Annotated in this window: 221 protein-coding genes, 4 tRNA genes and 5 pseudogenes (2 of these 230 running past the window's edge); 118 read left to right on the top strand and 112 right to left on the bottom strand. The window is 63.3% G+C overall.

What is annotated here, in order from left to right; genetic code table 11:
• The 3 genes from sppA to AArc1_RS15510 form a co-directional block, all read left to right on the top strand.
• Positions 1-660, top strand: the 3' portion of a protein-coding gene (sppA, locus tag AArc1_RS15520; protein WP_117365223.1) for a signal peptide peptidase SppA. 336 nt of this gene lie to the left of the window's left edge; 660 of the gene's 996 nt are visible here — the last part of the coding sequence; its start codon lies off the left edge, out of view; its stop codon occupies positions 658-660.
• A gap of 105 nt (positions 661-765) precedes the next feature.
• A complete protein-coding gene (locus tag AArc1_RS15515) occupies positions 766-2,058 on the top strand; it encodes a DUF373 family protein (protein ID WP_117365222.1) in 1,293 nt (430 codons plus the stop codon).
• A gap of 136 nt (positions 2,059-2,194) precedes the next feature.
• Entirely contained in the window at positions 2,195-2,920 is a 726-nt protein-coding gene (locus AArc1_RS15510) for a diphthine--ammonia ligase (protein WP_117365221.1), read from the top strand.
• Between the two features lie 96 nt (positions 2,921-3,016).
• On the opposite strand, the gene AArc1_RS15505 is transcribed toward AArc1_RS15510, so the two are convergent.
• Positions 3,017-3,199 (bottom strand): HVO_A0556 family zinc finger protein, encoded by a 183-nt coding sequence (locus AArc1_RS15505; RefSeq protein WP_117365220.1) that lies wholly within the window; start codon positions 3,197-3,199, stop codon positions 3,017-3,019.
• 146 nt (positions 3,200-3,345) lie between these two features.
• Here AArc1_RS15505 and trmY point away from each other — a divergent pair, with 146 nt between their 5' ends.
• The 6 genes and pseudogenes from trmY (at position 3,346) to AArc1_RS15480 (ending at position 6,193) form a co-directional block, all read left to right on the top strand.
• On the top strand, positions 3,346-3,942 hold the full coding sequence (trmY, locus tag AArc1_RS15500) for a tRNA (pseudouridine(54)-N(1))-methyltransferase TrmY (RefSeq protein ID WP_117365219.1): 597 nt from the start codon (positions 3,346-3,348) through the stop codon (positions 3,940-3,942).
• 92 nt (positions 3,943-4,034) lie between these two features.
• Positions 4,035-4,107: transfer RNA gene (locus AArc1_RS15495), tRNA-Pro, on the top strand.
• 55 nt (positions 4,108-4,162) lie between these two features.
• Positions 4,163-4,402 carry a DUF7563 family protein gene (locus AArc1_RS15490; protein WP_117365218.1) on the top strand — a complete coding sequence of 80 codons (240 nt, stop codon included), beginning with the start codon at positions 4,163-4,165 and terminating at the stop codon, positions 4,400-4,402.
• Positions 4,395-4,526 carry a hypothetical protein gene (locus AArc1_RS19555; protein ID WP_267130074.1) on the top strand — a complete coding sequence of 44 codons (132 nt, stop codon included), beginning with the start codon at positions 4,395-4,397 and terminating at the stop codon, positions 4,524-4,526. The genes AArc1_RS15490 and AArc1_RS19555 overlap by 8 nt, the downstream gene beginning before the upstream one ends.
• A 380-nt stretch (positions 4,527-4,906) precedes the next feature.
• Positions 4,907-5,449 (top strand): annotated as a pseudogene (locus AArc1_RS15485) (DUF7845 domain-containing protein); the annotation flags it as partial.
• A 285-nt stretch (positions 5,450-5,734) separates the two neighbouring features.
• Entirely contained in the window at positions 5,735-6,193 is a 459-nt protein-coding gene (locus AArc1_RS15480; protein WP_117365927.1) for a type IV pilin, read from the top strand.
• Between the two features lie 54 nt (positions 6,194-6,247).
• Here the strand turns inward: AArc1_RS15480 and AArc1_RS19705 are convergent, their stop codons facing one another.
• Both AArc1_RS19705 and AArc1_RS15475 read right to left on the bottom strand, forming a co-directional pair.
• Positions 6,248-6,520, bottom strand: coding sequence for a hypothetical protein (locus AArc1_RS19705; protein ID WP_394341267.1), 273 nt, complete (start codon positions 6,518-6,520; stop codon positions 6,248-6,250).
• Positions 6,501-7,079: a hypothetical protein gene (locus AArc1_RS15475; protein WP_394341266.1), complete on the bottom strand. Its 579-nt coding sequence runs from the start codon at positions 7,077-7,079 to the stop codon at positions 6,501-6,503. The genes AArc1_RS19705 and AArc1_RS15475 overlap by 20 nt, the downstream gene beginning before the upstream one ends.
• Before the next feature lie 338 nt (positions 7,080-7,417).
• Between AArc1_RS15475 and AArc1_RS15470 the strand changes: the two genes are divergently transcribed.
• Both AArc1_RS15470 and AArc1_RS15465 read left to right on the top strand, forming a co-directional pair.
• On the top strand, positions 7,418-7,864 hold the full coding sequence (locus tag AArc1_RS15470; RefSeq protein WP_117365217.1) for a type IV pilin: 447 nt from the start codon (positions 7,418-7,420) through the stop codon (positions 7,862-7,864).
• 9 nt (positions 7,865-7,873) lie between these two features.
• Positions 7,874-8,344 carry a type IV pilin gene (locus AArc1_RS15465; protein WP_117365216.1) on the top strand — a complete coding sequence of 157 codons (471 nt, stop codon included), beginning with the start codon at positions 7,874-7,876 and terminating at the stop codon, positions 8,342-8,344.
• A 175-nt stretch (positions 8,345-8,519) separates the two neighbouring features.
• Here AArc1_RS15465 and AArc1_RS15460 read toward each other — a convergent pair whose 3' ends face one another.
• Entirely contained in the window at positions 8,520-8,723 is a 204-nt protein-coding gene (locus AArc1_RS15460) for a MarR family transcriptional regulator (RefSeq protein WP_117365215.1), read from the bottom strand.
• A gap of 437 nt (positions 8,724-9,160) precedes the next feature.
• On the opposite strand from AArc1_RS15460, the gene AArc1_RS15455 reads away from it, so the two are divergent.
• Positions 9,161-10,138 carry a Cdc6/Cdc18 family protein gene (locus AArc1_RS15455; protein WP_117365214.1) on the top strand — a complete coding sequence of 326 codons (978 nt, stop codon included), beginning with the start codon at positions 9,161-9,163 and terminating at the stop codon, positions 10,136-10,138.
• Between the two features lie 307 nt (positions 10,139-10,445).
• Here the strand turns inward: AArc1_RS15455 and AArc1_RS15450 are convergent, their stop codons facing one another.
• Positions 10,446-10,955, bottom strand: coding sequence for a hypothetical protein (locus AArc1_RS15450; protein ID WP_133412215.1), 510 nt, complete (start codon positions 10,953-10,955; stop codon positions 10,446-10,448).
• A 71-nt stretch (positions 10,956-11,026) separates the two neighbouring features.
• The gene (locus AArc1_RS15445) at positions 11,027-11,758 is read right to left on the bottom strand and encodes a hypothetical protein (protein WP_117365212.1); all 732 of its coding nucleotides are present in this window, start codon (positions 11,756-11,758) and stop codon (positions 11,027-11,029) included.
• Positions 11,759-11,907: 149 nt separating this feature from the next.
• On the opposite strand from AArc1_RS15445, the gene AArc1_RS15440 reads away from it, so the two are divergent.
• Positions 11,908-12,780, top strand: coding sequence for a DMT family transporter (locus AArc1_RS15440; protein ID WP_117365211.1), 873 nt, complete (start codon positions 11,908-11,910; stop codon positions 12,778-12,780).
• A 126-nt stretch (positions 12,781-12,906) separates the two neighbouring features.
• Here the strand turns inward: AArc1_RS15440 and AArc1_RS15435 are convergent, their stop codons facing one another.
• Both AArc1_RS15435 and AArc1_RS15430 read right to left on the bottom strand, forming a co-directional pair.
• Complete coding sequence (locus tag AArc1_RS15435) at positions 12,907-13,545, bottom strand: hypothetical protein (RefSeq protein ID WP_117365210.1); 639 nt, start codon at positions 13,543-13,545, stop codon at positions 12,907-12,909.
• Positions 13,546-13,819: 274 nt separating this feature from the next.
• Positions 13,820-14,206, bottom strand: a complete 387-nt coding sequence (locus AArc1_RS15430) for a hypothetical protein (RefSeq protein ID WP_117365209.1) — start codon at positions 14,204-14,206, stop codon at positions 13,820-13,822.
• Between the two features lie 1,393 nt (positions 14,207-15,599).
• Here AArc1_RS15430 and AArc1_RS15425 point away from each other — a divergent pair.
• Entirely contained in the window at positions 15,600-16,052 is a 453-nt protein-coding gene (locus AArc1_RS15425) for a response regulator (RefSeq protein ID WP_117365208.1), read from the top strand.
• Positions 16,052-17,734 (top strand): bacterio-opsin activator domain-containing protein, encoded by a 1,683-nt coding sequence (locus AArc1_RS15420; protein ID WP_117365207.1) that lies wholly within the window; start codon positions 16,052-16,054, stop codon positions 17,732-17,734. The genes AArc1_RS15425 and AArc1_RS15420 overlap by 1 nt, the downstream gene beginning before the upstream one ends.
• A 34-nt stretch (positions 17,735-17,768) precedes the next feature.
• Here the strand turns inward: AArc1_RS15420 and AArc1_RS15415 are convergent, their stop codons facing one another.
• The 4 genes from AArc1_RS15415 to tgtA all read right to left on the bottom strand — a co-directional run bounded on the left by AArc1_RS15415 (position 17,769) and on the right by tgtA (position 22,270).
• Positions 17,769-18,374 carry an HdeD family acid-resistance protein gene (locus tag AArc1_RS15415; RefSeq protein WP_117365926.1) on the bottom strand — a complete coding sequence of 202 codons (606 nt, stop codon included), beginning with the start codon at positions 18,372-18,374 and terminating at the stop codon, positions 17,769-17,771.
• Between the two features lie 170 nt (positions 18,375-18,544).
• A complete protein-coding gene (arcS, locus tag AArc1_RS15410; RefSeq protein ID WP_117365206.1) occupies positions 18,545-20,320 on the bottom strand; it encodes an archaeosine synthase subunit alpha in 1,776 nt (591 codons plus the stop codon).
• A 60-nt stretch (positions 20,321-20,380) separates the two neighbouring features.
• Positions 20,381-20,737 carry an RNA-binding protein gene (locus AArc1_RS15405; protein WP_117365205.1) on the bottom strand — a complete coding sequence of 119 codons (357 nt, stop codon included), beginning with the start codon at positions 20,735-20,737 and terminating at the stop codon, positions 20,381-20,383.
• Positions 20,738-20,794: 57 nt separating this feature from the next.
• The gene (gene tgtA / locus AArc1_RS15400) at positions 20,795-22,270 is read right to left on the bottom strand and encodes a tRNA guanosine(15) transglycosylase TgtA (RefSeq protein WP_117365204.1); all 1,476 of its coding nucleotides are present in this window, start codon (positions 22,268-22,270) and stop codon (positions 20,795-20,797) included.
• 326 nt (positions 22,271-22,596) lie between these two features.
• Between tgtA and AArc1_RS15395 the strand changes: the two genes are divergently transcribed.
• Positions 22,597-23,955, top strand: coding sequence for a hypothetical protein (locus AArc1_RS15395; RefSeq protein ID WP_117365203.1), 1,359 nt, complete (start codon positions 22,597-22,599; stop codon positions 23,953-23,955).
• Between the two features lie 57 nt (positions 23,956-24,012).
• Here the strand turns inward: AArc1_RS15395 and AArc1_RS15390 are convergent, their stop codons facing one another.
• Positions 24,013-24,570, bottom strand: a complete 558-nt coding sequence (locus tag AArc1_RS15390; RefSeq protein WP_117365202.1) for an NUDIX hydrolase — start codon at positions 24,568-24,570, stop codon at positions 24,013-24,015.
• A 181-nt stretch (positions 24,571-24,751) separates the two neighbouring features.
• On the opposite strand from AArc1_RS15390, the gene AArc1_RS15385 reads away from it, so the two are divergent.
• On the top strand, positions 24,752-25,027 hold the full coding sequence (locus AArc1_RS15385) for a PadR family transcriptional regulator (RefSeq protein WP_117365201.1): 276 nt from the start codon (positions 24,752-24,754) through the stop codon (positions 25,025-25,027).
• A 560-nt stretch (positions 25,028-25,587) separates the two neighbouring features.
• Here AArc1_RS15385 and AArc1_RS15380 read toward each other — a convergent pair.
• Complete coding sequence (locus AArc1_RS15380) at positions 25,588-26,811, bottom strand: DUF4397 domain-containing protein (RefSeq protein WP_117365200.1); 1,224 nt, start codon at positions 26,809-26,811, stop codon at positions 25,588-25,590.
• 142 nt (positions 26,812-26,953) lie between these two features.
• Complete coding sequence (locus AArc1_RS15375; RefSeq protein WP_161958301.1) at positions 26,954-28,180, bottom strand: polysaccharide deacetylase family protein; 1,227 nt, start codon at positions 28,178-28,180, stop codon at positions 26,954-26,956.
• Positions 28,181-28,537: 357 nt separating this feature from the next.
• Here AArc1_RS15375 and AArc1_RS15370 point away from each other — a divergent pair, with 357 nt between their 5' ends.
• From AArc1_RS15370 to AArc1_RS15340, 7 genes are all read left to right on the top strand, one after another.
• Entirely contained in the window at positions 28,538-28,888 is a 351-nt protein-coding gene (locus tag AArc1_RS15370; RefSeq protein WP_117365198.1) for a hypothetical protein, read from the top strand.
• Positions 28,889-28,951: 63 nt separating this feature from the next.
• Entirely contained in the window at positions 28,952-29,230 is a 279-nt protein-coding gene (locus AArc1_RS15365) for a ubiquitin-like small modifier protein 1 (protein ID WP_117365197.1), read from the top strand.
• Between the two features lie 164 nt (positions 29,231-29,394).
• Positions 29,395-30,153, top strand: a complete 759-nt coding sequence (locus AArc1_RS15360) for an AzlC family ABC transporter permease (RefSeq protein WP_117365196.1) — start codon at positions 29,395-29,397, stop codon at positions 30,151-30,153.
• Positions 30,143-30,496: an AzlD family protein gene (locus AArc1_RS15355; protein ID WP_117365195.1), complete on the top strand. Its 354-nt coding sequence runs from the start codon at positions 30,143-30,145 to the stop codon at positions 30,494-30,496. The genes AArc1_RS15360 and AArc1_RS15355 overlap by 11 nt, the downstream gene beginning before the upstream one ends.
• Positions 30,497-30,560: 64 nt before the next feature.
• A complete protein-coding gene (locus AArc1_RS15350; RefSeq protein WP_117365194.1) occupies positions 30,561-30,821 on the top strand; it encodes a hypothetical protein in 261 nt (86 codons plus the stop codon).
• Entirely contained in the window at positions 30,822-31,202 is a 381-nt protein-coding gene (locus AArc1_RS15345) for a hypothetical protein (RefSeq protein WP_117365193.1), read from the top strand.
• A gap of 51 nt (positions 31,203-31,253) precedes the next feature.
• Positions 31,254-31,706 carry a pyridoxamine 5'-phosphate oxidase family protein gene (locus AArc1_RS15340; protein ID WP_117365192.1) on the top strand — a complete coding sequence of 151 codons (453 nt, stop codon included), beginning with the start codon at positions 31,254-31,256 and terminating at the stop codon, positions 31,704-31,706.
• A 37-nt stretch (positions 31,707-31,743) separates the two neighbouring features.
• On the opposite strand, the gene AArc1_RS15335 is transcribed toward AArc1_RS15340, so the two are convergent.
• A complete protein-coding gene (locus tag AArc1_RS15335; protein WP_117365191.1) occupies positions 31,744-31,890 on the bottom strand; it encodes a DUF7560 family zinc ribbon protein in 147 nt (48 codons plus the stop codon).
• Positions 31,891-31,999: 109 nt separating this feature from the next.
• Complete coding sequence (locus AArc1_RS15330; protein ID WP_117365190.1) at positions 32,000-32,659, bottom strand: helix-turn-helix domain-containing protein; 660 nt, start codon at positions 32,657-32,659, stop codon at positions 32,000-32,002.
• A gap of 148 nt (positions 32,660-32,807) precedes the next feature.
• On the opposite strand from AArc1_RS15330, the gene AArc1_RS15325 reads away from it, so the two are divergent.
• On the top strand, positions 32,808-33,197 hold the full coding sequence (locus AArc1_RS15325; RefSeq protein ID WP_117365189.1) for an ArsR/SmtB family transcription factor: 390 nt from the start codon (positions 32,808-32,810) through the stop codon (positions 33,195-33,197).
• Between the two features lie 298 nt (positions 33,198-33,495).
• Here AArc1_RS15325 and AArc1_RS15320 read toward each other — a convergent pair whose 3' ends face one another.
• From AArc1_RS15320 to AArc1_RS15305, 4 genes are all read right to left on the bottom strand, one after another.
• The gene (locus AArc1_RS15320) at positions 33,496-34,098 is read right to left on the bottom strand and encodes a metal-dependent hydrolase (protein ID WP_228442342.1); all 603 of its coding nucleotides are present in this window, start codon (positions 34,096-34,098) and stop codon (positions 33,496-33,498) included.
• A gap of 145 nt (positions 34,099-34,243) precedes the next feature.
• Positions 34,244-36,172 carry an aldehyde ferredoxin oxidoreductase family protein gene (locus AArc1_RS15315; protein ID WP_117365187.1) on the bottom strand — a complete coding sequence of 643 codons (1,929 nt, stop codon included), beginning with the start codon at positions 36,170-36,172 and terminating at the stop codon, positions 34,244-34,246.
• A 192-nt stretch (positions 36,173-36,364) separates the two neighbouring features.
• Entirely contained in the window at positions 36,365-36,562 is a 198-nt protein-coding gene (locus AArc1_RS15310) for a DUF1328 family protein (RefSeq protein ID WP_117365186.1), read from the bottom strand.
• Between the two features lie 255 nt (positions 36,563-36,817).
• The gene (locus AArc1_RS15305; protein WP_117365185.1) at positions 36,818-38,689 is read right to left on the bottom strand and encodes a bacterio-opsin activator domain-containing protein; all 1,872 of its coding nucleotides are present in this window, start codon (positions 38,687-38,689) and stop codon (positions 36,818-36,820) included.
• A 190-nt stretch (positions 38,690-38,879) separates the two neighbouring features.
• Here AArc1_RS15305 and AArc1_RS15300 point away from each other — a divergent pair, with 190 nt between their 5' ends.
• The 13 genes from AArc1_RS15300 to AArc1_RS15240 all read left to right on the top strand — a co-directional run bounded on the left by AArc1_RS15300 (position 38,880) and on the right by AArc1_RS15240 (position 51,946).
• Positions 38,880-39,071, top strand: coding sequence for an HVO_0649 family zinc finger protein (locus AArc1_RS15300; protein ID WP_117365184.1), 192 nt, complete (start codon positions 38,880-38,882; stop codon positions 39,069-39,071).
• 65 nt (positions 39,072-39,136) lie between these two features.
• Positions 39,137-39,493: a hypothetical protein gene (locus tag AArc1_RS18545; protein WP_133412216.1), complete on the top strand. Its 357-nt coding sequence runs from the start codon at positions 39,137-39,139 to the stop codon at positions 39,491-39,493.
• A gap of 168 nt (positions 39,494-39,661) precedes the next feature.
• Complete coding sequence (tnpA, locus tag AArc1_RS15290) at positions 39,662-40,051, top strand: IS200/IS605 family transposase (RefSeq protein ID WP_117365182.1); 390 nt, start codon at positions 39,662-39,664, stop codon at positions 40,049-40,051.
• Positions 40,048-41,283 carry an RNA-guided endonuclease InsQ/TnpB family protein gene (locus AArc1_RS15285; protein WP_117365181.1) on the top strand — a complete coding sequence of 412 codons (1,236 nt, stop codon included), beginning with the start codon at positions 40,048-40,050 and terminating at the stop codon, positions 41,281-41,283. The genes tnpA and AArc1_RS15285 overlap by 4 nt, the downstream gene beginning before the upstream one ends.
• 184 nt (positions 41,284-41,467) lie before the next feature.
• Entirely contained in the window at positions 41,468-43,249 is a 1,782-nt protein-coding gene (locus tag AArc1_RS15280; protein WP_117367541.1) for an ABC transporter substrate-binding protein, read from the top strand.
• A 73-nt stretch (positions 43,250-43,322) separates the two neighbouring features.
• Positions 43,323-44,297, top strand: a complete 975-nt coding sequence (locus AArc1_RS15275) for an ABC transporter permease (protein WP_117365179.1) — start codon at positions 43,323-43,325, stop codon at positions 44,295-44,297.
• Complete coding sequence (locus tag AArc1_RS15270; RefSeq protein ID WP_117365178.1) at positions 44,297-45,457, top strand: ABC transporter permease; 1,161 nt, start codon at positions 44,297-44,299, stop codon at positions 45,455-45,457. Before AArc1_RS15275 ends, AArc1_RS15270 begins: the two co-directional genes overlap by 1 nt.
• Before the next feature lie 2 nt (positions 45,458-45,459).
• Positions 45,460-46,491 carry an ABC transporter ATP-binding protein gene (locus tag AArc1_RS15265; protein ID WP_117365177.1) on the top strand — a complete coding sequence of 344 codons (1,032 nt, stop codon included), beginning with the start codon at positions 45,460-45,462 and terminating at the stop codon, positions 46,489-46,491.
• On the top strand, positions 46,488-47,843 hold the full coding sequence (locus AArc1_RS15260) for an ABC transporter ATP-binding protein (protein WP_117365176.1): 1,356 nt from the start codon (positions 46,488-46,490) through the stop codon (positions 47,841-47,843). The genes AArc1_RS15265 and AArc1_RS15260 overlap by 4 nt, the downstream gene beginning before the upstream one ends.
• Before the next feature lie 56 nt (positions 47,844-47,899).
• Entirely contained in the window at positions 47,900-49,000 is a 1,101-nt protein-coding gene (locus AArc1_RS15255) for an archaeosine biosynthesis radical SAM protein RaSEA (RefSeq protein ID WP_117365175.1), read from the top strand.
• 111 nt (positions 49,001-49,111) lie between these two features.
• A complete protein-coding gene (locus AArc1_RS15250) occupies positions 49,112-49,663 on the top strand; it encodes a class I SAM-dependent methyltransferase (protein ID WP_117365174.1) in 552 nt (183 codons plus the stop codon).
• Positions 49,664-49,754: 91 nt separating this feature from the next.
• Entirely contained in the window at positions 49,755-50,273 is a 519-nt protein-coding gene (locus AArc1_RS15245; RefSeq protein ID WP_117365173.1) for a GNAT family N-acetyltransferase, read from the top strand.
• Positions 50,274-50,440: 167 nt separating this feature from the next.
• Complete coding sequence (locus AArc1_RS15240; RefSeq protein WP_117365172.1) at positions 50,441-51,946, top strand: amidase; 1,506 nt, start codon at positions 50,441-50,443, stop codon at positions 51,944-51,946.
• A gap of 6 nt (positions 51,947-51,952) precedes the next feature.
• On the opposite strand, the gene AArc1_RS15235 is transcribed toward AArc1_RS15240, so the two are convergent.
• Entirely contained in the window at positions 51,953-52,573 is a 621-nt protein-coding gene (locus tag AArc1_RS15235) for a class I SAM-dependent methyltransferase (RefSeq protein ID WP_117365171.1), read from the bottom strand.
• A 260-nt stretch (positions 52,574-52,833) separates the two neighbouring features.
• Here AArc1_RS15235 and AArc1_RS15230 point away from each other — a divergent pair, with 260 nt between their 5' ends.
• Complete coding sequence (locus tag AArc1_RS15230; protein ID WP_117365170.1) at positions 52,834-53,028, top strand: cold-shock protein; 195 nt, start codon at positions 52,834-52,836, stop codon at positions 53,026-53,028.
• Positions 53,029-53,275: 247 nt separating this feature from the next.
• Here AArc1_RS15230 and AArc1_RS15225 read toward each other — a convergent pair whose 3' ends face one another.
• Complete coding sequence (locus AArc1_RS15225; protein ID WP_117365169.1) at positions 53,276-53,887, bottom strand: TetR/AcrR family transcriptional regulator; 612 nt, start codon at positions 53,885-53,887, stop codon at positions 53,276-53,278.
• 339 nt (positions 53,888-54,226) lie between these two features.
• Between AArc1_RS15225 and AArc1_RS15220 the strand changes: the two genes are divergently transcribed.
• The 4 genes from AArc1_RS15220 (at position 54,227) to AArc1_RS15205 (ending at position 63,559) form a co-directional block, all read left to right on the top strand.
• The gene (locus tag AArc1_RS15220; protein WP_117365168.1) at positions 54,227-55,915 is read left to right on the top strand and encodes a COG1361 S-layer family protein; all 1,689 of its coding nucleotides are present in this window, start codon (positions 54,227-54,229) and stop codon (positions 55,913-55,915) included.
• A 3-nt stretch (positions 55,916-55,918) separates the two neighbouring features.
• Positions 55,919-58,396 (top strand): efflux RND transporter permease subunit, encoded by a 2,478-nt coding sequence (locus tag AArc1_RS15215; RefSeq protein ID WP_117365167.1) that lies wholly within the window; start codon positions 55,919-55,921, stop codon positions 58,394-58,396.
• Between the two features lie 516 nt (positions 58,397-58,912).
• Positions 58,913-59,410 (top strand): hypothetical protein, encoded by a 498-nt coding sequence (locus AArc1_RS15210; protein ID WP_117365166.1) that lies wholly within the window; start codon positions 58,913-58,915, stop codon positions 59,408-59,410.
• A 576-nt stretch (positions 59,411-59,986) separates the two neighbouring features.
• A complete protein-coding gene (locus AArc1_RS15205) occupies positions 59,987-63,559 on the top strand; it encodes a BGTF surface domain-containing protein (protein ID WP_117365165.1) in 3,573 nt (1,190 codons plus the stop codon).
• Positions 63,560-63,757: 198 nt separating this feature from the next.
• Here AArc1_RS15205 and AArc1_RS15200 read toward each other — a convergent pair whose 3' ends face one another.
• The 3 genes from AArc1_RS15200 to AArc1_RS15190 form a co-directional block, all read right to left on the bottom strand.
• Positions 63,758-64,072, bottom strand: coding sequence for a hypothetical protein (locus tag AArc1_RS15200; protein WP_117365164.1), 315 nt, complete (start codon positions 64,070-64,072; stop codon positions 63,758-63,760).
• A 356-nt stretch (positions 64,073-64,428) separates the two neighbouring features.
• Positions 64,429-64,500 (bottom strand) — tRNA-Thr (locus AArc1_RS15195).
• Positions 64,501-64,590: 90 nt separating this feature from the next.
• Positions 64,591-65,319 (bottom strand): DUF7114 family protein, encoded by a 729-nt coding sequence (locus tag AArc1_RS15190; protein WP_117365163.1) that lies wholly within the window; start codon positions 65,317-65,319, stop codon positions 64,591-64,593.
• Positions 65,320-65,379: 60 nt separating this feature from the next.
• Between AArc1_RS15190 and AArc1_RS15185 the strand changes: the two genes are divergently transcribed.
• The 3 genes from AArc1_RS15185 (at position 65,380) to AArc1_RS15175 (ending at position 67,549) form a co-directional block, all read left to right on the top strand.
• Positions 65,380-66,090 carry an enoyl-CoA hydratase/isomerase family protein gene (locus AArc1_RS15185; RefSeq protein ID WP_117365162.1) on the top strand — a complete coding sequence of 237 codons (711 nt, stop codon included), beginning with the start codon at positions 65,380-65,382 and terminating at the stop codon, positions 66,088-66,090.
• A 46-nt stretch (positions 66,091-66,136) separates the two neighbouring features.
• Positions 66,137-66,916 carry a class I SAM-dependent methyltransferase gene (locus tag AArc1_RS15180; protein ID WP_117365161.1) on the top strand — a complete coding sequence of 260 codons (780 nt, stop codon included), beginning with the start codon at positions 66,137-66,139 and terminating at the stop codon, positions 66,914-66,916.
• Positions 66,917-66,988: 72 nt separating this feature from the next.
• Positions 66,989-67,549, top strand: a complete 561-nt coding sequence (locus AArc1_RS15175) for a GNAT family N-acetyltransferase (RefSeq protein WP_117365160.1) — start codon at positions 66,989-66,991, stop codon at positions 67,547-67,549.
• Positions 67,550-67,554: 5 nt separating this feature from the next.
• Here AArc1_RS15175 and AArc1_RS15170 read toward each other — a convergent pair whose 3' ends face one another.
• A complete protein-coding gene (locus AArc1_RS15170; protein WP_117365159.1) occupies positions 67,555-68,349 on the bottom strand; it encodes an NAD+ synthase in 795 nt (264 codons plus the stop codon).
• A 263-nt stretch (positions 68,350-68,612) separates the two neighbouring features.
• On the opposite strand from AArc1_RS15170, the gene AArc1_RS15165 reads away from it, so the two are divergent.
• Both AArc1_RS15165 and AArc1_RS15160 read left to right on the top strand, forming a co-directional pair.
• A tRNA-Gly gene (locus tag AArc1_RS15165) sits at positions 68,613-68,683 on the top strand.
• 77 nt (positions 68,684-68,760) lie between these two features.
• Positions 68,761-68,826: transfer RNA gene (locus AArc1_RS15160), tRNA-Glu, on the top strand.
• A 23-nt stretch (positions 68,827-68,849) separates the two neighbouring features.
• Here the strand turns inward: AArc1_RS15160 and AArc1_RS19700 are convergent.
• The 11 genes from AArc1_RS19700 to AArc1_RS15105 form a co-directional block, all read right to left on the bottom strand.
• Complete coding sequence (locus tag AArc1_RS19700) at positions 68,850-69,077, bottom strand: HalOD1 output domain-containing protein (RefSeq protein ID WP_117365158.1); 228 nt, start codon at positions 69,075-69,077, stop codon at positions 68,850-68,852.
• Between the two features lie 441 nt (positions 69,078-69,518).
• A complete protein-coding gene (locus AArc1_RS15150) occupies positions 69,519-70,766 on the bottom strand; it encodes an RNA-guided endonuclease InsQ/TnpB family protein (RefSeq protein WP_117365157.1) in 1,248 nt (415 codons plus the stop codon).
• Positions 70,767-71,218: 452 nt separating this feature from the next.
• Positions 71,219-72,517, bottom strand: a complete 1,299-nt coding sequence (locus AArc1_RS15145; RefSeq protein WP_117365156.1) for an ABC transporter ATP-binding protein — start codon at positions 72,515-72,517, stop codon at positions 71,219-71,221.
• Complete coding sequence (locus AArc1_RS15140) at positions 72,517-73,569, bottom strand: ABC transporter ATP-binding protein (protein WP_117365155.1); 1,053 nt, start codon at positions 73,567-73,569, stop codon at positions 72,517-72,519. The genes AArc1_RS15145 and AArc1_RS15140 overlap by 1 nt, the downstream gene beginning before the upstream one ends.
• 4 nt (positions 73,570-73,573) lie before the next feature.
• Complete coding sequence (locus tag AArc1_RS15135; RefSeq protein WP_117365154.1) at positions 73,574-74,539, bottom strand: ABC transporter permease; 966 nt, start codon at positions 74,537-74,539, stop codon at positions 73,574-73,576.
• Positions 74,536-75,516, bottom strand: coding sequence for an ABC transporter permease (locus AArc1_RS15130; protein WP_117365153.1), 981 nt, complete (start codon positions 75,514-75,516; stop codon positions 74,536-74,538). Before AArc1_RS15130 ends, AArc1_RS15135 begins: the two co-directional genes overlap by 4 nt.
• A gap of 260 nt (positions 75,517-75,776) precedes the next feature.
• Positions 75,777-77,411: an ABC transporter substrate-binding protein gene (locus AArc1_RS15125; RefSeq protein ID WP_117365152.1), complete on the bottom strand. Its 1,635-nt coding sequence runs from the start codon at positions 77,409-77,411 to the stop codon at positions 75,777-75,779.
• Positions 77,412-77,583: 172 nt separating this feature from the next.
• A complete protein-coding gene (locus tag AArc1_RS15120; protein WP_117365151.1) occupies positions 77,584-78,981 on the bottom strand; it encodes a hypothetical protein in 1,398 nt (465 codons plus the stop codon).
• A gap of 109 nt (positions 78,982-79,090) precedes the next feature.
• Positions 79,091-79,519 (bottom strand): universal stress protein, encoded by a 429-nt coding sequence (locus AArc1_RS15115; RefSeq protein WP_117365150.1) that lies wholly within the window; start codon positions 79,517-79,519, stop codon positions 79,091-79,093.
• Between the two features lie 87 nt (positions 79,520-79,606).
• A complete protein-coding gene (locus AArc1_RS15110; protein ID WP_117365149.1) occupies positions 79,607-79,852 on the bottom strand; it encodes an amphi-Trp domain-containing protein in 246 nt (81 codons plus the stop codon).
• Between the two features lie 180 nt (positions 79,853-80,032).
• The gene (locus tag AArc1_RS15105; protein ID WP_117365925.1) at positions 80,033-81,130 is read right to left on the bottom strand and encodes a KaiC domain-containing protein; all 1,098 of its coding nucleotides are present in this window, start codon (positions 81,128-81,130) and stop codon (positions 80,033-80,035) included.
• 247 nt (positions 81,131-81,377) lie between these two features.
• Between AArc1_RS15105 and AArc1_RS15100 the strand changes: the two genes are divergently transcribed.
• A complete protein-coding gene (locus AArc1_RS15100; RefSeq protein WP_117365148.1) occupies positions 81,378-82,214 on the top strand; it encodes an NAD(+)/NADH kinase in 837 nt (278 codons plus the stop codon).
• Between the two features lie 143 nt (positions 82,215-82,357).
• Here the strand turns inward: AArc1_RS15100 and AArc1_RS15095 are convergent, their stop codons facing one another.
• The 5 genes from AArc1_RS15095 to AArc1_RS15075 all read right to left on the bottom strand — a co-directional run bounded on the left by AArc1_RS15095 (position 82,358) and on the right by AArc1_RS15075 (position 86,500).
• The gene (locus AArc1_RS15095) at positions 82,358-83,125 is read right to left on the bottom strand and encodes a DNA-directed RNA polymerase subunit epsilon (RefSeq protein WP_117365147.1); all 768 of its coding nucleotides are present in this window, start codon (positions 83,123-83,125) and stop codon (positions 82,358-82,360) included.
• A 249-nt stretch (positions 83,126-83,374) separates the two neighbouring features.
• Complete coding sequence (locus AArc1_RS15090) at positions 83,375-84,319, bottom strand: nucleotidyltransferase domain-containing protein (protein ID WP_117365146.1); 945 nt, start codon at positions 84,317-84,319, stop codon at positions 83,375-83,377.
• Positions 84,320-84,753: 434 nt separating this feature from the next.
• Positions 84,754-84,948 (bottom strand): hypothetical protein, encoded by a 195-nt coding sequence (locus tag AArc1_RS15085; RefSeq protein ID WP_117365145.1) that lies wholly within the window; start codon positions 84,946-84,948, stop codon positions 84,754-84,756.
• A 7-nt stretch (positions 84,949-84,955) separates the two neighbouring features.
• Complete coding sequence (locus AArc1_RS15080; RefSeq protein ID WP_117365144.1) at positions 84,956-85,150, bottom strand: DUF7511 domain-containing protein; 195 nt, start codon at positions 85,148-85,150, stop codon at positions 84,956-84,958.
• Between the two features lie 240 nt (positions 85,151-85,390).
• A complete protein-coding gene (locus tag AArc1_RS15075; RefSeq protein ID WP_117365143.1) occupies positions 85,391-86,500 on the bottom strand; it encodes a S1C family serine protease in 1,110 nt (369 codons plus the stop codon).
• Between the two features lie 245 nt (positions 86,501-86,745).
• Between AArc1_RS15075 and AArc1_RS15065 the strand changes: the two genes are divergently transcribed.
• From AArc1_RS15065 to AArc1_RS15055, 3 genes are all read left to right on the top strand, one after another.
• A complete protein-coding gene (locus AArc1_RS15065; RefSeq protein ID WP_117365141.1) occupies positions 86,746-87,525 on the top strand; it encodes a DUF7388 family protein in 780 nt (259 codons plus the stop codon).
• A gap of 85 nt (positions 87,526-87,610) precedes the next feature.
• Positions 87,611-88,375: a creatininase family protein gene (locus AArc1_RS15060; protein ID WP_117365140.1), complete on the top strand. Its 765-nt coding sequence runs from the start codon at positions 87,611-87,613 to the stop codon at positions 88,373-88,375.
• Positions 88,372-89,559, top strand: coding sequence for an NAD(P)/FAD-dependent oxidoreductase (locus AArc1_RS15055; RefSeq protein ID WP_117365139.1), 1,188 nt, complete (start codon positions 88,372-88,374; stop codon positions 89,557-89,559). Before AArc1_RS15060 ends, AArc1_RS15055 begins: the two co-directional genes overlap by 4 nt.
• Before the next feature lie 55 nt (positions 89,560-89,614).
• Here the strand turns inward: AArc1_RS15055 and AArc1_RS15050 are convergent, their stop codons facing one another.
• The 3 genes from AArc1_RS15050 to AArc1_RS15035 form a co-directional block, all read right to left on the bottom strand.
• On the bottom strand, positions 89,615-90,127 hold the full coding sequence (locus AArc1_RS15050) for an Hsp20/alpha crystallin family protein (RefSeq protein ID WP_117365138.1): 513 nt from the start codon (positions 90,125-90,127) through the stop codon (positions 89,615-89,617).
• Positions 90,128-90,357: 230 nt separating this feature from the next.
• Entirely contained in the window at positions 90,358-90,516 is a 159-nt protein-coding gene (locus AArc1_RS19145; protein ID WP_186336610.1) for a DUF7559 family protein, read from the bottom strand.
• A 71-nt stretch (positions 90,517-90,587) separates the two neighbouring features.
• On the bottom strand, positions 90,588-91,319 hold the full coding sequence (locus AArc1_RS15035; protein ID WP_117365135.1) for a bacteriorhodopsin: 732 nt from the start codon (positions 91,317-91,319) through the stop codon (positions 90,588-90,590).
• 348 nt (positions 91,320-91,667) lie between these two features.
• Here AArc1_RS15035 and AArc1_RS15030 point away from each other — a divergent pair, with 348 nt between their 5' ends.
• Positions 91,668-93,395, top strand: coding sequence for a radical SAM protein (locus AArc1_RS15030; RefSeq protein WP_117365134.1), 1,728 nt, complete (start codon positions 91,668-91,670; stop codon positions 93,393-93,395).
• 144 nt (positions 93,396-93,539) lie between these two features.
• Positions 93,540-93,944: a TRAM domain-containing protein gene (locus AArc1_RS15025; protein ID WP_117365133.1), complete on the top strand. Its 405-nt coding sequence runs from the start codon at positions 93,540-93,542 to the stop codon at positions 93,942-93,944.
• 119 nt (positions 93,945-94,063) lie between these two features.
• Here the strand turns inward: AArc1_RS15025 and AArc1_RS15020 are convergent, their stop codons facing one another.
• From AArc1_RS15020 to AArc1_RS14990, 7 genes are all read right to left on the bottom strand, one after another.
• Positions 94,064-94,585 (bottom strand): hypothetical protein, encoded by a 522-nt coding sequence (locus AArc1_RS15020; protein WP_133412363.1) that lies wholly within the window; start codon positions 94,583-94,585, stop codon positions 94,064-94,066.
• A 72-nt stretch (positions 94,586-94,657) separates the two neighbouring features.
• Entirely contained in the window at positions 94,658-95,422 is a 765-nt protein-coding gene (locus AArc1_RS15015) for a heptaprenylglyceryl phosphate synthase (protein WP_117365924.1), read from the bottom strand.
• Between the two features lie 63 nt (positions 95,423-95,485).
• Positions 95,486-96,232 carry a YkgJ family cysteine cluster protein gene (locus tag AArc1_RS15010; RefSeq protein WP_117365131.1) on the bottom strand — a complete coding sequence of 249 codons (747 nt, stop codon included), beginning with the start codon at positions 96,230-96,232 and terminating at the stop codon, positions 95,486-95,488.
• Positions 96,233-96,342: 110 nt separating this feature from the next.
• On the bottom strand, positions 96,343-96,618 hold the full coding sequence (locus AArc1_RS19140; protein WP_117365130.1) for a hypothetical protein: 276 nt from the start codon (positions 96,616-96,618) through the stop codon (positions 96,343-96,345).
• A 1-nt stretch (position 96,619) separates the two neighbouring features.
• A complete protein-coding gene (locus tag AArc1_RS15000) occupies positions 96,620-97,411 on the bottom strand; it encodes an Lrp/AsnC family transcriptional regulator (RefSeq protein ID WP_117365129.1) in 792 nt (263 codons plus the stop codon).
• A gap of 101 nt (positions 97,412-97,512) precedes the next feature.
• Complete coding sequence (locus AArc1_RS14995; protein WP_117365128.1) at positions 97,513-98,295, bottom strand: MBL fold metallo-hydrolase; 783 nt, start codon at positions 98,293-98,295, stop codon at positions 97,513-97,515.
• Between the two features lie 126 nt (positions 98,296-98,421).
• On the bottom strand, positions 98,422-98,703 hold the full coding sequence (locus AArc1_RS14990; RefSeq protein WP_117365923.1) for a MarR family transcriptional regulator: 282 nt from the start codon (positions 98,701-98,703) through the stop codon (positions 98,422-98,424).
• Between the two features lie 215 nt (positions 98,704-98,918).
• Between AArc1_RS14990 and AArc1_RS14985 the strand changes: the two genes are divergently transcribed.
• Together AArc1_RS14985 and AArc1_RS14980 are read left to right on the top strand one after the other, a co-directional pair.
• A complete protein-coding gene (locus AArc1_RS14985; protein WP_117365127.1) occupies positions 98,919-99,626 on the top strand; it encodes a class I SAM-dependent methyltransferase in 708 nt (235 codons plus the stop codon).
• 80 nt (positions 99,627-99,706) lie between these two features.
• Positions 99,707-100,609, top strand: a complete 903-nt coding sequence (locus tag AArc1_RS14980; protein ID WP_117365126.1) for a glycosyltransferase family 2 protein — start codon at positions 99,707-99,709, stop codon at positions 100,607-100,609.
• A 155-nt stretch (positions 100,610-100,764) separates the two neighbouring features.
• Here the strand turns inward: AArc1_RS14980 and AArc1_RS14975 are convergent, their stop codons facing one another.
• Together AArc1_RS14975 and AArc1_RS14970 are read right to left on the bottom strand one after the other, a co-directional pair.
• On the bottom strand, positions 100,765-101,727 hold the full coding sequence (locus tag AArc1_RS14975) for a DUF368 domain-containing protein (protein WP_117365125.1): 963 nt from the start codon (positions 101,725-101,727) through the stop codon (positions 100,765-100,767).
• A gap of 290 nt (positions 101,728-102,017) precedes the next feature.
• Entirely contained in the window at positions 102,018-102,860 is an 843-nt protein-coding gene (locus AArc1_RS14970) for an amidohydrolase family protein (protein ID WP_117365124.1), read from the bottom strand.
• A gap of 191 nt (positions 102,861-103,051) precedes the next feature.
• Here AArc1_RS14970 and thsA point away from each other — a divergent pair, with 191 nt between their 5' ends.
• Complete coding sequence (gene thsA / locus AArc1_RS14965) at positions 103,052-104,596, top strand: thermosome subunit alpha (RefSeq protein ID WP_117365922.1); 1,545 nt, start codon at positions 103,052-103,054, stop codon at positions 104,594-104,596.
• Positions 104,597-104,715: 119 nt separating this feature from the next.
• Positions 104,716-105,075 (top strand): HalOD1 output domain-containing protein, encoded by a 360-nt coding sequence (locus AArc1_RS14960; RefSeq protein WP_117365123.1) that lies wholly within the window; start codon positions 104,716-104,718, stop codon positions 105,073-105,075.
• On the opposite strand, the gene AArc1_RS14955 is transcribed toward AArc1_RS14960, so the two are convergent.
• Positions 105,076-105,909 (bottom strand): SAM hydrolase/SAM-dependent halogenase family protein, encoded by an 834-nt coding sequence (locus AArc1_RS14955; RefSeq protein ID WP_117365122.1) that lies wholly within the window; start codon positions 105,907-105,909, stop codon positions 105,076-105,078.
• A 103-nt stretch (positions 105,910-106,012) separates the two neighbouring features.
• Positions 106,013-106,540, bottom strand: coding sequence for a nicotinamide-nucleotide adenylyltransferase (locus AArc1_RS14950; protein WP_117365121.1), 528 nt, complete (start codon positions 106,538-106,540; stop codon positions 106,013-106,015).
• Positions 106,541-106,756: 216 nt separating this feature from the next.
• Between AArc1_RS14950 and lonB the strand changes: the two genes are divergently transcribed.
• Genes lonB through AArc1_RS14935 form a run of 3 tightly spaced genes read left to right on the top strand, consistent with a single transcriptional unit; the run spans position 106,757 to position 110,345 of the window.
• A complete protein-coding gene (gene lonB, locus AArc1_RS14945) occupies positions 106,757-108,949 on the top strand; it encodes an ATP-dependent protease LonB (RefSeq protein WP_117365120.1) in 2,193 nt (730 codons plus the stop codon).
• The gene (locus AArc1_RS14940; protein ID WP_117365119.1) at positions 108,950-109,978 is read left to right on the top strand and encodes a CPBP family intramembrane glutamic endopeptidase; all 1,029 of its coding nucleotides are present in this window, start codon (positions 108,950-108,952) and stop codon (positions 109,976-109,978) included.
• Between the two features lie 25 nt (positions 109,979-110,003).
• Positions 110,004-110,345: a hypothetical protein gene (locus AArc1_RS14935; RefSeq protein WP_117365118.1), complete on the top strand. Its 342-nt coding sequence runs from the start codon at positions 110,004-110,006 to the stop codon at positions 110,343-110,345.
• A 14-nt stretch (positions 110,346-110,359) separates the two neighbouring features.
• On the opposite strand, the gene AArc1_RS14930 is transcribed toward AArc1_RS14935, so the two are convergent.
• Positions 110,360-111,031, bottom strand: a complete 672-nt coding sequence (locus AArc1_RS14930) for an HAD family hydrolase (RefSeq protein ID WP_117365117.1) — start codon at positions 111,029-111,031, stop codon at positions 110,360-110,362.
• 122 nt (positions 111,032-111,153) lie between these two features.
• Here AArc1_RS14930 and AArc1_RS14925 point away from each other — a divergent pair, with 122 nt between their 5' ends.
• The gene (locus AArc1_RS14925; RefSeq protein ID WP_117365116.1) at positions 111,154-112,335 is read left to right on the top strand and encodes a 3-dehydroquinate synthase II; all 1,182 of its coding nucleotides are present in this window, start codon (positions 111,154-111,156) and stop codon (positions 112,333-112,335) included.
• Between the two features lie 71 nt (positions 112,336-112,406).
• Here AArc1_RS14925 and AArc1_RS14920 read toward each other — a convergent pair whose 3' ends face one another.
• The 4 genes from AArc1_RS14920 to AArc1_RS14905 form a co-directional block, all read right to left on the bottom strand.
• Positions 112,407-112,844 (bottom strand): zinc ribbon domain-containing protein, encoded by a 438-nt coding sequence (locus AArc1_RS14920; protein WP_117365115.1) that lies wholly within the window; start codon positions 112,842-112,844, stop codon positions 112,407-112,409.
• Positions 112,845-112,920: 76 nt separating this feature from the next.
• Positions 112,921-113,748: a hypothetical protein gene (locus AArc1_RS14915; RefSeq protein WP_117365114.1), complete on the bottom strand. Its 828-nt coding sequence runs from the start codon at positions 113,746-113,748 to the stop codon at positions 112,921-112,923.
• 90 nt (positions 113,749-113,838) lie between these two features.
• Positions 113,839-114,519, bottom strand: a complete 681-nt coding sequence (locus tag AArc1_RS14910) for a type I 3-dehydroquinate dehydratase (protein ID WP_117365113.1) — start codon at positions 114,517-114,519, stop codon at positions 113,839-113,841.
• A gap of 61 nt (positions 114,520-114,580) precedes the next feature.
• Positions 114,581-115,558: a transcription initiation factor IIB gene (locus tag AArc1_RS14905; protein ID WP_117365112.1), complete on the bottom strand. Its 978-nt coding sequence runs from the start codon at positions 115,556-115,558 to the stop codon at positions 114,581-114,583.
• Between the two features lie 219 nt (positions 115,559-115,777).
• Here AArc1_RS14905 and yjjX point away from each other — a divergent pair, with 219 nt between their 5' ends.
• The 3 genes from yjjX (at position 115,778) to AArc1_RS14890 (ending at position 117,565) form a co-directional block, all read left to right on the top strand.
• A complete protein-coding gene (gene yjjX / locus AArc1_RS14900; RefSeq protein ID WP_117365111.1) occupies positions 115,778-116,293 on the top strand; it encodes an inosine/xanthosine triphosphatase in 516 nt (171 codons plus the stop codon).
• 218 nt (positions 116,294-116,511) lie between these two features.
• Positions 116,512-116,745, top strand: a complete 234-nt coding sequence (locus AArc1_RS14895; protein WP_117365110.1) for a DUF7123 family protein — start codon at positions 116,512-116,514, stop codon at positions 116,743-116,745.
• A gap of 169 nt (positions 116,746-116,914) precedes the next feature.
• On the top strand, positions 116,915-117,565 hold the full coding sequence (locus AArc1_RS14890; protein ID WP_228442341.1) for an HAD family hydrolase: 651 nt from the start codon (positions 116,915-116,917) through the stop codon (positions 117,563-117,565).
• A 213-nt stretch (positions 117,566-117,778) separates the two neighbouring features.
• Here the strand turns inward: AArc1_RS14890 and AArc1_RS14885 are convergent, their stop codons facing one another.
• The 4 genes from AArc1_RS14885 to AArc1_RS14870 form a co-directional block, all read right to left on the bottom strand.
• Complete coding sequence (locus AArc1_RS14885; RefSeq protein ID WP_117365108.1) at positions 117,779-118,396, bottom strand: winged helix-turn-helix transcriptional regulator; 618 nt, start codon at positions 118,394-118,396, stop codon at positions 117,779-117,781.
• Positions 118,397-118,525: 129 nt separating this feature from the next.
• Positions 118,526-119,695 (bottom strand): SPFH domain-containing protein, encoded by a 1,170-nt coding sequence (locus AArc1_RS14880; RefSeq protein WP_117365107.1) that lies wholly within the window; start codon positions 119,693-119,695, stop codon positions 118,526-118,528.
• A gap of 98 nt (positions 119,696-119,793) precedes the next feature.
• The gene (locus tag AArc1_RS14875) at positions 119,794-120,375 is read right to left on the bottom strand and encodes an NfeD family protein (protein ID WP_117365106.1); all 582 of its coding nucleotides are present in this window, start codon (positions 120,373-120,375) and stop codon (positions 119,794-119,796) included.
• A 98-nt stretch (positions 120,376-120,473) separates the two neighbouring features.
• On the bottom strand, positions 120,474-121,445 hold the full coding sequence (locus AArc1_RS14870) for a sugar phosphate nucleotidyltransferase (RefSeq protein WP_117365105.1): 972 nt from the start codon (positions 121,443-121,445) through the stop codon (positions 120,474-120,476).
• A gap of 124 nt (positions 121,446-121,569) precedes the next feature.
• On the opposite strand from AArc1_RS14870, the gene AArc1_RS14865 reads away from it, so the two are divergent.
• The 3 genes from AArc1_RS14865 to AArc1_RS14855 all read left to right on the top strand — a co-directional run bounded on the left by AArc1_RS14865 (position 121,570) and on the right by AArc1_RS14855 (position 123,651).
• Positions 121,570-121,860, top strand: coding sequence for a transcriptional regulator (locus AArc1_RS14865; protein WP_117365104.1), 291 nt, complete (start codon positions 121,570-121,572; stop codon positions 121,858-121,860).
• A gap of 240 nt (positions 121,861-122,100) precedes the next feature.
• Positions 122,101-122,460, top strand: coding sequence for a DUF7344 domain-containing protein (locus AArc1_RS14860; RefSeq protein ID WP_117365103.1), 360 nt, complete (start codon positions 122,101-122,103; stop codon positions 122,458-122,460).
• Positions 122,461-122,550: 90 nt separating this feature from the next.
• Positions 122,551-123,651 (top strand): saccharopine dehydrogenase family protein, encoded by a 1,101-nt coding sequence (locus AArc1_RS14855; protein WP_117365102.1) that lies wholly within the window; start codon positions 122,551-122,553, stop codon positions 123,649-123,651.
• Between the two features lie 97 nt (positions 123,652-123,748).
• Here the strand turns inward: AArc1_RS14855 and AArc1_RS14850 are convergent, their stop codons facing one another.
• From AArc1_RS14850 to AArc1_RS14825, 6 genes are all read right to left on the bottom strand, one after another.
• Positions 123,749-124,627 (bottom strand): aminotransferase class IV, encoded by an 879-nt coding sequence (locus tag AArc1_RS14850; RefSeq protein ID WP_117365101.1) that lies wholly within the window; start codon positions 124,625-124,627, stop codon positions 123,749-123,751.
• A 2-nt stretch (positions 124,628-124,629) separates the two neighbouring features.
• A complete protein-coding gene (locus AArc1_RS14845; RefSeq protein WP_117365100.1) occupies positions 124,630-125,301 on the bottom strand; it encodes an anthranilate synthase component II in 672 nt (223 codons plus the stop codon).
• Positions 125,294-126,940: an aminodeoxychorismate synthase, component I gene (gene pabB, locus AArc1_RS14840; RefSeq protein ID WP_117365099.1), complete on the bottom strand. Its 1,647-nt coding sequence runs from the start codon at positions 126,938-126,940 to the stop codon at positions 125,294-125,296. The genes AArc1_RS14845 and pabB overlap by 8 nt, the downstream gene beginning before the upstream one ends.
• 114 nt (positions 126,941-127,054) lie before the next feature.
• Positions 127,055-127,774, bottom strand: a complete 720-nt coding sequence (locus AArc1_RS14835) for a helix-hairpin-helix domain-containing protein (protein WP_117365098.1) — start codon at positions 127,772-127,774, stop codon at positions 127,055-127,057.
• A 72-nt stretch (positions 127,775-127,846) separates the two neighbouring features.
• Entirely contained in the window at positions 127,847-128,647 is an 801-nt protein-coding gene (locus AArc1_RS14830) for a shikimate dehydrogenase (RefSeq protein WP_117365097.1), read from the bottom strand.
• A 119-nt stretch (positions 128,648-128,766) separates the two neighbouring features.
• Entirely contained in the window at positions 128,767-129,480 is a 714-nt protein-coding gene (locus tag AArc1_RS14825; RefSeq protein ID WP_117365096.1) for a hypothetical protein, read from the bottom strand.
• 240 nt (positions 129,481-129,720) lie between these two features.
• Between AArc1_RS14825 and AArc1_RS14820 the strand changes: the two genes are divergently transcribed.
• Positions 129,721-130,995, top strand: a complete 1,275-nt coding sequence (locus AArc1_RS14820) for an RNA-guided endonuclease InsQ/TnpB family protein (RefSeq protein WP_117365095.1) — start codon at positions 129,721-129,723, stop codon at positions 130,993-130,995.
• 59 nt (positions 130,996-131,054) lie between these two features.
• On the opposite strand, the gene AArc1_RS14815 is transcribed toward AArc1_RS14820, so the two are convergent.
• The gene (locus AArc1_RS14815; RefSeq protein ID WP_117365921.1) at positions 131,055-131,504 is read right to left on the bottom strand and encodes a DUF7312 domain-containing protein; all 450 of its coding nucleotides are present in this window, start codon (positions 131,502-131,504) and stop codon (positions 131,055-131,057) included.
• A gap of 55 nt (positions 131,505-131,559) precedes the next feature.
• On the bottom strand, positions 131,560-133,317 hold the full coding sequence (pyk, locus tag AArc1_RS14810) for a pyruvate kinase (RefSeq protein WP_117365094.1): 1,758 nt from the start codon (positions 133,315-133,317) through the stop codon (positions 131,560-131,562).
• A 133-nt stretch (positions 133,318-133,450) separates the two neighbouring features.
• On the opposite strand from pyk, the gene AArc1_RS14805 reads away from it, so the two are divergent.
• From AArc1_RS14805 to AArc1_RS14795, 3 genes are all read left to right on the top strand, one after another.
• Entirely contained in the window at positions 133,451-133,738 is a 288-nt protein-coding gene (locus tag AArc1_RS14805) for a GYD domain-containing protein (RefSeq protein WP_117365093.1), read from the top strand.
• Between the two features lie 101 nt (positions 133,739-133,839).
• Positions 133,840-135,558 (top strand): formate--tetrahydrofolate ligase, encoded by a 1,719-nt coding sequence (locus AArc1_RS14800; protein WP_117365092.1) that lies wholly within the window; start codon positions 133,840-133,842, stop codon positions 135,556-135,558.
• An 84-nt stretch (positions 135,559-135,642) separates the two neighbouring features.
• Entirely contained in the window at positions 135,643-137,646 is a 2,004-nt protein-coding gene (locus tag AArc1_RS14795) for a serine hydrolase domain-containing protein (protein WP_117365091.1), read from the top strand.
• A 71-nt stretch (positions 137,647-137,717) separates the two neighbouring features.
• Here AArc1_RS14795 and metG read toward each other — a convergent pair whose 3' ends face one another.
• From metG to AArc1_RS14755, 8 genes are all read right to left on the bottom strand, one after another.
• On the bottom strand, positions 137,718-139,823 hold the full coding sequence (metG, locus tag AArc1_RS14790; RefSeq protein ID WP_117365920.1) for a methionine--tRNA ligase: 2,106 nt from the start codon (positions 139,821-139,823) through the stop codon (positions 137,718-137,720).
• 144 nt (positions 139,824-139,967) lie between these two features.
• Entirely contained in the window at positions 139,968-140,294 is a 327-nt protein-coding gene (locus AArc1_RS14785; protein WP_117365090.1) for a hypothetical protein, read from the bottom strand.
• Between the two features lie 73 nt (positions 140,295-140,367).
• On the bottom strand, positions 140,368-140,586 hold the full coding sequence (locus AArc1_RS14780) for a YgaP-like transmembrane domain (RefSeq protein ID WP_117365089.1): 219 nt from the start codon (positions 140,584-140,586) through the stop codon (positions 140,368-140,370).
• A 60-nt stretch (positions 140,587-140,646) separates the two neighbouring features.
• Positions 140,647-141,732, bottom strand: a complete 1,086-nt coding sequence (gene mfnA, locus AArc1_RS14775) for a tyrosine decarboxylase MfnA (RefSeq protein WP_117365088.1) — start codon at positions 141,730-141,732, stop codon at positions 140,647-140,649.
• 113 nt (positions 141,733-141,845) lie between these two features.
• Positions 141,846-144,203 (bottom strand): phosphoenolpyruvate synthase, encoded by a 2,358-nt coding sequence (gene ppsA, locus AArc1_RS14770; RefSeq protein ID WP_117365087.1) that lies wholly within the window; start codon positions 144,201-144,203, stop codon positions 141,846-141,848.
• A 291-nt stretch (positions 144,204-144,494) separates the two neighbouring features.
• Positions 144,495-145,397, bottom strand: a complete 903-nt coding sequence (locus AArc1_RS14765) for a PhzF family phenazine biosynthesis protein (protein ID WP_117365086.1) — start codon at positions 145,395-145,397, stop codon at positions 144,495-144,497.
• A gap of 135 nt (positions 145,398-145,532) precedes the next feature.
• A complete protein-coding gene (locus tag AArc1_RS14760) occupies positions 145,533-147,083 on the bottom strand; it encodes an MATE family efflux transporter (RefSeq protein WP_117365085.1) in 1,551 nt (516 codons plus the stop codon).
• A 57-nt stretch (positions 147,084-147,140) separates the two neighbouring features.
• Entirely contained in the window at positions 147,141-147,791 is a 651-nt protein-coding gene (locus AArc1_RS14755; RefSeq protein WP_117365084.1) for a helix-turn-helix domain-containing protein, read from the bottom strand.
• A 171-nt stretch (positions 147,792-147,962) separates the two neighbouring features.
• Here AArc1_RS14755 and AArc1_RS14750 point away from each other — a divergent pair, with 171 nt between their 5' ends.
• Entirely contained in the window at positions 147,963-148,661 is a 699-nt protein-coding gene (locus AArc1_RS14750; RefSeq protein WP_117365919.1) for a phosphoribosyltransferase, read from the top strand.
• A 121-nt stretch (positions 148,662-148,782) separates the two neighbouring features.
• Here AArc1_RS14750 and AArc1_RS14745 read toward each other — a convergent pair whose 3' ends face one another.
• Positions 148,783-151,257 carry a heavy metal translocating P-type ATPase gene (locus tag AArc1_RS14745; protein WP_117365083.1) on the bottom strand — a complete coding sequence of 825 codons (2,475 nt, stop codon included), beginning with the start codon at positions 151,255-151,257 and terminating at the stop codon, positions 148,783-148,785.
• 112 nt (positions 151,258-151,369) lie between these two features.
• Entirely contained in the window at positions 151,370-152,812 is a 1,443-nt protein-coding gene (locus AArc1_RS14740) for an MATE family efflux transporter (protein WP_117365082.1), read from the bottom strand.
• A gap of 154 nt (positions 152,813-152,966) precedes the next feature.
• On the opposite strand from AArc1_RS14740, the gene mtnP reads away from it, so the two are divergent.
• Positions 152,967-153,827 (top strand): S-methyl-5'-thioadenosine phosphorylase, encoded by an 861-nt coding sequence (gene mtnP, locus AArc1_RS14735; protein ID WP_117365081.1) that lies wholly within the window; start codon positions 152,967-152,969, stop codon positions 153,825-153,827.
• A gap of 4 nt (positions 153,828-153,831) precedes the next feature.
• Here the strand turns inward: mtnP and AArc1_RS14730 are convergent, their stop codons facing one another.
• Positions 153,832-154,323, bottom strand: a complete 492-nt coding sequence (locus AArc1_RS14730; RefSeq protein WP_133412219.1) for a hypothetical protein — start codon at positions 154,321-154,323, stop codon at positions 153,832-153,834.
• Between the two features lie 136 nt (positions 154,324-154,459).
• Between AArc1_RS14730 and AArc1_RS14725 the strand changes: the two genes are divergently transcribed.
• Positions 154,460-155,473, top strand: a complete 1,014-nt coding sequence (locus tag AArc1_RS14725) for a hypothetical protein (RefSeq protein WP_117365079.1) — start codon at positions 154,460-154,462, stop codon at positions 155,471-155,473.
• A gap of 31 nt (positions 155,474-155,504) precedes the next feature.
• On the opposite strand, the gene AArc1_RS14720 is transcribed toward AArc1_RS14725, so the two are convergent.
• From AArc1_RS14720 to AArc1_RS14710, 3 genes are all read right to left on the bottom strand, one after another.
• Positions 155,505-156,503: a segregation and condensation protein A gene (locus AArc1_RS14720; RefSeq protein WP_117365078.1), complete on the bottom strand. Its 999-nt coding sequence runs from the start codon at positions 156,501-156,503 to the stop codon at positions 155,505-155,507.
• A 24-nt stretch (positions 156,504-156,527) separates the two neighbouring features.
• Entirely contained in the window at positions 156,528-160,100 is a 3,573-nt protein-coding gene (gene smc, locus AArc1_RS14715; protein ID WP_117365077.1) for a chromosome segregation protein SMC, read from the bottom strand.
• 91 nt (positions 160,101-160,191) lie between these two features.
• On the bottom strand, positions 160,192-160,482 hold the full coding sequence (locus AArc1_RS14710) for a DUF7518 family protein (protein ID WP_117365076.1): 291 nt from the start codon (positions 160,480-160,482) through the stop codon (positions 160,192-160,194).
• Positions 160,483-160,544: 62 nt separating this feature from the next.
• On the opposite strand from AArc1_RS14710, the pseudogene AArc1_RS14705 reads away from it, so the two are divergent.
• From AArc1_RS14705 to AArc1_RS19410, 3 genes and pseudogenes are all read left to right on the top strand, one after another.
• A pseudogene (locus AArc1_RS14705) lies at positions 160,545-160,847 on the top strand (ATP-binding cassette domain-containing protein); the annotation flags it as partial.
• A 115-nt stretch (positions 160,848-160,962) separates the two neighbouring features.
• On the top strand, positions 160,963-161,517 hold the full coding sequence (locus AArc1_RS14700) for a DedA family protein (RefSeq protein ID WP_117365075.1): 555 nt from the start codon (positions 160,963-160,965) through the stop codon (positions 161,515-161,517).
• Positions 161,518-161,756: 239 nt separating this feature from the next.
• Positions 161,757-161,939 (top strand): annotated as a pseudogene (locus tag AArc1_RS19410) (D-beta-hydroxybutyrate dehydrogenase); the annotation flags it as partial.
• A gap of 69 nt (positions 161,940-162,008) precedes the next feature.
• Here AArc1_RS19410 and AArc1_RS14685 read toward each other — a convergent pair.
• Entirely contained in the window at positions 162,009-163,241 is a 1,233-nt protein-coding gene (locus tag AArc1_RS14685; RefSeq protein WP_117365074.1) for an RNA-guided endonuclease TnpB family protein, read from the bottom strand.
• 254 nt (positions 163,242-163,495) lie between these two features.
• Between AArc1_RS14685 and AArc1_RS14680 the strand changes: the two are divergent.
• Both AArc1_RS14680 and AArc1_RS14675 read left to right on the top strand, forming a co-directional pair.
• Positions 163,496-163,621 (top strand): annotated as a pseudogene (locus AArc1_RS14680) (D-beta-hydroxybutyrate dehydrogenase); the annotation flags it as partial.
• 4 nt (positions 163,622-163,625) lie between these two features.
• On the top strand, positions 163,626-165,698 hold the full coding sequence (locus AArc1_RS14675) for an AMP-binding protein (RefSeq protein ID WP_117365073.1): 2,073 nt from the start codon (positions 163,626-163,628) through the stop codon (positions 165,696-165,698).
• Between the two features lie 216 nt (positions 165,699-165,914).
• Here AArc1_RS14675 and AArc1_RS14670 read toward each other — a convergent pair whose 3' ends face one another.
• Together AArc1_RS14670 and AArc1_RS14665 are read right to left on the bottom strand one after the other, a co-directional pair.
• The gene (locus AArc1_RS14670; protein WP_117365072.1) at positions 165,915-168,137 is read right to left on the bottom strand and encodes an LUD domain-containing protein; all 2,223 of its coding nucleotides are present in this window, start codon (positions 168,135-168,137) and stop codon (positions 165,915-165,917) included.
• Positions 168,130-168,663, bottom strand: coding sequence for a LutC/YkgG family protein (locus AArc1_RS14665; protein ID WP_117365071.1), 534 nt, complete (start codon positions 168,661-168,663; stop codon positions 168,130-168,132). The genes AArc1_RS14670 and AArc1_RS14665 overlap by 8 nt, the downstream gene beginning before the upstream one ends.
• A 233-nt stretch (positions 168,664-168,896) precedes the next feature.
• Between AArc1_RS14665 and AArc1_RS14660 the strand changes: the two genes are divergently transcribed.
• The 9 genes from AArc1_RS14660 to AArc1_RS14620 all read left to right on the top strand — a co-directional run bounded on the left by AArc1_RS14660 (position 168,897) and on the right by AArc1_RS14620 (position 181,575).
• Positions 168,897-170,666, top strand: a complete 1,770-nt coding sequence (locus AArc1_RS14660; RefSeq protein WP_117365070.1) for an L-lactate permease — start codon at positions 168,897-168,899, stop codon at positions 170,664-170,666.
• Positions 170,667-170,760: 94 nt separating this feature from the next.
• On the top strand, positions 170,761-173,829 hold the full coding sequence (locus AArc1_RS14655) for an FAD-binding and (Fe-S)-binding domain-containing protein (protein WP_117365069.1): 3,069 nt from the start codon (positions 170,761-170,763) through the stop codon (positions 173,827-173,829).
• 104 nt (positions 173,830-173,933) lie between these two features.
• A complete protein-coding gene (gene gatB, locus AArc1_RS14650) occupies positions 173,934-175,424 on the top strand; it encodes an Asp-tRNA(Asn)/Glu-tRNA(Gln) amidotransferase subunit GatB (protein WP_117365068.1) in 1,491 nt (496 codons plus the stop codon).
• A 150-nt stretch (positions 175,425-175,574) separates the two neighbouring features.
• On the top strand, positions 175,575-176,585 hold the full coding sequence (locus AArc1_RS14645) for an MBL fold metallo-hydrolase (RefSeq protein WP_117365067.1): 1,011 nt from the start codon (positions 175,575-175,577) through the stop codon (positions 176,583-176,585).
• Between the two features lie 253 nt (positions 176,586-176,838).
• Positions 176,839-178,161, top strand: coding sequence for an ABC transporter substrate-binding protein (locus AArc1_RS14640; RefSeq protein WP_117365066.1), 1,323 nt, complete (start codon positions 176,839-176,841; stop codon positions 178,159-178,161).
• A 3-nt stretch (positions 178,162-178,164) separates the two neighbouring features.
• The gene (locus AArc1_RS14635; RefSeq protein WP_186336609.1) at positions 178,165-179,052 is read left to right on the top strand and encodes a branched-chain amino acid ABC transporter permease; all 888 of its coding nucleotides are present in this window, start codon (positions 178,165-178,167) and stop codon (positions 179,050-179,052) included.
• A complete protein-coding gene (locus AArc1_RS14630; protein WP_117365065.1) occupies positions 179,045-180,121 on the top strand; it encodes a branched-chain amino acid ABC transporter permease in 1,077 nt (358 codons plus the stop codon). The genes AArc1_RS14635 and AArc1_RS14630 overlap by 8 nt, the downstream gene beginning before the upstream one ends.
• Positions 180,118-180,849, top strand: a complete 732-nt coding sequence (locus AArc1_RS14625; RefSeq protein WP_117365064.1) for an ABC transporter ATP-binding protein — start codon at positions 180,118-180,120, stop codon at positions 180,847-180,849. The genes AArc1_RS14630 and AArc1_RS14625 overlap by 4 nt, the downstream gene beginning before the upstream one ends.
• Positions 180,850-181,575: an ABC transporter ATP-binding protein gene (locus tag AArc1_RS14620; protein ID WP_117365063.1), complete on the top strand. Its 726-nt coding sequence runs from the start codon at positions 180,850-180,852 to the stop codon at positions 181,573-181,575. It begins immediately after the preceding gene.
• 508 nt (positions 181,576-182,083) lie between these two features.
• On the opposite strand, the gene AArc1_RS14615 is transcribed toward AArc1_RS14620, so the two are convergent.
• From AArc1_RS14615 to AArc1_RS14605, 3 genes are all read right to left on the bottom strand, one after another.
• Positions 182,084-182,815, bottom strand: coding sequence for an SDR family NAD(P)-dependent oxidoreductase (locus AArc1_RS14615; RefSeq protein ID WP_117365062.1), 732 nt, complete (start codon positions 182,813-182,815; stop codon positions 182,084-182,086).
• Between the two features lie 119 nt (positions 182,816-182,934).
• A complete protein-coding gene (locus AArc1_RS14610; protein WP_117365061.1) occupies positions 182,935-183,390 on the bottom strand; it encodes an acyl-CoA thioesterase in 456 nt (151 codons plus the stop codon).
• Between the two features lie 72 nt (positions 183,391-183,462).
• Positions 183,463-184,254, bottom strand: a complete 792-nt coding sequence (locus tag AArc1_RS14605; protein ID WP_117365060.1) for an N-acyl homoserine lactonase family protein — start codon at positions 184,252-184,254, stop codon at positions 183,463-183,465.
• 125 nt (positions 184,255-184,379) lie between these two features.
• On the opposite strand from AArc1_RS14605, the gene AArc1_RS14600 reads away from it, so the two are divergent.
• From AArc1_RS14600 to AArc1_RS14585, 4 genes are all read left to right on the top strand, one after another.
• On the top strand, positions 184,380-184,514 hold the full coding sequence (locus AArc1_RS14600; protein ID WP_117365059.1) for a transporter: 135 nt from the start codon (positions 184,380-184,382) through the stop codon (positions 184,512-184,514).
• A gap of 632 nt (positions 184,515-185,146) precedes the next feature.
• Positions 185,147-186,319 (top strand): poly-gamma-glutamate biosynthesis protein PgsC/CapC, encoded by a 1,173-nt coding sequence (locus AArc1_RS14595; RefSeq protein WP_117365058.1) that lies wholly within the window; start codon positions 185,147-185,149, stop codon positions 186,317-186,319.
• Between the two features lie 111 nt (positions 186,320-186,430).
• Entirely contained in the window at positions 186,431-187,663 is a 1,233-nt protein-coding gene (locus AArc1_RS14590; protein WP_117365057.1) for a Mur ligase family protein, read from the top strand.
• Positions 187,664-187,751: 88 nt separating this feature from the next.
• On the top strand, positions 187,752-188,963 hold the full coding sequence (locus AArc1_RS14585) for a poly-gamma-glutamate hydrolase family protein (protein ID WP_117365056.1): 1,212 nt from the start codon (positions 187,752-187,754) through the stop codon (positions 188,961-188,963).
• Between the two features lie 184 nt (positions 188,964-189,147).
• On the opposite strand, the gene AArc1_RS14580 is transcribed toward AArc1_RS14585, so the two are convergent.
• A complete protein-coding gene (locus tag AArc1_RS14580) occupies positions 189,148-190,224 on the bottom strand; it encodes a poly-gamma-glutamate hydrolase family protein (protein WP_117365055.1) in 1,077 nt (358 codons plus the stop codon).
• 122 nt (positions 190,225-190,346) lie between these two features.
• On the opposite strand from AArc1_RS14580, the gene AArc1_RS14575 reads away from it, so the two are divergent.
• Positions 190,347-191,642, top strand: coding sequence for an NAD(P)/FAD-dependent oxidoreductase (locus tag AArc1_RS14575; protein WP_117365054.1), 1,296 nt, complete (start codon positions 190,347-190,349; stop codon positions 191,640-191,642).
• Positions 191,643-191,723: 81 nt separating this feature from the next.
• On the opposite strand, the gene AArc1_RS14570 is transcribed toward AArc1_RS14575, so the two are convergent.
• Together AArc1_RS14570 and artA are read right to left on the bottom strand one after the other, a co-directional pair.
• A complete protein-coding gene (locus AArc1_RS14570) occupies positions 191,724-192,434 on the bottom strand; it encodes a metallophosphoesterase (RefSeq protein WP_117365053.1) in 711 nt (236 codons plus the stop codon).
• The gene (gene artA, locus AArc1_RS14565) at positions 192,431-193,444 is read right to left on the bottom strand and encodes an archaeosortase A (RefSeq protein ID WP_117365052.1); all 1,014 of its coding nucleotides are present in this window, start codon (positions 193,442-193,444) and stop codon (positions 192,431-192,433) included. The genes AArc1_RS14570 and artA overlap by 4 nt, the downstream gene beginning before the upstream one ends.
• A gap of 135 nt (positions 193,445-193,579) precedes the next feature.
• Here artA and AArc1_RS14560 point away from each other — a divergent pair, with 135 nt between their 5' ends.
• The 5 genes from AArc1_RS14560 to AArc1_RS14540 all read left to right on the top strand — a co-directional run bounded on the left by AArc1_RS14560 (position 193,580) and on the right by AArc1_RS14540 (position 197,863).
• On the top strand, positions 193,580-193,816 hold the full coding sequence (locus AArc1_RS14560) for a hypothetical protein (RefSeq protein WP_117365051.1): 237 nt from the start codon (positions 193,580-193,582) through the stop codon (positions 193,814-193,816).
• A 54-nt stretch (positions 193,817-193,870) separates the two neighbouring features.
• On the top strand, positions 193,871-194,281 hold the full coding sequence (locus AArc1_RS14555) for a DUF7124 domain-containing protein (protein ID WP_117365050.1): 411 nt from the start codon (positions 193,871-193,873) through the stop codon (positions 194,279-194,281).
• Between the two features lie 86 nt (positions 194,282-194,367).
• Positions 194,368-194,904 carry a DUF5815 family protein gene (locus AArc1_RS14550; RefSeq protein WP_117365049.1) on the top strand — a complete coding sequence of 179 codons (537 nt, stop codon included), beginning with the start codon at positions 194,368-194,370 and terminating at the stop codon, positions 194,902-194,904.
• A 95-nt stretch (positions 194,905-194,999) separates the two neighbouring features.
• Positions 195,000-195,506 carry an LUD domain-containing protein gene (locus AArc1_RS14545; RefSeq protein WP_117365048.1) on the top strand — a complete coding sequence of 169 codons (507 nt, stop codon included), beginning with the start codon at positions 195,000-195,002 and terminating at the stop codon, positions 195,504-195,506.
• A gap of 2 nt (positions 195,507-195,508) precedes the next feature.
• The gene (locus tag AArc1_RS14540) at positions 195,509-197,863 is read left to right on the top strand and encodes an LUD domain-containing protein (protein ID WP_117365047.1); all 2,355 of its coding nucleotides are present in this window, start codon (positions 195,509-195,511) and stop codon (positions 197,861-197,863) included.
• A 93-nt stretch (positions 197,864-197,956) separates the two neighbouring features.
• On the opposite strand, the gene AArc1_RS14535 is transcribed toward AArc1_RS14540, so the two are convergent.
• The 7 genes from AArc1_RS14535 to AArc1_RS14505 all read right to left on the bottom strand — a co-directional run bounded on the left by AArc1_RS14535 (position 197,957) and on the right by AArc1_RS14505 (position 200,465).
• Positions 197,957-198,211, bottom strand: a complete 255-nt coding sequence (locus AArc1_RS14535; RefSeq protein ID WP_117365046.1) for a DUF3194 domain-containing protein — start codon at positions 198,209-198,211, stop codon at positions 197,957-197,959.
• On the bottom strand, positions 198,212-198,604 hold the full coding sequence (locus AArc1_RS14530) for a prefoldin subunit beta (RefSeq protein ID WP_117365045.1): 393 nt from the start codon (positions 198,602-198,604) through the stop codon (positions 198,212-198,214).
• 64 nt (positions 198,605-198,668) lie between these two features.
• Positions 198,669-198,935 (bottom strand): KEOPS complex subunit Pcc1, encoded by a 267-nt coding sequence (locus AArc1_RS14525; RefSeq protein WP_117365044.1) that lies wholly within the window; start codon positions 198,933-198,935, stop codon positions 198,669-198,671.
• Positions 198,936-198,940: 5 nt separating this feature from the next.
• Complete coding sequence (locus AArc1_RS14520) at positions 198,941-199,075, bottom strand: DNA-directed RNA polymerase subunit P (RefSeq protein ID WP_117365043.1); 135 nt, start codon at positions 199,073-199,075, stop codon at positions 198,941-198,943.
• A gap of 21 nt (positions 199,076-199,096) precedes the next feature.
• Complete coding sequence (locus tag AArc1_RS14515) at positions 199,097-199,360, bottom strand: eL43 family ribosomal protein (RefSeq protein ID WP_117365042.1); 264 nt, start codon at positions 199,358-199,360, stop codon at positions 199,097-199,099.
• A 51-nt stretch (positions 199,361-199,411) separates the two neighbouring features.
• Positions 199,412-199,621, bottom strand: a complete 210-nt coding sequence (locus AArc1_RS14510; protein WP_117365041.1) for a hypothetical protein — start codon at positions 199,619-199,621, stop codon at positions 199,412-199,414.
• A gap of 103 nt (positions 199,622-199,724) precedes the next feature.
• The gene (locus tag AArc1_RS14505; protein WP_117365040.1) at positions 199,725-200,465 is read right to left on the bottom strand and encodes a DUF2103 domain-containing protein; all 741 of its coding nucleotides are present in this window, start codon (positions 200,463-200,465) and stop codon (positions 199,725-199,727) included.
• Positions 200,466-200,798: 333 nt separating this feature from the next.
• Between AArc1_RS14505 and AArc1_RS14495 the strand changes: the two genes are divergently transcribed.
• Positions 200,799-201,710: a formyltransferase family protein gene (locus AArc1_RS14495; protein ID WP_117365038.1), complete on the top strand. Its 912-nt coding sequence runs from the start codon at positions 200,799-200,801 to the stop codon at positions 201,708-201,710.
• A gap of 20 nt (positions 201,711-201,730) precedes the next feature.
• On the opposite strand, the gene surE is transcribed toward AArc1_RS14495, so the two are convergent.
• Positions 201,731-202,579, bottom strand: a complete 849-nt coding sequence (gene surE / locus AArc1_RS14490) for a 5'/3'-nucleotidase SurE (protein ID WP_117365037.1) — start codon at positions 202,577-202,579, stop codon at positions 201,731-201,733.
• A gap of 134 nt (positions 202,580-202,713) precedes the next feature.
• Between surE and AArc1_RS14485 the strand changes: the two genes are divergently transcribed.
• A complete protein-coding gene (locus AArc1_RS14485) occupies positions 202,714-203,106 on the top strand; it encodes an FxLYD domain-containing protein (protein WP_117365917.1) in 393 nt (130 codons plus the stop codon).
• Between the two features lie 39 nt (positions 203,107-203,145).
• The gene (locus tag AArc1_RS14480) at positions 203,146-204,666 is read left to right on the top strand and encodes a flippase (RefSeq protein ID WP_117365036.1); all 1,521 of its coding nucleotides are present in this window, start codon (positions 203,146-203,148) and stop codon (positions 204,664-204,666) included.
• A gap of 400 nt (positions 204,667-205,066) precedes the next feature.
• Here AArc1_RS14480 and AArc1_RS14475 read toward each other — a convergent pair whose 3' ends face one another.
• Entirely contained in the window at positions 205,067-205,489 is a 423-nt protein-coding gene (locus AArc1_RS14475; protein ID WP_117365035.1) for an MPN domain-containing protein, read from the bottom strand.
• Positions 205,490-205,557: 68 nt separating this feature from the next.
• Positions 205,558-206,241: a hypothetical protein gene (locus tag AArc1_RS14470; protein ID WP_117365034.1), complete on the bottom strand. Its 684-nt coding sequence runs from the start codon at positions 206,239-206,241 to the stop codon at positions 205,558-205,560.
• Positions 206,242-206,370: 129 nt separating this feature from the next.
• On the opposite strand from AArc1_RS14470, the gene AArc1_RS14465 reads away from it, so the two are divergent.
• Positions 206,371-207,054 (top strand): VOC family protein, encoded by a 684-nt coding sequence (locus tag AArc1_RS14465; protein ID WP_117365033.1) that lies wholly within the window; start codon positions 206,371-206,373, stop codon positions 207,052-207,054.
• A 655-nt stretch (positions 207,055-207,709) separates the two neighbouring features.
• Positions 207,710-207,832: pseudogene (locus tag AArc1_RS19405) on the top strand (DUF892 family protein); the annotation flags it as partial.
• 136 nt (positions 207,833-207,968) lie between these two features.
• On the opposite strand, the gene AArc1_RS14455 reads toward AArc1_RS19405, so the two are convergent.
• A complete protein-coding gene (locus tag AArc1_RS14455) occupies positions 207,969-208,259 on the bottom strand; it encodes a DUF5779 family protein (RefSeq protein ID WP_117365032.1) in 291 nt (96 codons plus the stop codon).
• A gap of 1,317 nt (positions 208,260-209,576) precedes the next feature.
• On the opposite strand from AArc1_RS14455, the gene AArc1_RS14445 reads away from it, so the two are divergent.
• The 7 genes from AArc1_RS14445 to leuD all read left to right on the top strand — a co-directional run bounded on the left by AArc1_RS14445 (position 209,577) and on the right by leuD (position 217,009).
• Positions 209,577-210,818: a LeuA family protein gene (locus tag AArc1_RS14445; RefSeq protein WP_449289250.1), complete on the top strand. Its 1,242-nt coding sequence runs from the start codon at positions 209,577-209,579 to the stop codon at positions 210,816-210,818.
• Positions 210,819-211,135: 317 nt separating this feature from the next.
• A complete protein-coding gene (gene ilvB / locus AArc1_RS14440) occupies positions 211,136-212,953 on the top strand; it encodes a biosynthetic-type acetolactate synthase large subunit (protein WP_117365031.1) in 1,818 nt (605 codons plus the stop codon).
• Positions 212,950-213,621: an acetolactate synthase small subunit gene (gene ilvN / locus AArc1_RS14435; protein WP_117365030.1), complete on the top strand. Its 672-nt coding sequence runs from the start codon at positions 212,950-212,952 to the stop codon at positions 213,619-213,621. Before ilvB ends, ilvN begins: the two co-directional genes overlap by 4 nt.
• A complete protein-coding gene (ilvC, locus tag AArc1_RS14430; RefSeq protein WP_117365029.1) occupies positions 213,614-214,666 on the top strand; it encodes a ketol-acid reductoisomerase in 1,053 nt (350 codons plus the stop codon). The genes ilvN and ilvC overlap by 8 nt, the downstream gene beginning before the upstream one ends.
• A gap of 23 nt (positions 214,667-214,689) precedes the next feature.
• Positions 214,690-214,953, top strand: a complete 264-nt coding sequence (locus AArc1_RS14425; protein WP_117365028.1) for a hypothetical protein — start codon at positions 214,690-214,692, stop codon at positions 214,951-214,953.
• Complete coding sequence (leuC, locus tag AArc1_RS14420; RefSeq protein WP_117365027.1) at positions 214,950-216,371, top strand: 3-isopropylmalate dehydratase large subunit; 1,422 nt, start codon at positions 214,950-214,952, stop codon at positions 216,369-216,371. Before AArc1_RS14425 ends, leuC begins: the two co-directional genes overlap by 4 nt.
• Complete coding sequence (gene leuD / locus AArc1_RS14415) at positions 216,368-217,009, top strand: 3-isopropylmalate dehydratase small subunit (protein ID WP_117365026.1); 642 nt, start codon at positions 216,368-216,370, stop codon at positions 217,007-217,009. The genes leuC and leuD overlap by 4 nt, the downstream gene beginning before the upstream one ends.
• A gap of 33 nt (positions 217,010-217,042) precedes the next feature.
• On the opposite strand, the gene AArc1_RS14410 is transcribed toward leuD, so the two are convergent.
• Positions 217,043-217,423, bottom strand: a complete 381-nt coding sequence (locus AArc1_RS14410) for a CBS domain-containing protein (RefSeq protein WP_228442340.1) — start codon at positions 217,421-217,423, stop codon at positions 217,043-217,045.
• A gap of 127 nt (positions 217,424-217,550) precedes the next feature.
• Between AArc1_RS14410 and leuB the strand changes: the two genes are divergently transcribed.
• Both leuB and AArc1_RS14400 read left to right on the top strand, forming a co-directional pair.
• Positions 217,551-218,528 carry a 3-isopropylmalate dehydrogenase gene (gene leuB, locus AArc1_RS14405; RefSeq protein ID WP_117365025.1) on the top strand — a complete coding sequence of 326 codons (978 nt, stop codon included), beginning with the start codon at positions 217,551-217,553 and terminating at the stop codon, positions 218,526-218,528.
• Positions 218,529-218,647: 119 nt separating this feature from the next.
• Entirely contained in the window at positions 218,648-219,718 is a 1,071-nt protein-coding gene (locus AArc1_RS14400; RefSeq protein WP_117365024.1) for an alpha/beta hydrolase, read from the top strand.
• A gap of 31 nt (positions 219,719-219,749) precedes the next feature.
• On the opposite strand, the gene dph5 is transcribed toward AArc1_RS14400, so the two are convergent.
• Positions 219,750-220,538, bottom strand: a complete 789-nt coding sequence (gene dph5 / locus AArc1_RS14395) for a diphthine synthase (protein ID WP_117365023.1) — start codon at positions 220,536-220,538, stop codon at positions 219,750-219,752.
• Between the two features lie 477 nt (positions 220,539-221,015).
• Here dph5 and AArc1_RS14390 point away from each other — a divergent pair, with 477 nt between their 5' ends.
• The 4 genes from AArc1_RS14390 to AArc1_RS14375 all read left to right on the top strand — a co-directional run bounded on the left by AArc1_RS14390 (position 221,016) and on the right by AArc1_RS14375 (position 224,548).
• A complete protein-coding gene (locus AArc1_RS14390) occupies positions 221,016-221,696 on the top strand; it encodes a metal-dependent transcriptional regulator (RefSeq protein ID WP_117365022.1) in 681 nt (226 codons plus the stop codon).
• Between the two features lie 64 nt (positions 221,697-221,760).
• On the top strand, positions 221,761-222,765 hold the full coding sequence (locus AArc1_RS14385) for a metal ABC transporter substrate-binding protein (protein ID WP_117365021.1): 1,005 nt from the start codon (positions 221,761-221,763) through the stop codon (positions 222,763-222,765).
• A gap of 63 nt (positions 222,766-222,828) precedes the next feature.
• Entirely contained in the window at positions 222,829-223,581 is a 753-nt protein-coding gene (locus tag AArc1_RS14380; RefSeq protein ID WP_117365020.1) for a metal ABC transporter ATP-binding protein, read from the top strand.
• Between the two features lies 1 nt (position 223,582).
• Positions 223,583-224,548 carry a metal ABC transporter permease gene (locus AArc1_RS14375; RefSeq protein ID WP_117365914.1) on the top strand — a complete coding sequence of 322 codons (966 nt, stop codon included), beginning with the start codon at positions 223,583-223,585 and terminating at the stop codon, positions 224,546-224,548.
• 319 nt (positions 224,549-224,867) lie between these two features.
• Here the strand turns inward: AArc1_RS14375 and AArc1_RS14370 are convergent, their stop codons facing one another.
• Together AArc1_RS14370 and AArc1_RS14365 are read right to left on the bottom strand one after the other, a co-directional pair.
• Positions 224,868-225,602, bottom strand: coding sequence for a YIP1 family protein (locus AArc1_RS14370; protein WP_117365019.1), 735 nt, complete (start codon positions 225,600-225,602; stop codon positions 224,868-224,870).
• Between the two features lie 86 nt (positions 225,603-225,688).
• Positions 225,689-226,108, bottom strand: coding sequence for a Rieske (2Fe-2S) protein (locus AArc1_RS14365; protein ID WP_117365018.1), 420 nt, complete (start codon positions 226,106-226,108; stop codon positions 225,689-225,691).
• A gap of 147 nt (positions 226,109-226,255) precedes the next feature.
• On the opposite strand from AArc1_RS14365, the gene AArc1_RS14360 reads away from it, so the two are divergent.
• Positions 226,256-226,790, top strand: the 5' portion of a protein-coding gene (locus AArc1_RS14360) for a class I SAM-dependent methyltransferase (RefSeq protein WP_117365017.1). The gene runs 497 nt beyond the window's last position; the window shows 535 of its 1,032 coding nt (coding positions 1-535); the start codon lies at positions 226,256-226,258; the stop codon falls past the right edge of the window.

The following is a 226,790-nucleotide window of genomic DNA, read 5'->3' as shown; positions in this document are numbered from 1 at the left end:
GCATTGCTGATGAAACTGAACACGCCCGGCGGCGAAGTCGTCCCCAGCGACGACATCCGGCTCGCAGCCGAGCGTTTCGACGGACTGACGGTCGCGTACACGACTGACGTCTGTGCCAGCGGCGGCTACTGGATCGCCAGCGGCTGTGACGAACTCTGGGCGCGTGAGGGGTCGATCGTCGGCTCGATCGGCGTCATCGGTTCCCGAGTGAACGCGAGCGCCCTCGCCGAGAAGGTCGGCCTCTCTTATGAGCGGTTCGCCGCCGGTGAGTACAAAGACGCCGGCACCCCGCTGAAAGAACTCGAGGAGGACGAACGCGAGTACCTCCAGGGACTGATCGACGACTACTACGAGACGTTCGTCGATCGCGTCAGCGACGGTCGCGACCTCGAAACGGAGTTCGTCCGCGACACCGAAGCTCGGATCTACCTCGGCGAGGAGGCCCACGACCTCGGGCTGGTCGACGAACTCGGCACCAGACGCGAGCTCGAGGAGGCGGTTGCCGATCGCCTGGAACGGGATGCGGTCAGCGTCGAGGAGTTCGAACCCGAACGACCCCTGATGGCCCGCCTCGGTGGCGGTGCCCAGCAGGTCGCCTACGCGTTCGGTGCCGGCGTCGCGAGCATCGTGGGTGACCGGGAGTTTCGACTTCGTACCTGAACGGACGCCGGCCACTCGGTCACACCGACCGAATCGTCGTATCGGGATCAAAATCGCGTCGAACGAGTAAGTGGTTTTATCGTCACACAGAATGCATCGCCTACCGTGACAACGCTGGTCGTCTGTCTCGACCGGACCGACGACGTCGGTCGCAAGACCGGCCTTCGATCACCGATCGTCGGCTGGGAGGCAGTTCGCGCGCTCGTGACCGACGTCGGCCTCGCAGATCCGGAGGACTCGGGAGTCAACAGCTTACTCGAGTCACTACGCGTCGCCCAGGACCTTCGCGACGGCGATGAAGAAGCCGTCGTCGCGGTCGTTTCGGGAGACCGCGAGTCGATGGTGTCGGCGGACAGAGCCGTTGCTCGCCAGCTCGACGACCTCATCGCGAAGTATGATCCTGACTCGGCCGTCGTCGTCATCGACAGCGCCGAAGACGAGCGGCTGGTACCGATCGTCGAGAGCCGCGTCCGGGTCGACTCCGTCGACCGCGTCGTGGTCAGGCAGGCCAGGGACATCGAGTCGACGTACTACCTTCTGAAACAGTTTCTCGCCGACGAGGAGCTGCGCCAGACGATCCTCGTCCCGACCGGGCTGACCCTGCTCGTCTTCCCGATGCTTGCGACCGTCGTCGGCCCGGCCGAGGGAGCGGCCGCGATCACGACCGTTATCGGTCTCTTTCTCCTCTACAAGGGCTTCAGCGTCGACGAGATCGTGACCGGGCTTGCCCACCAGCTTCGCGAGGCGCTGTACTCCGGGCAGGTGTCGGTCGTCACCTACGTCGTCGCCGCCGGTCTCACGCTCGTGGGAGTGTTCGCCGGCGCACTCGGCGTTTCGAGCCTCGAGGATCCGCCAGGAATTCTCGTCCCCGCGATGCAGTTCGCCTTCGACGCCGTTCCGTGGCTCGCGATGGCCGCCGTCACCGCCAGTGCTGGCCGCCTGCTCGACGAAATGATCAGCGATCGCCCCATCCGGAGTTCGTATCTCAACTTGCCGTTTCTCGTCCTCGCTATCGGCCTCGTCGTCCGAGGCTTTTCGACGTACTTCCTCGAGCGACAGGGTGTGATCGACCCGATCACCGTCCCACCGATCGAATCGGGCATTCTCAGCGTCGAGAGCTTCGTCGTGTCGGCCGGCGAGCGCCTGACGCTGTACGTCGTCACTGCGATCGTCGTCAGTCTCGTCGGTGCCCGCATCGCCGCGTACGTCAGCACCACGACCGACGACGCCGACCTCGCCGACGACGAATCAGATCGTGGCCAACAGACGTCCGCCGAGCTCACTGATGGCGGTCCCGACGCCGAGCCCGACGGTTCGAGTTCACGCGTCGACGTCGGGCCGGCCGCCGACGGCGTCGACGAAGTTCCTCGGTCGGATTCGGGTGACTCGAGTCAGTGAGCGGTCGCTGATTCGGTGATACCTTTGCTCGTCGTGCCCGTCCGCGCGTCTCAGACGGAGAACGACAGCCTGTACTGCAGAGGAGACGAGCGACTGGACTCGTCACGCATATAGGCGCCTCGCTCCTGACTCGAGTATGAGCGACGCAGACGGCGCGTGGGTGAGCCTCTTTTCGGGCGGCAAGGACTCCTCGTGGGCGCTGTACCGGGCACTCGAGACGGGACGTGACGTTCGTCGGCTCGTCACCGTCCATCCGACCGACGACTCGTACATGTACCACGTCCCTGCGACTGATCTGGCTAGCCTGGCCGCCGAGAGTATCGGAATCGACCTCGTCGACGTCGAACCGGACGACCTCGCGGCCCCCTCGGCGACCGACTCGAGCGCCCAGGGTGACGACGAACTCGAACCCCTGGAGGCTGCTCTCGAGGCCCTCACCGGCGACCTAGAGGGTGGCATCGCCGGCGTCACGGCAGGTGCCGTCGAAAGTGAGTATCAGACGAGCCGAATTCAGGGGATGTGCGACCGGCTAGACTGTGAGCTGTTCGCTCCGCTGTGGCAGGAAGATCCCCGTTCGCTGGCCGACGCGATGCTCGATGCCGGCTTCGAGATCGTCATCGTCCAGGTCGCCGCCCACGGCCTCGACGAGTCCTGGCTCGGGCGAACGCTTGACCACGAGACACTGGCTGAAATCGAGGGCCTCAACGAGGAATACGGCGTACACGTTCTGGGTGAAGGTGGCGAATTCGAGACGCTCGTGGTCGACGGGCCACACATGGATCGGCGCATCGAACTCGAGTCCGAGACCGTCTGGGAGGGGACGCGGGGACGATTACGGATTACGGACGCTCGGCTCGAGTAGCTACAGTCGGTGACGTGCGACGGTCGGCCTCATCGGGTCTCGCGATTCGACTGGTCTGTCTTCGGTATCGTCCGCCTCGAGCCAACCCGACCGCGGTCACGATACCGACCAGACCTGTGCCTGAGGCGTTCCACACCCGTCGCAGACGACTGCCCTGTTGTCCTTGTAGATACTGCGCTCGAGTTCGCCGTCCGAACAGAGCGGACAGGACCGTCCCTCGAGAATCGCGAGCAGGGTCCCGTTCTGGTCGTTCGCTCGAGTCCGCTGTGAATGTGCCATGTACTAACTCCACTGCCGATTCCGGTGAAACGGTTGACCCTGGATATGCCGGTCGATAGTCACTGTTCCGTCGACGTCGGACGGTCACGACGGAACGGTGGCCCGAAATCGTGGGGGCTATCCCCGCCGGCGTCCGTCGTGTAAGTATGCGCCAGTTCGTACTCATCGGTCACGAGGTCCCGACCGATTCTGACTTCTCGCTCGACGACCTCGCGGGTGGGGCCGGCCGACTCGATGCCCTCTGTCGGTCGATCACCGCCTCCTTCGTCACCTCCCACGGCATCCGCGAGGCCGTCCGCGTCCATCTCGTCGTCCAGGACGAACTCACTATCACCTTCGACGGTCGTGAACTCCGGCGGCTCAACCCCGACGAACGCTCGACGGCCGCGCTGATCCGAAACGCACTCGATCACCGCGACGAAGCCATCGGTGCACTGCCCGCCGAACCCAGCCCCGGCGTCGAAGTGTATCGCCGCGGCCTCGAGGGGACGCTCGAGACGATCACCGACGACGGCCCCGTGGTCCAGCTTCACGAGGACGGCGACAGCGTCGTCGACGTCGATGACCTCACAGACCCGATCTTCGTCCTCTCGGATCATCGTGACTTTACTGCCGACGAAGAGACCTCCTTGGGCGAGTACGTCGACCGGCAGGTTCGACTCGGGCCCGAACTGTTACACGCCGATCAGGCGATTACGGTCGCCCATCACTTTCTGGATACCGACGGCTACGAGACGTTCTAGGGCGGCCGGCTCGAGTGGACAAATCGCACGCGAGCGCCGATGCACTCGGGTTTCGGAAGCGTTAAACTACCCGGCCCACTTACTCAGAGTGCGGGCCGGTGGGGTAGCTTGGTATCCTTCGGCCTTCGGGTGGCCGTAACCGCAGTTCGAATCTGCGCCGGCCCACTGGATATAAATCCCCTTCCCCGCATTTTCTGACACGTAGCCGCCGCTTTTCGGGGTGGTCTGCGTGAGTTCCACACTGCGGTTCAGTGTCGGAAACTCGGCCTGTCTCCACTGTGGTGCCCACGTTACCAACCAGTTCGCACGCGTCTTCGGTGACGATCGCGACCGCGCTCACCGCTGCGGAGAGTGTGACACCTACTGCCGACTGAGCCGCGGCTCCGCTGCTGGCCTCGAGGTGTCGATCCCCGATCCGGAGACGTCGAACGGGCGTCACGGAGGTGAGCCCGATGCGTAAGCCGCTGTTCGTGCCCGCGAGTCGACTCTACGACGTCGAGAGTCGGACGTCGATCGCCCATCCAGCTCACCAGGCGACAGACAGCGAGGTTCGTCAGGCGCTCGAGGACGGTGGTTCTCGATGAGTCGTCTCGTCGAGTCCGACGAGTGCGAGCGGTGTGACGAATCGGTTCCTGCGACCCAGCGGCTCTGTGCGAGCTGCGCTCGAGAGATCCGCCGCGCTCGAGGTGGTCCGCTGTGAGTTCTCGAGCATCGGAACTCGGGAGTCCGAAAGCTAGCGGGGATGCCCTCGAGGCCGACGTCGTCCAGACGGTCGACGCCCTGGAGTACGTCGGTGATCGGACGGCCACCTGGCACGACGCGAAGACGACGACCTCGAGGACGAGTCGGGCCCGGTTTGGTCGGCGCGCGTCGGCTGTTCGTACGTCGGCTACGATGTCAAATGCCGTCGACAGAGTGAGATTCCCCTCTGTTCGGACTGCTTCGCCGAACGGGAGGGGTTGCGATGAGCCAGGCCGCGACGACGCCCTACGAGATCGAAGGCCGCTTGAAGTGGCCCGACTGGGGCCGCGGTCCCTACGTCGCGCTCTCGTCGATCATGTTGGGGCCGCCGTTCGAGGGATACGTAGAGCTGAGCACCGAGGTCGACGGCGAGCCCTGGCGACTCGAGGTGCGGTACAGTAAGTCGGGAATCGCGCCGCGGCTGTCAGACGGCATCAACGCCGAGCGGCTGTACGAGTGGGACATCGTCGGCCGTGGGCGCTGCGAAAAGAAGGCGTCGTTCAACGTCTCGCCGCGGTTCCCCGGAATGTGCCACTACGAGAGCGGTGAGCCGCTACGGCTGCCGTGGGAAAATCAGGCCGGCGAAGTCGACGGCGTCGACGTCGAATACCACACCAGCAACATCGAACCCGGCCGCGCCCTCGAGCTGCTGCCGGAGTTCTACGCTGCGATATTCGAGCACGCTGGCGAAGGGATTCACCCCGACTATTTCCGCTCGAGACCGCACGAGGCAAGCACGATGTGGGCGTACGAACGGTACGTCCGATGGGGAACTGGTCAATGAACAGCACCTCCACATCCAGCGGACCGACGATGGGGAATAGACGCTCGAGCGCGTCGAACATCTAGAGTTGTCATAGCAACGCTACGTCTTTTCGTGCAGAAAATGTCGATACTTTATATTCCGTCGTCGCCTATAACTGTTATAGCATCTGAAGCGGTGACGGAGGGGGAACTCGGGAATGACAGTTCGAGTAATTAACCCGTGTATAGAACCGTTTCATACTAACCGCCTTTCTGGCCGTTTTGGGTGCTGCTGGGGGAGGATGCCATGCTAGATGGAAAACAGATACAACAGAAGTTGATCGGATCAGAAGGCGAGCGTGCGGTATCTCCAGTAATTGGAGTTATTTTGATGGTCGCAATAACTGTGATTCTCGCAGCCGTTATTGCGGCCTTTGTGCTCGATCTCGGTGGAAGTGTCGGCCAAGAAGCGCAGGCTGGCGTTTCGATGGAATTCGACGAATCACAAAAGAACTTGAGCATTCAGGTTACGTCGATGGGTAACGCTGATTACGTTACATTTGGAGGTGCAGCGTCTGATCTAAATGTCTCAGACTCGGGTCCTACGCTCGATGAGGAAACCATGACCGTTGGTGATTCAATTACAGTTAGCAATACGACTGAGAATAATGATGGGGTGAGCGGAACGGTCACTGCTATTGCTGTGATCGAATCGGACGATACGCGGACAGTGGTTGGAAGTGTCGAGATAGACATGACTGACTAGATCACTTCGCTACTCGACCTTCTCTTTTGAGCTATCCGCACATCGGCTGATTGATCAGGAATCAGCTTCGGGAACGAAATAGCGCGGCTGGAGGTTAAGCGATTGAGTAGCTGCAGAAGAGATCGTAATGTAGGTTTCATTGGACGTGACGCGCTCACCGGAGACGTCCTCGAAAAACGCAGCCAGCTCGTCACGATAGGATCGAGGTCGATCCTCGAGAATCTGGACGGTCCGTTTCTCGCGTTGGTGGATGGCTCGGTTCGCAAGATACGCGAGCGCGAACGTCTCGTAAATCTCACGAGGTGCGTCACCGAGATACTCGGACAACTGCAGGTTCTGAAGTCCTGGTTTCGGGCCGACTGGAGCACCGAGAACGCTTAGAACACGGCCAAGCACCGTTCCGTGTTCGGTCGGTCGGTCGAACTTGGGTGCTTCGGTCTTCGTCTTCTTCGTGGTAGAAGTCGTACTCGACACCCGCCGCCTCGAGCGCGTCGACAACGTGTGACTTGTGATCCAAGTGATTCAGTGCGAACGACGGCTGGTAGTGTTGCTCGGCGATCGAGCCGCCGGAGAACACGTTCGCAACGAGCATATTGAGTGCTGTGAACTCCAAGTCATCGTACTCAACGTCGAGCCATCCGTGTTCGCGAGCAACTTCGATCCCTCGGATTGCATCCGGCTGTCCACCGTCGTCGATCCACGTCCGGAGCCGGCCTCGAGGGAGATCTAAAGCGCGGGCGGTTGCACTCGATTTGACTCCCTTTCGGAATGCGTAGCTGGTCGCTTTCCGGTACTGCTCGACGGCTTCCCACGCGTCGACATATGCACCGCCATCATATGTGGCCGCAAGACCGCGTTCATCGACGAGCGGCCTCGGATTGCTCATGGTGCTACTTCGGATTGTGAAATCGCTTCTGTGTTCCGGTCTGGCAGTGTAGTCAGCAAACCGCCAGACAGCGTCGACTCAAGCTCCTGCTGTAACCGTTCTATGACCTGCTAATTATCAAAACTGAAAGTCTTTCAAGACTGTGTTTACTTCCGAAAGACACACAATCAACTAATTATATATAGGTGGGGTATCCATCGGTAATCAAGCACCAAAAACGGGAGACAGAAAGGTGACGCGCAAGGGACGGTTATACCCCCAATCCCTTCGCACCGGCATGGTTTCATGCCAGACGGTATAACCTTTCTGACCGTTTGGGTGCTGGCAATGGGACAACCATGTTAGATGGAAAACAGATTTCGAAGAAGCTGATCGGATCGGAGGACGAACGTGCAGTATCACCAGTGATCGGGGTTATCCTGATGGTCGCGATAACAGTCATTCTCGCGGCTGTGATCGCGGCGTTCGTGCTTGACCTCGGTGGGAGCGTCGGCGAAGAGGCACAGGCCGGCGTGTCAATTGATGTCGACGAAACTGCACAAGGGAATATCACAGTTGAAGTCACATCATCTGGAAACGCTGATCATGTTGACTTCCGCTCCAGTGCGTTTGATTCCGATGAAGAAGATCGGGTCGAGAACATGACTGTTGGAGATAGTGAAACCATGAGTAATGCTGACGGTAATTTTGAACATGACAATGGGACAGTCACCGCTGTTGCAGTGATTGAGGCAGATGGAACTGAAACGCAGGTCGGGAGTGAGTCTTTCGACTTTGACAACTAAGTTAGACCTATGGATCTAAGCAAATATCAATCAAAGCTGGTCGGCACGGAAGATGAGCGGGCAGTCTCTCCAGTAATTGGGGTTATCTTGATGGTCGCGATAACAGTCATTCTCGCGGCTGTGATCGCGGCATTCGTACTGGATCTCGGAGGGAGTGTCGGTCAAGAGGCTCAGGCGGGTGTATCGATGGACTTTGATGAAGACGAGGAAGAACTCGCCATTGAGGTGACCTCGCTTGGGAATTCCGATTATGTGACTTTCGGAGGAGTTGCAGGTAATTTCAGCGATGACACTTATGGCCCTGATGATGCTGAAGACCTTTCCGAGGCTGAACTTACAGTTGGCGATACAGAGACGCTCAATTCTGATGATATTGACGACGGTGACGTTAACGGCACTGTGACTGCGATTGCAGTAATCTCAGAAGACGATACACAAACGCAGGTTGGAAGTATCGAAGTCAATATAGCTGACGAATAGGGCTAATACCCTTTCTATATCGCCAACCAATCACCTCGTGAATATATTTCTATTATAGTGTAGATCGTTGATTTACCGGACGTATCTTGAAATAATGTACCGCTCAATACACTTGGCTATTCACCCTATTCTCTAATTCTTTGGCGTCAACCTCGCCATTGAGATACGCTCGTCTTCAACCGGTGATTCGGTAGTAACTCCCGTCGACCTTTTTAATCAGTTCGCCATCCTTGAACTTACTCATTCGCTGCGAGAGCCAGTTCCGAGAGTAGTTGAGGTTGCTCGCAGCGACTGCAGGGGAGAGAATCAGCTCGGATTCGTCAAGTAACTCGAAAATCTGGTTGTCCTTTTGGTCCATCCACTCAACCCGCGGGTGCATACCCACAACTCATAGTCTTGCACTTATCGAATAACGAAACTTGTTCGTACAAACGCCATTCAGTGTTTGGTAAAGCACGGATTAGTTGGTTATCGCTAAGTAATGTCTGTTCCTGTATTCGGTTGACGGCAGACTGACGGACCCACCGATGCCCAGTTGGGCCCTCGTAAGAAATGCGGACCCGGCGATTCATCACCGGCCCGCTGGCCTCCGCACCTACGCTACGCACGCATGATAGAATGCACCTGCGGGGAATTTAGTGCCACACTTGAGCGCACGCATAGATACTGAACAAGAATTAGGAACCGTTCGATAACGGCTACGATCAGTTCTATCTCTGCAGTTCTCTTTCGTTTTTGACTGAGAAGAGAGGTCAACAGGCAACCATATCCAGTTCAGCCGTCAGCAATTAATACAATGTCTGATTGCTATAGCGTATGATAACCGACGCTCGAGCCCTCCAGCGGTCGTTCGTCCCGCAGGAACTCCAACATCGGGACGGGCAAATTTCCTACCTCTCGGCGGCGCTCAAGCCGATTACACAGAACTCGCCGGGCGAACACGTGTTCATCCACGGCCCGAGCGGCGCGGGAAAGACGACACTCGCCAGGCACGTCGCCGAACGGCTCGAGGCGACTGCGTTCGGGTTTCGCTGGGGGTACGTCAACTGCATGTCGGACTCGTCGACCAACGCTGTCCTGCAACGGCTGGTCCGTGACACTGGCCTGGCGGCCCACCTGTCGACCGACGGGACACCTGCGAGCGAGTTCTACGACCAGTTTCGGACGTACGACGGCCAGTTGCTCGTGATCCTCGACGAGGTCGACTGCCTCGAGGACGAGTCGGTCCTTCATGCACTCTACGATATGCCAAACGTGACGATGGTCGTGATTACGATCGGCGAGGACAACATGCTCGCACGCTGTGACAGCCGCGTTCGGAGTCGTCTGCAGTCGATGACGACAGTCGCCCTCGAGAAGTACACTCTCGCCCAGCTGGTCGACATTCTCCGAGCGCGTATTCGGGCGGGGCTGGCCCCCGGCGTGATCACCTCCGCCGCGATCGCGGAGATCGCCGACCGCGCTGCTGGTGATGCCCGCGAAGCGATCGCGATGCTCCGCCAGGCCGTGATGGTGGTCGACTCGAGCCCGGAACCGAAGATCACCGTCGGCGTTGTCCACCGCGTCGAAGACGACGCTCGCGAAGAGATCCGATGCGACCGCGTCGACGACCTGGGGACCCACAAGCGGTTGCTCTACGATATTATCGACGCGGCCGGCAAGATCGGCGTGACGGAACTCCGTGAGACCTACGAGCAACGCTGTTCCGTGCCCAAAGCTGGAAGCACGCGACGGCGGTATCTGGCGTCGCTCGAGGAGAAATACGAGCTGATCGCCTCGAGCGGAAACGGTTGAGGGAAGACCTATCGCGTGACCGAGCCGTGACCTCGAGCCGGCCCACTTTCTCCCGCATCGCAACACCCACGAGCGAAGGGCGCAGTCTGCGATGTGGAACAGTGGAACACGCAGAATCGAATCAGGGAAGTCGCAGCGCTCGAACAAAGCGAGAGTGACCGTCTTTCTGTGTTCGACATTCGCGCTGGCCCAACTTCATCCACATTGTCGCTCGTGAGCGATACCGAATAGCTCGTGGCTCGTCCATGCCGACCGATCGAGCCTCGAGTCATGACCGGCTGGAACACGTCTACAGCGTCGCGGCCGGTCACCGCCTCGAGGCGTCGACGATCCCTGCGGTCTGTCCAACTGCGACGAGCGCAATCCCGGAAAGTGCGCCGACGTTGGTCTCGAAGACGCCGATAGCGAGGCTGAAAACTATCGCGCCGACGAGACAGCAGGCGGCACCGCCGAGGTAGGTTACGGCTGCAGTGGGGAGTTCGCGGCCGGTGTAGGCCAGCCCGACAGCGGGCAGGATCATCCAGCCAACGAGACTCACCCCCAGTAGCGCCGTCGCTGCGCTCGAGACGAGAAAGCCAGCGATGCCACAGAGGGTGAGTCCAAAACCGACGACGAGGACGGCTCGCCACGCACGAAGCGCGCCGTCGCCCATCAGCCGCCAGCCTGTGACGGTGAAAAACGCGATGAACGCGGCCATGACCAGCAGTGCGACGAACACGCTCTGCTCGCTCACGAGATCGACCTGTGTCGCTCCGACCGTCGTCCACGCGGCGGGGATCAACACCACCGGCGCACCATCACGGATCCTCGAGAGCACGTTGGTGCATACGCCGTAGCCTGCAAAAAGGCTCCTGGCTCGGCTCACACGGTGTGACTCGCTTCGAGCCGTCACCGGCAGTGACGGTACTCGACCGAACCGCGGTCGACGGATGCAAGGAGAGTCGCACGCGCTAGCCGACCGTTCCGAGGGACGTGGTGTTCGGGCACGAGCGGGGCCGAGACAGGACGAAATCCGGCCGTCCGCATCGCGTCGAAGCTCGGATATCGGCCGACTGTCCCCTCGTTTCCGAAAACAGACAGCCGTCCGTCGTCGTCGCGAGCGTAGCGGTACTGGAACGCCCTCGGCTCGGGGCCGGGACAGGCCAGTTCATCGGAGTCGACCGCCGCGACAGGCTCGCCACTGGCCTCGAGGAGCAGTTCGGGTTGATCCGAGTCGGTCACGACCTCGTGCCACGTCAGCTCCCCTCGGTGACCGACGCAGGCGAAGCTTCCGTCGGTCAGCCTGATGCGATCCTCGAGGGCGTAGAACCGGCGGGCACCGTCGCGTTCGCCAGCGAGCAGGAACGGTGCTGTCACCACCTCCGTGACGGCCTCGCGAGACCACTGGTCGGTGACGAGCACCGGCACCCGTCCCTCGTTGGCGGCGTTCGCGATCGCTGAGACGACCGTTAGAGGGTTGCCGTCAGCGAGGTGGACGACCTCGAGCGGGGCGTCGACGCCGGCCAGACCAGCGGGTCCGTTCCTGGCAGTCGTCGCATACTCACTCGCCTCGAGTGTGAACCCTCGGTCCTGCAAATCTCGCTCGACTGCCGCCCTTCGACGCGATACTGGACGATCCATCACCGAAGATAGGGAGAGCGCAATGTAAACAGCCGTCCCTCACTGGTTGGGGGTGGCGACTGTGATCTGGGATGCCGAGCCGTGTTCACAGCTCGTTCGGTCCCCTGCCGACCGAACGACTCTTGATGCCAACATTCGTTCGAGCGGCTATGGACCCTGGACTCGGCTTTGCAATTTCAGCCGCCTTCGTCTGGGGATTCTACATCTACGTCCTCAAGCGCTCGTTCTCGAACTATCCGCCCGCGGCGCTCACCGTGTTGATCAACGCCTTCGCGGTCGCGTGGTATCTGCCGGTGACGATCACGCAGACGGGGTTCTCGAGTGACCTGTTTGCTGGCTTCGGGCTTTCCGAACTGGGTGTTGTCGCGCTGACGGTGCTCTCGACTGCCGTCGCGTTCGTGCTGTTCTTGCATGCGATTTCGATCGGTGACGTTTCCTACGTCACGCCGATCAACAAGATCGTCCCGATGTTCGTTTTGCCGCTCGAGGTCCTGTTGCTCGGACAGTTTCTCACGCCGATTCAGGTCGTCGGCGTCGTGGTCGCGACGCTCGCGGTCTACGTGGCCAACTACGATCCTGGTGGATTCTTCAAACCGTTCGTCAAGGCCGCACGGTCGCGACCCGCCCAGCTCGCACTCGTGAGTGCGATGTGTTATGCGATTAGCGACGTCGGCAAGCGTGTCTCGCTGCAAGAGCTTGCGATTCCGGAGACGCTCTGGGTTCCGTTGCTCCTGTTCGGTGTCCTCCTGGTGCTCCTTCCGAGTGCGATCCGCAACCCACCCACGGCGGTCCGCGGGGATCTCCCGAAACTCGCTCTCGGTGGTGCGATCGTCGCCCTTGGAGAACACGCCACGACTCTCGCGTTTGCGCTTCTCCCGGCGAGCATCGCCTCTCCAGTGATCAACACGCAGGCGATCGTCGCGGTCGTCCTTGGTGGGCTCCTCCTGGGCGAACGGTACTTCCGCCTCCGACTCGTCGCCGCGGTCCTGGCGGTCGTCGGCGTGACGCTCATCGCGATGTGAGTTCCCGTCGACGCCCGATGACTCGAATGTCTTTCTGGCCCGTCTCTACTCCCATGATGAACACGGGTTGGCTGCCGGCGGCGATGGTGTGACGGTCAGGCCGACGGAGCGCTGGCACACGATTCGTTACTCGTCGTCGAACAGCCCGTTGTCGAAGATTCCGGCGTCGTCGTCAGTCTCATCATCGTCACCGAAAGGACCGTCGTCGTCACCGAAAGGACCGTCGTCATCGCCGAAGATACCGTCGTCGAAGATATCGTCGTCCGCCTCGCCACCGTCGGGCTCCGTTACATCGTCTCCATCCGGCGCCGTCGTTTCGTCGGGACCGTCGGTCTCGAGTTCGTCTTCTTCGCCTGCATCGTCTGTCGGTTCGTCTTCGTCCGACTCCTCGCTCCCGTCGCCGTCGCCTTCATCCGTCTCATTGTCGCTCTCATCTGTCTCGCTGTCGTCGGCATCCTCGCTTACATCGTCTTCGTCATCCGATTCGACTTCGTCGCCGCTCTCGTCCGACGCTTCAGCCTCGAGTTCGTCGTCGGTGCCGTCGTCGAACCCGTTCTCGCTTTCGGCTGATTCGAATCCGGATTCCTCGTCGTCGCTGACGCTTTCGAGTGCGTCGTCCCCGCTCGAGACGTCACCAACGAGACCAGGGCCGGCGAGCGCGACAGTCACGCCGAACGCGAGGAGGACAAGCCCGATCGTAGCGACGAGCATCCAGCTCGAACCGGCCGCGTCGCCGTCGGATCCGCTCTCGTGATCGTCTGCCATCGATTCGACCTACGTGGTTCGAGGGGCTTTGTTAAGCACGTCAATTGGGGCGGTCGTGTCGACTGCTCGGGGCCCGCTCGAGCATCCCCTACCGAGAGCGCAGGGGTCGAACGTCGTCATCTGTCCCTGTACGGTCCGATTATCAGGTCTCGTGGCCGCCCGTTCCGATCTGTGGGGACGTTCATTGGTCCCGCTCTGTCCCGTAGTCGGGAAGGTGCCCTTGACTCGCTACGGTGATCGAAGACGTTGATCAGCCCTGTTCTCGACCGAACGGCTACAGGTCCTGCAGCCGGATGCCGTCTTCGACGAGTCGCATGTTCCGCTCGCGGTCTAAGTGCTCCCCCAGGTCATCGTGTGCGTACAGCTGAGCGATCACGTCGGCGTAGAGTGTTCGCCAGGCGATCGCGTAGATCGGTGATTGTCCCCACGCGCGGAGCTCGGGGACTAGTTCGTCGTATCTCTCGTATCGTTGCTCGAACCGATCGACCGCCTCGAGGATCCGTACGGCGGCGTCGCGGTCGTCGTCGGCCTCCTCGATCGCCCGGTTGAGTTTTGTCTCCCAGCCTGCGACGGCCTGTTGCATGTCCGTTGCGGCCGTCTCGTCGTCGGCCGGTAGTCGCTCGAGGATCGGTTCCGGAACGCCCAGTGAAATCGCGTCCATGACTCCTGGTATGTCATCGACCGGTATGAAACTGTGTTCGACGGATCTCGGCGCTTTTGCCTTGCTCGATTTCCTATTGCAAGATGTGATTTATAGCGTTGGTTTCCGGTGGTGACAGCCCCTCTCGAGTCGGTTGCCCAGTGGATATGCTGTCCGTTCGACGACGAGTGGTTCGCTCGAGGGGAGGTCGAAATCCTGGTCGGTCCGACTGTAACGGCGATGGTGGGCCGAGTTGTCTCCCCGATGCCGGCCTCTGGTTCTTCGGTGGACGAGCCATACGGATCGTTCTGGATCGGCAACTCATATCCTGTCTACTGGTGCCGAACGGTCGCCGTGTTCTGTCGCAGCTATTTCCCCGCGGGTTCCGTACATACGGAGGCGCGTCTGCGAGTGAGCCGCCGTTGAACTCGATTCGATCGCGGTGGTCGGTCCGTTCGTCCCCCGAATCGGAACGGGGTTCCGTCGTAGCTCGGCTCACGAGTTCGCCACTCGGTTGCTACATTGAACTCCTGATACTGTTAGCCCGGGCCAGCCAGCGGTTGGGGTCGCGAGCGTCGTGCAGCAGGCTTTGACCGACTCGAGTCGCTGGGAGTCCGATCTAACTATGACTCGACACGGAGGAAGAGGTTCCCGGCGGTTCGAACCAATGGGTCAGGGTGGTCGATCAGGTCTCCTCGATTCGAGCCGTCCGGAGGCCAACTGACGGTGGAACAGCGTGGCCGAGCTGTGACAGATCAGGTTGTTCGCCGGTGCGTGAGTCTACCGAACCGACCCGAGTGCTCGAGTCAACACCTGTTTCCGGGTGATTGTTGCTGTTGCTCGCCTGGTTCGCGCAGTTTAGGGCTATCCCGGGACGCATAGTCGAACGCCGATGCCAGTTGCGCCATCGATGGGACGGATGGGGGTGCTGTGGGTGTTGTCGACCGTCTCACTCGATACATGAACCTCATTTCGGTATACAGAATTTTGTTTGACCGCTCAGCACAGAAACAGGAAGCCCCACCCTCTACAACCGAGGGGCGAGTAGCCCCGAGCGCGGTAGGGTGGGGTAGTTCACCGTACGCTTATCTCCGCCAGTCTACTTAGCTGCGTCAATCCACCATGTCCCTCTCGAACCGTTCGACCATACACCTGGTTCCCGGAGCCGTGAGCGAGCAACCGACGTCGAGCCGAGCAACTCCTCGAGCGAGGACTGACCCTCCGACGGCTCGACGAGCCCCTATGTATATCCGGCTTCACGGTGAACGATGGGTAACAGTGTCACACCGCCATTTCCGGGTGGGAGGGAGAATCGGTCCCGACCACGTGGTTCGCACCGTCTCGCTGGTCGATCACAGTCGTGGCATCGATGGGAGAACCGAGGGCGACGAACTCGAGAGTGCCCGTGTAATCGATGAGTAACGCTCACCCTACATCCGCACAGCTGTTACTGGTCGAGGACAACCCCGGCGACGTCAGGCTGACCAGAGAGGCGTTCGAGGCGGGACGGATCGAGAACGAACTCCACGTCGTCCCCGACGGGGCCCAGGCGCTCGACTTTCTCCACCGGCGCGGCGAGTACGCAGACGCACCGCGGCCGGATCTCATCTTGCTGGATCTCAACCTGCCCCGGACTGGCGGCGAGGCGGTCCTCGAAGAGCTCAAAGCCGATCCCGAGTTGCGCCCGATCCCGGTAATCGTCCTGACGAGTTCTCGAGCCGAAGAGGACGTCGTCAAGTCGTACGACTTGCACGCAAACGCCTACCTCACGAAGCCGGTCGACCCCGACGAGTTCATCGACACTGTTCGTGCCTTCGAGAAGTTCTGGTTTTCCGTCGTGCGACTCCCGCCGGAGCGTGATCGGTGATGAGCGAAACCGAACCCAACGAGACGACGGCTCCCGACTCAGCGAGCCTCCTTCGCATCCTTCTGATCGAAGACAACCCCGGCGACGCTCGGCTGATCGAGGAGATGCTTCGCGATACCGCCGAACTCGCCCGGCGGGTCAGCGCCGACGAGCACGAGGACCGAAGACCAGAGCTAACCCACGCGAACCGCCTCGAGGACGGCCTCGAGCGGCTCCGTTCCGAGTCCGCAGACGTGGTGTTACTCGATTTGAACTTACCCGACAGCACGGGACTGGAGACACTCGAGCGAGTCGACGGCGAGAGCGACGTGCCGATCGTCGTTCTCACTGGAGTCCGCGACCAGCGTATCGGCGTCGACGCGATCCAGCGTGGGGCGCAGGACTTTCTCGTCAAAGACGAGGTGACAAGCGAGTTGCTCGTCCGGACGATCTATCACGCGATCGAGCGCGCCCGACAGGAACGAATTCGACACCGTCAGCGCGACCAACTCGAGGCGTTCAACCGGCTCAACCGGATCGGCCACGACGTGACTCACGCGGTGATCACGACAGAGACGCGAGACGAACTCGAGCAACGGGTCTGTGACCGGCTCGTCAAGTCCGACGCGTATCGGTTCGCCTGGATCGGCGAGGTCAACCCTGGCAGCGACCAGGTCATCCCGAAAGTCGCCGCCGGCGTTGGCGAAGACTACCTCGAGGAGATCGAGGTGAGCGCCGACGCGGACGATCCGACCGGACAGGGGCCAACCGGACGGGCTATTCGGACCGGGAGCGTACAGATCACGACGGACGTTCAAACCGATCCTGCGTTCGAGCCCTGGCGCGAACAGGCCACTGAGCGGGACTACCGCTCGTCAGCGGCGGTCCCGATCGTCCACGAAGACCTCGTCTATGGCGTCCTGAACCTTTATTCGGCCCGACCACGAGCGTTCACCGAACCCGAGATTCCGATCCTTGCTCGCATCGGCGACGTTATCGCCCACGCGATTACGGCGATCGAGCGCAGGGACGCCCTCGTCAGCGACACCGTCGTCGAACTCGAGTTCCGACTCGACGAGATGGCCGAGCCGCTGGTCGACCTTTCGGCGACCGAAGCGTGTTCGATCGAGATCGACCAACTCGTCAGCGGTGACGAGGCACTGCTCGCCTACGGCTCGGCCAACGACGTCTCACAGGAGACGTTTCTCGAGGCCGTCGACCGAACACCGGGGATCACCGACGCACGGGTGCTTGCGGCCAGACGTGAGACGTTCGAGTTCGAACTCGTTGCCCCTGCGGCCGTCTCGCTGTTCGAGACGATCGCTACCCACGGCGGGCGCGTCGAGTCAGCGACGATCGCCGACGGGGAGTTCCGATTCGTCGTCGAACTTCCGCGCGGGCGAGACACTCGCCAGATGGTCGAACTCATCCAGAACGAACGCGACGACATCACTCATCTCGCCCAGCGGACGACCGACCGCAGCGACCACGCCGAGTCGGGTGCACAGTCGGTCCTCGAAGACGAACTCACCGAAAAACAGCGAGTCGCACTCGAGACGGCGTACTACGCGGGCTACTTCGATTGGCCCCGTGGGAGTACGGGCGAAGAGATCGCCGACCGACTTGGGATCGCCCCCGCGACGTTAAACCAGCACCTCCGGACGGCCGAACGGAAGTTCTTCGATTTGGTACTCGGGGAGTAGATCGGAAAATCAGGGCCGAGTTACGCCTGGCGCACTATGCCTGGCGCGGTTCGGTCGCAGGCGGCGTCACGTCCTCGGCTTTTCGGCCGGTAATGGCGACGACCGCCATCGAGAGACCGGTCAACAGGAGGCTGATGCCCACGAGGAGACCGATCGCCCAGGCCGCATCAGCCGGGAAGCCGACCCAGAGGAGCAAAGCGAGGACAAGCGAGAGGACGCCGCTGGCAGCGATCGACGCTCGTCCAGGCTGTTCGTCCATCCGCATCGCCATCCAGAGCTCAGCGACGGCGTCGACCGCCAGGTACGCGATCACCAGCATCGTGAGGCCCACGAGGCCGACGACGGGGTTCACCAGCAAGAGGAGACCGGCGAGTACGGAGACGACGGCGAGTGCGACCTGCCAGAGTCGGCCGTCCCAGCCCTGAGCGGTGAACGCGTGAGCGCCGTGGACGATTCCGCTGACGAGGAGGAGTGCGCCAAGCCCGAGTGTTACCGAAAGCCCGGTCACGAACGGGAACGCGATCGCGAGGAGTCCGAGCAGACCGACGACCCCGCCAGCGATCGCGAGCGTCCGCCAGCCGCGCTCGAGGGAGTATTCGGGTACGTCACCGGCTGTCGAGACTGCGTGTATCGGAGTCATCGATCTGAGTACGCCACGGAACGACATAACAATGATTCACTATTTGACAGTATATCGCGGCGGCGGACCAGTCCGGAGCCGGAACGAACAGGCGTTTCAGACGCTCTTGGACCAGCGATCAAAGACACGTCAGTGTGTTGAAAACGGCCGTAAGGGCGTCGCGTCGGCCGTTATTTCTCTTCGACGTGACGGATCTCGCAGGCGATCCCTCGGGTGCTCTCGGCCATCTCGCGGCCGAACATCTCGGCGCGGCCGACGCCGAAGGCGTTGGGCCCGTCGACGACGACCTCGTCGCCCACCCGGATGTCCTCGTCGGCGTCGACGACGCCAGGCGCGAGCACGCTGCCGTGGGGGACGAAGCCGTCGATTTCGACGCGCTTCGTGGGGACGTCGGCCTCGACCCACCGCTTTGCCCCCTCGAGCGTGAACGACAGCGTCCCGTACTGGGGGACCATCGTGGCCAGTTGCGTGTCCTCGCGGTCGCGGACCTGGATCTTCGGGTATCGGCTCGTGGTCTGGATCTCCTCGAAGAGGCCGTCGCCGGCCCCGTCGCCGAGCAGGTAGTCGGCGATGGCGCGGACGGTGTTGTGCTCGCGCTCGCGTTTGGAGTATTTGAGTTCGCCCGAAAGCGCCGAAGCGAGGTTCGTGAGTGATTCGTCATCGGTTGGGTGGCCACCCTCGGGGACGGTGTACGTCACGTCGAGGTCCTCCTCGCCGGTCCACGACTCCTCGACGCGGGAAACGATGTCCCGGTAGCCCTCGTCGGGGACGTGCGCGACGACGTACGGGTAACTCTCGGCGTTGCGCTCGAGATACCGCCGGAGTACCTCGCTGACGAACTGTTTTTCGTCTTCGGACCACCGGCCCGTCACGACGGTGTCGTAGTGCTGGGCCGGGTACGTGGTCTCGAGTTCCTGCGGGACGACGCCGATCGGGCTGGTCATCGAGACGAGGTGACCGCGCCACTGGATCGCGTCGTGGAACTGACGGTGGCTCTGGGACTCGCTGTAGGGTTTCGCCGCCGAGCAGGGCACCAAGACGAGCGGGTTTCGGAATCGGTTCCGGTACCGCGTCGTCACGCGGTCGGCGTACCGCTGAATCTCCACCCGGCGCAGCGTCTCTTCGCTCGCGGCGTCGATCTGGGCGTCCCGCAGGATCGGCGTGCGCTCTTCGAGATAGCTCCACTGTGAATCCAGTTCGCGCATCGCCGCGGTGAGCCACTGATCCTGACGGGCCTGTCCCTCGAGGTAATCGCGCAGGCGGCCGTCGCGAATCCGCTGGCGGACGATTCCGAGTTCGGCCTCGAGTGCGTTGCGGTTGTGTTCGGCGCAGTCCTCGCGGGAAAACGCCTCGCGTGGCTGCTGGCAGGCCGGACACGAGCAGGGCAGTTCCTCGAGGTCCTCGAGGAAGTACGCCTCGTCGGTCGTGAGATAGCGGCCCTCGGTGCCCCTGATGACGGCCGCGGTCGCATCGAAGAGGTCGACGCCAGCGTAGGCGAGCAGCGCGACGTTTCGCGGCGTCGCGACCCCCGAGAAGTAGAGTGCGGTGTCGGCCGGAATCGCCTCGCGGACGGAGACGACGGCCTCGACGAGTGCCGCGCCGTGGCCGACGATTGACTGCACGTTGGAGACGGCGTAGGCGTCGGTCCCCTGATCGTCGACGGACTCACTCGAGACGACGGCGACGCTCGGATAGTCGACGTCGGGGTAGTCGACGGCGAACGACTTCTGGACTTCCGGGGCGGTGCCGCCGGGGAACGCTCGGTGGGGGAGCACGGTCAGCGTCGACTCGTCGCCCGCGGGTACCTCGCGATCGGCAGCCCACAGCGAGCCCGCATCCTCGAGGATGTCGTCGACAAGCGCGGGTGTCGTCCGGGCCGACTCGAGGCGGAGTTCGCCCACGCGCGCGGCCCCGTCGCGAGCGTGTACTTCGAAGTACTCGGTCATACGAAAACTGGGAGGGGGAGGGCGAAAGAGGCTGTCGGTCCTGGCGCCGACGGTGCCCGATCAGACGCGCTCGAGAAACGTCGCCGTCGCAGAGGTGTGGCCGCGATTGAACGACCGAACCTCGAGTTGGATCACGTCACCTTCCTCGAGCCCGCGGGGGATGTCCTCGACGAAGACGACGAACCCCTCGACCTTGCAGACGGCGTGGCGCTTGCCGGTGTGGTGTTCGGAGAAGTCCTCGACGACGCCGCGTCGTGTCTCACCGAGGTCGACCGGTGGTGCTCGCGTCTGGGCTTCCTTGTGTCGCTCCCATGACTCACGCCGGTCGCTTGAGCCCCCGCGAAACCGCCGGATCAGCCACGAGCCGAACAGGACCGTCACGATCACACCGAGGACGAGCGACGTTGCACCGAGCATACGCCGACTGGGAACGCGTCCCTCTTCGCTGTTCTGATCGGCGTTGCCGTGGTCCGACTACGCCTCGTCGAGGTCGACCAGCGTGACTCCGTCGGGCACGCGCTCGAGGACGCTGGCCGGCCAGCCGCGATGGCCAAGCGTCACGTCGGCGTCCGGGTTCGTCTCGACGAGGCGGGCGACGCCGTCGGCCGCAGCCGCGAGTGCCGCACGATCCGTCCGTTCGGGAACTTCCGCGGTGAGCGGATAGCTCTTCGACAGCGCCCGTGGGAACGGGCCAAACGGCGGTTCGACCCGCCAGGACTCGTCGAACTCGTCGCCGCGGGCGGGTTGGCCCTCCGTGAGCAACAGTGAGCCCGGTACTGAGAGTCGCTCGAGGCGTTTGTGGTGGCGGAGCACCTCGGGGCGACGGGCGCTCTCGTGAGAGGTGTAGAAGAACGAGCCCTTCGAGACGGGGTCGGACTCCTCGAGCTGGGTGGCGTGGTCGAGCAGCGTCCGGTAGCCGTCGAGCATCGTCGGGTGTGCCCGGGCGCGCTGTTCGACGAGTTCGAGGAGGGTGCCGGCGCGGATGGCCTGTTTGATCCGGCGCAGTTCCTCGAACGTGACGTGGAGGTTGTGGGCGGCGAGTTCCTCCTCGCGGCGGTCGTCCGGCAGCTCCCGGAGTTCCTCGGGCGAGAACGCGGTACAGACGGGACACGAACACGGGAGATACTCGAGGTCCTCGAGGTGGCGGGTGCCACGAACCGTCAGATAACGATCGTCGCGGGCATAGAGAGCGTAAGCGGCGGAGTCAAACAGGTCACAGCCCATCGCGACGCCGAGTGCGAACATCATGGGGTGGCCCGCACCGAAGAGGTGAACCGGTGCGTCGGCACCCAGCCCGCGCTTTGCGGCGGCGACGACGTCGACCATGTCGTCGTACCGATACTCGTTCATCAACGGGACGACCGCGCCGACCGGGAAGACGTCGAGGGTGGTCCCGTCGGCGTGGCGGGCGGCCGCCTCTCGAAGGTCGGGGTAGGTCGAGCCCTGAACGGGCGCGGTAACGAGCATGTCGCCGGTGTCGACGGTTTCGGCGAGCTCGAGCCGTTCCTGGGTCGTCTCGAGTTCGGCTTCGGCGCGTTCACGTGTGACGTCCGGTGGCGTCGGGATGTCGACCGGCGTCCCGATGTCAGAGCCGATTCGGTGCTGGAACTCGAGGATCTCTTCGGTCGTGACGCTGATCTCGCCGTACTCCGAGAGTTGAAAGGAGCCCGAGTCGGTCATGATCGCACCGGGGAAATCCAGCAGTTCGTGTAGCCCCTCCGCTACGGCGCGTTCGCGGACGTCGTCGGTACTATGGATGATGTAGGAGTTCGTAATGAGGATCTCGGCACCGAACTCGTCGGCGAGTCGACGGGGGCTAATCGTATCCAGGTTCGGGTTGATCACCGGCAACAGTGCCGGCGTCTCGACGGTCGTCTCGGCCCGTGGGACGGTGAGTTCGCCGATCCGCCCGCCGGCGTCGACGGCCCGTAGCTCGAAGTGCTCGCGCATTGGTCCTCCGTTGGGTGGTCGGACGTAAGTCAGTGAAGATTTCCGACCACGGCCGGTCGAACCTCGACCGAGTTTCGAACCGCAGCACACCGTTGAAGCCGTAGGGACGCCGTTCGCCGACAGACGTATACGCGGTGGCGACCGCAGGCCAAACTGACTGTTTGCCTGAGCAACCGCTCCTCGAGCGAGCAGCACGTCACCGCTTCCCTCGGGGAAATGAAAGCTCGATTATCGACCGTTGCACGGTTCAAACCGTGGCTTTGACCGAGCTAATGACGTAACAGTCGCCTCGTTTTACTCTGTACGTGACGGTAGCGTCAGAGCGCATGCTGTCACGATCACAGACGCTCGGTGTTGTACTCGTGGCCCTGATGGTCGCACTCTCTGGCGGACCTGCCCTCGCCGGTGCGACGTCAGCGGCCGACGATGGCGACGTAAGCGTAACCCTGCAAAATATCGACGTAGAAACCCTCGAACTCGAGGACGTCACGGTCGAGGACGCGACAATCGAGGAGTTGAACGTTGATGACCTCGACGCTGACGAGGACGAACTCATGGCGGCCGTCGAGGACGACAACGACGTCGACGAGCAAGACGATGACGCGATGAACGACGACAACGATGACGCCCTTGACGACGAAGAGAACGACGTCGATGACGATGAAAACGCTGTTGACGACGACAACAACGTCGAAAACGGCGAGGTCACCTTCTCTGACGTCGAGATCGAACAGCTCGAACTCGACGACGTGACTGTCGACGACCTCGAGCTCGATGAGGATGAGGCCGACGACGTCGACGAGGAAGACGACGATCTCGCTGACGAAGAAGACGATGCGCTCGACGATGACGAAGAGAACGGTGTCGACGACGAGGAGAACGACGTTGACGACGAAAACGACGTTGACGAGGAAGACGACCTGATCGACGAGGACGCCGACTCGCTCACCGTCGAAGACCTCACTATCGAGACGATGGATGTCGATCAAATGACGATCGACGACCTGACTGTCGAGGACAATGACGTCGACGACGAAGAAGCCGAGGAGAACGACGTTGAGGAGGAAGATGATGACCTTCTCAACGACGACGATGAGGAGAACGATGATGACCTTCTCAACGACGACGATGAGGAGAACGATGATGACGAAGAAGACGATGGCCTCCTCAACGATGATGACGACAACGACGTTGAAGAGCAAGAGATCGGCTCACTCACGATCGAGCAGTTCGACGTCGACGAAATCACGATCGACTCGATGACTGTCGAGTCGGTTGACGACGTCGACGAGGAAGACGACGACATGATGGACGACGACGAAGCCGATGATGGTCTCGATGACGACGATGACATGATGGATGACGACGAAGCCGATGATGGTCTCGATGACGACGATGACATGATGGATGACGACGATGACATGATGGACGACGATGAGAACGACGTTGAGAACGAGAACGACGTCAACGACGAGGAAACCGTCATGCAGGCCTCCGCCTCCTCGATCGACATCGGTGACGCGACCGCCGACTCGCTGACGATCGCCGAAGCCGACGGCCTCGAGAACGACGACGAAGCCGATGATAGTCTCGATGACGACGAGGAAGCCGACGACTCCGTAGTGGAGGACGATGATGCAGACGATGCGGACGACGGTGTGCTGTCGGTCGGCCTTCTGGGCTAACCGGATTCGATCGCCAGCCGTCGCTTTTGCTGACCGATTCCATCGCCGACGGGGCCGTCACTCGCCGTCGACGCCGAACAACTCGTAGTGTGAGACCGCGAGCACGGTTCGGCCGTCGCGGATCTCACCAGCGCCGACGGCCTCGAGAAGGTCGTCGTACCCCATCACCGTCACGCGGATACTCTCGTTGTGATCGAGTCGTTGTTCGGCCGTCGGCCGGCAGTCGAACGCGACGAAGACGTGCAAGACGGCGTCGGCCATACCGTTGGCGGGTTCGACGGTCACCAGCGGCTCGAGCCGGTCGGCCTCGTGGCCGGTCTCTTCGGCGAGTTCGCGACGGGCCGCGGCCTCGAGGTCGTCGTCGTCAGGTTCGGTACCGCCGACGGGGAGGCCGCGGTTGACGCGGCCGACAGCCTGTCGCCACTCGTCGATGCAGACGACGTCGCCGTCCGGACGAAAGGGGAGCACGCAGACGCTCGCTGGTTCCGAGAGGTAGTCGAAGTCGGTCTCGGTTTCGTCAGGAAGTCGAACGGTTTCGTTAACGACGTCGAAGCCGGGGCAGGTGTACGCTACCGAGCGATCGAGCGTCTTCCAGGCCAGCGGATCGGTTGGCATACCGGTCGGTACGGGTGTCCGACCCAAAAACGCCCCGTCACGACCGAAGTCGGCTCGTCGACGTCGTTCGATAATGCGGGCTGTACCGCGGCTACGCGGTCCGTTCCGCGATATTTCTCCGTCGTACCACCTCTATAACAAAGCCATGAATCGGTGAACGTCGGTATTCAGAGGATGATCCATGGACAAACTCACCGGATTTCAACGTGACCTCTTGTACGTCATCGCCGGCAAAGACCGTCCGTCAGGCCAGGAGATTCTCGACGATATCAATCGGTACATCGATCAACCGGTCACACACGGCCGGCTGTATCCGAACCTCGACACTCTTGTCGAGATGGACCTCGTCGAGAAAGGCCAACTCGATCGACGGACGAACTACTACGCTCTGACTCCCAAAGGGCGGCGAGAACTCCAGCGCCGACAGGAGTGGGTCGATCAGTACGTCGACGTCTAACACTGTCGGATAACACTAGTGTGAGAGTTCGTCTGAAATGCGGCGAATTCTCTCTATTGCCTGCTGTCCGGCAGTATCACTCCTGACTGAAGCTTTCAGGGTTGATCGACGACACAGCTCTGTAGCGATTGTCAGCGCTCGCGAACCGGTGTCACTCGAGTTTCGAGCACCCCCGATGCGACACCAGTGACGCTGCCGGCGGTTGCACCTCGAGCTGCCGACTCGCACTGCCTCGTCCGTCCGGCGCGAAGAGTCGACTCGAGACCAGACTGACTTCGACCCGAAACCAACCCAGCAGCGTCGACTCGAGCAGCCTGCGCGCTTCGAGAGTGTCTCGGCGGTTCGATCCGTGTGCATATCGGTCACACCACTAGACTGTTAGTCGTTCGCCGTCACCGGAGCGGCGAGCTACGTCATCGGTCGCAGGACAGCGCTGGCTGTTCAGGATGCTCCCTGTAGGCTCGGGTGAACGAAAGAAATGGTGTCGTACAGCGGCTGCTCGACGCCGTATGCTGCCGTTTACGGTAGCCCGCAGGCAGTCAGTTCGCGCCGCTCATCGATCAGTCGTCAGCTTCTACCAGCTCGTCGTCCTCGTAGTCGTCTTCTGTTGGCTCGGGCTCTTCGTCAGGCTCGAGTTCGTCGTCATCCGGGTCGACTGCTTCTTCATCTGGATCGACTGCTTCTTCCTCATCCGGTTCGACGTCTTCTTCTTCTGGTTCGGGCTCTTCTTCGTCCGGCTCCAGTTCCTCTTCTTCTTCGGGTTCGACGTCGTCTTCTTCTTCTTCCATCGTCCCGTCGACGAGCAGGCGAACGTCGAGCGGACGCTCTTCATCCTCTTCGATCTCGTCGTCGGCCAACGGATCGTCGTCATCGTCGGCCATCTCGTCGTCGACCTCCTCGTCCTCGAGGTACCCGATAGCGAAGGCGGTGTACGCCATCTGCTCCTCGAGTTCGACGTCGACCGATAGGACTGGGTCTTCCGGCTCGATTACGTCTTCTTCCGTCTCGAAGCCGTCGTCCTCGTCGTCCGCTTCCTCGAGGCCGTCCTCATCATCCTCGTTATCGAGGCCGTCCGCTTCGTCGTCCGCGGGGAACACCCCGATCGTCGTCTCGGTCGGTTCGACCGGGACGTATCCGGTCGGTTGTCCGAAGGGAACGCCCTCGAAGATCGCTGCACCGCTTTCTTCGTCGACGATGTCGACGGCCGGGGCGTCGGGCGAGGCGTGGACGAACCGGAGATTCGCCGTCTCCTCCTGTACGTCTTCGGGGGTGTCGTCGACGAGTAACAGGACGTCGAACGCGGTGTCTGGGTCCTCATCGAACGTCTCGTCGTCTTCCTCGTCCTCGAGGCCGTCTGCTTCTTCGTCCTCGAGGCCATCTTCCTCGTCGTCGACCGGCGCGTCACCCTCGAGTTCACCGATCGCAGCGGCGGTGTAGTAGTTTTCGTCGACCGTAACCTGTTCTTCGTAAGCGACCGTCTCCGGATCTCCGGCGGCGGTGATAGTTACGGTATACGTTCCTGGTGCGATCTCGAGGTACGGCGAGACGTCGTCGTACGCGACGTCCGCGAGGATCTGATCGTCGTCGACGTAGACGTCGACGTCCGGTGCATCAGGTGAGAAGTGTGCAACCCGGAGTGCCCCCATCTCCTCGTCCTCTGGGGTCTCTTCGGGATCTCGTTCGTCGTCATCGTATTCACTGACTGCCAGTGCGGTACCGGAGAGCGTCGAGCCGGCACCGACGACGCCTATGGCTTTGATTGTGGATCGTCGTGATATGGTCATCGGCAGGCAAAACGCCGGTCGTGGACGGCAAAAACGGGATAGTCAGTTACCCTGATTTTCGGGTTGTTTCTTTCCGTCGGCTGTACGTTCTTCCCGCCTACCAACTCGAAATCCGTTCCTACACCACCCCTCGAGGCCTCTGTCAGTGACTGTACCGCTGGTCGAGTTCTTGGGGCGTGACTACCTCGAGGTCGCCCTCGGTTTCGAGTTCTGAGAGGACCTCCACTGTGATCTCGAACGACTCGAGCGACTCATCCTCGAGGCGACCCCATCCGAGTGCCGTAATTCCGCCGTAGGTCGCGGCTCGGTCGAGTACCTCTTCGACCTCCTCTGGCTCTGGCTCGAGGACGCGCGAGCACAGTAGCGGCTCCGCTGGTTCCCCCTGACACGGATAGCGGCCGACGAACCCGAATTCGTGAACCCCTCGTACGGCCTCGAGCCCAGCCTGGTCGTACCGGCCGGACGGGTAGGCGACGTACCGCGTTCCGTCGTCGTAGCCCTCGCTCTCGAGCCACTCGACGGCGTCTTCGATCTCTTCGCGGCGTTCGTCGTCCTCGAGGTCGGTGAGCGGGCGGCTGCGAGCCGTGTGGCTGGCAATCGTCCAGCCCGCGTCGTCGAGTTCCTCGAGCTGGGTTTCGGCCAGTGCCTCGCCGTCGTGGTCGGCTTCCTCGCGGACGCGGCCAGTGGGGACAAAGACCGTCGCGGGATAGCCGTACTCTTCAGTAATCGGGAGTCCGTTCTCGTAGACCGACTCGTGACCGCCGTCGAACTGGAGCGTGACGACGCCCGTTTCGGGCCGGGCTACGAAGTGGAGGTCGTCGATCCAGAGGTGTCGTTCGATCTCTTCGCCGGCGACGTGTGCAATCTCGAGCCTGGTGATCGCCCCGAGGTCGACGTCGTCGGCGTGTTGGATGCCGAACGGGGGCCGAAGCAGTTCGACGTCGGCCTCGATGGTCGCCCGGAACGTCACGTGGCCGCCGCCGTCGTCGAACAACTGGAGTAACGGGGCCATCGACTCATCCGCCGCGATTGCGAGCCCTGGACTGTGTCGTCGGCAGTCGAGTGGCTCGTCGAACTCGTAGGCGATCCGAGCCTGTTCGTCACTCTCACGGTTCTCGAGGCGAGCGCAGCTGTCGCCAACGATCGCTCGATCCTCGTCGCGAGCGACCGCGCCGGCGACCAGCTCCCATGCGTCGATGTCGGAGAAGTCGTCGACCGTCTCGCCCGATTCGGGCTCGATCGGTCCGGTGGCCTCCTGTTCACTGGCGTCGTCGCTCGAGCCGTCGTCGGCCGAGTCGCCGTCACTGCCGTCCATGCAGCCCCCGATCGTTACCACGAGCCCGGACGCGAGATACGCGCGTCGGTTCATGTGGGGGCCGAGTACGGCCCATCGGATCGTTATTGACGGAGTAGCATCGCTGTCTCGGCGGATTTTTGGGAGGAGCGGGTGAGTACGCTCGTTCGGACTGGTCCGGCAGTCGAGCAGGGTAGTCGTGCCTGCAACCACGGTAGCAAGCGTCGACAACGTGGCAGTCGAGTCGTCTACCCGTACTCGAGCGATCCGGGTTCCGTTCATATACAACGGTTCGCCGGGTACCCTATCGACGTACGTGGGCAGAACCTGCGCCAGGTAGGTGGATGCTACCCTCGAGTACGGTGTGCTTTTGACAATCGACCGTGACATTCATGACCAAGGATTCAATTAGCCTCGGTCGATAGGGTGGGTATGGAGTTCGCCGTTTCCCGCGCCGGAACGACCCTCGTTACCCTCCACGAGGGAACTGATACGACCGCCCGCGACGAGGCCACCGACGAGTTGGCCACTCGCCTCGAGTCTCTCGCTGTCGACGGGACGATCTCGGACTTCGAGATCACCGATGCGACCGTCTACGAACACCCCACTGCGCCGTTTGACCCGTACACGATTACCCTCGAGTTCACCGTCGAGGTCATCGTCGACGCCGACGACGATGCCAGCGCCGAGGAGATCGGCGCGAGCGCGATCGCCGAGGCCCTCGAAAACGCGGACGTCAGTTCGATCTCGTATACCTCTTCACCCGCCGTCTCGGCCGACTGATCGCTCCGATCCGTCGTCCGAACGACCGACTGAACTTATAGGTCAGGCGGTCCTCGTACGAGTATGGAGATCGATATGCGGTTTTTCGCCACCTTCCGTGAAGCAGTCGGCGAGAAAGAGCGAACCGGGCGGTTCGACGGCGACGCTACAGTGGGCGACGTCCTCGCGACGCTCGAGTCGGAGTACGACGGCCTCGAGGAACAGTTGCTCGAGGACGGGACGATCCGTCCGCAACTGAGCGTGCTGAAAAACGGCCGGGACGTCACACACATGGCGGGTCCGGAGACGGAACTCGAGGACGGGGACACGCTGTCAGTGTTCCCACCGGTTGCTGGCGGGTAAGACGACTGCTCGACGTTCGTTCTCGGCCGGTTTGTCCCGTTTTGTGGGTTCCAGCAGCCGCTCGTACCAGCGGTGAACCGACTTCGAGATCGCCTTACGCCTCGACGATTCCATTCCGAGATCACTTTAGGTCTCGACGATTCGAGAGAGTATAGAGCGATTCGATGGAAGCGAATGCGGAGACGGCTGAGTCGTCGGAGTCGGAAGCCGACCGGCAGGTATCGGAGACGGATCGGACGCCGGTTACGTTCGGCTGGGACGGTGTTCGAGCCGGTTTCCTTACGTGTGCACCGATCGCGATCGGCGTTGGCGGGTACGGGGTCGCCTTCGGCGTCCTCGCGAACCAGGCCGGCCTGAGCGTCGCCGAGGCGGCACTGATGAGCGCGACTGTTCTGGCCGGAGCCTCACAGATCGTCGCGATCGAACTCTGGGCCGACCCGATCCCGGTCGCAACGATCGTCCTCACCGTCTTCGCGATCAATCTGCGATACTCGCTGATGGGCGCAGCGCTCCAGCCGTGGTTTCAGTCGCTCTCCTGGAAAAAGGTCTACGGTAGTCTCTTTTTCATGGCGGACGAAAACTGGGCGCTGACGCTTCGCGACCTGCAATCCGGCAACGGCCGTGGGGCGTTCTTGCTCGGCAGCGGGATCGCGATGTGGGTCTTCTGGGTCGCCTCGACGACCGTCGGTGCACTCGCCGGTGGCGCGGTCGGCGACCCGACCGAGTACGGCATCGACTTCATGCTGGCACTCGTCTTCGTCGCGCTCGCCGCCGAACTCTGGGAGGGGCGCTCGTCCGTCGTCCCGTGGCTCGTCGCCCTCGCGGTCGCCGTCGTCGCCTCCGCGCTCGTCCCAGGACAGTGGTACATCCTCCTGGGTGGGCTCGCTGCAGCCGTCGTCGAGGTGATCCGATATGACGGGTGAGCTAACCAACGCAGTCGCCGTCGCCCCCTCGAGCGATGCGCTCACGCTCGATCCGCTCGTGGTCGCGGTCGTGCTTGCGATGGCCGCTGTAACCGTCCTCACGAAGGTCGGGGGCATCTGGCTCGTGCGTCACGTCGAATTGAGCGACCGCCTCGAGGCCGGGCTCTCGGTGCTCCCGGGCGCGATCGTGATCGCAGTGCTCGGGCCTGAACTCGCGGCCGGTGGACCGGCCGAGTGGGGTGCAGCAGGGCTCGTGTTGCTCGTCATGTGGAAAAGCGAGAGCATTCTGCTTGCGCTGGTCGCCGGCGTTCTCGGCATCGTCGGGTTCAGGGCCCTCATCTGAACCCGAGGCCTTCCGGAGCCGTCACCGAGCGCGAGTTTATCCGTCCAGAACGCGAATCGAACCCATGGAACAGCGCATCGAACGCTCCTTTCGTGGCATCTCCGAGCGGCTCGCGGTGCGATACTTGCGAAACCTCGGTGGCGAACGCGTCGAAGACGGATTGGTCCGTGGCGAGGGCTGGTCGGCGTCGATCACCGTCGACTCGGTCGCGATCGGCCCGTCACTCACGCTGTCGGAGGTGACGGTCGTCTTCGAGGGTGAGACAGAGACGCTCGAGCCACTCGTCGAGCGTTTCGCACAGAAGGCGATGCGAGCGGGAGGATAGATGGCTGACGTGCCGATCGACGGCCAGGTGATCGTGCTCACGGCGGCGAAAGCGAGCGTTCCGCCGGCTCGGTTGCCCGACCTCCTCGAGCGAACGACAGCCCACCTGAGCCCACAGGTCGAGCGGTATCGCCGCGAGTACGAGCAGATTTACGAGGACGAGCACCGGGAGGCGTTTCTCGTCGAGTGGGGCCACTGGGACGAGGTCGGAGTGACGCTGGAACTCGGCGACCGGGAGGCGTCGGCCGTCCGTCGAGCCCACGAAGAACAACTGTTGCGGATCGGTCGCAAACGGGACCGTGAGGCGGAGTTCGAGACCGCCCTCGAGATTCGCGAAGCGGTGTTCTTCCCGATTGTTGAAGCCACTGACGCCTCCCGGTAGCTGATAACAACTATAAAGGCGGTGTTCCTCCATTGAGAACGCACTGAGACGATGGCTATCAATCAGGAAGTGGAGATGACCGACGCGGAGATCGACGGTTTCCTCGGTCGACACGAGACGGGGGTGTTGTCGCTCGCGCGGACCGACGAGCCGTACGCGATTCCGATCTCGTACGGGTATCACGAACGCGAGCGGGAGTTCTATATGCGACTCGTTTCGACGCCGGAAAGCGAAAAGCGGGAGTTCCTCGACTCGTCACCAGCCGCCAGGCTCGTCGTCTACGACGAGCAAGGCCCGGTTTATCGGAGTATCGTCGCGTCGGGAACGCTCGAGGGTATTCCACCATCGGAGCTGACTGCGGATCAGATCGCTCAGTACGGACAGGCAAAGCGACCACTGTTCGAGATCTGGGCTCAATCGAAGAACGAACTCGACATCGAACTGTACCGACTCGACCCCGACTCGCTCGAGGGTCGTCGAACCGAAGTCGACCGCGAGGAGTAGACGGAGGTCTTTTGACTCGAACGCGAGTGACTGTCGCTTAGCTCGGCTGTTCGGTGGCGAACGCGGCTCGTGTCACAGTCGCGCCGCAGACGGGACAACCGTGCGTGAGTGTCGCCTCCCGCATCGATTCGTTGACCTCGATCTCTTGCCCACATTCGGGGCATGTGAATAGGTATCTACTCATGAGGGGCGTACTCGTGTGAGCGAAGTGATTACGAGTATAGGTGTGCGTCGAGTATATATAGAAATGGGGTTCACTACCGTGGCCGGGTAGTTGCCGAAGGGTTCTTGTATTAGTCTCCGTGGGCGAGGATCGCATCGAGCAGCTTCGTTTGGGCGGCGGCGAGGTGTTCGGTGAACGTCGTCCCCGTAATCTCGAGTTCGTCGGCCACCTCGCCCGCGTTGGCGCCCTTGGGGTGATCGAAGTATCCCATCCGATGGGCCGTCTCGAGTACCTCGAGCTGGCGGTCGGTGAGGGTGCTCCGGTCGACGAAGACGAGGTGTTCGTCGGCGTGATCTTGCTGTGACTGGAGCAACCGCTTGACGTCGAGGGCATACTGGTCTCTGAGATCGCCGATGATCGCCTGCAACCCGTGCATATCGGGCGCGTGGAAGGTCAGGTGCAGCGATCCGTCGTGAACCCGCACGTCAGTCACTGGGCAGTCGAACGACTCGACGACTTCACAGGGACAGCCATAACCGAGGTCACGCTGGAACGAGTAGACCGCACTCGAGCCGTACGCAAAGACCTCCGTCGGCTCCGGCTCGAGTTCGAACGAGTCGGGGTAGGTTTCGGCCTCGAGCCTGAACTCTTCGGCGACGCGGTCTGGTGTCTCCGGATTTGTACTCTTCGAGACCGAGTGAACCCGTCCGTCTGCCTCGATCGCAGCTTGGGTGACGACGCAATCTGGCGGATTCTCGAGCGTGATCTCCGCGCGGATCCCCGACGGCATTGTCGGAAGATAGGAGCGATCCCTCCTAAACCCTCTGCCCGTACCGATGCCCTGGTTCTCGCCGCGACGATAGTCGACCTGACTTAAAGAGCCCTGTATTTATTGGGACTCATTTGGAGGTGCACTGGTCGGTACTAGTGGGTATACGATGTCCGCTACGAACGCTAATTCCCCGCGAGGATGGCCGGCTACCGAAGAACCTGCAGACCCCCAGGCGGTCCTCGCTGCGCTCGAGGACGACGCCTGTCGAGTGATCCTCGAAGCGACGAGCGAGGAGGCGCTCACGGCGACGGAGCTCTCGGAGCAATGTGAGATTCCGATGTCGACGGCCTACCGGAAAGTCGAGATGCTCACCGAGGCCGACCTCGTCGAAGAGCGGGTTCGAATCAACACCTCGGGCAAACACGCCACCGAGTACCGGAAGTGTTTCGACGACGTCGTCGTCTCCGTCGGAGAGGGTGGTGAAATCGAGATCGAAATGACGAAGCCCGACACCAACGACGCTGCGACCGCTTCCTACGCGGCCGCAGACGACTGATCGACGAATCGCAGTCGATGAGCTCGACGTGACGCCCGTTTTCGGACTCGCGTCGTAGTGGACGACTCGGATCGTCGACGTTCTTTTCGTTCTGACCAGCGGGACCGCCTCTCGCGGACCCCTGTCTTTGTTCTCTCGACAGCCACTAGCTGAGCCAGCGGTTATTTTTTTGCTACCCGCTTCCCGTCGACGACACGGCTACGCCGGCTGAACCGGCGGAACCGAACCCCACGCCTGCTCAGTTCACCGATTCCGTCTGTTGATCCGGTCGCCCGATTATCGTCGTCTCGAGCGTTTGTCACTCGTTGATCGACTCGAGCCCTCGCTCGTTCGGTGTGTCTCTCTCGGGACGCTCGAGCCCTCGCTTGAGGCTCGCGGCGATCGGTCGTCGCAGAAGGGCGTAGCTGATCGAGACGATGAGCATCCCGATCACGATCGGCTGGACGACGCCGTCGAACAGAAACAGGATGGGGATCGCCAGCGCACCTGCCAGCGCGAGGTCTCCCGGTGAACCGTCGTAGCCGACCCACCGTCGCGCCCCGAGCCAGCGGCCGTGGTAGTGGCTGTAGACGGCCCGATCGACCGTCCCGTCCCACGGCTCGAGTTCGTGGCTGCCGCCGAGGAGATCCGACAGCGAGTGGACGGCGGCGACGAGGAAGAAAACGGCGAGTCCGACGGTCATCGTGGTCGGCACTGCGAGTGCGAGTGCTCCCGTGAGGCCGGCAGGAAGCCAATAGTAGACGGGAAAATGCAGCGTCCGACGGTGGTTCGCGACCACGTCGAGGTCGGGGAACAGCCCGCCGACGATCGCCGCGATGGCAACGATGGCGGCGAACTGTGGCGCGACGAACGCGACGGCTCCGGCGAGGAGCAGTCCCACGAACACATGGGTCGTAGCCATCATCGCGACGTACTACGGATGGACTCTGCATACGTCCGTCGAAACCGTGGTGAACCGATCCCGTCCAGTAGACGGCGGTAGCGGCCTCACGGGGGACGAACGCGGCAATCACGCCACCGACGGTGAGACGGTCGTCGTCGGATGATCAGTCGTCGCTTGGCGCTGCTGTACCGCTGTCGTCGGCGGAGACGCCCGTCCCGGGACCGATTTCGATCTCGAGTTCCTCGAGTTTCTCGTCCGGGACGACGCCGTCGACCCAGCCGCGGAGGTCGTAGTACTCCGCTTTCATCTCCTCGAGTTCACAGTACTCGTCCTCGCTGGCCCCTTGACCGCGGATGCCGTCTTCGAGGAACCGCTCGGGCAGCGAGTCGTCGGTGCCGTCGAACCCGGCGAGGTTGTTGTAGTATCGCTCTAAGTTGTAGATCCGCTCGCCGGTCTCGAGCAGTTCGTCCTCGGTGACGTCCAGGCCGGTCATGCCGTTGTACTGGAGGACGTACTCCTCGATTCCTTCGGCAAAGGCGTTGAACTTACAGATGTCGAAACTGTCGGAGATGGCGTGTAGATCCTGAAAGGCAGCGGTCAGCTCGCCTTTGCCCTCCCACTCGTAGGGGTCGACTTTCTCGGGGATGCCGAGAATCTCGGCGGCCGGGGTGTATCCACGCAGGTGACAGGCACCGCGGTTAGAGGTGGCATAGCCGATGCCCATCCCCTTCATACAGCGTGGGTCGTAGGCAGCGATTGTCTGGCCTTTGACCGCCAGCGAGTTGTCGTGGGCGTCCATTCGGTCGGCCACGCGGCGTGGCCCCTCTGCCAGCAGGTCCGCGAGGTCGTCCTCGCGGCGGGCGATGCGTTCGATCATATCGATCATCGTCTCGCTATCGCCCCACTCGAGTTCACCGACGCCCTCGAGTTTGCCTTCCTCGGTCATCTCCATCGCCATCGCCATCATGTTGCCGACCTCGATGGTGTCGACGCCCATATCGTTACAGCGTTCGATCATGACCGCGACCTTGTCCCGGTCGGTGTGCCCGGAGTTCGGGCCGAGTGCGTACGCCGACTCGTACTCGTATGACTCCGTCCGGACGTTCATCTCCTCGCCTTTGTGCATCGTCTGGACTTCGACTTCCTTCTTGCAGGCGACCGGACAGGAGTGACAGGTCGGTTCGTCGACAAGGATGTTCTCGCGGACGTTCTCTCCTGAAACCTCCTCGGCATCGAGATCAGCTCCCTCGGCCTCTCGCATGCTCTCAGTAGAGGTGTAGCGGCCGTTTTTGGTCGGGAGGCCGTCCATCTCTTCGCCGACGTTCATCAGGACGTTCGTCCCGTACATCGAGAGGCCACCTTCGTTGGGGGCAGTGACTTCGGACTCCTGAATCGCCTTCATCGCCTGCTGATGCCCCTCTTTGAACGTCTCGGGGTCGGCAGGTTTTGGCATCCGCGTTGTGGACTTGACGACGATAGCTTTGAGATTTTTCGACCCCATCACGCAGCCAGTGCCACCCCGACCGGAGGCACGGTCGTCCTCGTTGATAATGCAGGCGTACTTGACCTCGTTTTCGCCGCCGGGTCCGATCCCCATGATCGAGAGGTTCTTGCCATACGCGCCCTCGAGGTCGTCTTCGATCGTCTCACGGGTCTCGTGGAATCCCTTCCCCCACAGCTCCGAGGCGTCTCGAAGTTCGACCTCGCCGTCTTCGACGTACGCATAGACTGGCTCGTCGGCTTTTCCCTCGAAGAGCAGGCCGTCGAAGCCGGCCCATTTGAGCCGAGCGCCGGACCAGCCACCGTGATGGCTGTCGGTGACGGTGCCGGTCAGCGGCGACTTCGTTACGACCGCGATGCGGCCGCTCATGGTCGTCTGAGTCCCCGACAGTGGGCCGTTCATGAACGCAAGCAGATTCTCCGATCCGAGCGGATCGACGTCCGCCCCTTTCTCGAAGACGTACTTTACGCCGAGTCCACGGGCACCGATGTACTTCTTTGCGTCCTCGTCGTCGATCGACTCGTAGGCGACCGACTCCTCGGAGAGGTCGATTCGTGCAACCTTGTCTTGGAAACCGCCGAGTGATGTCATTGTAATCGCTACCCCTAGATAGGGCGTCTATCATGTTAGTTGTTGCCAGCTACCCGCAACTAGGTGTGGTTACACACCGGCGACTGGAACGACGACCGAACGAGCGACTGGCGGCAAGTGACGTTATGCTATTTACACCACTCCTCGGGCGCAAATAGCGCCAAAAATCAAGTGAACCAGCTTTCCGATGGGTTAGAGTAGCAGGGCAACGATCGCGAGGATGATGAAGATCAACACGAAGATTCGTGCGATCTCCATCGAGATGCCGGCGACACCGCGAGCACCGACCGCCGCAGCGAGGATCGCCAGCACGAAGAAGACGATCGCCCACGACAGAAACTCGCCAGCGCCGAACTGAGCCGGCAGTGCCACCGTCGGAATCTCGAACATGGGCCGCCCTATCACGACGTAATACATAAACGCCACCCACTGTCAGGGCCGCCATCTGGCCGTACGCAGCGTCTACAGGTCCACAGAAGCGATACTCACGGAACCGACTCAATCGGTCACAACGGTGAGACGGAATCGGTCACAACGGTGAGACGGAATCGGTCACAACGGTGAGACGGAATCGGTCAGCAGCGAGAGAGTCTCGAGCGCTCCCGATCGACGGCAAACGACCGACGACGAGGGAACTCTCGAGCGCTATCGGTCGGCGAAGAAGGCCTGACAGAGCTTCGATTCGGCCGTTCGCAAGTGTTCGTGAAAGGTCGGCCGCGAGACGCCCATCGTCTCCGCGAGGTCTTCACCGGTCGTCGGCCGTGGCCACTCGAAGTAGCCGCCGAGGTAGGCTCGCTGCAAGGCGGCGAACTGGCGTTCGGTGAGCTCTTCTTCGAGTCTGACTGCGAACTCTTCACGGGTGTCGCCGTCGCGCTCGCGCTGGCGGAACGAGACGACGTCGGTACGATCGTAGCGCTCCTCGATGGCTTCGACGACCGACCGAACGTCCGCCGAGCGAGGGATCTCGAGTGTGAGCCTGGCTCGCCCGTTTTCGCTCTCGATCGCCTGAACACGGACGCCGCGACCCGAGAGCCAGGCGACGGGGTCGTCGCCACCGCTCACCTCGAGCAGACACTCGCCGTCGCGCTCGACAACGACCCGCCACTCGAGGTCGGTCCGGTCAGTGAGCGCGTCCGCGAGCGCCTCCTCGCTGGCGTCGGGACCGATGGCGGTGAACAGCGACGCCGTTCGGTCGCCGGTTCGATGGACTGTCCGTCGGTACTCGAGTCGACAGTCAGCGGCGGCCGAGACCGCGACGGGGGCAACGGCCGTGTCGGTGACGTCGACCTCGACGGCGACGACGGCATCGGTCGCGAGGACGCGGCTAGTCTCACGAGCGTTGACACCGCTTGCGATCGCGCGCGCGAGCGCCGAGAGGACGACGGCTTCGCGGTCGTCGATCGAGCGGTCCGTGGCCGTCCGAACCGCCAGCACGCCGTACTCGATGTCGTTGTAGACGAGTGGGAACGCGGCAATCGTCGATCCGTCGCGGGTGTCGGTCGCGGTCGACTCCGTTCGGATCGCCGTCGCAGCGGGGTGGTCGTCGTCGGCCGAGAGTCCCTCAGGGGCATCGCCCGCGTCCGCCCGCACGTCGATCCGTTCGGTCGCGGGGTTTCGCTCGCCGATCCAGACGCCATTGTAGGCCGGTTCCGCGGCGATCCGGTCACAGACGGCGCTTTCGAGCGTCGATCGGTCGGTCGCTCCCGCGACGGCGGCGGTGACGTCCTGGACGAGCCCTTCGACTCGGTCGAGGACGTACTCGAGTTCTTCCGTCCGCTGCTCGAGTGCGAGTTCGGCCTCCTTGCGTGCAGTTACGTCGTTCTGGAAGCCGACGTAGTTGGTAACCTCGCCGTCGTCGTCGCGGACGGGGGCGAGGGTGACCTCGTTCCAGAACTCGGTGCCGTCCTTGCGGTAGTTTTTGATCTCGACGGTGACGGGCCGGTCCTCGTCGATCGCCACCGCCATCTCGGCGATCGTTTCCTCGTCGGAGTCTTCGCCCTGGAGGAGTCGGCAGTTACAGCCGACAACGTCGTCGTAGCTGTAGCCGGTAATCTCCTGATAGGCGTCGTTGATGTAGACGAGCGGGTTGTCGTCACGGTCAGGATCGGAAATCGAGATCCCGACGGGAGCCTCGTCGATCGCCCGGTCTTTGACCACGCGGTCACTTTTCGTCGATTCGATCTCGAGATCGGGCTGGAAGATGACCGTCGCGGCGTCTGCCTCGCGGTGGACTCGTGCGTCGTATTTCGACGCCGCCAGTTCGACCCGTCGAGCGGTTCCGACGGTCGTTTCGTCGATCGCTGTCTCGAGTGTCTCCCATCCGTCGAGTGCCGTCCCCGGCTGGGACTCGTCCGAGTCGTCGGTACCGAGCCCGAACGCATCGCGTGCGGCACCGTTCGTGTAGGTGATCCGCCCGTCGGCGACGATGACGACGGGGTCGACGACGTGCTCGAGCGCAGCTGCCGCCGACGAGGATGGGGACTCGTCGCCGCCAGACTCCGCATCGATTTCACTCATACGCCTCCATAAGAAGGCCACATTGAATAACTATGGTGGTCCCAGCCCTTGACAACCTCCGCGCGGTTACAGTCAGGCTCTACCTCGTACCTCTTGTTCACGCCCCTTAGACCGTTCGAGTTCACGCTGGCGAACCGATCGCAACCGGCTTACCCCGAAGGTTATTACTCTAGATGGCGTATGGTAACATATGTCTGCCCATCGCTCACCGTTCGATCGACTCCGTCAGAAGTTCGACGAGTCGGAACTCGAGTGCCGACAGTGTGGCTACCTCGACGACGACGGTGGCTGGCGCGTGACGGCCTCGAGAGGCCGCGTTCAGTATCAGTTCGTCTGTCCGATCTGTGAAGCGGTCGAAACGAGATCTATTCGCCTCGAGTGAGTTTGCGGTTGCCAACTCGGTTTCTCCCCGAAACAGCTACAACGGAGCGGCCGTGTTACATGACAGTGAACGTGATTGATGCGTCTCGAACGTACCTGGCTCCGTCGGCCGTAGCCGCGACCGTCTGTCTACTCGCCGTCTCTGGGCTTGGGGTGGCACTCGGTTGGAGGCTCGAATCCGTCATCGACGCGTTGTTCGTACTCGCTGTCGGTCTCTTCGCCATCGCTACGGTCCTGACCCGTCCGTCGGTCTCGAGGCGGCGGGCGAGGCGAGAGACCACGGGAGCTAGCGAGCGCGGTGTTGCCTCCGGACGGTCGTCGGTTCGCGATCCATCGGTCCAGTTTCGAACGGGTATCAGACTCGTTCTCGTCGCGGTGGCCCTGTTCACTGCGTCGTTTCTCTTTCAGCACGGTGCCCTGTAGGCAGTTGTGCCGGTCGTCGTGATACATAGTGTGAGCGGATACCCGCGTCTTCAGGCGCGGGTCGAGCGGTAGGCATAGTGCGTCCAACCCCACGTTGCCACAATCGGCCGTATTTCCCACGCCACTCGGTAGTTTTAACACCGTTTCTCACCATAGTGTGTAGTACGGATGAAGACCACACGACACGCGACCTACAACCTCAACTACCACATAGTGTGGTTGCCGAAGTACCGCAACTCGGTACTGGTTAACGAGGTCGAACACCGTGTGCGTCGAATCCTCCACGAAATCGCCGAGGAAAAAGGATTGGAGATTGTCGACCTCACCGTCCAATCCGACCACGTTCACCTGTTCGTGAGTAGTCCACCGAAACACGCCCCGTCACTTCTCGCCAACTGGTTCAAAGGCATCAGTTCGCGGAAATACAACCACCGCTACGCCGACCACGACGGCGAGAAAATCAAGTGGGCGCGCGGCTACTACGCCGGAACAGCAGGGCACGTCTCAAGTGAAACGGTTCAAGACTACATCCAACGTCGCGAGGAGGACGAACAATGACCGAACTCACCGAGACGCTGGAACTCAAGCTTGTGGAGCCGAATGCCCACAAGCACCGCAAACTCTGTGAGACGAAACGAGCGTACCAAGACGCCCTCGAAGCCGCGTTTAACGCAAACTGCACCACTCAGACCGAAGCGAACGACGTGGTGGTCAACTACGACCTTTCTGGGTACGCGAAGAACGCCCTCAAGAAGTATGTCCCGCAACTCTGTGGTGGAAGCTACGACGCGAAGGAGCTTCACGACGACCACCCGGTTCGGTTCACGAACGAAGGCCCGAAGCTCGACCACAAGCCACAGAACGCCATCGAGTGGTACGTCAAAATCCCGCATCACGACGACTACAACCTGTGGCTCCCCGCGCAACCGAACCCCGAACAGCGAGAGTGGCTGGAAGCGTTGCACGCGAGGGACGCGAAGATGGGCGAGTGTCGGCTGTTCGACCGTGACGGCGAGTGGTACTTGCACGTCGTCGCAACGCGGGACGTGGAGGAACGATCCAGTTCGGCGGACGAAACGCCGATTGGGGTAGACATCGGGGAAGCCTCTTTGTTAACGGTGTGTCACCGTGACGAGCGCGGCTCCCCGGCTACACCCAACCTTTGGAACGACGAAGGCAAACAGGTTCGGCGGCTCCGTGAGACGTACTTCACGGCGACTCGACGCCTTCAGCAACGTGGGAGTGAACGTATCGCAAAGTCCTACGGCGATTCGCTTTGGCGGCAGATAGACGGCATTCTCCACACGGTCACATCGGAGGTCGTCGCCTACGCCGACCAATTCGAGAATCCCGTGTTGGTCCTCGAAGACCTCACGCATATCCGCGAGAGCATGGACTACGGCGCGTTCATGAACCGGCGCTTGCACGGATGGGGCTTTGCGAAGATGCACGCCCAACTCCGCTACAAAGCCGCCGAGAAAGGGATTCGCGTGGAGACGGTGAATCCCGCGTACACCTCGAAGACGTGCCACTGTTGCGGAGAACAGGGCTACCGCCCCGATCAAGCAACGTTCAAGTGTTCCAATTTGGAGTGTTGGGTTTCGGAGTCCCACGCGGACATCAACGCCGCGCTCAACATTGCAGACCGCTACCTCAGCGGAGAGAGTCTTTCAAGAGAACACACGGATGACGATGACTCGGCTGAGGAAGGGGGCCGTTTGACCGGCCCACAAGACAGCCAAGCCGATGCTGAAGCCCAGGAATTGACGCTTGGAGCGTATGCGTCTTGAAACCTTAGGGTCGAATCGCTCGGCCTGAAATTCCATGGTGGGATTCCCGCGAGTTTAGGCGCGGGAGGAGGTCAATTGTGCCTGAATCAACGGTACCGGCTGATATTCGACACATTTCGCTAAAAAGTCACAGCATATGTAGCACCATAGGAAGTTTTATATGTTCTTTCGGTAATAACCATTCGTGACTTCCGAAAACGTGACGGACGGTATCAACAGGCGAACGGTGCTGAAGTCGACGATAGCCGGTGGGGCCGCACTCCTGGCTGGCTGTTCTGATGACGCACCAGCCGCCGGTGACGATACCGGTGATGGAAACCATTGGATCGGGGCTCAAGGAAGCGAAGCGCCCAACTACAACGTCTTCCGGATTACGGATACGACGTCGGGCGACCGCGTCACCCGGGTCATGGACCCTGCGTATGCGTTCGATGAGAACGACGAGTTCGTCCCACGACTCGTCCGCGACTACGAGGTCAACGACGACTTCACCGAGTGGACGTTCACGCTCACCGAGTACGGCGAGTGGTCTGAGCCCTATGGCGAGATGACTGCCGACGACTGGGTGTACTCGATCACCGAGATCATCCAGGGAGAGGACAACTGGGCTGCAGTCTCGATGGCCGATGACTGGCGAATGCCCGTCGATGCGGTCCCCGACGGCTTCGAGGCAGCCGACGAGGACGGCGAACAGGCCTGGTTCAACGTCGAACAGACCGGCGACTACGAGTTCACCGTCGAGATGCCCGAACCGTTCCCCGGCTTCCTCGAGGAACCGATCCTCTGGGGCTTTCAGGAGGTTGTTCCGCGGGAGCTCGCCGAGCCGTACGTCGAGGACCGGGACGGCGAGGGACTCAACGAGGACGACGAGATTCAGGAACTGAGTTACACGGGGAACCTCGGCGCGTTCACCGTCGAAGTCCTCGAGACCGAAGCCCGCATGTACGCTCCGCGCAGCGACGACTACTACCTGCGCAACTACGAGGGTCACGAGGACTCCCCGCACATCGACGAGTGGACCTATGAGGTTATGGGCGAGGAGTCGACCCGGCTATCGGCGATTCAGGCGGGTGAAATCACTGCCGCCGGTATCCCTGCACGTCGTGCCGAAGAGTTCGACGGGATGGACGACGTGCAGGTCATCAGCACGCCGACGGTCTACTGTCAGAGCATGTTCTACAACATGCGAGACGACGGCTGGGAGGCCCTCGATATTCCGGAGGTGCGCCAGGCGATCACGATGGCCGTCGACCGCCAGTCGATCGTCGACGACATCCAGTACGGCTACGGCACGGTTGCGCATACGCTTTCACCGGAGTACTCCGACTTCTACGACGATTCCGAGGTCGCCGAATGGGAGTACGATCCGGACGGTGCCCGCGACCGGTTCGAGAACAACCTTCCGGACGGATACGGCTACGACGACGGTCGCCTCGTCGACGCCGACGGCGAGGAAGTCGTCCTCAACTACGTCTTCTCCGATAGTGCAGACGACACCGAGCTGGTAGCACGATTCATCCAGGACGAACTCGACGAGAACCTCGGTCTCGAGGTCGAACTCGATCCCGTCCCGTGGAACACCATGCTCGACGACTATCTGTACGCCGAACCGGGCGACTCCCGCGAGTGGGACTTCATGGCTGGCATCGGCCGAAACTCCTATCCACGTGCGCCGGAGGCAACGGAAGGCTTCTGGCGACCTGGTGAGTCCGTGAACGGCTATGGCTACGACGATCCCGAAGGCGTCGCGGACATGCTTTCGGAAGCCGCCACAACGCCGGATCAGGACGAACGACAGCGCACGCTGGCGGAAGCGTTCGGGATCTTGAGCGAGGAACAACCCTGGATGTTCCTCTACTTCCCTGAGGACCTGAACGGCTATCGCCACCACGTCGATCCCACCGAGGAACCGAGCATCGCGTGGGGATACGACGTCCATCGATGGGAGATCGAGGCCGAGCAGTAACACTGCCCTCGAGCTATTTCAGACGTTTCAAATCCTATAGACTGCTCACCATGAGTTTCAATCGAGACGGACAATGAAAGCGTACATCGCAAAACGCCTCCTCTGGACCGTTTTCGCCACCTGGGTAACGGTGACGATTACGTTCCTGTTGATCGACTTCTCGCCGATTTCGGCGGGTGGTGCGGAGTTCATCGACCAACAGGTGCAGGCGGGGATGGACGCAGACGAAGCCAGAGAACTGTACGAACAACAACTCGGACACGGCGATACTGTCTGGGAACGATACACCAACTTCATGGTCGGACTGGCGACGTTCGACTGGGGCTGGTCGTCGACGTACAACCAACCGGTGACGGAGGTCATCGCCAACTCGTGGATCTACTCGTTCCAGTACGTCTTGCCAGCGACGGTGCTCTCGGTCGTCATCGGATTCGCGATCGGTCTCTACTCGGCGACCCACCAGTACACGAAAGGCGACTACGCCGCGACGCTGTTTGCGTTCACCGGAATCAGCCTGCCGAACTTCTGGTTTGCGATCATGCTGATCCTCGTTGGCGGCGTCGTTCTCGGGTGGTTCCCGATCTACTATACGACCGACGTTCCGGGACTTCTCTCACTGGAAAACATCCACCAACTGATACTCCCGGTGATCGTCCTCTCGACGTCCGCAATCGCCTCCGAGATGCGGTATGCGCGTGCGGAATCGCTCGAGTACGTCCACGCGGAGTTCGTCAAGACGGCCCGAGCAAAGGGGCTCACCGAGAACGAGGTGACCGTCCGGCACATCTTCCGGCCCGCGATGGTGCCGTTGATCACGATTCTGGTCGGCGACATCCTCGGTCTGTTGTTCGCTGGCGGCTACGTGATCGAGTACATCTTCGGCATTCCTGGGCTTGGTCTCGTTAGCTACGAGGCGATCATCCAGCAGGATACGCCGCTCGTGTTGGCGACGGTGTTGATTCCGGTGTTCATCGCGATCATCGGCAACCTCGTTCAGGATATCTGCTATACGGTTCTCGACCCGCGGATCGAGTTCGGTGATCGCTAATGAGTACGGATACGCAACCGGATTCGACGCCAGACGTCGGGTTCGAAGACGTCGACTGGGAACAGTACGAGGGCGGCCTCGAACTAACGCCGATACGCATCGCAACGGTCCTATCGGTGGCAGTAGTCATCGCCGGATGGGTCCTCGATTCCCTGTTCGGGAGCCATCGCCAGCCGATCGTCGACGCCCAGTTCGGTCCGATCGAGTTCGCTCCGAATCCGGGGAACGTCGAGTGGCTGTTCATCCTCACCGTCGTGGTCCTGTTTTTCTACGGTGTCGTGCCACTGTATCGGAATCCGCGCCGGACGAAACACTACTGGACGGAACTGAAAAAGAACAAGGCGGCCGTGGCAAGCCTGTTCTTTCTCGCGTTCGTCTTCGCGCTCGCGGTGGTCGGTCCGTTCGTCTTCGGTCGACCGGAACTCGACGTCGCGAACGCCTACGAACCGCCGGTGTTCTACCAGTACGTTCCAGGTCTCGAGGGCGGCACGTGGGCTCATCCGCTCGGCACGATGCAGTCCGGCGAGGACCTCCTCCAGATCGTCGTCATCGGCGCTCGAGTGAGCATGATGGTTGGGCTTATCGGCTGTCTCATCATCATCGTACTCGCGAGCGCGGTGGGGACAACGGCTGCGTACTTCGGCGGCTGGGTCGATGAGGTCCTGATGCGCTTCGTCGACATCATGCTCACGTTCCCGACGTTCTTTCTGATCCTCTTCGTCGTCTATCTCTACGGCGGCGACCTGTTCACGATCATCCTGATCCTCGGATTCACGACGTGGACGGCGACCTCGAGACTAGTGCGTTCGGAGGCGCTCCAGCGCAACGAAGAACAGTACATCGAGGCCGCAAAGAACGTCGGCGCAAGTGAGCGCTGGATCATCACCCGGCATCTCGTCCCGAACGTCTCGAATACGATCATCACGGCGGCGACGCTCGTGATCCCGTCGTTGATCCTCTATGAGGCGGTGCTCGCGTTCCTCGGCTTCGGCGATCCGAACGTCTGGTCCTGGGGCCGGGCGATCTCGGAGGGACGAAGTGACATCCAGAACGCCTGGTGGGTCGCGACGATTCCCGGCGTGTTCTTGTTTCTGACGGTACTGGCGTTTAACTTCCTTGGCGATGCGCTGCGAGACGCGCTCGATCCCCGACACCAGTGACGATGACCGACGAACCACTCCTTTCGATCCGAAACCTCCGAACCCGTTTTCACACCGACGATGGCGTCGTCGAAGCGGTCGACGGCGTGAGCTTCGACGTCGCCCGCGGCGAGACCGTCTGTATCGTCGGCGAAAGCGGGTCCGGAAAGTCAGTAACGAGCGAATCGATCACCCAGTTGATCCCGATGCCGCCCGGCGAAATCGCTGACGGCGAGGTGTACTTCGACGGCGAGGACGTAACCACGCTGTCTGACGGCGAGTTACGAGCCCTCCGGGGCGGCCGAATCGGTCACGTCTTCCAGAATCCACAGGGGGCGCTCAATCCCGTCTACACCGTCGGATACCAGATTCGAGAAGCCATCACCGCCCACCACGACGTCTCGAAGGCCGACGCCCGCCAGCGGGCCATCGATCTCCTCGAGGACGTCGGCATTCCGGAGGCCGCCACTCGCGTCGATGACTACCCACACGAGTTTTCCGGCGGGATGAAACAGCGCGTCGTGATTGCGATAGCGCTGGCCTGCGAGCCCGACCTCTTGATCGCCGACGAGCCGACGACGGCACTCGACGTAACGATCGAAGCACAGATCCTCGACCTCCTGGATAACCTCCAAGACGAGTACGACGTGAGTATCGTCTTTATCACTCACGATCTCGGCGTCGTCGCTGAAATCGCAGACCGCGTCGTCGTCATGTACGCGGGGAAGGTGATGGAAGTCGGTACCGTCGAAGACGTCTTCGAGACCCCTGCCCATCCGTACACGCAGGCGCTACTCGAGTGCCTGCCGGGGCGGTCGACGCTCGAGCCGATTCCGGGTAGCTTGCCGAGTCCGATCGACCCGCCCGACGGCTGTCGGTTCCACGACCGCTGTACGTACGCAAACGGGGAGTGTTCCGTCGGTGAACAGCCGCCGATGTACGACCGCTCGCCCGAGCACCGCGTCTCGTGTGTCCACTGGGAACCGGGAAGCGACGGCCTCCCCGAACCCGGCGGCGACCGTGACGTGAGCCCGGTCGCCGGAGGTGACCGATGAGCGCCGGTCGTCCACTTCTCGAGGTCGACGCCCTTCGGAAACACTTCTCGATGACTCGAGGCGTGTTGAACGACGAAATCGGCCGGGTAAAGGCCGTCGACGGGATCACGTTCGAGATTCGGGAAGGGGAGACGTTCGGTGTCGTCGGCGAATCCGGCTGTGGAAAGTCGACGGCCGCACGAACGATCCTTCGGCTCGAGGAGCCGACGTCGGGAACCGTTCGGTTCGACGGACAGGACATCACCGAGTACGGCCGAACTGAACTGAAACGCTTCCGACGTGAGGCCCAGATGATCTTTCAGGACCCCGACTCGAGTTTCGACCCGCGGATGAGCGTCGGCGAGTCGCTTGCGGAGCCACTGATCGTCCACGGAATGACCGACCGAAAGCGAAGGCGACGCATCGTCGAAGCCATGCTGGTTCGTGTCGGCTTACAGGCTGAGGACATCGACCGATATCCACACGAGTTCTCCGGCGGCCAGAAACAGCGAATCGGCCTCGCTCGAGCGCTCGTGTTGAATCCCCGACTACTCGTCGCCGACGAACCGGTCAGCGCGCTCGACGTCTCCGTTCAGGCGGAGATCCTCAACCTGATGGCCGACCTCCAGCGGGAGTTCGGGCTGAGCATCCTGCTCATCAGCCACAACCTCGGGGTCATCCGCCACATCTGTGACCGCGTCGGCGTCATGTATCTCGGCGAACTCGTCGAGGTCGGACCGACCGAGGAGATTTTCGCCGATCCGCAGCACCCATACACGCGAGCGCTGATCTCGGCGATCCCCTCGACCGACCTCTCGAAACGCGGCGAACGGGTACGCCTCAGTGGGACCGTCCCCGATCCGTCGAACCCACCCCGTGGCTGCCGGTTCCACACGCGCTGTCCGGAAGTCATCCCACCGGAAGAACACGATATCGACCAGCGAACCTGGCGGTCCCTCCTCGAGTTCAAACAACGCGTCGAAGACGGACTCGACCGCGAGGAGCTGTACGAACTGTTACATCCCGACGAGCCGCCCGAAGAGGCGGACGTCCCGGACCGACTTCACGAGGACGCAGTCGACGCTGCACTTCGTGCGGAGTACGAACTCGAGTCCGGGTTCACTGACTCTACCGTCGAAGCAGGCTTCGAACGCGCGGTTCAACTGCTCACCGTGGGGGACGTCGAAACCGCTCGTACGCACCTCGAGTCGACGTTTCCGACGGTCTGTCAGCGGTCCGACCCGGAGACTCAGACGGTCGGACCTGCCCATCGGTGTGCCTGTCACCTGACCGACGAGCGGAGAACAGCCACTGGACAGAAAGCGGACGCCGACACCTCACATCGCGAGGGTCCAGGCTCTCTCGTGGAGTGACCGCGCTGTCGTCCACAGCGAAGGCGCTTTAGGCGCTGGCCCGCTTTTCCCTCCTAATGAGCAAACCCACGCCCGAGGTCTACGAGCAGGGCAAGGGCATGGATGCCCACAATCAGGTCATGCGCGAGATCCGCTCGCGTAAGGAGGCCAGCTACGATCCCCACGAACCCACCCGCGTCTGGATCGACGAGGACAACACGCCCGACGGCGTCAAACAGAGTCTGACGATCATCTTGAACACGGGGGGCTGTCGCTGGGCCCGCGCCGGCGGCTGTACCATGTGTGGCTACGTCGCAGAGAGCGTCGACGGCGGTTCCGTCTCCCACGAGGCACTGATGGACCAGATCGACGTCTGTCTCGACCACGAGGCCGACAACGCCGACGAGCCAGCCCAACTCATCAAGATCTACACCTCCGGCTCGTTCTTAGACGAGCGCGAAGTCGATGCCGAAACCCGTCGCGCCATCGGCGAGACGTTCGCCGACCGCGAGCGAATCGTCCTCGAGTCGCTCCCTGATTTCGTCTCCCGCGAGAAGATTTCCGACTTCACCGCCCACGGCATCGACACGGACATCGCGATCGGCCTCGAGACCGCCACCGACCGCGTCCGTCACGACTGCGTGAACAAGTACTTCGACTTCGCAGACTTCGAGGCGGCCTGTGCGGAGGCTGCGAGAGCTGACGAGGACGCAGGCGAGACCGCCGACGCCGGAATCAAAGCCTACCTGCTGATGAAGCCGCCGTTTCTCACGGAGTCCGAAGCCGTCTCCGACATGATCTCCTCGATCGAACGCTGTGCCGACGTTCCCGGCTGTCATACGGTTTCGATGAACCCGTGTAACGTCCAGCGCTACACCATGGTCGACGAGCTGTACTTCCGTGATGGCTATCGGCCGCCGTGGCTCTGGTCGGTCGCCCACGTCCTCGAGCAGACCGCCGACGTCGACGCAATCGTCGTCTCCGATCCCGTCGGCCACGGCTCCGACCGCGGCTCACACAACTGCACGGAGTGTGACGACCTCGTCCAAAAGGCGATCAAGGACTTCGGCCTCCGCCAGGACCCCACCGTCTTCGAGCAGGTCTCCTGTGACTGTGAACTCACCTGGGAGACCGTCCTCGAGCGCGAACGCGGATTCAATCAGCCGTTGACGAACTAGGCTCGCACCCTCGGACGGTCGCTCGCCTTTTTGCGTTCGAGTACCGCCTCGCCGAGCGACCACGTGTTGTCTCGAGTAGCTACAAGGCCCTCGTCACCGTCATCACGTTCAGTGACGGACGACGACACGCACGGAGCTGACGTCTCACCCGTGCTCCGCTCGGTGCTCGAGGCCCTCTCGGTAGGTCGTGCGCTCGACCTTGCGACTGGAGGCGGTCGAAACGCACTGTTTCTCGCGGCTCGTGGCTGGTCGGTCGACGCGGTCGACCTCTCGCGCGTGCACCTGGAGTGGGCGCGCGACCGGGCGGGTGCTCACGCGGACGCAATCGAATTCGTCCTCGCGGACGTCGACAGCTACGCCTTCCCCGAGGCCGCGTACGACCTCGTGACGATCAGTTTTTTCGACGCTCGCGACCGACTGTCCGCTATCGAATCGACGCTCGCGCCGGGTGGCGTCCTCTTCTACGAGCACTACCTCGAGTCGGGGCCAGGCGAGTCGGGAGCCGGCGACCGATACCGGTTCGCGCCGAACGAACTCCTGTCGGCGACGGCGAGCCTGCGCGTGCTGTACTACGCCGAGTATCGTGTCGACGGGGAGCCCCGAGTGACGCTCGTCGCGAGTATCCCAGCCGATGGCGTCGACTGGGCGTGGCAGCCCCCGTAATCTGGCTCGAAAACGCCCCGAAACTCGTGTTGTCCGCCTGGGAGGCTCGAGGGGCCAACCATCTTATTGGCTCGGATACAGGAGTGCGGATATGGAGATCCGAAGGTTCCAGGGAGCCGACGACGTTCCTGGAGTGATCCGCGCCCACGGCCGTGCGTGGCACACAGCGTACGCGGAGTTGCTCCCCCGACGAGTGCTCGAGAACGTGGCCGTCGATCCATCTCCCGAGGACGAACGCCGCTGGCTGGAGTCGCTCACACCGAACCCTGATGGGGTGTTCGTCGCGAGCGAGGACGGCGACGTAGTCGGGTTCGCGGACGTCCGCTGGGGCGACGCCGAGATGAAGTCGTTCGTCGGCCCGGACGAGGCCGAGTTGAAAGCGATCTACGTCGATCCGGACCACTGGGGGACCGGCGTCGGAACGGCGTTGCTCGAGCGTGGACTCGAGGCGCTCCCCACAGCTGTCTCGACGATTCGACTCGAGATGCTCGCGGGGAACGAGGTCGGTAGGCAGTTCTACGAGGGCCGCGGCTTCGAGCGGACGGAGCGCAACGAGATCGAACTCGGCGGCGAGGCCTATGAGACCGACGTCTTCTCGAAGCGGCTGTAATCGCCGGGGACCGTCGGGTTCGCAGACGGCGGCCGGTGCTGGGTGCCGTCGAGCAACGCTCGCTCGAGTCGTCGATCGGTCGGTGCGTGTCGGTCGGACGAACGCGTGTTTAGTCCCTTGCGGGTGCGTGCGCCGATCACTTCGGTCAGTTGAGCGACTAGTCGCGTATGCCGCTTCGTCCACCGACGGAAGCCGCCCTAAACGAACTCGCTGCGGAGCAGTATCTGGATCTCACCGACGACGAACTCGAGGCGTTCACCGAGATAGCCAATCGGCGGCTGAGTTCTTACGAGACCGTGATGTCCTACGATCTGGAGCCACGACTCGGCGGCACCGAAGGCCGCGAACGCAGTTCGGGTCGCCGCCCCTCGAGCGACGAGGACCCGTACAACGCCTGGGTGAGTCGGTGCTACGTTGCCGGCAACGACGGGGGCGACCTCGATGGCTGGGAACTCGGGATCAAGGACAACGTCTGCGTCGCCGGCGTCGAGCTGACGTGTGGCTCACAGGTCGTCGAGGGCTACGTTCCCGACCGCGATGCAACCGTCGTCACTCGCCTGCTCGAGGCCGGAGCTGACATCGTCGGAAAGACGAACATGGACGACATGGCGATGACGCGGACGGGCCACAGTGCGTTCGGGCCGATCCTCCACCCCCACGACGACGACTCCCTCGCCGGCGGCTCGAGCGGTGGCAGTGCGGTCGCCATCGCGACGGACGAGGTCGACGCGGCGATCGGCTCCGATCAGGGTGGCAGCGTCCGGATTCCGGCGGCACTCTGTGGTATCGTCGGCCACAAACCGACCTACGGGCTCGTCCCCTACACCGGCTGCATCGGGATCGAACACGCGATCGATCATCCGGGACCGATGGGGCCCGACGTCGAGTCCGTCGCCCGCGTCCTCTCCGTAATCGCTGGCAGCAACGAACGTGACCTCCGGGCTCACGCACCCGTTCCCGTCGAGCGCTACGAGGCGTCCCTCGATGGCGACGTCTCCTCGCTCTCGATCGGCGTCCTCGAGGAGGGATTCGACCGGTCCGGCAGCGACGATGCCGTCCTCGAGACCGTCCGCGAGGGGATCGATCAGTTCGCAGCAATGGGCGCGGCGGTCGAGGACGTTTCCATCCCGATGCACGCCGACGCGGACGCCATCCACTCGGTCTGTACGGCCGAAGGACTGCTCGACGCGATGCTCGGTGAGGGGCTGGGCCACGGCTGGAAGGCGTGGTACAACCGGTCGTGGATCGAGTCGTTCGGCAAGTTCCGACGGGCCCAAGCCGATGACTTCCCCGCGATGCTCAAACTGCTCTTGCTCATGGGAGCGTACACCAACCACGAGTACCATTCGCGCTACTACGCTCAGGCGATGAACCTCGTCGTCGAACTCACGAAGCGCTACGACGAACTCCTCGAGACGTACGATCTGCTCGCCATGCCGACGACGGTCGTGACGGCTCCCGAACACCGCCCAGAGCGCGATCAGTTCGAGCGACTGCAAGCAGACGACGTCGTCGCCAACACCGCCCCCTTCAATCGCACTGGCCACCCCGCCGTGAGCGTTCCCGCTGACGACGTGGACGGCTTCCCCGTCGGCCTCATGCTCGTCGGCTCTCGGTTCGACGACGCGACCGTGTTGCGGGCGGCCGATGCACTCGAGGCTGAACGCCAGTGACTGACGCTATTGAGCTGTCCGGAACGTTCGGATCGTGTCCCGTTGTCCCTCTCTCGCGTCGACTTCGACGAGACCCCGATCGGTGAAAATCGTGTTCCAATCGCGGTAGTACAGCGGAAAGTCGTCGTTGACGTAGTTGACGTCGGGTTCGGTCGACCCGTCGCGGTCGACGTCGCCTTCGTTTTCGACCGTGACGAGGAGGTCGCTCGTGATCCGAGCCAGTTCGTCGAACACCCACTCGGCGTCCGGGTGGAGATGTTGGAGCGTCTCCACCGAATAGACTGCATCGAACTCCCCGTCGTCGAAGTCGGTGACGACGTCTTCGATCGCGTCCAGATAGAACTCCCCTTCGGCTGCGAGGTCCGGATAGGTCTCCGCCATCACGTCGAATGCATCGGGATTGACCTCGATGCCGGCCAGATTCTCGAAGCCGTGTACGGACAGATGTGAGAGGTGTCGGCCCGAGCTACAGCCGAGTTCCAGCACGGACGCATTCGGCTCGAGGAACTGCTCGAAGATACACCGCAGGGCGTCGCTCGTATCGTTCGGACCGTAGTAGGCGTAGTATTCGGGCGAGTACTCTCCCGACCGGGCTTCCCACTGTCGACGAACGTCGTTAGAATCCACGTGTATCAACGGCGGAGTAGACATAAAGGCTCGTTGGACGCCGCCTCAGCCGATCCGGTTGCACCTGCACAGCTCGAACTGCTGATCCCACAGAAGCTGGTGCTCGTCACGACGAATCGGACAGGATCTCCCAGATAACTTCCGATACAGGACGAATGTCTATTTGAAAGAGTCGGTAAAAAACATTCAAGAATCGCTCGGCCATTTTTCCGAACGAATGCGGAACACTTATGCGGGTACTCCGAGTTTGTCTGGTTGTAATGGCAAACGGTAAGGTTGATTTCTTCAACGACACAGGCGGCTACGGTTTCATCGACACTGACGACTCCGACGACGACGTGTTCTTCCACATGGAAGACGTTGGCGGCGAGGACCTGACGGAAGGGACCGAGATCGAATTCGACATCGAACAGGCCCCCAAAGGCCCCCGCGCGACGAACGTCGTCCGCAACTAATCCACTTCCGCCGCCTCGCGGCGATGTGTGTGATTTTCTGCACTCTCGTTCGACCAGTGACTACACTTCGTCGTCCCGACGAGTGCGTATTCCGTACCCGACAGCACGGCTTTCGTGTGCTCGCGTGTCAACTGACTGGCAGCCGGACCTATGGGAGTGTTGCCCCCTCGCTCGTGGGGTCGGTCCGATACGTGTTATAGATAGCACGGACTCCCCCTCGTCCGGGGCGCTTTCGACTACCCGTAAGCTACGACGATTCGAACAGTCCGTCGACGATAATGTCGACCAACACCGAACGGACTGCTTCGTAGTCCGGGTGCTCGTCTGTGTCGACTTGAACGCCCTGTGCCTGGCTTACGAAGACGATGTGTCTGAGAAGGGCATCCGCGACTGCCGGATCGTCCACAGCAAACGACGGATCCGATACCCATTCATCGATTGCTCCCAGCCGTCTCCCCCGAATCCGTTCGACGATTCGGCTTCGCTCTTCATCTGAGAGCCACGTCCGAAGCGAGTAGAGTTCTCCCTCGACGATCAGACTATAGATAAGCGGGTTCGATTCGAGCTCCTCGAAGATCGTCTCGAGCGTAATATGCACCTGTTCACGGGGGTCTTCGACGCCATCGATCGCCGCTTCGATCGCTTCGTGGAACGCTTTGTGCTCTCGGATGAGTACCTCGATGTACAACTCCTGTTTCGAGTCGAAAAAACTGTAGAACGTACTCGTTCCGATATCCGATGCGTCGGTGACGTCTTTGACGCGTGTCCGTTCGGGTCCGAACCTCGAAAAGAGCTGTTGTCCCTCCTCGAGTAATCGTTCCCTAATCCGTTCGCGCTCTTTCTCACTGAAGCCTTTCATTGTGGTAGTCACTCCATCGTAACCGGTCGGTAGCTGTGATTCGGTTCGGCGTCTTCGAGAACTCGTCTCGTCGCCTCATAGCCCGGTGGTCGATACACTGGCGTGCGATTGGTCGCCCGACCGTACTCCCCATACCAGTGGCTCGTTCGACCCACTCACGCGAGTGTTTTCTCCCGACCATAGGGTATCGACGAATCCACGAATGAAAACGCTTTTGATTCCTGTATCCTTCAACCCGGTATAGAGATGTTAATCGCTGTGCAACGAGATATTACTGCAGCCGATTCGCGTACGAGCCCCGCGTCCGTGTGCACGAGCTGCCTGGCGACGGTGAGCTGAATGAACTGGCAATCAGTGTCGACGGTTCTACTGGTCGTGTTGCTCGTCACGAGTCTCGGTATCACCGGTATCGGAGCGGCGGACGACGACGATTTAGACGAACGCGAAGCGGAGCTTGACGAACGCGAAGCAGAGCTCCAACAGCAGCAAGCCGAGCTACGGGAAACTCGGCAATCTATGCAAGACCGGCCGTTCGTCCGCGGTTCCCCGGACCTTGACGTGTTCGCTCCGAACCCGATCGTCCAGTCGGGTGAGACCAATGAGGTTACCGTCGTCGTCTCGAACGGCGGTGACCTCAGCATCGGCGACGCACAATCGCGTGATATCGTCACCGCCGCTCGAGACGTGACCGTCGAGGCAGAGGCCGACGATCCACTCACCGTCAGATCCGGTGAGACGTCGATCGGAACAGTGACGGACCAACAGCCGAGTGAAGTCCCGATCGCGATCGACGTCCCTGACGACGTTTCGGCAGGAGAATATTCGCTCGACGTCGACCTTTCGTATACGTACACCAGTCAACAAGCCGGTGACGGGACGACGTACGAACAGTCCCGAACCGAGTCGGTGTCGATCGACCTCGAGGTAGACGAGGAGGCTCGATTCGACATCGTCGACGTCGAAACGGACGCCCAGATCGGCGACACCGGTTCGATGGACGTCGAACTCGAGAACGTAGGCGAAGAGGTCGCGACCGATATCAACGTCGCGATGGAGTCGACGAGTCCGGGACTCGGCTTCGGTGAAAGCGCACAGGACTCCGCTCGGATCGACGAACTCGAACCCGGCGAGACGGCGACCGTGACGTACGACGTCGCGTTCCCGGATGACACCTCGGTTCGGTACTACCCGCTCGAAGGGACCGTCCAGTTCGAAACTGACGACGGACTCGATCGAGTCGATGAGCGTGTCTCGAGCGGTGTAATGCCGCTCGCCGAACAGCGATTTACCATCACCGACGTCCACTCGACGCTGCGGGTCGGCGAAGACGGTGACCTCGAAGGCTACGTCACGAACGAGGGGCCTGAAGACGCCGAAAACGTCGTCGTGCAGTTTACCGACGAGTCTCCCAACGTGATCCCGATCGAAACGGGTGTGGCCGTCGATAGCCTCGAGTCGGGCGAATCCGCCCCGTTTAGCCTCCCAGTCGACGTCAGCGGTGAGGCCGAAGCGATCGACCGCGAGATCGACCTCGCGGTGCAGTATCGCAACGAGGATCTGCAGATGCGACTGTTCGAGGACGCAGCCGCGATGATCGGTGTCGAAGAACAGCGAGATCAGTTCCTCGTCAATGTCGAGGATCGCCAGATCGCCGCCGGAGAACAGAAACTCATCGACGTCGAGGTGACCAACAACCTCGATCAGACCGTCACCGACGTCGAGGCGAGCCTGTTCACCGACGACCCACTCGACAGCGACGACGACGAAGGATTCGTCGAAGAACTCGAACCCGGCGAGACGGTCACGATGACGTTCGATCTCGACGCTGAAGACGGTGCAACGGCGAAGACGTATCCCGTTTCGTTCGACTTCCGCTACGACGACGAGCGGGGTAACAGCCAGTTGTCTGATACTACGCGTGTGGCGATCGACGTCACCGAAAGCGACGGCGGTATTCCATGGCTCGCCGTCGGAACAGTGCTGCTAGCCACCCTCGGCGCTGGCGCATACGTCTACCAGAGGCAATAACAGATGAACGCTGGCGACCGAATCGAGGCGGCAACAGCGCACCTAAGCGAGCTTATCGTCTCACAGCCGAAGACGATCGTCGTCGGCTTTCTGTTGTTGACCGTCGTCTTCGGCGGTGGCATGACGGCCATCTCGACGGAAGCCGATCCCTCGGATTCGTTCACCGAAGACATTCCAGAGCAAGACGCCCTCGATGCCATCAACGACGAGTTCGAAGGACCGTTTGCCGCCGAAGAAGAGACGACACAACTCGTCCACGTCGGCAACGACGTCCTGACACGTCAGGAGGTGCTCGCTACGCTCAGAACCCTCGAGCAGGTCGAAGACCGGGCTGAACTGCGGATGGAATCGGCCAACGGGCCGCCGACGATGATCGCACAGGCGATCGAACCGAACGCGACGACGATGGCCGACCAGCGACGGGCCGTCGAGGGTGCAACGAACACGGAGTTCAGACAGGCCGTCCAGGCAGTCGGTGACGAACAGCAGTTCGAGGCGACCGTCTCCGATGACTTCAACGCGAACGAAGCGTCCGCCTCGGCGTCGATTACGGTCGTCACTCACGAGGTGCCGCCTGAGTTCGACGACGACGATCTCTCTGGCATCCAGCTCTCGATCGATTCGATCGCTGGCGGCGAATCGTCGGACATCCGCGTGTTCGGCGGCGGGATCCTGATGGAGGAGTTCGACAACATCATCGGCGACTCGCTGGCGATCGTGATGCCAGTCGTGCTCCTCTTATTGCTCGTCTTCCTCGTCGCAGCCTATCGTGACCCCATCGATCTCGCACTCGGCCTGTTCGCGCTGTTGATGACGATCGTGTGGACGTTCGGCTTCCTCGGGTTCTCGGGGATTCCGTTCGACCAACAGCTCATCGCCGTCCCGGTGTTGTTACTGGCGGTCGGGGTCGACTTCGGTATCCACATCATCAACCGGTATCGCGAAGAGACCGTCCAGGGGTACGACCCGATCGAGGCGATGCGGACGGCGAACAACCAGTTGATGATCGCGTTCGTCATCGTCACCGTCACGACGATCATCGGTTTCGGTGCCAACGTCATCTCCGACCTCGAGCCGATCAGGAACATGGGGATCGTCTCGAGCGTCGGCATCGCGTTTACCTTCCTCATCTTCGGGCTCTTTCTCCCCGCGGCGAAACTCGAGGTCGACCAGCTCAGAGCGCGCTTTGGCGTCCCCGAGTTCAACTCGACGCCGATCGCGAGCGAAGACTCCACGCTCGGACGGGTACTATCGACGTCCGCAGTCGTAAGCGAGCGCGCACCCGCTCTCTTTGTCGTCGTCTTGTTGGTCAGCGGTGGTGCGATGGGTGCTTACGGGACGGGTGTCGACACGAGCTTCGAAAACGAGGACTTCCTCCCGCCCGAAGACGAAGCCTGGTACGTCGAACACATCCCCGAGCCGTTCGCACCCGGTGAGTACACCATCACCGAGACGATCAACCTCCTCGAGGATCGGTTCGAGGCGAATCAAGACGAGTCGATTACGATCTACGTCGAGGGGCCGTTCGAGGAGGACCACGCACTCGAGTCACTCGAGAGCCCCAACGAGGACCCGACCGACAGCCTGGCCGTCGGACCGGGTGGTGAGGCCGATGCGACGAGCATTCTGACGGTTATCAACTCCTACGCACAAGAAGACCCCGAATTCGCCGAGCTGGTCGAGCGAAACGACCGCAGTGGCAACGGCATCCCCGACCGAAACCTCGATCGGATCTACGACGAGCTGTTCGCCTCCCCGGCTGGCTCACAGGCCGAACAGTACCTCACCGATGACCGCCGCAGCGCCCAGGTCGAGTATTCGATCGACGCTGAAGCCACCCAGGAGGAAGTCGCCGCCGACGGTGCCGAGTTCGCCGAGGACTTCCGCTATACGGCCACCTCAACCGGCGAGGTCGTCATCTTCGATGCGATTACGCAGATCATCTTCGACTCCGCCACCCAGGGACTGACGCTTGCGCTCGTGCTTACCGCGGTGTTCCTGGTCATCTCGTATCTGATCCTCGAGCGAAAGCCGTGGCTTGGGGTCGTCAACGTGTTCCCGATCGCCATCGCCGTCGCGTTCCTCATCGGAACGATGCGATTGCTCGGGATGCCGTTGAACGCACTGACGGCGACGATCCTGTCGATTTCGATCGGGATCGGGATCGCTTACTCGGTCCACACCACGGCCAGGTTCATCGACGAGTATTCGGTCGATCAAGACGTCCGTACCTCCCTGACGACGACGCTTTCGGGCACCGGCGGGGCGCTCGCCGGGAGTATGTTGACGACGACGCTCGGAACCGGCGCGCTCGCGCTCGCGATTACGCCCGTGCTCGGGGACTTCGGCCTGCTCATGGCGCTGAGCGTTGTCTACTCCTTCGTCGCCGCGGTCGTCGCCTTACCGCCCGCACTCTATCTGTGGGCAGCGTGGATCGAGTCCGGCGAGGCAACCGACCGACTGACGGCCCGCCTGCGCTGAGCTCGTCGAAACGCAGTCACCGACGGGCCTTCGTCGACTTCTACTCCGCTGTTCGACAGCGCGAACACCCCGTGCTCGTTCGACCAGCACCGACTGCCACGGTTCCCATCCGGATCACACTACCCGCAGCTTCCACTCGATTCTCGTTTCAGACCGATCGCTCCCCGTTCTGTCGGCATATACTCCCCAGCAGTGGCGACTGTCGATCACCCGGACTCGAGCGCCTCCCAGCCCGTCATCGTCCGGTGGCTGCCTCGTTTACTTATGACCAACGTGCGCGCGTGGATGGACGATTCCAGCGCCCCGTTCGACGCCACGATCCTCGAGCACGCCGCTGTCGACGACGTCGTTCGGTGGCTGTGCGAGCACTGCCGTTGCTGTGGGAGTTTTGATTACGTCTCTCTCACGGTGGGTGACCGACCCGCGAGGAAACCGTCACCCGTGGCTGTTCTCGTCTCCGGTGGTGTCACCGCTCGACCACCACACTCTTGCGTGGCGTGTTCGTAGCGCCCCGACATGAAGCGACGCCACGTTCTCGCCGGGGGCGCACTCGTCATGGCCGCTGGTTGTCTCTCGAGCGATGATGAGCCCGACGACGTAGACGACCCCGACGACGTCGACTCACTCGACGATCTCGAGACCGAACCGACCGGCGAGCCGGAGTCCGATTCGGAGGGGGTTCGCGAAGCGGCCCGTGCGGTCGATCCACAGGAACTTGCCGACGATCCCGAGGCGTTCGAAGGTGAGTCAGTCAGCATCGAGTCGGCGACGGTCTTCCAGGCAATCGACCACGACGGGATGGTTCAGTATCACCTGCTGTTCGGTCCGGGGAACGTCGCCGATGCCGTCGGCTGGTGGGATGGCGACCCGGTCGAGGAAGACGACGTCATCGACCTCTGGGCGGTCGTCGATGGCCCTTACACGTATGACTCGAGTGCTGCCAACGGCGAGCGGACGATTCCCGAGTTGACGATCGCCGAGCTAGAACCCAGCGCCGAAAGCGACGCAGATTGAACCCGCGGTGGCCGATGGCTCGAGTACGATTTCCCGTTCGGAGCGGACCCTGTCGTGACGACCGTGTACGTCGGACCGTGAAAATCGTCGCCGAGGAGTGAGAACAGTTTTCCTGGGTGGCCGTTCGCCTCCTCGAGGCGGTTGTCGGGTGGTCGAGGTCTTCTGCCAAACGTGGCCGATGGTGCACACCTGATCCAGTCCAGTCGGGTCCTCGAGCTTCCTTTGGGCAGTGAGGGGAGCGCGCCGAACTGGTCGCCTCATCCGACCGGTTTGCTCGAGGAGATTTTTATACCAGTTACACTGTGTGAGATCACCAAACACTGCTCGGTTGTCAGGTCCTAAGTCGACGTTAGATGGTTTGAAACACATATATATGGTGTTTTCCACTAGTTGAAGAATAAGACATTCAAAGCCACAAGACTTATTAAATACCTTGCGTAAGTCGTGAACACCCCTATCCGGGCGGCCGGGTCGGTACTCGAAGATGAAGTCGGCCGGACGACGATGGTCGCCTCCAAAGATGACGGATCGCGCGCTAACTAATTGCGAAATCGAAACACGACAACATAACACTAAATGAACGATAACGTATCATATCGTGAAAAGGGACGTGCAGTGTTCCTCGCAGCGATTATGGTCCTTTCCGTTGTTGCCATGTCCGCAGCGTTTGCGGGCGGCGCGGCGGCGGCGGACGCAACCGAGGGTACCTTAGATAGCTTTGAGGAGCAGACCCTCAGCGATGGAAACGTATTTGTACAAGTAGGAGATGGGACGACAGTTGATGGCGACGCAACTCTCGTCGTAACTTACGAAGATGGCGGCAACGATGTTGTCGCTGGGATTGCGGACGCCAGCGATGCTGACGATGAGGACATCGGAATCGAAGTCGAGGATACGGGAGGCTTCCCCGGTGACCACACGGTCCACCTGTTCCCAAATGATGACCAAGTTGAGGTCGAGGGATCCGACGTTGCTGTGACCGATGCCGAGATCGGAGATGTGATTGAAGGGTTCGATGGCGACGGCGACGACCGTCTTGGCGATGAAACCGAAACCGTCGTCGACGCTGACATCGAAGTTGACGATGTCTCCTCTGAGGACCCCGTCGACAGCATTGAGGTAACTGCTACGTTCCTCGATGACGATTCGGACGAAGGTGCCGTTGACCTCAATGTCCAAGACGGCGGTGAGGACTCGGCTGAATTCACCGGCGAGGACGAGGTTGTCACACTTGACGACTTCGGTGACATCGAAGAGACCGACGACGTGACGGTCACGCTCACCGACCGCAGTGAGGATGTCCAAGTCTGGGATGGTGATGAAGGTGACTTCGTCAGCGTTGAAGACGACGCAACAGTGACTATCAGCGAGGCTGACGGCGTCCCAACGTACCACCCCGTTAACCCCGAGGATGCAGATGACACGGTAAGTGTTGTCTTCCAGGGCCAGGACGTCTACGTCTTCTCGCCTGACGGCAAGCTCGACGACTCCACCGACTACGAACTCCGTTCCGTTAACGAGTTCGACGGCGGTCAGGTCGACTCGAGCAGCTTCGAAGAGCAGCTCAACGCTGAAACCGTCGAAGACCTCGAGCTTGAGGATGAGTTCGACTTCCTGGGCAGCGGTGAACTCCTCGTCGAGATCGACACTGACGATCTCGAAGATGAGGACTTCTTCCTGCGCGGTGGCGACCTCAACTCGAGCCCACCACAGGATGACACGTTCGAAATCACGGTGCAGGACTTCGATGCTGAGTTCGATGACGACCAAGTGACCGACGCTGGTCCTGACTCGGACACCGAACTCGACATCGACTCCGACCGTAGCTCGTACTCGGTCAACGCGAGCGCTGACGGCGACCTGGATGACGACGAACTATTCCAGATCGCCCTACCTGAAAACTTCGACGAGGACACCGACACTGAGTCGGACGTCTTCGACAGCAGCGGTGACTTCAATACCGTCTTCGCGGACAATGAAGACGAACCCGAGACTGAGTACGAACGCGCTGCAGCAATCGCAGTTGCCTTCGACGACGAGGCCGACGAACTTGCTGATGTCGACCACGAAGACATCGTTGACGCACTCCGCGGCGTTGACGCTGTTTACGAAACGGACGTGGCTGACAACCCAAGCGCAGTCGCACCAGACAACACCGAAGCTGACGACGCCGATGCAATGCAGACCGCTCTCGACGAGGGTGAGCAGAGCTTCGGTGACTTCAGTGTCGGACTGTGGGACTCCGATGAGGATGACTACGACGAGAAGGTCGTCTTCGTCAACTCCGGTGACGTTGACGAAGACGTCGACTTCCAGGACATTGACGAAGGTGACTACACCTTTGACTTCAACGTAAGCGACACCGAAGCATCCGCTTCGGATGACATCAGCGTCTCCGAATCCGATGCTGAAGCGAACTTCGATGAGGACGTCTACACGCAGACTGCAGGCGACCTCATTGAGTTCACGGTTGAACTCGAAGACACCGACGAAACGTTCGTCCAGTTCGGCGACGAAGACGCTGGCTTCATCGACATCCTCTACCTCGAGGATGACGGTGGCGAGGACGACGAAGTGAACTTCTGGGTCAACACCCGCCTCGTCGGCACGATGCACGATGAAGCAGGTCTCGACGCAGATGACGTCTTCTACTCCGACGACGACATCGTCGAGAGCTACCTCCACGATAAAGTAATTGACGAGGACTACGACAACGTCGGAGGTGCGACGTTCTATGACGACGACGACCTCGGTTCCGATGACGTGATTGATGACGAATTCGAGGGATACGGTGACTACCTCGAAGAACTTGACCTAGTGAGTAACGCTGACGATCACCCAACGGAACAAATCGTCCGCCCGCTCCAGCCGACCAACTACGACATCACGGCTGATGAGAACGGTCACTTCATCGCCGAAGATGACGAATCCGATGTCGACGACGAGATCGGCTTCGCAACCCTCGATCTGGTTGACCCAAGCCTCGATGCGGTGAACACCTGGGTCGGACCTGAAGAGGACGCTGATGACGAAGAGGACATCGACGAACTCGTCGACCAACTCACCGAGCGCGACAACGTCGCAATCGATGACCTGATGGTCGCCGAATTCCAGGCCAGCGGTATCTTCGGTCACCTTGCAGCCATCTCCGATGACGACATCGACGACGTCCTCGAAGACGGACTTGCAGGCGAAGACCTCGAAACGCTGGTCGATGATCGAGACGGTGAAGGTGTCGAGCTCACCTTCGAAGACGTTGACGCAACTGGCAACCAGGACGCTAACGACCTCGAACTCGATGCTGACGAGGACGAAGTCTTCGTCCTGATCGACAACGACAACGGTGCGTTCTACGTCGTCGTCGACACCAGTGACGAACCGTTCGACCGCTCGATCGACGACGGTGACGAATTCGAAATCGAACTCGAATACGAGACTGACGACGACGACCGCTTCCGCTTCTTCGACCAAGTCGGCGGTGACGAGATTGAAGAAGCCGGCCCACTCGGCGCAGCTGACGGCGAGGAAGATGAAGCCTTCCCATACTTCCAGGCTGACTCGAGCCAGAGCGTCTCCACGACGTTCACCTTCGAGGACCGCATGGCCGAGTTCGACAACCTCGATGAGGACGACAACGTCCAGATCGAGACCAGCGAAGAGGCAGTCGTGAGCGGTGAGACTAACGTCGCACCCGGCTCCGACACCTCCGTCCGCATGAGTGACGCTGGCGACACCTCGAGCTTCCTGACGACGGCGGACGCTGAGATCGACTCCGACGGTACCTTCGCGACCGAGGAAGTCGACTTCAGTGACCGCGCAGAAGGCGACGAAGCCAGCCTCGACTTCCGCATTGACGGAAGCAGTGAAGACGACGCTGACGGCATCTTCGTCGAAGCAGTTGAAGACGTCGACGACGAGGAAGTCGACGACCATGACGACGAAGAAGTCGAAGAAGATGACGAAGAAGTCGAAGAAGATGACGACGTCGAAGAGGAAGATGACGACGTCGAAGTCGAAGACGACGACATGGAAGAGGATGACGACGAGCCAGAGCCTGAGGACGACGACGGTGTCCCCGGCTTCGGCATCGCCGTTGCACTCTTCGCCCTGATCGCCGCCGGCATGCTGGCACTCCGCCGCCAGAACTAAGGCAGCAATCAGCAGCTAACTAACCGGAACTCGGTTCCGGTCTTCCGCGATACACCGATTTTTTATTGACGCAACATCACCCAGCAACGCGTAGCGTCAGCGCTGTTGGACTGGATCGAAGACCAAAGCGTTGCCACTCCGTGCGTGTTCAAGTAGTCATTTTCACCAATACAAAAGACGAAAACAGAAACGGCGAGTTCAGTTACGCTCGCTTAGGTGTCCAGTCTGGTCGTCCAGACGCTGGATCTCTTCCTTGCCACCACGCCCGACGCCCAGCGGGAACTGCCCCCGGCGTGGATCAGTGTCCTCGTCGAGGACCTGGTAGGGCCCACCGGGCAACTGCGGGACGTTCAGCGCGTCGATGACGTTCCAGCCAATCTCGTCCGGCAGCACCGTAATCCGGGCCGTGATCACGGCGTCCGTATACGACCCCTCGACAGCCTGGAAAGCTGCAATGTCGGCCATCTGCTGACTCGAGAGGTTCGTCGGGGAGATCGCTGTATCCGTCCGCATCGCAAGGTGGGACGTCAACCTCGAGTCGAGGCTCTGGGACGACCGTGTCGAGCGTGCGCTGCGGCGGGCCGTCCTCGAGTAAGGAGGTTCTCGTAGTGTTCTCCGCGCTCGAGTGACGCTTCCCCATCGCCGTCGGCTCCCTGCTCGTGGGTACTGCAGTGACTGTCTCGACCTGAACCGTGATACTGACGAGACTCTCCACACAGTAACCGCTGTGGACGCTTTCGGGGGTGACGACGAGCCGGTCGTCATGCCGTGACAGTCCTCGAGAATGCAACCGTTTTGAATCGACGGGGCGATCAGAAATTCCGGGGGTACCGAATCCTACAGATAGGCAGTTTGACGCTAAAAATACAAGCCTAGGCCGGGATTTGAACCCGGGCTCTCGTCCTTACCAAGGACGCGCTTTACCGCTAAGCTACCCAGGCACGCAATAGTACGTTGCCCCGAGTTGTCTTTATGGGTTTCGATTTGCCCGGCGCGTGGGTCGAGTTGTCGCAGCGCAGTCCGATGTCAGATCAGTGGTCGGTCGCCGACGTTGCACGATCCGTCGTGCCGTCCTCGAGCGGGCGCTTCGACGATGGTGGCTCGAGATCGGTGAGACACTCTTCGGTCGGGGGGAACGCGGGTCCGACGTCTCGAGCGAGGTCCTCTGCGAACGCGAGCAGCCCCGGTGGGGCCGGTTCGCCGACGGTGGCAGCGCCGGTGAGGACGGCGAGTTCGAGGACATCGCGCTCGAGGTTGGCGTCGAGTGTGGTGGTATCGATCTCGTCTGGATCGTCGAGCGAGTCGACATCGCTGAGGAGATCGGCGCGTTTCGTCTGGTCGCGACCGAACGCCTGGACCGTCCGGACGGCCTTGTCGGCTGCGTCGGTCTGTGCGAGCAAATAGAAGCCACGAGCGACGAGGATGTCAGCAGCCAGAATCTCGAGGTCGCCGCTCCCGTTCGAGTCGGCGTCCGTCCAGGGTTCCTCGTGAGCCAGCGTTCGTGTGAGGCGAAGCCCTTCGTAGATGAGCTGCACGCCGGCGGCGTGGGCGTGAACAGTCTCGGGGGCGAACTCGTCAGTCGGCTCCTCGAGGGTCGCTCTCGCGTCGCTAGCTGCCGTTGCAGCGCTTTCGAGCGTGAGCGCGCCGGGGACCATCGACGCCGTCTCGAGGACGGATTCGACGAGATCGTGCAACCGCGGTGGTTCGACGTCCGCTACAGATTCGAACGCGGCACGCCGACAGTTGTCGGCCGTCTCCATTGCTCGAAGCTTACGACGGAGGAGGCAAAGGCCTTTGGAAACGCCCGATCGACTGGGGGCATGATCGACGTCACGATCGACGATGCAGGATCGATCAGGACCATCACGCTCGATCGCCCCGCAGTGCGCAACGCCCTGTCCGTAGCGGGGCTCGAGGAACTCGAGGCGGCGGTCGCCGACGCCGACGAGCCGGTGATCTACCTCACTGGACGCGGACCGGCGTTCTGTGCGGGTGCCGACCTCGAGGCCGTCGGCGACCTCGATGGCGACCGCGAGCGGGCCGAAGCGTTCGCTCGGCTGGGCCAGCGGGTCGCCCGGACGATCGAGGACTCGCCGGCGGTCGTTGTCGCCGGGATCGACGGCCCCGCCCGCGGTGGCGGTCTCGAGCTCGCGCTCGCCTGTGACGTCCGCGTGGGGACGCCGGCCTCGACGTACGGCGAGCCGGGCGTCACCTTCGGCCTGTTCGGTGCCTGGGGTGGGACGGTCCGGCTGCCACGCGTCCTCGGGACGGGCGACGCCCTCGAGTTCACACTCAGCGGTCGGACGGTCGACGCCGAGGCGGCACTGCGGATGGGGCTGATCTCCCGGATCGAAGACGACCCCCGCGTCGTCGCCGAGTCGATCGCGACTAACGCCCACGACGCGCTCGGGCTGGTCAAACGCCGCATCCGTGACGATGCAGAACGCGCTACACAGGAACGACGCGAGGCACGCGCCTTCGGCGAACTCGTGGAGTCACACGCCGATGACGTCGACGCTGCACTCGAGTAGGCGACTCAACCCACCTTTTAGGACGCCTGGCTCCAATCGAGCAGTAATGGCACCATCGAGCGACGCCGAGCCGGAGTGGGACTCGAGTGCGTACGACGACGCCCACTCGTTCGTCTACGAGTACGGTGCGGACGTCCTCGACCTGCTCGAGCCCACGCCCGACGAGCGCGTCCTCGACCTCGGCTGTGGGACCGGGCATCTAACGGGACAGGTCGCCGAGGCAGGCCCAGCGGTCGTCGGCCTCGATCGTTCTCCCGAGATGCTCGCGACGGCCAGAGAGACCTATCCAGACTGTGCGTTCGTTCGCGCCGACGCTCGCGAGTTCGCGTTCGCCGAGCCGTTCGACGCCGTCTTCTCGAACGCCGCCTTACACTGGATTCGAGATCAGGACGCCGTCCTCGAGTCGGTTGCGGACGCGCTGGGTCCCGGGGGCCGGTTCGTCGCCGAACTCGGCGGGACCGGGAACGTCGCGGCGATTGTCGACGCCGTCGAAGCCGAACTCGAGCGTCGCGGCTACGTAGCCGAGAACCCGTGGTACTTCCCGTCCGTCGGCGAGTACGCCAGTCGACTCGAGGCCCACGGCTTCGAGGTCCGGTACGCGCGGCTGTTCGATCGGCCGACCGAACTGGATGCTGGCGCGGAGGGACTGGCCGCGTGGCTCGAGCTGTTCGGTGACGACCTCCTGGCGGCGGTCCCCGACGACGAACGCGGGTCAGTCGTGGCGGCCGTCGAGAACGACCTGCGCGAGGATCTGTTCGTAGACGGCACGTGGGTCGCTGACTACCGACGGCTTCGCGTGGTTGCAGTCAGGTCCGACGGCAGGTAGTGGTGTCTGCTCAGATACCATGTGGTAGCATGCCCTAGCGCCTTTTTTATCATCCGTTCCGAACGATAGTGTATGTCGAATGCAACGTTCCTCTCCGGTGACCGCGTCGACCTGCGACCGATCGAGGAGGACGACCTCGAGTATCTGCGAGGGCTGATCAACGATCCGCGAATCTGGCGACCGATCGGCAGGTCGCGACCGGTGAACGGACGGCAAGAACGGGCGTTCTTCGAGGACGCGGTTTGTAGTGACGACGGTGTTCACCTGCTCGTCGTCGGGCCAGAAAGGCCAATCGGCACGATTTCACTTGACGAAGTCGACCTCGCGTCCGGTCGGGCCGAGATCGGGTACTGGATCGACCCCGACTATCACGGGCAGGGGTACGGCACCGAGGCGGCGGCACTGCTCGTCAGCTATGGCTTCGATCACCTCCGTCTCCATCGCATCGAAGCCCGCGTCTTCGGGTTTAACGACGCTTCACAGCGACTCCTCGAGTCCGTCGGCTTCACGCGTGAGGGCGTCCACCGGGACAGCGCGTTCATCGACGGCGAGTACCGGGATACCTACTGGTATGGATTGCTCGAGGAGGAGTGGCGAGCGGACGAGACGGCCGGGGCCGAACGAACGGCGTAGGGTCGTCACTCGAGCGGCGCTGGGGCTGGTGGGACGGTGCGTTTGTGTTCGCTGGCTTCGTACATCTCACGAACCGTCGCGACCGTCGCTTCGTCGACCTCGAGTAAGCGACAGGTGGCGTCGACCGACAGCGGGCCGTCGATGTGGGTCACGAGAATCGCGTCGAGGGTGTCGTAGTCCATTCCCATCTCCTCCTCGTCGGTCTGCTCGGCCCACAGCTCCGCAGTCGGCGTCTTTTCGACCAGATCCTCGGGAACGCCGACGTAGCGTGCAAGTTGGCGAACCTGGGCCTTGTAGAGGTTGCCAATCGGGTGACAGTCGACCGCGCCGTCGCCGTACTTGGTGAAGTAGCCGACGGCGGCCTCGCTTCGGTTGCCGGTCCCCAACACGAGCCGGTTTTCGTGGTTTGCGACGAGGTAGTTCAACACTGCACGCACGCGAGCACGAGCGTTCCCAACCGCCACGTGGTCCCCGTCGGCGTCTGGATAGGCCTCGAGCAGGGTCTCGACGATCGGTTCGACCGCGATGACGTCGTAGCTAATTTCGAGGTCCTGGGCGACCCGCTCGGCGTCGCTCATGTTGTCCTCGCTGCTGACCTCGGCCGGCAACACGAGGCCGTGGACCCCGTCGGCACCGAGAGCTTCGACGGCGAGGGAGGCGGTGAGCGTGCTGTCGATCCCGCCGGAGAGCCCGAGGACGGCCCCATCGGCTCCTGCCGCGTCGGCTTGCTCACGGATGAAGCCGGTGAGGTGGTCACGTCGCTGCTCGAGTTCGGCCTCCGAAAATCGTAGGTCGATCATTACGCAATCATTCGGTCTCACTATCCTAATAGGCACCCCTAACTGGCAAAAACTGGACGAACGTTCGACAGGTGGCGTGGGCTCGAGCGAACGCTACGTTGAAGTGTGATCGGCGGATACGCTCGAGGTAAGTGTGCGCTGGAGGTGAGCGATTCTTTCGGAATCGCGATCCTCGGGGCACGAACGACAGAAGTAAACGAGCGCCGGTGGTGAGTAGTTCCGCCGGAACTACGAACGACGGCGCGAACGAACAGCGTGAGTGAGCGCCGGTGGTCTAGTGGGAGGACATGAGCTTCCCAAGCTCATAGCCCGGGTTCAATTCCCGGTCGGCGCACTGCTATTCTCCGCAGCGCCGGTGCTGAGCCGAGCGGAGCGAGGCGAAGGTCGATGAACGAGCGCAGTGAGTTCATCGGAAGTCTAGTGGGAGGACATGAGCGTCTCAAGCTCATAGCCCGGGTTCAATTCCCGGTCGGCGCATGCTTCCGTCTTGTCTTGGCCCCTCACCCGTATTCGTCATCGCTGCTTCGGACGTAGATCGCTCCACTTTGGGTTACAGTGACCGTGTGATCTTGATGCGTGAACTCGAGGCAAATAGCCGTGTGGCGCGTCTCGGCATGTCCAAACAGTGAGTTTACAGCCTCCGTATTGATGGACTCGTACAAAGAGTCCAGTTCAGTCACGGGGACGTCTTTGGTAGTGGAAAGTGCTCTGACGATCGCCTGGACCATCGACTCCGACCGCTTTCGTTCAGTTTGGAACTCAACTTGCGTATTTTCAGGCGGACAGCAGTGATCGGTTCGTACCATATCACATGTAGAGAACGTAGAGAAAAAAGCTCGGACCCAATATGGTTAGGTAAAATTCATATTTCTATTATCACTACCTAAAATAAGTCTTAAGACTCGAAAAATGTGCTTTGATTGTCTTTCTACCCGTTACTTTGTCAAGTCGGGCCTGGAATATAGGACTAGCGGGAGGGGTCCTGTTGTATCGAATTCGAGCTGGAAAAGTGCTACAACAAGCGGCAAGGACGCCGATCTCTCACTGGATTCGACTCATGTGACATCCTCCTCGCCGTAAACGGAGAGGGAGCGAAGCTCCCTCAGGCAGTCGGGCGATGCCCGACGACGGCGAGGCTTCCCGTACCGCAGGGTGGGATATTTGTTGGTCTACGATACGACCTGTTCTCTCGTTTTGAACGACCCGCTCTCGCGGTCGAACAGGTGTACCGATGGCTGTGCCACACAGCCGTTACTCCTATCCTCACCGTGAGGACTCGGAGTTATCTTCTGTCTCATGTTCTCCGCCCCGTTACAATCGGCGTTGGCTACCAACTCACACGACGAACAGACGTACAATCCACGATGCTTCCGGTTCGACTTCGTGTCGTCACCACACGCTGAACACGTTTTCGAGGTGTTCCATTCATTTTCTTTCAGCACCTCGATGCCACGGATCTCGCCTTTGTATTCGAGGGACTGGTAAATGCGGTCGAACGCCCACGTGTGGAGTTTCTTGTTGCCACTCTTCCCCCAGTCTGAGTTTCGCACGTCTTCAGGCCAACTCACCGCGAGCGTGCCGACACCACGTTCGACACACTCCGTAATGATGGTGTCCGTAAGCGTGTGGTAGAAATGCGTTTCACGATCTGCGAGTTTCCGACGTGCCCACAGTGACTTCTCCGAGGGGCCCTCACCCGCAGTGTCGTACTCGGCTCGCTTGAAGTAGTGTTTGTCTTGCTTGATCGAGTTGCCGGGGTAGAGGACGTATTCGTCGGGAAATGCGACCGTGGCAATATTTTTGATCCCAAGGTCGATTCCAGCAACGCCGTCGCCTGCGGAGTCGCTGGTTTCGAGTTCGACTTTGCAGACAAAGTGCAGCTCCCACTCGTCGCCGTTCCAGACGGTTCGAACGTTCTGTACCTTGGTGACTTCCGAGAGGGCAACATCTGGGCGTGTCTGGTATTCGCAGAGGATGAAGTCTGACCAGTACTCCTTGAGGTTCGACCCTTTGCTGAGCCGGACGCGGTTGTTCTCTGGGTCGTGTTTGAACCCGTCTGGTTTGAACGTAACCGTACTCTTGGGCCGGGTGTCGCCGTGTTTGCGGTAGCCGGGTGGATTCGCCTCGTCATCCTTCTGTCGCAGATCGAACCACGACTGGAAAGCGTCAGAAAGTTCTTCGATGACTTTCTGACTGGATTGTGCGTTCAGGTCTTTCCAGCACGACTGGTTCTTCATGTACGATTTCAGCACACCCTCGTCTGGGATTTCACCGGTCTCATCCCAGATTCGGTCGGCTGTCCATCGTGCGACATTCCAGATCTTCGAGGCGGAGTCTCCGAGCGAGTCAAGGCCATCGCAGACCTGCCGGTGGTTCTGGATCGAACCAACGTAGGTGCGCGTGACCTGAATCGCCATACATAGCCCATGTAAATGAATCAACTTAATGGTGTGGATTAGCGTGGAATATCCAGCCCGCTATCGAGCGGTGGTTCGCGTAGTTGAGTGACGCGATTCACGCCCGTCCTCAGAACGCTTCGCGTTCTGATGTGCGAACGAGACGCAAAGCGTCTCGTCAACACCGTGAACGGCGGGATTCTCTCGCTGTAAGAAGATAGTACCCACAGCACGTCAGTGCGCACCTGCTCGTCAGACGGACCGGCGATCAGTGTGCAAACCGTTGCAGTTGTTGCTGTGGTCTGCCTGTCCGTACTGAAGTCGTCCGTGAGTGTCTCGTGAACTACCTCGGGGTCAAGCCCCGAGGCACTCTCGCTGTATCTCTGTAGACGGATCGAGGAGTCGGTGGCCGAAGCAGTGTTTATGTTGATGATCGGGGTTCGAGGCGTCCGACCTGGCCGGTCAGCCGTTGGTCACCCGGCCCGATATGGCCCGTCGGGGTCGTGTAACAGACACTGCGAGCGCTGGACGTCGGTGGCCTGATACGTCGGGATCGAGCCGCGTTCACACGGGCTCTCGAGTGCCTCCCGGAGTCGGTCGAGTGTCGCGTCTTCAGTTTCGACGAACGCCTCGAGGGCCTCCGAGAGCACCGCTTCGACGTGGGGGTCGGAAAGCTCGTCCGGAACGCCGTACTCTGCCCGAATCTCGCCAGGGGTGTGTGTCTCGTCACCGGTCAGCGAGAGGTCGTCCTCGAGGAGATCGCGCCGGAGATTGGCGACGGCTCGCCAGACGGCTTGCTCGAGGTCGACGTCTTCTGGCGGGACGAGCTTCGGACACCGGGGGTGGAAGCGACAGCCGCTGGGAACGTCGACGGCGTCGGGGACCTCACCGACGAGTTCGATTCGCTCGCGGTCGACGTCGGGGTCGAGTCGCGGGACCGAGGAGACGAGCGCCTGCGTGTAGGGGTGCTGGGGATTGTCGATGATCTCGTCTGCGGGGCCGACTTCGACCAGTTCGCCGAGGTACATGATCCCGATGCGGTCACAGATGTGTTTCAACAGTGAGAGGTCGTGGCTGATGTACAACGCCGTCAGACCGAGTTCGGTCTGGAGCCGCTCGAACACGTCGAGGATACTCGCGCGAATCGAGACGTCGAGCATACTCGCGGGCTCGTCTGCCAGCAGGAACGACGGCTCGAGTACCAGTGCACGGGCGATACCGACCCGCTGGCGTTCACCACCGCTGAGTTCGGTGGGATACTCGTGGGCGTAGGCTTCGGGCGGCTCGAGGCCAGCCATCTCGAGGGTCTCGAGGACGCGAGCTTCGCGTTCTTCGGGTGTCCCGATGCCGTGGACGATGAGGGGCTCTTCGATCCACTCGTAAACCGTAAATCGGGGGTTGATCGAGTCGTACGGGTTCTGGTGGATCACCTGGGCCTCTCGTCGGAACGCCTTCAGGTCGTCGCCGCTTAAGTCGGTGACGTCCTCGCCGTCGAAGACGATCCGACCGTTCGTGGGCTCGGTCAACTTGATCGCGGTCTTTCCGAGCGTCGTCTTCCCACAGCCGGACTCGCCAGCTAAGCCGAATGCTTCTCCCTCGGCGATTTCGACGGTGACGTCGTCGACGGCGTGGACGTACTGAGAGGACTCCCCGCGGAGGATTCGCGAGAGGATGCCTTGATTGACCGTAAAATGCTTATCGAGGTTCTCGAGCCGGAGTTTCGCGTCGTCGGCCCGCTCTGAGTGCTCTTCGGTCTCTGAGGTAAGCGACATCAGTCGTCACCTCCCTGTGCCGGCGTTGTTTTCGCTTCGTCGGTGCCCATCCACGTCTCTCGCTTTGCGGCGAGCGAGCGGAGTTCGTCGGCCTCGTCGGCGCGGTGACACTCGACGATATGGCCGTCGCCGTACTCTTCGGGTTCCGGCGTTACCTCCCAGCACTCGTCTTCTGCGAACGGACAGCGAGGCGCGAATCGACAGCCCTCACCGGGGTCGACGAGTTCGGGTGGCGTTCCCGGAATCGAGATGAGGTCCTCGTCGGAATCTGCGATGTCGGGAAATGCGTTGCGCAGTCCGAGCGTGTAGGGGTGACGGGGGTTCTTGATGATCGTGGCCGCGTCGGCCTGCTCGACGATCCGGCCGCCGTAGCAGACGGCGATCCGATCGGAGGTCTCGCTGACCACCGAGATGTCGTGGGTGATCAGGATCATCGCGCTGTCGTACTCCGCTTGCATCTCTTTGATCGTATCGAGGATGCGGTCTTGGATCACCACGTCCAGTGCCGTCGTCGGCTCGTCAGCGAGGATCAGCCGCGGCTCGAGACACAGTGCCAGTGCGATCATCGCCCGCTGGGCCATCCCGCCGGAGAACTGGTGGGGATAGTCATCGACACGGTCGGGATCGATGCCGAGTTCGTCGAACAGCGATCTGGCGCGGTCTTTCGCCTCGGCTTTCGAGACGCCGTCTTCGTGGTGTCTGATAACCTGAACGATCTGTTGGCCGACGGTGTAGACCGGGTCGAAGCCGTTCATCGCGTTCTGCGGGATCATCGATACCTCCTGCCATCGGATCTGGTTGCGCAGTTCCCGGTCGGTGAGTTCGGTGATGTCCGTGCCGTCGAAGTCGATCGATCCGTCGACGACCTCGGCGTTGTCCGGCAACAGCCGGATGATCGAGCGGGCGATAGTCGTCTTTCCGGAGCCGCTCTCGCCGACGAGTCCGAGCGTCTGTCCGCGCTCGAGTTCGATGTTGATGTCGTCGGCGGCGCGGACGTATCCTGCCTCGCTCCGGTAGTACATCTGCAAACCGTCGATTGTGAGTAGCGTCATTGTGTTACTTGGAGTGGCGCAGTTCGGGGTTGACTACTTTCTCGAGCGAGCGGCCGATGAAGAACACCGACATCACGAACAGCATGATGGCGATGCCAGGTGGGAACACCCACCACCACGCCTCGCGGAGTGCACCGGCGCTCCGGACGTCGTAGATCATCTCGCCCCAGGAGATCATTCCCGGTGGGCCCAGCCCGAGGAACGAGAGACTCGCCTCGGCGATCACCGCCCACGCCACCGCGAAGGCGGCGTACAGCGAGATCAGTGGCAGGACGTTCGGCATGATCTGGACGTACATGATCCGAAAGTCGCTTGCGCCGATCGCTCGGGCGCTCTCGACGTACGGCCGTTGTTTGTGACTCAGTACCTGTGACCGGACGACACGTGCGGTGCCGCGCCAGAGGATCAACACGATCGCAAAGATGACGTTGACCAGGCTGGCACCGATGATGAACACCAGCGCGATAGCGAAGGGCAAGAACGGAACGCCGTAGACGACGTCGGTAATTCGCATCAGGATGTCGTCGACCCAGCCGCCGTAGTAGGCGCTGATGATGCCGACGTTCGCGCCGATGAAGACGGCCATGAACGCCGCGACGATGCCGACGATCAGCGTCACTCGCGTCGCGGCGAGGAGTTGAGACAGGACGTCCCGGCCGAGCGCCGTCGTTCCGAGCGGGTGGTCCCACGAGGGGCCCTGGAGCCCTGTTCCGGCGACCCGAGCACCGGGCTCGTAGGGTGCAAGCGAGAACGGCTGGACCGTCGCCCAGACGGGGCCGACCGAGATTTCGATCGGTCGGGCGAAAATCCCGATGAAGAAAAACACTGCCAGGATGGCGATCCCTGTCTGGCCCATTCGGTCTTCTTTCAGGACGCCTGCCCAGTTGCGAAGCGCCTCGAGGCGGCGCTGCCAGCGAAGTTTGCGTCGGTCTAGCGAGTCGTCGTCAGCAGTAGCGGTCTCGAGACTCATTCGTATTTCACCCGTGGGTCGAGATAGAGGTACGCCAGGTCGGCGACGAAATTCATTACGATCACGGCAGTTCCCATGAGGAAAAACGCCGCCATCGCGACCGGATAGTCGTTTCTGGTCACCGAGGCGACCATCTCACGGCCGATCCCTGGCCAGTTGAAGACGGTCTCGATGATGACCGATCCGCCCATCGCGGCACCGGTTGCGATCGCGACGACGGTCACGAGTGGCAACACGGAGTTGCGGGCGGCGTGTTTGTACAACACCGTTCGCTCGGGCAGGCCCTCGGCTTTCTTGATCTCGATGAAGTCGGCTTTCAGGACCTCGAGCATGGTGTTTCGCATCAGCAGGGCGGGCGTCGCCATGTAGTAGATCGCCCCCGTCAACGCGGGCAGGATCAGGTGCCGGAGGAAGTCGACGTTGGCGTATCGGTCGACGACGTTCATGGTCAACTCGCCGCCGTGAGCGCCGATCCCACTCCGGGGGAGGACCCCGAGCTGGAAGACGAAGATCCAGACCAGGATGACGCCGATCCAGAACTCGGGCGAGGAGCGAGCGACGAGCGTGAGGACGATGCCACCACGCTCGAAGCGACTGCCTCGCAGCCATCCCATGGCCGCGCCGAAGAGCACGCCGAACGTGTAGGCGATGATCAACGCGGTGAACATGAGAACGACCGTGTTGAGAAACAGCGGGAAGATGAGTTCACTCACCGGCTCTCGGTAGTGAGTCGAGTCGCCGAACTCACCTCGCAACAGTTGGCCCAGGTACTCGAAATACTGGACGTACAGCGGCTCGTTGAGCCCGAGCTCTTCGATTCGTTGTTCTCGCGCTTCCGGCGTTGGATACTCCATGACGAACCGCGTCGTCGGATCGCCAGGCACCATCCGGAACAGTACGAACAGGAGCGTGACGAACGCCCACAGCGTAAAGACGAGCTGGAGAATACGGCGGACGATGTACTCTCTCAGTCCCATCTGTCGTCTCCTTCCGGTACGCTCGGTCGTGCGCTCGGTTCTATTCGTCTCCCGCGTCGCTCACGCGGGAGCTGCCGATCGTGTCGGGTATAGTCGGTGTGTAGCATCGATCGTTCGGTTTTCAGTCCTGTCAGTCGACGGGTCGAATCGGATCAGTAGCGTTGCGAAACGAGGTCCAATTCGAGGGCCTCTCGTTCGTTCCGTTTCGCTGTGCAACGGGTTGACCGGCCGTTGGACGGTTCCCGTAGTACAGCCGACGGTTACTCTGCGTAGTACAGCTTGCCGTCGCTTCCTCGCTCGTAGCCACCGGCCTCGAGTTCCTCTTCGGCAGCCTCGAGGTCTTCGGTGTACTGCTCTACGTCGGGGTTGTGCCAGTTTTCGACTGCCTCGGAGATCGGTGAGTGGGTCACCGTTCCCATCCCGCCACGGATGTCCTCGACGAAGGTCTCTTTGGGGACACAGTAGGACATCGCTCGTCGGAGGTGTGGATCGTCCATGTGATCCCGGCGCATGTTGTACGCCAGTTTCACGTGGCCGACGTCTTGGAAGGTGGCCAGACCCAGGTCCGGGTCGTCAGCGATCCGTTCGGCCTGCGTCGGCGTCGGCTCGTTACCGAACATGTCGATCTCGTGAGCCTCGATCTGATCGACCAACGTGCCAGCGTCGCCGGGAATGCGGATGAGTCTGCTGACGTTCGGCGGCTGGAAGTGGTCGTCGAACCTGCCCAGTTGCAGCTCGACCTCGCGCTCCCAGTCTTCGAACTCGAACGGGCCGCTCCCGATGTAGTCGTCGTCTCCCTGTTCCGTGGGGTCGTGGATCTCGGACCAGATGTGTTCGGGGAAGACGTAGATCTGAGCCAGCGCGTTACTGATGAACGTCGCGTCGGGTTCCTCGAGGTGGAACGTGATCTCGTTTCCGCTGGTCTCTATCTCTTCGATCCCATCGAGGTACGCTTGGTACGTCGGGGAGTGCTCGTAAAAGAGATCGAACGAGAACGCGACATCGTCGACTGTCACGTCTTCGCCGTCGTGGAACGTGTGGCCCTCGCGGATCTCGACAGTGAACATAGTCCCGTCGTCGGAGATCTCCGGTTCGTCGACCGCCAGCCACGGAACCGGATCGCCGTCCTCACCGAAGCGATAGAGCTGGTCGTAGATGAGCCGGATAAACTGTCGGTCCGGCGTGGCCATATCCTGCATCGGGTTCAGCGAGATGATGTCGGCTCCGTAGCCGAACGACACCTCATTGACGCCGTCGGCCGGCTCCAGTTCCATGAAGTTCCAGAAGCCGTTGAGTCCCTCGCCCAACGTCGGGTTCACGCTGTCGAGTCGCTCGGCGTTGTATGGGTGGTCTCCACCCTCGTTTGCGATGTAACAGCGCGGCTGATCTTCCGAGAGCATCGCCTGTGCCTCGAAGACGAGTTCGCGTCGAGCATCCTCGTCGACCTCTCGAGCCTGCGCTTCCGCGAGTTCGTCGTAGTCGGGATTCTCGTAACCTGGCGTGTTCCGTCCCCCTTCTTCAGTGTAATCCGAGTGGTGCATGTCCGTCAGGAAGATGTGCGGATCGATCCGCTCTGGCGTTCCACCCCACCCGAGAAGCGAGACGTCGAAGTCCTGTTCGACGACGGTCTGCTGGACGGCCGGATCGAACTCACGTTCCTGGCGGTCGACTTCGAAGCCGACTGCCTCGAAGTTATCCGCGATGAGATTGCCGAGTTCGTTTCGGTCCGGACTCGCTCCAGCAGTCTGGAAGACGAACTGGATCTCCGGTACGGGCTCTCCGAGGTCTTCGTCTGCCCCGTCGTCAACCCCAACACACCCTGCGAGGGCGGCCGTCCCAACAGCACCTGCTGCCCCAACCGATCGGAGGAATGATCGGCGCGAATTCGTGCGCATGAGTATCAGAATTTCAGTGGGTCGTAATAGTCCTTCCGATCAGAGCGTGATAAATCGCGTACTGTTGTCCATATCCGTGATCGTATTTGTACTGATTGGCTGTATTTCAAATCGATTTGAACTCGAGCAAGGTTGCTCTTCTGGCAGTCGAGGCCGCCGGACGGAACGGAGACTACAGGTAGCCAAACAGGGTCCCGACCAGCACCACCACCCACAGTCCAACGCCAGCGACCAGCATGTCGTTGAGCCTCGAGTTGCGGGTCGCTCGCCGGGCTGCACCGCCAGCGATGAGCCCCAGGGCGACGACGACGAGCGCACGCTGGACGACGACGTCGACCGGGAGGACGTCGACGCCTAGCAGGCTGTAATCGAGCCAGATCGCGACAGCGAGCGAGGTAGACGCAGCGACAGCAGCGTCGATGCGGCTCTCGAGGCCGTTGGCGATGGCGTAGGTCGCGACGGGTACTCCCACGGCGATGACGGGGTAGAGCAGGCCAGCGATCATGTGGACAGTCAGCATATCGACCGTGCGATCCAGCGCGATACCGGCGATGCGGACGCCGAGGATGATCGCGAGGATCGTTCCCGCGAGGATCAGGTGGCGCGCCTCGAGTCGGTCGGCAACGGCCGCAAGTCGGGCGCGCTCTCCCTCGTTGAGTCGGTCGTCGACCTCTCCGCTGGCGCGCTCGAGGAGGCCTGCACTCTCGGCGTGGATCTCGCGGTCGCGCCGCGCCGCAAGTCCCAGAGCGAGAGGTGCAAGCGCCATTGCGGTGAGATCGACCTTGGTCGCCCACCCGTCGGCATCGGAGGGGCCGCTGTTGTCGAGGTAGAGCCGCTGGACGTCCTCCTGGACGTCGACACCGGGAATCGCCATCAGGTCGCGCTCGAGACGCAGTTGGGCTCCTTCGACGCCGTCGACGCGGTGACGGAGGGTGAGCCAGTCGAAGTGCTCGGAGTGGGTCTGCATCACGACCCACTCGTCGTCGGGGTTCGGGCTCTCGTAGGCGCGGATATGGTACCGGTAGCCGTAGTACTCGCCATCTTCGAGTTGGAGTGTTTCGGTCGTCCAGATGCCATCCTCGTCCGGGCCGGGGTCGAGGTAAGCGTATCGCGTCGCACCGTCGGCTTCAGACCACGGAATGTCGGTCGGCGAGATCGGTCTGACGTCTTCGACGGTCGTGTTGGAAACGTTGTCCAGATCAGCGTCGGGATCCATCCTCGAGTCCGTCTCGTTGTCGCCGAACTCGAGGAGTTCCTCGGCTTCGAAGTGATCGTGATCGGCTTCCTCCCAGTCACCGTCGCCGTGTTCGGCCAGCAGCGTCAGCACCTGGTTGGCGTCGCCCCGCACGACGACGTTCAGCGGACTCCGGTTTTCGTGGGCCTGGCGTGCGTTGAGGTAGGGCCAGAAGCCGCTGTCGCTGTCCTCGAGCGAGATGATAGCGGGCTCGGGGCCGTCGTCTGCTTCGGGTGTGAGTTCGTCCGTCGACGGCGAGAACAACAGCGATGGGCCCCCGATGAGGACGAACGCGATGGCGATCAGTGTGACCGCGATCACGATTGAGCGGCGCATTCTTCAGCGGGTAGCCAGAGCAGACATATCAACCTATCCACTCGGTTCGCCGTCGGCACTCGTCGGATCCGACACCCGCGGCAGTTCGGTGGCCGTGTCCAGGCCAGTCTCAGACGTCCGGTCCGACCGTCGTTACGGGTATCGGCGCGGTTCGGACCACGCGCTGGGAGACGCTCCCGACGACGTTGCTCTCGTACTCGTCACCGCTGGTCCCCATGACGATGAGGTCGACGTCGTTCTCGGTTGCGTAGTCGACGATACACTCCGCCGGGTGGCCGGTTTCGATCGCCGTCTCCACCTCGAGCCCCGCCTCGGAGGCGCGCGTTGCGGCCGCGTCGGTCGCTTCACGCGCGGTAACCTTGAGGTCCGACCGAACCTGTTCGACGCGAGCGTCGTCGAGAACGAGGAACGCGCGGTCGTCGACAACGGAAAGTACGTGAAGCGTCGCCGATCGCGTGTTCGCGGCCTCGAAGGCATGTTCGGCGACCGTCGCCGCGTGGTCGCTCCCGTCGGTGGGAAAGAGGATCGTCTCGTACATCTAGTCGGACCACTGGCGTGGAAGGAAAAAGAACTTCCTTCTCGTCCGCGCCGTGTGTGCCACCGCCACTGTCAGGTTCCTGGCCCGTTACGGACTGGTCGGCTTCCAGGCGAGTTCGATCTCGATCTCTTCTCGGTTCCCGCGCAGGAGCGTCGACCGTTCGATCACGTCGACGGAGAGTTCGACCGTTTCCGGGGGAGTGAGCTCGACCGTCTTGTTCCCCACCTCGATACGAACCGTCTCGCCGTCTGCAAACGCCGTCGAGAGGTGTTCGAAATATGCCGCCAGTTCCTCACGGGTGAGCGTCTCGTCTACGGTGGTCCGGTCTGCCATACGACGCCCTGGCGGTCCGGTCCTGAAAAGTATGCGCCGCGAACGACCGCACCTACAGACCGCAAACACGTACTTACTCGAGAACGGACGGCTGCTCGAGCCGGTAGTCGATGACTCGAGCGATGCGAGATCCAACACCGTCCGTTTCAGCCCGTGGCCGTCGAGGCGAGCCGGAGACGGTCAGAACAGGTTCGCCTGCTGGTAGACGGAGATCCCCTCGTCCGTGATTTCGTAGGGCTTTTTCTCCCGGGAGTGGTTCGCGTCTCGGATCTTCTGGATCTCGATCGCGAGTCGCGTCTCGCGGAAGTCGTCGGGGCGGACGTACTGTAACACGAAGACGGCGTCGGTCAGGTACTCGACGATACCGTGGCGGGAGGCATAGGGCGTCCGTTCGGAGGCCTCGCTCGTCAACAGCGCCGTCACGCCGGCGTCTTTCAGACTCTCGGTAAAATCGTAGACCTCGTTTCGCCGCGTCGCCCGCTCGTCGTACATCATCTCGAGCAGCGATACCGAGTCGAGGACGAGTCGCGACGCGCCAAAACCCTCGACGAGCGTCGGCAGTTCGGACCGAATCGACGCCAGACTGTTTGCCATCTCCACGGGATCGAGGTCGACGATGGCCAGCCGTCCCTCCTCGAGGTACTCGTCGAATGGGAACCCCTTCTCGGTCGCGCTGTTCACCACTCGCTGGTGGCTCTCCTCGAGCGTGATGTACACGCCGCGTTCGCCCTGTGCGAGCCCGTGGTTGAGAAACTGCAGTCCGAACGTCGTCTTCCCGGTCCCGGCGCCGCCGATGGCGGTCATCAGCGAGCGTTCCGGCACGCCGCCCTGAATCATCCGGTCTAACCCTTCGATCCCGAGTTCGAACCTGGGGAGATCGGAATCGATCTCGTCGTCGAAATCAGCCTCGTCGGAACTGACGAAACTGACCCCCGAGGAGCCGCCGGGGACTCCACTCTCGCCCCCCTCGTCGACGGGAATATCGGGGGCGTTCTCGAGTGCGGACCCGAAGTCCTCGTTGAACAGCGAGCCGCCGTCGTCGTCGTTGTCGTTGGACGCGTCTCCGAACGCATCGGTTTCCGGATCGGCCAACGCGTCGAAATCTCTCTCGGTAAAGCCATCGAAATCCCCCTCGTCGAACTCGAGGGAGTCGTCGCCGTCGGTCGGCTCCTCGGTCTGAGGGGTACCGGCATCTCCTGACTCTGGACCGTCTTCAGTCGTTTCCGATTCGTCTTGCGTCAGTGCTCGTTCGAACCAGTCTTCATCGTCTTCAGACATCTCGGTCACCTCCGTCCGCATCGAGGACTGGCACACAGCCAACGCTCACTGGCCGTCCTGGCGAAACTGGCCGCCCGGCACTGCTCGAGTGCACATGTTCCATATCGGAGCGTCTGACGGGGGTGGTGAACCCGCTCACATATTCCGAGTAATCCCAGCGAGATGAATGTTGGTGTCGGTTCCATGCGACGAAGGACCTCCGCTCGAAGCTGTGGCTTTTTGCTCCCAGAACGGGTATGCGCCGACGATGGAGGCCGCCGTCGGAGTCGTTGCCCAGCGTAAAAACGACCGTGCACAGGCGCTCGCCGAGACACTCCTCGCGGTGCTCGATCGTGAGTACGGCGAGCGCCCGGTCGTCGACGAGGAAACAGGGGACGCGATCGACGCCACGAGCGTGCCAGTCAGCGCGATGGCGGCGTGTGAACTGGTCGTCAGCATCGGTGGTGATGGCACGTTGCTGTTCGTTGCCCGCGAGGTCGGCGACACCCCGGTCCTCGGGGTCAACCTCGGTGAGGTCGGGTATCTCAACGCCGTCGATCCGTCGGACGCCCTGGAAGTCGTGTGCAGCCTCGTCGGCCGCCTGCAGGCGAGTACGCTCGACGGCCACGAACTCGCCCGGCTCGTGGCGACCGGAGCCGACGACGAGTGGACGCTCGAGCCGGCGCTCAACGAGGTGGTCGTCCACGGTCCTCGACGGGGCCACGGTGGTGGCGCGACGATAGCGGTTCTCGTCGACGGCCGGCGGTACCACGAGAGTCACGCTGACGGCGTGCTCGTGGCAACGCCAACGGGATCGACCGCGTACAACCTGAGCGAGGACGGCCCCCTGATTAACCCGACGACCGACGCGCTGGTGATCAGCGGGATGGCCACCGCGGAGCCGATGGCGCCGCTGGTCGTCGACCCGGCGGTGGAGATCGAACTCTCGATCTCGGACGCCGATGCTGGCTACGTGATCGCCGACGGTCGCAACCGTCGGCCGCTCGAGCCGCCGGCGACGGTGTCGGTCTCGGTCGCCGACGCCCCCGTCCGGCTGGTCGGCCCGCGGCCCCACTTCTTCGAGGCGCTCGGCAAACTCGAGTGAGGGGCTACTGGCTGGGGCTCGAGGGACGCTTCTCGGTTCCGGGCGATCCGGTCGGCTGAGACTGTGCTGTGGGTGACGTGGCCGCGACGTGTCGGGACGAAAAGCCAGCAGCGCTATCCGCTTTGGCGATCGACTTCCCCGTCTCAACCGTCGGATTCGGGAGGGGAGTCGTCAGCGTCGGCCGCCGGAGTTCGGGTCGACTCCGGCAGGTTCGGATCGCGATACGGATTGCGACCGTAGGCCGGAAAGCCGTCCTCGAGCTGGGACTTCAGCACGCGCCGGAGGCGGTTCAGACTCGTCGTATCGAGACCGTGGGTGGCTGCGAGCCGTTTGAACGTCGGCTCCTCGGTGATGTCGTGGGCGCGATACTGCGTGAATAGCTCCTCCATGCGGTCGGCGGACAGCGCCTGGACGTCGACGTCGTCGAGGCCGAAGTACCGCTGGCGGTCGACGTCGACGACGTGGCGGATGACCACCAGTGCGACCGTCGGAATCGCCCGCTGGCTGCCGAACTCGGTGAGATCGATCTCGTCCATCACGCCCAACGCGAGGTCGCGTTGCCACGGCGTCACCTCGAGGGCGTTACACAGCGCCTGCGTCGTTCGCAACCGATCGAGGTGGTGGGCGCGCTCGCTGTAGCCAGGTGTCGCCGCGTGTTGCTCGTCGTGGAGGCGACGAACGCTCTCCGAGAGGTCCGCATCAGGCGATTCTGCGCGGCCGATGACGGTCGCACTCGGCGTGACGACACCCCACTGGCGGATCGTCGAGTCACGTCTGACCTCCACACGCGAGAGCGAGCCCGAGCCTGGACGCGTCTCGAGTCTGCGTTCGGGGTCGCGGTCGGGCGTGACGCCGCCGTCCGGGACGAGTGGGGGGTCGCGACCGGCGGGGTCGACACCGTCGTCTCTCATCTCGTCTGGGGCTCGGACAGGGAGACGGAAAAAGCCTCGCTCGTTTCGACAAACCTGTCACTACACCCTCACGTACGCCTTTCGAACGGGGTTCAATACCGGGGTCGAACAGCATCGCTATCGTGTGTCGTCACTCACGGCTGTCGACAGGATGCCTCCGCGAAAAGCCCTTCGTAGCTCTACCTCGTGACCAGAAGCACTTAAACGAACGACGGCGAGCGGCGGTCGGACCCGAATCGAAGCCCTGTGTCAGCGACTCGCATCGATCATCGCGTCGACGGCATCGTTCAGTCGCGTTCGGTCGGGTCCATCGCGGGCGTGAACTGCGGGGTCGATCAGTCGTGGCGGATGTGCGAATTCGCGACCGACGCGGTCACCGATCACGGCGTTGCCGTCGCCTCGGCGCTTTCGCTCGAGCAGTCTGTGGCCGCATTCGAGCCGGTCGGCGTCGAACACCGCGGGCGCTTGCTCCTCGAGGAACGACTCGAACTCGAGGGCAGGCAGGTCGTGGTCACCGCGCTCGCCGGTTCGTTTGAGGTATCGGGCGGACGCTGCCGCCCGGAAGACGGTGAGGTTACCTTTCACCGTCTGTCTGGTCGCCGTCTCGGTAAACCGCTCGTCGTCGGCGGCGATGGTCGTCGTCCCGTCGTCAGTCTCGACGAGGTAGCCCTTCGCGAGTCGATCCCGGATCGGAAACACCTCGTCGTCGGGCCCAACCAGATGGTCGGAGAGATACGTCCGGTAGGTGTTCGACGCGATGGCGCGCCAGTCGTGATAGAGGTCCATCGGATCGAACGTTCGCTCGAGCTCGGCGGCGAGCGGGTCGGGATCGTACGTCGTCCGGTACCGGATTGGACTCCGCAGGAGGTCGATCGCGCCCTGGTTCGACGCCGCGAGCAGTTTGGCGAACGTGGTGACGTTCCAGCCCTGAAACTCGAGGTCGATCGGGTGGCCGTCGACGGTGGCCGTGGCGTATTCGACGACGCTCTCGCGAGTACCGTCGAGATGGGCGTAGCGCCGACAGTCGGCCTCGACGAAGACAAAGCCGACGTCGTAGTCGCTGTCCGGGCTGGCAGCGCCCCAGGCGTGGCTCCCTCGGGCGACCGCCAGCACGGCCCGAACGTCGAACTCGGACTCGAGTTCAGAGAGTGCTCTCTCGACGGCGTCGTAGACGGTGGATGAAACGGCAGACATCGTCACTGGTGACGCGATACAGCACAAAACGCGAGGGCCTCACTCCCCGTCATAGCTTTACTTTGTGACCAGAGGTACTTAAACGGCGGTCGGATCGTGTCCTCGGGAAGACGGAGCCCAGCGGCTCCGCTAGGGCCCGTGTCGTGCCGTCTGGGGCACTGTCCTGTGTGGTTCCGGCTGGGGTAACGTCCTGTGTGGTTCCGGTTGAGAGCAATTCACCGCTCGAGGGCACCGAGCTAGGCTTCGTCGCCGTCGACGTACACCAGGGGCCGTGAGCGTCGAAGCACTGCGGGTCCATCACCTGACCGCACTCACACCACTGCTGGTGGCTCTCTGGGATCGAACGCAGACAGGGCGGACAGTTCCTCTTCATGGAGTTTTGTTACACGTTCGTCCCGGAAACGAACGCACACAACTCGAGGCCACTCTCACAGTCAGTGCGCTTTCGACTGCGAGGCGGGATACTCGTGGCCGACGACGAGTGCGACGACGTTGACCGCTATCAGGCCGAGAAACACGGAGAGGCCGAACGCGGAGTCGATTCCAGCGAGAAAGACCGGGAGGTATGCGACCGGTAAGACGATTGCGACCCAAAAGCCCGCTGCAGTGACGACGTTCCCCAGCTGCATGGCACGCTTAGCGCATCGACTCGAGAGCGACGAACGAGTCGTCGTGAGCCGATATCCAGGCCGTCATGAGTTGTTCTTCGGACGCTTCACGGGGGAAGATCGCACACTCGTTCGGTGCGTCTTCGTTCTCGACGGTAACGTGATCGAGTTCGATGGGCAGTGCGTCCGGAACCGGGGGTGTGACGTCGGCGTTGGAGGTCATGGTGGTCGCTGGTCGTTCGACCTGGAGTATCCCGACTACCCCTATTGTTATCCCCTCGTTTCCGTACCGTTTCGGGCACGTCACCTGGAAGAATCAGACGTTTTCTGCAGGCGCAGGACTATTGGCGTCCGAAACTGATGTCGGCGTGTCTCATCGCGGGACGACTCCATCGGCGACCGGTATGGGACTGTTACGGTTACGCAAGCAACTGTTTCGGCCTCGTCAACGTGACCGAACCGGTCACTCGGTCGGTCGCGTTCCGAGGACGAGGGTTTCGACGACGATCTCGCCGTCACGCCAGAGCCGCACCTCGAGTTCGTTGCCGGGACTCGTCTCGAGAGCGAGGAACGTCGAAAGTGCGTGGCGGTCCGGGATCGGTTCGCCGTCCAATTCGACGATGACGTCGCCACCGACTGGGACCGGTTCGCCGCCCCGCTCGGTAGTGCTGGTCGCTTCCTCGAGGACGCCGTCGGCCGGGCCACCGTCGACGACGCCGACGACGGCGATACCGGCTGCCTCCTCGAGGTCGTTCTCCTCGGCGATGAACCGGTCGACCGACGCGAGTTGAATGCCCAGATACGAGTGCTCGAACTCCCCGTCTTCGAGGAGGGCAGGGACGACGCGGTTGGCCAGCGCTGCCGAGATGGCAAAGCCGATGTTCTCGCCGCCGCCGGCATGGACGACGCCGATGACGTTCCCATCGAGGTCGACGAGTGGGCCGCCACTGTTTCCGGGGTTGACGGCGGCGTCGGTCTGGATGACGTTCGGGAACGAAAAGTCCTGTCCAGGTGCCTCGATCGTCCGGTCGACGCCGCTGACGACGCCCTGGGACATCGATCCCTCGAGGCCGAAGGGGTTGCCGACGGCGAGAACCTGTTGGCCAACGACGGGACGGTCCTGTGCCAGCGGCAGTGGCGTTGCCTCCTCGGGGATGTGTTCGACCTCGAGGACGGCCAGATCGCTGAGCCGGTCGGTGCCGACGATACGTGTGCTCGTCCAGTCACCGGTGATGTACTGCAGGTCGACCTCTTCGCCACCTGCGACGACGTGTTCGTTCGTGACGACGTGGTTTTCGTCGTAGACGAACCCCGATCCCTGTCCCTGGCCCTCCTGGTCGGTGAGGGGGTCGTCGACGCCGAAGACGCGAACCTGCGTGACTGATTCGATGACAGCGTCGTAGACGTCGGTAAACGTCGAGCCGTCGGCGAGGTCGTCCCGGTCGATGCTGTGTGCGGACCCACCTTCTACTCCGCCGTCGCGTCGCGGTTCCGTACACCCGGCCAGCGAGAGCCCGCCACTCACGCCGACGAGCGAAAGGAACTGGCGCCGGTCCGGTCGAAAATCGTTCATATCTGACGGATAGAACTCCACCTATTTGAACGCCCGGGGAGGCTGCTGTCGGTGATCTCTGATTCCGAACGACGAACTGTCGTCGAGATGAACGGTTCGGCGCCGCCCCTCCCCGACGGTTCGACGACTAGCGAGAACGTCAGGTTTTTCCGCGTCCCCGACGCACAACGGCTATGGTCGCACAGACGATGGATCGAGTTCCGCATCGCCAGTAGTTACTTCTTCGACGCGCGAGGTGTGTTCTGATGCTCCCGCCCAGCGCTGTCACCAGTGCTGACCTCGACGCGGTCGCCCTGAAACCAGCCGAGTGTGACGTCTCGAGGGGTCAGTCGATCCCGGTCGAGACGATCGCCATCGACTACGAGGGCCCCGAGCACCTCCCCGATACCGAGACGCTCGAGACCCTCGCAGCTGACACCGAGGTGCTCGTGACGACGCCCGTCCGAGCCGACGGCTTCGACCCGCTCGGCGACGACTCGCTGCTCGAGGTGCTTCCCGAATCGGTCGGTCGCGTTCTCGTCGCGGGGCACCCGGCGTATCTCACGGACGAGGAACGACGCCGCGCCGTCGCCCCGCGACTCGGGGCCGCCCTCGAGACCGATCCCGACGCCTGGGTGGGGACCGAAAGCGTCGAGCGAATCGCCATGGCTACGGGCGCGACCCAGTACGACCTGCTCTCGCGGTCGACCGAGCGGGAACTCACCGCACTCCGGCAGGCAGGGTTCGACGGCGAGGTCGCCGTCTACGCCCCGACAGTTCTTACGGACGACGAGGATGCTATCCTCGACGCCGTCGGCGACTACGTCTCCCGTCGGCGTCCCGTCGCGACGGCGTTACCCGACGACGCGACGACCGACTCGAGCGCGACGGGCCGTGCCCGCGAGGTGTTGCTCGCGGCGGCCGACGACTACGCGCTCGTGGGCGCTGAAATCGACGTTGCGGCACGGACGGCGGCGCTCCGGGAGGCCGGCGCGACGACCGTCGTCGGCTACCCAGCCCGCGGCCTCGAGGCGTTTCTCGAGTAACCGGGTCGCCGACGCCTCGCCGAGTTACCCCTGTCTTCGGATCGATCCCCCGTGAAATAAGTCGCTCCACACCCCAGGTTCTCCCATGAGTCTGCTCGCCGAAGAGACGACGACCACGGCCGCCGACGCGCTCGAGGCGGCCGACGTCGCGGTGTTTCCCGTCGGGAGCACCGAACAGCACGGTCCCGCACTCGCCCTCGGGATGGATCACTTAGCCGCCGAGGCGTTCGCACGGACGGCAACCGACCGCCAAGAGTGTATCGTCCTCCCGACGCTTCCCGTCGGCGTCAGTGCCCATCACCGCCAGTTCGATGGCACGCTGTCCGTCGAACCCGAGACGTTCGAGCGGTACGTCACCGAGACGCTCTCGAGTCTGGCCGACCACGGCGTCCGGAAAGCCGTCGTCGTCAACGGCCACGGCGGGAACACCGACGCACTGACGCGGGCAGCCCGCAGGCTCCGGGACGACCGGATCGCGTTTGCGCCGCCCTGGAACTGGTGGGACGGCGTCGACGACCTCGCTGCCGACCTCTTCGACGAGGCCGGCGGTCACGCGGACGCGATGGAGTCGAGCCTGCTGTGGCACCTCCACGACGAACTGGTCGACCCCGACGCCCTCGAGGCCGCGGAAGCCGGTGCGAGCGACGCCTGGGGCGAGTCCGTCCACGGCGCGTCCGTCGGGTTCGATACGATCGACTTCTCCGATAGCGGGGCGGTCGGCCGACCCACCCAGGCCGATCCGGAGAAAGGCAAACAGCTCTTCGAAGCCGGCAGCGAGCGACTCGCTGCGTTGCTCGAGTGGCTCGCCGACCGCCCGCTCGAAGACTGCTGGGCGGCCCCCCACCGATGACAGGGGACCGAGACGTCGCCGACCTCGCTGTCGGCGCGGACGCGTTCACCGAACGGGGTGCTGGCCTCGAGGTCGCCGTCGTCGGTGCCGGGGCCCTCGGGGCAACCGTCGCCTACGACCTCGCCCGCGAGGGTGCGGACGTAACGCTGTACGACCGGGAGACGGTCGCTGCGGGCTCGAGCGGGCGGGCGGCGGGCGTCTGTTATGACGCGTTTGCCGACCCGCTCGACGCCGAGGTCGGCAGCGAGGCGATCGAACGGTTTCGCGCGCTTTCGGGTGACGAAACGTTCCCGTTCGTCGAGTGTCCGTACGTCTGGCTCGCCCGTGAGGGAGATGCAGAGCGGGCGAACGCCGTCCGCGAGCAGGTCGAGCGTATGCAAGCCGAAGGGGTCGTCGCGATCGAACTCGACGCCGACGCACTAGGTGAGCGGTTCCCCTCGTTGCGGACCGACGACGTCGCCGTCGCGGCTGTCGCCGGTGCCGCCGGATACACCGACCCCGCGCAGTATACGGCCTGTCTCGCCGCCGCGGCGACCGGAGCGGGGGCGACCCTCGAGACCGAGACGCCCGTCTCGATCCGAACCGACCCGCCGCGGGTCGTCCTCGAGAACGGCGCGGCTCGCGAGGTCGACGCCGTCGTCGTGGCCGCTGGCGCACACACCAGACAACTGCTCGCCGATGTCGGCGTCGAAATCGCAATGAAGCCGTATCGCGTACAGGCGCTCGTCGCGAGCGGCGAGTTCGCCGAGCCGATGTGTTACGACGCGACCGGAGACTTCTACCTCCGACCACACCCCGACGGAATACTCGCCGGCAACGGCACCGAACTCCGGGAGGCCAACCCGGACGCATACGACCGCGAGGCGAACCCCGGATTCGCCGACGACCTTCGGGGCCGGGTCCGCCATCGCGCCCCTGGACTCGAGTGTTCGATCGACCGCGCCTGGGCCGGCCTCTGTACGGCGACGCCGGATCGCGATCCGCTCGTCGGACGCCTGCAAGCGGGCCTTTACGTCGCGACTGGCTTCCACGGCCACGGCTTCATGCGCGCGCCGGCGATCGGGAATCGGCTCGCGGACCAGGTGCTCGGCGGCGACGGTATCGACGCCTTCGACCCGACGCGATTCGACGGCGACGAAGCGTTCGCCATCGTCGAGGGGATGACGCTCGAGGAATCGGACTGAGACACCGACGGCGACGAATCGGGGTAAAAGGGGATCGGCGGCGGGTCGAAGACCGTCAGTCGTCGACGGCGACTTCGCCGGGGTTCGAACCCGACGTCGCTTCGGTGTCTGGTGATTCGCGATCGTTACCGTCGTCACTCGGTCCGTTCTTCTCGCCGGCGTGCTCGAGGTCGACCTCGCCGTCGTCGATCGCGGTTTCTTTCGGGATCTCGATGCGCAACGTTCCCGTCTCCGAGAGTCGGGCAGTTCCTGCATCGGGATCGACGGCTGCGTCCGCCGGCAGTTCGGCCTCGCCGTCGAGGGTCATCCCTCGACCGGGAAATCGCATCTCGAAGCGATCCCGGAACTGACGGAATCGGTCGAGTCTGATCTTGACGCGGCCCTCGAGGTATCTGACCTGGACGTCGTCGGGTTCCGTACCGGGTGCGTCGAAGACGACGAGATAGGAGCTGTCGTCTTCGAGTACGTCGACGGGCAGCGACCGGGTGTTCTGGATGTGGCCGTTCGCCCGGCCGAGCTGACGATAGAGTGCGTTTCCGACCGACTGTTTGAGGTCTTTGAGACTCACTCCGTTTCACCTCCGGCGGCGCAGGCGGCGCTCGCCGGGAACTGGAGGGGGACCAGGCTGTACGCGCGAGACATATACTCACAGGCTACGAGAGCCACGACTTTAGTGGTTGTGCTCCATCGCAGCGACTCCGGCGCGTGGGTCTCGAGGAGGCGACCGTTCTGACGGCCGAGTCGGCCGACGGTGGCCTGGCGTTGCCCGTCTGACCTGGCAGGACGTATCATACTCCGCTACAGGTCGACCGGCTCGAGACAGTCAGTCCCTCCACAGACTGGACACGAGAGTGCGGTGACGTCGAAGCCGTCGGGGACGTCGTACGTGTAGTGGGTCTCGAACAGGTCCAGAAAGCAGTCCTCGTCGGTACAGACGACCTCTTCCGTCGGTGGCATGGTTCGAGTAATGCTCGCTCGATACATCAACCCTCGGACGCCGCTCTCGTCCGCGTCGACGCGGACCGGCGTCACTGCGGGGTCTCGAGGCCGTCGGGTCTGGCGTTTTCGGTCGTCGTCGACGGGGCGTCGTCCGTCGCGTCCTCGAACGCACCGATGTTGTTGAAGACGAACCCGCCGAAGCCGAGAAAGAGGATCACGTCGACGTACGACGCGACGAGTTGTCCGACGAACGTATCCAGCAGTGCGAGGTTCTGCTCGGAGGTGACGCTCAAGATCATGAGGACGAGCCACGCGAGCAACAGCAGGTGTTTGAGCTTTCCGTACAGTAGCATCCGGTCTCCGCTCTCGTTCGAGGCCGCTCGCTGGATCGGCCCGAGCAACAAGTACGTAACCGCCGCGAGTCCGCCGATGGTCACGGCCGTGAGTGCGAGCTCGAGGATACCCGAGACGAGCCACCCGGCGAACGATCCCCACAGCGTGATGCAGATGGCGACGAACAGAGCGATGGTATTTGCCCTCCCACAACCGGAAACCACACCGGTGAGAAGGACAATCCCTCCCCAGGCGACGGTGTAGCCGATGAATCTGGCCACAGATTGATCCTGGCCGGTCGTCTCGACGAGCAACAGGTCCCCGGCCATTGCCATGTACGCGAGCGCCATACTCGCCACCGCGACGACCGTCACGACGCCGTACCGACGCGTCGTGTCGGGTATCCGGCGCGTGAGTGTGGCGAACACGAGGGTTGCGACCCCGAGTGTCGCACCCGAAACGAGGTAGATCGTGCTGATGTCGAACACGGATTTACACCTCGAGTGGCGGCTCGATTTCCCCGTCTGTGAGTGCCCCCCACCCCGGCGTTCGTGTGTTTTGACTCCCCCGTTCGTCCGTCAGCGTCGATCCTCGTGAGCTTCGGTGCATACGCTTCGTCCCTGTTTGTGATGTACAATCAATTATAATATGATTTACTGTTGCTTGAGGTGTTTGCCGGAGGTGAGCAGGCGAAAGCCAGTCGATGTGACGGTTTCCCGACCGGCGCTGGCCGATCCTCGACGAACGTTGGCGACGACCGCTAGGGGCCAGTTGACGCTCGAGTCGGTCGCCCTCGTGTAGTCACCGTTTTACCGCTCGAGGCGCTATCCGGGCCCATGACTGACCCCGAGACCCTGTCGGTGACGATCGTCGACGGCTACGTCGACGAGCCAGCACACTTCGGGGTGCCACCGTACGTCTCGACGTATCCGCGGTACACGGCGGGAGCGCTCGTCGACGCGGGCGTTCCGCGCGAGCGAATCACCTATCACACGATCGACGGTCTGCGCGACGAACCCGACCGCTGGCGCGACGTCGACGAGGCCGACCTGCTGGTCTATCTCGGCGGAATGACCGTCCCCGGCAAGTACGTCGGCGGGACGCCCGCAGAACCCGACGAGGTCAGGGAACTGGCCTGGACCGCAAGCGGGACCTCCCTGATGGGCGGGCCCGTGAAGTTCGGCGTCGGCGACGCCAACGAGGGGGCCACCGAAACCGAACGCCAGGACCTCGATTTCGATTTCGTCGCGAAAGGCGACGCCGAGGCCGCCGTCTTCGACCTCGTCGAGAGCGGCCTCGAGGGATTCAACAACCGCATGCGCGACGTCGAGGAGGTCACTCGGTGGGCGCGCGAGGGGGCGTTCGTCGTCGAGCAACACCCCAATCACCCCGACTACCTGATCGCCGAACTCGAGACTTCACGGGGCTGTGCCTACCGCTGTTCGTTCTGTACCGAACCGCTGTACGGCAACCCCTCGTTTCGACCGCCCGAGACCGTCGTCGCCGAAGTCGACGCCCTCTCGGACTACGGCGTCAAACACTTTCGACTCGGCAGACAGGCCGACATCCTGGCTTACGGCGGCGACGGCGAAGCACCGAACCCAGACGCACTCCGGGAGCTGTACAGTGGGATTCGAGCTGTCGCCCCCGACCTCGAGACGCTCCACCTCGACAACGTCAACCCGATCACCGTCGTCGAGTGGCCCGAGCAGAGTCGCGAGGGACTCCGGATCATCGCCGAGCACAACACGCCCGGCGATACGGCCGCCTTCGGCCTCGAGTCGGCAGATCCCGTCGTCCAGGAGCAAAACGACCTGAACGTCACCGCCGACGAGTGTTTCGAAGCCGTACGGATCGTCAACGAGGCAGCCGGCTGGCGACCCGGAGATGAGCCGCGAACGGGCCCCTCGTTCGGTGACGACGCGCCACGTCGATTACCCAAACTCTTGCCCGGAATCAACCTCCTCCACGGCCTCAAAGGCGAACGCGAGGAGACCTACGAGCGCAACCTCGAGTTCCTCCGACGCGTCTACGACGAGGGCTACATGCTCCGTCGGGTGAACATTCGCCAGGTGATGGCCTTCGCCGGAACGAAGATGAACGAGACGGGCGCTGAAATCGCACGAGAGCACAAGAAACTGTTCAAACAGTACAAACGCCAGGTTCGCGAGGAGATCGACAACCCGATGCTCGAGCGGGTTTCGCCGCCGGGAACCGTTTTGCCGGACGTCCACCTCGAGTATCACCAGGACGGGACGACCTTCGGCCGCCAGCTCGGAACGTACCCGCTGCTCGTGGGTATCCCTGGCGAGCGCGAACTCGGGCGGACGATCGACGTCGCCGTCGTCGACCACGGCTTCCGGTCGGTCACCGGCGTCCCGTATCCGCTCGATCTCAACGCGGCGTCGATGGACGAACTCACGGCGATCCCCGGTGTCGGCGACCGTACTGCAGGCGACATCGTCGTCAATCGGCCACACGAGTCGCTGTCGGCGGCCAACCTCGAGACCGAGATCGACCTCTCGAGATTCGTGACGACAGAGCGAACCGGCCGCGCCGACTGATTGACTCGCTTCGGATACCGTTTCCCCGCCCAAACGTCCGACTGCAGGGACGGTTCCGGCCAACCGGCCGTCGCTGGAGAAGCTACCTTGCTGGTCGGTAGTTCTATTATGCATGGTGCAAGAGAACATATCGAGGGTCTACCTGTGGAAATATCTGAAAAACTCCTGTGTCTGTTCAGTACAGAGGTTTCAACCGAGGAAGACCGATACGTCATCGAGGTACCACGTCAGGAGGTCGAGACCGGCGACGTCGATCCCGGTGAGGTTTACCGAGTCGCGCTCATCTCTCGAGCGGAAGCGGCCGAGACCGACGAACCGTCGGCTCGCTCCAAGAGCGCACCGTCTGAGCCCCAGCCGCCGGTCGACGTCGGCGAAACACGCTACGTCGAGATCGAGGACATCGGCAAGCAGGGTGACGGCATTGCACGCGTCGAGCGTGGCTACGTCATCATCGTCCCCGGGGCCGACGTCGGCGAACGCGTCAAGATCGAAGTCTCCGAGGTCAAATCGAACTTCGCTGTCGGCGAGATCATCGAAGACACGTTTTAGAAACCGCCGCTGACGGCTGGACCGGCTTTTCCGGCCGCAGGGCGGCCTCGTCGCTACGGCACTTGGCGGCCCTGTAGCTCGTCGTCCCGATCTGTTGACGAGCGCGTCGCGTCGACGTATCAGGTTCCCAGCGTTTGCTCGAGCGGCGGTGCACGCATCCGCGAGACGAGGCTATCGGGAAACTGCCTGGAAACCAGGGTGTGAACGAACACGAGCACGCCGAGGACGCTGCCGAGCAGCGACGTAATCACCGGCCCGAAGAAGACGCCGCCGACGGGGGCAGCGAGAGCGGAGAGAGTGACGACGGCGAAAACGAGCACGGACGCCCCGAGCCAGCCGACGAGCAGGGACGACGCGATCCGGGTCACTGCCGTATCGCCCGGCTGGTGCCACCCGTCGATACCGACGAGCCCGGCTCCGAGCCGAATCAGGTGCCCAACGGCGTCGATCACCACCGAGAGCCCGAGCAGGCCGGGAGCGATGACCGCCCCGCCGATCCACACCACGTCAGGAACGTCCACCGGATCGAGCACCACTGATGGCCCGAATACCATCGTCACCGCAGTGAGACACGTCACGATCGCACACGCCATCTCGAGCGTGCGCCGATCGACCGAGTGCACAGGTTGGAGGGAACCCATACGACTCGTTCGTATTGGGATTCCAATAGGTATTCCGGCGTTCGCAGCGAACCGGAACCGTCGCGCGGACCGTCAGTTCGGAATCGTCGCCTGAAACGTCTCCGGGTCGTCGTGAAAGCAGTCGCCGACGACGATGGCATCCGCACCAGCCTCGAGAATCTCGGTCGCCTTCTCGGCGCTGTCGATGCCGCCGCCGTAGAACAGCTTCGTCTCCTCGAGGTAGCGGGCGGCTGCGTCGACGTCTTCGGGGCCGCCGTAGGTGCCTGAGTACTCGACGTAGAAGATCGGGAAGCCGTAGAACGTCTCGGTCGCGAGCGCGGCGCCGGCGACCTGCTCGGGCGTGTAGGTCGTGTCGACGCCTGCACGGTCGGCGGCCGCCGACTCGAGGTGCTGGACGACGTAGCCCTCACCGACCAGGTTCGCGGCGAGTTCTGCGACCACGTCTCGGCCTTTCGACTCGACGAACCGGCCGACGAGCGGGAGGGTCGCGCCCAGCAACTCCGCTGGCTGTTCGCCGATTTCGGTGAACAGATCGACGTGCTTGCCGACGAAGTGGTCGCGGTCGCCGTTGTAGACGGCCGGCACGGCGACGGCGTCGGCGCGTTCGACGGTCGCGCTCGAGACGTGGGCGGCACTGTAGGGTTCTTGAAACACCAGTTTGTCGGGGTGTGCCGCCTGGAGGAGGTTGATCGTCTCGAGCGTGTTCGCTTCGGTGACGTCGTCGGAGCCGCCGACGAGCACGAGGTCGGTTCCGGAAAGCACCTCGAGATCGGTCGGTAACGGCTTCGCCGGGTCGACTTTCGTCACGTGTGTCACTTCGTCCCAGTCGATCTGCATGGCACCCTCTTCGAAGAGCGAGATCAATTTCCTGTCGATGTAGCGGTCGGTGGCGGACCCGACTCACTCGTCGTCGATCGGCGTTCCGTCCACGTGTTTCGCGCCCTCGGAGTCGTGGACGACGACCTCGCCGGGGCCGGGGGCGACGGGGTCGTAGGTGTCACGAACTGCGATGGCTTCCTCGAGTTCGCGGATCGCGCGTTCTTTCAGCGCGCGGGCGAGAGCGTCGGCGTCCGTCCGCGAGATGTCTCGCCCGAGTCCCTCACACTCGTGGGCGCGGACGACGCCCGCATCCTCATCGAGGTCGTCGGCTCCCCCTCGGGTTGGGAGCGAGACGCTGTCGACGGGCTGGCCCATCGGCTGGCTGGTGCCCGCAAACGCCAGACTGAATGGATAGGTCCGACAGATCAGCGGTCGGTCCTCGTGGGCGACGCACGCGCCGACGCCGTCGTCGTCCTCGGCGTAGAAGACGCAATCGCCACAGCCATCGGTCTGAAGTGCCCACTCGAACGTCTCGCCCTCGAGGCCGTCGTCACCCTCCGCGAGGCCGTAGGGCATCGGACGGGCAACGTCACGCCAGTCGCGTTCCGACCGTAGTGGCGCGGTGGACTCGAGCGTCGCGGCTCCTTCGGCCGCCTGCAAGTCGCGGACCTCGTCGGGAAAGACCGTCGCGGTGTGGTCCTCGTCGCCGTCGGCGGTGCAACAGGCACCACAGCGAGTACACTCGAAGCCGATCGACTCGATCGCGTCGGCGATGTCGTCGACTGCGAGCGTCCGGGCCTCTTCGAGTTCAGCCTCGAGTGATTGCACACCGGGACCTCGGTATGAGCGTGCAAAAGTCAGTCGGTGTGGGTGCCGTGACGGACGGGGTGTCCGGTCGACGGACGTGGTGCATGCCGGTCGTCGAGGGGAGCCTGCAGTTAATCGTCGTCGCTCGAGACGCCGTCGTCTTCCTGGCTCTCGGCGTCGTCCGGGACTTCCGCGTCTTCTCGTCCATCAGCATCGGGTTCCCGAGCAGTAGCGTTCGCCGTGGGGAACTCATAGGTCGCGATCTCGGTCGTCTCACAGACTGGACAGCGCGCGACCGGCTCGTCGAACTTCGAGCCACAGTGTCGACACTCGTGAAGCACTGTAGCGTCCGGCTTTTGCGCCGGGTCCCGGCGCAGGAACCCGGAGAGGAGTCGTTCGACCGGCATATTAGGTAGTGGACGACGGTCGGGGCCGTCCCTCGGGATCCTGGAATCCCTCCAGTGCCGATTCGCCAGCCCCGTCCGGGGAGAACACGGTGACGACGTCGTGTGGGCGTATCTCGGTATCGCCGTGTGGTGTGAGCATCGCGTCGTCCCGTTCGATCGCGATTACGAGGGTGTTCCCGTTGAGGACTCCGCTCTCGGCGGCGTCCTCGAGCGTCCGGCCGGCGATCGGGGCGGCTTCGTGGACGGTCACCTCGATGACCTCTGCGCCGCCGGTGAGGCTGATATAGTCGGCCAGGGGCTCGAGGCGGCGTTGATCTGCGGGACCGTACGGTGTGTACGGGTAGTGATGCTCGTTTTGCAGGAGCACCTCGTCTTCGATTTCGACGTCGACGTTCTCGAGTTCGCGGCCGATGCGTCGGAGATCGCTCGTGTTGGTGCCGACTGCGAGGACGTGGAGGTTCATCCGCCCGCCCATCAGTTCGCGGACGTTGACCACGCCGGGGATCGTTCCGATTCGACGGGCGGCACTCTCGACGTCGCCGAACGGAGCGTGACACAGAAAGAGGTTCATAAGCGAGCCGTCGGCGCCTTCGAAGTCGACGGTGGCGTGATAGCCCTCGATGATCCCGTGCTCTTCGAGCTGGGCGATCCGGTTACGGATCGTCGCGCCCGAGACGCTCACCTCTTCGGCGATTGCCGGCGCGGAGGTATTTCGGGCATCAGCCATCAGGGCGTAGACGATCCGCCGGTCGATCTCGTCGAGGCGGTAGCCGCCATCGTTCCCGCGTCCCATAGTTTCCTCTGCGATATCGTAGCTGATATAGCTACTGCTCTTGTGCATCCGAAATTGAACGCAGAGAAAGTATCGGATCAGGAGTCGGCCCGTGACCCTGCTCAGGCAGACCGTGCGTGAACGCCGTCCCACTCGAGTCGTTCTTCGACGGCGAGTTTCTCGAGATGGGCGACGGCCGTCGCCCGCGCGAGATCCTCGAGCCCGGTCAGGTCTTTCTCGTAGGCGCTCGTGAGGACCTCCTCGAGCGTCCGTGCACCGTCGTCGACCGCCGCGAGTATCCGGCGTTCTCGACGGTATCGGTGGGCCAGGAGCCGCTCGAGCGTCGCTGCTGGATCGTCGATCGGCGGTCCGTGACCGGGACACAGTTCGGGCGGATCGATCGCCCAGAGTCGGCGAAGCGTCGTCAGATACGCACGCATATCCCCCTCGGGGGCACCGACGACGACGCTTCCGTCCCGGACGGCACAGTCGCCACAGCAGACCGGTCCGTCGCGACCGGCCTCGAGTGCAACGTGATCGGGCGCGTGTCCGGGGGCGTCCAGAATCCGAACGCGGTCGTCGCCGACGGGGATCGTCGTCCCTGATACGAACGTTCGATCGGGCGTCAGACCCGTCGCCTCACGAAAGCGTTCGACCCGGCCGTACCGGGCCCAGACCGTCGCGCCGGTTTGGGTTGCGTACGCGTCGACGGCACCGACGTGGTCTCGATGTGCGTGCGTGACGAGAACGTGTTGGACGGTCCGATCCTCGACTGCGGCGTCGAGTTCGTCGGTCCGTGCGGGCGGATCGACGAGTATCGCCGGACCGTCGCCGAGCAGGTACGCGTTCGTGGTCCCGGTCGGGACGCGACTGTCGACCGGAACTGGGTGCCGACTGACGTCCATACGACGACGTGTGATCGAACTCAGAAGTGCGTATCGGAGACGGCTGCACACCAGAAGACGGTCGACGCCGTGATGCCGTGGCGACGCTCGTGGCGCAAAGTAGAGATCCTGCTCGCCTGCGGCGAGTCAGTGTTTGAGGAAGTAGACCTGTTTTCGCGCGTCGCGGAAACTGTAGCGCGAGCCGACGAGACCAACGTCGTCGAGGCGGTTCAATGCGTAGCGGACAGTCCGGTCTGGCAGGAGCGATTCGTCGGCGAGTTGGCCCTGAGAGAGCGGAGATTCGGTCTCGAGGACTTTCGCGACGAGTTTGGCGCTCGGCGGCAGCTCACGGAGACGGTCGCGGTATTCTTCTTCCGTGAGGGGTTCCTCGACGGCGGCGGATGGGTCCTCGGCTGGGCTCGTACTCATACTCATGTGGGCGAAATCGTCGATGGTAAAGCTTCCCTATATGTGGATACGAACAATCTTGTTTATATAAGGTGTATGGGTGGAGTATTAACACAACGCGTACACCGACTCCACGAGCGTACCCGCTCGACCGTTCAAACCGACGCCGGATGGAGTGCGCTCGCGAGCGGAGTCCAGTATCGTTTTATCCCCTCAGACCTGTAGTTGCGCCCAGTGTGAAAGGACAGGAATGGTACCAGGCTGACGACGTCGCCGAGGAGTACGACGACAAACGGTTCTCCAAGGGCGGCAAGCTCATCGATCGCCGAGAGAAGTCGGCGGTCCTCGAGGCGATCATGCCGGTCGAGGACCGGCGAATACTCGAGATCGCCTGTGGGACGGGGCGCTTCACGGTGATGCTCGCCGAACAGGGCGCCGACGTCGTCGGACTGGACATTTCGGCTGCGATGTTACAGCAGGGACGAACGAAGGCACAGCAGGCGCACCTCGACGGAACGCTCGAGTTCTTACGCGGTGATGCGGGACGGCTCCCGTTCCCGGACGATCACTTCGATACCGTCATCGCCATGCGATTTTTCCACCTGGCGGACGACCCAGAGGCGTTCTTGCGGGAGATGCGCCGCGTCTCGAGCGAACAGATCGTCTTCGATACGTTCAATCGCTTTAGCGCCCGCAGCGTCTACAACTGGGCACTGCCGATGGGATCGCGCCTCTACTCGAAAAGCGAGGTCAGCGAACTGCTCGCGAAGACGAACCTGACGCTGGTCGACGCCAAGGACGACTTTCTCGTTCCGTATGGGCTGTATCGATCGATTCCGAACGGGCTCGCAACCCCGATTCGAACGCTCGATACGGCGATCGGTGGCCGCCCTGTCACCGATCACTTCGCGTCTGTCTCTTACTGGAACACGCGGCTGCGCTGACCACGCGACGCCGCGGTCAGCTCGGAACGCTTTGCGAACCCGTCCTCTTTTCTACTATTGACCCCTATTGTGGACTACAAATGGAGCTCTCGGTAGTGGTGTCGACGCTCAACGACCGGGAGCAGTTACTGTCCTGTCTGGACGCGCTCGCGGATCGAACGCCGGACTCGACGGAGGTGATCGTCGTCAACGGTCCGTCGTCGGACGGCACAACGGGCGTCGTTCGCGAACGGGACGACGTCGACGTGCTGGTCGAAATCTCCGATCGGAACCAGAACGTCTCGCGAAACGCCGGCCTCGAGGTCGCAACCGGCGACGTCGTCGCCTTTCTCGATGGCGAGTACGTCGTCGAACGAAGCTGGTACGGGGCCGTCGAGGGATCGATCGGAGCGGAGACGTCGGTCATCACCGGTCCTATCACCGGCGAACGATCGGTCGTGCCGGACCCAGGGACGCCCCAGACCGTTGCTGGCCGGCGTGTGACGCTCTTTGCCGGCGACAACGTCGCATTCGACCGGACGGTTCTCGACGCCCTAGACGGGTTCGACGAGTACCTGACCGTCGACGGCGCGCGCGACTGTGCCCATCGCGTCGCTGGGCTCGGGTTCGACGTCCACTGGGACGGGGAGATGGCCGTCCGAAGCGAGGTCGGAACCGACGGCGGCCAGACGGACGTCGACTGGGGCCGGCGCTATCGGGCACTGTCCTATCGGCTCGCGAAGAACTACGGCGCACATCCCACCGTCCTCGGTCGAACCGTTGGCAGCGGAATACGCGACGGTTTTTCGGGCACTCGCCGCATTCTCTCGGGCGACGTGACGCCGACGATGTGGGCCACCGACGGTCTCGAGGTCGTCTCGAACGCCGCCGGGGGCTTTCGGGATGGGATCCGCGCACGATACCGGGATCGGTCGGCGCGACGGAATCCAAACGGCGTCTCCGCCAGACACGACCGGGCGGTTCGGAAGTACGATCGGCGCTGATCGTCCGCTGGGGCGTCGGTCGCTCGAGCAGCCGTATCGCTCCGGCTTGCACCCCTCGAGTCGGGTAACGAACCTGCGATAGTGATCATCGGTGTCGACGAACCGGTCTGCAACCCTCGCTCGAGCGACGGCCCCGATCGGGCCGGTCTGCATCCTCACTCGGGGTCGAAGCCACCGGCGAGGGCGTCGAGGGCGAACAGGGCGAGCGCCCCGAGGACAGCCCACGCGCCAGTCTGTGCGAGGACGTCGACGGTCAGCGCATGTGCCTCCGCGACGTTGTGCAACGGCGCGGGTATCGAGCCGGCGATAAGGCCGACGAGAAAGAGCAACGTCGGTTCGCGGGCGCGCTCGAGCGCCCGGCGGACGATTCTGGCGATCGTGACCAGCCCGACGAACCCGCCGAGGACGAAGACGACGACCGTCGTTCCCGGATCGACCGCGGCTGTGAGCGAGGCGTTCCCCGAGAGGGTGGCCCGAATCGCCCCGAGGAAGGCAGTGAGCTCCGCCGAGAGAAAGACGTACTGCCCGAGCAGGATCAGAATGAGTGCTCCCGAGATCCCCGGAAGGATCATCGCACTGATCGCGAACACGCCAGAGAGAAAGATCAGGGTCGCGCCGCTGCCAGGGAGCTGGACGACGTTGCTCGCGACTAACAGTGCAAGCGCGGTGCCGGCACTCGCTGCGAGGGCGTTGGTGCGCGAGGCGAGCCGGAGACTCCGGAAGAGCACGATTGCGGAGGCGGCGATCAGCCCGGTGAAAAAGCCGAAGAGGGCGATCGGGTGAGATTCGGCCAGCGACGAGACAGCGCCGGCGATCAGGGCGACTGCGGTTACCATCCCGACCCCGAGCGGCAACAGGAACTGCAGATCCATCTCGAGCAACGCCTTTCGGGCCTGTGGCCGTCGTTGTGGATCGTACGCGCCCAGCACCTCGAGGGCCCGTCTGGGCGTCAGCGCGGTGATGGCCGCGATCAATCGACCGTAAAAGCCGAGCAGGAGGGCAACGGTGCCACCGGAAACGCCGGGGAGGGCGTCTGCCGTCCCCATACAGAGCCCGTAGCCGTAGATTCGAAGCGTCTCACGTTGCTTCCGAACCTGTTTGCGAATCGTGTGACGCATCGTCAGGGCGAGTCACCACCGGTCGCACTCGAGCGGGCAGTCTCCTCGAGCCAGATCGTCGACATACGTACCGGATGTGCCAACAGGGGGATAAAAGAATCCTCTTATTGCAGCGCGTAAGGAGTCGCCAAACGACGACGAGCGGTGGTCAGAGCGGACGCTGTGTCGCCACACTCCGTCTGCATGACGTGTCGAGGGAGCCACGGAGCACTCCCACGACCGCCAACTGACTGTTCACGATCACCAACTAGTCGTCCGACGACTCTCTCGAGTCGGTCTCTGCCGTCGGCCTAGCGGCTCCCGGTGCCGACGTTCGCGCTTGGGGCGAGCGCGTCGACGACGCGACAGGCGTTCTTCGAGAAGACGCGCCAGAGGAGGTCTTCGCTCACGTCAAGGGTGAGGATTTCCATGACGGCGACGTCTGGGTGGCAGGCGGGTGCGCCGCTGCCGAAGAGCACCCTGTCGGGGTGTTCGAGCACGGCGCGCTCTAAGAGGTCGCGGTAACGGACGAAACTCGTCTCGACGTAGCAGTCGTCGTACTCTTGGAGGAGATCGATCATCTCGTGTTTGAGTGTGCGGTCGAGCGGGTGGCCGCCGAAGTGGGAGACGATCACCGGGAACGACCGGCCCAACAGCGTGTCGGCAAGGACGGCCGGTGGTGCGTCGACGCCGCCGCGGACGATCAGCGGGAGGCCGACGTCCTCCAAGACGGCGAGGACGTCGTCGTCCGGATAGTCGTCGACGGTCGGATCGAGGACGAACCCGTGGAAGCGATCGTCGTAGGCGTACCGTTCGACGTCTTCAGGTGACGTGTGGTGGTCTTTCCGTCGGCTCACGGCGTTGTGCAGACGCCCGGTGGCGGTACGGTCCGGTCGATGCGTGCCGTTGATTCGCGCGAACGCGACGAACGGTCGATCGACGCTCCGTCGTGCGACCCCGTTGTTCGGGGCGAGATAGCTCGTCTCTCCCCTCGCGGGTGGAAAGACGACTGACCGCGTGATCCCCGCCTGGTGCATCTCCCGCTCGAGTTGCTCCGGCGAGAGGTGCGGTCGACGGCGCTCCCCCGGTCCCCCATCCGGCGTGAGTCGGGCGTAGACGTCGGCGACGCGAAACCCGTGTTCCAGCTCCAGCATCCCTGCGAATCCTTACGACCCGAACCATATTTTGCTACCGACTCCGCGCGTGTCGGTGCCCACGCCGGTGGACTCCAGTGCAATCGACAGAGGGAACGCCACCGGTAGAGTAACTTTTATATAGAAGTGCTGACGACATGGTTAGTGAGGATCCAACAATGGCACAACAGCGACGCATGGGCGGACAGCCGATGTTTATCTTGAGCGAGGACAGTCAGCGAACGCAGGGTCGTGATGCCCAGTCGTCGAACATCATGGCCGGCAAGGCGGTTGCCGAGTCGGTACGAACGACACTGGGGCCCCGCGGGATGGACAAGATGCTCGTCGACTCGAGCGGCGAGGTCGTCATCACGAACGACGGTGCGACCATCCTGAACGAGATGGACATCGAACACCCCGCGGCCCAGATGATCGTCGAGGTCGCCGAGACCCAAGAAGAAGAAGTCGGCGACGGGACGACGACCGCCGCGGTGATCGCCGGGAACCTGCTCGCCGAAGCCGAGGATCTCATCGAACAGGACGTCCACGCGACGACGATCGTCGAAGGCTATCACCAGGCCGCCGCGATCGCCCTCGAGGCGATCTCCGAGCAGGTCCAGGACGCCGAGGTCGACGACGACGTCCTCAAGCAGGTCGCCGAGTCGAGCATGACCGGCAAGGGCACCGGCGGACTCACCGCCGAGACGCTCGCCGAGACGGTCGTCGAGGCCGTCGGCCACGTCGAGACCGACGACGGCGTCGAGCGCGAGAAGGTCGCCGTCCACACGCAGATCGGTGCCTCCTCGAACGCGACCGAACTCGTCCCGGGCATCGTTCTCGACGAAGAGCCCGCCCACGACGAGATGCCCTCGGCGGTCGATGACGCCTCGATCGCCATCCTCGACGTCGAACTCGAGGTTCGGACGGGCGACGTCGACGCCGAGTACGCCATCGACTCGATCGACCAGTTGAACGCCGCCATCGACGCCGAAGAGAGCGAACTCCGCGGCTACGCCGAGGCCATCGTCGACAGCGGTGTCGACGTCGTCTTCACCACCGATGACGTCGACGACCGCGTCAGCTCGGCACTCGCGAACGAAGGCGTCCTCGTCTTCGAGAACCTGGGCAACTCCGACGCCCGCGAAGTCGCCTCCGCGACCGGTGCCAAGCGCGTCGGCGCGCTCGAGGACCTCGAGGAAGACGACTTCGGCCAGGCCGACCGCATCAGTACCGAGAACTTCGGCGACGACGACCTCGCGTTCGTCGAGGGCGGCGCTGCAGCGGAGGCCGTCACCGTCTTCGTCCGTGGGGGCACCGAACACGTCGTCGACGAACTCGAGCGCGCGATCGGTGACGCACTCGACGTCGTCGCGACGGCGCTCGACTCCGGCGAGGTCGTCCCCGGTGCCGGTGCAACCGAGATCGCTATCGCCGACAAGATCCGCGCCGAGGCCGCCGGTATCGAAGGCCGCAAGCAGCTCGCAGTCAACGCTTTCGCGGACGCGCTGGACGTCGTTCCGCGGACGCTCGCCGCCAACACCGGCCAGGACCCCATCGACGCGCTCGTGGACCTTCGTGCCGCCCACGACGCCGAGGGCCGCGCCGGCCTGATCACCGACGGTGAGACGGTCACGATCGACGATCCCTTCGAGTTCGGCGTCGTCGACCCCGCCGACGTCAAGCGCGAAGCCGTCGAGAGCGCCACCGAAGCGGCGACGATGATCGTCCGCATCGACGACGTCATCGCAGCCGAGTAACGTCGCTCGCGGTCCACTACGCGTTCTTCGTTTTCGATCCGATCGAGACGATCACTCGGTCAGTAGTGTTCAATCGGCCAGCAATGTTATGTGGTAGCATGTGATATCTCGGTCCTGTTATGTCCGACACAGCTCCACCGGATCGGTTGACGCCGATCGATGACTCGACCGGTCGGACGATCTATTTCCACGAACGGCGTGGGACGTACCACACCTGGTGTGACGAGCGTGAGTACGATCCGGCGAGTACCGCCCTTCTCCTCGCCGTCTCGTCGGTTCGGAACGTCGAGCCGGACGAACTCGAGCCCCTGTCAGCCCGGATCGACCCGGACGCACTCGACGCATTCGTTTCTCACGACGGCGCTGCAGCCGGTGGCTCGAGTGACGCGACAGTGACGTTTTCGTACGCCGGGTGTGCGATTACGATCCGCGCCGACGGCGAGGTCGTGATCGAACCGGACCCACAGTCGGTCGCCTGATCACTCACGGTCCTCGAGGACGATCTGGTCGCCTGGTGTGAGGCCGAACGCGTCGTCTCCTCTGCCCTGATTAACGTCGAGTTCGACGTAGCCGTGACTGCCGACGGTCGCCAGCCGCTCTCCGGGCTCGACGGCGGCGAACGTGTCGCCGACCGGCACCAGCTCGCCGTTCGCCGCGATCCGCTCGCGTCCCTCGAGGAACGCCCCAGGGACGTTCGTGATCGCGTTCCCGAAATCGTCGACGACCAGCACTTCGCCGCCTGCGCGACCGTCCTCGACGGCGGCGTCGGGTAGCTCAAGATCGACAGTCTCGTCGGCTGGCGAAAGGTATGCGAGTGACTCGAGAGACTTGCGGCCGGCCTCGTGAATCGCCGCGGCAACGGGGGCGAAGACATCCCGTCCGTGGAACGTGTTGCTCGCGGGGCCGCTGCTGTCATCACGGCCGAGCGTCGCCTGCGGTGATGACGCTACACCGGTCGGCTCGACCGGCTCGAGCCGGGACTCGTCGACGACGAACGACTCGAGGGACGTCTCAGGAGCCAGCCGCCGGGCCACGGGCTGGAGAACGCCGTTGTCCGGCCCGACGAGGGCGTGGTCGCCGGCGCGAACGACGAGCGCGTTCCGGTCGGTGCCGACGCCGGGGTCGACGACCACGAGATGGGTCGACGGCGGAAAGTACGGGAGCACCTCTCGAAGCCAGAAGGCCGCCGCGCGAACGTCCTGGCGTGGAAAGTCGTGTGCGACATCGACGAGACGGGCGTCGGTTCGCTGACAGAGTACGCCTTTCATCGCTGCGGGATACGGCGAGCCGAAGTCGGAGGCGATGGTGATCATAGCCGATCGTACGCATCCTTTGGAAAAAGTCGTCCCGTCTCGATACAAGAGATCGACAGTCCGATCGACTGTCGACGGACAGTCGTCAGCCGGATCTCGAGCCTCAGGCCGTCCAGTCCCCGTCCGAATCGGTGTCGCTGATCATCTGGATGCGTTCGATACCGTCGATCTCGTCGACGACCTCGACGACTGCCTCCGGAACGAGCGATTCCCAGTCGCCGTCGTCGACCATTCGATCGCGGATCTCGGTTCCGGCAAGCACCTCGCGGTTGAACATCGGGGACTGGCGGACCTCGACGCCGGCTTCGCGAAAGAGCTGGATCACGAGCGGATTGTTCGAATAAGCGACGTCGAAGTCCGGGCTCATGCTCTGGACGTGGCTCACCCACACCGAGTTACGTTCTAGGTCCTCGATAGGGACCGCGTAGGTCACGAGATCGGTGTCGACGAGCGACTTGGTGATCATCATGATCCGTTCGCCCGCGGTAAACGGATTCCGGACCGTATGCGAGTCGTCGGCGCTCCCGATCCCGAGGACGAGTTCGTCGACGTCGTCGGCGATCTGCTCGACGACGCTCAGATGGCCGTTGTGAAACGGCTGGAATCGACCGATGTAGAACCCCCGGGTCATGTCGAGAGATGTTCGACCGCCATGCTTAAGCGTGGCGAGATCCGCTCGAGGCGTTCTCACCGCCGGTCGGCGTCCAGATACGGCCGATCGCGGCTCGAATCGCTATTCGCCATTTCTGAGGGTTCTACGGGGCAGTATCTGCCACTGACACCATCCTCCGCATGGAGAAAGTATATCAGTCGGAGTCCCTTCGATTCAGGTACTGAACAGAGTTCTATGAGCAACGACACGAACGTTGACGACCCTCCCGAAGACGCTCCTGAGATGGCTCCAGACGCTGACCAGTCGAGTCAGCAATCGGAGTCCGGGGATCGTCAGGGAGAGCGGTCACCCTTCGAGGAAGAAGGCGACCGCAGCGATCACGTCGACGACAGCAGTGATCCGATCGACGAGGACGAACCGTCGACCGGGGGCGACCCGACGGACGAGCCCGCCGAGGACGACGAGATCGAGACCGTCGAGGACCTCGGCAGTGCAGTCGAAGTCGATCCCGGCGTCGAAGTCGACGAAGAGAACGCCGAACAGGACTTACTCGGCGGCCTCAAAGTCGAGTCGACCGCCGACATCGAGGTACCGGATCGACTCGTCGACCAGGTGATCGGGCAAGACGAGGCACGAGACATCATCATCAAGGCCGCGAAACAGCGCCGACACGTGATGATGATCGGCTCGCCGGGGACGGGCAAATCGATGCTGGCAAAAGCGATGAGTCAGCTGTTGCCCCAGGAAGACCTCCAGGACGTCCTCGTCTATCACAATCCCGACGACGGGAACGAACCGAAAGTTCGGACGGTTCCCGCGGGCAAAGGCGAACAGATTATCGACGCACACAAGGAAGAAGCCAGAAAGCGAAACCAGATGCGATCGATCCTGATGTGGATCATCATCGCGATCATCATCGGGTATGCGATCCTCACCGCCAACATCCTGCTGGGGATCCTCGCGGCGGGTATCGTCTGGCTCATCTTCCGCTATACGAGTCGTGGAACGGACGCGATGGTGCCGAATATGGTCGTCGACAACGGCGACCAGCGCACCGCGCCGTTCGAGGACGCAACTGGTGCCCACGCCGGTGCCTTACTCGGTGACGTCCGTCACGACCCGTTCCAGTCCGGTGGGATGGAGACGCCGTCTCACGACCGCGTCGAACCCGGCGCGATCCACAAGTCAAACAAAGGCGTGCTGTTCGTCGACGAGATCAACACCCTCGACGTCCGCACCCAGCAGAAGCTGATGACGGCGATCCAGGAAGGCGAGTTCTCGATCACCGGCCAGTCCGAGCGCTCTTCGGGCGCGATGGTCCAGACCGAACCCGTCCCCTGTGACTTCATCATGATCGCTGCGGGGAACTTAGACGCGATGGAGAACATGCACCCTGCACTTCGCAGCCGAATCAAAGGCTACGGCTACGAGGTGTACATGGAGGACACCATCGAGGACACCCCGGAAATGCGCCGGAAGTACGCCCGGTTCGTCGCCCAGGAGGTCGAACGCGACGGTCGCCTCCCACACTTCACCCGCGACGCCGTCGAGGAACTCATCCTCGAGGCCAAACGGCGTGCAGGCCGCAAAGAGCACCTGACACTGCACTTCCGTAACCTCGGTGGGCTGGTCCGCGTTGCCGGCGACATCGCTCGCGCCGACGACAAGGAGTTCACCGAACGCGAGGACGTCCTGCAGGCGAAACGTCGCTCGCGCTCGATCGAACAGCAACTGGCTGATGACTACATCGAACGCCGCAAGGACTACGAACTGCAGGTCACCGAGGCCGGCATCGAAGGTCGGGTCAACGGACTCGCCGTCATGGGCGAAGACTCGGGTATCATGCTCCCCGTGATGGCCGAGATCGCGCCTGCCCAGGGTGGCGGACAGGTGATCGCTACCGGCAAACTCCAGGAGATGGCCGAGGAATCGGTCCAGAACGTCTCGGCGATCATCAAGAAGTTCTCCGACGTCGACCTCTCGGAGAAGGACATCCACATCCAGTTCGTCCAGGCCGGTCAACAGGGCGTCGACGGCGATTCCGCTTCGATCACGGTGGCGACGGCCGTCATCTCGGCGCTCGAGGACATCCCGGTCGATCAGTCGGTCGCGATGACCGGCTCGCTATCGGTGCGCGGCGACGTCCTCCCGGTCGGCGGCGTCACCCACAAGATCGAAGCCGCTGCGAAGGCGGGCTGTGACAAGGTCATCATCCCTGCTGCGAACGAACAGGACGTGATGATCGAAGAGGAGTACGAGGAGATGGTCGAGATCATCCCGTGTTCGAACATTAGCGAGGTGCTCGACGTCGCGCTGATGGGCGAACCGAAGAAAGACTCGCTGGTCGACCGGCTCAAGTCGATCACCGGCTCGGCGTTCGACGGCAGTGCCGTCGGCGCCAGCGGCTCGAGCCCGAGCCCACAATAGATGCCGCAGTGGGCGACGTTCGCCGCGATTACGGGCGTCGTCCTCGTGTTACTGCTCGTTCTCTCACACCTGACGCAGTTGTCGTTTTCCGACGATAGCGACGGCCGTCCCGACCGACCGATAGGCGAGGACGACCCTCCCGGTGATTCACCGTTCGACGAGACTCCGTTCGAATCGGCCACCGAACGATCTCCGATCGACGATCACGCCGGTACCGAGCACGATAGTGCGAACCGCGAGCAGTCGCCGTGGGACCCAGCCGTCGAGCCGACGGACCAGACAGCGACGTCGGGCGAAACGCCAGCAAGCGCCTCGGTGTCGCACGACCCGACCACGGAACGGACGACGCGGGTCGAACCCAGATCGGGCGACGAATCTGTCGCCTCGAGTGGCCGTCATCCCGACGACCTCGATCCGGCGTCGCTGTCGACCGGGATGCTCCTTGCGAACGTCGCCATCTCACAGGGCCTGTTCGCGCTCGTCTTGCTCGGTGCCGTTCTCTACACTGGCATCCCGGCGTCGGCGCTCGGGGTCGAGTTCTCGTGGGCCTACCTCGAGACGGGGCTGCTCGTTGGGACGGCCGCAGGAATCGCCCTCTACGTCGCGAACGAACTCGCTGCGGCGTTGGCGACGCGGCTTGGCTTCGATCACGACGAGGGATTACGAGAGCTTCTCGCTCCGGAGTCGGCCCAGGGATGGGGACTGTTGCTCGGCGGCGTCTTGCCGATCATTGCGGTCTTCGAGGAGCTGCTGTTCCGGGCGGCCCTGATCGGCGTGCTCTCCGCCGGCTTCGACATCTCCCCGTGGCTGCTGGCCGTCGCCTCCTCGATCGCGTTCGCGCTCGGTCACGGGATGCAGGGCACCGTCGGAATCGTCGTCACCGGCGTGCTCGGGTTCGTCCTGGCGGCGATCTTCATCGTCACCGGGAGCCTCCTCGTGGTCGTCGTCGCCCACTACTGGATCAACGCCCTCGAGTTCGTGATCCACGAGGGGGTCGGTCTCGAGTGGGCGAAGACCATAGAAAGCTAAGGGGGGCCGGACGCTCGAGAGAGGTATGAACGGACACGAGGTTCCACAGCGGGTGCATCGACTGCTATTCGTCGGAATCGTGGTTTACTTCGGGCTGTTTGCCCTCGGTATGCTCACGGAGAGTCCACTGGCGATTTTCGCGGCAGAAGTCGTCTTCGGCATGATCGCCGTCGGCCTGGGTGCAATGTTGTACCAGCAGTCCGGTGGCGACGTGTCGGTGGAACTCGGCGCGGCGGTCTGTCTCGTCGTGGGTGGACTCGTCCAGTTCGGGTTCCTTGCGACAGGATCGGCGGCGCTTTCACAGCTGTCGTCGCTGGCCGTCTTCGCCGGGATCGGCCTCTACATCTACGCGGTGTACGTCGCCTGAAGGCGGACTGACCGTCAGACGATCGACTCGAGCGCCTCGAGCGTCGACAGTTCGTACGTCGGCTCGTGTTCGACGGGAGTGACGTTGCCGGTCTGAATCCACGCGGAGTCGAGCCCCATCGCGTTCGCCCCTGCGATGTCCGCATGTAGCGAGTCGCCGACGTGGATCGCCGCGTCGGGGGTCGCATCGAGTTCACCCAGGGCGTACTCGAAGGGAGCGGCGTCCGGTTTCGGGTAGATTCCCGCACTCGGTTCCGTGAATACCCGTACGTCGAAGGCGTCCGTGATCCCAAGCGACTGGAGCTTCTGGGTCTGGGTCGGCCGACCGCCGTTGGTGATCAGACCGACGCTGGTGCGTTCACGAGCGTACTCGAGGGCGGTTTCGGCACCGGGGCGAAAGCGGACCGCCGTCGGATCGTAGCTCTCGAGGTAGGCGTCGGCGAGTGTCGGTGCCCGCGTCGGATCGGCTCCAGCACGAGTGGCGACCTCTCGAAAGAGATACTCGTAGAACTCGCGGTCGGTTTCGGCGGTCGGAAGCGAGTCGACGGCCGCACGCAGATCGGCACGGGTACAGAACGGATCGCAATCGGCGCGGTCGAACGTCTCTCGAAGCAACGCCTCGGGGTCCTGCGTCGGCTCACAGAGGGTTCGATCGAGGTCGAAACAGACCGCATCGTAGGCAGCCATCTACCAGTCAGTTGGGTGGCTGGCGTTCTGAACGTTTCGCTGGCTCGTCACCGTTGCCTTCGACGCCCCGTCCGTCTGCCCAATCCGCCACGTTCAAGCCAATCCCCTTCGACCGGTGTGGTATGACCCGATCTGTCTGGATCAAAGCCGACGATGCCGTCGGCGACTGGGACGACCGCCGGGCGCGGATCACCGCCGCGCTCGAGGCGGGTGCTGACTGGGTACTGGTCGACGAAGCCGACGTCGCTCGCGTGCGCGAACTCGGGGACATCAACGTCGCCGCGTACCGAACTGACGGGGACGTCACGCTCGTCGACGACGTCGAAGCGAGCGACGACCCCGACGAGCGACCCGACGCCATCATCGTCGGCAAAGACGGCGAGGGTGACGGCACAGTCGACATTCCGGAGGACTTTTCGGGCTCTGCTGACCTCTCGACGCTGCGTCGCGACGGCGACTTAGAGCGGGGGGCGTACGTTCGCATTCTCGGAAAGGAGTACGAGGCGTTCGCTGAGACGGCGGCTGACGAGGCAGACTACACGATCGTCATCGGAGAAGACTGGACGATTATCCCCCTCGAGAACCTCATCGCTCGCATCGGCGAGGAGACCGAACTCGTCGCGGGCGTCACGAGCGCCGAAGAGGCGAAGACAGCGTTCGAAACCCTCGAGATCGGCGCCGACGCCGTCCTGGTCGACTCCGACGACCCCGACGTGATCCGCGAGACCGTCGAGGTCCGCGACGAGGCCGAACGCGAGCGCCTCGAGCTCGAGTACGCCGAGGTGCTCGAGGTCGAACGTATCGGCAGCGCAGACCGTGTCTGTATCGATACGGGCAATCTGCTAGACCACGACGAGGGAATGCTCGTCGGCTCTATGGCACGAGGTCTGGTCTTCGTCCACGCAGAGACCGCCGAATCACCGTACGTTGCCTCCCGCCCGTTCCGGGTCAACGCGGGTGCCGTCCACGCCTACGTTCGGACCCCCGACGGCGGCACGAAGTACCTCTCGGAACTCCAGAGCGGCGACGAGGTCCAGGTCGTCGACACGAACGGCACCACCCGCGAAGCGATCGTCGGTCGCGTCAAGATCGAAAAACGCCCGATGTTCCGCGTTGCCCTCGAGACCGACGACGGCGACCGCGTCGAGACGTTGCTCCAGAACGCCGAGACGATCAAGGTCGCCACCGGTGAGGGTCGGAAAGCGATAACCGACCTCGAGGCTGGCGACGACCTCCTGCTGTACTACGAGGACACGGCTCGACACTTCGGCGAAGCCGTCGAAGAGAGCATCATCGAGAAGTAGTCGTCGCGGGTAGGGTCGCTGTTTTCGGCGCAGTCGTTTTCCAACGGCGTCTACCGCCTGCCGGTCGCCGATCAGGTGTGTGCCGGCTCTTCGTCGACGTCATCCCCCTCAGGGGGCTCGAGCCGGGTCGTACACCAGTGACAGAACGCCAGGTCTTCGTCGAGTTCCTTGCCGCACTGAGGACACGTCGGTCCGTCGGCACCGCTCGTGCCGTTCGATCCGGGTGGAAAGCCAAGCGCACGGAAGGTTGCGTCGATCGCCGCAAAGAGGACGACGAACGAGAGGGCGAACTGCCCGACCGTATTGATCTCGGTCCCGAGTAACTCGGCCCGTTCGGCCATCGACCCAGCGGCGGCGAGTTGATCGAACGAGGGGAGAAAGAGCACGATTGCAGAGAGATACAACCCGGCGAACACCAGGGCACGAAGCCAGTCACGGATAATCGCATGGCCTGCCCCAGGGAAGAGAACCGAAAGTCCGCCAGCAGCGAGCGCGCGAAGCCAGCTCATATTTCCACCCTAGGCGAGGCGACTGGTTAACATTCCGGTTCGGATGGACGATCCACCGACCCGTCTCGGCCGACGGTCACGGGCGAGGGGCGCGTCGAATCCCTTCGTGTCGCTCGACGAGTCGAGATCCACAGACTCGACACCCGTTCGCACCTCGAGTCGCAGTCGATCCACACGAGTCGGCTGCTGGGCCAACCCGCTCGAGCGTGCCGTTACAGTTGGGACAGCGCTCGAGCAACCCCCGGAGTTCGGCGAGGAGGGCCGAGCGCTCTTCGGCCCCGAGCGTCCGCCAGCGCGGTGCCCGTGCTTCTAGCTCCGGTGTCGCCGCCAGGTCGGCGAGCAACGCCGCCTCTGACGGCCAGCACCCGATTCGATTTCGGCCGTAGTTCGCCGCGAACCCGCTCGAGGTGACCTCGAGTACCACTCGGTCGGGGTCCAGCCCGAGCTGGGTCGAAAGGACCTCGAGCCGACTGTTTGCCGCCCGAATCTCATCGATCCGATCGTGCCAGGCGTCTCGGAACTCGGGCTCGAGTCGATAGCCGGCCGGTCCTCGATCGTCGACGACGTCGAGCGATCGTACGAGCGACTCGAGTCGGTCGCCGTCGACGGCCGTGACGGCATCGCTGTTGTCGGTGGTCGCTCCGGACGACCGACGCGGCCGTCGGAGGACGAGCCGCTTTGCCAGCCTCGGTGTCCCCGGAAACAGGTATCCTCGGAAGTAGATCACAGTCACAAAGCCGACGAATGCGACGGTGGCGACGAACGGGGTCGTGACGATCGCAAGCAGGATCGACAGCGCGACCGCGAGGGAGACGTGGAAAGCGGTACAAGGTACGCACCGATTGTTGCCCGTAAACTCGGGCCGACGCACCGACTCGAAGGCGGCGGACACGCTGGCGAGCATGTGCCGATCGACGCGACCGTGAACTATTGGTATGGTTCGGTTACGGTCAGGAAATGTATCCTATCGACGACCGGCTCCGATCGTCGACCCTCACTCGAGCTGTGCTACCAGCCGCGAAAGCGTCTCGAGGTCGTACTGCCCCGGAGCGGTCGCGTCGGCGGGATCGACGGGCGCGTAGCCGATCTTCGAGCCGTAGACGGGCGCAACGGCGCGCGTGTGGCTACCCGCCTCGCCCATCGCCATCGTCGCGACGGTCTTTCCATCCGCAGTCAATCGGTGTGTGACCGCGAGTAGACCCAGCGTCTCCTCGCGCGAGTGGGCCGTGACGGCGAGTTTGCCGACGTCGGCGTACGAACAGGCGTCAGACAGCGTCTCGAGCATCTCGATCTCGTCGGGCGTGCCCTCGAAGTCGTGGGCCGACGCGACGACGGCGACATCGTGATCGCGTGCCGTCTCGAGAACGACGTCGGCGTCACCGGCCCGTAGTGACTCGAGTTCGACGTCGATCGCACGGACGGCTTCGACCTCGGTCGCTGCAGCGAGCTCGTCGAATCGGTTCGCGTCGTCGCCCTCGAACTCGCCGCCTTCCCAGGTGGGGCGGTTCGTCGCGAGAATCGGCAACTCGCCGTCGTAGCCCGCGAGCGCCTCGAGGGGCTCGTCGGCCAGATCCATCCGAAACTCGAGGCCGTCGGCGTGCTCGCGGGCGGCGGGTTCGTCGGCGAGGTCGGCGGTCGAAGCCAGCAGCGTAAACGCGTCGAAATCCATGCCCATCGGTACTCGGAGTGACGGTGACCGGGTGAAAAACGGTGTCGTTTCGGGAATCGAACGACGCTCAGGCCAGACCGAGGGTTTCCTCGGCCTCGAGGAGTTCGTGATAGCGGTTGCGGATGGTGACTTCGGAGATGTCCGCGACGTCGCTGACGGCTGCCTGGGTCGTCTTCTCGTTGGTCAAGAGCGCGGCGGCGTAGACGGCGGCGGCCGCGAGTCCGACCGGCGATTTGCCCGAGTGGACGCCCTTCTCCTTGGCGTTCTGGAGCAGGCTTCGTGCGCGATGTTCTGCCTCGTCCGACAGCTCGAGTCCCGAGGCAAAGCGGGGGACGTAGCTTTCGGGGTCTGCCGGCTGGACCTCGAGGCCGAGTTCGCGAACCACGTAGCGGTAAGTGCGGGCGATCTCGTTTTTCTCGACGCGGGAGACGTCGGCGATCTCGTCGAGACTCCGGGGGACGCCTGCCTGACGAGCAGCGGCGTAGACACAGGAAGTCGAGACACCTTCGATCGACCGTCCGGGGAGGAGGTCTTCGTCGAGCGCGCGGCGGTAAATAACGCTTGCGGTCTCGCGGACGTTCGTTGGAAGGCCCAGTGCGCTCGCCATCCGATCGATCTCACCGAGCGCTTGCTTGAGGTTGCGCTCTTTCGAGTCACGCGTGCGGAAGCGCTCGTTCCACTTACGAAGCCGCTGCATCTTCTCGCGCTGGCGCGAACCCAGGGCGTTACCGTAGGCGTCTTTGTTGCGCCAGTCGATGTTCGTCGAGAGCCCTTTGTCGTGCATCGTGTTCGTCGTCGGAGCCCCGACGCGGGACTTCTCGTTTTTCTCGGCAGCGTCGAACGCCCGCCACTCGGGGCCACGGTCGACGGAGTCCTCTTCGACGACCAGTCCACAGTCTTCACAGACCGTCTCGCCGTGCTCGTCGTCGACGACGAGGTTGCCGGTACACTCGGGGCAGGCCAGGTCGTTGTGTTCGTTCGTCGTTTCTTCAGTCGTTTCGTGTTCGCTACGCCGTACTCTCGTGTGCGGTGATCCGTTGGTCATGCGATGGCGAGTACTGCCCGGACAGCGGTTGGAAAAGTCCGGACGGAGTCGTTACCTACTCCGTTCCGACACTCGACATTTAAAGGTTCCGAAATCGGCATCGGATAGGTCCCCTAAACCGGTAATTCGTTGGAACTGGTATGAAAAATCAGAACATTGAAGAAGAGTATCTCGCTCCAGAAACGCGACGATCAAAAGGTGTCGACTCGAACGGCCGGTATGCACGTCGCGGTCGGGAGTACGAACCCGGTCAAAGTCGAGGCGGTCGAGCGAACACTTTCTCGATACGAGCCATCGGTAGTCGCCGTCGCGGTCGACTCCGGCGTCCCCGAACAGCCCTGGTCGATCCCCGAGACCGTCAGGGGAGCCGAAACCCGTTCCCACCGGGCGCTCGAGGCGACCGATGCAAACTACGGTATCGGCCTCGAGGGAGGCGTCGCCGATCTCGAGGGTGTACCGGGCCTTTCGCTCGTTATGTGGGCAGCGGTCACCGACGGTCGACGGCTCGAGCGGGGGAGTGGCCCGTCGATACGATTACCCGACCGCGTCGCGAGCCGGCTCGATGCAGGCGAGGAACTCGGGCCAGTGATGGACGACCTCCTCGGAACGAGCGGTGTCGCCAAGACCGAGGGTGCCGCAGGTGTCCTCACAGATGGACTGACCGACAGAACGAGTGCATTGTCACAGGCGGTCGCGTGTGCGTTCGGCCCGTTTCAGGTTCCTTACTACGACTGACCCTTGCTGATAGGTCGCCAATGTGGACCGTTCGGATCGGCGGCGAAAAACAGTCATGAATAAGTGACGGTCACCGTTTGGAATGAATTAACCGGTCGTACCAACGAACCCTTTCCCACCGGTTACTTGCTCATTACTGAATGGGGAAATCGCAAGACTGCGGCCCGTTAACCTGCCGTACCAAACCCCCTAAGAGCGTTCCCGTCGTTCCACCGAATATGAGCACTGCAATGGCCCCCGACCTCACGACCAAACAGCGGAAGATTCTCCAGTACTTAAAGGAGAACGCCGGAACGAAGACGTACTTCAAATCCCGGCTCATCGGCCAGGAACTGGGGATGACGGCCAAGGAGGTCGGGTCGAACATCACCGCCTTGCAGGAGAGTGCCCACGACGTCGAGATCGAAAAGTGGGGCTACTCCTCGAGTACGACCTGGAAGGTCGTCGTCTAGGCCCGCCGACCCCCTCGAGCCGATCCGGCCTGATCTCCGCCTCCAGTCGATCCGGCCAGATCGCCGCCTTCCTCTACCGTTCGTTGTATCGATCCATTCACGAGCGACGCCGACCGACAGTGGCCGTAATCCCGAACGCACTTGTTTCACCGCGTCAGATCCGTCAGCCGTGCAGTCACCGATACTGTTCGACATGGACGGCGTCATCCTCGAGGGGCGGCGTACCGATCCGCAGGTGTACGCGGACGCCACCGACGCAGCGCTCGCGGAACTCGGCGTCGAGCCCTCGCGGGCACAGCGGAGCGACCTCGGGAGCAGCGACCTCGAGGCCGTCGCCGACCGCTGTGCGGAACTCGGGGTGGACCCCGCGACGTTCTGGGCGGCCAAGGAACGACACGCCTCGGCGGGAACCCACGACCGGATTCGCTCGGGCGAACGTGGTCGATACGAGGACAGCGACGTGATCGACGACCTCGCCGAGCGGACTACGACTGCCCTCGTGAGCAACAATCGCCACGCCACCGCTGCCTTCGTCGCCGACTACTACGGCTTCGACTTCGATGCTGTCCGGGGTCGCGACCCGACGTTCGAGGGCTACCGACGGCGAAAACCCGACCCGTACTACCTCGAGCGGACGCTCGACGCCCTCGACGCCGACGGCGGGCTCTACGTCGGTGACTCGCCGAAAGACGTCGTCGCCGGCCGTGCGGCCGGCCTCGAGACCGCGTTCGTCCGTCGCCCGCACAACCGTGACTGTGCGGTCCCCGAGCCGACGTACGAACTCGACTCGCTGTGGGACCTCGAGTGCGTCTTGGAATAAGCAGTTCACACCGCCCCGTTCGGTAGCGTCGCACGGTTCGATCTACTCAGTAGCATCGTACGTTCCGGTCCCTTCGATAGCGTTGTACGTCCCGACTAGTGCCGATGTCGCCCGCGCCCGCCGGTGCTAGCTACCGACGGAGTCGAGCGACGGCTCACAGTAATCATCGACTAGCAGTATTCGGGTCCGATCGTTCCGGCGAGAAAGCGATCGTTAGCCGTGGTATTCGACCAGTCCGTCGGCGTTCGTCGCGAAAGCCAGTGCCCGGTCGTCGAAGGAGTCTGCGTATCTAACCACGAGTAACAGCACGGTTTCGGGCCGTTCGACCGCATAGCCGTCTTCGCGGGAGAGTAAGCCGGCCTCCTCGAGTTCGCCAGCGTACTTGCTGACGGTCGGTGCCGAGACCTCGAGCGCGCTCGCGAGGTCACCCCCGCTGGCCTCCGGGCTCGAGAGGAGTTCGATCAGCATGCCGCGTGGCGTATCGCGTCGGAGGTAGCCGAGTGCCTGTTTCTCGAACGCGTCGAACCGATTCGCGAGCACGAACCGCTTGTAGTCGCCGTCGCGGTAGCGTTCGATCGCATCGACTTCCTCTAGACGACCCAGGTGGTGTTGGGTCTCGCCGGTTCCAAGCTGGAGGTCGTCACGGATCTTCGAGAAGTGTGCTCCGGGAGTCGTCGAAAGGTAGCCGGCGATCGCATCGCGTGCGTCGCTTTCACCCGTGTCAGCCGACGCGGGGCCGGCAAGACCGGCGAGCGAGGTCGCGCCACCCAGGGCGGCGAATCGGCGCAACGTCGCTCGTTTGTTGTCGTCGACCCCATCGGGAGCTGTCATTGCTGTCTACGATCCGTAAAGCGGCGAGCCCTAAAACCGGTTTCGCTCCGCTTCGTTCTGCGAATCCTGAGGGTCAAGATGGGAAGAAAGAGCGCAACTCGAGTCGATGGTCGTCGCTGACTCGACGGCTTAGTTGTTCGTCGTCGGCTCGTCGCCTACCGTCTCCTCGACGCCGCCGTCAGTCTGCTGGAACTCCTGGTCCATCTCTTCGATGACTTCGTCCGGGTCCGAGATCTTCGCCGGATCTTCGCCCTCTTTGATCCGCTGGGCCTCTTCTTCCATCGCTTCGACGTCCATCTCGGCTTCCTGGTCGATCTCGCCGATGATCTCGGCGATGTCGTCTAAACCGATCAGCTCGCGGGTTTCGTCGTCGAACTCGAGGCTCTCGAGCTGGTCTTGGTCCTCGCTGACGTCGCTACCCGAGAGATGCTTGCCGTAGCGACCCACCATCGAGGTGAGTTCCTGCGGGAGGACGAACGTCGTCGACTCGCTCTGGCCGATCTCGGTCAGCGCATCCATTCCCTTGTCGATCACCGCGCGTTCGCCCATCGATTCGGCCGATCGGGCACGGAGGACCGTCGAGATCGAGTCACCCTGTGCTTCGAGGATCTGACTCTGCTTTTCACCCTGTGCGCGGATGATCTCACTCTGTTTGTCACCTTCTGCCTTCTCGACGGCACTGCGGCGTTCACCCTGTGCCTCGAGAATCATGGCACGGCGTTTCCGCTCGGCGGAGGTCTGCTGTTCCATCGCGCGCTGGACGTCTTTCGAGGGGTTGACCTCACGGACCTCGACGCTCTCGACTCGAATCCCCCACTCGTCGGTGGGCTCGTCGAGTTCCTGACGGATCTTGGCGTTGATCTCCTGGCGTTTGTTGAGCGTATCGTCCAGTTCCATGTCACCCAGAACGGCACGCAGCGTCGTCTGAGCGAGGTTCGAGACGGCCTTCTTGTAGTCGTCGACCTCGAGGAACGCCTTCTTCGCGTCCATCACTTTGATGTAGACGACGGCGTCGGCGGTCACGGGCGAGTTGTCGCGCGTGATCGCTTCCTGCCGGGGGACGTCTAACGTCTGTGTTCGCATGTCGAACCGATAGGTGTTCGAGACGAACGGGGGGACGAAGTTGATCCCCGGCTCGAGCAGCTTTCGGTACTCACCGAAGACCGTCAGCGCACGTTTCTCGTACGCGTCGACGATTTCGATCGCGCTCAGTAACGCGGCGATGACCACTACGAGGACGAGGGCACCGACGAACAACAACGCCTCGCCGGTCTGCATCGGAAAGAGTTCTACCACCATATATCGGTGTTACGGCGGTGAAGGGAAAAGCGTTCTCTTGTATTGCTTACATGTGGCGGCGAACTAAACCGGTTCGAGCGGGCTGTCCACGGATCGAGTTAGCTCGATTTTTCGGTTTCGCGTTCGCGTTCTGTCGACTCTTCGGTCGCGTCGACGTCGTCTGCGTGGCGCGCCGCCTCCCTTGCGAGTGCACGATCGATCTCGTCTTCGCCGATCGCATCCATCGATTCGACCGTCAACACGTTGCCACCGCCAGGGTCGAGGACGATAATCTCTTCACCCTCCTCGATCGTGCCGCTCGTTGTCCTCGCGCTGTAGTGGGGTGCGAAACCGCCCTCGTCGAGTTTGACCTGCCCGGTCCGGTTCGTGATCGCCTCGGTCGCGTAGCCGGTCGCGCCGGCGAGCGAACTCGAGTCTTTCGTCTGGGCGGTCCCTTTGCCGCCGTAGAAATCGAACTCGTGGTAGATGTACGTCGCGATGAGCCCGATGACGAGCGTTAGTCCCGCCAGAATAAACGGGCTCGCGACCGGTGGGAAGAGCACGCCGACGAGCCCCGCACCGACCAGTGCGACGCCGATGACGATGAAGTGGGCACCCGGTGAGATGGCCTCGAGCGCCATCAAGAGGAGTCCCACGGACAACAGCATGAGCGGTAGATTCCCGAAGAGGGCGTCGAGCATGTCTGGAGGTTAGGGCTCACGCCGATTAAAGGTTTACCGCGCCACGGCATCTCGTCCAGTCGCCGTCGGCACTCGGTGGCCGTTTCGGCCGGCGAACGCTACGGTTTGCCGTTCGTGATTGTCGTGTGTGCGCCGATGAGTGCCCCGGCCAGATCGAGGTCCTCGAGGTGGGTCCCCTCGTCGATGATCGACCGACGGATGTCACCGTTTCGGACCGTCGCGTTGGGGAAGACGACCGCGTGATCGAGATGGCTCTCCTCGAGAGTGACATCGGCCATGACGTGGACGTTCTCGCCGACTGTCGTGTCCTCGAGGGTCGCGGACTCGGCGACTAGCGAATCACCGTTTAGGTGCCAGGCAACGGCGTCGAGGTAGCTCTCGGGCGTGCCGATATCGAACCAGGCGTCTTCGAAGGTGTAGGCGTACGTCGGCTCGCGATCCTGAAGCCACTGGACGAACCAGCCCGGCTCGTCTGGGTTGTTGCCCTGCTCGAGATAGGTCGACAGAAGCGACAGCGACTCCCGTGGAAACGCATAGCAGGCGATCGAGACGAGCGTCGAGTTCGGATCGTCGGGTTTCTCCTGGAAAGACACGACACGGTCGCCCTCGAGTTCGACGAGCCCATACGATTTGGCGCGCTCGCGCGAGCCGACGTCGTAGGCCGCGAGCGTCGGCGACTCGCGCTCTTCGAAGTAGTCGACGAACTCCGACACGTCGAAGCTGATCAGGTTGTCACCGGCGATCACGAGCAGGTCGTCGTCGATATCCTCGCGGTCGACGAGTTGTGCGAGTGCGCCGACGACGCCGAACTTCTCGTCTTCGTCGGTAGTCTCCTCGATCGAGAGGCGGGGTTTCTCGAACTCGGTGTCGGCGAGGTGCTCCTCGAAGTCGGCGGCGAATCGTTCGTTCGTGCTGACGTAGACCTCGTCGATCCGGTCGTCGGCCTCGAGTTCGGCGAAGATCCGGTCGACGACTGTCGAGTCGCCGATCGGTAGGAACATCTTGGGTCGATGCTTCGTGATCGGCCACAGACGGGTCGCATATCCGCCAGCGAGAACGACGGCTTTCATGGCCGCGAATTCGCCGTCGTGCTGTAAGTCACTTGCCCTTTCACAGGTTTGCGAACGTCTCGGCCGAGTCGTATTGCGGGCTCGTCCAACAGCGTCTTAGGTGCTGCCCATCGTCTTCGGAGATATGCGAGAAGCCGACGAAACGACCAGACAGCGACTGGCGGCCGCGTTACGCGAAGAGCCTGCAACGGCGAGCGAACTCGCCGCCAGACTCGACGTCACCCCACACGCAGTCGTCGACCACGTCGAACACGTCGCTCGATCGCTCGAGGGAACGGGCGAGCAACTGCTCGTTGCACCGCCCACGTGTCGCGACTGCGGGTTTTCGGAGTTCGACGATCCGGCGAACCTCCCGTCTCGGTGTCCCTCATGTAAGTCCGAGTCGATCGCCGAGCCGACGTTCACGGTCGAGTGAGCATCCTGACCGCCCACGGTACCGACGGGACCGACTGGCCGGTCGAACTGACTCTCACCTCGACGCAACGTTTCTGTAAGCTGAACGTCCGATTCGGTTTCGACACAAATATTTAGCGGGCAACCGAGAACCCGGTACGAACACTCGAACGCGGACGCTGACGGTCGTGTCTTAGCACGGACACCGGTTCTACACCTCGCTTCGACAGCCGTCCGCCGCTCGAGGAACTCCAGAGGAGATATGACTACGACGTCACATTCCGAGTTCGACTGTGCCGAATTCGTCTGTGCGGTCCTCGACTGGCTCGAGGGCCGCCAAGAGGGTTCCGAGTCGCTCGACGAGGCCTTCGAACTCCTCGCACACACGCGTCGGCGACTCCTGCTCGAGGTTATGCGGACCTACGACGAGCAGGTGACGCTGCCCGACGCCGCCGAAGCAGTCGCCGTCAGGGAGTCCGGCCGCTCGATGACCGACCTCTCTGCCGAGCGCGTCGCGAACGTCTACATCTCCCTGTACCACGATCACCTGCCCCGACTGGTCGACGCTGGCTTACTCGAGTACGACCAGGAGCGAGATCTGGTTTCGCCGGCCATCGTCTGAGACGATCCGGTCTATTCGGTCAGCGTACTGCCTGTTCGGCCCGTTGTGCGTCTGACGGAGCTTTAACATCCCCAGCGACGAACTGGTAGTATGAACTCCCTTCTCATCTACGGCTCGTACGGCTACACCGGCCGGCTCGTCGCCCGCGAAGCCGTCTCACGGGGAGGGACGCCGATCGTGGCGGGACGGGACGGTCGGCAGGTCTCCCAACAGGCCGCCGAACTCGGACTCGAGGGTCGGTCGTTCGACCTCGAGTCGCCCGCTCTCGCCAGCCATCTCGAGGACGTCGACGCGCTCTTAAACTGTGCGGGCCCGTTCATCGAGACGGCCGAGCCGCTGTTCGAGGCCTGCCTCGAGGCCGAAACGGACTATCTGGATATCACCGGTGAGTTCCCGGTCTTCGAACGATTCCGCCGACGCGACGACGTCGCCCGCGAGGCGGGAATCACGGCGCTGCCGGGGGTCGGCTTCGAGGTCGTCCCCTCCGACTGTCTGGCTGCGTTTCTTCACGGCCAGCTCCCCGAGGCCGACGAACTCGCACTCGGAATCACGGGCTCGCCGACGTTCTCTCGCGGGACGGCCCACACCTTGCTCGAGTTGCTCGGCACCGGCGTGGTGCGACGGAACGGCCGACTCGTCGAGGTACCTACGACGTTCCGAACCCGGCAGATCGACTTCGGTGACGGGGCCGAACCCGCCGTTACGGCTCCGTGGGCTGACGTCGTCACCGCCGCCCACACCACCGGGATCGAGACGATCGAAGTCTACGTCGCGGTTCCGCCCGTCGCGAAACCACTTCTTCCGCTGGCCGACGTGAGTGCCTGGCTCGTCGATCGTACCCCGGTCAGGCGACTCCTCGAGCAGGGGATCGATGCCCTCGTCGACGGCCCGGACGAGCACCAACTGGCGACCGAGACGGCCGTCGTCTGGGGTGAGGCCCGCGACAGCGAGACCGGTCGGAGCGCCCGGGCACGGCTTCGAACGCCGAACCCGTATGCGTTGACGGTCGACGCGGTGCTGGCCGCGGCCGAGCGCGTGCTCGACGCTGCACATCACGTTCCAGCGGGATTTCAGACGCCGGCGAGTGCCTTCGGCGCCGACTTCGCCCTCGGACTCGAGGGGGTCGAACGCGAACTGGTATCCACTCCCAGTACGTCACACCGGATCGAGGTATCGGCTGCCGACGACTGATTCGGCGTGCTGTACCGAACCCCTTCACGACGGACGATGACCGGGTTGCCGGTACCGACGTCCAATGGTCCGTCCGAGCTAATCTCGACCGGAAGGTTCACTCCTCGTAACACGCTTTCTCGACGCGTTCGTCGTACAACTGTGAGAGTCGCTCGGTCACCGGGCCGCCGCCGATTACGGCGTCGTCGACGCGATCTACGGGTCTGAGTTCCCACGTTCGGTTAGTGAGAAACGCTTCCTCAGCCTCGCAAACCTCCTCGAGGCCATACTGTTCCTCTCGCGTCGGAACGCCGGCGTCCTCGGCCAACTCGAGGACGAGTTCGCGTGTGATCCCTGGCAGGACGGGGCCGTCAGTCGTCGGCGTACAGAGGACGCCGTCACGGACGAAAAAGAGGTTGCTCGTCGCCCCCTCCGCGACGTTTCCCTCGAGGTCCGAGAGGAGGGCTTCGTCGGCGTCGGTGCCGCGGAGTTCGGCTCGTGCGAGGATGCCGTTCAGATAGTTGTGCGTCTTCGCGCTGGCTGGGACGGCTTGCTCGGGCATTCGGCGGGTTTCGATCGATTTGACGGTGGCGGGGCCGTCCCAGACGGGTTCGCTTTCGAGGCCGCCCCGCGGGAGCGGCGTGACGTAGATCACGACCGTGGGGTCGACCTCGGGCTGGGGCGTCAGTTTCCCCGGCTGGACGCCACGCGTGATCGAGAGCCGGACGTAGGCGTCGGCGAGATCGTTCGCCGCGAGCGTCTCGTCGATCCGGTCGCGGAGGTCCGTGTCGGCGAGGCCGTGTGCGAGCGAGAGCGACTGGCAGGTCCGCTCGAGGCGCTCGACGTGGCGGTCCCACTCGAAAATCGTCCCGCCGTAGGCCCGCATGGTCTCGAAGGCAGCGTCGCCGTACCGAAAGCCGCGGTCGTCGACGCTGACGGTCGCCTCGCTCGCGGGCACGAGGTCGCCGTCGACGTGATACAGGGGTTCGTCGGTCATGGCTATCGCTTCCCCTCCGTCGCTTCGTCCGCAGCCGCGAGCTCACAGAAGTTCTCGATCAGTCGTTTGCCAACCCCGAGCGAGATGTCGTCGCCCCCACTGTTCGTCCCGGTCGTAGTGGCGGGCTCGGCCTCCCGCGTCAGGATGCTCTCGGGGTGAAACTGCACGCCGACGTGTGGCCGCGTGCGGTGGCGGACGGCCATCAACACGCCGCGTTCGTCGGTCGTCCGCGCGGTCTCTGCGAGGGCGTCGGGGAGGTCTCCACGCTCGACGGCCAGCGAGTGGTAGCGCCCGACATAGACGGTTTCCGGCAGCCCCGCGAAGATCCCCTCGCCGTCGTGACTGACGCTCGAGGGTTTGCCGTGGACGACCTCCGGCGCGTGGATGACCGGCGCGCCGTGGGCTGCACACAGCGCCTGATGGCCGAGACAGACCCCCAAGACCGGGTACTCGGTTTCGGCGAACAGTGGGATCGAGATGCCCGCGTCCTGTGGGGTTCCGGGACCGGGCGAGACGACGATCCCCGTCGGAGCTATGTCGTGGACGTCCTCGAGGTCGATCGCGTCGTTTCGCCGGACCACGACGTCGTCGGCGACCACACCCACGTACTGGACGAGGTTGTACGCGAACGAATCGTAGTTGTCGACGACGAGTATTCGAATCTCCTCACGCATCGGACTCACCGCCGTCTAACTCGTCCTCGAGCGCGGTCGCTTCGCGTTCGATCTCGGCACTCGCTACCGATTCGCCGCCGTCGGTCTCGAGGGCCATCTCTGCTTGTTCGCCGAGCGCCTCGTCGACCGCGGTGATGAGCGCGCGGGCCTTATCGAGCGTCTCGTCGTACTCGCGGTAGGGGTCGGAGTCGTGGACGATTCCCGCCCCGACGCGCAGGTGGTACTCCTCGTCGTGACGGACGAGCGTTCGAATCACGATGTTCAGCGTTGCCCGGCCGTCGAAGCCGAAGATGCCGACGCTGCCCGTGTAGGGGCCACGGCGGGTGGCCTCGAGTTCGTCGATGATCGCCATCGTCTTCGGTTTCGGTGCACCGGTGATCGTCCCGCCGGGAAAGACGGCCGCGATGGCATCCGCGAGCGTCTCGTCGGGGCGGAGGCGACCGGTGACGTCCGAAACCAGATGCATCACCTCGGAATAGCGATCGATCCGGCGATACTCAGAGACCTCGACGGAACCGTACGCACAGACCTTCCCGAGGTCGTTTCGCTCGAGATCGACCAGCATCGCGTGTTCGGCGCGTTCTTTCTCGTCTGCGAGCAGATCAGCCTCGAGCGCGGCGTCCTCCTCGGGGGTCTGTCCTCGCGGGCGCGTCCCCGCGATGGGTTCCGTCCGGACGAACTCCCCGTCGCGCTCGAGTAGCAGTTCGGGGCTCGCACTCACCAGATCGACCGCACGGAACTCGAGCAGACACGAATAGGGCGCGGGGTTGACCCGCCTGAGCGCGTCGTAGGCGTCGACGGGGTGGACGGCGGCCGGGGCGACCAGCCGCTGGGAGACGTTGGCCTGGAAGGTGTCGCCGTCGCGAACGGACGCTTTGACCCGTCGGACGCGGTCGGCGAACGCCTCGCGTCCGCAGTCGCTCTCGAACGTCGCTTCCACGCTCGAAACGGGCGGCTCGCTGGCAGCAGGATCACCCTCGACGGCCGCAGTCGCCAGCTCGAGGGCGCGTTCGCGGCCGCGGTCGTATGCCGCCTCGATGGCGGCGTCTTCAAGCTCGTCGCCATCACCGATGGCGAGTCGTGGACACGCGGTAATTCGCAGCGTCACCGCCTCGTCGTCGATCGGCTCCTCCCAGGCAGCCAGTCGGTCGTAGACGCCAACCTCGAGGCGGGGCAAACCGCGATCGTCGACGGCCGACTCGGGCAGGGTCTCGAGTTCGCGAGCCACGTCGTAGGAGAGCCAGCCGACCGCCCCGCAGGGATAGGGCACGTCACAGTCGCCACGGACGAGGGTGTCTCGCTCGAGCACTCCCTCGAGGGCGGCGAGAGTAGGTGAGCCGGTGCTCGCGGCCGTCCAGACGGCGGCCTCGGAGGAGACCGTCAGTCGCTCGATCGGATCGACGCCGAAATACCCCCAGCCCGGCTGACCGCCCGTCGTCTCGAGAAGTGCTCCACCGGATTCCTGCCGAGCCCGTCGGTACGCGAGAGACGGGTCGGAGACGGTAACTCGAACCTCGACCGGCACCCTGATCCTGCGCGAGACCGGTGACTCGAGGTCGTCGTCACTGGCACCGTCGAGGGCCTCGCCCACGGCTGCCCGGAACGAGTCGGCGGTCGTCACGACGCGCGGATCGCTCATGTCCGGCGCGAGGGGACGCGTGACTAATCGTGTTGCGATTCGAGAACGGCTGTGACTGCTCGGCCACCGGTCGGCAGTCGAAGTCGTGTCGGGTACCGGCCAGTCGCAGGCTGGCTATCGGAGTTCCGCGCGGTCGATCCAGCCCTGAATGCGTTTTTCGGAGATATCGGTCAGTTCGGAGAGGTCGGCCGCATCGGCGTCGGCGAGGTCTGCGACGGTTTCGACGTCGGCGTCGGCGAGCCGGTCGGCGTAGGCCGGGCCGATCCCCTTGATCGAGTTGACGGGCTCGCTCTCTGTCTCGTCCGCTGTGTCGACCGCCTCGTCGACAGCCACTTCCGATTCGGCGTCTTCGTCGCCCTCTGTATCGACGGCCGTTTCCGGGTTGGCGTCCGCTTTCTCCTCCGCGACGTCGGGTCCCGTCTCCGCGTCGGGTTCGGCCTCCGTCACCGGTACTTCATCCGCGTCGTCGTCCCCGTCCGATTCGGTTTCGTCGTCCGTCTCTGATTCGGTTGCGTCCTCGTCAACGTCTCCTCTTGGGCTCGAGGAGGCACGAACGTCGGGCGTCTTCTCCGTCGTCGGAGCCGCGTCGGCCTCGGTCGGCCCCGTCGCTTCAGCCGGCTCGGCAGCCGCCTCGGGATCGTCGGGCGGCGACGTCATCGCGTCGGTCGAACTCGAGGCGGTCGTCCCGGCCGCAGCCGCCTCGTCTGCCGCGGTCGCGTCGGCTTCCGCTGAGCGTTCGCGTTCGACCGTGACGCCCACCTCCCGCGTATCCTGGCGCTGCGAGTCCGAGTCCTCGAGGCCCAACAACGACTTCAGCTTTTGCAGGATTGCCATTGGTCCGATATTGTCGTCACCTGCACTTAAATTCGGTTGATGGGGACGGTCGTGGCGCTCGTCGGCCGGTTCTTAGAGCCGTGATCGGAGCGCCTCGTTCATCTCGTCGACCGGGGCGTCACGACCGGTCCACAGCTCGAACGCCTCGACGCCCTGATAGAGCAACATCCAGGCGCCGTCGACCGTCGTTGCACCAACGGCGGCCGCGTCCTCGAGGAGTCGCGTCTCGAGTGGCCGGTACACCGCATCCATCACCGCTAGCTCGCCGTGGAGGGCCTCGGCCGGAACGGGCGTCGCGTCTTCTTCCATGCCGACGCTCGTCGCGTTGATCAGGACGTCGGCGTCGGCGACCAGCGACTCGAGGTCCGCGAGGCCGTGGCCGCTCGCGTCGGGAACCGCCTCGGCGAGGTCGGTCGCTTTCGATTCGGTCCGGTTGGCGATGGCGACCGTTGCGCCGGCGTCCGCGAGGCCGAACGAGACCGCCCGGCCAGCGCCGCCAGCGCCGACGACGACGGCGCGTGCACCGTCGATCGGCACGTCGTGGTCTCTGAGTGCACGCATCGCGCCCGTCGCGTCAGTGTTGTGGCCCGTCGGCTCCGTGCCCGAGAAGTCGATGGTGTTGACCGCACCGATCCGTTCGGCCATCGGGTCCGGGTCGACGACCGACAGGACGTCCTGTTTGAACGGGATGGTCACGTTCAGCCCCGCGATGCCGAGTGCGTCGGCCCCACACACTGCGGCTTCGGCGTCGTCCGGTTCGGGTTCGAAGGTCACGTACCGCGCGTCGAGTCCGAGTTCGTCGTAGGCGGCCTCGTGCATCGGCGGCGACAGCGAGTGCCCCACCGGGTTGCCGAGCAGCCCGAAGACCTGCATAGCCATGTTCAGATGCTCCGGACGGGACCCCTATAACGGGTGTGACTTCGGTTGCCCGGACTCGAGTGACTGTTGACACTCACGTACAAAAAACGCGGTATCGAACCGACCTCTGTCCCTCAGCGCGCGTGGACGGCGGCTGCCGTCTCGCGGTCGGCCGGATCCGTGCCGAGCCACCACGCGATGCGGTCGAGTTCGATCGGCCGAAACGACGAGCTGAGCGCGAGCCACTCACAGGAGGCGATCGTCCGGCGAGCGTCGGCGGTCGATAGCGGGACGCTGTCGCCACCGTCGCTGCGTGCGATGTCCGCGGCGACCCGATCGACGAACGCGACCATCGTGGGATCGGCGCGGGCCGCGTCGACTCCGGCCAGCTGTCGCAGGTACTGAAAGCTCGAGGGACCGATGCCGGTAATCTTCCCGATCGGGTCCTCGTCGTATCGGTAGTGGTCCGCTTTGGCTGCCCAGTCTCGAAGCGTAGCGAGGTCATCGCCGTCGGAGCGATCGGCCAGAACGGACGCGGTCTCGACTAGGACGTGTCGTTTCCGTTCGGCCCCGAACGCGGCTATCAGGTCGTCGTCCTCGCAGTCGATCGTGGCGAGATCGGCGAGCGATTCCACGCGATCGGTCTCGACGAACGCGGCCCGAAACCGCGAGACGGCGGGTTCGATGCCACCGACGAAACGCTGGCCGGTCGTCGACGCGGCCGCCTCGGCGACCAGCAGTCGCGGATCGTCGCCGGTCCAGCGTTCAAAAGAGAGAAACCCTCGTGCGAGCGCCTCGTACGGGACGCCCGTCGCGTATCGGTCGAGGACGGCCTGAACCGAAGACATCGTTCGTCGGACCGATCACGTGGGTCCAGTATAGTTGTGTCGACACTCGGGGACGGCTGGGGCTCCGGCTGGTGAACGTCGCCGCCCCTTATACAGATTCGAGGAGAATACCTGACCCTTTAGTGTCAGGATGAATCCGACATCTCCTACACAACCCACCGCCGATAGCAAGGCTGGATATTCAACGCTAACCGACACTATTAAGAAAACGCTACGCATAACCAGTTATGAAGCCAACATATGAGTCGAACCATCCGAACCTTCGAGTCCACGATCACGAACCAGCGACAGGTTCGTGACGACCTCGACCAACTCGGATGGGCCGCCTCAAAACTCTGGAACGTCGGTCGCTACTACGCACAAGAACAGTGGGACGAAACGGGCGAGATTCCCGATGACGGGGAACTCAAAGCCGAACTCAAAGGTCACGAACGCTATACGGACTTACATTCTCAATCCAGTCAGCGCGTTCTCGAAGAACTCGCTGAAGCGTTTAACGGCTGGTTCGGCAAGCGTCGGAACGGCGACGACCGTGCCCGACCGCCCGGCTACCGCAAAAACGGAGACTCCCATCCACGTTCAACCGTGTCGTTCAAAGTGGCTGGCTTCAAGCACGATGAACAGTTCAACCGCGTTCGCCTCTCGAAAGGCTGCAACCTCAAAGAACACCGTTCAGACTTCATCCTGTGCGAGTACCAGACTCGCCCGGATGTTGACCTGACCGAGTGGGACATTCAACAAGTTCGCGCAATCTACAAGCATGACGAGTGGCGTCTTCAATTCATCTGTCGCACCGTCATCGACCCGGAATCACCGGGTGAAGAGGTGGCTGGTGTTGACCTCGGGATTTGCAACTTCGCCGCCGTCTCGTTCGGCGGCGAGTCGGTGTTGTATCCCGGTGGCGCACTCAAAGAGGACGAATACTACTTTACGAAGAAGAAAGCCAAGTGCGACGATTCCTCATCTCGTGAAGCTACTCGGCTTGACCGGAATCGAACAGGCCGCCGGACACACTTCTTGCACACGCTCTCGAAAGCAATCGTAGAAGAGTGTGTCAAACGAGGTGTCGGCACGCTCGTCGTTGGCGATCTCGGTGGCATTCGAGAGGACGGCGAGAACGGTGAACCCCGAAACTGGGGTGACCACGGAAATCTTGACTTGCACGGGTGGACGTTCGACCGTTTCACGACGCTACTCGACTACAAGGCGGAAGCCGAGGGCATCGACGTAGAGTTGGTGTCGGAACGCGATACGTCGAACTCGTGTTCAGCGTGTGGTCAAACCGACGACAAACAGCGTGTGGAACGCGGACTGTACGTGTGTGAAAAGTGCGACACGGTTGCGAACGCAGACGTGAACGGCGCGGAGAACATTCGACAAAAGGTACTCCCGAGTCTCGCCACGGATGGCGGTGATAGGGATAACGGCTGGTTGGCACAGCCAGCGGTTCACCTGTTCGACCGTAGTGAGGGTTGTTTCGCCCCACGAGAACAGGTCGTGAACCGCGAACCCTAATATCCCAACTCAGCGGTGCGGTTCCGTGGGATTCCCGCGTCTTCAGGCGCGGGAGGATGTCAAGTTGGGATCGCAACAACGCGACCCACCACCAGGAGCATCGCAATCGCTCCCAGGAGCACGAAGACAACGTTCTCGAGGCGTGGCTCGCCGGCTTCGACCGGCGCCGAACTGGGCTCGGGGCCGTACGAGTCGTCGTCCAGCTGGTCGTCGCTCGAGCCCTCTTCACGGTCGTCCTCGCGCGAGAGATCGAGTCGAATCCGCGCTCGGTCGTCGGGGTCTCCGCTCGAGTCGTCGAAGCCGTCGTAACTCGAGGCCGTCGATCCTGGTCGCGAGCTGCCGTCCTCGTCGGTCGCGTCCTCGTCGCTCGAGAGCGGGCGCGCCGACGGCTGCCAGGTGTGGTCAGTCTCCCGGTCGCCTCGCCGGGCCGTCGGGTCCGTCGGTGACGACATGAACTCGTCGGCATCGTCGTCCTCGTCGCGGTCGTTGCCGGACGCCTCGTCTGCCATGTCCCCCTGTAGTGGACCGGCGATCAAAAACCCGTGGTCCGCCGACGCGACGGGATCAGGAGCGTTCGGTTTCGTCGCCGAGGGGGCCACCGTAGACGACGCCGCGTTCGGCGTCGACTGTCACGACCTCACCCTCGCCAGCGTCGTCGATGTCCGCGCCGCTGACCATTGGAATGCCCATCTCCCGGGCGACCAGTGCAGGATAGCCCGTCAGGCCACGTCGGGCGTTGACGATGCCGCCGATCTTCGAGACGTCGCCCGAAAACTCCTCGTCGAACTCCGCCGGAAGTGCGAGGACGGCTCCCTCGGGAACCGCGGAGAGATCACCGTCGGAAACGCGGACGAGCGGCCCTGTCGCCCGCCCCTCGACGACGACGCGGCCCGTCGTCAGCGCTTCCGCGGCGACGTGGACCTTGAGCATGTTCGTCGTGTTTGCCCCCTCGAGATCAGTCATCATGCCACAGAGGACGACAACGGTGTCGCCGCTGTCGGCGAGCCCGGCATCCAGTGCCGACTGGACGGCCTTCTCGACGACGGCGTCTGCGCTCTGGTCAGAGACTTCGGCGTACAGTGGCGTAACGCCCCACGAAAGCGCGAGCCGTCGGCGGACCTCGTGTGTTGGTGTCGAGGCAACGACCGGAACGCCGGGACGGTACTTTGCCGTCTTCAGCGCTGTGTAGCCCGACTCGGTTGCGGCGACGATGGCGTCAGCACCGATGTCACGGGCCAGAAAGCGCGCCGATCGCGCCAGCGCGTCCGTCCGCGCCTCGCCCGCAGACGGAACCCGCTGCTCGAGCAGTTCGGCGTACTCACCCGATCGTTCGACCTCGCGGACGATGCTGTCCATCGCCTCGACGACTGCGACGGGGTGGTCGCCAACGGCGGTCTCGGCGGAGAGCATCACCGCGTCGGTGCCGTCGAGGACGGCGTTCGCGACGTCGGAGGCCTCCGCGCGGGTGGGTCGGCGCGCTTCGACCATCGAGTCGAGCATCTCCGTCGCCGTAATCACGGGCAGGCCCGCATCCCGGCTCTTCCTGATGATCCGCTTTTGGATCATCGGCACCTCTTCCATCGGACATTCGACGCCCAGGTCTCCACGGGCGACCATGATCCCTTCTGAGGCGTCGACGATCTCGTCTAGGTTCTCGACCGCACCGGCACGTTCGATCTTCGAGACGATCGGAATTTCGGCGTGCTGGTCTTCGAGCACCTCGCTGACCTCGTAGACGTCCTCGGCATCGCGGACGAAACTCGCGGCGACGAAATCGACCGCTTTCTCGGCTGCGAGTTCGAGGTCTTTCCGGTCGCTTTCGGTGACGATCTCGAGATCGAGGTCGACGCCGGGGACGTTCACCCCCTTGCGCCCGGCGAGTTCGCCGCCGGTATCGACGCGGGCTCGTACCGCAGTGCCCTCGGACTCGATAACAGTCGCCTCGATCAGTCCGTCGTCGAGCAGGATTCGATCCCCCGCCTCCACGGGATCGATCGACAGCGAGAGTCCGACCGTCTCGGCGGAGACCTCGTCGCCCTCGACGAACCGGATCTCCGAGCCGGTCTCGAGGGTCACCGTCTCTCCGTCGGGCAACGGCGCGGTTCGGATCTCGGGGCCTTGCATGTCGAGCATGACCGCAACGGGTTCGTCGCGGGCTTCGTCGACGGCTCTCACCCGATCGATCAACTCGGCGCGGTCCTCGCGGCTGCCGTGGCTCGCGTTCAACCGTGCGACCGACATCCCCGCGTCTGCGAGCGCCCGAATCGTCCGCCTGTCGCTCGAGGCAGGTCCGAGCGTACAGACGATCTTCGCGTTTCTCATGGCTCGGGGTAGCGCGACCAGTAGCAAAAAGATAGGTGACTTACTCGCTACCGTGTACAAATCTTGTGGACTGATCTCACGCCCGTCTGCTGCCGGGTCAACCGCTTTCCGGGCGTCGGCCTTCGATCTCGGTATGCCGACGTACATGTCACTTATTCAGCTTGGCAATCGCGACGTCCAGAACGCCCAGGAACTGGCGTCGATTTGGGGCGAGATGGCCACGGAATTCGACGGGTACAACGCCGAACTCGTCGACTCCTACGCGATTCTCGGCCAGCACGATTTCATCGTCATCTTCGAGGCCGAAGACAACGAAGCCGGGTTCAAATGCGCGTTGACACTCCGACGCCACGGCCTCGAGAGCCAGACGATGGAGATCGTCGACACTGACGACTTCTCACACCTCGTCGACGACATCTGAGCCTGTACTCGAGCGAGGTCGTTTTGCACCGATCTCGAGATGTTCCCAGTGTTCGGTAACGAGGGGAGAGCTATGTCTTTCACCTGTGAGTAGTCGCGGCTATGAACACGTCCACCGACCAGGACCTCCCATCCGACGTCGAACTCGCACGACGGGCCGACCGCCAGCCAATCGAGGACGTCGTCGCGCCGCTGGGGCTCGAGCCCGCGGATCTCGACCAGTACGGCGACCACGTCGCGAAGCTCTCGTCGGCGACGACCCGGCGACTGACCGACCGGGCGGCCTCGAGCGATACCCGGTACGTCCTCGTCACCGGGATGACGCCGACGCCACGTGGCGAGGGCAAGACCGTGACGAACGTCGGTCTCGCCCAGGCGTTCGACCGACTCGGGAAGACGGCCGTCGCGGCGATCAGGGAGCCGTCGCTCGGTCCCGTCTTCGGTGTCAAGGGCGGAGCCGCAGGCGGCGGCTACTCGCAAGTCCTCCCGATGAAAGAGATCAACCTCCACTTCACGGGGGACCTCCACGCGGTGACGGCGGCACACAACCTCATCGCGGCGACCCTCGACAATCACGTCCACCAGGGTAACGCGCTCGAAATCGACGTCGACCGGGTCGTCTGGCCGCGGGCGCTCGACGTCAACGACCGGGCCCTGCGTGAGGCCGTCGTCGGCCTCGGCGGCTCCGCGAACGGCCCGCCCCGCGAGGACGCGTTCGTGTTGACGCCAGCCTCCGAACTGATGGCCGTCCTCTGTCTGGCGAGCGACCTCGAGGACCTCGAGTCACGGATCGGCCGAATCGTCGTCGCCACCGACGCCGACGGCGCGCCGGTGACTGTCGACGACCTCGGCGTCACCGGCGCGGTCGTCGTCCTGCTCGAGGACGCGTTCCGGCCGAACGTCGTCCAGACGACCGAGGGGACGCCGGCGTTCGTCCACGGCGGCCCGTTCGCGAACATCGCCCACGGGACGAACACGATCGTCGCCGACCGAGCGGCCGGTGCGCTCGCCGACTACGTCGTCACCGAGGCCGGCTTCGGCGCCGACCTGGGTGCCGAGAAGTTCTTCGACATCGTCGCGCCAGCCGCGGACATCACGCCTGCTGCGGCCGTTCTCGTCGTCACCGTCCGCGCACTCAAGTACCACGGCAAGGATCTCTGGCCCGTCGAGTTCGACGCCCTCGAGGACCCCGACGTCGAGGCCGTTCGTGGCGGTTTCGCGAACCTCGACCGTCACGTCGACGTCCTCCAGCAGTACGGCGTTCCCGTCGTCGTCGCGATCAACCGCTTCCCCAGCGATACGGACGCCGAAGTCGACGCGATCCTCGAGCACTGCCGGGACGACCTCGAGGTTCGGGCCGCCGAGTCGACCGTCCACCGCGACGGCGGCGACGGCGGGATCGCGCTCGCGAAGGCCGTGGATGCCGCCGTCGAGGGCCACGAGGGGACGTTCGCGCCGCTATACGATCGGGACGCTCCCGTCTCCGAGAAGATCGAAACCGTCGCGACCGAGGTCTACGGTGCCGACGGCGTGACGTTCACCGCGGACGCCCGCAAGGACCTCGAGCGACTCGAGCGCGTCGGCCTCGAGACGGCACCGGTCTGTCTCTCGAAGACGCCGTACTCGTTCAGCGACGACGCGTCGAAAAACGGCGCACCGACGGGGTGGGAACTGACGGTCCGCGAACTGCGACCCGCCGCGGGAGCCGGGTTCGTCGTCGCACTCACTGGCGACGTGCTCACGATGCCCGGATTGCCCGCCGAACCAGCGGCCCTCGAGATGGGGCTCGCAGACGACGGCAGCGTCTCGGGACTGTTCTGAGCCCGACTCATGGCTGCCCCGGTGGTCGCCCCGTTCGAGGCTCGAGTACCGAAACACGGAAGCCGCTGTTCGTGAACGTGTTCGATGGTCAACGTGAACGAGACGAGTCGACGCACGCTACTCGCGGGAACGGCGTCCGGCATCGCTACGGCAGTCGGCGCGAGGTCGGCCGTTGGTCGACGTGACGCGACCGACGTGTTTGCTCAGTCGGCTGCGGCCGACGACGTGGAGTCGTTCGTCGACGCCGAGATCGACCGCCTGCTCGAGGCGCATGCCGTCCCCGGCGCGACGGTCGCCGTCGTTCTCGGCGACGACATCGTTCTCGCGAAGGGGTATGGCGAGGCGAACCGCGAGACCGGCACCGCTGTTTCCGGCGAGGAGACCCTGTTTCGGATCGGGTCGGTCTCGAAACCGTTCGTCTGGACTGCCGTCATGCAACTGGCCGAGACGGGGGCCGTCGACCTCGAGACGGACGTCACGGAGTATCTCGAGTCGGTGTCGGTCCCGTCGTTCGACGATGGCACGGACGACCCGATCACGCTTGCCCACCTGGCGACTCATACGGCTGGCTTCGACGAACAGCTCAGGGGGCTCTTTCTCGACTCGCCGGAGGCGGTTCGCCCGCTCGAGGTGGCGCTCGAGGAGACGATGCCCGAGCGCGTTCGCCCGCCAGGCGACCTGATCTCGTATTCGAACCACGGGACGGCGCTGGCTGCACAGGTCGTCGCCGACGTGACCGGCCAGCCGTTCGAGGTGTACGTCGAAGAACGGATCTTCGAGCCCCTCGGGATGGACCGGAGTACGTTCGTACAGCCGGTTCCCGACGACCGCGCCGACGACGTCGCCCAGGGATACGTCCACTCGTTCGGTACCTACCAACCGCTGTCGATCGACTGGATCGACGTTGCGCCCGCGGGATCGATGGTCTCGACGGCCGCCGAGATGGGCGAGTTCGTTCGCGCCCAGCTCGGCACGGTGGACGAGCCTGCGGTGTTCCCTGGCGACGCTCGCGACCGCCTCCACGAGCAGTGGTTCACCCATCACGAGGAACTCGACGGATTCGCGTTCGGATTCATCGAGGACACGTGGGGCGACCACCGCCTGGTGCGCCACGACGGCGCGACGGCGACCTTCCACAGCGAACTCGTGCTCGCTCCCGAAGACGACCTCGGCGTCTTCGTCTCGTTCAACGGCGACGGCGGCGGCCCGGCTCGCGTCGAGTTCATCGATGCGTTCCTCGAGGCGTTCCTCCCGGCCGACGAGTCCGATCCCCTCGAGCCGGAGGGGACGCCCGCCCACGCCGAGGCGCTCGAGGGGACTTACCGTGCGGTTCGGGTGGACCGAACGACGGAAGCCAGGCCAGTGACCACGGTTCAGGCACCGACGGTCGACGTCACCGTCGCAGCCGACGGCACCCTGTATACCGAGACCGGGGGCCAGACAAGCGAGTGGGTCGAACTCGAGCCACTGGTCTTCCGTGCGGCCGACGGCGACGACAGGCTCGCGTTTCGACTCGAGGACGACGACCGGGCGAGTCACTGCTTTCAGGGCATCCAGGCGTTCGAACGCCAACCGCCCCTCGAGCAGACGCCGATTCAGGCCGTCTTGATCGCCGCCAGCCTGCTCGTCATGCTCTCGGCGGTCGTCGGCTGGCCAGCGCACGCACTCTGGGAGCGATTTCGGCCGGGAGCGACTGGCGGGGGACGTGGGGCCGATCCCGGTTGGCGGCAGTGGCCGCCCGCTTCCGGGAACTCGGCGCTCGAGGGGCGTGGGCCGCTGCTCGCGCGACTGACTGCAGGTGCCGCCGTCGGCGCGGTCTTCGCGTTCCTCGCGGGAACGGCAGCGTTGTTGCTGTTCGTCTATCCGGGAACGCTGTTTAGCATGCTGCCGTTGCCCTATCGGCTGCTGTTCGTTCTTCCGCTGTTGGGGCTGATGGCGACGCTCGTGACGGTCGCCTTCACCGTGTTGGCCTGGCGAGATGGCTACTGGGGACGAGCCAGTAGGTTCCACTACACGCTCGTGACGGCGGCACTGCTGGTCGGATACGGGCTGTTGGCCTACTGGAATCAGCTTCAACTCCCGCCCTGACGTCGACCGCTCACGTGGGCTCGACTGTTGCCTGTGCGCCGGACGGCAGAATCGAAAAACTCGCGAGGACGCTATTGGACTTTCTCGCCGACGGCTGCGTCGCCGTGGGTTGTCAGCAGATCGGCCTCCTCACCAGCGGCGAGGATCATCCCGTTCGATTCGACGCCGAACAGTTCGGCTGGTTCCATATTCGCGAGCAGGATACACGTCTCGCCGGGCAGCTCCTCGAGGTTGTGCAGTTGCTTGATACCTGCGACGACCTGGCGGGTCTCGAACCCGATGTCGACCTCGAGACGGGCGAGGTCGTCCGCGCCGTCGATGCCCTCGGCGGTCTCGATGCGCCCGACGCGGATGTCGAGGTCCTGGAAGTCGTCGAAGCTGATGCGGTCGTCGGCAAGCGCCTCGAGGTCGTCGGTGTCGGTCATGTCACCCGATTCCTCGTCGTCGGTGTCGTCACTTTCGGTTTCTTCGTCCGCGCCAGCGTCCGCCTCGTCCGTCGCAGCCGCGGCGACGCGCTCTTCGAGTTTCGTGTTGAGTTCGTCCACGCGGTCGTCTTCGACCTTCTCGAAGAGTTCACCGGGTTCCTCGAAGGTCCGTGGCGGTGCCTCGAGAGCATCCTCGAGGTAGGCGTCGGCGATCTGGCCGTCCTCGCTGAGTTGCTCCCACAGCGCCTGGGCCTTCTCGGGGGCGATCGGCTCGAGCAAGACGGCGACGGCTTTAGCGATCTGGACGCAGTCGCGGATAACCTGTGCCGCTTTCTCTGGGTCGTCGTCGGTGAGCTTCCAGGGCTCGTTGCGCTGGATGTACTCGTTGCCGAACTGGGCGAGCCGTGTGGCAGCCTGGCCGATCCCACGCAGCGAGTAGTCGTTGACGGCCTCGTGAACCTCTTCGATCGCGCCGTTGATCCGGCTCTCGACGTCCGCGGAGACCTCGGCCTCCGGGGTGCCCTCGTAGTTCCGGTAGGCAAACAGCAGCGAGCGGTACCAGAAGTTGCCGACGGTGCCGACGAGTTCGCCGTTGACTTTCTCCTGGAAAGCGTCCCACGAGAAGTCGACGTCCTGCTGGAGGCCGCCGGTCGTCGTCAGGTAGTACCGCAACAGATCGGGGTGAAAGCCTTCCTCGAGATACTCGCGCGCCCAGATCGCCCGGTTACGGCTGGTCGAGAGGCCCTTGCCGTTGATCGTGATGAAGCCGGTCGCGGCGACGGCACGGGGCGCGGTGTAGCCTGCGCCCTCGAGCATCGCGGGCCAGAAGATCGTGTGATGCTGGATGATGTCTCGGCCGATGAAGTGGACGATGTCGCCGTTTTCCGTCCAGACCTCCTCCCAGTCGTACTCGTCGGTACCGACGCGCTCTGCGTACTGTTTGGTCGAGGAGATGTACTCGATAGGTGCGTCGACCCAGACGTACAGCACGAGGTCCTCGCCGCCCGTGCCTGGATAATCGATCCCCCAATCCATATCGCGGGTGATACACCAGTCTTGCAGCCCATCTTCGATCCACTGCCGGGGCTGGTTACGGGCGTTGGAGGTGCCCTCGAGGCCGTCGAGGAACTCGGTGAGGTACTCCTCGAACGCCGAGACCTCGAAGAACTTGTGGCTGCGCTCGCGGTACTCGGCGGGATTACCGGTAATCGTGCTCGTCGGTTCTTCGACCTCACCTGGCTCGAGGTGGCGCTGGCAGCCCTCGTCACACTCGTCGCCACGGGCGGCCTCGCCACAGTACGGACAGGTGCCGACGACGTAGCGGTCCGGAAGGTACTGATCGGCGTCGGGATCGTAGGCGACCTGGATTTCTTTTTCGTAGACGTGGCCTTTCTCGTCTAACGTGCGGACGATCTCCTGGGTGATCGCGGTGTTCGTCTCGTCGTGGGTGTGGCCGTAGTTGTCGAAATCGACGTTGAACTGCGGGAACGTCTCCTCGTACTGTTCGTGCCAGCGCAACGCGAACTCCTCGGGGTCGACCCCCTCCTGTTCGGCGTTGACCGCGACGGGCGTTCCGTGCATGTCAGAGCCGCTAACGTACGCCGCCTGCTGACCGATCGTTCGAAGTGCGCGGGTGAACGCGTCCGCGCCGATGTACCCCCGAAGGTGGCCGATGTGCAAGTCGCCGTTGGCGTAGGGCAACCCACAGGTCACCACCGCGGGACGGTCCGTCGGAAAGTCGTCGGTGCTCATATACGTGTGCTGTCGGTGGCGGGCGTAAAACCCGCCGGTTTTGCTTCGTCGTCCGTCGTCGATCGTCGCTCGTCCGACCACGACCGGGGAGCCGTCGACCATCCAGCCGCACACGGCGTTGTGCCACCTGCGGTGGGACTGTGGTTACTCCACGCGCCGGTCATCGACACTCCAGACGTCGACGAGAATGCCGAACCGCCCGCCCAGTAGCGCCATCGCGCCGACGATCGCGGCGATTACGAACGCTACCAGCACGGGCGGGTTTCCCGGCCCGAGGACGACCATCGCTGCCGCCCCGACCCAGGCAAACCAGCCCAGCGCCTCCCAGGGACGGCCACCGTAGAGCCGCCAGACCGATAACGAGAGCATGAAGCCGCCGAGTGCCGCCGCGACGACGATCGTCTCGAGCGCCGTCGCCGACACAGCCAGCACGACGATTCCGACGACCGCGACGGCGTCTATCCAGTCCATCAGTAGCTAGCTTTCGTCGGGGCGGAAAACGTGTATCGCTTCGATGTTCAGGTGCAGACAGCCGGTACTGCGCTCAGTTCCCGCCGCAGGTGTCGATTCCGAGCACGGTGTACAGTGGACAGAGCTGTAACGTGGCGGTACCGAGGAGGACGAGGCCGACGACGAGTGCGACGGCGGCGACGGTCGTCCCGACCGCGAGGACGCCAGCGAGGGCGGCCGCCCCGACGACGGCGAGTACCACACCGAGAGCGAGTCGAACCATGCGGTCGATGGCGCAGACGTTCGTTTCCATGTACCGTCGTTCGGTCGATCCGCTGGTAAATCGACTGGTACGACCGTCGAAAACACCAGCTCAATCGTCGGCAACGACCGGCACGCTGGCTCGCACCTCGAGTCGATCGAGATCGGCGACGAAACCGGCGAGCATCTTGCGGGTGACGTGGGGCATACAGACGATTCGGGTCTCGTCGGTCGCCGTCCGTGAGATGCGCCAGCCCCGTCCGCGGAGCGCCTCGAACGTCGACCGGGGCAGATCAGCCGCGACGAGTGGCAGCGTCGGTTCGACGACCTCGTAGCCGCGTTTCTCGAGCGCTTCCGCCAGCCAGTCGGCGTTGTGCTGGGCTCGCTCGTACTGGCGACGGTAGCCCGTCGGCCACAGTTCGTCCATCGCCGCAACGGCGCTTGCGACGCCCGCACCCGAGCGTGTCCCCGTCAGTGTCGCCTGTGAGGTCGACTCGAGGTAGGGGGTGTCGACGGCGAGTTCGTCGAGCAACGCACTCGAGCGGACGAGCAGGCCGCCGGCGGGCACTGCGGCCTGTCCCATCTTGTGGGGGTCGATGGCCATCGTATCGACCGGCGCGTGCGAGAAGTTCCACTCGTAGCGCGTAAACGGCAGGACGAATCCGCCCCAGGCGGCGTCGACGTGCAACAGCGCGTCGACCGTAGACGCGACCTCGCCGAGTTCCGGAATCGGGTCGACGCGGCCGTACTCGGTCGTCCCTGCGACGCCGACGACCATCGCCGTCTCGTCGTCGACGGCCGCCCGGACGGCTTCTACGTCAGCCCGGTGGTCGTCGTCGGTCGGGACGATTCGCAACTCGACGCCCAGAACGTCTGCGGCCTTCCGGAAACTGAAGTGTCCCGACTCGGGCATGACGACGTTCGGCTGACTCGTCTCGGCTCGATCACGGGCGATCCGCACCGCCTGAATGTTCGCCTCCGTACCGCCGCTTGCGACGTAGCCCGCCGATTCTTCGAGGCCGGCGATCTCGCCGAGAACGGCGATGGCCTCGTCTTCCAACGCCGAAATCGTTGGATAGCTTCCGGGATCACCGGGGTTCGTCGCGAGAAACCGTTCGGCCGCCTCGCGCGCTACCGGGTGTGGTTTCGTGCACATCGACGAGAGCACCCGATCGAACGCCTGCGGCTCCGCTTGCATATCTCCGTCAAGGACTGTCGTCACTTTATTCGTTGCGTTTGGCCAGCCAGACCGTCGTTTCGGGTACGACTCGAGCGAACTCGCTGGAAGAGACTGTGCGAGGCGAAACCGAGCTACCGGACCGAATCGAGCAGCAGCCGCTGTTCGACCCGTTTCACTTCGTGCTGGACGTCGCGGACGGCATCGATGTTCGCGGAGATCGAGCTGATACCTTCCTCGACGAGGAACTGCGCCATCTCGGGTTTCGAGCCAGCCTGACCACAGATACTCGTATCGACGCCGTGTTCGCGGCAGGTCTCGATGACGTCGCCGATCAGGCGCAAGACGGCGGGATGGAGTTCGTCGAAGCGGTCGGCGACGTTCTCGTTGTTTCGATCGACTGCGAGCGTGTACTGGGTGAGGTCGTTCGTTCCGAAGGAGGCGAAGTCGATGCCTGCGGCGGCCATCCCTTCGACCGACAGCGCAGACGCCGGCGTCTCGATCATCACGCCCCACTTGCGTTTTTTCGGGTCGATACCCGCGGCCTCGAGCCGACGTTTGGCCGCGTAGACGTCTTCGGCGTCGTTGACCAGCGGGAACATGATCTCGACGTTGTCGTAGCCGAGCCCGTAGAGCCGTCGGAACGCCTCGAGTTCGTGCTCGAAGACGTCCGGCCGGTCGAGCGAGCGGCGGATGCCGCGGTAGCCGAGCATCGGGTTGTGCTCTGCGGGTTCGTCGTCGCCACCCTCGAGCTGGCGGAACTCGTCGGTCGGTGCGTCGAGGGTGCGCACGCGGACGGGTCGGGGGTAGAACTCGTCGGCGACACTGCGGATGCCCTCGACGAGTTCGTTCGTGTAGGCGTCGGCGCCGTTTTCTTCGATATAGCTTTCGGGCGTCTGATTGAGCGAGAGGATCATGTGCTCCGTCCGGAGGAGGCCGACGCCGTCGGCACCCGTGGCCGCGGCTCGTTCTGCGGCTTCGGGAATCGAGACGTTGACTTTCACCTCGGTCGCGGTCATCGGTTTGACCGGCGACTTCGGTCTGACCTCCTCGACGGGTTCGGTCTCCTCGTCGGGGTCGACCTCCTGGCCTTCGAGCACCGCGCCCCTGTCGCCGTCGAGCGTGACGAGTTGGCCGTCACTGAGGACGGTCGTCGCATTGCCGGTGCCGACGATGGCGGGGACGCCGAGTTCACGCGAGACGATGGCGGCGTGGCTGGTCATGCCACCCTCGTCGGTGATGATGCCGTTGGCGCGTTTCATCGCTGGCACCATATCGGGCATCGTCATCTCGGTGACGATGATGTCGCCTTCGGCGACCTTCGCGAGGTCGTCGAGTTTCGTTACGATCTTTGCGGGGCCGCTGACGATGCCGGGGCTCGAGCCCAGGCCATCGATGAGCACGTCACCGGTGGCCTCGGCCGTCTCGCCGCCAGCCGCCGCCTGGACGCTGCCGCTGCCGTCGGCGACGCCCTCCGTTGGGTCCGCAGTGTCGGCTGTCTCGGCTTCACCGATCGTCGTGATGGGGCGAGACTGCAACATGAAGACCTCGCTATCGCCGGACTCCGCCCCGTTGCTCGACGTACCGTCCTCATCGCCGTCGACGATGGCCCACTCGACGTCCTGTGGGTGGCCGTAGTGATCTTCGACGCGCTCACCGAGTTCGACGAGAGCGTCGATCTCGTCGTCGCTAACGACGCGTTCGGTGCGTTTCTCCTCGGTGACGGGTCGCTCGACGGTTTCGCCAGTCTCCTCGTCTTTGACGTGTTCGACCTTCTTGTCGGCGACCGTGACGTCGACGTCGCCGTCCTCGCGGGAGACGACGTAGTTGTCGGGTGAGACAGCGCCGGAGACGACGGCCTCACCGAGTCCCCACGCGGCCTCGATGATCATCGTCGGATCGCCCGTCGACGGGTGACTGGTGAACATGACGCCGGACTTCTCGGCGTCGACCATCTGCTGGACCACGACGGCGATGTTCACGATGTCGTGTTCGAATCCTTGCTCCTGGCGGTAGTAGATCGCACGCTGGGTGAAAAGCGACGCCCAGCACTCGCGCACGCGGTCGAGAAGCCCGTCTTCGGTGACGTTAAGGAACGTCTCCTGTTGGCCAGCGAACGACGCGTCGGGCAAGTCTTCGGCCGTCGCCGACGAACGCACCGCGACGAACGCTTCACCGTCGCCGATCTCTCGGTAGGAAGCGACGATCTCCTCGCGGAGGTCGTCGGGGAACGGCGTCTCGAGGATGAGGTCCTGTGCACGTTCTGCGGCCTCGGCTAAGGCGGCGGAGTCGTCGGCGTCGACGTCGACCGCTGCGAACAGTTCGTCGTCGATTTCGGCGTCTTCGATGAACGACCGGTACGTTCCAGCAGTCACCACGAATCCCGGCGGAACTGGCAGCCCGGCTCCAGTAAGCTCGCCCAGGGAGGCACCTTTGCCGCCGACCGTCTCGAGGTCGTCGGCGCTGATCTCGTCCAGCCAGAGTACAGCCATTGCTATTTGCAGCCACAGGCGAGCAGATAAAGAAGGTTGCGAACAGTCGCCACGATTCGCTACTCGGTGTCGAATGAGTTTCTGACCGAGGTGGCGAATTTCGCCGCCCAAAGACTGGCCAGTGCAGGGTCCGTGGCCGTGATTTCGACTTCGAAACGAACCATCCGAACCGTCGCTGCTCTCGAGAACAGGTGGGCTTCGAGACGGGACTTATACTGTCGAACAGAAGTCACTGAAGAGAATTCGTCGGACGGAAACGGCGAATTCTCACACGAGTTCTGTCCGACAGTATCAGGCCTCGAGGATCTCGTCCGACTCGTCCTCGGGGACGACGAGCGAGCCGTCGAGAACGGTCACGGCGCGGCCACCCACTCGAACGCTCGAGCCGACCTGAACTCTGACCAGCCCCGGCCGGTCGACGTAGTGGCCCTGCTCGAGTCGTAACTCCTCGGGGAATTCGTCGTCGAACGCGCCCACGTGATCGAGGTAGGCACCGACCGCACCGCTTGCGGTTCCGGTCACGGGGTCTTCGCGAACGCCCGCGCCAGGGGCGAACATCCGGCCGTGCAGCGTCGACTCGCCCTCGAGCGTGTCGAACGTGAAGAGGTAGACGCCCGTCGCGTCGACCTCGTCGGTCAGCGCCTCGACGGCGGCGAAATCCGGGTCAGCGCTGCCGACGTCGGAGAGGTAGGTAATCGGGACGACCAGGAACGGGAGGCCGGTCGAGGCGACCGAAAGCGGCAGGTCGGCGCTCGAGCCTTCGAGTGCCTCGCGGTCGACACCGAGTGCCTCGGCGACCCGTTCGTACTCGAGGTCGACCCGTCGAACGCGCGGAGGCTCCTGGGTCATCCAGACGGTCCCGTCCGCTTCGAGGTCGACCTCGAGGACGCCGCCGTTCGTCTCGACCGTCGTCGTGCCGGGCTCGAGGTCGTCGCGGTCGTGGAGGAAGGCGAACGAACCGATCGTCGCGTGTCCACAGAGATCGACCTCCTGTGTGGGGGTAAAGTAGCGAAGCCGGTAGTCGGCCACCTCGCTCGAGCGAACGAAGGCGGTCTCGCTGACGGCCATCTCGGCGGCGATCGCTTGCATCTGGTCGTCCGTGAGGCCGTCTGCCTCGGGAACGACACCTGCAGGGTTCCCCGAAAGTGGCTCGTCGGTGAACGCGTCGATCTGATAGAGCCGGAGCGTCTGCATACGCCATGGTGTGACGGAGGGCTATTCGTTCTTTTCTCTGACTGGTGTGCGAGCGATGACCATGGGTGTTGAGTCGGGTCGTGTCCCTGGTTCGGGCTCCAGATCCGACACCGGCGGTCGCTGTCCCGTCGGCCACTACTCGGTAACACGATGTGGCGATCCGTCCCCGGAACTCCGTTTCAGGGGCACCGACGAGGGGAGCCACGTCCCACGGAAGAACCACACGACGGCGAGTACCGATGCGACCACGTACGAGAACGCGATCGCATACCAGACGCCAGTGATGCCAGCCTCGAACCAGACGAGCGCCGCATAACTCAACGGAACCCGGAACACGAGCAGCTCTAGGGTGGCCATCACCATTGCGAGTGTCGTGTTTCCGCTTCCCCGAAACGCCCCGAGGATGACCTGGAAGACGGCGAAGAATATCAGCGCCGGTCCGACGATCCAGATGAAACTGACGCCGCCCTGTACGATCGCGTCGGCAGCGACGTCGCCCGACTCGACGGCCAGGAACACGGACACGATCGACTCGGCGAACGGATACGAAACGGCGACGATCCCGGTGAACAGCACGACTGCGATTCCCGCCGACAGGTACACCGCCCGATTGGCACGAGCGACCTTACCAGCACCGAGGTTCTGACCCACGATCGCCTCGACTCCTCGAGCGAGTCCAAGCGAGATGACGAAGAGGATCCCGACGAGGTACTCCGAGATCCCGTACGCTGCAACGGCAGCGGCCCCTTCGATCGCCAGGATCGCCGTCAATACTGCGACACCGGCCGCTCGAACGGTCATCTCGACCACGGTTGGGGAGCCGATTTTGAGGATCTGGACGACGGTCTCACGGCGCAATCGAAGGGAGCCGAGCGTGAGCCTGAATCCAATCCGGCCGGAAAAGAGGATGTACAGGCCGAGCGCGGCGGCGACTGACCGAGCGACGACCGTCGCAATTGCAGCGCCTTCGATACCGTAGCCAGCGAACCCAGTCTGGGCATACAGTGCCGTCTCGAGCGAGCCCAGTCCGACCCACTCGAAGAGCGGATTTGCGGCGAACCCGTGGATGAGAAACGGATCGACGAGCACGTTGATCGCCGTGCTCACACCCATCAACGCGAGCGGTGTCCTCGTATCCCCCCATCCTCGAGCCAGGGCGTTGAACACGAGAAACCAGAACATCGGCACGAGTCCGAGGAACGTGATGCGCGTGTACTGGACGGCAAGCGTGTGGGGGGCAGTTTCGGGAACCGCACCGACGAGCGTAAGCAACCACGGTGTGAGGGCGTACCCAGTGACCGCGAGCACACCGGAGAGAATCGTCACGAACGAGATGGTCCCTCCGGCGGCCGAGGAAATTGCCCTGAGCTGTCCCGTTCCCTTGTATTGTGCAACGAGTACCGTTCCCGCGGTCACGATACCGAAGCCAACGCTCATGCCGAGGTAGATAACCGGCCAGGCGTAGGCCATCGCTGCGACTGCGTCCGTTCCGAGGTGGCCGATCCAGTAGAGGTCCACCAGAAAGTAGACCATGTCGAGTCCTTCTGCGAGCACGATCGGCACCGAAAGAAATACCAGAGGCTTGAATAATCGGCCGTCGACGACATCGATCGACCGGTCTTCAGACCCAGAACGCTGCACTGTCGACTCCGTAGAACCTCTATCACTCGTGTCCCTGTCTTCCATCGTATACTGATAGTTGGGGACGGCCGTGGATCACTACAGCCCCACATTGTCCTGGGTTTAATAAGGCCTGTCGGAGAAATAGTGTTCGAAAACGTGAGACTGACCCCGATGTAACCGCTCGGCGAGTGCCGAACGCGAGATCTCGAGTACGTCCGCGACCTCTCTGAGCGAGGCCCGCCTCGGAACGTCGAAGTATCCTTCCTCGTACGCGACACGAAGTGCTTCGTGTTGTTTCTCCGATACGCCGGGGATCCGGTAGTCGTCGCCATTCGACTCGTACAGACGCCGGAGTTGAAAGTCGATGCCCAGCTTTCGACAGCTATCGCGGTAGGCGAGGAGTTCCTCACGGGTGGCGAACTGCTGTTTGAGGTGTTCGCCGTCGCTCGTGATCCACCACCGCTCGACGACCGTCTTGTTGAACACGAGTTCGTCGATCCCTTCGGGGTACAGATCCTCGATGACCGTATGATAGACCCGTACCGAACCGTCGTCACTGATGAGCGTATGCTCCGTCACCGCCGGTTCGGCGTCGAGCGCCGTCTCGAAGGCCTCGAACGATCCACACACGACGCGGAGGACGAACACGATGGGGCCAGCATCAGCCTGATCTTCGTGTTCGACGGTTATCGTACACTCCGGGACCGCCTGCGCGATAGTGATCAGCGGATGCTGTTCGATAAAGAGTCTGAACTCCGCCGTTAGTGCCATCTGTTCTGTGTCCTGTGTTCGACCGACCGGGCTAACTCGCTTTCGCTCCCGCGGAGAACGTCGGCTGCCAGTACGGTCGGCCGTTCGACCTGCGGTCGTGGGTCGACCCCTCGAGTCGGTTTCAGCCCACTTATGATGGTCGCCACCCACGTTCCGACAGGTGGCCACCAGATGTCCGACCTACCGGACGATTTCGACTGTACGATAACGAACTGGGAGTACATATACAGCCTCTGTCGGGACGTCAGCGACGACGTGCGTCGCGACGAGTTCGAACCCGACGTCATCGTCGCGCTGGCCCGCGGTGGCTGGTTTGCGGGCCGATGTCTCTGTGATTTTCTGGGACTCGACGACCTGACGAGCCTGAAGATGGAACACTACGTCGGCACCGCACAGAAGACCGGCGAGCCAACGGTCCGGTATCCGATGCCGGAAGGCAGCGTCGAGGGCAAGGACGTCCTCATCATCGACGACATCGCCGACACGGGCGGCTCGATCAGGCGCGCCTACGAGTACGTCGACGACCGCGATGCCGGCGAGGTCCGGACCGCGACGTTGCAGCTCCTCCAGACCAGCGAGTTCGAACCCGACTACGTCGGCGAAGGCCTCGAGGACTGGACCTGGGTCGTCTACCCCTGGAACTTCATCGAGGACATGGTCGACCTCATCTCGGGCGTGATGGCCCGTGCCGACCAGGAGACCTTCACGCGAGAAGAGATCCGCCAGTCCCTCGCCGAGTACCACGACATCAAACGCATCGAAATGGAGATTGCCCAGCCGAACCGCGTATCAGAAGTCCTGACAGAGATGGAACGACGGGACGTGATCGAGTCCAGCGGCCCCGGTGAGTGGCGGCTGTGTGAGCACTGAGCGCCTCGAGATGGGGCTCACTCGCTGTGTTTCGTCGATACCACGTGTGGACTGTTGAATAGATCCCCGAACGCTCGCCGTCTCGATCGCGGTCGGGGCGGTACCGACGGACGGACCCGGGTCAGCGGTCGGTCGCGGTCTCGAGCAACGGTCGGGAGGCGTTCGCCCCGACGAGGACCGCGGTCAGGGCAATCGCACCGGTTGCGAACAGCGGCGTCATCACGCCAGCGAGCGCGACGGGGATCGCGATGGCGTTGTAGCCGAGTGCGAGCCCGACGTTCTGTCTGACTCTGTTGCCCGCGGCGTTGGCCAGCCGGAACGCCCGCTCGACGCCGGCGAGGTCGTCGTCGGCGATCGCCAGGTCGGCAGCGTCCGAGGCGAGCGCCGTGCCGCTGCCCAGTGAGATCCCCAGATCGGCGGCGGCGAGCGCGGGCGCGTCGTTCGTCCCGTCGCCGACCATCGCGACGGTTCCGGTCGTCCGTAACCGCCGTACGGCTGCCGTCTTGCCGCCCGGCGAGACGCCCGCCAGCACGTGAGAGACACCGGGATGATCGCCGAATCTCGTGGCGGCCGATGCGTCGTCGCCGGTCAGGACTACGACGTCGACACCGCTTTCGTCGAGCCTCGAGACGGTCTTTTCCCAGTTCGCCCGCGGTTCGTCCCCGACCACGACGATCCCTTCGGCACGGCCGTTTCGGCCGACGACAACCGGCAACAGACCACGCTCGCGGACGTCGGCGACGCGGGCTTCGAGCCCGGACTCGAGGTCCCAGCCACGCTCGTCGAACAGGACGGGGTGGCCGACGAGCACGTCCTCGCCGTCGACGACTCCTGAAACGCCGGTTGCAGTGGTGTGAAACTCCTCGACCGTGCCGGGGGGATCGTCGACTGTCGCCGCGATCGCCGCCGCGGCGGGGTGGCTCGCACGGGTCTCAAGTGCGGCGGCGGCCGCGAGAAGGTCGTCGTCGACGTCGGCTTCGCGGACGGCCATCGCTCCAGTCGTGAGCGTCCCCGTTTTGTCGAAGACGACGGCGTCGACCGCTCGCAGGCGTTCGAAGACGCTCTCGTCGAAGACGACGATGCCTTCCTCGAGCGCCTCGGTTACGGATTCGGCGACCGACAGCGGCGGGGCGAACGCGAGCGCCCACGGACTCACGACGACGACCGTGAGCAAGACGCCCATCGCGGCCGTCGCCACGCCGTGGCCGAGGCCGAGCAGTGCGAAGCCGACGACGGTCCCGCTCGCGAGGACGAACGGCGTGAGTTTCGCCGCGAGCGCGTCAGCCCGTCGACCGACGCCGTGGTCGGCACTCTGGACGTCCCAGACCGTCTCGGTGAGCCGGTCGATACTGCTGGTCGTCTCCTCCCCGACGGCGACGACCGCGGCGTCGCCGGTCACGACCGAGCCGCCGATCACGTCGTCGCCCGGCGCTTTCGAGACGGGAAGCGACTCGCCCGTGACGACGGCTTCGTCCATCGTACATCGACCGCCCTCGAGGGTCCCATCGACCGGCACACGCTCGCCCGCTCTGACGAGGACGCGATCGCCCGACTCGAGGTCGGCTACGGGAATCGTCGTCGTCGAGCCGTCGCCCTCGAGAACACGCGCGTCGTCGACCTGCGAGATCGTCAGGTCGGTGAGCCGGTCGGTTGCACGGCGTTTGACCGTCGACTCGTAGAAGACGGCGGCCATGACTAGCGCAGCGACGACGATGGTCACGTCGTAGTAGACGTCGATCTGTCCGTTGGCGACCGCGAGGGTGCCGTATGCGTAGGCAGCGACGATCGTAAACGCCGCGAGCAGGTGGGTGTTCGGCCGGCGCAGTTTCAGGCTGACGTACGCGCCGCGTAACAGCGGCAGTCCGGCCAGGTAGAGGACGGCCCCCGTCAGGACCAGGAAGACGGGAAGATAGAGCACGCCCTCGAACTCCGAGAAGGCGTCGCCGTAGTGGACCAACACGCCCCAGTCGGAAAACGCCGAGAGGTAGACGGGGTAAAAGACTGCAACGTAGGGGACGAGCAGGAAGCTCCCGAAGACGATCCCCACGATGTACCGGAGCTCGAGGACGTCGTCCGCCCGCCGCTTTCGCATGCCGGTCATCTCGCGGGAGCGACGGGTGCCACCAGTCTCGCCGTCTTCGGCAGCGGCGTCCTCGCGGAGATACGCGGTGTAGCCGAGCGTGCTCAACGCGTCGCACACTTCGGTCGGTGAGAGACGGTCAGGGTCGTGATCGACCCGGATCGATTCCGTGACGTAGCTCGCCGAGGCGTCGGCGACGCCCTCGAGCGATTCGGCGAGGGTCTCGAGATAGGCCTCGCAGGTCGCCGAGTACGTCCCGTCGACGCGAAGGTGAGTCCGGACCAGGCTCTCGTCGTCGGACGCCATCGGCCCGGCTAGCGACTCGTTCGCGATGTCGTGGTCTGCCAGCGCGTGCCCGCTGGGCCCCGAGAGCGTCCGTGCCACGTCACGACAACCGCTCGAGCAGAACGCGTCAGCGTCCAACGCCGCCGTTTCCGTCGGCTGGTCGGCCGCCGCGTCGGTGACTATCGCTCCGCAGACGGCACACTGCGACGTGTCCGCCCCTGGTTCGCTCACAGGGAGTTCGTGTGCGGCCGAGCCCAATAACAGTAGCTGGCCCGCGCCCCAATCGAGGTCGCTACCGACCGATCCGCTCGCCGACTCGACTCATCCGGCGACGGTGTCACTCTCACTCGGCAACGACTTCGCTCTCGCTCGAGTCGGCGTGCTCGTCCGATTCGTCGTCGACGATCGCTTCCGTCCAGGTGCCGCGAGTGAACCACGCGACGGCGGCGACCGCGCCGATGATGTCGCCGACGACGACGCCGGTCCAGATGCCGGTGGTGCCCCAGTCGGCGACGAAGATCAGATAGTAGGTGACGGGGACGCGGACGATCCACAGGCCGAGCACCGAGAACGCGAGGGCGGTCTTCGTGTTTCCGGCCCCCCGGAACGCGCCCAGGACGACCTGCATGACGCCCATGAAGACGAACGCGACCGCGGCGAACTGGAGGTACGTCGTGCCGTAGTTGATCGTCTCCGCTCGTCCGGCTGCCTCCGCCGTGAGAAACACCGCGACGAACGGCTCCGGAAACAAGAAGGCAACGGCTCCAGCAACGGCCATGATCGCCCCGATGACGCCCGCGCCGATCCAGGTAGCTGTCGCTGCCCGCTCCGACTTTCCGGCCCCGAGGTTCTGACCGACGATGGCGTCCATCGACTGTCCCATCCCTAACGCCGGTAAGAACACAAGCGAGATGAGCCGGTTGCCCAGCCCGTAGGCGGCGACGACCGCCGGCGGGAAGGTGACGACTATCGCCGTCATCGCAACCAGTGCGAGCGCCGTCATCGACTGTTCGATCGCCGTCGGCACCCCCAGTCGGGTGATCTCGGAGACGAACTCGAGTCGCGGCCGGAGATGGTCCGGTTCGATCGTCGGCCCGACGTCGGTGTAGTACAGCAGGTAAAAGCCGATGCCCGTCGCGACGCCACGGGAGATGACGGTCGCGACGGCCGCGCCAGCGACCTCGAGCCGTGGGAGCGGGCCGACGCCGAAGATGAGCAGCGGGTCGATCGCGAGGTTGATGACGACGCTTACGACCATCACTCGCATTGGCATACGGGTGCTCCCGTAGCCACGCATGAGCGCGACGAAGACGTAGAACCCGAAGACGAACGGGAGCCCGAGGAAGAACACGCGCAGGTAATCGCCTGCCAGCGGGATAATCGTCGCCTGCGTATCGGGGTCGGCCGGTAACGCTGCGAGCATCGGGTCGGTCGCGACGTAGCCGACGATCCCGAGTATGACGGCGACGATCGAGATGAACGAGAGCGTCTGGCCGGCGATCAGCCCACTCTTGCCGCTTTCGGCGCCCGTGTGCTGGGCGACCAGAATCGCGCCGGCGGTGGTGAAGCCGCTGCCGACCGCGATCAACAAGAACAACAGCGGAAAGGCGAGGCTCACGGCCCCGACCGCCTCCGGCGAGAGCGCCCCCAGCCAGAACGTGTCGCCGACGTTGTAGGCGACTTGCAACAGCTGGATCACCACGAGCGGCCAGGCCAGCATGAACATCGGCCGAACGAGCGACCCCTCCGTGAGGTCCCCGTCGACGGACTCCTCGCCCGAAGCCATAGGCGTACTGTGTTCCCTGGCACACTTTACGACTCGTGATGTGTGATATCGTTGCTCAGCGGTTCGTGGTCGGCGACCTGCCGCTGGCAGGGGCTCGTCAGGTTCGTCGTCACCGATCAGACCGTTTACGTCGTCGCCTCCCGTGGATGGTCGTATGACCATCGGTGTCATCGGCGGCAGCGGTATCTACGAGGCACTGCCACTCGAGAGCACTCGCACGGAAGACGTTTCAACGCCGTACGGCGAGCCGAGTTCGGCCGTCACGCTGGGCGAACTCGCGGGCCGGGAGGTCGCGTTCCTTCCCCGTCACGGCGAGGACCACCAGCACACCCCCACCGACGCCTCCTATCGGGCGAACATCTACGCGCTGAAATCGGTCGGCGTCGATCGCGTCATCTCGACGAACGCCGTTGGCAGCCTCCGCGAGGACCTGCCGCCACGAACCCTCGTCGTTCCAGACCAGATCTTCGACCGAACGAAACACCGTCAGCCAACCTTCTTCGGCGACGGCATGGTCGTTCACATGAGCTTCGCCGAACCCTACTGTCCCGCGTTAGTCTCTCACCTCGCGAGCGCGGCCGAGGACGCGACCGACGCCGACACGGCGACCCAGGAGGGTGGCACATACGTCTGCATCGAGGGCCCGCAGTTCTCGACGAAAGCCGAAAGCGAGTTCTACCGCGGACAGGGCTGGGACGTCGTCGGCATGACCACCATCCCCGAGGCCAAGCTCGCTCGCGAGGCCGAACTCAGCTACGCAACCATCGCCGGCGTCACCGATTACGACGTCTGGAAGGACGACAGCGAGGTCAGCCTCCAGGAAGTCTTAGCGAACGCCGCGGCCAATCAGGACGCGATCAACGCTGTCGTCGAACACGCCATCCGTACCATGCCCGACGACTTCGAGAGCGAGGCCTGGTCGGCGCTCGAGGGCACGATCAACACCCCCGCGGAAGCGATCCCCGAGGAAACCCGCGAGCGCATCGACCTGCTCGCCGGCGAGTACCTCGAGTGATGGCTCAGGACCGTTCGGACTCGAGGGCTCGTCTCTCGTCGGCGTCCGACTGTCGACGGCGTTCGATCCCGTCCCCGTGGTAAAACTCGTCACTGGGATCGATCGCACACCGCTCGCAGTAGACGTTTTCACCAGACTCCGACACCGCAACCGTGGTGCCGAACAGCACGCGACGTTCCTCGTAACGACGGTACTCGCCGCCCGCCGCCGACCGGCCACACTCATCGCACTCGACGCCTGGGGAGTCGACCCGACCCGTCCGCACCTCCCGTTTCGTCCCAACAGTGTAGACGGGATCGGTGGTCGCGGAAACCGCCTGCCAGCAAACCACCAGACCGATCACGAACAGCACCGCTCCAAGCCACGGCAACCCGAACAGCGTCGGCAGGGCAAACAGCGACAGCAGAATCCAGCACCACAGCAACGCGAACCCCAGGTCGTTCGCCACCCGACGGATCCCGTGCTCGAGGCTCGGACGACGGCCCGGTCGTGTCATTGTCGACTCACCACGCTCGAGCGAGGAATAGCTTGCCACTGCTGTCACTGTCACCGATCTCACGACCGCTGTTCGACCGGCGTGTCATCGGGTTTGTTTCCTAACACTGATTAGTCGGCCTGTTGAACTGTCGAGTATGTCGAATCGCGAGACGCGGTCCCCACCTCCACGTGACGACGAACGATCGACCTCCAACCCTGCCCTCGCCCGGCGTCGGCTCCTCGTCGGCGGCGCGACAGCGGTCTCCGTCGCCGTTGCCGGCTGTCTGGACGGCACGGCCGACACCGACGAGTCCGAAACGGACGACAACGCGGAGACCGACACGACTGCCGACGAGGTTACCGACGACGAGGCTACCGACGACGACGCTGCCGACGACGATGATGGCGACGAGAGCGCCACGGCAGCCGAGGTACGCGAGGTCGTCGATACCTACCTCGAGGCCGCCGCGGCGGACGATCTGGACACGATCGACGAGGTCAGTCATAGCCTAAACCCTCTCAATCCAGCCGCCTGGGTCGAAGACGGCTGGGAGTTCCAGGGTGGCGACGACGAGGACGTCGGCGAGTACGACCTCGAGGTCGTCGTCGAAGACGGGACGGTCAACGATGTCCTCGAGATCGAGGGCGCCGAGTTCTGGTTCGCCGAGGTCGACCTCGAGGATGAGGTCGGCGACGAGGAGATCGCGGTGGTCGAGATCGATGGCGACGAACCGGCAGACGGAATCAGCCTCTGGGCACTCGCCACCGAGGACGGCGAGTGGCGTGTGCTCATGCAGGGCGAGGTCGACGACACGCCAGACGACCCCGAAGAGGCCTTCGAGGAGGAGATCATCGACGAGGACGAGGACGTCGTCGAAGAGATCGACTGGACGTACGAACAGGACGGTGCCGACGATGGGGCCGACCTCCTCGGCGACATCGAGTGGGCACAGGTCACGTTCACTGACGAACCCGGCATCGAAGCCGATACTGTCCGCGTCGAATCGACGATCGAGGGCGGAAGCTCCGAGGTGTACGGCGAGGACGCCGGCGGCTGGGCGAACTCCTGGGTGACGATCACGTTCCATCCCGACGGCGACCAGCTCGTCGTCACCGCCATCGACGGCGACGACGAGACCGTCGTCCATCGCGAGCACTACCAACCCTGAGCAGGGATCGGTCAGTGAAAACCGCGACCGATCAGTCCGCGATCGCTTCTTCTGGCTCTGTGTCCACCGTCACCTGCTGAACCCAGAGGTCGCCGAACAGTTCGTCCTGCTCGAGTGTAACCTGGCCTCGATGTGCCAGAAAGAGCAACGCGAGGTAGGTCATCACACGCGTGCCACCGACGTCGTGGATCTCGGCGTACAGCACTTCTTCACGGCCGTTAGCGTAGTGTTCGGAGAGGACGACCTCGACATCGTCGATGACGGTCTCGATGTTCTCTTCGTGAGTGGTGTGGGTGACGTCGTCGCTCGTTGGCTCGTCGTCGACGCGAAACTCGTCTTCGGCGTGGTAACTGAGTTCCTGAACGCCACGGTCGTACCCACGCGGGGAGTCACTCGTATCGTAGCTTCGGGATTTCTTCCACCAGCTCCCACGCTCGGCACTCCGGAGTTCCCGCACCAGTTCGTCGAGCGTCTCCGGCTTCCCGCGAGCCTGTTTGCGCTCGAGTCGACGATCCATCTCCGCCTCGAGACTCTCGATGGGGTCGAATCCCGGTGGGTGACCGGCGTCGTCGCCACCGTCGATCGGCCCCTCATCGGCGAACGGCGCTTCCCACGGCGGGAGTTCCTCCGTTTCGGGTTCGTCGGGGGCGAACAGCTCGTCGCTTTTCATCCGCAAGAGGACGCTCGCATAGAAGAGTGCCCGCCCGGACGTCCGCAGGTCGCGGTCATCGAGCGCCTCGAGGAACTTATCGGTCACCCGGACGACGTCGATATCCCACGGATCGATCTCGCCGTCTTTCGCCAGCTGAACGAGGAGTTCGACGGGTTCGACGTCCTCGTCGTCCGTTCCGTCGGCCTCCTCTTTCGCTGCGTCGGCAGTCACCTCCGTCGCGTCGTCGGTGCCGCTGGATTCGGAGAACTCGAGGACGGTCCCGTCGTTCGACTCGTCGCTCGAGTTGTTGGACCCGCCGTCAGGCGGCTCCCTCTCCTCGTGACCGGCGATGTTCAGGGGAATGTCGTCGTCACTCATCCGATCGTCCTCCCTTTATTGCGGTCAGTCATCGGCGGGCACCTCCTCGCTACTCAGGTCGATTCCGGTGACGGCGCTGACGTTGTCCTGTTGCATCGTGACGCCGATCGCCCGCTGAGAGCGATCGAGCATCGCCGAGCGATGGGAGACGACGACGAACTGGGCACGGTCGGCCAGTTCCTCGACCATCTCACCGATCCGTTCGGCGTTGACCGCGTCGAGGAAGGCGTCGACCTCATCGAGCGCGTAAAACGGCGCCGGATTGTGTCGCTGGATGGCGAAAATAAAGGCGAGTGCGGTCAGTGACTTCTCGCCGCCGGACATCGCGTCCAGCCGCTGGATGGGTTTATCCCCCGGCTGCGCTTTCATCGTTAACCCCCCTTCGAAGGGGCCATCTTCGTCTTCCAGGTGGAGCGTGCCGGTTCCTTCCGAGAGCTTCTCGAAGATCTCCGTGAAGTGTGCGGAGATGGCCTCGTAGGACTCCATGAACGTCTCTTTCTTCTGCGTTTCGTACTGTTCGATCCGGTCGCGGATGCCCTCTGCTTCTTCGACTAACGTTGCCTTGCCCGCTTCGAGTTCTTCGAGATCCGCGCGCACGTCGTCGTACTCGTCGATGGCGAGCATGTTCACGGGCTCCATCGCCTCCATGTCCGCGGTCAGCAACTCAATCATCTCGAGGACCGTCTCGTGGTCGGGGACGTCCTCGGGGTCGTAGTCGCCGACTTCCGCCTCGAGGCTCTCGATCTCCCACTCGAGGGAGCTGACGCGTTCGCGTTCGTTCTCGAGTTTGCTCTCGACGGCGTTGACGCGGTCCTGTTGCTGGTCGCGTTTCGTCCGTGCCTCGGCGAGGTCCTCCTTGAGGTCGCTACGGTCGCCTTTGAGTTCGGCGAGTTCGTCTTCGAGGTCCGCGACAGCCTCGCGTTTCGCCTCGAGTTCGGCTTCTGTCTCGGCGATCGCTGCCTCGCAGTCGTCGATCCGTTCTTCGTGTTCGGCTTTGCGGTTCTGTGCTTCCTCGATGTCGTCGTGGAGGGCTTCGATCGCGTCTTCTGCGTACTCCTTTTCGAGACTGAGTTCGTTCAGTTTCGCGTCGAGATCGTCGATCTTGTCCTCGCGGTCGTCGATCTCGGCGTCGAGGTCGTCGATCTCGGCCGTGAGCTCTGGAATCTTCGAGTCTGCGAGGTCGGACTCGAGATCGGCGATGTCGGCTTCGATCGCCTCGACCTTGGCGGTTTTCGCCTCGATCTCGGTCGAAATCTCGTTCATCCGTTCGTCGACGGACTCCCGTTCCGTTCTGAGCTCTTCGAGGTCGCTCTCGAGGTTCTCGATCTCGTCGCCGATGGACTCACGCCGGCCCTCGAGCTTCTCGATCTCAGTCTCGATCGATCGCACTTCGTCCCCGGCGTCGGTCTTGCGGTCGCGAGCGTCGTCGAGTCGCTCTTCGACACCGCGCAGGTCCTCTCGCAGGGCGTTGCGCTCGTCCTGGAGTTCGGTGATCTGTTTCGCAACGCGCTCGAGTTGGCCCTCGCCACCGCCGGTAAAGGAGTAGCGCGACCCCTTCCGGGAACCGCCAGTCATCGCGCCGCTTTTTTCGACCAGATCGCCGTCGAGGGTGACCATCCGGTAGTCGCCCATGTACGAGCGCGCGGTTTCGATGTCTTCGACGACGAGCGTGTCACCGAGGACGTACGAGAAGACGCTAGCGTACTGTGTGTCGAAGTCGACGAGATCGTAGGCGAAGCCAACGACGCCGGGATCGGTCGGTGCGTTGGGTAGTCGACGCTGGTGCATCTCCGTCATCGGGAGAAACGTGGCTCGACCGGCGTTTCGCGACTTGAGGTGTTCGATACATTGCTGGCCGACGACGTCGTCGTCGACGACCACGTTCGCGAGCCGACCGCCAGCGGCAGTCTCACAGGCGACGGCGTACTCACCCGGGACGCTCCCGAGCTGGGCGACCGCGCCGTGGACGCCCTCGAGTCCCGAGTTGAGGATCGTCGTCACCGCCCGGCCGAACGAGGAGTCGCCGCTCTCGCCCGCGTTCGCCTCGAGTTCGGCGTACTCCTGTTGTTTCGCCTGGAGCGTATCGTCGAGGTCGTCGAGTTTCGACTGAACCGACCGCTTCTCGGCTTTCAGATCGTCGACGACGCTTGCGATGTTCTCACGGTTCTTCTCGGCTTTTTCGAGTTCGCGCTCGAGGTCAGACCGCTTGCGCTCGAGTTCCGGCAGTTCCTCGCGGTTCTCCTCGATCGTCGCTTCGGTCTCGGTGATCGCGTTCGAGCGTCGCCGGGCTTCATCGAGCAGTCGATCCTGCTCGCGCTGGAGATCGTTTCGCTCCGTTTTTTCCGCCTCGAGATCGGCTTTTCGGTCGGCGAGATCGGCTTTGAGTTCGTCGTACTCGGTGTCAACGGCCTCGATTTCGGCTTCGAGCTGTTCGCGTTCGGCCTCGCGTTCGACGATCTCGGTCTTGAGCGAGGCCTTCTCGAGTTTGTGCTCGCGTATCTCGGCGTCGAGGTCGGCGATCTGTTCCTGTTTGCGGTCGATCTGGACGAACGCCTCGCGGCGGTCGGCCTCGGCGGCCTCGATCTGGCTCTCGCTTGCCTCGATTCTGTCCTCGAGCCGCGAGACGTCGCCTTTGAGCGCTTCGATCTCGCTTTTGATCCGTAGTTGTTCGTCCTCGCCTTTGCGCTCGATCTCGGCGTTTAGGTCCTCGAGATCCTCTTGCAGGCGGACGACCTTGCCCTGGCGTTCGTCGAGGTCACGCTGGAGGTCCTCTAAGTCGTCGGCCAGGTCGTCGGCGTTCGCCTCGGCGGCTCCGAGGGCCTCGCGTTTTTCCTCGAGTTCGCTGGCTTTCTTGTATCCTTCGTACGTTTCTTTCTCGTGGCGAAGGCGTCGATAGCGAAGCGCTTCTCGCCGTTCGTCCTCGAGCTGGGCGAGTCGGTCGCGTTTCTCTTCGATGCGGAGTGTCGCTTCGTCGATCCGTTCTTCGACGATCTCGAGTTCCGAAAAGGCGTCTTCTTTTTTCGCATCGAACTCGGCGACGCCGGCGATCTCGTCGATGATCTGCCGGCGTGCGTACGGCGTCATGTTGATGATCTCGGTGACGTCGCCCTGCATGACGACGTTGTACCCTTCGGGAGTGACGCCGGCCTGGGCGAGTAAGTCCTGGATGTCCGAGAGGTTGACCGCCCGGTCGTTCAGATAGTAATAGGAGTAGTAGTTGTCCTCGGTCTCTTTGACCCGGCGGCGAATGCGGATCTCCTCGACGTCGCCGACGTCGTCGCTGCCGGCGGCGTTGACTACCTGCGTTCGAGAGAGCGTCTCGTCGCTGTTATCGAGGATGACTTCGACGATGGCCTCGCGCGGGCCACCGGTGTTCGACCCGTCTTCGTGACCGGGGTTATAGATGAGATCGGTCAGCTTCTCGGCCCGAATCCCGCGGGTGCGAGCGAGCCCGAGTGCGAAGAGCACAGCGTCGATGATGTTCGACTTGCCGGAGCCGTTCGGGCCAGTAACGACCGTGAAATCCTGGTAAAACGGTATCTTCGTCTTCCGGCCAAAGCTCTTGAACCTGTCTAAAACGACTGCCTTGATGTACATTCTCGCCTCGAGCCCTCCGTAGTGTCAGCAACCGACGACCCAGGTATCCTGACGCCGGTATCCACCGGCTCGGGGTCGTCTCTTCGTGTGGTTATGCAACGATGATATCGTCGCTTAGTGAGTCTTCCGCTTCGTCGCCGCTTTCGTCACTTGCGTCAGCTTCTGCGGCGGCTTCCGCGACGTCGTCTGGTGCTGCTTCCGTTGCCTCCTCGGCCGACTCGTTGCGGCGTTCTGGAACGCGCGTCGGTGTCTCCGTGTCGAGTTCGGCCTCGAGCACGCGAATGCGTTCTTTGGCCTCGATGAGCTCGTCCGTCAGACCCTCTACGGTCGATTCGAGTTCGGTAACCGTCGACTCGAGTTGCTCGACGCGGTTGTTAGACATACCTCCTAGGCCTGTTCCCGTCCACATAAACGTACGTCAGACATAATTAACTGAGCTGATGCATTATCGTCGTCACTGAACGTCAGAACCTCGAGGCCGGCGAGGGCGAAGCCGTCGCGCTCGTTGGCAGAAACGGAGCTAGTAAGACCTCGACGTTCCGGTCGATAATGGGCCTGACACCTGTCGTGAACGGTCCGATCCGGTCCAACCGTGGTGAGCTACTCGATATGCAGCCTGAATTGATCCCTCGGCGGGGAATCAGCTCCCAGTCCGAGAACCGCGACCTCTTTACCGGAATGACCGTCGAGGAAAACTTTCGGCTTCCGATCTGGACGGCCGGAGCCTCCCGTGGGATCGAAGACGAGAGTATCAGTTGCTGATGCAAGGCGGCGGCGAGTAGCCACTCGAGGCACCACTCGCCGCCGACGGGCGGATTTGCTGACCGGTAACGTTTTTGGCGCGCCGTTGGACGAACACAGTGTGTTTCCGAGCGTCGAGTCGATTGTCCTCCTCTTGCAGGCGCTCGCCGTGCCGCTCGTGCTGGTGCTCTTTTATCTCGACGGGATGGTGATCGGCAAGATTACGCCGCCGGCAGCGCTTTATGTCGCGTACGTTGCGCTCGTAGGCCCGACGCAAGGAGAGGTGCTCGTAATCGCAGCGCTTTCGACGGTCGCGGCGACACTCGGCCAGTTCACCCTCTATCGCGGATTCAACGAAGAGAGTTCGGCACTCATAGGAATCAGAGCGCGACTCCCGTACGTCGATCGAATCCCGTTTCTCGTCCGCGAACGGGTCGGGGAACGACGCATGCGACTCGTCAGTCAGTTGTTCGACCGCTTCGGCGGCTGGGCACTCACTCTCACGAACGCGATTCCGGGCATCCGATCCCTGATGAGCATCCCTGCGGGGTTGAGCAACTATCACACCCGGCGGTTCCTCCTCTTTTCGACGATTGGCAACGCGCTTTATCTGGTGGCACTGACCGCGGTTGCCTGGGGGCTCGTCGACCTCGCGGTATCGCTCCCGTGGCCGTAGCCGATCGGTCTCACCGCTGATCTCGTTCGAGCGAGCACCCGAAAGCGGCTCACAGGATCTATCCCGGCGGCTATCAGCCAGATATCGGCGTCGATCGTCTCGAGCGTCTGGCGGCCGTTAGAACTCGTCGCCGTCCATCTGCTCGAGCGCCGATAGCGCGCCCTGGAGGATCTTGCGTTCACTGCGTCGTAGGTTCATCGGAACGCGGTTTTCGGGATAGCAACGTAGCTCGGTCTACGGGGTTGACCCAGCCGATTGCAACCGAAGGCGAGGGGCTTATTCAGGCGTTTTCGGTCAGCACCGGGTACCTCAAGATCCAGCTCGTGATCGACCAGTTCGAGGATACGGCCCAACAACGCGGCATCAGCGTCGACGAGGTGATCGAGGACGTGATGCCCGGCCAATCCCGCGGTACGGAATTGACATCCTCCACCTGCCTAAAGGCAGGGGAATCCCCAGCATGGGGAATCCAGCCTGCTACTGGAGAGGTTTCAGCCCCACTCCGTGAGCGTCGTTTGTGCGGGTCTCGCACTCGACTCGCGGTGGGCCGTGGCACTGTCAAGGGTGCTCCCATCCCGTGGCGAGTCATCGCGTTCCAGTTTCCAAGGAACGCTCTCTCCCCACGGGTCAAAGCGATTAGCGATGTTTGCTGCTGCGTTGATATCCGCTTGGTACTCCGACACCCAACATTCTACGTTCGTACACTTGAACTCCGATTGAGATCCACGAGAACCGATGTGTCCGCAAGCGTGGCACGTCTGACTCGTATAGCGAGGGTTCACGAACTCAACTGGGATACCGGCTTCGAGGGCCTTGTCCTCGATGCGGTCGGTGAGCCGAGCGAACGCCCACGAGTGCAAGCGTCGGTTCATGTACTTGCCGTAGTCCAGATTCTCCCGGATGTACGACAAGTCCTCGAGTACGATCACTGGGTCCTCGAAGGACTCGGCGTACTCGACGGCTTCTCGAGACGCCTTCTCGACGATGTCCGTCAGGGCGTTCTGGTAGTGGTCGAAGCGTTCGTCTACGCGCCACTGCTCAGCGTTGCGCTCTTGCAGACGCTTGAGCGTTGTGTGCATCTCCTTACGGAGTGCTCGAGCACGTCCTCCGTCGTAGATGTAGGGTTGGGTGGGAGTGTTGTTCTGATAGGCACAGCCCGTCAGAAGTTTGGACTCGCCGATATCGAAGCCGATTCGAGTCGGGTTGTCCGGTGTCTCTGGTTCGGTCACTTCGTACTCGACGGTGACGTGCAACACCCAGCTCGTTCGGTGCTGTTGCAGTCGGAACTCGCCGACTGTCATGCTCTCGTCGAGCAGGTCGAGCCACAGCGATTCCTGTTCCGGGTTGATCCTGAGTGGAATCCAGAAGGCGTTGCCACGCCCAGCCTGTGGAACGCGCCAGCAGAACTCGTGTTCACGTTCGTCGGAGTGATCGATCCGGAAGCCCCGATTCGTGAAGCGAACGGGGTGGTCGTCGTCGAGTTCCGAGGCGTTGTAGGTGTCTCGGAGTTGCGGGACGTAGTTCTTGAGCGCGTCTTTAGCGTAGGACGTGAGCGTGTACGGCGTGACGACATCGTTGACCGCGTTCTGCGTATCTGCGCCACTCTCAAAAGCGTCCGAGAGCGCACGGCAGTAGGTCGCCACGGTTCGCTCGAGGCGTTGCTCTTTGCCTGTTGTGGGCGGGGCGAGCGTGGCCTCAAGCGTTTTCGTGGCGGTCGTCGTCACAACTACGGGTACAGAACCGTGAGTCATAAATGCAACGGAAGTGTTACAGATATGTGTGCGCTACATAAAGATAGAGATCGACAACGAGGAACAGTACGAACGACTGAGCGAGATAAAGGACTCGCACGGAATGACGTGGAAAGGAATCTTGCTTCGTGGTGCGAAGGGGTTGGATTCCGACGGGCCGTTGCGCGAGGACTGACTGACGGAGTGACGCGCTTCCTCCCGCGCCTAAAGTCGCGGGTATCCGCGCTGTGGTATCTATGATGGAGCCGATCGACGTCGTCAACCTCTTTTTGATCGGCGTTTCGGATCTCGGGTCCCACCTCGACGGCGACGACCTGTTGTTTGATGGGGGCATGACGCTTACCTACGAGTGAACCTATGTCAGGAGATACCTCACTCGAGGACGTCGACGACGTGGTCCACGAGCCGAGCGACGAGTTCGTCGAGTCGACGAACGTCGCCGCGTTCATGGAGGCGTACGGCATCGACGACTACGAGGCGCTGATCGAACGCACGACGACCGAGCTCGAGGGCGTCGATGAATCGGGCGTCGACTGGTTCTGGGGCGAACTCGTCGACTACCTCGACATCGAGTTTTACGAGGAGTACGATGCCGTGAGAGACAACAGCGATGGCCCGCAGTTCACCGACTGGTACCCCGGCGGTGAACTCAACCTCGCACACAACGTCGTTGACCGCCACGCGGCCGTCGACGAAGAACGCCGGAACAAGGTCGCGACCATCTGGGAAGGTGAGGACGGGACCGTTCGCGAGGTCACCTACCACGAACTCCACCGCGGGGCGAATCAGGTGGCGAACGCGCTCGAGGAACGCGGGATCGAGACGGGTGATACCGTGGGCCTCTACATGCCGATGGTGCCGGAGGTCGTCTCGATCCTCTATGGCTGTTTCAAAGTCGGCGCGATCGCCGTCCCCATCTTCTCCGGGTTTGGCGTCGACGCGGCGGCGACCCGCATCGAGGACGCCGAGTGTTCGGTACTCTTCACCGGCGATGGGTTCCTCCGACGGGGCGACCCGGTCTATCTGAAGCGGTCGGCCGACGAAGCGATCGAGCAGGCGGGTCACGTCGAGCACACGATCGTCTTCGACAGGTTGGGGAGCGAGGCCCAACCCGCCTCGAGAAAACGAGCGGAGAGCGAAGCGACCCACGAGCAGAGCGACTCGAACACCGAACACGAGATACCCTGGTCCGACGAGCGCGACGAGTGGTGGGTCGACGCCGTCGAGTCGGCAGCCGATGGATACGACACCAAATCGCTGGACTCGAGCCAGGAGTCGATGCTACTGTACTCGTCGGGAACGACGGGGAAACCGAAAGGGATCGTCCACACCCACGCTGGCGTGCAACTGCAGTGTGCCAAGGAGTTGCACTTCGGATTCGACCTCAAACCCGCCGACCGGTTCTTCTGGGTTTCGGACATCGGCTGGATGATGGGCCCGTGGACGCTCATCGGCACCCACACCTTCGGTGGCACGGTCTTCATGTATGAGGGTGCACCCGATTACCCCCAGCCCGATCGGTTCTGGGAGCTGATCGACCGGCACCAACTCACGCAGTTCGGCATCTCGCCGACGGCCATCCGTGCGCTCCGCAAACACGATGACGACTGGTTCTCGGGCCACGACCTCTCCTCGCTTCGCATCCTCGGCTCGACGGGTGAGCCCTGGGACCCCGAATCCTGGCAGTGGTTCTACGAGCACGTCGGCGGCGGCGAGTGTCCCATCATCAACATCTCCGGTGGAACGGAGATCTGTGGCTGTTTCCTGATGCCGATGCCGACTGAACCCCTCAAACCGTGTACGCTCGGCGGCCCTGGCCTCGGGATGGACATCGACGTCGTCGACGCCACGGGCGAGTCGATCATGGAAGACACCGAACGCGGTTATCTCGTCGCCCGTGACTCCTGTCCCTCGATGACCAAATCCCTGTGGGCGGGCGACGAGCGCTACCTCGAGGAGTACTGGTCGCGATTCGAGGACATGTGGAACCACGGCGACTGGGCCCAGAAGGACGCCGACGGCTTCTGGTTCCTCCACGGGCGGGCCGACGACGCGCTGAACGTCGCCGGTCGTAAAGTCGGCCCCGCGGAGGTCGAAAGCGCGCTCATCGACCACGAGGCGGTTACCCAGGCTGCGGCCGTCGGCGCGCCAGACGATACGACGGGAACGGCGGTCGTCGCCTACGTCATCCTCGAGGACGGACGCGAGGAAACGGACGACCTCCGGGAGGAACTGCGTGCGCAGGTCGGCGACGAACTCGGCAAGCCGTTCCGCCCGCGCGAAGTGTTGTTCGTCGACGCGTTCCCGAAGACCCAGTCGGGTAAAATTATTCGACGAGCCATCGAGAGCGTCTATGCCGGTGAGGAGTTAGGCGATCTGAGTAGCATCGAGAACCCCGCGGCGCTCGAGGAACTCGAGGACGCACGGTAGCTCGACTCTCGGACCGGCCGGACAGATTTGGTTACCGCTTCGATCCTCAACGAACCGGGGTTCTGGACCGCTGCCGGCGCTACTGGCGTGGCTCGAGAGCATCGTCGCGTCGAACGTTTCGTCAGGGGTGTCGAAGGCTTCACTGTGCCAGCCACCGGTCTGCGATCTACTGTGCCAGCCACCGTCCCGAGACGGCGACGATCTCGCGCACGGCGATCAGTGGTGCCGAGAGCGTGGGTCGAGGACTTCGACAGGGTGGACGGCGTCACGAGCGAGCAGGTCGTCGAGTTGGTCCTCACACGAGGTGCCGCTGGCGACGACGAGGCGGTCGCTCGCCTCGGGCGTCGTGAACTGCTCGGCGAGTCGCTCGCCGACGTCCATGCTGAGCTCGTAGTACTGTTCTTTGTAGCCGAACGAGCCGGCCATCCCACAGCACTCCACCTCGCTCTCGAGGACGTCGTACTCGAGTTCGTCGAAGACGGCTCGCGTGTAGGCGTCGAGGCCGAGGGTGCGTTGCTGGCAGTGGGAGTGATAGGCCAGTTCCGGGCCGTCGGTTCGCAGCGCCGTCGGGTCGGCCCCGTTCTCGAGCAGCCCGTAGACGTACTCGAGGACCTCGTAACTCACGTCGCTGAGGCGCTCGAACGACTGCTCGGGGAGCAGCTTCTCGTACTCGTTTCTGAACATTGCGAGGTCGCTTGGCTCGATCACGACGACGTCGCGACCGGCGTCGACGTGTTCGGCGAGGGCCGCGTAGACGCGACTCGCTTTCTCGTCGGCGGTGGCGATCATCCCCTGGGAAAGCGGTGCACGGCCGCTCCCGGGAACGTCGGGGACCCGGACGTGAACGTTCAGTGCCTCGAGTACGCGGACGGCGGCTTTCCCGCGGTCGACGTCGATGTAGTTAGTGTAGACGTCGGGATAGAGGACGACTTCCCGGTTGGCGTCGGCCGCGGAGACGCGCGAGCCGCGCTTTTCGTGCCAGTTCCGAAGCGTCTCGCGCTGGAACGCCGGCAGTGGGCGTCGGCTGTCGACGCCGACGGTTCGTTCCATGAGCGTCCGGACGGGTCCGAGCCCCGCCATCCAGTTCGAGACGGGCGCGGTGGCGGAGCCGAGTTTCGCGAGCGTTTCGTAGTTCCCGAACAGCCGTTTTTGTAGGGCGGGGCCACCGGACTCCTCGTCGGGCACGAGTTCGTCGTAGAGGAAGTCGAACTGGCCGTCCTCGCCGCCACGGTTGAGCCGGTCGCGGACGACGGTGTTGATCCAGGGGATGTCGATTTCGACGGGACAGGCCTCGACACACCGGCTACAGCCCGTACAGAGATCGTTGAACTCGGCGGCACTTTCGTAGCCGTGGACGCCAGCCTCCCAGCCGGTGGCGATGCCGCCGGAGTAGGTCTCGCCGCCGAAGGCGTGGCCGCCGACCGACTGGAAGTTCCCACACGTGTTCGCACACGCCGAACAGCGGATGCAGTAGAGCGTCTCGCGAAGCTGGTCGTCCTCACGCAGCTCGAGTCGCCCGTTGTCGATCAACACGAGGTGAAAGTCGCGGTCGTCCTCGCGGTCGGCGAAGGCGACGTCGGGGTCGTCGAAATCGACGACTGGAGAGTCGACTGGCGGCGTCAGCAGCGAGATGTAAGAGGTGATGTCCTGGCCCGTCCCCGAGCGGCCGATCAGCTCGATGAACGGCGCGAGATCTTCGACCGACGGGACGACCTTCTCGAGGCCGGCGACGGCGACGTGGGTGTCCGGAACGACGGCCGACTTCCGGGCGTTGCCCTCACTGGTCACCAGCATGATCGTGCCGGAGTCGGCGGTGATGAAGTTCGCCCCCGTCATGCCGATGTCGGCTTCGCGGATCAACTCGCCCAGTTGCTCGCGGGCGAACATCGTCAGCTCTTCGGCGGTCTCGAGTGGCTCCTCAGGATCGAACTCCGCGTTGAAGAGGCGGGCGATCTCCTCGCGGGATTTGTGGATCGCCGGCGCGACGATATGGGAGGGGGCCTCGTCGGCGACCTGGAGGACCCACTCGCCGAGGTCCGTCTCGACGACGTCGACGCCGTCCGCCTCGAGTGCCTCGTTGACCTCGAGTTCCTCGCTGGTCATCGATTTGGACTTGACCACGCGCTCGGCTTCGTTCTCGCTCGCGAGCTCGCGGATGTACCGGTTGGCGTCTGCGGCGTCGTCGGCGAGATAGACCGTCCCGCCGTTTTCTTCGACCGTCTCTCGAAGCTCTTCGAGCAGCTCTGGCAGTCGTTCGATGGCGTCTTCTTTGATCGCTCGCGCTTCGGCTTTCAGCGCCTCGTAGTCCTCGAGGTCGGCGACCGAGTCGTATCGCCCCTGATTGAATCCGAGCGTGTTCGCCTCGACGGCAGGGCCTTCGGTCTCGAGTAGGTGGCGGATGCGGTCGGCTTTCGCCCCGCGACCGGTGTCGCTACTCATCGGCCGCACCTCCGTCCTCGAGCAGGAGGACGTGGACGTCCTTCGGTCCGTGTGCGCCTTTGACGAGTGCCCCCATGTCGGCCGTCGCGCTGGGCCCGGTCGCGACGATGGCGCTGTGGCCCTCGCGCAGTTGCGGCCCGAGGCGTTCGATTGCCGTCCGCATGTCTCCGACCAGATCCGACCGCCGGAGCACGGCGACGTGGAGGTCCTGAAAGAGACTGACCGGTTCGCTGCCGTCGGGCGTCCCCGGGAGGACGACGCTCCCGTAGTCGGCGACGCCGAGTGACGCAGCGGTGACGCCGGTCGTCGCGGCCTCGAGAGTCGCCGGGGTCGGCTCGTCGTCGACCCAGTCGGGCAACGAGACCGAATCGAACGGTAACGGCGTTCCGACGACGGTCTCGGGATCGAGAACGACGTCTCGGAGGGCCTCGTCGAACGTGCGTGGCTCGACTCGAGTGACCGAGACCTCGAGGGCGTCGAGTGACGTTTCGAATCGCTCGACCGGGGACGGTGAGTCGGCGCTCATACGTCAGTGGTTCGACCCCGAACGCTTCACTGTTCTGTTCGCCGAACGTTTGCCCAGTCTTCTCTCACCATCGAACGCAATATATTGAAATTTAATGAACGATTGGAATAGTATTCGATAATTATACGGGATCTCCCTCACGAAGCGAGAACGATGTTCTTCGTTCAACGACCGGGCGATCGGCCGAGAGATGGCGTACGGTTCGACACCTGTCGGCGGCGGAGGTGGATGGAATGACAAGTCTCGTCGAAATCGCGACGGCGCTGTCACCGCTGGTCGTCGTCGCGGTCTTGCTCGTTGGCCTGCTGTGGCCGGCCTCGAGGGCGATGCCGGTGGCGTGGCTCGTCGCCGCCGTGGTCGGCTTTGCGGTCTGGGACATGCCGCTCGAGTGGATCGCTGCGGCGAGTATCCGCGGCGGCATGGCGGCGATCGAGATTCTGTGGATCGTTTTCGGCGCGCTCGTGTTACTGTATACATTGATGCGCTCGGGCGCGGTCGATACGATCAACAACGGTTTCGCCTCGATCAGCGAGGACCGGCGCGTCCAGGTCGTTCTGCTCGCCTTTTTCCTCGCGACGTTCATCGAGGGCGTCGCCGGCTTCGGAACGCCCGCAGCCGTCGTCGCGCCGTTGATGCTCGCGCTGGGTTTCCCGGCGCTCGCAGCGGTCGTTGCGGCACTGATCGGCCACGCAGTCGCGACGGTGTTCGGTGCCGTCGGGACCCCGATCATCGTTGGCTTCCAGCAGCCACTCGGTAGTGTCGAGGGAACGATCGTCGAGGGCGGATACGAGTCCGTCGGCGCGTACGCTGCCGAGGCGGCGGGTTGGGCCGCACTCTTCAACGGCATTCTCGGCGTGTTGATGCCCCTCTTTGCTGTCGGGATGGTCGTCTACTTCTTCGGCGACCCCGACGACCGATCGCTCGCGCCGGTCAAAGGCGTCTTGCCGCTCTGTCTGTTCTCCGGCGTCGTCTTTGCTATCCCGTACGCGGCGACGGCCTGGCTTATCGGCCCCGAACTCCCATCGCTGATCGCCGCGATGGTCGGCGGTGCAATCGTCGTGACGGCCCTTCGTGCTGGGTACTTCGAGCCGTCCGATACGTGGGAGTTCCCACCCCGCGAGGAGTGGCCCGACCACTGGGTCGGCACCATCGAACCGGGGAGCAGCGAGACGGCCACCGAAACGACCGACAGCCAGCCGATGTCGATGCTGCGTGCGTGGTCTCCCTACCTCATCCTCGTCGGACTGCTGATCGGGACGCGCGTGATCGAACCCATCGCCGACTACCTGCAAGCTGGCCTCCTGTTGCCGCTCGAGACCGGCGTCGGCCAGTTCGTCCTCGGTGTGGCCATCGAGTGGAACGAAATCCTCGGCACCGGCCTCGGCGGCGAGATCGGATGGGCGTACGTCCCCGGAACGTGGCTCGCACTCAGCGCGGTCATCGCCATCCCACTGTTCGGGATGAGCCGCGACGAAGTCGCCGGTGCCTGGCGTGAAGCCGGGAGCAAGATCGTTTCGCCGGCGATCGCGCTCGTCTTCGTTATCGCGATGGTCGAGATCATGCTCGAGACCGACGCTCACGTCGACAACGGCGCGGCCGTGGCGTCCGTCCCTGACGGCAGCATGATCGTCGTCCTCGCCGATGCGACGGCGGCGGGGATCGGCCCTGCGTATCCGATGATCGCGCCTGCCGTTGGCGCACTCGGTGCGTTCATCGCTGGCTCGATCACCGTCAGCAACATCACCTTCAGCGCCTTCCAGTTCGAGGTCGCACAGAGTCTCGGCATGCCGACGCAGATCCTGGTCGGCGCACAGGCCATCGGCGGTGCCATCGGGAACGTCATCGCGATCCACAACGTGATCGCGGCGCTGGCGACGGTCGGACTGGTCGGTAAAACCGGCCGCGTCGTGCGACTTAATCTCATCCCTGTCGCGTACTATCTGCTCGTCGGGGGGATCCTTACGACAATTTTCGTCTACGTGCTCTTCCCGACGCTCTTCTAAGGCTCCGCTCGTAACTCTCTCTCACGAACGTATCGACGCACAACTAACGGATGCAGAACAAACGGACGAAACATACCGACTCTCCAGACGTCAAATGACGATCACACCACCAACCGGCGGCGACCCAGCGAACGATCCAAACGCGAACTACGACTATCGGAGCGACGACGTCGAACGACCCGACCTCGTCGCCGACCTCGAGCACCGCGTCGACGGCGAGGTCCGATTCGACAGCTACTCGAGACAGCTGTATGCGACCGACGCGAGCATCTACGAGGTGACGCCGATCGGCGTCGTCTTCCCGCGATCGACCGAAGACGTCGCTGCCGTGGTCACCTACTGTGCCGACAACGAGATTCCCGTCCTTCCTCGAGGCGGTGGGACGAGTCTCGCCGGCCAGACGGTCAACGAGGCCGTCGTCCTCGACTTCACGAAACACATGGACGGCGTCGTCGACATCGATCCCGACGCCCGTCGAGCGACCGCCCAGACCGGTATCTACCTCGAGACACTGAACGAGGCGCTCTCTCCCCACGACCTGAAGTTCGCTCCCGACCCGGCCTGGGGCGACAAAAGCGCACTCGGCGGGGCGATCGGCAACAACTCCACGGGGGCGCACTCCCTGCAGTACGGCAAGACCGACGCCTACGTCGAGGAAGTCGAGGTCGTCCTCGCCGACGGCACCGTCACGACCTTCGGCGAAGTCGACCTCGAGGACCTGCCCGAACTGGCCGACGGCGACGATCTCGAGTCGGCGATCTACGCCGAAGTCGCCCGCGTCCTCGACGAGCAAGGCGACCTGATCGAGGAGGTCTACCCCGACTTGAAGCGCAACGTTTCGGGGTACAACCTGGACTGGCTGGTCGAGGACGCCCGCGGTGCCGAACGCGGCGTCGGCGAACCCGACGCTGACGGCGGGACGGTCAACCTCGCGAAACTCCTCTGTGGCAGCGAAGGAACGCTCGCCATCGTCACCGAGGCGACGGTCGACCTCGAGTCGATCCCGAACGAGAAGAGCATGACGCTGCTCGCCTACGAGACGGTGCTCGACGCGATGGACGACGTTGCACCGATCGTCGAACACGATCCGGCGTCGGTCGAAGTAATCGACGACGTGATGATCGACCTCGCCCGCCAGACACCCGAGTTCGAGCCCGTCACCAACCTGCTCCCCGACGGGACGACCGCCGTGTTAGTGGTCGAGTTCTACGCCGACGACGTCGACGACGGCAAGCGAAAGGTCGCGAACCTGCTCGCAGATCGGTGTCCATCGGTCGAGCCCGACGGCGAAGCCGACGACGAGGACGAGCGACTGACGCTCGAGGCCGATGCCCTCGCGTTCGACGCGATCGAGGCCTACGACGCCGACAGCCGGTCGAAGATCTGGAAGCTCCGCAAGTCCGGCCTCCCGATCTTGCTCTCGCGGACGACCGACGAGAAACACGTCGCGTTTATCGAGGACACCGGCATCCCGCCGGAGAACCTCCGGGATTTCGTCGCGGACTTCCAGGACGTCCTCGAGGACCACGAGACGTACGCGAGCTTCTACGCCCACGCTGGTCCGGGCGTGCTCCACATCCGCCCGCTCGTGAACACGAAGACCGAAGATGGCCTCGAGGAGATGGAGGCGATCACCGACGACGTGACCGACCTCGTCGTCAAGTACGACGGCTCGGTCTCGGGCGAACACGGCGACGGCCGTGCCCGGACGCAGTGGAATCGCAAGCTCTACGGCGACGAGATGTGGGAGACGTTCCAGGAACTCAAGTCCGCGTTCGACCCCGACTGGCTGCTCAATCCCGGCCAGGTCGTCTTCCGGGACGAGAACCCGACGGACATGAAAGAGAACCACCGCTTCGGGCCCGATTACAGTTTCAATCCGGGTTTCGAGCCCGTCCTCGAGTGGGACAACGACAACGGCTTTCAGGGGATGGCCGAACTCTGTCACGGCTGTGCGGGCTGTCGCGGCGAGCAGTCGACCACCGGCGGCGTGATGTGTCCGACCTTCCGCGCCGAAGACGAAGAGATCCTCTCGACGCGCGGGCGGGCGAACATGCTTCGCCAGGCGATGAACGGCAACCTCCCAGACGACCCGACCGACCAGGAGTTCGTCCACGAGGTACTCGACCTCTGTATCGGCTGTAAAGGCTGTAAACACGACTGTCCGAGCGGAGTCGACCTCGCGAAGCTCAAAGCCGAAGTCTCCTACGAACACCACAAGCGCCACGGCACCTCGCTTCGTGATCACCTGTTCGCGAACTTCGAGACGCTCGCGAAACTCGGCTCCGCCACCGCACCCGTCTCGAACTGGGCCTCGACCCTCCCCGGCAGCGGCCTCATTGCCGAAAAAGTGCTCGGCATCTCGAGCGAGCGCGATCTGCCGACGTTCCGCCGGGACACGTTCGCCAAACGCGTCGCGGGACACTATCCGGCCGTGCCAGCCACGACGGCCACCCGGAAGGCGTTGCTCGTCCCCGACATTTACACCAACCACGAGTATCCCGAGGCCGGCGAGGCCGCTCTCGAGGTGCTCGAGGCGGCGGGCGTCCACGTCGAGGTGGCCGATCCGTGTGACGTCGGCCGACCGGCCTACTCCAAGGGGATGCTCGGAGCGGCAGCCGAGCAGGCGAACGATGCGGTCCACGACTTCCACCCCTACGTCGAAGATGGCTACGACATCGTCCTGATCGAGCCTTCCGACGCCGTTATGGTCCAGTCGGATTACCTCGACCTGTTCGATCACTCCGAAGTCGAGACCGTCGCGGCGAACACCTACGGCGTCTGTGAGTACCTCGATCGGTTCGACCTCGATCGCGACCTCGAGTTCGACGCCCCCGACGAGCACATCGCCTATCACGGCCACTGCCACCAGAAGGCCCACGCGAAAGACCACCACGCCGTTGGCGTCCTCCGCCGGGCCGGGTATGCGGTCGATCCGCTCGACTCGACGTGCTGTGGGATGGCCGGGAGTTTCGGCTACGAGGCCGAACACTACTCGATGAGCAAGGCCATCGGGTCGGTCCTCTACGAGCAGGTCGATGAGAGCCCCGGCGAGCGCGTTGTCGCCCCCGGTGCCTCCTGTCGGACCCAACTCGGCGACAAGCCCGGTGCGACCGAAGAGCCGCCGACGCCGATCGAAGCCGTCGCCGCGGCGCTCGAGTAGCCGCTCACCCTCCCTGGGTACGGCTGTCACCGACGACTCGCGTTCGAGTCGCCCGTGAGCCCGTCCCGTTACGTTTTACCCCCGGCGGGTCGAACCGACCGTCAATGACTGCCCAAACCGTCCAGCAGGGCGACCTCGTGACCGTCATCGGCCTCGAGGTCCACGTCCAACTGGAGACCGAGACGAAGATCTTCTGTGGCTGTTCGACCGCCCAGACCGACGAGCCAAACGAGAACGTCTGTCCCGTCTGTCTCGGCCTGCCCGGTGCGCTTCCCGTGCTGAACGAGGCCGCCGTCGAAGCCGCCGTGAAGATCGGGAAAGCGATCGACGCCGAGATTCCCGAGGAGACCCGCTTTCACCGCAAGAACTACTACTATCCCGACCTGCCGAAGAACTTCCAGATCACCCAGTACGACGAGCCGATCTGTGCCGACGGCGAACTCGAGGTCTCGGTCGAGGGCACCCGCCGGACGATCACGATCGAGCGCGCACACCTAGAAGAGGACCCAGGGAGCCTCCAGCACGTCGGCGGCGGCATCGACACCGCCGACTACACGCTGGTCAACTACAATCGCGCAGGCACGCCCCTGATGGAGATCGTCACCGCACCTGACTTTCGCAGCCCCAGCGAAGTACGGGCGTTTCTCGCCGAACTCGAGGAAGTCCTCGAGTACCTGGGCGTCTTCGACGCCGAGCGCGACGGCAGCTTGCGGATCGACGCCAACCTCTCGATCATCCCCGAGGCTGAGATAGACGGCGACGACGTCGACGAGATCGGTGAGGACGCACTCGCTGCGGCCAATCGCACGGAGGTCAAGAACATCTCGAGTCACAAGGGCGCAGAGAAGGCCCTGGCCTACGAGGAGACCCGCCAGAAAAACGCCATCCAGCGTGGCCGCGTGGTCGAACAGGAGACCCGCCACTGGGACGAAGCACGCGGAATCACGGTCTCGATGCGCTCGAAAGAAGAAGAGAAAGACTACCGCTACTTCGAGGAGGCAGACCTGCCGCCCCTTCGCGTCTCGGGTTGGAAAGACGAGATCGCGATTCCGGAACTTCCCACCGCTCGACGCGAGCGCTTCCAGGACGAGTACGGTCTGAGCGAGGAGGCTGCCTCGAAACTCACCTCCACGAAACAGGTCGCCGACTTCTATGAGGACGTCGCGGGCGAGTTCGACCCCGATCTGGCCGCGACCTGGGTCGCCGACGAACTGCTCGGTGAGCTCAACTACCGCGACATGCAGATTACGGACGTCGACGACCGACTCGAGGAGCTTCACCGGCTGGTCGAACTCGTCGCCACCGACGAGATCACGGCGAAAAACGCAAAGGAGGTCGTCCTCCGGACGATGCTCGACGACGGACAGGCGCCCGACGCGATCGTCGAGGCCGAGGGACTCGGCAAGACCGACGACGGTGCGGTCGAGGCGGCCGTCCTCGAGGCCATCGACGAGAACCCCGAGGCCGTCGCCGACTACGAGTCGGGCGACGACGGCGCGATCAACTTCCTCGTGGGCCAGGTCATGCAAAAGACCGGCGGCAGCGCCGATCCGGGCGACGTAAACCAGTTGTTACGGGCGGAACTCGACGGCTAAGCGACGACCGCGAGCCACACGATTGAGTGGCTCTCGATTCGGCTCGTTTTCTGACTCCACGACCAGTCGGCGGTTCGATCCCGTTCGTTCTCGATCGGGGATGTGCCGGTACCAGGCGAGTTATCCGTCGACACCGAGTGGCCTTTTCACATGGACCGAATCACGCTGGGAAACGAGGAGTTCGAGGGGCGTAACAACGCCTACGTGCTGGCCGACGGCGACGATCTCGCGCTGGTCGATACGGGTATCGCGACGCCCGGGGTGCGGTCGCAACTCCGGGACGGACTCGCCGATTGCGGCTACGCGTTCGCCGACGTTGACGCAATCGTCCTCACCCACTACCACGTCGACCACGCGGGCCTGGCCGGCGAGATTCAGGCCGAAAGCGACGCGGCGGTCTACGTCCACGAGGCCGATGCACCGATCGTCGCCGGGGACGAGGACGCCCTCGAGGAGCTACACGCCCGTCGCCGGGAGCTACTGGATACGTGGGGCGTTCCCGACGCTTTGCAGGCGGAGTTGCAGTCGTTTCTGGATGCGGCGAGCGAGATCGAGGGCGAGCCAGCTGACGTGACGCCGATCGAAGACGGGACCGTGCTCGAACTCGGCACCTGGCGACTCGAGGCGGTCCACGCGCCGGGACACACAGCAGGGCACTGTTGTTTCGAGCTTCACGACGCGCCGGAATCGGGTCCTGACGGGGCCGACGTCGCCGTTGACAGTCGCGAGGCGTTCGTCGGCGACGCCGTTCTCCCGGTCTACACCCCGAACATCGGTGGGGCGGACGTCCGGGTCGACCGACCGCTCGAGACGTATCGAACGACCCTCGAGCGACTCGTCGACCGCGGCTACGATCGGGTATGGCCCGGCCACCGCGATCCGATCGACGCGCCCGCCGATCGGGCGCAGACGATACTCGACCACCACCGCGAGCGAACCGATCGGGTGCTCGGGGTACTCCGAACGCACGGCCCCTGTGACGCCTGGACCGTCAGCGACCACCTCTTCGGTGAGCTTTCGGGCATCCACATCCTCCACGGGCCCGGCGAGGCTTACGCCCACCTCGACCACCTCCGTCACGAGGGCGTGCTCGCCCTCGAGGGCGGCGAGTACCGACTTCTCGACCGTGCCGTCGATACCGAGGGTCGGCCGAGCCGATGAGGTCTGTTCTCGAGTAGTGGAGCCGAAGACGGCACTCCGTCTTCTGGTGGGGTTTTGTCGCGAGGATTCGTCTGTTGTTCGAGTCGGTCCGATAGCGGCCGTACACTGTCGGGTTAGCCGTGACTGACTGTTATTGATCCGTGAAATCGGTCGTCGAGACACTGTGTTCTGATTGCATGATATTAACTACCACCATGTTTAATATGTGGGAACCGAAACAGAGAGGCGTAAATCGCTAACTGAGTGGTGGACTATGACTAACAACAATACCGAAAATTCCGGCCATAGAAACGAACGGAAATTCTCACTCGATCGACGGACCTTCCTCGGTGCAGCCGGGGCCGGTGCAGTCGCAACGACGCTCGCGGGCTGTCTCGGAGACGAAGACGACCTGATCAGGGTCGGCCACATCGGGCCGCTTCAGCAAGATATGGGTGCCGGGTCTGAAAACAGCGCCCAGCTAGCGGTCGACCAGCTCAACGACGAAGACGGCATCATGGATCGGGAAGTCGAACTCGTCTCGGTCGACTCGCTCGGTGATCCGGGCGAGGCACTGACTGCGACCGAAGAAATGGTCGAACAAGACGGCGTCGACGTCATCATCGGAACGTTCGTCACCGAGGTGATGCAGGGAATCACCGATTACGTCGCGGACGTAGACGTGCCGTTTTTGATCACTGGATCGGCCGATCCGGTGACGGTCACCGATACGGTCGCCGAAGATTACGACCGGTTTAAAAACATCTTCAGATCGGGGCCGATCAACTCCGATCTGCAAGCTGAGGGGATGGTCGATTACGCCGAGTTCCTCGCCGACGAGTACGGCTGGACGCAGTTCGCACACATCGCCGACGACGCCGCCTGGACGGAACCGTTCTCGGACAACCTCCCGGACGCGCTCGAGGACGCTGGCCTCGACGTCGTCCACGAAGACCGGCTGGCGCCGGGCACCGACGACTGGGCGCCAGTCAACAGCGACATCGACGACGCAGACGCAGATGCTGTCTTCCGGTTTTTCGCACACAACGTCGGCACCGGCATGCTCGTCAACTGGCGTGAAAACGAGTACGAGTTCGCAATCGAGGGGATTCACGTCCCCGGAATGTCCCCCGAGTTCTGGGACGACTCCGAAGGGGCAGCACTGTACGAGACGATCTCCCAGTCGGGTGCCGCCGGTGCGGCCGACATCACGTCGGAGACGGGGCCGTTCGTCGACGCCTACGTCGAGGAGTACGGCGACGACCGGCCTAGCTTGCCGATGTACATGGGGTTCAACACGTACGACGCGGTCTTCATCTACAAGGACGCCGTCGAACGCGCGGGGACGGTAGACTACCAGGCCGACATCGATACGATCGTCGACGAGTTGCTCGAGACCGACCACGAGGGTGCAGCCAGCGAGATCGAATTCTACGGGCCCGACGAAGACTACCCTCACGACGTCCGGGAGACGACGGACGACGACGGGGTAATCACCAACTTCCCGGTGACCCAGTGGCAAGACGAGGGTGAGTTCGAGTGCGTTTACCCCGAGCACCTCGCGAGCGCCGACCACATCACCCCAGAGTGGTTGTGAGCTATGCTCGGGGCTATCGGTTCGTTCCTGGTAACGGGGGCGATGATCAGTGCCATCTACGCGTTGATCGCGATCGGGTTCACCATGATCTTCGGAGTCGGCGGGGTATTGAACCTCGCTCACGGCGGGCTCATCATGCTCGGCGCCTACGGCTTTCTCGTGGTCACGTCGTCTTCGACGGTCGAGTTCCTCGCGATCCCGCCGATCGCTGGCCTCGCCGTCGCCATCGCGGTCGGTGCGGTCGCATCGTACGGCCTGTACGTCGGCCTCGTGGAGTACATCGAGGACAACCCGGTGATCACATTTCTGGCGACGCTGGTCGTCGCGTTGATCCTCGCCGAACTGGCCATCGTCGCCTTCTCCTCGAGCCCTCGGGGACTCGTGAACCTCGCTCCCGGAAGTTCCGGACAGAGCGTGGGACTCAGGGTGACGAACCTCGAGATCGTCGCGTTCGTGACTTCCTGGGTGGCGATCGGCCTGTTATGGTACTACGTCACGCGGACGGACGACGGACGGTCGATTCTCGCGACGTCGATGAGTCAGCGCGGTGCCCAACTGACCGGGGTCGATCTCCCGTCGGTGAAAGCCAAGACGTGGCTGATCGCGGGCGCACTTGCCGGGCTCGCTGGCGTCTTCATCGGGACGCTCCAGCAGACGAGTCCGACGATGTGGCTCGATCCGCTGGCACTCGCGTTCATCATCGTCGTCATCGGCGGCATCGGCTCGATCAAGGGGTCGATCGTCGCCGCCTACCTGATCGGCTACCTCGAGACGCTGACCGTCACGCTGCTCGGCTCGGGCTTTCGTGGCACGTTCTCGCTGGTCGTCCTCGTGATCGTCCTGCTCGTGATGCCACAGGGACTGTTCGGGAGGGAGTGGGTCCATGAGTAGCGATACGCAAACCGGTGGCTCGCTCGAGTCGGTCGCCGACGGCTACAACGACCGGTTCGGGCACCTCTTCGGCGAACTCAACGGTCCGCAGTTCGCGCTGTTGATCGGCTCGCTCGTCGTCCTGTTGGCCGCACCGGTCTGGACGTCGCTGCTCGGTGCCGGGGGGCTCCTCCGGACGCTCGCGCTCGCGTCGATCTGGGCGATCCTGGCGATGGCGTGGGACATCCAGAGCGGCTACACGGGGTACATCAGCTTCGGTCACGCTGTCCTCTCGGGCGGAGCCGCCTACACCACCGCGATGCTGGTGGCACACGTCAATCCGGATCTCCCGTTCCTCGTTACGGCCCCGATCTCGGTGTTCGCGGCGCTCGTCATCGGTCTAGTGATCGCCATTCCCTCGCTTCGACTCCGGGGACCGTACTTCTCGTTAGTCACCTTCGTTGCCGGACTGATATTTTATCAGCTGACCTATGCGTTCAGCGGCTACACCGGCGGCGAACTCGGCCAGCGCGTCGGTCGGATCGAGTTCGAGCTCGCGGGCGCACAGGTGACCACGTTCGATCCAGTCACACGGTACTACGTGATGCTCGTCCCGATGCTGGTGATCGCGGTGGCGTTGCTGTACGTCGCGCGATCGAACGTGGGAATGATTCTGATCGCCATCCGGGAGAACGAAGAGGCGGTCGCGGCCGCCGGCATCGACACGACCAAGTTCAAAATCTGGTCGTTCGTGCTGAGTTCGATCCCGATGGGTGTTGGCGGCGTCTTACTCGCACACTTCTACGGCAGTGTCAATCCGCTGAACTTCCTGCTCGTCGATCGAAGCATCGAGATCATCGCGATGGCCGTCGTCGGCGGTATGAGTTCGATCCTCGGGCCGATCGGCGGGGCCTTCCTCGTGATCGTCCTCCGCGAGGAGGTACTCGGTGTCTTCGGCGTGACCGGCCGCTGGGTCGCACTCTGGACCGTCGTATTGCTCGTCCTGGTGTTCGCCCGGGACGGACTGTTCCGCAAACTCTGGCACATCCTCGGCGACCGAGGCCGTGCCGACGGAGGTGACGACGAATGAGCTTCTTCGAACTCGATGGACTGACGAAACGCTTCGGTGGACTGGTCGCCGTCGACGACCTCTCGCTTTCGGTCGATCGCGGCGAGATCGTCGGCCTGATCGGCCCGAACGGCTCGGGAAAGTCGACGGTGTTCAACTGCACGATGAGCCGCTACACCGTCTCCGACGGCTCGATTCACTTCGACGGCGACGAGATCACCGACCTGAAAACCCACGAGGTCGTCGAAAACGGTCTTGCACGGGTCTCACAGGAATCGAACCCGATCGACGCCATGACCGTCGGAGCGAACATCAAACTGTTCACCCTCCCCAACAGTGTCACGTCGATTCGCGGCGGTGCCAGCGACGACGAAATTTTCAACTACGCCGCCCGACTCGACCTCGAGGACAAACTCCACGAACAGCCCGACGAACTCCCTCACGCGGATGTCCGCCGACTCGAGGTCGCAAAGGCACTCGCGACTGACCCCGAAATGATGTTGCTCGACGAGCCGTTTGCGGGGATGAACCAACAGGAGATCGACGGTCTCGTCGAGAAGTTCGAGGAGCTTCGTGACGCCGGAATGACGATGATCGTCGTCGATCACAACATGGGTGGACTCATGCGGCTCGTCGACCGCGTCGTCGTGATTCACAACGGAACCAAAATCGCCGCCGGAGATCCCGAGGCGATCGCCGAGAACGATCAGGTCAGACGCGCCTACCTCGGCAGCTCGGAGGCGATGTAGATGGCGGACTCCGACCCACACCTCGAGATCGAGGACCTGCACGTCTACTACGGCAAGTCCCACGCCCTGAAAGGCGTCTCGCTGTCGATCGAGCCCGGCGAAATCTACGGCGTCATCGGCCCGAACGGGGCCGGCAAAACGACCATGCTGAACGCCATCGCGGGTTTCGTCGACTACGAAGGGGCCATCCATTACGACGGGATCGACCTCGCGACCGTCTCCCCTCGAGACATCGTCACCGACGGCCTCGTCTACTGCACCGAGGACCGGGACCTCTTCCCGTTCTTCTCGGTTCACGAGAACCTCCAGATGGGCGCACAGTTCCGCGACGACCGCGAGGCCGTCAAGCGGGACCTCGAGATGGTCTACGACCTGTTCCCGCGACTGGACGAACGCCGCGAGCAGGAAGCCGAGACGATGAGCGGCGGCGAACAGCAGATGCTCGCGATCGGTCGGGCGCTCATGAGCGACCCCGACCTCCTCATGTTAGACGAACCGACGCTCGGACTCGCGCCGATCATCATCGAGGACATCAACGACGCCATCGAGACGCTGAACGAGGACGAAGGGCTCACGATCTTGCTCGCCGAACAGAACTCGACGTTCGCGCTTCGCCACGCCGAACGCCTGGCCCTGCTCGAGACCGGCGAGATCGAACTCGCGGGGCCGGCCGACGAGTTCCAGGATAACGACTACATCCAGGAAGCGTACATCGGAATCCACTGAGCGTCGGTTTTGGTGTCCCTCGCTCTGTTTTCTCACCCGGGTTCTGCCCGACGTGCCGGTTCACCGTGACTCGCTGTGTCGAGTGTGGGACCGCTCGAGTCGACGCACCCGCCATGTCAATCGGCCGGCCACGGTCTCCACAACCGCTGTCGCGTGCTGCCGACACCCGACCACTATCGCGTGCTGCCGACGCTCCACCGCTGGCGCGCGCTGACGGCGCGCTCGAGGGCTCGAGAGCGCGCCGTCGACGCCGCGCGAGGGATGAGTGAACGAGCGACGCGAGTGAACGAATCGGCTGGGGAGGCCGTGGGTACTCACCGGTGCCGGCACGAGTGCTGTCTCCGGGCGGCCTCTCTGAATCGGTCGTCTCGCCGGAGACCAACTGGTCCAGACCGTTCGTTCGGGGAGCCACGATACGATGGGAGTCGCACAGCCAGGCACGATACGGTGGGTGTCGTTCGGGTAGACACGATACGGAGTGGAGTCAACGGGCTAGCACAGTGACCGGCTACTGAAACTGCATCCCGCCGTTGACGTTGACGATTTCGCCCTGTACGTACTCGTTTTCCAGCAAATACGCGACCGTGTGAGCGACGGCGTCGGGCTGACAGGCGTACTCGGGAAGGTGTGTATCGAGGTTGCCGTGGCCCCGGAACTCGACTCGCTCGAGGAACTCGAGGATCGTGTCGTTCATCTCGGTGTCGACGGGACCGGGAGCGACGGCGTTGACCTGGAGCCCGCTGTCACCGTACTCCCGCGCCAGCGACCGCGTCAACCCGTGGAGCGCCGCTTTGCTCGCCGCGTAGCTGGCGTCGACCGTCCCGCCGGTCCCTCCGATACTGGAGACGAACACCACGTCGCCGTCGGGCTCGAGATGTGGAATCGCGGCCCGTGTCACGTAAAACGCCCCAGTGAGGTTCGTCTCGAGGACCCGGCTCCATTGGTCGTCGTCGATGTCGGTCGCGAGATCCGGCTCGACGATGCCCGCGTTGTTGACGACGGCGTCGAGCCCGCCGAATTCGTCGACGACCTCACTGATCATCGATTCGACGGCCGCGGAATCGCGGACGTCGGCGCCCACGGCGACCGTGTTGCTGCCCTGTTCTCTGACTTCGTCGACCACGTCGGCAGCCGCGTCGGCTGCCGTTCGATAGCCGACTGCGACGTCGTGGTCGCCGGCGAGGGTCAGTGCGATCGCCCGGCCGATTCCCCGGCTCGCGCCCGTGACGAGTACTCTCATGATATAATTGGGTTATACAAGCGGATAGTAGCTAAAGCTTCCGTCTTCGGCGGTCCACCCCCGTCCTGTGCAGACGGCGTCGTCGACTCGCCGACGACGCTCGAGCCGCAGCGACGGGCTCACTCGGGCAGGCCGCCCTGGTACGTGGCGATGGCCTCGAGGAAGTCGTCTGGAAGCGGCGTCGGCGCTTCGGTCTCGAGGTCGACGGCGACGTGGGTGACGGTGCCCTCGGCGACGAGGCTCCCGTCCTCGCGTTCGATCCGGTGTTCGAAGGTGAGACTCGAGGTTCCGACGTCGCTCACGCGGATGCGATTGCGGAGTCGGTCGTCGAATTCGGCACCGTCGCGGTAGTCGAGCGAGGCGCTGACGACGTGGACCTGCCAGCCCGCCTCGACCATCCGGTCGTAGCTGTACCCGATTTCGCGGAAGAACGCCGTGACGGCCTCGTCCTGGTAGGTGAAGTATTCGCCGTAGAAGACGACCCCCTGCAGGTCCGTTTCGGCGAATCGCACGCGGTTCTCGAAAACCGTCTGGAACGCCGGATCGAGGTCCGCATCTGGATCTGTGTCGGCCATGTCTTCTGGGCTTTCGGGACAGTAAAAGTCGTACCGGCCGCGGCAGTCCACACGGAACGTCGCGGGCGACGGCTACAGCTCCTGGAGCCGCTCGAGGTCGCTGGCGTCGTGTCCGCAGAAGACGTCGGCGTCGCGGCGTCGCTCGACCGCTTTCACCCGGCGGACGCTGTCGATCCAGTGGCGCTTGCTCCACAGCAGGCCGCCGCCCATGGGATGTTCGTCGTCGTAGTTCGGCCGCGAATAGGCGAGGTCGCCCGCGAGAACGATGGTCCCGTGTTCGTCGAGTTCGAGCTGCACGCCGAGCAGCCCTGGGGTGTGTCCGGGCAGGTGCAGGAGGTCGACGCCCTCGAGAAGGGGCTCGCGGTCGCTGTGGACGATCTCCCACTGCAGATCGAGATCGAAGTCGTCGGCGATGTAGGCGTCGCTGCCGGCGTCGGTCTTGGCGCTGTAGTAGGCGTATTTGAGCTCGCGCTCGTGGACGGTGATCGGAACGTCGGTCCCGTCGAAGGCGTACAGCCCGCCCGCGTGGTCGAGGTGGAGGTGAGTCTGGATCACGCGGTCGATGTCGGCGACGTCGTAGCCCGCGTCGGCGAGATCGTCCTCGAGCGGCCGCAGGCCGGTGTGCTCGAAGGCGTCGTACAGCGGTGCGGGCCAGTGTCCCGCGTCGGCCTCCGGGTGAGAGCCGGTATCCCAGAGAATCGTCGCCTCGGGGTGGTCGATCACGAGATTGTAGACCGGCCCCTCGGCCAGTTCGAACTCGGGGTTCGGTTTGCCCGCCGAGGCCTGGACGGCTCCCTCGAGGATGTTGTTGACGTCGGTCGTGATCGTCCCGCGCTCGATTGGGGTGACTGTCGCATCGACCATACCGTAAATACGGGTAACACTCAGTTATAGGTTCTCGAGGCGGCGATCGGACACGGCCGTCGTCGCTCCCGCTGGGCGAGTAATGCCGGCCACATCCCTACGTCCTTCCCGGTTGAAGCCCGACCATGGTCCGACTCTCGACGATCGTGATCCTCGCCGGTATCGTCCTCCTGTTCGTCCCGATTCCACCGATCGCTACCGTCTCAGGTATACTCGTGATCGCACTCGGGCTGGTGCTCCGGTTCGTTACGGATCTCTAGGGCGCTCGAGCCAGCCGTCCAGGGCTGTGTGTCCCGGCCTCATCTCCGGTGGTGTCGACGTGGAGTGGCACGCATAATCCGGCGGACGACTTCGGTCTTACGTCTACCACCTCCAGTTACGTCCTGCTCTTCGGAGGGAAGCTGCTGCTTCGGGAGTGTGCTGGCATCATCACGCATGCTTTGATCGTGGTTCTGTGTCGCGGCCAGTGTACTCAGCGGTTACTGATGCTCTGGTGAACATTCAAAAGGAAAATCATTTCGAGACGTTCTACGGGATTGTTTATCACACATCGGATAAGAAATGATCGTTTGTCCACCCGAACAACAGAAAGAAATACGGTTCGCATTGGTAATCGCTGTGCGCCACTCACTCTTCTTTCCAGTAGTCGTTATCGGTGAAAATGTTTCAGACAGCGGCCAAAAGGTTAAAATACAATGAAGAAAGCTTTATCAAGCATTGCTGTTTTGGCTGTAACTATGAGCCCTCCAGCATCGAGCAGCCGCCCGCCAGCGGCAAGTCAATCGAGTCACCGGGATCTCCGCCTTCCATCCCCGTCTTCGTCCACGCCAAGCGTGTCACTCGAGTCAGGTTACCGTCTCCGCCGAATCGGTGATGGGACATACGTACCACGATGATCGTCGCCGCGACGCTCACCGTGATAGGCTTGCTACTGGGGATTGCGCTCGTACAATCGTACGCTCTCCGGCTGTCCGGAGTCCTCGTCGTGCCGCTGTTCGCGGTGTACGTGTTGTACGACTTCCTCGCGCTGCCGGTGTTCGTGCTCGGCACTGTCGCCGCGTACGTCGGCCTTTCGATGCTCCAGCAGCGGACCTTGCTGTTCGGCCGCCAGTTGCTCCTTGCGAGTATGGCGATCAGCATGGCCGCCCCGCTTGCTGTGTTCGGAGGGCTCGCTGCTGTCGGCGTTCCCGGTATAACGCTCTCGTCGTTTACCTTCGTCGGGACCATCTTACCGGGTGTCGCCGCGTACAACTACCACCAGCTCGATTCCGACCGTCGTCGTGAGGACGTGCTGGTGAGCAGTGGAGCCCTCGTGGGGCTCGTCGCGCTCGGTGCCAGTCTCGTGAACCTCACGCTGGCACCCTCCCTCGGACGATTCACGCCGCCGTTGCTGTACGGCGAACGGGCGGACATCGCGATCGCTCGAGACGCAACGATCGGTGGAGAGGACGCCCTCTTCGTCGACGCGTCGCTCGGGTTGATCCTCGCGGTGATCGTCCTCGGCATGATCGTCTCGGAGGGAGTCTACGGTCGGTGGGGAATCAGGCTCAACGGGATCATCGCGCTCCCGTTACTCGCCCTGTTCGCACTCCAGTCGGCGGCGATCGTTCCGCTGTACGTTGCCGGAATCGCCGTCGTCTACTCCCTGCTGACGCTACTCCACCGCACGACGCTGCTGTATGGCCGCGTGTTGCTCTCGACCGGACTCGTCATCGCAGTCGTGGGGGCCGTCCCCATCGCGATGTTCGTGCCGGTCACCTCCGCGCTTCACGTGTTCTTTACGGCCATCCTCATCGGCGTCGGTGCGTACAACCTCCACCGGATGCCGCCAGGACATCGCCTGACGTCGATCAGCCTCTCCGCCGGTGCGTTCGCGATCTTCGCCATCGGACTCCGGCTTGCGCTTTCGCCCGGACCCGACGGACTGCTCGTGACGCGGCTTCCCCTCCAACTCACATTGCTGGGAGCCGCCATCGTCGCCGGTGGACACACGGCCCTTCGACTCGAGCGACTCCGTCCCGCCGACCGAGACCGACGACCCCAGGCCAGTAGCGGTCACACCTAACGCCCGCCCACGAGCCCTCCCCACAGGACGCCCCACGTCGACGAGCCGCTGCACTGTGTAGCGCCGTCGACCGCGGCAGACGCCGACAGCTCCCCCCAGAGCTGAGACAGTATGCCAGACCTATCCCCCACGACCCTCCGCAAACCGGTCACGAACCTCCCCCGATCGCTCACGCAGGTCGGACGACACCTCGTCTCGTCGTTCACCCGCGGCATCAATCACCGTCAGAGACTCGAGGATATCGACGTCAAGATCGTCGTCTCCGGAACTCGAGGCAAGTCCGGGACGACCGAACGGCTGTACGAGATCCTCTGTGCTCGCGAGTACGACGCCTACGCGAAGGTCACGGGCAATCATCCCCTGTCGCTGTACGATGGGGAAGAAAACCCCATCGACCGCGGCGACCGCGTGACGCTCTACGAGAACGTCCGTGAGCTACGCAAGTACGCCGACGCAGAAGCGCTGATCCTCGAAAACCAGGGTATCACTGACTATACGACGCGGATGATGAACGAGGCGTTCGGCCAGCCCGACGTTCTCGTCGTCACGAACGTCAGACAGGATCACCGTGACACCCTCGGCGGGAGTCGCGCGAAGATCGCACGCGCATTCGCACGAGCCACCCCGCCCGATACTCACGTCGTAAGCGGTGAGCAGGATCCACAGCTATGCTCGTACCTCGAGCGCGAACTCGAGGAGATCGGCGCGACGATCACGCACGTCGACGTCCCCGACCGACACAGCGACGTGCCGGGCGCCGAGTGCGTCTACGCCATCGACTGCGTGCTCGAAGAGATCGGCGAAGCTCCGCTTTCCGATCACCTCCGTGAGTCGATGCTCGATTCGTTGCGCGTCGAGTGGGTTCACGCCCTCGACGGCCGTGTCTACAACGCCGCCGACGTCAACGACGTCGAGAGCACCGAGATGGTCCGACGATCGCTCGTCGACGACGGCGAGCAAATCCAACCGTTCGTCTACCTCCGACGCGACCGGCGGGCCCGAACGGCGTCGTTTCAGGAGTATCTCGAGGACCTCTACGATCGCGGCGCCATCGAGCAGGCCCGCGTCGCCGGCAGCCATACCGAGCTGTTTGCGGAGAAATCCTCTTTTCCCGTGATCTGCCACGACGCGGCGACCGAACCGGCGGTCGACGTCCTCGAGGCGTCGATCGACGACGGGTGGCCGGTACTCGTGATGGGGAACACCGTCGCCGAGTTCATGCGCGACCTCGACGACGAGATCGAACGCCACGCCACCGAGCCAGCGGGCGAACTCGAGGCAAACGCAAATTCGGCGGCGGCCGACGATCGGCCGCAACAGCCGCCACAGGTGATACAGCAGTGAGTACACCAGTGGCCACATCGCGCGACCGACGAACCGCTCGAACGACCAACCGCTGGGAGACGGACCGCTCCCGTACACAGACCTCCAAATGACAGACGATAACGACACTACCGGACACGCCGATTCCCCCGCATTGACCCGACGAGCGACACTGGCTGCAGCGGTCGGTACGCCAGCCCTGCTCGGCCTCGCCGCCGGATCGTACGAGGTCGCAGCACGGACGACCGACGACGAAGATTTCGAGACGCCACTGCTCTGTCCGCTCGCCGACGGCCAGTCGTCGCTCGAGGGTGACAGAACCGCACTGTCGGCCGACCCGCGACTCCTCTCGGCCTACGACCTCTCTGAGGGCCAGCAAGTTCGCGTCGAGCGACGTGACGACGAGTTTGCCGCCTACACGATCGTCGAGGAACGACCCGAAGATCCGACGGACATCATCAGGGCTGCCGACGTCACGCGTTGCCGACTCGACCTCGAGGAGGCGACGCCGCCGGCACCCGGCGATGTGGAGTGTCCGAGCCCGGACCAGAACTGTTCACTCGCCGACGACGAGTTCGAGGTGACCCTTTCGACGACGATCCCGAACCCGGATCTCTCCGAGTCTCAGGCTCGCGAACAGGGTGAACTCATCGAGCGACTCGACGAGCGAGGCACTGACCGAATCTTCCTTGCCCCCCACGGCGGGGCCGTCCAGCCCTGGACGGATGATCAGGCCGAATACGCCGCGGAACTGACCGCTTCGACGTGCTGGCGCACGAAAGGCTGGGGGCCGGACGGTGGAAACGCTTTCCGACGCTGGCACGTCCCGACGATGGAGCTCTCGCCCGAATCATATCCCGAACTCGAGACGATCGCAGACACCGAGTACGATCTCGCGGTCGACTGCAGTGGCGTCTGTGACGCCGGGGTTCTCGTCGGTGGCACGGCCGACCGCGACCTGCGCGAGACCGTCCGGGATTCCATCAACGACGCGTTGCCGCGCTGTGCAATCGAGGCCGAACTCGAGGACGACGGCACGAGCGACCGCATGCTCGTCAACCGCCTCGGCGAGGAGAGCATCTATCTCTCACAGAGTTACGACTCCCGTCGGGCTTACTGGGAGGAGGTCGCACACGGCCTCGCTGCCGCGCTCTCGGACGACGTCGAACCGCCGGAACAGGATCCGCCGTGTGACCGTGGGAACGCCCCGTCGGAGACACCACCGGAAGACCGCGGGAACGCTCCGTCTGAGACGCCACCGGAAGACCGCGGGAACGCTCCATCGGAGACGCCACCGAACGGACGCGGAAACAGCGAGTAACTACTTCGAGCGCCTCACGACGACTCGAGGTGACGTAACTCGCGGCGTATCGCGACGATGATCGACCGCGGTCCGTTTTTTTGGTGCCACTCGGCAGCACCGATACTGGCTGTGTCACAGTATCGAGCACGAGCCGCTCGTCGCGACGTCGAACCGGTTTGCCGGTAACGGCGATCTACCGGCGCTATTCCGTCAGGTCCTCGAGTGCGCTGGCCACGGCGTCGGCGACCACCGCCCATTCCTTTTGGCGGATGTCAGTGGGTTGTTCGAGCTGGATCGTCTGCCCGATCGAGCCGGCCTGGTTGAGTACGTTCTCGGGGGACGCACCCGCGTAGTCGGAGGCGTCGCTGCTCGCGAGTTCGACCGGTGTGTCGGGAAGTGCCGTCTCGAGTTCGTCGACGACGCGTTCGCGGTCTGTCTCGCTCGCAGTGCCGCCGACGAGAATCGTCTCGCTCGTATACCCGTGGAACGCGACGGACCAGTCGAACTCGTGGGCTCGAGTCTTCTCGAGCTTTGGAAACGAGGCCGGATGGATGTCCGTCGAGTGGACGTGCCACCGACTGAGCGCACCGCCACTGTTGTTGAACCCCGAGCAGATCCACCCAACGCCGTCAACCGTTTCGGCGACGCGTTCGGCCTGGAAGTCCGTTCCGTACTCGATGTATCCGCCGTGTGGGGCGAGTGCGAGAACGGTGGCGTCGCTCGGCTCACCCACGAGGTACTCGACGTACTCGTCGTTGAGCCGCCCCTGCTGTCGCGTCTCGTAGGTTGAGTGGACGGCCAGTTGCGTAACTGTCACCGATCCGTCGGCGCTCACACCGATCCGCTCGAGGCCGTCGTCGGTCAGCCGAAGCTCGCCGTCGTCGTGTTCCGAGGCGACGGTGTAGACTGCGCTGTCGAACCCATTGCTGCCGTTTTCGGCGTCGATCCGGAGCTGGTGGCCGACCTCGAGGTCGGTCGACTCGAGCAGTTCACACGGGACCGAACAGTAGCGCTCGGACGCCGAGGGAGTGCTCCAGCCGTCGCGTGCTTCGCTTGCCGGTAGCTCCCAGAACGTCACGTCGTCACAGTCACTTCGTTCGACCGCCTGAATCTGGTCGGGAAGGTCGTCGTCGGAGTCGTTGCTGGCGACTACCGCACGGGTGCCGAGTGCTGTAGCTCCGACGCCGGTTATCGTCAGGCCGGAGCGGAGAAACTGCCGTCGCTTGGTGGAGGACGTCGAGTTCGGCGATCGCTTCGGGGAGGGGCGGTTTTCGTTCATCCAACGGCAATTGGTACAGACTATCCGTTGAAATACGTTTAGTATATATTCGCCTGCAGACGGTCGAACCGGATCCCGCCGTTGGGTCCAGAGCTTTACGTCCGGATTGCTAACTAAATCGCATGACTTCGACACCCCACGTCGTCGTGGTCGGTGGTGGACTGGCGGGCCTCGTCGCGGCTCGTCATCTCGCTGCCGGCGGCGTCGACGTCACGCTGCTCGAACGCGAGGAGACGGTCGGTGGCCGCGTCCGGACGCTCGAGCGCGACGGCTACCGATTCGACCGCGGCTTTCAGGTACTGTTCACCGCGTATCCGGCCGTAAAGCGAGAGCTCGACCTCGAGGCGCTCGACCTCCGTCGGTTCGCGCCGGGGGCGATCCTTGCCCGGCCGGGTCACCGGTCGACGCTCGCCGATCCCGTTCGCGATCCGCGAGCGTTGCCGGCGACGCTGTTCAATCGCGACGTCTCCTTCGGCGACAAACTCCGCGTCGCGCGCTTGCGTGTTGATCTCGCTCGAGTCGATCCCGACGAGATATTCGACGGGCCGGACGGGACGATCGAGGCGTTCCTGCGCGACCGGGGGTTCTCCGAGCGGTTCATCGATAACTTCGCCGCACCGTTTTACGGCGGAATCTGTCTCGATCGTACGCTTTCGACCTCGAAACGGGTCTTCGAGTACACGTTCCAAACACTTGCCGCCGGCGACACCGTGGTTCCCGCGGCGGGTATGGAAGCGATTCCGATCCAACTCGCCAGGTATGCCCGTGACTCGGGCGCGACGCTCGAGACCGATCGAGCGGTCGAAGCGGTCGAGTCCGACGGCGACGGGGGCGTGACGGTGTGGACGACCAACGAGACGCTGGCGGCCGACGCCGTCATCGTCGCGACCGATCCGCCAACGGCTCGCGAACTGACTGGCGTTGAGTCGATTCCGACGACTGGGCGGAGCTGTGTCACCCAGTACTATCGACTGCCCGGCGACGCCGACCTCGAGACGGGCAAGCGACTCGTATTGAACGCTAGTGACGCAGGTCCCGGCGGTGGACCGAACCAGGTCGTCCCACACAGCGCCGTTGCCCCCGAGTACGCGCCCGACGACGCGACGTTGCTCAGCGCGACGTACCTCGGCGAGCGCGAGGAGAGCGACGAGCAACTGGCCGAGCGAACCCGCGAGACGCTCGAGTCGTGGTTTCCCGAACGGCTCTTCGGCGGCTTCGAGTCTCTCCACACCGAACGCATCCCGTTCGCCCAGTTCGATCAGCCACCTGGCGCCCACGACGGGCTGCCGGACGTCCGTGATCCCGAGGGGCGGATCTACCTCGCGGGCGATTACACACGCTGGTCGTCGATTCAGGGGGCGATGGAGAGCGGCAGGCAGGCGGCCGGAGCGGTTCTCGAGGACGCGTCGGCACGGTAGTAGCCAGGTTTTCGGGTCCGTCCAGAGGCGTGTCGTCCGTCGACGTGAGCGAGATCACTCTCCTCGCCGATTCGAACGAAATTATAGCAGCCGCCGGCACGCACCTAGCGTCGGAAACCACAGCGTCTCCGCCCTCGAGTCGTCCCTGATCGCCGGGTGAAAGCCATCCGCGTCTCGAATCAGCGGCGACTGGAAGTCGCTGGCCGACATCCTGTTGACGGTCGCCCCGGCGGCGAGCCGGGTGAACGCCGGGAGGACGAGAACGTCTGCGCCGTCGTAGGCGGCCGGGCCGTAGAGAAAACACGGCAGTTTCCGACCGTCGACCGACAGCGCCGGGTGGTCGTGGCCGATCACGTACCGTTCGGCCTCGCTCGAGGGACGTTCGTGGCCGTGACAGACGACCGTCCCGCCGTCTGCGAGTCGGTACTCTGTCGTCAGTGCCCCGTCGAAGACGGATTCGAGCATCGGGTCGTGGTTGCCTGCCGTGACGACGAGCGAGGCGTCGGCGTCTTCGACGACCGACTCGAGGGCCGCGAGGTCGCGCTCTGTGCCACGCGGAAGGTGGTCGAACGAGTGGAGGAGGTCGCCGGCGACGACGACCGTCGCGGGGTCGGTTCGTTCGAGTACGTCAGCCAGTCGATCACAGACGTCGGCACCGTCGTCGATCGGGGCATCGACGCTCGAGGCGGCGGCTCGGCCGAGGTGGACGTCGGCGAGAACGAGCGCGTCGGCTGCCGGGAGATAGACGGCCCGGCGAGAGAGCGAGAACGGAACGTCGACCGACTCGGTCACTGCTCGCGGTCGCCGGTGGCGTCGGGGCGAGCCTCCTCGTGGCCCAACGCCTCGAAGAGGTCGTACTCGGTGCCGCTCAGAACGAACAGCACCTCCTCGAGCGGTGCGAGCACTTCGGGGAGGATTCTGACCACGAGGAAGGTAATCCCGACGAGCGCGACGACCGACAGCGACTGGGCGACGTAGTTGTGTGCAACGAGGAAGGAGACACGATCCGGCTGTGCGCCCATGTAGGTGGTCATAAACGAGACGAGCCAGTCGAATTGGAACCAGCCGTACGGCGAGGCGAGCGCGATGAAGACGTTGCGCAGGAGGTTGAGAAACCAGATGACACCGATCGCGAGCGCGAACGCGGAGAGTTTGCGTTTCAGCGGTGCGGAGACGGAGGCGATGAGCCCGCCGAAGATCGCCATGCTCCCGAGTCCAGTACAGGCGAGGACGATGTAGGTCGTTCGACCGGTGACCGTCTCGTCGGGATCGAAGTCGAACCGGCTCTGGTAGCCGTTTGCGCCCTCGCTCAGTCCGGGGGCGTGTCCTAGCAGGTCCATCACGAAGTGTGCCTGCATCGCAGTCGTCTCGATCAGCCACTGGCGGACGAACGGGATCGTCTCTGCGGGGAGGTAGATCAGTCCCATGATGGCGACGGCCTTCGAGAGCAACAACAACGACTCACGGCCTGAATACAGGAGGTAGCCGGTGTAGACACACAGCGGGAGAGCAGCCAGCGCGAGCACGGTCTGGATCGGGCTCTGGGCGTCGAGGTAGTAGTACGGCACCATCGTGAGCCAGAAGAGGCCGAAGACGAGCCACGATCCGGCGGCGAGTTGCCGGGCGAGGTCGGTCCCACCTCGCCACTGGAAGACGACGGCACCGAAAAAACCCGCGATCGCGACCCAGGCGAGTGCGTCCAGCAGCGGGGAGTTCACCATCGCCGGGGCGAGTACCGGTGCAATAGCGGACTCGAGGCCGACAGGCGACGTACTCCCGGACGCGACAGGGAGAGGCGGCATTGTCACGTCGTATGAACGAACGCTCGGTGTATCAATGTGACGTCTCGCCGCCGTTCATACGTGGCTGCTGGAACCGGCCAGAACGAACTCGAGCGTAACGGTTAAGTCGTGTTGTGATTATAGTTAGCATACAACATGGCCACCAGTGAACAGTCTCATACCGATCTCGGCAGCCGGCAGATAACGGTTCGCCGCGTCGAGTCGGTGGCGCCACCTGCGACCGTCCGACACATCGACCAGCTCGAGGCGGCCGCTCTCGAGGAGTTTCTCGTCCTGCTGGGTAGTGATCGCCCCCTGACAGCCGCCGAGACATCGCTCTCGGTCGGGGACGTGATCGCTTTCACCGACTACTATCGGATCTCGTGTTCGTAGGGCCTCCCTCGACGTATCGAAGCGGTTTTCCCCGACGCGGCCGTTCGATTGCGTATGAACGGCGACAGCGATATGACCCTCGCGTTCGAGCTCGAGGCCCTGAAAGAGCTCGCCTCGCCCGAACGCGTCTTCGAGGACGCCAGAGGCTGGACCGAGTACATCGGCGTCGTCTCGGAGGAACCGACCTACGTCGTGACCAACTTCACCCGCAAGAACCGCATCCGCCAGGACTTCTTCTCGGGTCCCCGCGGGAAAGCCGAGAGCCTCGAGGGTGTCAAAGACCAGTTCCAGACCGACCGCTACGTCTACATCGGTGCGAGCGACGAAGACGAGCAGCTGGCCGACGAGGTCGGCTGGGAGTATCTGGCCGTCGAGGACGCCGCCGAGGCTGCCGACTGGATCGTCGCTGCGAGCGTCGACGACGCCGACGACGACGCCGAACCCGTCCGCGACGACTGGCCCTGACTGTTCGGTACGCTCCCGCCGAGCTGTTGTGAAAGCCTTTTCCTCGAGTCGTCGCCCTTTTGTCCGACCGAGTCGAACGACGACCCATGGCAGCCCCCCGTGTTCCGGGTCCGGCCGACGACCGTCGTCTCGAGCTTCCGTGTGACGAAGCGATCGATCCGCACGACCTCGATCTCGGGATGCGTGAGCTCACCTGTTCTTGTGGCTCGACGCACGCCGTCGTGACCGACGTCCACCCGCCCTCTCGGTTCTTTCCGGAGTCGCTCGTGGCGGTCTTAGCGGAGACGATCGAGTCCGACGACGAGTTCGAGACGTTCGGGACGCCGCATCTGCTGGGGATCGTCATGGAGGAGTTCCCCGAGAAGGTCGTCGTCCACGACGCCAGCGACGACGGTGCGGTCGGGTATACGCTGGTCTGGGTCACGGACTTCGACGCCCGCCGTCTCCACGAGATCATCGTCGAACTCGTCGTCGAACTCATGGAACACGCGATCAGCCACGCCGAAGACGACGACGCGAGACGGGACTTCGAGAGCCAGATGCTCGAGTTCGACGTCTCTGCGTTCGTCGAGGAGTACCGCGCCCAGCGGGATTTCCAGGGCGAACACGACACTGCATTGTAACGGCTCCGGTGAGATCGGAGAGACGCTGGAGCGTTCGAGGGCGTCTCGGTCAGCGTCCGACATGCTATTGATCGTCCGACCGAATTCGTCAGGAAATGACTCTCGACACCGTCAGCCGGTTCGAACGGGCACTCGAGGCGCTCGAGGTATCGTTCACTCTTACCCTGGCGTCCGACGCTTCGGAGGCGATCGAGGCGGCACTCGAACCACCCGTTGTCGGCGTCCCGCTCCCGTTCGACGATGTTTCGCTTCCAGCGACGGTCGAAACGGCGCCGACGTCGGCCGACCTCGTCGGTGCGCAAACGGGAATTACGCCTGTCCGATTCGCCATCGCAGCGTCCGGCACCGTCGCCATCGAGTCGACCACGGCGGGCGAGGAACCGTTCAGTCTTTACCCGGAGCGCCACGTCGCCGTCGTCGCCGAGAGCGACGTCGTTCCGGATCTCGGAGCTGGCTTCGATCGACTCGAGCGGGCGTTTGCAGCCGGCGACGACAGTGTCGTCTTCGCCACCGGCCGGAGCGCGACCGCCGACATGGGCGGACTCGTCCACGGCGTCCACGGACCGGGTGAGGTGCACGTCGTTCTCCTGGAGGATCGGTGACGATGGCCGACCGAACGGACGACCGGAGCCAGACGGCCGCCAGGCTCCGTCATCTGTTGTCGACCGAGGGTGAGGCGATATACGCGAACGCCAGTACCCTCAACAACCGCCGAGCGGCGACGTATGCGGCCACGGACACCCTCGAGGACCGCAGAGCGACGGCCAGGGCAATCAAAGAAGACGCGATCGAGCGCCTCCCCGAACTCCTCGAGACGGTTCGTGAGGCCGTCGAATCGAACGGCGGCACCGTCTACCTCGCCGACGATGCGGCGGACGCGAACAGATACGTGGCCGACGTCGTCGTCGACAGCGCCGCTCGCGAGCCTGCCGACGACGATACCGCTGTGGACGCCCCGTCGGTCGTCAAATCGAAGTCGATGACGACCGAGGAGATCGACCTCAACGACGCCCTCGAGCGCGAGGGGATCACGGTCACCGAGACCGACCTTGGCGAGTGGGTGCTCCAGATCGCAGACGAGTCGCCATCACACATCGTCGGCCCGGCGATGCACCTTTCGCGCAAAGAGATCGCCGACCTCTTGACCGAGGCGTTCGATCCCGACGAACGCTTCGAGACGCCGGAAGCGCTGACCCGGTTCGCCCGCGACCACCTCGGCGAGCGCATCCGCGAGGCCGATGTCGGGATCACCGGCGCGAACTTCGTCGTCGCCGAAACGGGGACGATCGCACTCGTGACGAACGAGGGGAACGCCCGCAAGTGTGCGGTCACGCCCGATACGCACGTCGCCATCGCCGGCGTCGAAAAGCTCGTCCCCTCTATTAGCGATCTCGAGCCGTTCGTCGACCTCATCGCCAAGAGTGCGACTGGCCAGTCGATCGCCCAGTACGTGACGATGCTCACGCCGCCGACCGACTCGCCGACGATCGACTTCGACGCCGACGAGCCGATCGTCCCGGACTCGAGCGACGGCAAAGAGACCGGCTCGGCTCGGGCAACCGGGACGACCGACCGCGACTTTCACCTCGTGTTGCTCGACAACGGGCGGATGGCGATGCGTGAGGACGACCAGCTTCGCGAGACGCTCTACTGCATCCGCTGTGGGGCGTGTTCGAACTCGTGTGTGAACTTCCAGTCGGTCGGTGGCCACGGGTTCGGCGGCGAGACCTACTCCGGCGGCATCGCCACTGGCTGGGAGGCTGGCGTTCACGGTCAGGAATCGGCCGCGGAGTTCAACGACCTCTGTACGGGCTGTAGTCGCTGCGTCGAGGCCTGTCCCGTCGAAATCGATATCCCCTGGATCAACACCGTCGTCCGCGACCGACACAACCGCGGGGCCGACCCCGCGGCCGCCGACTTCCTCGTCGACGGCCTGACGCCCGACGCCGAGACCGGCGGACTCGACCTCGGAAAGCGCTTTTTCGGTAACGTCGGGACGGTGGCGAGACTCGCCAGCGCCACCGCGCCGGTCTCGAACTGGCTCGTCGGGTCCACCCCTGTCCGCGCCATGCTCGAGCAGGCGCTTGGAATCGACCGACGACGCGACCTCCCGACGTTTCAGCGTGAGACGCTCGTCGACTGGTTCGAGACGCGAGGGGGCTTTGCCGCCTCGAAAACGCGAGCGTCGGAGCCGGGGGCACGACACGGCGACCCCAAGGAATCGAAGCAACGGGCAGCCGCTGGCGGTCCCGACCGGGAGGCCATCCTCTATCCCGACGTCTACACCAACTTCGTCGACGTCGACCGCGGAAAAGCCGCCGTCCGGACGCTCGAGGCCCTCGGCGTCCCGGTTCGGGTTCCCGACCTCCCAGAGAGCGGCCGCGCCCCGCTCTCTCAGGGGATGGTGTCGACGGCGGATCGGCAGGCGAGTCGGCTATATGCCGCAGTCGTCGAGGACCTCGACGCTGGCCGTGACCTCGTCGTAATCGAGCCCTCCGACCTCGCCGCCTTCCATCGTGAGTACGAACGGTTGCTTCCGGAGGCGTCGTACGAAACACTCGCCGAGAACAGCTACGAAATCTGCGAGTACGTCTACGGACTGGTCGAAACCGGAGCCGACGCCGCGGTGTTACAAACGGGTGCGGGCAACGAACCCATCGCGTACCACTCCCATTGCCAGCAGCGCACCCTCGGCCTCGAGGCCCCGACGACCGCGCTACTCGAGCGCTGTGGCTACGACCCGCAGACGACGAGCGCCGAGTGCTGCGGGATGGCCGGGAGCTTCGGCTACAAACGCGAGTTCTACGAGGTGAGCGTCGACGTGGGCGAACGGGTGGCCGACGAAGTCGGGTCCGCGGAGACGGTCGTCGCCAGCGGCACCTCCTGTGGCGACCAGCTCGAGACGCTGCTCGAGCGACCGGTTCCACATCCCATCGAACTTCTTGCCCCCGACGACTAGCGTCGCCACTGAGCGTCAGGAACACTGTCGCTCGGCGGTCGCTGGGCTCCTGTTGCACTACCGTCTCGAAAATCGAACCCGGCTCGAGCCGAGTTACGCCTCGAACAGGTCGTCGACCGCTTCTCGTGCGGCGAGTGCGGCGTCGTCGGCGACCTGCTCCGGCTCTGAGTCGTCTTCAGCGCCGGGGACGTTGAGATAGACGTCGACCTCGAGGACGCCCTCCTCGAACGTGACCGTCACGTCGAGGTCACGGACGGCTGATTGTTTGTACCGCGAGAAGACCAGTCCCTCGGCGGCCTCGGCGGCCACCCGGACGACCTCCTCGTCGGACGGATCTGCCTGACTCATCTACGCGCCGCCCGGACCACCGGGGCCGGCTGGGCCGCCCATGCCGCCTGCACCGCCGAGCAGGCCCTCGAGGTCCTCCTGGAGGCTCTCGAACTGCTGCTGGACGCGGTCTTCCTGTTTCTCGAGGGTTTCGAGGCGGATCTCGAGGGAGTTGACTTTGTCCTCTAGGTCTTCCTGGGCCGACTCGTAGTCGGTTTCGACGAGGAGGTCGCCGACGTTACGGTACATCGTGGTTTCTTCATCGATGTTCTCGAGTTCGTCGAGTGCGTTCTGGGACTCGGTGAGGCTCGATTCGGCTTCCTGCTTCTGGATGGCGACCGTCTGGGCGGTCTCCTGAAGGTCCTGAAGCTGCTCGATTTTCTCCTGTGCTTCCGGCGGCAGGTTTCCTTGCATGTCTCGACGGTCGCCCTCCGGACGGAAAAAGACACGCTTTCGTATGGATCGGAGCCGACGCGGGTTAGCGGGTCTCTACGACCCCGTCGCCGGCGCTTGCGGTTCGTTCGGCGACGTCGACCAGCGTAATCCAGGTGTTGAGCGCAGCCCGCAACGCGACGACGTCCCCGGCCCGGACGTCGACCCGGACGCAGGAGCCGTCACGCTCGACGGTCGTTTTCGAGCGATCGTCGTCGATCTCACCCACCTCGAGGCCGACGCTCTCGGCGACGAGGTGGGCACGCGACTCGCGTTCGTACTCGAACTCGAGGGTCGCGTCGTGAAAAGACACGCTCGTCAGTTGACGTCGACTTCCTTGACGTCGCGACTGCGTTCTTTCAGCAGCACGCGATGACCGCAGTACGGACAGCGGACGCCACCGTACTCGTCGATCTGGACGTCGCGTTTACAGCGGGAGCACTTGTAGCTCATTCGTGACAGTGTGAGGTGGGGTTACTCGTCGTCCTCATCGAGTGCTGCGCGGATCGAGCGTTCGACGGCGACACCGGCTGGCGTCTCCGGTCGGTAGGAGCCGCCGGCGAACACCTCACCAGTCTCTTCGTTCTTCCAGATGCCGGTGCCGACGCGGGTGACGTCTTCGCCGTCTACCTGTGCGTTGTTCATCGCGTCTTCGATCTCCGAGATACGTCGTCGTGCGACCCGACCGTAGCGTGCGCCGAAGCGGCCCGCGCTACCGACTGTTCCTTTCTTGGCCATAGTACTGCGTTCTATCCGTAGCTGATTCTTAAACCTGTTGAGTCAGAGTCGTCACGCTCGCTCGCCCGCACGCGTTGAGGCTGGGTTGACGAGCAGTTCCCAGCCGATCACCGCGAGCGCGGCGACCCACCCGAGCGTCGCGAGTGGGGCGGCGAGCAGACCAGTAGCGACTCCGGTCGCCGCGATCACTGTCCGCAGAGCGATTCCACTCACCGCGAGTACCGGAATCGCAGCCAGGACGGCGTCGGGGCGCTCGAGCATAGCTAATTATATCTCATTACTCTGCGCCGGTTAAGAACCAGACAACCAGCAGGCAGTGTCACCACCATCGCGGCGTGACTACATCAGATCCGAACCGGTCGCCTCAGTTGAATTCGGCCTCGGCGAGCACGTCGTTCAGATCCTCACGGATGTGCTCGCCCATCTCCCGGTCGGGGGCGGTGGTGACGACGCGATTCTCCTGGACGCTCGAGCCATCCCGCAGGAGCATCCGGACGTTGCCACCGTCGTCGGCGCGAGTCACCTTCGCGCGCAGCCCCGACTGTGAGCCCTTGCCGCCGGCGTCGATGGGGCCGGGGATGACCTTCTTGACGTGAGGATGGTCGGCGACCGTCCGGATGGCTCGCATTCCGGTCCGGCCGCCGATGAGCGTCGTGTGACTCCCGCCGATCTTTTCGGCCGGGGGCGTTTGGACTACGTCGAGTGCGGGTCTGTGCCGGCGCTGTATGACTGCCTCGACGGGATCGTCGTCGGCCACGCGGTAGAACTGGTGGTGGATGTCCTCACGAACGGCCCGGATCACCTCGCGCGAGCCGCCAGCGTACACCTCTTCGGGGCGTTTACGACGGATCTCGTCGCCGATTAGCCCCGCGAAGTTGCGCAGTTCGATGACTCCCTTTTCGCCACCGTCTTCGGGCGTCGTCGTGATCGTCGTCTGTCCGACGATCGGCTCGATATCGTCGCGCTCGTCGTCGTCCGCGAGCATCGTTAGTGTCGCCCGATCACGCGCCGCTTCGAGAACGACCGCTGCAACGTTTCGCTCACGACAGACCAGACAGAAGTCTCCCGGCTTCTCGAGCGGCGACGCGCAGTGGCGACACTCCATCGATCGTTTCTACGTGCGAGCGTGGATAAACGTGTTTTCGATCCGGTTCGCGAGCGGGTCGCTCGAGAGCCGGTGTCGTGTCCAGATCGTTCGCTCGAGAAACGACGCTCTAACAGCATCACTACGATCCGTTCTTCGACACTGTCGTTCGATCGCTCCTCGCCTCGAGTCCGCCACGGATCGCGGTAGACACCCAGAGTACGCCGATGGTACGGCCGTCCTGATGGTGACCTACGCCGATCACCGATCGCTGTAGTCGTCTCGTACCGGTCCGATGAGGCCGTGAACGAAGTCGGTAACTAACACCCAAGGTCGGCGTTGCACAGACACTGCATGGACGGGGACGGACCGCTGACGGTGGGAATCCTTACTGAACCGTTTCTCTACGAGTGGCAGGTGCGTGCGATCGAACGAGTACGGGCGACGCCCGGCGTCGAGATCCCGCTCGTCGTTCACAACGCCAGCAACGGCGAGTACGACGCCGAATCGTGGAACGAAAAGAAACGACTCGGGCTCGAGGACCTGACGCAGTTTCTCGAGGTCTTTCGGACGGAACGTGCCTGGACGTTCGTTCTCGCAGCGCGGACCATCGCGCGACTGCTCGGCGACGAACAAACGCTCTGGCACCGCCACTCCGTCGAAAACGTCGACGCGCTGGCCGACGCCGAACACGTCCGGTGTACACCCCAGACCGACGGGAACTGGAACGAACTCCCCGACGACGCCGTCGTCACGCTTGCCGCTCGCTGTGACGTCGTCGTCCGCTTCGGCTTCGGACTCGTTCGCGGGTCGGTCCTGACGGCACCGGAACACGGCGTCCTCAGTTTTCACCCGGCGGACATTCGCGAGTATCGCGGGATGGGTCCGCCGGTAATCTTCCACGACGGCCGCGAACGCGCTGGCGCAACCCTTCAGCGGCTGAACGAGTCGATCGACGGCGGTGAAATCGTCGCCTACGACGAGGTCTCTCTCGAGGGCTGTGCTACCCTCTGGGACGTCTTCGACCGGCTGGCGACGCTTCAGATCCGACTGCTGGTCGAGGGACTCGAGAACCTTCGGGATCCGACGTTCGAACCGCGGACCGTCCCCGAGAACCAACTCGGGGAGTTCTATCCTCGTGCTCGTAGACGGACACTCGCCTTCTCGGGCCGCGTGCTTGCCAAAAACGTCTCCGGGCGGCTTCGCCGTCGCCTCAGGCGTATCCGATCTCCCGTGACTCATGATTCGACGCCGCGTCCCCCGTGACTCATGATTCGACGCTGACGTCAGTCGATCCCGAGCACTCGTCCGAGCAGCCGTTCGACGGTCTCGGACTCGACGACCTCGTAGGGTGCCGAGAGCGGCGAGACGGAGACCGCCCCCTCGAGAACGGCGTGGCGGTCGGTTCCCGGCGGGTCGGGAATGTCGCGGTTTGCCATCTGTTGCCAGAGGCGGTTGGTCAGTTCGAAGCGGCCGTCGACACAGGCGGCGTCCATCTCGTAGACCTCGGTCGGTCGAGTGAGTTCGATCGCATCGCCGTCTGTATCCGGCCGCGGGACGTTCACGTTCAGGTAGTCGATCCGATCGAAGAGACCACTCTCCGGCGCGTCGGCGACGAGCGAGGCGGTGAGTTCACCGGCTCGAGCGAAGTCGGCGGGTTCGGGGTTGTCGTAGCCGAGCGTATCCATCGAGACGGCGATCGCGGGCGTCCCGAGAAACGCGGCTTCCATGGCGGCGCTGACGGTGCCCGACCGGGAGAAGACGTATGCGCCGAGGTTCGCTCCCTCGTTACAGCCCGAGACGACGAGGTCGGGTTCGGGCTCGAGGGCGTTGACGCCGACGATGGCACAGTCACAGGGAGTTCCATCGATGGCGTAGCCGAGTTCGTGGTCGGTGTGTGGAACCGGGACGGTGAACGTCGCGTCGGCCATGTCCGTCGCCAGCTGTTCGCCGTCGCTCGCCGAACTCGTCCGACCGTACGAGAGCGATCGGCCCACTGCACTCTGGTTGCGGTCGGGTGCGACGACGGTGACGGTGGCGACCTCGGTGAGTGCGTCGTATAGCGCCCGAATGCCGGGTGCGTCGATCCCATCGTCGTTCGTCAGGAGCACGTGGGGCTCCGCGTCTGCGTTCATACTCGTTTCGTTCGTGTTCGGGATGAATACGCGTACCTGTTGTGGCAGGTGGCCAGTCGAACGGGTTCTACAGAGGGGTCGTCGCGCCCCCTCGTCCAGAACCCTCAAGAGCTATCCCCCCAAACAAGGTGGCGATGCATCGCCGCGCGTTCCTCGCGCTCTCGCTTTCGGTCCCGTTTGCGGGCTGTCTCGAGTACTTCACAGAGGAAAACGGCGAGGAGATCACCGGACCCGGCGACGTCGAGATCGTCTGGCACGACCTGATCCGAGACGATCCGGGGACCGAAGACGAACGAGTCGCCCTCTGGGGAGCCGTACGGAACGTCGGCGAGCGGACGTTGAGCTATATCGAGATACGGGCGACGTTCTTTGACGCCGAGGGTGAGGAACTCGAGAGCGTCATCGAGAACGTCGACGAGGACGTGAGTTCAGGCGCCGAGTGGGCCTTCGAGGTCGAGTTTCCCCACTACGGCGAGCGGGCTGCAGCGGTCGAAACGTACGAACTCGAGCCGGCGACGGGGCTGTAGTGGCCCACCACCCGGCGCGACCGAAAAGCGCGAGGGACCATGACTGAGCACGACGAAGGCGTTTCGACGCTCGCGAGACAGGGCAGTATCACCTTCCTCGGGAACGTCGTCAACGGCATCCTCGGCTTCGCCATCGTCATGCTGATGACGCGGTTCGTCAGTCCTTCTGTCTACGGTCTGTTCGTACTGGCGACGTCAGTTATCCTCTTTATGCAGGTGTTCGCAAACCTCGGATTGCCGCTAGCGATCGACTACTTCGTCCCGCAGTATCTGGAGGAGGGCGAACTGGGCAAGGCGAAAGGAGTCGTCGTTCAGGTAACCGCGACCGTCCTCGTCACGTCCTCGCTCGTCGCACTCGCGCTTGCACTCAGCGCCACTCACATCGCCGACCTCTTCGCCGAACCCGCACTCGGCGTCGGCCTCCTTTTACTATCGATTACGATTCCGATGCTCGCCATCTACAACGTTCTGCTCACCTCCTTTTACAGCATCAAGAAGCTCCAGTACCGGGTCGTCATGCGCGACCTCGTGCGTCCAGTCGTCCGATTCGTCGCCACGGCAGCCCTGTTGCTCCTCGGCTTTGGACTCCTCGGACTCATCGGGGGGTACGTCGTTGGTCTGTTCGTCGCGATCACCGTCGGCGCAGCGATCTTCACCTACAAGGCCTGGCACGTCTTCTCGGCTGACCTCGAGTTGGTTGCGCCGACGCCGCTTCTCACCTACTCCCTGCCGCTCGCGATGACTAGCGTCGTCTTCGTCCTGATGGGCCACGTCGACTATTTCGTCCTCGGCTTCTTCCTCGAGTCCGACGACGTGGGGATCTATCGGGTCGGCTACATGCTCGGATCGGGGCTGATGATCGTGTTCAACTCGCTATCGCCGGTGTTCAAACCGCTGATCGCGGAGTCCAGAGACGACCTCGAGCTCGTCGAACGGCGGTTCCGGGTGATGGCCCGCTGGATCGCTGGGATCACGCTCCCGATCACGATCATCCTCTCGCTGGGTGCGAGTTCTTACCTCGCGGTGTTGTACACGCCCCAGTACGCCGAGGCGAATCTCGTCGTCGTCTTACTCGCCAGCGCGTTCCTGTTCAACGTTACGTTCGGCGGACCGGACGGCTCGTTACTCCAGGGACTTGGCTACTCGCGGATCGTCTTTGCGAACACGCTCGTGCTCTTCGGGGTGAACTTCTTCGGATCGATGGCGCTCGTCCCGATACTCGGTATCGAAGGGGCCGCGATCGGCTCGGCCATCGCGCTCTTTCTCGTCGGCGGGCTCACCCTCGCCGAACTCTACTATCTCGACCGACTCCATCCCTTCAGCCGGGACTTCACGAAAGTCGTCGCCGCCGGCGTTCCGGCGACCATCGCGGGCGTGCCGGTCGTTCTCTTCGTCCCCTCCGATCTCGTCATCGTCGTCTCCCTTCCGGTCGTCGTGATCGGGACGTACGCACTCACTCTGGTCGCGACCGATGCGTTCACCGACGCCGACGCACAGATGGCCGCCGAGTTCAGCCCGACGCTCGAGAAGTGGTTCTCTATCGGCCTGTTTGGCAGGTAGCTGGTATGGAAAGCAAAACACCGCGGAGCTTTCCGGACGGACGAGGCAAACGTTCAGCCCAATTCTATCCGGTCACCCAATATCGGCTATCCGCGCAGATGTGGGGCTGTCACGGCTGCACTCTCTTAGTATTCTACAGAGAGAGAATCCGGTCGTTACGAGGGGCGTGACTCCATCCCCAGAAATCAAAGCGTTCTGATGAGCTGTACGAGAGCTCCGTTCTCGTGAACGGCATCGACCTATCATGTTGACGGGTCGTAAGCGTAACCCAGTCAGTATCCCAACTCAGCGGTGCAGTGTCGTGGGAAGCGCCACCGTTTCCGGCGAGGAGGCGGTCACACCTGAAACTCGACGTTCCGAACGTCGCTCCCTTCGGAGCCCGACGTCACTTTGGCGTCGATCAGCCCGACAGCGACTGTTCCGGCGGCGCTGCATCGACGATCTCGAGTTGCCGTCGGTCGCCGGTTCGGTCGAAAGCGGCGAAGGAGTCTTCGTCTCCCTCCCAGGGCGGGACGGCGACGAAGATTACCTGTGCGAGGTCGTCGCGTTTGGTCACCTCGAGCTCTCGGACAGGGTGGGAGACGAACAGCCCCTCGGCGGAGCGAGCAGGCGTCGAGAGGTCGACGCCAAAGACGGCGTTGACCGAGTGGCCCGCGTTCGGGAGATAAAAGTCGGTGAATACGGGCGTCTCCGGGGGGAGGGCTTCCGCACCCTCGAGTTCACCGGCAGGAGTGATGGAGACGCCGGTCGTCACGCGATCCGGATCGGCATCGCTGGCGAGATCGCACAACACCTCGACGAGAGCACGCGTGATGTAGACCATCGTAGACAGCCCTATGTAGCCAACCCAGTTAGCTGTGTTCCCAACCGGCACGCGTCGTCGCTCGAGTTCTAGAACGGAAGCAGCGCCCGCGTCGTCTCGGCGTACAGCCGGGGTGTCCGAGCCCGTGCGTTCGAGAGCGCGTCCTCGAGGACGGCGGTCGCCCCATCGAAGATCCCTGGGCCGTGGCCGACCAGCACCCGTTCGGGGGCGAACCGGCCGAGCTGTCGACGCGGCGGGACGAACCGTCGCATCGGGTGGACGCCGAGTCGTTCACCGCCGGCCAGGAAATACGCGGCCGTCCCGACGGATTCGGGGACGAACAGCGTCGCGTCCGCGGGGTTGTAGAGGGCGACTTCCTGCCAGAGTCGGCTGTCGACCACCGTGTGGGCCTCGATACCGGTGTCCGCGAGTTCGTTCTCGAAGCGGACGACCGGTGCGCCGAGGTCTTTGGTCATCCCTTCCAAGTGCTCGGGCAGGTAGACCGGAACGTCGTGGCGGTTCGCGATCGCTGCTGCGTCGCGTTTGTGTCGATCGAAGAGGACGGCGACACCGGCCACCGCACCGTACTCAGCCAGGAGGTCGTCGAGGCCCTCGGCGTCGACGGGGTCGACGACCCACACCTCGTCGTCGACCGCCAGGGCGTGACTCGCCCGTTCCATCCGCTCGTTCGGGTGCGCGATCCAGCCGACACCGCCTTCGTACCGATCGATCTCCAGAAAGTCGGTCGCCCGCTCGTCGACGCGAAATGTCATACCCGTTGTAGGGCCGACGGCTGCATAAAGTCCCGCCAAGCGGCAGCGTGTCACCGACCGACGATCCGGCGGGCGACTTGCCACTGGTTGGCGGGGGGTTCTTTGCCCACACCCGATGAAGTGTGTGGTATGCTCACTGGACTCGCCTGGCTCGCCCTCGAGGTCACGTATCTCGAGCGCGCTCGCACGTTTTATGAGGGGACGCTGGAACTGTCCGTCCGTGACGAACGCGAAACGGAGCTTCGGCTCGCGGCCGGGGAAACGGACCTCATCCTCCGTCGACCCGCCGGGGTTCCACGGGGCGGGCTGCACACCCACTATGCGTTTTCTATCCCGGCGGCAGAGTACGACGACTGGTGGGACCGACTGGACGCCGAGTACGATCTCGAGGAGGTCCAGTTCGGCCCGTCGAAGTCGCTGTATCTCTACGACCCCGACGGCAACTGCGTCGAACTCGGCCAGCAAGACGTCGACGGACCGGGCATCGATGGTCTCTTCGAGGTCGTCCTCGAGGTCGAGGATCTCGAGCGCGCAGAGTCGTTTTACTGTGACCTGGGCTTCGAGACGGTCGACGCGGGGGACGATCGAACGCGCGTGCGAATGCACGGTCCGATGGCACTCGAACTCTGGGAGCCACACCTCGGGATCGCCGACGCTCGCGGCGGCGTCCACGTCGACCTCGGCTTCGAGACTACCGAACCGACCGCGGCACTCGAGGCGGTCGCCGATCGGGTTCGACAGGTCGACCGCGTCGACGACGAGGAAGTCGTCGTACGCGATCCCGACGGACACGTCCTGACGTTTACGATCTGAGTCCATCCACTGTAGTCACACCCGCCCCGTATCCCGTCCGCTCGTGACATCCTCCTCCGCGTGAACGCGGGAGGAATCCCACGGCACCGAACCGTTGAGTTGGGAATTTCAGGTTCGCAGATCACCAAGCCAGCGCACCGTCAGAATCGGTGAGTGGCCGGTCTGTGGGCAGTCTCCTGGGAGTGCCAAGCCCCCGGTACTCCTTTCCTCGGTTGGGTTCGACCCTCGTGGTTGTTTGTGCCCGGCGGGGGTCGAATCAACGGTAACGGACTCGGAGTTACTTCTTCGGTCGGGTCGCCCGGTGCTTGTTATTTGATTCCCGCGTGGGGCACACCCTGTTTCCAGCGTGGGCGGACACTCGAACCGCCAGTTTCGGGCGCTCGGCTACATTGGGGTCATAGCCAATGTGCCGACGCGCATACATACGTCAGTGTGAAACAAAAACGTACGGGAATTCCCGCTGTGACGGCGCGTATCCACGCCGTGAACGACGTGGTATTGCGCCTGCTCCGAGTATAATGACCGCAAGGCGGAAACTCGCGAGTTCAGGCGTCCCCGGAACGCTCTGCGTTCCGATGTGCGAACGAGACGCTTTGCGTCTCGTCAACGCGGGAGGAAGCCGACAACCCGGACGCACACCACATTCGATAGCGGGCTTATTTCGATGGCCGACCAGCTTGGACTCGATGACGTCGCCGACGTGCTCGAGGGAACGCTACGGGAAGAACAGGACGTACTCGAGACGCTGTCGGAGATGTGCGAGCAGTTCGATTATGGGATGAGCAGGCGCAAAACCTCGCGCTTCAGCGCGGGGAGAATGTCAAGCCGAACCGACGGTCTCGGAGCAACGTGTCGACCTTCGAGCGGACGAACGTCGTCGGCCGTTGTTCGACGCTACCCGACGCTGTTCGACGCTACAATCGGCCGGTGTCGACGTCGACACCAGGCGGCGTAACCAGCAGGAATCCCCGAAAGTGGATCAGGTTCCCGCCCGACTCCTTGACGTCGCGTGCGAAACCGGCTGCCAGTTCGTTGACCTCGCCGTCGACGGCGAGGACGAGTACGTTCCCCTTCGAGATCGCTTCGAGCCACTCCTCGGCCGGTGTCGACCCGTCGAGGACGTCCAGGATGATGCTACCTTCGATCTCGAGTTCCTCGTCGATGTGTTCCTCGACCGTCCGGAGATCGAGGTCGAAGTCGCTCATGTGGCCTTCCTTAGAGCGGGACGGCAAAAACGTTCCTCTCATCGAGAGTGAAACTATCGGGTCCCGTTCGTGGAACGTTACTGGCTTGATGCTCGAGGACGAGGTCGTACGGACCGCTGTCTCAGTGCCGATCGCAGTCTCGTACTGCCGGATAGTGTAAACATTCGCCGCTCCCGTCCGGCGAATGCTTTTCACTGAGTTCTGTCTGATATCGTAGTCACTGCACGTCAGTTCGCACCACCTCGCCGATCCGCCTGGCGATCAGTGTGCACACCGTTGCAGTTGTTACAGGCGGAGCAGCGCAATGCCACGGCCTGAAGGCCGTGGATACGCGCGTAAGCTTGATTGGGCTGTATCCCGTAAACGGCAGTACCGGAGTTCCCATGTTGAGAAACGCCGTCTTCGACGGCACTACGGCTTCGCCGTGACTTCTCACGTGGTAACAAATCCGATCGAACCAGTCCACGACGTAACACTAAGCGGAACCCAGTTCCGCGAGGGCAGCGGAATCTTCGATTCCGCCAGACTTTGGGTGACGCGAATCGTGGTACCGTGCGGGCTGAATATCCCGCCGTGGAGCGACGGCCGGTATTCGTCGCGTCGAAACGCCGACCGAGTGTCGGACGGAAGGCCCGTTTGGCCGGGCTAGACGCGCTGCAACGCACGTCCTTGGTCACAACTGGACGGCGACCGTCGACGTGGGACGCGAAAGCGTACTTCGCCACCGAGGAAACGCGCAACCTTGAACTCCGCTTCGCGGATTCCCGCGTCTTCAGGCGCGGGAGGAGGTCAATCTCGTATCGTTCATCACGGTCTCGAATTCGTCGAGGTACGCTTCCGTCAGGAGGTCGGTGATCTCGTCAGTCGGCATTGTGGCCGGCCCTACCACGACGGCGTGTAAAGCACCCTACACTAAATTCGTCACCGCTTTCGTCTCCTCGAGCCCGGCTGCAGGCGGTCGATCCGCGAATTTTCGCCAGGCACGATGGATGATTGTCTCCCAAATCCCGATATAGTGTTCAAATGGTCGAAAATAACCGACAGGGATCACCTCAAATGGCCGTTCGTCCACGATCGTCCGCGCCCGAGGTGCGCGCGACCTGATTGACCCGGTCTCGAGGGACCAAATCGACCGATATGGTGCGATGCGTGACAGCTCCGAGCCGACCGGACCAGTATGATATCAATACATATTTACTATAATAGGTCGTTGATGTCGTGCGGTTTTCGACTGACTGTGTCGTTACGTGGCACACAGATCCAACCGTCGTTGCTCTGCGCAGCGTCAGATTTATATACAACGTCGCCCGTCGGGTTCTGATACAATGTCTTCACAAGACAACCCGTCCTCTGACACCAGTCAGGGGGGTCGAGTTCTTCCAGGGCACGTTAGATTCCACTGACGAAATAGAGTCAGCACGTGTCTTCGATACCACCCTCCGGGATGGTGAACAGTCACCCGGAACTTCGTTCTCGTACGACGATAAGCGCCAGATCGCCGCGATTCTGGACGACATGGGTACCCACGTCATCGAAGCTGGGTTCCCCGTCAACTCCGACGCGGAGTTCGAGGCCGTACGTGATATCGCTTCCTCGACGTCGGCGACTACTTGTGGGTTAGCCCGCGTCGTCGACAAGGACATCGAAGCGGCACTGGATTCCGGTGTCGAGATGGTGCATACGTTCGTGTCCACCAGCGACGTCCAGATCGAGGATTCGATGCACGCCACGCGAGACGAGGTCGTACAGCGCGCAGTCGAGTCGGTCGAACGCGTCAAAGCGGCGGACGTGACCTGCATGTTCTCGCCGATGGACGCGACGCGAACCGACGAGCAGTTCCTGATCGACGTGATCGAAGCGGTCACCGAGGTCGGAGTCGACTGGATCAACATTCCCGATACCTGTGGCGTCGCGACCCCCACTCGGTTTGCGGCGATGATCGAGAAGGTCTGTGCCCACACCGACGCGCGGATCGACGTCCACGCCCACGACGACTTCGGGCTGGCCACCGCCAACGCACTGGCTGGCATCGAAGCGGGTGCAGACCAGGCGCAGGTGTCGGTCAACTCCATCGGCGAGCGTGCAGGGAACGCCGCCTACGAGGAGTTCGTGATGGCCGTCGAGTCGCTCTATCAGACCGACACGGGGATCGACACGACTCGCATCACGGAACTGTCGGAGATCGTCGAGGACAAAAGCGGGATGGCCACGCCGGGTAACAAGCCCGTCGTCGGCGACAACGCGTTCTCACACGAGAGCGGCATCCACGCCGCTGGCGTCATCGAAAACTCCGATACGTTCGAACCCGGCGTGATGACTCCGGAGATGGTCGGTGCCGAACGCCGCCTGATCCTGGGCAAACACACCGGGACCCACTCGGTTCGCGAACGCCTCCACGAGCTGGGCTTTGCGCCCACCGACGAGGAGATCCGTGCGGTCACGCGACGCGTCAAAGACTACGGCGCGGAGAAACGACGCGTCACCGTCGACCACCTAGAGCGGTTCGCGAAAGAGGCTGGCGTCGAACGCCAGACCGAACGAGAGGAGGTGCGCGTCTAACCGATGCCCGCTCCGTTCGCCACCGTTCGCGAGCACCGGCTACGGCACTCGAGCCCCGGCCAGACTCACAACAGTTATATGACTCGAGGGAGCTACGTCACAACTAATGACGTCCCGCGCTCGACTGTCGGTTCGCCCCGGTGGCTCCGACAGCGGCGCGTTCGCTTCGATTCGTATTGTAGGGGCGTAACCGCCCCATATCCTGTACTCCATCGACCTCGGTCCGGACTTGCCGCATCGTTTTCAGAGAGATATGCAACCCAGCAGATGACACCAGACCGACATACCACAGCCCGCGACAGTGCGGGGGAGTATCGATGAGCGAACGCGCAGCATCGGTCACACCGACGGAGACTGACGAACAGGACGACGAACACATCGACGACAGCGCCACCCCTGAGGCGGCCACCGAGGCCGACTCGAGCGCCGACGACGCGGAGTCGGGGCCCGTCACCACGGGCGCCGAGTCCGTCGTTCGCGCACTCGAGAACGCGGGCGTCGAGTACGCCTTCGGCGTTCAGGGCGGAGCGATCATGCCCGTCTACGACGTGCTCTACGATTCGGACATCTACCACGTGACGATGGCCCACGAGCAGGGTGCTTCTCACGCGGCCGACGCCTACGGGATCGTCTCGGGCGATCCGGGCGTCTGTCTCGCGACGTCCGGACCGGGCGCGACGAACCTCGTTACGGGACTCGCGGACGCCGATATGGACTCGGATCCGATGATCGCCCTCACCGGGCAGGTCCCAACCGAGTTCGTCGGCAACGACGCGTTCCAGGAGACCGACACCACGGGTGTCACGACCCCGGTCACGAAGGATAACACCTTCTCGAGCGATCCCGACCGCGTCGGCACCGACGTCAGCGAAGCGTTCGCGCTCGCTCGCGAAGGGCGACCGGGACCGACGCTCGTCGATCTGCCAAAGGACGTCACGAACGGCGAGACTGACCGCGAACCCGACGAGCCGAAGACACCGGACACTTACCACGTCCAGGAGCGAGCCGATCCGGAGATCCTCGCGGCCGCGGCCGAACGCATCGAGAACGCACAGCGTCCGGTGTTGTTGCTCGGCGGCGGCGTCATCAAAGGCGACGCCAGCGACGCCTGTCGGGAGTTCGCCATCGAACACGAGATCCCAGTCATCACGACGATGCCCGGCACCGGCGCGTTCCCCGAAGACCACGAACTCTCGCTCGAGGGAGCGGGGATGCACGGCACGGGCTATGCAAATATGGCGATCTCGATGTGCGATACGCTGATCGGGATCGGCACCCGGTTCGACGACCGTTTGACCGGCGGCATCCCGACGTTCGCTCCCGACGCGGAGGTCATCCACGTGGACATCGACCCCGCCGAGATTAGCAAGAACATCCACGCGGACTACCCGCTCGTGGGCGACGCAGAAACCGTCGTCTCCCAGCTCGCCGAGGCCGTCGACGAGTCGCCACAGGCGACGAAGTGGCGCGCCCAGTGCCAGCAGTGGAAATCCGAGTACCCGATGACCTACCAGGCACCCGAGGACGAGCCGGTCCAGCCGGAGTTCGTCGTCGAGGCGTTAGACGAAGCGACGAGCGACCGAGCGATCGTCACGACCGGCGTCGGCCAACACCAGATGTGGGCCTGGCAGTACTGGACGTACACCGAGCCCCGGACGTGGGTCTCGAGTCACGGCCTCGGAACGATGGGCTACGGATTGCCCGCGGCAATCGGGGCCCGCCTCGCGGCCGACGACGATCAGGAGGTCGTCTGTATCGACGGCGACGGCTCGTTCCTGATGACACTACAGGGGCTTTCGGTGGCCGTTCGCGAGAACTTAGACATCACCGTCGCCGTACTCAACAACGAGTACATCGGCATGGTCCGACAGTGGCAAGATGCCTTCTTCGAGGGCCGTCACGCCGCCTCGGACTACAACTGGATGCCCGAGTTCGACAAGCTCGCCGAGGCGTTCGGCGCACAGGGCTTCCGAATCGACGAATACGACGAGGTCGCAGACACCATCGAGGCCGCGATTGCGTACGACGGCCCGTCGGTGATCGACGTCCACATCGATCCCGAGGCGAACGTCTACCCGATGGTGCCAAGCGGCGGCGACAACGCACAGTTCGCACTGACGGAGGATCAGCTATGAAGCGCGGACTCGAGGGCCCACCACCGGAACAACGACAGGCTCCCGTGGGTCGACGTAACACCCAGGGGATTCGCATCGACCCCGAAGTCGAGGCGAGACAGGACCCGCGCCGGACCGTCATCTCGGCGCTCGTCGAACACGAACCCGGCGTGCTCTCTGACGTCTCGGGGCTGTTCTCGAGGCGGCAGTTCAACATCGAGAGCCTCACCGTCGGGCCGACCCAGGACGATGCGCGTGCACGAATCACGCTCGTCGTCGAAGAGCCCGACCCGGGAATCGACCAGATCAAAAAACAGCTCCGAAAGTTGGTTCCGGTAGTCTCGGTCCACGAACTCGAGCCGAACGCGATGCGCCGCGAACTGGCGTTGATCAAAGTCGACGCCGAACGACCGGATCAGGTCGCTGCCGTCGCGGACATGTACGGTGCGAAGACCGTCGACTCGAGTCCTGAGACGGCGACGTTCGAGGTTACCGGCTCGCGCCAGAAGATCGATGCGGCGATCGAGACGTTCGGCCAGTTCGGTATCCGCGAGATTTCCCGAACCGGGACGACGGCGCTAGCTCGAGGAACCGACGAGACGACCGGTCCGTCCCCCGCCGAAGCGAGCGTAACGTCCGCCGAAGCGGCGAAACAAGACTCCTATACCCAACCAGCAGACGATGACTGACGAATTCACCACTCCGATCTACTACGACGACGACGCAGACGTATCGACGCTCGACGACGACACGGTAGCCGTGCTCGGCTACGGCAGCCAGGGCCACGCCCACGCGCTCAATCTCCACGAAAGCGGCGTTGACGTGGTCGTCGGCCTGCGCGAGGACTCCTCGTCGCGCTCGGCCGCGGAAGCAGACGGTCTCACGGTCACGACGCCCGCCGACGCCGTCTCGCAGGCGAGTTACGTCTCCGTGCTCGTCCCCGACACCGTCCAGGCGGACGTCTACGAGAACGCGATCGAACCCAACCTCGAGGCCGGCGACACGCTGCAGTTCGCCCACGGACTGAACATCCACTACAACCAGATCACGCCGCCCGAGGACGTCGACGTGACGATGGTCGCACCGAAGAGCCCGGGCCACCTCGTCCGCCGGAACTACGAGAACGACGAAGGGACCCCCGGCCTGATGGCGATCTATCAGGACGTGACCGGCGACGCTGAAGAGCGTTCCCTCGCGTACGCGAAGGCGATCGGCTGTGCCCGCGCGGGCGTCATCGAGACGACGTTCCAGGAGGAAGTCGAGTCCGACCTCTTCGGCGAGCAGGCCGTCCTCTGTGGCGGCGTCACGGCACTCGTCAAACACGGCTACGAGGCGCTAGTCGATGCGGGCTACAGCCCCGAGATCGCCTACTTCGAGTGTCTCAACGAGCTCAAACTCATCGTCGACCTGATGTACGAAGGCGGGAACATGGAGATGTGGAACTCCGTCTCCGATACGGCCGAATACGGCGGCCTCACCCGCGGCGAGCGCATCGTCGACGAGACCGTCCGTGAGAACATGGACGAAGTCCTCGAGGAAGTCCAGAACGGCGAGTTCGCCCGCGAGTGGATCCTCGAGAACCAGGCCGGCCGACCGACCTACAGCCAGCTTCGCCAGGCCGAACAGAACCACGAGATCGAGGAGGTCGGCGAACGACTACGTGACCTGTTCTCGTGGGCCGACGACGACGCGGCAACTGAAGACGAGTCCGTCCAAGTGCAGGCGGACGACTGATCGATTACACGAGCTACGACACAATGACAGACGACACAACCGACACGATCGCAGACGTCAGCCACACGAACCCGTATACGGGTGAGACGGCTGGACGGCTGTTCAGTCGCGGGCCGACCGTCGCCGCAGACGGCGGTGAGCCGGCTGCGACTGACGACACCGGTCACACAGCGACGAAACCGACCCGAACGATGGCCGACGTAGACCACACGCCGCCACACGACGCTGACGACGCAAACCGCGTCTTCGAACGCGGTCGAGCGAGCGGCGTAGAGGACCAAGAATGAGTGAGCGAACCCTGTACGACAAGGTCTGGGACCGCCACACGGTGACGACGCTGCCGACCGGGCAGGACCAGCTGTTCGTCGGCCTTCACCTCATCCACGAGGTCACCAGTCCACAGGCGTTCGGGATGCTCAGAGAGCGCAACCTCGAGGTCGCCTATCCGAAACTGACCCACGCGACGGTCGATCACATCATCCCAACGGCCGACCAGTCCCGTCCCTACGAGGAGGACGCGGCCGAGGAGATGATGTCCGAACTCGAGGAAAACGTCCGAGAGGCGGGTATCGAGTTCTCGGATCCGAACTCGGGCGACCAGGGCATCGTTCACGTCGTCGGTCCGGAGCAAGGACTCACCCAGCCCGGCAAAACGATCGTCTGTGGTGACAGCCACACCTCGACCCACGGCGCGTTCGGCGCGCTCGCGTTCGGGATCGGCACCAGCCAGATCCGGGACGTGCTCGCGACGGGCACCGTCGCGATGGAGAAACAGAAGGTCCGCAAGATCCAGGTCGACGGCGAACTCGGCGAGGGCGTCGAGGCGAAAGACGTCATCCTCGAGATCATCCGCCGACTCGGGACCGAAGGCGGCGTCGGCTACGTCTACGAGTACGCCGGCTCCGCGATCGAGGACCTGAGTATGGAAGGTCGCATGTCGATCTGTAACATGTCGATCGAAGGTGGTGCCCGAGCGGGCTACGTCAATCCCGACGAGACCACCTACGAGTGGCTCGAAGGGACCGATTACTTCCAGGAGAACCCCGAGAAGTTCGACGAACTCAAACCCTACTGGGAGGCGATCCGCTCCGACGACGACGCCGAGTACGACGACGTCGTTACCATCGACGCGAGCGAACTCGAGCCGGTCGTCACGTGGGGAACCACGCCCGGTCAGGGCGTCGGCGTCACCGAGCCGATCCCTGCTCCCGAAGCGCTGCCCGAGGAGAAACAGGACACCGCCCGGCGCGCCCAGGAACATATGCGCGTCGAGCCCGGCGAGACGATGGCGGGCTACGAGATCGACGTCGCGTTCCTCGGCTCGTGTACGAACGCTCGTCTGTCCGACCTGCGTCGGGCCGCCGAGATCGTCGACGGTCGGCAGGTCGATGGCGACGTCCGTGCGCTGGTCGTCCCCGGCAGCCAGCGCGTCCAGCGTGCTGCCGAGGAAGAGGGTCTGAAAGCAATCTTCGAAGACGCCGGCTTCGAGTGGCGCAACGCCGGCTGTTCGATGTGTCTCGGCATGAACGAAGATCAACTCGAGGGCGATGAGGCAAGTGCCTCCTCTTCGAACCGGAACTTCGTCGGCCGACAGGGCAGCAAGGACGGCCGCACCGTTCTGATGAACCCACAGATGGTCGCCGCGGCGGCGGTCACCGGAGAGGTTACTGACGTGCGCGAACTGAAGGAGGTGCAGACCGCATGAGTGGCGACAACGAGGTTGAGATCCCCGAGGTAGACTCCGTCTCCGGTTCAGGGATCCCAATCCGGGGCAACGACATCGACACCGACCAGATCATCCCCGCCCGGTTCATGAAGGTCGTCACCTTCGACGGGCTCGGTGAGTTCGCGTTCTTCGACCTGCGGTTCGACGACGACGACAACCAGAAAGCCCACCCGATGAACGAGGATCGGTTCCAGGACTCGTCGGTCATGGTCGTCAACAGCAACTTCGGCTGTGGCTCTTCCCGTGAGCACGCCCCGCAGGCACTGATGCGCTGGGGGATCGACGCGATCATCGGCGAGAGCTTCGCCGAGATCTTCGCGGGCAACTGTCTCGCCCTTGGCATCCCGACCGTCACCGCCGACAGCGAGACGATCGAGGACCTCCAGTCGTGGGTCGACGAGAACCCCGACGGCGAACTCGAGATCGACGTCGAAGCCGAGACGGTTACGTACGGCGACACCACGATCGACGTCACCGTCGACGACGCCCAGCGCAAGGCGCTCGTCGAGGGTGTCTGGGACACGACGGCGCTGATGAAGTCCAACGCCGGCGAAGTGCGAAAGAAAGCCGAGGAGCTGCCGTACGTTCCGGCGTCGGCGATTCCGGAAGCCGAGTAGCGCTTCGTTCTGGGTCGCTTTTCAGCGTTCCGATCAGGACAGCTGTGCGGTCACGTCCGTCGAGGAGATCATTCCGACGTACTCGTCGTCTTCGTTCGTCACCGGCAGGTGTTTGATCCCGAACGTAGTCATCATTGCGGCGACCTCCTCTACGTAGATGTCCGGCGGAACGGTTTCGACCGACTCCGTCATCACGTCGGTCACCGACACGTCCCCTGCAGTTTGATTCTCGGCGGCGACCGCGAGGACGTCCGTGCTGGTGATGATCGACGGTGGGTGTGTCGTCACGACGAGCGCGCTGATTTCTTCGTCACACATCCGTTCGGCGGCCTCCTGGACCGTTGCGTCTTTCGAGATCGTCTCGAGCGGCGACGACATCACGTCTTCGACCTGGACCCTGGTATCTGGGTTCATATCACAGGATACGAACGGGTGGCGTATCGTTCTTGTGACCCGGGCGAGACCTGCGGCGAACCCACGGCCGACTCGAGGCGGACCGGGAATCGAATCACTTTCGGACGCCCGCTGTCACCGTCTCTGTATGACACACGAAATCGTCGTCATCCCTGGCGATGGGATCGGACAGGAAGTCACTCCCGCGGCCGTCGACGTCCTCCGCGCGCTCGATCTCGAGTTCGAGTTCGTCGAGGCCGACGCGGGCGATGCGGTTGCCGAAGAGACCGGCGAGCCGTTACCGCAGGAGACCTACGACCTCGCCGCGACGGCTGACGCGACGCTGTTCGGTGCCGTCGGCGAGACGGCTGCAGACGTAATCCTCCCGCTGCGAGAGGCCGTCGGCTCGTTCGTCAACATTCGTCCCGCGAAAGCGTATCCCGGCGTTGACGCGCTTCGGCCCGAGACGGACCTCGTCTTCCTCCGCGAGAACACCGAAGGGGTCTACGCTGGTCACGAAGACCGGCTGACCCAAGACGTCTCGACGCTCACTCGCGTCGTCACGGAGTCAGCCTCCCGCGACCTCGCGGAGTTCGCCTGCGACTACGTCTCCGACGACTACGACGGCTTCACGATTGCCCACAAGGCGAACGTGATGCGCGAGACGGACGGCCTCTTCCGGGACACCGTCGCCGAGGTCGCCGAGGAAAACGGTGTCGAGACCGACGAGGTGCTGATGGACGCCTTTGCCACCCACGTCTGTCTCGACCCGGCACAGTTCGAAGTCGTCGTCTGTCCGAACCTGGCCGGTGACGTCCTCTCGGACCTCGCTGCCGGCCTCGTCGGCGGACTCGGCTTGCTCCCCAGCGCCAACGTCGGTCCCGAGCGCGCCCTGTTCGAACCCGTCCACGGTTCCGCCCCCGACATCGCCGGTGAGGGCGTCGCCAACCCCGCCGCGACGATCATCTCCGCTGCCATGTTGCTCGAGTACCTCGGCTACGACGACGAGGCTGCAGCCGTCGAGTCGGCGGTCGAAGCCACGCTCGAGGAGGGGCCACGAACGCCCGATCTGGGCGGTGACGCATCGACCGAGGACGTCACTCAGGCCATCATCGACCGTCTCTAGGCCGGCCATCCGCCTGGTGTCTCGATCGAACGCGCCGGGGACGCAGCGACGTGACAGCGCGTCTGCGCGAACCGATTCAGGGCCTGATAGTTATCACGCCCGCCGTGGTACGGCGGGCTATGTCTCGAACTGATACGCCGAATGGCGTCGACTCCCGAACCGTCGCGACCGACCGCCTCGAGACGCACGTCCTCGAGTCGGGTGCGCCGGACGCAGGCGGGACCGTCGTCTTTCTCCACGGGAACGTCTCGTCCTCACGGTTTTACGACCATGTTCTGGCCACCCTCCCAGACCGGTACCGGGCGATCGCCCCGGACTTACGCGGATACGGCGACTCGGAGACGAAACCGATCGACGCGACGAACGGGGTCGAAGAGTTTACGGGTGACCTCCGGGCACTGCTCGCGACGCTCGAGGTCGACGATCCGATCACGCTCGTCGGCTGGTCGCTCGGCGGCGGCGTCGCGATGCAGTATGCGCTCGAGCATCCTCAGTCGGTCGAGAGTCTCGTGCTCGTCAACCCCGTCTCGCCGTACGGCTTCGGGGGGACGAACGATCTCGAGGGGACACCCTGTTTCGACGACTACGCTGGTTCAGGCGGTGGCACCGGTGACGACGAGTTCGTCGACGCCCTGGCCGATCGCGACCGGAGCGAGGGAGGGGAGGCCTCTCCCCGAAAGGTTCTGCGGACGTTCTACGTCGCCCCGTCACACGGGTTCGACGAGGACCGAGAGGAGTCGTATCTAACGGGACTGCTCGATACGACGACCGGTGACGAGAACTACCCAGGAGCGGCAATCGAGAGCGAGAACTGGCCGGGTATCGCTCCGGGTGAGATGGGGGTCAACAACGCGATCTCGCCGAAATACTTCGACGTCTCGTCGATCACCGAAATCGATCCCGACCAGAAACCCCGCATTCTGTGGCTCCGTGGCGACGCCGACCAGATCGTCTCGAACGAGTCGTTGTTCGACCTCGGGACGCTCGGCCAGATGGGACAGGTTCCCGGCTGGCCCGGCGAGGACGTCTTCCCCCCACAGCCGATGGTCGATCAGACACGAGCCGTCCTCGAGATCTACGAGGACCGCGGTGGGACGGTCGAGGAGGCCGTCTTCGCTAACGTCGGTCACTCGCCACACATCGAGGTGCCGGGTGACTTCCGCGAGCGGGTCGAAGGCGTCCTCGAGTGAAGATCGTTCGATCCGGCGTGAAATGGCGAGTTCAGGTGACGTCGAGCACGTCCCGCTCGACGCCCGCCAGTTCGACCAGCGCGTCGGCTTCGAGCAGATGACACTCGCCGGGGATCACGAGCAGGTGGAGCGGCTCCCCGAACTCGCGGTCGGCGAGGTCGATTATCGTCCCGGCCTCGACGAGCGGGTCGGGACTCCCCGCACGGGCGACGACGACCCCGACGAGCTCGGGGTATTCCTCGGCGAGCAGTTCGGCACCGACGTCGGCGGTCATGTACTCGTCTTCGTCGGTGCGCTCGTGGCCGACTTTTATATCGAGGTAAACGACCGTGTGGAGTCCGTCGGCGCGGTTGGCGTCGATGGTGTCGGTGACGCTCGCCGGGAGCCCGTCGGCCCCGTGTGCGTACGGGAACGGCAACGTCGTCGCTTTGCCGAAACGATAGTTCTGGAGGCCAGTCAGCGCGCTCGTGGCCGTCTGGGCGGTGACGCCATGGACAACGCGAGTCTCGATCCCACGGTCGTGAGCGCGTAGCCGGAGGTCGACGTGGGTCGTCGAGATCATGGTATCGCCCGCGGTGAGGAAGGCGACGTCCTCGTCTTCGGCGGCCTCGAGGATGTCTTCGGGATGCTGTTCGACGCCCGCGCGGTCGCGAACCTCGATCTCGACGTCGTGGTAGGACTCGAGGTCTGGTATCGTCGTGCCGATGAGCCTGCTGGTGTAGAATTCGGCGTAGGCGCGGTCGGCGTTGCGGAGTGCCGCCTGGCCCTCGACGGTGATCGAGCGCTCGTCGTAGAGCCCGAGGCCGATGAATGTGAGCATAGCGGCCCTAGCGGCAGTGCGTGCTATAACGTTTCGAGTTATGTTCTCGCCTGCTCTCCGGTCTCGGCTATCTTCGAAGCCGCCTTGGCGACCGTCAATCGTCGTTTTCCGTGGTGAACCACTGAAACGTCGACCCTGTAGACGGTTCGGACCGCCTCGGATGTCAGCACCTCCGGTGGTTAACGACGTGGCTCTCACCGTGTGGAGCAACACGATCCGACCGCAGTATCGGGGACGAGGCGTGGGCCGTGGAAAACGGGGACAGTCGGTCACTGCGTGGCCAATAAATCCAGCTGTTACAATTTCTCACTACCGCGACCTTGCCTGGGTAATATCTTCGAGCGTTCGAACTCGATCGTGTGGTCTCGAGCGCCGTTTCGATTTATTGTGTGAGCCGTCCGGAGCTGATTTAGAGTATGCTAAACATGTGGTTAGTAAGAAAAAAGTTATTGAGTACACTCGGAAAGATGGTCACCAATGGAGCTTAGTCCGGTTGCAGAGGACTACCTCAAATCGATCTACCAGCTCGAGACTGCGGATGGACGGCCGGTTCGGACTGTCGATCTCAGTGAGGAAGTCGGAGTAACGTCGCCGACGGTCTCGAGTATGATCGACACACTCGACGAGCGAGGACTCGTCGATTACACGCCCTACAAGGGTGTCAGACTGACCGAACGCGGAGAAACTGTCGTGCTTCGACTCGTCAGAAATCACCGACTGCTCGAGACCTTCCTCATGGAGTCTCTCGAGTACTCTTGGTCCGAGGTTCACGACGAAGCCGACCGACTCGAACACCACGTCAGTGAGACGTTCGTCTCGCGACTCGAGACGTTTCTCGGTGAGCCACGGGTGGATCCACACGGCGATCCGATTCCGGACGTGGAGTTACGAATGCCGGAGGAGGATCTGTTCACACCTCTCACAGAGTTCGAAATCGGTAGCGTGGTGACCGTTGAACAGGTCCCACACCGCGACCCGGACGTTCGTGAGTTCCTCTCGAGTCGTGATATCGGACCGGGAACCCGTCTGACCGTCGACGCGGTCTCTTCAGTTGGGCTGATAACTGTTGAGCCCTCGCTCGGAGACGACTCGATCGCGTTGCCGACCCACGTCGCACGCCGCATCGGTGCCCGGCTGACCGACCCACCGCAGGATTAGGGTAGACTAATCTAATGAGTAGCGTAAGCAAATTATAAATATGGCTTGCGGGAAAGGGGAACTGATGGCAACCGAGCGAACGAGTGAAAGCGGTTCACGCGTCGTCTCTCGCCGAGGCTTTACGGCACTCGGTGGGAGTGCACTGATGGCTGGATTGGCAGGCTGTTTCGGAGACGACCCGCAGGACGATACTGAAGATGATCCTACCGGTGATACCGGAGGCGACGCGGAGTACACCATCTTCGCGTCGATGCCTGCCGTCTGGGACTTCGTGCGCCAGGTCGCCGGCGACCACATGGAGGCGATCGACCTGGTCCCAATCGGCGAACACGGCCACGACTGGACGCCCGAACCCGGGATGGTCGAGGAACTCGATATCGCAGCTGGCTTCGTCTATCTCCGGGACTTCGCGAGCTGGCAGGACGACGCCGCCGACCAGCTCGAAGAGCGCGACGACGTTGTCGTGATCGAAGCGACTGAAGGGATTGAATTCTTCGACAGCCCCGCAGAGGACAACGACGAGCACTTCTGGATGGATCCTGTCGAGTGCCAACAGGGAGTCCTGAATATCGCCGAGGGTCTCGCCGAAATCGATTCCGCCAACGCCGACGACTACGAGGCAAACGCCGACGCGTTCAACGACGAACTCGAGGCGCTCAACGACGATATCCACGACATCGTCGACCGGGCGGAACTCGAGGATATCGTCGTTGCTACGCACGATTCGTTCCAGTGGTGGAATCGTCGATACGACATCAACGTCCATTCCCCGGTCGGGACCTCGCCCGACGACGCCGCTTCAGCGGGTGATGTCGAAGAGATCGAGACGCTAATCGAAGACATCGGGATCGAACACGTTTGTTACGATGTCGGCGAACCCGCCCCGCTCGCGGAGTCACTTGCGGACGAGGTGGACGCCGAGATCCTCCCGTTGTCGCCGGTCGAGACTCAGATAGACGGCAGTCCGGAGGTCGATCCGACCGTCGAGATGGAGTCCGACTGGGGGTACGTCGAGCACTTCCGAGAGATCAACCTCCCGACGCTCGAAACGGCGCTTCGGGTGGAGTGACCGTGGTTTGTTACAGGAATCGCCGGTGACACTAACACATTCAAAGCCGCAACGAACGCTCCTATGACCCATGCAATCAACGTCGAAGCCGTCACCTTCGCATACGATGACCGACCGGTGTTACGGGACGTCACCATGTCGATCGATCCAGGCGAGTTTGTCGGCCTGATCGGACCGAACGGCTCGGGCAAGACGACGCTGCTCAAGATCATGCTCGGCCTACAGACGCCAGACGATGGCCGCGTCGAACTGTTCGGGACGCCCGCGAGGAAATTCACTGACGGGACCCGGCTGGGATACGTCTCACAGCAGTCGACCGAAGCCGAGACGATGATGCCCGTCACCGTCCGAGAGGTCGTGACGATGGGACGGTATCCCCACGCCGGAATCCATCGGCTGAGCGACGACGACCACGCAATCGTCGATGAGTCCCTCGAGAAAGTCGGCATCTCTGAGCTGGCCGACCGGCGGATCAACCGTCTCTCGGGTGGACAGCGACAACGGACGTACATCGCCCGGGCGCTCGCCTCGGAAGCCGACTTGCTGGCGCTCGACGAACCAACCGTCGGTGTCGATACCGAGTCGGTCGATCAGTTCTATGACCTGCTCAACGAACTCAATCGCGACGGCATTACGATCGTCCTCATCGAACACGACATCGGCGTTGTTATCGATCACGCCGATACGATCGCGTGTCTCGACTGTGAGCTATACGAACACTGTGAGACGGCACAGTTCCTCGAGACGGATGCGTTAGACCGCGCGTTCAGTTCGACTCGAGGGGTTGGAACAGCGGCGAGTGCCGGTGGGGACTGAGATGACTGTCGGAACGAACACCTCGAGACGACAGCTTGCTGCGCTTGCGGTTGGCATCCCGCTCGTTCTCCTCGCGTTCGCTAGCTTTGTAATCTGGATCTTTCCGCCGCTGTTCGAGCGGTTCTGGGGGACGGCGTGTTCGGCAACCGACACGTGGCTCGTCTGTAGTGGCTTCCTCCAGCGGGGGTTCACCGCGGGCGTTCTCATTGGGATCACTGCGCCGATCGTCGGAACCTATCTCGTTAACCGACAGATGGCGCTGATCGGCGAAGCGCTGGCCCACACGGCATTTGGCGGCGTCGCGATCGGGTTGTTCGTCGGCGCAGCCGTGCCCCGATTCGACTACCCGCTCCTGTTCGCGCTCGTCGTCGCGGCCATCGCCGCACTCGGTATGCAGTACATCGCCGTCAAGACTGACGGCTACGCCGACATCCCGATCGCGATCATGCTCACGGGCGGGTTTGCCGTCGGTATCGCCGTCATCTCCTACGGCGTCGTTTTCAGCGCGACCGTCGAGAGCTACCTGTTTGGAGACATCCTGTTCGTTCCCTTCGAGAACGTCCAGCTCATGGTGGCGCTTACGATGCTTGTCGGCCTGACCGTCGCGCTCACCCACAAACAGCTCCTGTTCATCACCTTCGACCGCGAGGCCGCCCGTCTTGCCCGGATCAACGTGTGGTTCTACGATACGTTGTTGATCGTGTTGACGGCGCTCGTCGTCGTCGCGGCGATGCAGATCCTCGGAGCGATCCTGGTCGCCGGGATGCTCGTTATTCCCGTCGCCGCGGCGATGCAGCTGACGACTGGTTTCAATCGCGGGCTGATCCTCTCCGTCGTGCTCGGACAGGTCGCGGTCTTCGGCGGGATCATCCTCTCGTACTACTGGAACGTCGCAACCGGTGCGATGATCATCCTCGTCGCGATCGCCCTCTACATCTGGTCCGTACTGGGCAAGCCGATCTGGTAGTTCTCGAGCGACGATCTCCTGTCCAATCTATCGAACGGCATCGGTCGATGCCTGGGCTCAGAGTTAGCCCTGTCTAAAAATAAAGATGGAGATGGAAATCTTTACTGTGTTCGATGGAGTGGATAAAATCGCACCCCGATGCGACGGGGTGTCGAATCGTTCACGTTCCACCAGCGAACGTCGATCCACCAGGTGAGTTCCTGTTCGAGAGTTCGTGGTCAGACTCTCACGGTCACCCGATCGTCGTCTCGGTGGCGACAAGCCAGCGCCCACCGATGGACGACGTCTCCAGTAGCGTACTCGTCGGATACCAGAACGATCACGCCAGCCCCAGGAGCGTAAAGAGTCCGAGCGGGACGCCGACGGCGACTGCAGCCACCGCTCGAGAGAGGTCCGCGTCGGCGCGGAGCCCACCCGTCAGCAGGTGCCACTGCCAGGCGACCGTCACGAGCGATGCGACCAGCAAGACGGGTTCGATGGGTGCTATCGCCGCCTCGATCACGGCCTCGAGCCGGTCCAGGTCGGAGACTGTGACGTCTTCGAGGACGAGCCAGATAGCACCGATCCCGATCGTGAGTCGGACGAACTCCGGGACGGTCGCCCAGCCGGCCAGTGACAGTGTCCCGGCGAACGAGGGCGACCCGCCGGCGAGTCTGGCGGCCCCGTACAGCGCCACGCCGGCGACGAGCCAGATCACGACCGGGACGACCGGCGCGAGCCAGAGGTAATCGTTCACGGTGTCTTGAATCAGGGCGCCCGCATCGCGCTCTATGGTTTCGGGTTCGTTGCAGTTCTCGGCGATCGGCGAGTCGGAGTCGCCCGCATGGTGGTCGCAGATCTGGCCCGGTGGACGATCGGGATTGTCCATCGTCACCGTCGCGTCGACCGTGCCAGCGAGGATCGATCCGATGAGAGCCATCGCGACGGCGAGGGCAATGGCGAACGCGACGACTAGTCCAATCGCGACCGGGAGCGTTTCGGCCGGCGGCCGCTCGTCGAAAAACGACGCTGGCGAGAAGATGAGCTGTCGGAGGAGGCGAACGGCGGTGACCATCGGCTTCGATTTCGCCTCAATCCGACAAATGTTTTTATACTATCAGGGGCGGCAGGAAACGTAGCGGTTGCCCGGGCGAGTGGTGCTCAAAACGAGATGTGCGACGTCGAGGACGGTCCGTCGTCGTCCTCGTCGCCGGTGATCTCGCCGTCGTGAAGGTACGACACTGCGGCGTCGGTCAGATAGACGACGCCGTTGTCGACGTCGATTTCAACAGAGCGGAGCGTCGTCCCCGCGGCCGCACCGTTATCGCAGTAGCCCGAACAGCTATCCAACGTCGAGCCGTGTCGGGGACAGACGATCTCGCCGTCTCGGACCGTCGCCCCGTGGCCCGTATCGAGCCGCTGGTTCTGGTGCGTACAACGGTTCACCCATGCCTCGACACCGCCTTCGCAGGGGACGAGCAGCACCTCCGTCGACTCGCCGTACTCGTTTCTGACGGTGAACAGCCACGACCGTTCGTCACGGACTCGCTCGACGGTCGTGAGTCGATGCCGGACAGTCATTTCCGACCTCTACGTTCGCGGCTCCCAAACGGTTTTCGTCCGCCCCCGAGCGACCAATAGTTCGACCCGCCTCGTCGAACCCACTCGAGGTGGACGCCCGGCCGTAGAAAACGTCAGCGTTACGGCGGCCCGTGGGCGAGTAGCCGTATGGACGTGCCGTGTGTTCGGGTCGATCGTGAGGCCGGTGAAACGACGCGTCGCGAACTGGCGGACGCGGATCTGATCGCCGACGAGTACGAGATCACCGTCGAGGACGGCTCGCTGTACATCCCCATCGTCGACGCTGACGCCGTTTCCACCGACCTCGAGGTGGTCGACCGAGTAGCCCCCACCCGCGAGACCCAGACGAGGCCGGCCGACATCCTCGGCTACAAACCCTCCTACGAGCGCCTGGGTGAGGCCGCGTTGCTCGACGAAGACGACGACGAGCGCGCCCGCGAGATCGCCGACGCGATCGTCGCGTCGGACCTGCCGCTCGAGACGGTGTTGAACAAGGCCTCGAAGATCAAAGGCGAAACGCGGGTGCGCGACTGGGAGGTCCTTGCCGGCGAGGACACCGAAGTGGTCCACCGCGAGTACGGCTGTGAGTTCGCCCTCGACCTCGCCGAGGTGTACTTCTCGCCGCGGCTGGCGACCGAACGCCATCGCGTTGCCGAGCAGGTGGGGAAGAGACGACACAGCG

The sequence above is a fragment of the Natrarchaeobaculum sulfurireducens genome (genome assembly GCF_003430825.1).
Taxonomy (GTDB): Archaea; Halobacteriota; Halobacteria; order Halobacteriales; family Natrialbaceae; genus Natrarchaeobaculum; species Natrarchaeobaculum sulfurireducens.
The sequence above is the reverse complement of the archived record's forward strand: the minus strand, read 5'-3'. Positions and strand labels throughout refer to the sequence as shown.

Coding starts and splice junctions, on each gene's coding strand:
- AArc1_RS15510 (WP_117365221.1), top strand. CDS start 2,195: ATGAGCGACGCAGACGGCGCGTGGGTGAGCCTCTTTTCGGGCGGCAAG.
- AArc1_RS15505 (WP_117365220.1), bottom strand. CDS start 3,199: ATGGCACATTCACAGCGGACTCGAGCGAACGACCAGAACGGGACCCTG.
- trmY (WP_117365219.1), top strand. CDS start 3,346: ATGCGCCAGTTCGTACTCATCGGTCACGAGGTCCCGACCGATTCTGAC.
- AArc1_RS19555 (WP_267130074.1), top strand. CDS start 4,395: ATGCGTAAGCCGCTGTTCGTGCCCGCGAGTCGACTCTACGACGTCGAG.
- AArc1_RS15480 (WP_117365927.1), top strand. CDS start 5,735: ATGCTAGATGGAAAACAGATACAACAGAAGTTGATCGGATCAGAAGGC.
- AArc1_RS15475 (WP_394341266.1), bottom strand. CDS start 7,079: ATGAGCAATCCGAGGCCGCTCGTCGATGAACGCGGTCTTGCGGCCACA.
- AArc1_RS15470 (WP_117365217.1), top strand. CDS start 7,418: ATGTTAGATGGAAAACAGATTTCGAAGAAGCTGATCGGATCGGAGGAC.
- AArc1_RS15465 (WP_117365216.1), top strand. CDS start 7,874: ATGGATCTAAGCAAATATCAATCAAAGCTGGTCGGCACGGAAGATGAG.
- AArc1_RS15460 (WP_117365215.1), bottom strand. CDS start 8,723: ATGCACCCGCGGGTTGAGTGGATGGACCAAAAGGACAACCAGATTTTC.
- AArc1_RS15455 (WP_117365214.1), top strand. CDS start 9,161: ATGATAACCGACGCTCGAGCCCTCCAGCGGTCGTTCGTCCCGCAGGAA.
- AArc1_RS15445 (WP_117365212.1), bottom strand. CDS start 11,758: ATGGATCGTCCAGTATCGCGTCGAAGGGCGGCAGTCGAGCGAGATTTG.
- AArc1_RS15440 (WP_117365211.1), top strand. CDS start 11,908: ATGGACCCTGGACTCGGCTTTGCAATTTCAGCCGCCTTCGTCTGGGGA.
- AArc1_RS15435 (WP_117365210.1), bottom strand. CDS start 13,545: ATGGCAGACGATCACGAGAGCGGATCCGACGGCGACGCGGCCGGTTCG.
- AArc1_RS15430 (WP_117365209.1), bottom strand. CDS start 14,206: ATGGACGCGATTTCACTGGGCGTTCCGGAACCGATCCTCGAGCGACTA.
- AArc1_RS15425 (WP_117365208.1), top strand. CDS start 15,600: ATGAGTAACGCTCACCCTACATCCGCACAGCTGTTACTGGTCGAGGAC.
- AArc1_RS15420 (WP_117365207.1), top strand. CDS start 16,052: ATGAGCGAAACCGAACCCAACGAGACGACGGCTCCCGACTCAGCGAGC.
- AArc1_RS15415 (WP_117365926.1), bottom strand. CDS start 18,374: ATGACTCCGATACACGCAGTCTCGACAGCCGGTGACGTACCCGAATAC.
- arcS (WP_117365206.1), bottom strand. CDS start 20,320: ATGACCGAGTACTTCGAAGTACACGCTCGCGACGGGGCCGCGCGCGTG.
- AArc1_RS15405 (WP_117365205.1), bottom strand. CDS start 20,737: ATGCTCGGTGCAACGTCGCTCGTCCTCGGTGTGATCGTGACGGTCCTG.
- tgtA (WP_117365204.1), bottom strand. CDS start 22,270: ATGCGCGAGCACTTCGAGCTACGGGCCGTCGACGCCGGCGGGCGGATC.
- AArc1_RS15395 (WP_117365203.1), top strand. CDS start 22,597: ATGCTGTCACGATCACAGACGCTCGGTGTTGTACTCGTGGCCCTGATG.
- AArc1_RS15390 (WP_117365202.1), bottom strand. CDS start 24,570: ATGCCAACCGATCCGCTGGCCTGGAAGACGCTCGATCGCTCGGTAGCG.
- AArc1_RS15385 (WP_117365201.1), top strand. CDS start 24,752: ATGGACAAACTCACCGGATTTCAACGTGACCTCTTGTACGTCATCGCC.
- AArc1_RS15380 (WP_117365200.1), bottom strand. CDS start 26,811: ATGACCATATCACGACGATCCACAATCAAAGCCATAGGCGTCGTCGGT.
- AArc1_RS15375 (WP_161958301.1), bottom strand. CDS start 28,180: ATGAACCGACGCGCGTATCTCGCGTCCGGGCTCGTGGTAACGATCGGG.
- AArc1_RS15370 (WP_117365198.1), top strand. CDS start 28,538: ATGGAGTTCGCCGTTTCCCGCGCCGGAACGACCCTCGTTACCCTCCAC.
- AArc1_RS15365 (WP_117365197.1), top strand. CDS start 28,952: ATGGAGATCGATATGCGGTTTTTCGCCACCTTCCGTGAAGCAGTCGGC.
- AArc1_RS15360 (WP_117365196.1), top strand. CDS start 29,395: ATGGAAGCGAATGCGGAGACGGCTGAGTCGTCGGAGTCGGAAGCCGAC.
- AArc1_RS15355 (WP_117365195.1), top strand. CDS start 30,143: ATGACGGGTGAGCTAACCAACGCAGTCGCCGTCGCCCCCTCGAGCGAT.
- AArc1_RS15350 (WP_117365194.1), top strand. CDS start 30,561: ATGGAACAGCGCATCGAACGCTCCTTTCGTGGCATCTCCGAGCGGCTC.
- AArc1_RS15345 (WP_117365193.1), top strand. CDS start 30,822: ATGGCTGACGTGCCGATCGACGGCCAGGTGATCGTGCTCACGGCGGCG.
- AArc1_RS15340 (WP_117365192.1), top strand. CDS start 31,254: ATGGCTATCAATCAGGAAGTGGAGATGACCGACGCGGAGATCGACGGT.
- AArc1_RS15335 (WP_117365191.1), bottom strand. CDS start 31,890: ATGAGTAGATACCTATTCACATGCCCCGAATGTGGGCAAGAGATCGAG.
- AArc1_RS15330 (WP_117365190.1), bottom strand. CDS start 32,659: ATGCCGTCGGGGATCCGCGCGGAGATCACGCTCGAGAATCCGCCAGAT.
- AArc1_RS15325 (WP_117365189.1), top strand. CDS start 32,808: ATGTCCGCTACGAACGCTAATTCCCCGCGAGGATGGCCGGCTACCGAA.
- AArc1_RS15320 (WP_228442342.1), bottom strand. CDS start 34,098: ATGGCTACGACCCATGTGTTCGTGGGACTGCTCCTCGCCGGAGCCGTC.
- AArc1_RS15315 (WP_117365187.1), bottom strand. CDS start 36,172: ATGACATCACTCGGCGGTTTCCAAGACAAGGTTGCACGAATCGACCTC.
- AArc1_RS15310 (WP_117365186.1), bottom strand. CDS start 36,562: ATGTTCGAGATTCCGACGGTGGCACTGCCGGCTCAGTTCGGCGCTGGC.
- AArc1_RS15305 (WP_117365185.1), bottom strand. CDS start 38,689: ATGAGTGAAATCGATGCGGAGTCTGGCGGCGACGAGTCCCCATCCTCG.
- AArc1_RS15300 (WP_117365184.1), top strand. CDS start 38,880: ATGTCTGCCCATCGCTCACCGTTCGATCGACTCCGTCAGAAGTTCGAC.
- tnpA (WP_117365182.1), top strand. CDS start 39,662: ATGAAGACCACACGACACGCGACCTACAACCTCAACTACCACATAGTG.
- AArc1_RS15285 (WP_117365181.1), top strand. CDS start 40,048: ATGACCGAACTCACCGAGACGCTGGAACTCAAGCTTGTGGAGCCGAAT.
- AArc1_RS15275 (WP_117365179.1), top strand. CDS start 43,323: ATGAAAGCGTACATCGCAAAACGCCTCCTCTGGACCGTTTTCGCCACC.
- AArc1_RS15270 (WP_117365178.1), top strand. CDS start 44,297: ATGAGTACGGATACGCAACCGGATTCGACGCCAGACGTCGGGTTCGAA.
- AArc1_RS15265 (WP_117365177.1), top strand. CDS start 45,460: ATGACCGACGAACCACTCCTTTCGATCCGAAACCTCCGAACCCGTTTT.
- AArc1_RS15260 (WP_117365176.1), top strand. CDS start 46,488: ATGAGCGCCGGTCGTCCACTTCTCGAGGTCGACGCCCTTCGGAAACAC.
- AArc1_RS15255 (WP_117365175.1), top strand. CDS start 47,900: ATGAGCAAACCCACGCCCGAGGTCTACGAGCAGGGCAAGGGCATGGAT.
- AArc1_RS15245 (WP_117365173.1), top strand. CDS start 49,755: ATGGAGATCCGAAGGTTCCAGGGAGCCGACGACGTTCCTGGAGTGATC.
- AArc1_RS15240 (WP_117365172.1), top strand. CDS start 50,441: ATGCCGCTTCGTCCACCGACGGAAGCCGCCCTAAACGAACTCGCTGCG.
- AArc1_RS15230 (WP_117365170.1), top strand. CDS start 52,834: ATGGCAAACGGTAAGGTTGATTTCTTCAACGACACAGGCGGCTACGGT.
- AArc1_RS15225 (WP_117365169.1), bottom strand. CDS start 53,887: ATGAAAGGCTTCAGTGAGAAAGAGCGCGAACGGATTAGGGAACGATTA.
- AArc1_RS15220 (WP_117365168.1), top strand. CDS start 54,227: ATGAACTGGCAATCAGTGTCGACGGTTCTACTGGTCGTGTTGCTCGTC.
- AArc1_RS15215 (WP_117365167.1), top strand. CDS start 55,919: ATGAACGCTGGCGACCGAATCGAGGCGGCAACAGCGCACCTAAGCGAG.
- AArc1_RS15210 (WP_117365166.1), top strand. CDS start 58,913: ATGAAGCGACGCCACGTTCTCGCCGGGGGCGCACTCGTCATGGCCGCT.
- AArc1_RS15205 (WP_117365165.1), top strand. CDS start 59,987: ATGAACGATAACGTATCATATCGTGAAAAGGGACGTGCAGTGTTCCTC.
- AArc1_RS15200 (WP_117365164.1), bottom strand. CDS start 64,072: ATGCGGACGGATACAGCGATCTCCCCGACGAACCTCTCGAGTCAGCAG.
- AArc1_RS15190 (WP_117365163.1), bottom strand. CDS start 65,319: ATGGAGACGGCCGACAACTGTCGGCGTGCCGCGTTCGAATCTGTAGCG.
- AArc1_RS15185 (WP_117365162.1), top strand. CDS start 65,380: ATGATCGACGTCACGATCGACGATGCAGGATCGATCAGGACCATCACG.
- AArc1_RS15180 (WP_117365161.1), top strand. CDS start 66,137: ATGGCACCATCGAGCGACGCCGAGCCGGAGTGGGACTCGAGTGCGTAC.
- AArc1_RS15175 (WP_117365160.1), top strand. CDS start 66,989: ATGTCGAATGCAACGTTCCTCTCCGGTGACCGCGTCGACCTGCGACCG.
- AArc1_RS15170 (WP_117365159.1), bottom strand. CDS start 68,349: ATGATCGACCTACGATTTTCGGAGGCCGAACTCGAGCAGCGACGTGAC.
- AArc1_RS19700 (WP_117365158.1), bottom strand. CDS start 69,077: ATGGTCCAGGCGATCGTCAGAGCACTTTCCACTACCAAAGACGTCCCC.
- AArc1_RS15150 (WP_117365157.1), bottom strand. CDS start 70,766: ATGGCGATTCAGGTCACGCGCACCTACGTTGGTTCGATCCAGAACCAC.
- AArc1_RS15145 (WP_117365156.1), bottom strand. CDS start 72,517: ATGTCGCTTACCTCAGAGACCGAAGAGCACTCAGAGCGGGCCGACGAC.
- AArc1_RS15140 (WP_117365155.1), bottom strand. CDS start 73,569: ATGACGCTACTCACAATCGACGGTTTGCAGATGTACTACCGGAGCGAG.
- AArc1_RS15135 (WP_117365154.1), bottom strand. CDS start 74,539: ATGAGTCTCGAGACCGCTACTGCTGACGACGACTCGCTAGACCGACGC.
- AArc1_RS15130 (WP_117365153.1), bottom strand. CDS start 75,516: ATGGGACTGAGAGAGTACATCGTCCGCCGTATTCTCCAGCTCGTCTTT.
- AArc1_RS15125 (WP_117365152.1), bottom strand. CDS start 77,411: ATGCGCACGAATTCGCGCCGATCATTCCTCCGATCGGTTGGGGCAGCA.
- AArc1_RS15120 (WP_117365151.1), bottom strand. CDS start 78,981: ATGCGCCGCTCAATCGTGATCGCGGTCACACTGATCGCCATCGCGTTC.
- AArc1_RS15115 (WP_117365150.1), bottom strand. CDS start 79,519: ATGTACGAGACGATCCTCTTTCCCACCGACGGGAGCGACCACGCGGCG.
- AArc1_RS15110 (WP_117365149.1), bottom strand. CDS start 79,852: ATGGCAGACCGGACCACCGTAGACGAGACGCTCACCCGTGAGGAACTG.
- AArc1_RS15105 (WP_117365925.1), bottom strand. CDS start 81,130: ATGTCTGAAGACGATGAAGACTGGTTCGAACGAGCACTGACGCAAGAC.
- AArc1_RS15100 (WP_117365148.1), top strand. CDS start 81,378: ATGGAGGCCGCCGTCGGAGTCGTTGCCCAGCGTAAAAACGACCGTGCA.
- AArc1_RS15095 (WP_117365147.1), bottom strand. CDS start 83,125: ATGAGAGACGACGGTGTCGACCCCGCCGGTCGCGACCCCCCACTCGTC.
- AArc1_RS15090 (WP_117365146.1), bottom strand. CDS start 84,319: ATGTCTGCCGTTTCATCCACCGTCTACGACGCCGTCGAGAGAGCACTC.
- AArc1_RS15085 (WP_117365145.1), bottom strand. CDS start 84,948: ATGCAGCTGGGGAACGTCGTCACTGCAGCGGGCTTTTGGGTCGCAATC.
- AArc1_RS15080 (WP_117365144.1), bottom strand. CDS start 85,150: ATGACCTCCAACGCCGACGTCACACCCCCGGTTCCGGACGCACTGCCC.
- AArc1_RS15075 (WP_117365143.1), bottom strand. CDS start 86,500: ATGAACGATTTTCGACCGGACCGGCGCCAGTTCCTTTCGCTCGTCGGC.
- AArc1_RS15065 (WP_117365141.1), top strand. CDS start 86,746: ATGCTCCCGCCCAGCGCTGTCACCAGTGCTGACCTCGACGCGGTCGCC.
- AArc1_RS15060 (WP_117365140.1), top strand. CDS start 87,611: ATGAGTCTGCTCGCCGAAGAGACGACGACCACGGCCGCCGACGCGCTC.
- AArc1_RS15055 (WP_117365139.1), top strand. CDS start 88,372: ATGACAGGGGACCGAGACGTCGCCGACCTCGCTGTCGGCGCGGACGCG.
- AArc1_RS19145 (WP_186336610.1), bottom strand. CDS start 90,516: ATGCCACCGACGGAAGAGGTCGTCTGTACCGACGAGGACTGCTTTCTG.
- AArc1_RS15030 (WP_117365134.1), top strand. CDS start 91,668: ATGACTGACCCCGAGACCCTGTCGGTGACGATCGTCGACGGCTACGTC.
- AArc1_RS15020 (WP_133412363.1), bottom strand. CDS start 94,585: ATGGGTTCCCTCCAACCTGTGCACTCGGTCGATCGGCGCACGCTCGAG.
- AArc1_RS15015 (WP_117365924.1), bottom strand. CDS start 95,422: ATGCAGATCGACTGGGACGAAGTGACACACGTGACGAAAGTCGACCCG.
- AArc1_RS19140 (WP_117365130.1), bottom strand. CDS start 96,618: ATGCCGGTCGAACGACTCCTCTCCGGGTTCCTGCGCCGGGACCCGGCG.
- AArc1_RS15000 (WP_117365129.1), bottom strand. CDS start 97,411: ATGGGACGCGGGAACGATGGCGGCTACCGCCTCGACGAGATCGACCGG.
- AArc1_RS14995 (WP_117365128.1), bottom strand. CDS start 98,295: ATGGACGTCAGTCGGCACCCAGTTCCGGTCGACAGTCGCGTCCCGACC.
- AArc1_RS14990 (WP_117365923.1), bottom strand. CDS start 98,703: ATGAGTACGAGCCCAGCCGAGGACCCATCCGCCGCCGTCGAGGAACCC.
- AArc1_RS14980 (WP_117365126.1), top strand. CDS start 99,707: ATGGAGCTCTCGGTAGTGGTGTCGACGCTCAACGACCGGGAGCAGTTA.
- AArc1_RS14975 (WP_117365125.1), bottom strand. CDS start 101,727: ATGCGTCACACGATTCGCAAACAGGTTCGGAAGCAACGTGAGACGCTT.
- AArc1_RS14970 (WP_117365124.1), bottom strand. CDS start 102,860: ATGCTGGAGCTGGAACACGGGTTTCGCGTCGCCGACGTCTACGCCCGA.
- thsA (WP_117365922.1), top strand. CDS start 103,052: ATGTTTATCTTGAGCGAGGACAGTCAGCGAACGCAGGGTCGTGATGCC.
- AArc1_RS14960 (WP_117365123.1), top strand. CDS start 104,716: ATGTCCGACACAGCTCCACCGGATCGGTTGACGCCGATCGATGACTCG.
- AArc1_RS14955 (WP_117365122.1), bottom strand. CDS start 105,909: ATGATCACCATCGCCTCCGACTTCGGCTCGCCGTATCCCGCAGCGATG.
- AArc1_RS14950 (WP_117365121.1), bottom strand. CDS start 106,540: ATGACCCGGGGGTTCTACATCGGTCGATTCCAGCCGTTTCACAACGGC.
- lonB (WP_117365120.1), top strand. CDS start 106,757: ATGAGCAACGACACGAACGTTGACGACCCTCCCGAAGACGCTCCTGAG.
- AArc1_RS14940 (WP_117365119.1), top strand. CDS start 108,950: ATGCCGCAGTGGGCGACGTTCGCCGCGATTACGGGCGTCGTCCTCGTG.
- AArc1_RS14935 (WP_117365118.1), top strand. CDS start 110,004: ATGAACGGACACGAGGTTCCACAGCGGGTGCATCGACTGCTATTCGTC.
- AArc1_RS14930 (WP_117365117.1), bottom strand. CDS start 111,031: ATGGCTGCCTACGATGCGGTCTGTTTCGACCTCGATCGAACCCTCTGT.
- AArc1_RS14925 (WP_117365116.1), top strand. CDS start 111,154: ATGACCCGATCTGTCTGGATCAAAGCCGACGATGCCGTCGGCGACTGG.
- AArc1_RS14920 (WP_117365115.1), bottom strand. CDS start 112,844: ATGAGCTGGCTTCGCGCGCTCGCTGCTGGCGGACTTTCGGTTCTCTTC.
- AArc1_RS14915 (WP_117365114.1), bottom strand. CDS start 113,748: ATGCTCGCCAGCGTGTCCGCCGCCTTCGAGTCGGTGCGTCGGCCCGAG.
- AArc1_RS14910 (WP_117365113.1), bottom strand. CDS start 114,519: ATGGGCATGGATTTCGACGCGTTTACGCTGCTGGCTTCGACCGCCGAC.
- AArc1_RS14905 (WP_117365112.1), bottom strand. CDS start 115,558: ATGACCAACGGATCACCGCACACGAGAGTACGGCGTAGCGAACACGAA.
- yjjX (WP_117365111.1), top strand. CDS start 115,778: ATGCACGTCGCGGTCGGGAGTACGAACCCGGTCAAAGTCGAGGCGGTC.
- AArc1_RS14895 (WP_117365110.1), top strand. CDS start 116,512: ATGAGCACTGCAATGGCCCCCGACCTCACGACCAAACAGCGGAAGATT.
- AArc1_RS14885 (WP_117365108.1), bottom strand. CDS start 118,396: ATGACAGCTCCCGATGGGGTCGACGACAACAAACGAGCGACGTTGCGC.
- AArc1_RS14880 (WP_117365107.1), bottom strand. CDS start 119,695: ATGGTGGTAGAACTCTTTCCGATGCAGACCGGCGAGGCGTTGTTGTTC.
- AArc1_RS14875 (WP_117365106.1), bottom strand. CDS start 120,375: ATGCTCGACGCCCTCTTCGGGAATCTACCGCTCATGCTGTTGTCCGTG.
- AArc1_RS14870 (WP_117365105.1), bottom strand. CDS start 121,445: ATGAAAGCCGTCGTTCTCGCTGGCGGATATGCGACCCGTCTGTGGCCG.
- AArc1_RS14865 (WP_117365104.1), top strand. CDS start 121,570: ATGCGAGAAGCCGACGAAACGACCAGACAGCGACTGGCGGCCGCGTTA.
- AArc1_RS14860 (WP_117365103.1), top strand. CDS start 122,101: ATGACTACGACGTCACATTCCGAGTTCGACTGTGCCGAATTCGTCTGT.
- AArc1_RS14855 (WP_117365102.1), top strand. CDS start 122,551: ATGAACTCCCTTCTCATCTACGGCTCGTACGGCTACACCGGCCGGCTC.
- AArc1_RS14850 (WP_117365101.1), bottom strand. CDS start 124,627: ATGACCGACGAACCCCTGTATCACGTCGACGGCGACCTCGTGCCCGCG.
- AArc1_RS14845 (WP_117365100.1), bottom strand. CDS start 125,301: ATGCGTGAGGAGATTCGAATACTCGTCGTCGACAACTACGATTCGTTC.
- pabB (WP_117365099.1), bottom strand. CDS start 126,940: ATGAGCGATCCGCGCGTCGTGACGACCGCCGACTCGTTCCGGGCAGCC.
- AArc1_RS14835 (WP_117365098.1), bottom strand. CDS start 127,774: ATGGCAATCCTGCAAAAGCTGAAGTCGTTGTTGGGCCTCGAGGACTCG.
- AArc1_RS14830 (WP_117365097.1), bottom strand. CDS start 128,647: ATGCAGGTCTTCGGGCTGCTCGGCAACCCGGTGGGGCACTCGCTGTCG.
- AArc1_RS14825 (WP_117365096.1), bottom strand. CDS start 129,480: ATGTCTTCGGTTCAGGCCGTCCTCGACCGATACGCGACGGGCGTCCCG.
- AArc1_RS14820 (WP_117365095.1), top strand. CDS start 129,721: ATGAGTCGAACCATCCGAACCTTCGAGTCCACGATCACGAACCAGCGA.
- AArc1_RS14815 (WP_117365921.1), bottom strand. CDS start 131,504: ATGGCAGACGAGGCGTCCGGCAACGACCGCGACGAGGACGACGATGCC.
- pyk (WP_117365094.1), bottom strand. CDS start 133,317: ATGAGAAACGCGAAGATCGTCTGTACGCTCGGACCTGCCTCGAGCGAC.
- AArc1_RS14805 (WP_117365093.1), top strand. CDS start 133,451: ATGCCGACGTACATGTCACTTATTCAGCTTGGCAATCGCGACGTCCAG.
- AArc1_RS14800 (WP_117365092.1), top strand. CDS start 133,840: ATGAACACGTCCACCGACCAGGACCTCCCATCCGACGTCGAACTCGCA.
- AArc1_RS14795 (WP_117365091.1), top strand. CDS start 135,643: ATGGTCAACGTGAACGAGACGAGTCGACGCACGCTACTCGCGGGAACG.
- metG (WP_117365920.1), bottom strand. CDS start 139,823: ATGAGCACCGACGACTTTCCGACGGACCGTCCCGCGGTGGTGACCTGT.
- AArc1_RS14785 (WP_117365090.1), bottom strand. CDS start 140,294: ATGGACTGGATAGACGCCGTCGCGGTCGTCGGAATCGTCGTGCTGGCT.
- AArc1_RS14780 (WP_117365089.1), bottom strand. CDS start 140,586: ATGGAAACGAACGTCTGCGCCATCGACCGCATGGTTCGACTCGCTCTC.
- mfnA (WP_117365088.1), bottom strand. CDS start 141,732: ATGCAAGCGGAGCCGCAGGCGTTCGATCGGGTGCTCTCGTCGATGTGC.
- ppsA (WP_117365087.1), bottom strand. CDS start 144,203: ATGGCTGTACTCTGGCTGGACGAGATCAGCGCCGACGACCTCGAGACG.
- AArc1_RS14765 (WP_117365086.1), bottom strand. CDS start 145,397: ATGCAGACGCTCCGGCTCTATCAGATCGACGCGTTCACCGACGAGCCA.
- AArc1_RS14760 (WP_117365085.1), bottom strand. CDS start 147,083: ATGGAAGACAGGGACACGAGTGATAGAGGTTCTACGGAGTCGACAGTG.
- AArc1_RS14755 (WP_117365084.1), bottom strand. CDS start 147,791: ATGGCACTAACGGCGGAGTTCAGACTCTTTATCGAACAGCATCCGCTG.
- AArc1_RS14750 (WP_117365919.1), top strand. CDS start 147,963: ATGTCCGACCTACCGGACGATTTCGACTGTACGATAACGAACTGGGAG.
- AArc1_RS14740 (WP_117365082.1), bottom strand. CDS start 152,812: ATGGCTTCGGGCGAGGAGTCCGTCGACGGGGACCTCACGGAGGGGTCG.
- mtnP (WP_117365081.1), top strand. CDS start 152,967: ATGACCATCGGTGTCATCGGCGGCAGCGGTATCTACGAGGCACTGCCA.
- AArc1_RS14730 (WP_133412219.1), bottom strand. CDS start 154,323: ATGACACGACCGGGCCGTCGTCCGAGCCTCGAGCACGGGATCCGTCGG.
- AArc1_RS14725 (WP_117365079.1), top strand. CDS start 154,460: ATGTCGAATCGCGAGACGCGGTCCCCACCTCCACGTGACGACGAACGA.
- AArc1_RS14720 (WP_117365078.1), bottom strand. CDS start 156,503: ATGAGTGACGACGACATTCCCCTGAACATCGCCGGTCACGAGGAGAGG.
- smc (WP_117365077.1), bottom strand. CDS start 160,100: ATGTACATCAAGGCAGTCGTTTTAGACAGGTTCAAGAGCTTTGGCCGG.
- AArc1_RS14710 (WP_117365076.1), bottom strand. CDS start 160,482: ATGTCTAACAACCGCGTCGAGCAACTCGAGTCGACGGTTACCGAACTC.
- AArc1_RS14675 (WP_117365073.1), top strand. CDS start 163,626: ATGTCAGGAGATACCTCACTCGAGGACGTCGACGACGTGGTCCACGAG.
- AArc1_RS14670 (WP_117365072.1), bottom strand. CDS start 168,137: ATGAGTAGCGACACCGGTCGCGGGGCGAAAGCCGACCGCATCCGCCAC.
- AArc1_RS14665 (WP_117365071.1), bottom strand. CDS start 168,663: ATGAGCGCCGACTCACCGTCCCCGGTCGAGCGATTCGAAACGTCACTC.
- AArc1_RS14660 (WP_117365070.1), top strand. CDS start 168,897: ATGACAAGTCTCGTCGAAATCGCGACGGCGCTGTCACCGCTGGTCGTC.
- AArc1_RS14655 (WP_117365069.1), top strand. CDS start 170,761: ATGACGATCACACCACCAACCGGCGGCGACCCAGCGAACGATCCAAAC.
- gatB (WP_117365068.1), top strand. CDS start 173,934: ATGACTGCCCAAACCGTCCAGCAGGGCGACCTCGTGACCGTCATCGGC.
- AArc1_RS14645 (WP_117365067.1), top strand. CDS start 175,575: ATGGACCGAATCACGCTGGGAAACGAGGAGTTCGAGGGGCGTAACAAC.
- AArc1_RS14640 (WP_117365066.1), top strand. CDS start 176,839: ATGACTAACAACAATACCGAAAATTCCGGCCATAGAAACGAACGGAAA.
- AArc1_RS14635 (WP_186336609.1), top strand. CDS start 178,165: ATGCTCGGGGCTATCGGTTCGTTCCTGGTAACGGGGGCGATGATCAGT.
- AArc1_RS14630 (WP_117365065.1), top strand. CDS start 179,045: ATGAGTAGCGATACGCAAACCGGTGGCTCGCTCGAGTCGGTCGCCGAC.
- AArc1_RS14625 (WP_117365064.1), top strand. CDS start 180,118: ATGAGCTTCTTCGAACTCGATGGACTGACGAAACGCTTCGGTGGACTG.
- AArc1_RS14620 (WP_117365063.1), top strand. CDS start 180,850: ATGGCGGACTCCGACCCACACCTCGAGATCGAGGACCTGCACGTCTAC.
- AArc1_RS14615 (WP_117365062.1), bottom strand. CDS start 182,815: ATGAGAGTACTCGTCACGGGCGCGAGCCGGGGAATCGGCCGGGCGATC.
- AArc1_RS14610 (WP_117365061.1), bottom strand. CDS start 183,390: ATGGCCGACACAGATCCAGATGCGGACCTCGATCCGGCGTTCCAGACG.
- AArc1_RS14605 (WP_117365060.1), bottom strand. CDS start 184,254: ATGGTCGATGCGACAGTCACCCCAATCGAGCGCGGGACGATCACGACC.
- AArc1_RS14600 (WP_117365059.1), top strand. CDS start 184,380: ATGGTCCGACTCTCGACGATCGTGATCCTCGCCGGTATCGTCCTCCTG.
- AArc1_RS14595 (WP_117365058.1), top strand. CDS start 185,147: ATGATCGTCGCCGCGACGCTCACCGTGATAGGCTTGCTACTGGGGATT.
- AArc1_RS14590 (WP_117365057.1), top strand. CDS start 186,431: ATGCCAGACCTATCCCCCACGACCCTCCGCAAACCGGTCACGAACCTC.
- AArc1_RS14585 (WP_117365056.1), top strand. CDS start 187,752: ATGACAGACGATAACGACACTACCGGACACGCCGATTCCCCCGCATTG.
- AArc1_RS14580 (WP_117365055.1), bottom strand. CDS start 190,224: ATGAACGAAAACCGCCCCTCCCCGAAGCGATCGCCGAACTCGACGTCC.
- AArc1_RS14575 (WP_117365054.1), top strand. CDS start 190,347: ATGACTTCGACACCCCACGTCGTCGTGGTCGGTGGTGGACTGGCGGGC.
- artA (WP_117365052.1), bottom strand. CDS start 193,444: ATGCCGCCTCTCCCTGTCGCGTCCGGGAGTACGTCGCCTGTCGGCCTC.
- AArc1_RS14560 (WP_117365051.1), top strand. CDS start 193,580: ATGGCCACCAGTGAACAGTCTCATACCGATCTCGGCAGCCGGCAGATA.
- AArc1_RS14555 (WP_117365050.1), top strand. CDS start 193,871: ATGAACGGCGACAGCGATATGACCCTCGCGTTCGAGCTCGAGGCCCTG.
- AArc1_RS14550 (WP_117365049.1), top strand. CDS start 194,368: ATGGCAGCCCCCCGTGTTCCGGGTCCGGCCGACGACCGTCGTCTCGAG.
- AArc1_RS14545 (WP_117365048.1), top strand. CDS start 195,000: ATGACTCTCGACACCGTCAGCCGGTTCGAACGGGCACTCGAGGCGCTC.
- AArc1_RS14540 (WP_117365047.1), top strand. CDS start 195,509: ATGGCCGACCGAACGGACGACCGGAGCCAGACGGCCGCCAGGCTCCGT.
- AArc1_RS14535 (WP_117365046.1), bottom strand. CDS start 198,211: ATGAGTCAGGCAGATCCGTCCGACGAGGAGGTCGTCCGGGTGGCCGCC.
- AArc1_RS14530 (WP_117365045.1), bottom strand. CDS start 198,604: ATGCAAGGAAACCTGCCGCCGGAAGCACAGGAGAAAATCGAGCAGCTT.
- AArc1_RS14520 (WP_117365043.1), bottom strand. CDS start 199,075: ATGAGCTACAAGTGCTCCCGCTGTAAACGCGACGTCCAGATCGACGAG.
- AArc1_RS14515 (WP_117365042.1), bottom strand. CDS start 199,360: ATGGCCAAGAAAGGAACAGTCGGTAGCGCGGGCCGCTTCGGCGCACGC.
- AArc1_RS14510 (WP_117365041.1), bottom strand. CDS start 199,621: ATGCTCGAGCGCCCCGACGCCGTCCTGGCTGCGATTCCGGTACTCGCG.
- AArc1_RS14505 (WP_117365040.1), bottom strand. CDS start 200,465: ATGGAGTGTCGCCACTGCGCGTCGCCGCTCGAGAAGCCGGGAGACTTC.
- AArc1_RS14495 (WP_117365038.1), top strand. CDS start 200,799: ATGGACGGGGACGGACCGCTGACGGTGGGAATCCTTACTGAACCGTTT.
- surE (WP_117365037.1), bottom strand. CDS start 202,579: ATGAACGCAGACGCGGAGCCCCACGTGCTCCTGACGAACGACGATGGG.
- AArc1_RS14485 (WP_117365917.1), top strand. CDS start 202,714: ATGCATCGCCGCGCGTTCCTCGCGCTCTCGCTTTCGGTCCCGTTTGCG.
- AArc1_RS14480 (WP_117365036.1), top strand. CDS start 203,146: ATGACTGAGCACGACGAAGGCGTTTCGACGCTCGCGAGACAGGGCAGT.
- AArc1_RS14475 (WP_117365035.1), bottom strand. CDS start 205,489: ATGGTCTACATCACGCGTGCTCTCGTCGAGGTGTTGTGCGATCTCGCC.
- AArc1_RS14470 (WP_117365034.1), bottom strand. CDS start 206,241: ATGACATTTCGCGTCGACGAGCGGGCGACCGACTTTCTGGAGATCGAT.
- AArc1_RS14465 (WP_117365033.1), top strand. CDS start 206,371: ATGCTCACTGGACTCGCCTGGCTCGCCCTCGAGGTCACGTATCTCGAG.
- AArc1_RS14455 (WP_117365032.1), bottom strand. CDS start 208,259: ATGAGCGACTTCGACCTCGATCTCCGGACGGTCGAGGAACACATCGAC.
- ilvB (WP_117365031.1), top strand. CDS start 211,136: ATGAGCGAACGCGCAGCATCGGTCACACCGACGGAGACTGACGAACAG.
- ilvN (WP_117365030.1), top strand. CDS start 212,950: ATGAAGCGCGGACTCGAGGGCCCACCACCGGAACAACGACAGGCTCCC.
- ilvC (WP_117365029.1), top strand. CDS start 213,614: ATGACTGACGAATTCACCACTCCGATCTACTACGACGACGACGCAGAC.
- AArc1_RS14425 (WP_117365028.1), top strand. CDS start 214,690: ATGACAGACGACACAACCGACACGATCGCAGACGTCAGCCACACGAAC.
- leuC (WP_117365027.1), top strand. CDS start 214,950: ATGAGTGAGCGAACCCTGTACGACAAGGTCTGGGACCGCCACACGGTG.
- leuD (WP_117365026.1), top strand. CDS start 216,368: ATGAGTGGCGACAACGAGGTTGAGATCCCCGAGGTAGACTCCGTCTCC.
- AArc1_RS14410 (WP_228442340.1), bottom strand. CDS start 217,423: ATGAACCCAGATACCAGGGTCCAGGTCGAAGACGTGATGTCGTCGCCG.
- leuB (WP_117365025.1), top strand. CDS start 217,551: ATGACACACGAAATCGTCGTCATCCCTGGCGATGGGATCGGACAGGAA.
- AArc1_RS14400 (WP_117365024.1), top strand. CDS start 218,648: ATGTCTCGAACTGATACGCCGAATGGCGTCGACTCCCGAACCGTCGCG.
- dph5 (WP_117365023.1), bottom strand. CDS start 220,538: ATGCTCACATTCATCGGCCTCGGGCTCTACGACGAGCGCTCGATCACC.
- AArc1_RS14390 (WP_117365022.1), top strand. CDS start 221,016: ATGGAGCTTAGTCCGGTTGCAGAGGACTACCTCAAATCGATCTACCAG.
- AArc1_RS14385 (WP_117365021.1), top strand. CDS start 221,761: ATGGCAACCGAGCGAACGAGTGAAAGCGGTTCACGCGTCGTCTCTCGC.
- AArc1_RS14380 (WP_117365020.1), top strand. CDS start 222,829: ATGACCCATGCAATCAACGTCGAAGCCGTCACCTTCGCATACGATGAC.
- AArc1_RS14375 (WP_117365914.1), top strand. CDS start 223,583: ATGACTGTCGGAACGAACACCTCGAGACGACAGCTTGCTGCGCTTGCG.
- AArc1_RS14370 (WP_117365019.1), bottom strand. CDS start 225,602: ATGGTCACCGCCGTTCGCCTCCTCCGACAGCTCATCTTCTCGCCAGCG.
- AArc1_RS14365 (WP_117365018.1), bottom strand. CDS start 226,108: ATGACTGTCCGGCATCGACTCACGACCGTCGAGCGAGTCCGTGACGAA.